Origin of the sequence: Occultella gossypii (assembly GCF_019947135.1) — a bacterium.
Taxonomy (GTDB): domain Bacteria; phylum Actinomycetota; class Actinomycetes; order Actinomycetales; family Beutenbergiaceae; genus Occultella; species Occultella gossypii.
On the sequence record NZ_JAGSHT010000002.1, the window covers coordinates 1 to 228170 of the forward strand.

Here is a 228170-nt window from a genome sequence, read left to right on the forward strand (position 1 = left end):
GGGGTGGTTGGTTTCATCTGGTGCCCCGGGGTGGGGGTGTGGGGTCCGGCGGGCGGCGCTCGGCCGCCGTCGGCACCCGGGGCTCAGGCCGTGGCTGCGGCGATCGACTCCTCGGCCGCGGCGACGGCCGCCTCCGCGGTGATGCCGAACTCGGCGAACAGGACCTTGTAGTCGGCGGAGGCGCCGTAGTGCTCGAGGGACACGGCGCGACCGGCGTCACCCAGGTACTTGTACCAGGACAGCGCGATGCCGGCCTCGACGCTGACCCGGGCCCGCACCGCACTGGGCAGCACGGACTCGCGGTAGTCGGCGTCCTGCTCCTCGAACCACTCCAGGCTCGGCGCGGACACCACCCGGGCGCCCACCCCCTTCGCTTCGAGCTGCTCGCGGGCGGCCACGGCGATCTGCACCTCGGAGCCGGTGGCGATCAGGATGACCTCCGGCGTCTGCGTGGAGGACTCCAGCAGCACGTACGCACCCTTCGCGACGCCGTCGGCCTCGGCGAAGCCGTCGGTGCCACGCGGGAACGTGGGCACGTTCTGTCGGGTCAGGACGATGCCGGCCGGGCCGTCGCGGCGCTCCAGGATGGCCTTCCAGGCCTGCGTGGTCTCGTTGGCGTCGGCGGGGCGGACCAGGGCCAGGCCCGGGATCGCGCGCACCGCGGCGAGGTGCTCCACCGGCTGGTGGGTGGGGCCGTCCTCACCGAGGCCGATCGAGTCGTGCGTCCACACGTAGATCGACGGCGCCTTCATCAGCGCGGCGAGGCGGACGGCGCCGCGCATGTAGTCGCTGAACGTGAAGAACGTGCCGCCATAGGCACGGGTCAGGCCATCCACGGCGATGCCGTTGACGATCGCGCCCATCGCGTGCTCACGGATGCCGAAGTGCAGCGTTCGGCCGTACGGCGTGCCGGAGAACTCCTCGGTGGAGCGTTCGACCGGCACGAAGGACGGCTCGCCCTTCATCGTGGTGTTGTTGGACCCGGCCAGGTCGGCGCTGCCGCCCCAGAGCTCGGGCAGCACGGGGGCGAGGGCGCTGAGCACACTCCCGGACGCGGCGCGGGTCGCGACGTCCTTGCCTGCCTCGAACGTGGGCAGGGCGTCCGCCCACCCCTCCGGCAGCTCGTGGGCCTGCAGGCGGGCCAGCAGGGCGGCCTCCTCGGGGTTGGCCTGCGCCCAGCTCGCCAGCGCCGCGTCCCACTCGGCGTGCGCCTTGGCGCCGCGCTCGGCGACCTTGCGGGTGTGCGTGAGCACCTCGGCGTCGACGTCGAAGGACTTCTCCGGGTCGAACCCGACGATCTCCTTCAGGGCCTTGACCTCGTCGCCGCCCAGCTTGGAGCCGTGCGCGGAGTGCGAGCCCTGCTTGCCGGGGGAGGGCCACGCGATGATGGTGCGCAGCGCGATGAACGTCGGCTTGTCCGTGACCGTACGTGCCTGCGCGAGCGCGGCGTTCAGGGCGTCGACGTCCTCGCGGTAGCTGCCGTCGGCCTGGGTCCAGTCGACTCGGATCGTGTTCCAGCCGTACGCGGCGTAGCGGGCCACGACGTCCTCGGTGAACGCGATGTCGGTGTCACCCTCGATCGAGATGTGGTTGTCGTCCCAGACGACCACGAGGTTGTCGAGGTTCTGGGTGCCGGCCAGCGAGGAGGCCTCGCCGCTGACGCCCTCCTGCAGGTCGCCGTCGGAGGCGATGACGTACACGCGGTGGTCGAACGGCGACTCACCGGGGGCGGCGTCGGGGTCCAGCAGGCCGCGCACGCGGCGCTGCGCCATGGCGATCCCGACGGCGGTCGCGACACCCTGGCCGAGCGGGCCGGTGGTGGTCTCGACGCCCTTGGTGTGACCCCACTCGGGGTGTCCTGGGGTCAGCGAGCCCCAGGTGCGCAGCGACTCGATGTCCTCGAGCTCGAGGCCGTAGCCGGACAGGTAGAGCTGGATGTACTGCGTGATCGAGGAGTGTCCGGCGGACAGCACGAAACGGTCCCGGCCCAGCCAGTCCGGGTCGCTCGGGTCGATGGTCATCTCGTTCTGGTACAGCAGGTACGCCAGCGGCGCGAGGCTGATCGCGGTACCGGGGTGACCGTTGCCGACCTTCTCGACGGCGTCAGCGGCGAGGACTCGGACGGTGTCGATGGCCTTGTGGTCGAGTTCGTTCCAGCCGACGGTGTCCGACTTCGGGGCTTGCGCGTTCACTGAGCCTTCTCTTCCTGCGTCCGCGTGCGTGCGGGCGCGAATGGGGGATCCGTTGCGGGTTCGGGAGGCGGTCCGCTCAGAGCGGTCCGACGCTGCTCCTGACCCTACTCATATTCGGCCGGAGGGCACGTGGTTGCCCGCATTTGCCTCGCTGCGCCCTACACTGGCGAAGGCGGGTCGTGCCCGCCCGATGGCGCCGTCGTCCGGCGCATGATGATCCGGAGATGTTGACCCAGTGGCTGACCACCGCCCCGTGACCCTGCCTGATCGGCCTGACCGGACCGTGCCGAACGACCGGTCCGACAGCGCCCCTTCATCGTTCCACGGGGGGAGCGCCCCGGCCGGGCCCGCGCGGATGGGCTGGCGCGCGAAGGTCGGCGCCTACATCGCGCTCACCAAGCCGCGGATCATCGAGCTGCTCCTGATCACGACCGTGCCGACCATGATCCTCGCCCAGGGCGGTTTCCCGTCCTGGTGGCTGATCATCGCGACCCTCATCGGGGGCACCGCCGCGGCCGGGTCCGCGAACACGCTGAACATGTACTACGACCGGGACATCGACGCGGTGATGAACCGGACGAAGAAGCGGCCGCTGGTCACGGGCGCGGTGAGCCCCACCGGCGCGCTGGTCTTCGGCATCGCCCTCGGGGTGTTCTCGGTCCTGTGGCTCGGCCTCGCCGTGAACTGGGTGGCCGCCGGTCTGGCGTTCGCCGCGAACATCATGTACTCGGTCGGCTACACGATCCTGCTGAAGCGGCACACCTCCCAGAACATCGTCTGGGGCGGGGCGGCGGGCTGCATGCCGGTCCTGATCGGCTGGGCCGCGGTCACCGGATCGCTGGACTGGGCGCCGTTCCTGCTGTTCGGAATCATCTTCTTCTGGACGCCGCCGCACTACTGGCCGCTGTCGATGAAGTTCAAGAAGGACTACGCCGCCGCCGGGGTGCCGATGCTGCCGGTGGTGAGCGCGGACACCCGCGTGGCCCGGCAGATGATCGGCTACACCGTCGCCATGATCGCGTGCTCCCTCGCGCTCATCCCGGTTGCCCAGATGGGCCTGCTCTACACGGTCGCCGCGGTCGCCGCCGGCGGCTGGTTCCTGATCCTGTGCATCAACCTCTACCGCCGGGCGGTGGCGGGCACCACCCGCAAGCTGGGCGCCATGAAGGTGTTCCACGGCTCCATCACGTACCTGACGCTGGTGTTCGTGGCGCTCTCGATCGACCCGTTCCTGCCGTTCTGACCCGATGCCGGCCGACGAGTCCGCTCCCTTCGGTGCGCAACTGCGCGAGTACCTCGCGCACCTCGGCATCGAACGCGGCCTCTCCGTGCACACCCTCGCCGCCTACCGTCGGGACCTGCTGAGGTACGCGGCATTCCTGGGCTCGCTCGGGCGGACCTCGTTCGCCGAGGTCACCGAGGCGGATGTCGGCGCGTACGTCGAGGCGCTGCGCGCCGGGTCCGACGGCGGCAGCTCGCTCTCGGCGTCATCGACGTCCCGGGCGGTGGTGGCGGTGCGCGGCTGGCACCGGTTCGAGGCCCTCGAGGGACGCACCGACCATGACCCGGCCGCGGCGGTCCGCCCGCCGAGCGGTGCGAAGCGCCTGCCCAAGGCGATCTCCACCGACGAGGTGGACCGGCTCCTGGCCGGGGCCTCGGCCGCCGAGGGCGTGCTCGGTCTGCGTGACCGCGCCCTGGTGGAGGTGCTCTACGGCACCGGTGCCCGGATCAGCGAGGCCGTCGGGCTGGCGATCGACGACCTCGAGCTGGACCACACGGCACCGTCGGTGCGGCTGTTCGGCAAGGGCCGCAAGGAGCGGATCGTCCCGATGGGACGGTTCGCCGTCGAGGCACTGGAGGCCTACCTGGTGCGAGCCCGGCCGGTGCTCGCCCAGACCGGGCGGGGCACGCCGACGGCGTTCCTGAACCAGCGGGGCAATCCGCTCAGCCGGCAGAGCGCGTGGGCGGTGCTGCAGACGGCGGCCGAGCGCGGGGGAGTCACCGCGCACATCTCCCCGCACACCCTGCGCCACTCCTACGCCACCCATCTACTCGCCGGCGGCGCCGACGTCCGGGTGGTGCAGGAACTGCTCGGGCACGCCTCGGTCACGACCACGCAGATCTACACCCTGGTCACCCCGGACACGCTGCGCGAGGTGTACGCCGCCGCGCACCCGCGCGCCCGGGGCTGAGGCGGGAAGTCAGCCGAGCGTCTCGACGAATGCCGTCATCTGGTCGGCGATCAGGTCCGGCTCGTACTGGAACACATAGTGACCGGCGTCCAGTTGCACGAGCTCCGCGCCCGTCTGCTGGGCGAACTCGGTGCTGGCAGGTACCCAGAAGCTGCCGATCTCCTCACCGTCGGACACGAACATGAGGATCGGGGCGTCGGGAATCGCGCCCGCCTGAACGGTCGCGGCGTTCTCGAGGAGCGCGAGGCCCTCGTCGTACTGGGCGTCGTCGAGGAAGTTGCGGTGGGCCAGGAGTTCTTGCTGGGCGAGTTCCTCGCTGGTCAGCCCTTCGGTCGGCTGGTCACCGCTCATGAGCCTCGAGAGCCCGAAGAATCGCAGCCTTCGCCCCAGGTCGATCGTGGACTTCTCGCTCTCGAAGTCGAGCGAGTCGTAGGAGTGCGGCACGGCCATGTCGAGGCCGACGATCCCCACCACCTCGTCCGGGTAGGTCTGTGCCCAGTAGAGCGCCTCCAGCCCTCCCATCGAGTGAGGTGCCAGGACGTACGGTGGGGTCTCGCCCGCCTGCCGCAGGGCTTCACGCGTCTCGGCCAGCACGGTGGCGACGTGCCGGTCGGTGCCGGCGTCATCGGAGTACCCATAGCCGAACCGCTCGACGACGACGCTGTGAAGTTCGCCGTCGAGGCGGTCCGTGAGCGGCTTGAAGGAGTAGATCGGCGAGGCCGTGCCGGCGCCTGCGATGAAGACGATCGTCGCCTCGTCGCTCGTCGGGCCGCTCGCGAGCACGGACATCTGATGACCGTCGACCGTCACCAGCTGCCCCGCGGGGGCGAGCCTGCCCGCCTCCACGTGGAGCATGATGTGGTGGTAGCCGGTGAACCCCGCCACAGCGAGGAAAGCGGCGGCGAGCAGGCCTGCCAGCGACTTGCCGATGATCTTCAGGGGTCTCATGTCATTCCCGTCACTGGATGCGAGGCCGCGCTGCTGGCGGCCCTCCTTTGCCGTTCCAGTCTTTCGGCGGCGGGGTCGCCGCGACACGGTGCCAGCCGCCCGGTCGGCCCCTGGGAATCCCCAGGTGGGCACGGGGGCTAGCCCTCCGGTGCGGGCCGCCCGGGCTGAGGTCACGGCCGGCCGGGCTCGTTTGTTCACCGGCCATCATCGGGCGAGCAGGTCCCGGATCGTCGCAGCCACCTCGCCGGGCGCTTCCTCCGCCATGAAATGGCCGGCGTCGGTGGTCCGGTGCACGAGGTCGGGTGCCCACGCGCCCCACACCTGGGCGGCGTCGTAACCGAGCGCGGCGCCCCAGTCCTGCTGGAGCACACTCACCGGCATCCGCAGCGTCCGACCGGCGTCCCGGTCCGCCCGGTCATGGTCGACGTCGATGCCCGCCGAGGCCCGGTAGTCGGCCACGATCGACGGCACGGCGGCCGCGCTCGCGCTCAGGTAGTGGGCCCGGGCCGGCGCGCCGATCGCCGTGGGGTCCTTCGTCCAGATGTCCAGGAAGTGGCCGAAGAACGCGTCCGGGCTCGCGGAGATGAGTGCCTCCGGCAGGCCGGGCGGCTGCGCCATCAGGTACAGGTGGAAACCGACGGCGGCACTGGCGCCGTGCATGACGTCCCACATGTCCAGGGTCGGCAGCACGTCGAGGCAGGCGAGATGGGTGATGACGTCGGGGTGGTCGAGGCCCGCTCGGAACGCGACGAGGGCGCCGCGGTCGTGCCCGACGAGCGCGAACCGGGGGTGTCCGAGCGCGGCGGCCAGTGCCACCACGTCGGCGGCCATGGTCCGCTTGGAATAGCTGCCCGGCTCGGTCTCGGCCGGCTTGTCGCTGTCGCCGTAGCCGCGCAGGTCCGGGCAGATCACGGTGTGGTCGGCAGCGAGTTCCAGGGCCACCCGGGACCACATCAGGCGGGTCTGCGGAAAGCCGTGCAGCAGGACGACGGGCGGCCCGGATCCGCCGATGGAGACCTGCAGCTGGACGCCGTCGGCGACGGTGATCCGTTCGTCGGTGAAGTCGGGGATGATGGTCGTCATGGGGCGTCCTTCGGCTCGGTGGTGCGGGAGTGACAAGAGTCCATGGCGTGAATGAGCAGCGGATGAGCAGCCGTGAGCCGGTGGTCGTCGAGTTCGGGATGCTCGGGCCCGTGACGGCGTGGGCCGACGGCGTCGAGGTCGGCCTGCTGGGGCCTCGGCATCGCGAGGTGCTGGCCCGGCTCCTCGTCGCCCACCCGCACGCGGTGCCCACGTCGATGCTGGTCGAGGACCTCTGGGAGGATCCTCCAGCCGGTGCGGTGGGTGCGGTCCGTACGTTCGTGGCGGCGCTGCGACGCGCCCTGGAGCCGGATCGCCCACCGCGCACCCCGCCACGCCTGTTGGTCACTGTCGGCAACGGCTACGCGCTGCACCGGGCCGTGATCGACGCGGACCGGTTCGCCGAGGAGGTCTCGGCAGCCGCCGGTCTGATGCCGGCGCAGGCGCTGGAGACCCTGGGGCGGGCGCTGACGCGCTGGCGCGGACCTGCGCTCGCCGACGTCGCCGACGCGCCGTGGGCACGGGCCGAGAGCGCGCGCCTGCGCGAACTGCGCCTGCATGCCATCGAGTTGCAGGCCGGTGCCCGCCTCGAGCTCGGCCGGGCCGCCGAGGCGATCCCCGACCTGGAGGCGCACGTGATCGAGCACCCCTGGCGCGAGGAGGGTTGGCGACTGCTTGCACTCGGCCTCTACCGGGCCGGCCGCCAGGGGGACGCGCTCGCCGTGCTGCGCCGGGCCCGCGCGATGCTCCTCGACGACCTCGGCGTGGACCCCGGTGCGGCGTTGCGTCGGCTGGAGGCCGAGGTACTGGCCCAGTCCACCTCACTGGAGGCCGGTCCGCGCCCGGAGCGTTCGGCGGACCGGGTCTGGGCCGAGGCGGCGGCGAGCTACGACCGTGCCGTGGCAGGCGGTGCCCGGGCCCGGTTGCGCTCCACGGTGGACCTGCTGCGCGGCCTCGCCATCACCGGCGGCGACGGGCTCGTGGCGGCCCGCGAGCAGCGGCTGGCCACCATCCTCGCCGCCGAGGAACTGGGGGAGGCGGGCCTCACGGCCGCGATCATCGGCGGTTACGACGTCCCGGCGATCTGGACCCGCTCGGACGACCCCACCCAGGCCGCGGGGATCGTGGCCGCCGCGGAGCGGACCCTCGCCGCCCTGCCGCCGGAGACGGCCCCGACCGCCCGAGCCCGGCTGCTCGCGACGATCGCGGTCGAGTCCCGCGGCGGGGATGGGGACAGCCCCGAGCGCGCCCGCGTGGCGGCGCACCTGGCCGAGCAGATCGCCCGCCGGACCGGCGATCCGGGGCTGCTCGCCTTCGCCCTGAACGGCGTGTTCATCCAGTCGTTCCACGCAACCGGCTCGGCCGAGCGTCGGGACGCCATCGGCGCCGAGCTCATCGCGGTCGCCACCCGGCACGACCTCGCCACCTACGCGGTGCTCGGGCACCTGATCCGGCTGCAGGCCAGGAGCGCCCTGGCGGACTGGGCCGGGGCGGACACCCACGCCGCAGCCGCCGACGCGCTGGCGCAGCGCCACGACTCGCCGCTGGTAGCCGTGTTCACGCAGGGGTACCGGGCGCTGCGCCTGGCCGGCACCGGTGCAGGCGAGGCCGAGGTGGCCACGGCCTACCGAGCCACCGCCGCGCGGCTCGAGGGCGCGGGTATGCCCGGCCTTCAGCGCGGCCTGCTACCGGTGATGCTGCTCGCGGCGCAGCTCCAGCACGGTTCCGCGCCCGCGGCAGGTCCCGGCGCCGCTGGTCAGGACGGCCACGACGTCGTCGGTGCCGAGGACGGTCCGTACGCCCGCTGGACACGCCCGGTGCGCCTGCTTGCTCTTGATAGCGCCGCTGCCGCAGCCGCGCTGGTGGAACTGCCGGACCCGCCGCCGGACCACCTCATCGAGGCGATGTGGTGCCTGACCGCCCACGCCGCGATCGCCCTCGGGGACCGGCCCACGATGCGACGCGCCCACGCGGCACTCAGCCCGGCCGCACACGAGCAGGCCGGAGCGGGAACGGGCCTGTTCACCGTCGGCCCGGTGTCGGCGTACCTGGACGAACTTGAGCGCGCGCTCGGGCGTTGACACCTGGCTGCGCAGGCCCTGTCAGCGAAGGACCGTGACCCGGAGCGGCGCGTCGGGGTGGAACGGATCGGCCGTGTGGATCTCGGTCCCCGGGTGCAGCAGGGTCTCGGTGCGGTACAGCTCCTCCAGCTCGACGGCGGCCGGCCCGCCGTGCACGCCGCTCGCCTCCTCGTCATCGGCCGCCACGAGCAGCCCTGCCACGCGGTCGATCCGGTCGAGGAAGGGCGCGAGGCCGTCGACGTCGCCGGGCGGCGGACCCTCGCTCAGGATCCCCCAGATGTCCCACAGGAGCAGCTCGTCCCGGTGCCGGTGGGCGGCCTCGAAGACGACGTACTCGGCAACGAACACCGGGCCACGCAGCGGGAGCGTCGGGTCCACGCCGTAGGTGTCGGCGTCGAGGGTGCCGGCGCGGTAGGCGAGCCACACCTGCGCGGCCGTCTCGAACGGGGTGCCCAGGCCCGTCGGAATGTCGGTGACGTCGAAGGCGGGCCGGAACCCGGGCGCGTAGCCCACCTCCAATTCGGGGTCGAAGCGGACCCAGCGGCCGCCGTCGAACACCTCGACGACCACGTGATCGTGGTGGAACCCGGCCCGGAAGTAGTCGGCGAACCCGATCCGGGTACGGGCCGGCCGGCCGTGCTCGCGCAGCACCCCGACGCTGAACAGGGAGTGGTCCCGGCAGCAGCCCTGGAGCCGATCGGGCAGCGCCCGGGGCGCGCTCAGCGGCAGGCCGTGCCGGGCCTGGTCGGTGGCGAGCTGGTCGGCGAGCCAGCGCAGGTCGATGTCGCCGCGGGTCGCCTCGGGCAGCTGCGCCTGCTCGCCCCGGTAGTGCGCGATCAGGTTCCGCGCGGCAGCGGAGACGTCGGCGATGGTCGGGTCCACGGCCCGCAGCAGGTCGGCGTGGAGGCCGGGGTCGCTGTACCGGGAGTGCCGGGCGTAGTGGGCGACGGCGTCCGGCGCCGGTGCGGGCACGCCTGCCTCGGTCTGGGGTGCGGTGGTCATCGGTGATCCTCTCGGTAGGGCAGGGCGATCTGGGCGGCGGGTGCGGACGGGCTGTCGGGCCAGGGCATCGGGTAGACCTCGCGCGGGGGCCCGGTCACGGTGCCGTGCGCGCGGGCCCAGCGCCCGACGGCGTCGTAGGCGTGCAGGATCTGGGGGTAGGAGCACTCCGCCCGGGTGATCGTGGTGGCCACCTCGGTCCGCGCGGGCTCGAGGCGGATCACGATCGGACCGGACGGGCCGGCGGTGCCCTCGTACGGCACGCACACCTCGATCGGGCCGTCGCTGTCCGGGGAGACCACGCCGTGGAAGATGGCCCACCATTCCTCGCCGAAGGTGGCCTCCTGGGTGCCCAGGTGGTCGCGGATCTGCCGCACGGAGTCGTTGAGGGTGGCCGTGAGCTCGGTCTGCAGCACGTGGGTGGTGATCGATGCCAGCAGCCGTTCGGGGACCGCCCGGGCGCCGACGTCGAACGTGGGGGAGGCGGCGCCGTCGCGCCACTGCTCGACGAGGTACTCCACGGTGCCGCGCCTGGTGGCGAGCGCTTGCTCCTGCTCGGCCCACCAGGCGATCAGGTCATCGGTGGCGGCCGCCGGGTTCTGGGCGGCCAGGATCGCCCGGACCCGGGCGAGCGGCATGTCGAGGCGGCGCAGCAGGGAGATCCGCCGGGCCGTCGGCTCCTGGTCGGGGGAGTAGTAGCGGTAACCGGTGTAGGGGTCCACGGAGGCGGGCACCAACAGGCCGGACTCGTCGTACCCCCGCAGCGCCTTCAGGGACAGGCCGGTCCGGCGCGCGAACTCGCCGATCGTGAAGTGGTCCGTCTCGGTCATGACCCCAGTGTTGGCCCTGCCCCTGGGGGAGGGTCAACACAGATCACCCTCGGCCCGCCCAGCGCGGACCACCTCACGCAACTCTCTTACGGTGAGTGAAATTGACTGCGAACAGACGGAACTCTATTTTGAGGAGGTCAGGGCGGGCCCTCGAGAGGATGAACGATGCGACGAGCAGTGATCACAGGAGGGGCGCGCGGGCTGGGTGCCGCCGCCGCCGAACGGCTGACCGCCGACGGTCTGGACGTCATCACCGTGGACGTGGCCGGTGCTGCCGACCACCTTCTCGACGTCACCGACGATGATGCCGTGGCTGCACTGGCCGATCGGGTCGGGCCGGTGGACGTGCTCGTGAACTCCGCCGGTGTGGTCGGACCCAACGTGCCCCTGGTCGAGACCACGTCGCAGCAGTGGCGGGACGTGCTCGACGTGAACGTCGTCGGCACCGTGGCGATGATGCGGGCGTTCATCCCGGGCATGGTGGCCGGCGGCTGGGGCCGCGTCGTCAATCTGGCCAGCATGGCGGGCAAGGACGGCAACCCGAACCTGTCGATCTACTCGGCGTCCAAGGCAGCGGTGATCGGGCTGACCAAGTCGGCGGGCAAGGAGCTCGCGACCACGGGCGTCCTGGTCAACGCGATCGCCCCCGCCGTCATCGCGACGCCGATGAACGCGACGACCGCTCCGGATGTGCTCGCGCACATCACCAGCCTCATCCCGATGAAGCGGGTCGGCACGGCACAGGAGGTGGCCGAACTGATCGCCTGGCTCTGCTCGGAGCGGGTCAGCTTCTCCACGGGCGCGGTCTATGACATCAGTGGCGGCCGCGCCACCTATTGAGCCGCCGGCTCAGAAATAGGTCCGGACCAGGCCCACGGCCACCGAGCCGGGCGTCAGGCGACCATCGACCTGGACGATGTCCGTCCACTTGTCGAAGGTCGTGCACGGGTGGGAGACCCCGAGCACGACGCGGTCGCCGACCGCCGGCTGCGTCCCGAACGTGCCGGCCGGGACGAACGCGTGCTGATCGTTCATCGCCGCCACCTCCGCCGGCTCGTCCACGACGTCGACCACCACGCCGTCGCGCCACAGCTCGAGCGGGACGGGCAACCCGTTGTCGTGCCCGGCGTCGCGCCGCCCGGCGTCGACCAGGGCGACGCCGCCGTCGTGCACGGCGAGCACGGTCGCCACGAGCCGTAGGGCGGGGCGGAATCGTGGGGCGCTCGGCGGTGCCTCGTCCTGCGCGTGCCGGTAGTGCCAGTCGTCGTGGGCGATGCTCACGCCGGAGCGGATGACGACCCGGCCGTCCGCCGCGGTCAGGTCCGCCAACCCGTCGGCGACCTCGGCGAGATGGTCGCTCCCGCCGATGCTCAGATACGCCTCCGGCCCGACGTGGGGCAGCACGACCTCCCGATGCAGCCCGAGGACGTGAGCGGTGAAGTCCGCGAGGTCGCTGCGGCTCGGGTCGCCGCCGATGGCGCCCTCGTACGCGGCCGAGCCGGCGAGCCGAACTCCCGGGGTGGCCTGCACCCGCGCGGCGACTGCTCGCGCGGCCTCGACGTCACGGACGCCGGTCCGGCCACCGGGTCGGCCGATGTCGAGCAGCACCGGTAGGTCGGGACCCGTCCGGGAGGCCAGGGCCTCGACGGCGGACTCGCTGTCCACCCAGGACAGGATCTCGCGCCGCGGGTCGTCGCGTAGGGCGGCCCGCGCCCGCGCCGCCCCGGCCGCGGTGGCGAGCGGGTTCGCCAGCAGGATGCGGCGCACGCCGAACGCCAGTGCCACCCGGAGCTGGGCCTGGGTCGCGACCGTGATCCCCCAGGCGCCGGCCCGAAGCTGTTCGGACCACAGTTGTGGCGCCATCGTCGTCTTGCCGTGCGGCGCCAGCAGATAGCCGCGGTCGTCGCACCAGCGCTGCAGCGCGGCGACGTTGTCGGCGACGGCGGTCGTGTCGATGGTCACGAACGGCGTCGTGAGCGCCGCGACCGGCGGTCTGGTCGACGCCAGCTCGCGGCGAGCGACGCCGTCGAAGCCGGGCCCGATCACCTTGCCGAGCGGGTCCGGCGCCAGCATGCCGAGCTCGGCCAGGTCCAAGGCCTCAGTCATCGGTGGGCGCGACCGCGACGCAGTCGATCTCGACCAGGATGTCCTGGAGCCCGCTGCCGATCGTGGTGCGTGCGGGCAGGGGATCGGGAAAGTGCTCCCGGTACACCGCGTCCATCCGGTCGAAGTCGGCCAGGTCGGCCATGAAGACACCGCAGCGGACCACGTCGGCCATCGTGAGCCCGGCCGCGGCCAGGACGGCACGGACGTTGTCGAGCGTGACGTGGGTCTGCGTCTCGATGTCGTCGCCGACGACGGCTCCGTCGCGGAGCGGTCCCTGGCCGGAGACGAACAGGAACCTGCCCTCCGCGAGGATGCCGGGGGAGTAGGCACCGGACGGTGCCGAGCCGGTGATGGCGGACTTCATGTCTCGTTCCTTCTTCTGGTGGTGGCCGGGTCAGCCGTCGGTCGGTCCGGAGGCACGGGGCTGCAGACCCCAGGCCCGTTCGAACTGCGTGGCTGCGCGGGTGAGCGACTGCGCGATCCGGGTGATGGCAGCGTCCGTCATGCGGTAGCTGGGGCCGCTCACGGAGAACGCGAACATCGGCTCGCCGTTGCGGTCGCGGGCGCCGACGCCGACGCAGCGCAGTCCGATCTCGCTCTCCTCGTCGTCCACCGAGTAGCCGCGCCGGCGGCTGAGTTCGAGGTCGCGCTGCAGGTCCGCGACGCTGGTGAGCGAGTTCTCGGTGAACCGGCGCAGACGCACTCGACGGATCAGCTCGTCGGCGCGCGAGGTCGGCATCGCCGCAAGCAGCGCCTTGCCGACCGAGGTCGCGTGCCACTCCTCCTCGTCGCCCACCCGCGCCGTCTTGCTGATGCCGTGCGTGCCCGGTCGCGCATCGAGGACGATGAGCCGGTCACCGGCCTCGAGTCCGGCGATCTCGACGGTCTCGCCGTGCTCGTCCACGAGCCGGTCCAGCAGCGGCCCCGCCGCCTTGATCGGGTCGTAGGCACTCTCGGCCGACTCGCCCCACTCGTACAGCCTCATGCCGAGCGTGTAGGTCCCGGTATCGGGGTCACGGCGCACGATCCGGTGGTCGCGCAGCGCGTTCAGATACCGCAGCGCGGTCGGCTCGGTCAGGACGGAGTCCCGCGCGATCCGGGCCAGCGTCGCGGGCTGCGCGGCACGGACTGCGTCGACGATCGCGACCATCCGGTCGATGCCCTGGAAACCGGTGCTCCGGGCGCCGGAGCCCGGCGCGTCTGGATGCGTGTTGGTCATCTGTGTCCTCGCTTCGCGTCGCACTCTCGTCGGACGCCGCGGCCCGCCGGGATCCCGGTGAGGCGGCCGTCGGCCAGGACGTGCTCACCGGCCACCACGACGTCATCGATCCCCTCCGCGGGCTGCCTGGGGCTACCGTAGTCGGCCCTGTCCTGCAGCCGCTCGACATCGATCACGGCGAGGTCGGCGACCCAGCCGGGTTCCACCCGGCCGCGGCGGCCGAGCCGGAACGCACGCGCCGCCGTCGTGGACAGGTGCCCGACCGCCGTCGGCAGGTCGTAGTCACCCCGCTCACGGGTGTGCAGCCGCAGGAACCGGGCGAACGTGCCCCAGCCGCGCGGGTGCGGATGCGCACCGACATAGATGCCGTCGGATCCGGCCACGTGGCGCGGGTCGGTGAAGATCGAAGCCAGCTCGTCGACCCCGCGCTGCACGGGGGTCGCGATGACGGCGCTGACCTGGAGGGCACTGCGGCCGAGCAACTCGTAGCCGAGGTCGAGCGGATCCCGCCCGAGCCGGGCGGCGGCCGCGGCCAGCGTCATACCCGCGGTCCACGCATGCTCGGCGTCGCCCACGTGCACCAGGGTCGTTCGCTCCGGCCAGGTCGCCGCCATGTCCGGTCGGGCGGCGATCACGGGTCCGTAGCTGCGCACCAGCGCCGCACGCCGCTCCGGGTCGCGCAGGTGGCCGGTGACCTCCTGGGTGCCGAGCTCGAGCAGCTCCGGCGGCAGGAGTGGCATCGCGAGGAGCGTGCAGCTGCGTCGGTAGGGGTAGGCGTCGAAGGTGACGTCCGAGGACGCGGCGAACTCAGCCACGAGGGAACGGATCAGGTCGGCCGGGCCGTGGAAATGCGAGACGTGGGTGCGGACCCCGCTGAGCTCGGCGATGGTGCGCAGCTCCGAGATCCCCGACGGGGCGGCGTGTTCGTAGCCGCCACGCATGTGGGAGACGTGTACCCCGTCGTGCCGTGCGACTGGTCCGCACAATGCGGCGAGCTCGTCGGCGTCGGCGAAGATCCCCGGGACGTAGTCCAGCCCGGTCGAGAGCCCGAGCGCCCCCTGGCGCATCCCGGCGTCGACCAGTTCGACCATGCGCCGCAGTTCGTCACCGCTGGGGCGTCGCCGGTCCAGGCCGAGGACCTCGTGGCGGACCGTCCCAGCCGGGACGAGATAGCCGACGTTCAGCGATCCGACGCCGTCGTAGCTTGCGAGCAGACCTGCGACGCCGTCACCCCGGTACCTCGGGTTGGCACCGTTGAGCGCGCCGAAGTAGGCGTCGGCGTAGGTCCCGTCTCCCGGGGCCTGACCGACGCCGTCCTGACCGGCGATCACGGTCGTCACCCCTTGACGCAGGTTCGCCAGCTGGACGTCCTCGGTGTGTGCGACGCCATCCGCGTGCGAGTGCGCGTCCACGAAGCCCGGCAGCACCACCCGGCCGGTGCAGTCGATTCGGTCCGCACCGGCGGCGTCGAGCGCCGGCGCGGTCTCCGCCACGATGCCGTCGCGGACCAGCACGTCGGCGCGGGTGGGGGCGGCGTCCGGACCGGCGACGACGGTCCCGCCGGCCAGCAATAGGGTGGTCATGTCTTCGATCCTGACAGGGCGATGCCTTCCACGAACCGGCGCTGGAAGATCACGTACGCCAGGAACGGTCCCAGGAAGGAGATCGTCGCGCCCGCGGTGACCAGACCGTAGTTGGTCGTCGACCGTCCGCTCAGCGTCGCGATCGCGTAGGTGATGGTTCCCATGTCCGGTCTCGTGATCGACACCAGCGGCCACAGGAAGTCGTTCCACGCCGCCAGGAAGGTGAAGATCAGCAACGCGATGATCGCGGGCCGCATGAGCGGCACGGCGATCCGCAGGAACACCGTCCGGTCGGGTGCACCGTCGATCCGGGCGGCGTCGATGAGTTCGTCCGGGATGCCGTCGGCGAACTGCTTCATGAGGAAGACGCCGAAGCCGCCGACGAGCGGGAGGGCCAGCCCCAGGTAGGTGTTGAGCAGGCCGAGCTCGCGCATGATCGAGTAGAGCGGGATCAGGGTCGCCTGGATCGGCACCATCATCGAGGCGATGATCGTCCAGAACACGGCCGTCGAACCCGGGAACGGCTTCTTCGCGAATCCGAATGCGGCCAGCGTCGCGGTTGCGATGTTGAGCACACAGGCGAGGACCACGACCACGATCGTGGTGACCAGCCGCTGGAAGAACTCGTGCGTCGTGAACAGCGTCACGTAGTTCTCGAGGTGGTACTGGGCGAAGTCGAACGAGAGCGTGAAGGTGCGGGTGGTGCGCAGCGATGTCAGCGCCATCAACAGGAATGGCAGCGCCGAGGCCACGGCCATCGACACCATCAGGAGCGTGAGCGCAGCGGTGGAGAGTCGTCTCGTGATCATGGCGGTCAGTCCTTCCTCGTCAGCAGCCGGTTCTGGACGATGCTGATCGCCAGCACGCCGATGAGCAGGACGACGGCCACCGCGCTTGCATAGCCCATCTGGAAGTTCTGGAATCCGAACCGGTAGATGGCGAACACCAGGGTGGACGTGGCGCCACCGGGACCGCCGCCGGTCATCACGTAGATGAGGTCGAAGGTCTGGAACGACCAGATCGTCCCGAGCACCACCACCACGACCGTCGAGGCACTGACGCCCGGCCAGGTGATGTGCCGGAACTGTCGGAAGCCGCCCGCGCCGTCGAGAGCGGACGCCTCGTACAGCGAGGCCGGGACCTCGAGGATGCCCGCGTAGTAGATGACGACGAAGTACCCGACGTTCGCCCACACCGCGATGAGCGAGACCGCGATCAACGCCGATGTCGGCCGGCCGAGGAGGTTCGACGCCTCGAGCCCGAGTCCGCGCAGGATCTCGTTGAGCAGTCCCTGGTCGCCGAGCAGCATTCGCCACACGGTGCCCGCCACGACCATGGAGGCGATCGACGGGATGAACAGGACCGAGCGCGTGAACTGGCCGAACCGGTTCCGGAACCGCTTCGCGAGCGTCTCGGCCAGGACGAGCGCGCCGATCGTCTGCAGCGGGACCGAGATCAGCGTGAAGATGATCGTGACCCGCAGTGCGCTGGTGAACACCGGATCGGAGAACATCCGGGTGTAGTTGTCGAACCCGACGAACTCGCCGTCCTCGAGGATCGAGTAGTCGGTGAAGCTGTAGCCGACCGTCATGAACACCGGCACGAGCGCCGTGACCAGCAGGACCAGCAGCGAGGGCAGCACGTACGCCAGACCACCCCACCGACGGCCCCCGGGGGCCGGCGCGGGCCGGCCCCCAGTGGGTCGCGCGGTCCGCACCGGTGCGGCCACGGCGGCTTCCGAGCTCACTGGGCGTTGCGCGACAGCGACTCGTTCGCGGCGAGCTCGGCGTCCGCGAGCGCCTGCTCGGGCGTCTTGCTGCCCAGCAGCATCTGCTGCAGGTTCTCGTACAGGCTCGTGTAGAGGTTCGCCGAGTTCGGCACCACCGGGTACTCGCGCAGCACATCGGACTCGCCGGAGTACAGGTCGGCGAACAGCGGGTCCGCCTGCGTGGTCTGCTCGGAGGAGATCGGTGCGTACGGGGCGACCGCAGCGAACTGGTCCATCGAGGGACCGGACAGCAGGAACCAGGCGAGGTCCTCCGCCAGGTCCTTGTGGGGGGAGGACTCGGCGAGCACGAGCACGTCGGTCGCGACGAAGGTCTGCCTCCCGGCCTGCTCCAGGACCACCGCCCCCAGGTCGATGCCGGCATCCTGGTAGGTGCTGGCCTCGGGGTCGGACCCGAACGCGAAGGCGGCGTTGCCCGCAGCGAACTGCGCGTTGAGGTCGGCGCCGTTCAGCGCGGTGGTGCTCTCGGGAAGGATTCCGTGCGTGAAGCGCAGGTCGTAGAGGAACTCTGCGGCCTCCAGCCCTTCGGGTGAGTTGAAGGCGGCCTCGGTTCCGTCCTCGTTGATCAGCTCACCACCCGCCTGCCACAGGAAGTTGACGTAGTTCTGGGCGAGCACACCCACACCGGGTTCACCCCATGCCATCAGCAGCGGGTCGTACCCGGCGGCCTGCACCGCCGTCGATGCGCTGACCAGGTCGTCCCACGTCTGCGGCGGCTCGACGCCGACGTCGTCCAGGATCGCCTTGTTGTAGAACAGGACCCGGGCACCGCCGACGACCATCGGGAGGCCGTACTGCCCGCCGTCGTAGACGCCGAGGTCGGTGAAGTTGAAGGTCTCGCGCTGCTCGTCGGAGACCGTGAACGTGGCGAGCTGGCCGCGCGAGATGTAGTCGCCGATCATCTCGGCGTACATGTAGCCGATGTCCGGGCCATCGCCGCTGGAGAACCCGGTGAGGAAGCGCTCCTCGAAGCTCTCCCAGGGCACGATGGTGACCTCGACGTCGACGTCGTGCTCCTCCTCGAACGGCGCGATGATCCCGTTCCACAGCTCGAGGTCGCCGACCTCGGCGTCCTCGGCGGCGAACGGAGGGAGCCAGACCGAGAGGGTGTCGTCGTCGCCGGACGAGGACGAGCAGCCGGCCAGGATGAGCGCTGCCACGGCGGCTGCGGCAGCAGCGCCGGCCAGCTTCGGACGGGGGGATGTCATGGGCACTCCTCGGAGGGTGAGGGCCGCGCGCCTTCGTTGCGCCGACCACCGGTTGCCAGAGTCTGTCGGCATATGGAAGGGTGTGTCAACCACTGAAACACATCCGTAACAGCCACTCGGTGGCGATCGGCGGCAGCGCCGCTCGTCTCCCGTCCTGAAGGGCCGCTGCATGCTCTGGTCGAACCTCATCCACCTCGGCTACAACCTCAACCTCGATCGCGAGGATGTCCACGAGGACGCGCTCGCGGCCCGGAACGCTCCGGCCGACTACTTCCGATGGAAGCCGCACACCCGGATCGACGACGGCGTCTGGAACGCCGTCGTCGACGCCACCGCGGCCGCGGGCCTGAACTCGCTGACGATCGCTCCGGCCGACGGCGTCGCCTACGAGTCGCACCCGGAGATCGCCACGCCCGGGGCGTGGCCCGTCAGCCGGTTGCGCGAGGAGCTGGCCCGGTTGCGCGAGCTCGGCATCGAGCCGCAGCCTAAGCTGAACTTCGGGGCCGGCCACGACATCTGGATGGGCGAGTACTCGCGGATGGTCTCCAGCCGCACGTACTACGAGGTGGTGGGCGACCTCATCGAAGAGGTCGCCGACATCTTCGGCAAGCCCGAGTTCTTCCACATCGGCATGGACGAGGAGACCTACGAGCACCAGGAGCTGCTCGACCTCGTCGTCATCCGCCAGGGCGAACTCTGGTGGCACGACCTCGAGCTGATCGCGGACAAGGTGCGTGCCACGGGCGCACGGCCGTGGATGTGGGCCGACGCCGCGTGGCGCAAGGCGGGCGAGTACTTCGACCGCATGGGCGCCGACGTCGTGCAGTCGAACTGGTACTACAACAACGTCTTCACGGGCGACGAGACCGGGCGGCCCAAGATCGTCGACCACGCCGACAACTCCGCCTATCTGACCTACCTCGACCTCGATGACCAGGGCTTCGACCAGATCCCGACCGCGAGTACCTTCTTCGAGAGCGAGAACCTGCTCGCCACGGTGCGGTTCGCCAAGGAGCGGCTCAACCACGACCGGGTGCTCGGCTTCCTGCACTCGACCTGGCTGCCATTGCTGCCCGCACACCTCGATGTCCACCTGACGGCGATCGCCGAGCTCGCCCAGGCACGTGAGATCTGGGAAGGCTCCGCGAAGTGACAGCCTCTGCGCATCGGCAACGCCTGCCACTGGGTGGAGTGCTGCCGGTCCTCAGCCTGCCATTCGACGAGCACTGGCAGATCGACAAGAACGCCCTGGCGCGACAGATCGACTGGCTGCTCGAGCTCGGTTGCGACGGCGTCGTCATCGGCATGGTCTCGGAGATCCTCCGGCTGGACCTCGCCGAGCGCGAGCGGTTCGCCGAACTCGTCGTGTCCCAGGTCGGGGACCGGGGCGCCACGGTGATCGCCGTGAGCGCCGAGTCGACCCGTGGGGCCACGCGGCTGGCCGCACATGCCAGCGCCATCGGTGCGAGCGCCGTGATGGCCAACGCGCCGGTCACGAGCCTCGCCGCAACCAGGTCTCTGGAGTCGCACTTCGTGGCGATCGCCGAGGCGAGCGAGGACCTGGCGGTGGTGGTCCAGGATGCCTCCGGGTACCTCGGAACGCCGCTGCCGCTGGACCTGATGCTCAGCCTGCTGGACCGCTACGGACCCGAGAAGACCCAGTTCAAGCCGGAGGCGACCCCGCTCGGGCCGCGCCTGACCGAGCTCATCGACGCGAGTGGTGGTCGCGCGCGGGTGTTCGAGGGCACTGGCGGCCTCGCTCTGGTCGAGAGCGCTCGCCGGGGGGCGGTCGGCACGATGCCGGGACCGGACATCGCGTGGGCGATCGTGGCGATCTGGCGAGCGCTGCAGGCGGGGGACCTCGGCCGCGCCGACGAGGTCGGGGCGGGTGTTGCGGCACTGCTGTCGCACGTATCGACCCTCGACAGCTACGTCGCCGTCGAGAAGCACCTGTTGGTCGAGCAGGGCGTTCTCGACTCGGCCCGCCGGCTCGGTCCCGGCCCGGAGGGGCTCGACCCGATCACGATCGAGGAGACGGTACGGCTGATGCACCGACTTCGACGGATCGTCGATGGTAGGCACGACCCGAACATGGAGTCCGAGCAGGAGAGGGTGTCCCGATGACCAGAGAGCGCTACACCGACCAGGTGGTACTCATCACCGGCGCCGGCTCGGGCATCGGCGCCCACCTCGCCGAACGGTTCGCCGCCGAGGGCGCACGGGTCGCGGTGCTCGACATCGACGAGGCTTCCGCGACGGCAACGGCGCAGCGGCTACCCGATGCGCTCGCGATCGGTGCGGACGTCAGCAGCCGCGGTGAGATCCGTGCTGCGCTGAGCCTCGTGCGCGAGCGGTGGGGCCGCCTGGACGTCGTGGTCAACAATGCCGCGACCTGTTCGGACACTCCGTTCGACACGATCCCAGACGACGAGTGGGAGCGGGACCTGGCGGTCGACCTGAGCGGGCCCTACCGCCTGGTCCAGGAGGCTCTGCCGGACCTGGTGCGCGCCCGCGGAAACGTGCTGAACGTCGTGAGTGTCAACGGCCTCACCCATTTCGGGAACGAGAGCTACTCGGCGGCGAAGGCCGGCCTGATGGCGCTCACCCGTTCGATCGCCGTCACCTATGGTCCGCAGGGTGTCCGCGCGAACGCCATCGCGCCCGGGACGATCGTGACGCCGATCTGGGACGACCGGCTCGAGCGCGACCCGCACGTGCTCGACGCGGCGACCAAGTGGTACCCGCTGGGTCGGCTCGGACAACCGGAGGACGTCGCCCACGCAGCACTGTTCCTGTGTTCGGCGGAGGCGTCCTGGATCACCGGCACCACCATGGTGGTCGATGGCGGACTGCTGGCCGGGAACGCCCTGCTGGCTCGAGACATCATGGCTGCGGAGTGAACATGCTGATCGCATCAAGGACACCGACCGGCGGGCTGTGGCGGTGGGACGGCGGCACCGGCCCGGCGGCGCAGGTCGTGGACGCACCGGACACGGCGTTCGTGCTCCCGCTCCCGGACGGTCGGCTCGTCACCCTCGGCGGCGAGGAGGACGGGCACCTACGCATCCTCGAGCGCAGTGGAGCCCGGTACACGATCGCGGCGGAGATCGCGACGCAGGGCGGCGAGCCGTGCCACGCGGCGCTCCTGCCTGATGGTGAGCACCTGGTGGTCGTCAACTACTACCTCGAGGGTTCGGTGCTGGTGGTCGCGTTGGCCGACGGCCCTCGCATCGTGCAGCGGATCGTGCTCGACGAGCCCGGCGCCGCGGTGGTGCCGGACCGGCAGGAGGCACCACACCCGCACTTCGCGCTCGTCACCGGCGAATGGGTGGTGGTCTCCGACCTCGGCTGCGACACGCTACGACTGTTCCGTTGGGACGCCGGCGTGCTCGTGCAGGTCGGCGCGTGTGCGACCCCGCCCGGGGCCGGGCCGCGACACCTCGCGATCCACGACGCGACCCTGGTGGTGAGCGCCGAGCTGTCGAACGAGGTGCTCGCGGCACCGCTCGACAACGTGCTGGCCGGTGCGGCGCAGTGGCGGGCACAGCCGGCCAGCCGGAGAGAATTCGCCTCGGCGCGCGACGGCGGTGGACCGCTGACGCATCCCGGCGAGATCGTCGTTGCCGGGACGGGCCGGGTGTTCGTCGCCAACCGTGGTGCTGGCACGCTCGGTCTCATCGACGTCGATCGTGGCGGCGGTCTGACCTTCGTGTCGGACCTCGAGACAGGCGGCGCCTGGCCGCAGCACGTCGCACTGCAGGGCGGCGAGCCGTACGTGGCCCTGCGCGATGACGATCTCGTCGTCGGACCGGACGGGCGCGTGTCCGTGCCGAAGCCGGTGTGGTTGGCGGTCCTGCCGGACTAGGGACATTCGCCGCAGGTGCCGGGCAGCCACCCTCAGAAGTGGTCGCGGATGTGCACCTGGCCGGGGCCGAACAGGTGGTCGATGACCTGATCGGCCTCGGTGGGCCCGCTCAGGTGCCCGACCAGGCGCAGGTTCGCGCAGGACTGCACCCCGGCCCACGCCAGGGCCAGCCCTTGCGGTGTGAAGGTCGCGACCTGACCGGGCGAGCCCGGACCGGCCGCCACCCGCGCGCAGTCGATCGCTCCGCCGTCGACCCGCACGTCGTAGACGCCGTTCATCGAGGCGAGCCGGTCCCCGGCGACCGCGAACCGCGCCTGTGCCGAGCCGTGCGAGCGGCGGGCCACGAACGCCCCGGCGACGTCGTCGACGCGGAGCATGTACCCCTCGGTGCGCACCTGCCGCCATGCGGCGGACGGCAGCACCAGGCGGGCGGGGTCAGCGCCGGAGGTCTCGAGCTTGATCGTCTCGATGATGGAGGAGAACGAGCCGAGGACCCGCCAGAGCTCGCGGTAGGCGTCCGGGGTCAGCGCGAACAGGTCCTCGACCTCGAGCGGGTCGCGCTCGTTCGGCCCGCGGGTCCAGCTGACGTAGCCGACGACGGCGCCGCTGGAGTCCTGCGCGATGCTCACCCCGGTGACGGCGTCGACGATCTCGGCGTCCGTGGCCGGAAAGGACACCCCGCGGCGGCTCAGCGGGCCACGCTGGAGCGCGGCCCAGGCGTCGTAGACGGCTCGCGCGGCCGGGATGTCCGCTGCGCCGGCGCGGCGCGTTGTGACGCCGGTGCCGGGCCGCACGGCAGCGGCCGCCGTGGTCGGCACCTCGACGGTGTCCGCGGCTCCGATCTGCTCGTAGCCGAACCGGCGGTAGATCCCGGGTGCGGTGGGAAAGAGCGTGGAGATGACCTCGCCGCGCTCGCGGGCCTCAGCCAGCACGCGTTCGAAGAGGTCCTCGAGCAGTCCCTGGCCGCGGTACTCGGCTGCCACTGTGACGCCGGCGATGCCGCAGGTGGGGATCGAGGCGCCGTCCCACCAGGACTCGTACTCGCGGCCGATGACGCGGGCGGCGAGCCGGTCGCCGGCGAACGTGCCCCAGAGGTGCATTCCGGTCGGGTAGGAGACCGGCTGGGGATCGGTCGGGCCGCCGGCGGGCATGCCGAAGGCCTCCGCGCCGAGGCGGCGGCTGGCCGCGACGTCGTCCGGGCCGAGCTCACGGGTGGTGAAGGTCATCGGGCCAGCGTAGGGGGCCCGGAACCGAACTGATGCGGCGCGCGCAGTTGGTGATGTCCGGTGAGGACAGTAGTTTGGCGGGGTGAGTACCGAAGCCTCCGACACCAGGACCGAACGCGACTTCCCGGTGCCCCAGCCGTTGAGCGGCCACGGTCCGGCTCGGATCATCGCGATGTGCAACCAGAAGGGCGGCGTGGGCAAGACCACCACCACGATCAATCTGGGTGCCACGCTGGCGGAGTACGGCCGCAAGGTGCTCATCGTGGACTTCGACCCGCAGGGCGCGGCGTCCGCCGGGCTCGGGGTGGCCGCCCACGAGCTCGACGACACCATCTACACCGAACTGATGGCGGCGAAGCCGGACGTACACCAGGTGATCCGGGAGACCGGAGTGCCGAACCTGGACCTGATCCCCGCGAACATCGACCTGTCCGCGGCCGAGGTTCAGCTGGTCAACGAGGTGGCCCGGGAGCAAGCCCTCGGCCGGGTGCTGCGCCCGATCGCCGACGACTACGACGTCATCCTGATCGACTGCCAGCCCTCGCTCGGACTGCTCACGGTGAACGCGCTGACGGCCGCGCACGGCGTGATCATCCCGCTGGAGACCGAGTTCTTCGCGCTGCGCGGGGTGGCGCTCCTGGTCGAGACGATCGACAAGGTGCGCGACCGGCTCAATCCGCGCCTGCACACCGACGGCATCCTGGCGACCATGTACGACGCCCGCACGCTGCACTCGCGTGAGGTGCTCGCCCGCGTTCGGGAGGCGTTCGGGGACACGGTGTTCGACACGGTGATCACCCGCACGGTGAAGTTCCCGGACGCGTCCGTGGCGACCGAGCCGATCACCACCTACGCCCCGAACCACGCCGGGGCGTACAACTACCGCAAGCTCGCCCGCGAACTCATCTCCCGTGGCGACGTCGCCTGACGCAACCCTCGGGGACGACGCACCCACCGACGAGGGGGTGCGGCGGGCCACCTTCGAGGTGAGCCTGGTCAACTTCTCGGGGCCGTTCGACGTGCTGCTCTCGCTGATCGCGAAGCACAAGATGGACGTGACCGAGGTGGCCCTCGCCGTCGTCACCGACGACTTCATCGCACATATCCGCGCGCAGGACGAGTGGGACCTGTCCCAGGCGAGCGAGTTCCTCGTGATCGCCGCGACCCTGCTGGACCTGAAGGCGGCCCGGCTGCTGCCCCGGGGCGTGGTGGACGACGCCGAGGACCTGGAACTGCTCGAGGCCCGGGACCTGCTGTTCGCCCGGCTGCTGCAGTACCGGGCGTTCAAGGAGGTCGCCGGGCACCTGGACGCCGAATGGGTCCGGATGGGCAGGTCCTACCCGCGCAACGTCGCCCTCGAGGCGCGGTTCGCGGCGCTGCTGCCCGAGCTCGTGATGCAGGTGGGCCCCGTCGAACTGGCGGCCCTGGCCGCGGCGGCGCTGGCCCCCAAGGCCCCGCCACCGGGGGTGGACCTCAGCCACCTGCACAACCCCGTGGTGAGCGTGCGGGAGCAGGCCGCGCACATCGTCGACCGGTTGCGCAGGTCGGGGTCGCTGTCCTTCCGGGCGCTGACCGATGACGCCGACGGCACGAACGTGGTGGTGGCCCGGTTCCTGGCACTGCTGGAGCTGTACCGGGAGAGCGCCGTCGCGTTCGACCAGGCCGACGCGCTGGGGGAGCTGACCGTGCGCTGGACCGGCGCCGACGAGGGGGACATCAGCGTCGAGGACGACTACGAGGACGGGCCCGTCGTGCCGCAGGACGAGGCAGACCCGACCGGATCGCCCGACCCGACCGGAGAGCAGGAGCAAGGATGACCGAGTCCACCAGGGAGCCGAGCGAGACCTCCGCCGCACCCACCGCAGCGCCCACCGGCGAGAGCGGACCTTCCGACCGGGACCGGACCCCGGACGGTCCGGCCTCGGGCCAGGTGGCCGGTCTCCAGTCGGCCGAGCCGGGCGAGGCGGGCGACGGCGAGCGCTCGGATCCGCAGCAGGAGTCGCCCGACGGCGAGGGCTCGGCCGGGGAGCCGGCTCCGCCGTCCGCGGCCAGTGTCCTGGACGGCCCGGGCGGGCTGCACGCGGCGCTCGAGGCGATCCTCATGGTCACCGAGACCCCGATCGCCGCCACCCAGCTGGCCACGGTTCTGAACGTCCCACAGGCCGAGGTCGCCGACGCGCTCGCGGACCTGGTCGCGGACTACACCGGTGGCTCCCGGCCACGCGGCTTCGAGCTGCGGGAGGTCGCGGGCGGGTGGCGGTTCTACTCCGCACCCGCGAACGCCGCGGCCGTCGACGCGTTCGTGCTGGACGGTCAGACGGCCCGGCTCACCCAGGCCTCGTTGGAGACCCTGGCCGTGATCGCGTACCGTCAGCCGGTGGCCCGCGGTCGGATCGCGGCCATCCGCGGTGTGAACGTGGACTCGGTGGTGCGGACCCTGCTCACCCGTGGTCTGATCGAGGAGGCAGGTACCGACTCCGAGAGCGGGGCGATCCTGTACCAGACCAGTTCCTACTTCCTCGAGCGGCTCGGGCTCCGCTCGCTGGAGGACCTCCCGCCACTCGCCCCCTACCTGCCCGATATCGACGCGTTCGACGACATTGACGGAGCCACCCGATGACCCCCCGATCCCAGCGGCCGAACAACCCGCCCAGAGACGTCCACGACCCCGACGGCGTCCGCCTCCAGAAGGTGCTCGCCGGCGCCGGCCTCGGCTCCCGCCGGGCCTGCGAGGACATCATCACCGCCGGCCGGGTCACCGTCGACGGCGTTCAGGTGCGCGAACTCGGTGTCCGGGTGGACCCGACCACCGCGGTCATCCACGTGGACGGGGACCGCGTGCAGCTCGACGACAGCGTCGTCACCATCGCCCTGAACAAGCCCTTCGGCGTCTACTCGAGCATGCGCGACGAGCAGGGCCGCCCCGACCTCGCCCAGTTCGTGGCGGACCGCACCGAGCGGATGTTCCACGTCGGCCGCCTCGACGCCGAGACCGAGGGCCTGATCCTGCTCACGAACGACGGTGAGCTCGCGCACCGGCTTACCCACCCCTCCTACGAGGTCCCCAAGACCTACCTGGCCGAGGTGGACGGCCGCGTCGCGCGGGGCCTGGGCCGCCAGCTCATGGAGGGCGTGGAACTCGAGGACGGCCCCGTGAAGGTCGACTCCTTCAAGGTGCTGGAGACCGCCCCCGGCGCCTCCATCGTCGAGGTCGTGCTGCACGAGGGCCGCAACCACATCGTGCGTCGCCTGTTCGAGGAGGTCGGCCACCCCGTGGTCAAGCTCTCCCGCACCCAGATCGGCCCGATCCGCCTCGGCCACCTGAAGGTCGGGCGTACCCGGGTCATCGAGGGACGCGAGCTCGGGTCCCTGATGTCCGCGGTCGGGATGTAGCCAGGAGTCGTGGAGACCCAGGCGCCGGACACCGCCGGCCTGTACCGCCGGTTCGCGCGGCTCGAGGCAGGCGGTTCCTCGCCGGTCTACGAGGCGCTCTGCCTCGCGATCGCCGAGTCGGCCCCGGCGCTCGCCCTGCTCGCCGCACTGCCGCGCCACAAGCGCCAGCCGAACCTCCTGCTCGGCGCGTTGCGCTGGTTCGGTGCTCCCGTCGAGGAGCCGACGGCGGCCCTCGCCCTCGTCGCGGACCGCGCCGAGGACCTGCGCTGCTTCATGCTCGACCACGCCACCCAGACGAACGAGGTGGCTCGGTGCGCGGTGATCCTGCCCGCCCTCGCGCTGGTGCCCGGCCCGGTGGCCCTGCTCGAGCTCGGGGCGAGCGCCGGGTTGTGCCTGCTACCGGACCGTTGGTCCTACGAGTGGTCCCGCCCCGACGGGAGCGTGGTGCGTCTGGACTCCGGCAGACCCGACTCGGTGCGGGTGGGCGCCCGGGTCAGTGGGCAGGTGCCGCTGCCGGCGGTGATGCCGGACGTGGTCACTCGCCTCGGCCTCGACGCGCACCCGATCGACGCCGCCGACCCCGAGCAGCAGCGCTGGCTGGAGTGCCTGATCTGGCCCGAGCACGCCGAGCGGGCCGAACGGCTGCACGCCGCCCTGGCGGAGGCCGCCGCCGACCCGCCCCCGATCCGGACCGGGCTCTTCCCGGCCGACCTACCGGCCGCCGTCGACCACCTGCGCGAGCAGGCGCCCACGGCGACGGTCGTGGTGCTGCACAGCGCTGCCGTCGCCTACCTGGACGCCGACGCACGGGCCGAGCTCGCAACGATGCTGGCCGGGCTGGACGTGCGCCGGCTCGGCCTGGAGGGTGCCCAGGTGACACGCGACCTCGGCCTGGCCGGGGTTCCGGACGCCGGCGGGCGCTTCGTACTCAGCCTCGACGACCGTGTCCTGGGTACGGCGAACCCGCACGGGCGGGATCTCGACTGGCTTGCCGCCGTGGACCGATGCGCTGACGCGTGATCCCTCGACGGTAGGGTGAGCCCTCGTGAACGCCGAGCCGAGCAACGTCGCTGCGACCCACGGTCCGGTCCGGATCGTCGGCGCTGGTCTGCTCGGCGCCAGCATCGGGCTCGGCCTGTCCGCACAGGGGGTACCGGTCACGCTCGCGGACGCCTCGCCGACGGCGCAGGCCCTGGCCCGGGACGTCGGCGCGGGGGCGATCGCACGGACCGAGGACGCGGTCCCGACGCTCGTCGTCGTGGCCGTGCCGCCGGACGTCGCCGCGCAGGTCGTGGCGGCCGAGCTGCGGGCGCACCCGGACGCCGTCGTGACGGACGTCGCGAGCGTGAAGTCGGTCATCCTCGCCGAGCTTGCCGCGATGGCCTCCCTCGACCTGAGCCGCTACGTCGGGTCGCACCCGATGGCCGGCCGGGAGCGCTCCGGGGCCGGGGCGGCCTCGGCGGACCTGTTCGTCGGCCGGCCCTGGGTGATCACCACCCGCGAGGGCATGGACCCCCAGGCGCTCCTGGCCGTGCGGTCCCTGGCCGTGGACCTCGGCGCCGGCCCGGTGCAGATGACGCCGGCCGAGCACGACGACGCGGTGGCCCTGGTCTCCCACCTGCCGCAGCTGATGGCCTCCCTCACCGCCGGGCGGCTGGTCGAGGCACCGGAGCCGGCGCTCGGTCTGGCCGGCCAGGGGCTGCGCGACGTCACCCGGATCGCGGCGAGCGACCCCCGGCTGTGGTCGGCGATCCTGACCGGGAACGCTGCCGCCGTTGGCACGCACCTGCGTGGTGTCCGTGACGACCTGGACGGGCTGCTCGAGGCCCTGGACCGGGCCGCCGTCGACGGGCCGCTCGCACTCGGCGCGATCGCCGGCATGGCCGGCGTGATCTCCGCAGGCAACGACGGCGCCGCGCGGATCCCCGGCAAGCACGGGGGCCTGCGCAAGCGGTACAGCGAGGTCACCGTGCTGGTACCCGACGAGCCGGGCGAGCTCGGCCGGTTGTTCACCGAGATCGGTGAGATCGGCGTCAACATCGAGGACTTCCAGATGGAACATGCCACCAGGCAGAGAGTGGGGATGGCGATCGTGTCGGTGATCCCGGCGTCGGCTACGACGCTCGAGACGGCGTTGGAAGAGCGGGGCTGGCGCGTGGTGGCGCCGTGACCGCGCTGGTGGTGGCGATCGACGGACCGTCCGGCACCGGCAAGTCCACGATCAGCCGACGGATCGCCGCCGAGTTCGGCCTCGCCTACCTCGACACCGGCGCCATGTACCGGGCCGCCGCCTGGTGGTGCGTGCGCGAGGGCATCGACCTGGCCGACACCGCCGCCGTCGCCGCGCAGGTGCGTGAGCTACCCCTGCAGATCGGGACGGACCCGCGCGAGCCGAGCTTCGCCGTCGGCGGCGAGGACGTGAGCGTCGTGATCCGCAGCACGGAGATCTCCACGATGGTCAGCGCCGTCGCCACGAACCTGGACGTGAGGGCCCAGCTGCAGGACCGCCAGCGCGCCGCGATCGCCGCCGAGCAGCGACCGGACGGGTTCTCCGGCGGCCGCGGCATCGTCGCCGAAGGGCGCGACATCACCACGGTGGTGGCCCCGGACGCGCAGGTCCGGATCCTGCTGCTCGCCGACGAGGCGGCCCGGCTCGCCCGCCGCGCCAAGGAACTGCACGGCACCGCGGACTCCGCCGCGCTGGAGGCCACCCGCGACCAGGTGGTGCGCCGCGACGCGGAGGACTCCACCGTCTCCAACTTCACCACGGCCGCGGACGGCGTCCTCACCGTGGACACCTCCACGATGACCCTGGAGGAGTCCGTGGACACCGTACGTGGCATCGTCACCCGGGCCCTGGCCACGATCGAGGAGGAGGCCCGATGAGCGAGCCGAAGGACTCCGGCGCCGCCAGGCCCGCGAAGCCGACCGGTTCGCCCGGGCAGATCGTCACCCCGGACGACATCCTGCGCTGGGGCCCGGTGTGGTCGCGCCGGGTGGGCTGGCTGCTCGCCCACGTGTTCTGGAACACGACGGTCATCGGGGCCGAGCACATCCCGCGGAAGGGGCGGCTGCTGATCGCGGCCAACCACACCGGCGTCATCGACGGGCCGCTGCTGCACGGCGTCATCCCGCGCAGCTCGCACATCATCATCAAGGAGGAGATGTTCTCCGGGATCATCGGCTTCCTGATGCGCGGAGCGGGTCAGATCCCGGTGGACCGCAGGAACGGCCGGGCCGCCCTGCAGACGGCGCTCGCGCTGCTCAAGGAGGACCGGCTCGTCGGGGTGTTCCCCGAGGGCACCCGCGGCCGCGGTGACGTCAAGGAGACCAAGGCCGGGATCGCCTGGCTCGCGGTGCACTCCGGCGCCCCCGTGGTGCCGGCAGCGATCCTCGGCACCCGGCCCACCGGTAGGAAGCCCGGGCACATCCCGTTCTTCCGGACCAGGCTGCATGTGGTGTTCGGAGAGCCGTTCGCGGCGGCCGACCCGGCCACCGGCAAGGGTCGCAAGGCCGTGGCCGAGGCGATGGAGACCATCCAGACCCGGATGAGCGAGCACGTCCACGCGGCCTCCGACCTGACCGGCGTCGAGTTGCCGGGGAGCACCGAGATCTAGGTGCGGCGCGAGCGCTGCCGTTGCAGCCTCAGGGCGTCGGCGTAGAGTCGCCGAACGGAGAAAGTACTCGACGAGGAGGCGACCGATGGCTACCGACGTTCCGTCCGATGCCCGACCGGGTACGACCCATGCCGCTCCAGGTTCCGGTCACCCCGAACTCGTGATGTCCCGCACCGATGGGGGAGGCACGGTGGCGGAGCGCCTGTCCTTCCCGCTGGACAAGGAGGAGGTCACCGTCGGCTCCGGAGCGGACCAGGACGTGCGCCTCGACGGGTTGGAGCCCCACCGCCTCACGATCTACCACGACGAGCGAGACGAGTACCGAGTCCGACCGTACGGACCCATCGAGGGAGGCTCGGTCGCCGAGGAGGCTGATCGCGTTCTCCGGACGGGCACGAGGGTCGGAGCCGGTCCGTGGGAGCTGACCTTCCAGCGGGCGGAGTACGCCGACCACGGTCGGCCGTTCGGGGGCAGGCAGGGCGGCGAGCTTTCGGACAACCTCACCCAGCCCCCGCGACCGGCGGACCGAGGAGGCACCGACCCGGGGGTCCAGTCCCAGCAGAATGACTGACTTCCGGAGACCGACCTCCCGGGCGGACAGGTGTTCGCCTTCGAGATGCGGGTGGTCGGCACCTGTCGCAGGCTGGTTCCCACCAGCACGACGTGGAGGAGATGTCCTTGATGTCCGAACGCCGCGACCCGCCGGACCAGCTCGCAATGGTCGACCCGGTGCACCGTTACCCGTCGATCACACCCCCTGAGCAGAACCAGGACGAACCGGGCCTGGAGTCGGAGATAGTGCCGGAGCCGGATATCGGCGAGTTCACCTATCGTGGCACCGGCAGGTTGATCGGCCGCCGAGCGCTCGTGACCGGCGGCGACTCGGGGATCGGGGCCGCGACAGCCGTGGCATTCGCTCGCGAGGGCGCGGACGTCGCGATCAGTTACCTGCCCTCGGAGGAGTCCGACGCCCAGAACGTGGCACGGATCATCAGCGAGAGCGGTCGGCGCGCGGTGATGATCCCCGGCGATCTCGTTGACCCGGCGTTCTGCGCGCAACTCGTCGAAGACGCGGTCAGCGCACTCGGCGGGCTCGACATCCTCGTCAACAACGCGGGCAAGCAGATCGCGCGGGACGGCCTGGCGGAGCTCCCGGACGATCAGTTGGTCGAGACGTTCGCTGCGAACGTCCTCGCGATGTTCCGGGTCACCAGGGCAGCGTTGGCGTCCCTGGAGGCGGGCTCCAGCATCATCAACACCACCTCGATCCAGGCCTACCAGCCCTCGCCCACGTTGCTCGACTACGCCTCGACGAAGGCCGCGATCAACAACTTCTCCAAGGGCCTCGCCGAGGAGCTGGCGCCGAAGGGCATCCGTGTGAACGCCGTGGCGCCCGGACCCATCTGGACCGTGCTGCAGCCGAGCGACGGCCAGCCCACGCAGGACCTGCCTGAGTTCGGCAAGGACACCGGGCTCGGCCGGGCGGGCCAGCCCACGGAACTCGCCCCGGCGTACGTCTTCCTGGCCTCGCCCGAGTCCAGCTATGTGGTCGGCGCGACCATCCACGTCAACGGCGGAAAGCCGAGTCCGTGATGATCGGTCGACCGACCGATCCGTAGCACACCACGAGAGGAGCAGGCATGCCTGGCAGGAAGAACCCTGGACCGAGCGTGAAGGACCCCGAGCTCTACGAGAGGCTCCGTGACGAGGGCAACTCGAAGGAGAAGTCCGCCCGGATCGCCAACGAGGCGGCGTCCTCGTCCCGGTCCACAGTGGGCAAGCGCGGCGGCAAGGCCGAGGACTACGAGGACCGGACCGTCTCCGAGCTGCGGGAGCGCGCCAAGGAGGTCGGAATCGCGGGCCGCTCCACCATGAAGAAGTCCGAACTCATCGACGCCCTGCGCAACCACTGAGGGCGCGCGCGGGCGGCGGACACGGCGGCGCGTTAGGTCATCGGGCGTCGAGCGGGAACAATGGGCGGGTGAACGAGCAGCAGAACGACCCGTCAGCCCCCGCCGAGTTCCCGCGTGCCGCCGTCGACGACCTCGACGCTGCGGCGGCCGAGGAGCGCGACGAGCGCTACGACGTTGCCGACACGACCGACGACGTACAGCGCGCCGATGCGCTCCGGGCCGGGCTGTCCGACTACGACCTCGACGAGGCCGACCTGTCCCTGCTCGAGCAGGGCGAGGGTGACGGCCTCGACTCCGGTTCGAAGGGCCCGTTGCCCGTGCTTGCCGTCATCGGGCGCCCGAACGTGGGCAAGTCGACCCTGGTGAACCGGATCCTCGGTCGCCGTGAGGCCGTGGTCCAGGACGTCCCGGGGGTCACCCGGGACCGCGTCAGTTACGCGGCCGACTGGGCCGGACGGAACTTCACCCTGGTGGACACCGGTGGCTGGGAACGCGACGTCAAGGGGCTGGCCTCCCGGGTGGCCGACCAGGCGGAGATCGCGATCGAGCTCGCCGACGCGGTGCTGTTCGTGGTGGACGCCACAGTCGGTCCCACGGACACCGACTCCTACGTCGTGAACCTGCTCCGCCGCGCGAACAAGCCGACCATCCTGGTCGCGAACAAGGTGGACGACCAGCGTGGCGAGGCCGACGCGGCCATGCTGTGGTCGCTCGGCCTCGGTGAACCGTTCGTGGTCTCGGCGCTGCACGGGCGCGGCGCGGGCGACCTGCTCGACGCCGCCATGGCGCTCCTGCCGGAGGTCTCCACGGTCGGCACCCGGATCCCCGAGGGAGGTCCACGTCGGGTGGCCCTGATCGGCCGGCCGAACGTGGGCAAGTCCTCCCTGCTGAACGCGATCACGCGCACGGACCGGGTGGTCGTGGACAGCGTCGCCGGCACCACCCGCGACCCGGTGGACGAACTCGTCACACTGGGGGACCGGGCCTGGTGGTTCGTGGACACCGCCGGCATCCGGCGCCGCGTGCACCAGACCTCCGGCGCCGACTTCTACGCCTCGCTGCGCACCCAGGGTGCGCTGGAGAAGGCGGAGGTCGCCGTCGTGCTCGTCGACGCGAGCACCCCGATGACCGAGCAGGACATCCGCGTGGTGCAGCAGGTCATCGACGCCGGCCGTGCCCTCGTGATCGCCTACAACAAGTGGGACCTCATGGACGAGGACCGGCGTCCGTTCCTCGAGCGTGAGATCGAGCAGCAGCTCGTCCAGGTGCAGTGGGCGCCGCGCGTGAACTTCTCCGCGAAGACCCGCTGGCACGTGGACCGGCTCACCCGGGCACTGGACACGGCGCTGGGCTCCTGGGACACCCGCATCCCGACCGGGCGACTCAACGCGTTCCTCGGCGAGCTGACCTCGGCGCACCCGCACCCCGTGCGCAGCGGCAAGCAGCCCCGGATCCTGTTCGCCACCCAGGCGAGCACCCGGCCACCGCGGTTCGTGGTGTTCGCGAGCGGCTTCCTCGACCCCGCCTACCGACGGTTCATCGAGCGTCGGCTGCGGGAGACCTTCGGGTTCGAGGGCACTCCGATCGAGATCAGCGTGCGAGTCCGGGAGAAGCGCAAGCGCTAGGCACGACGACGCAGGCCGGGTCGGCGAGCCGACGTCCGGCCGTTCCAGGTCGCGCTGCCCAGCCGTCCACTGGTGAGATCGCCGACCCATCACCCAGCCGCCACCAGGTGTGGTGCGTCCCTCCGACGGCAGCGTCGCCAGCTCCGCGGACCGGGCCCGGTGGCGCCGCAGATCGCTCCTGTGGCTATGATGTGGACCACAGCCGACGACGAGGTCCAGGCGCACTGTTCATCTGCACTTCAGGTTCCGGCCACGCCGATTTCAAATCTCATCGCCATGATCTCAAGGTGGGGGGAGCGCTCCCCCTGGGATGGACCGGACCTGCAGAGAACACCCGAAACCAGTCCGGGGGGAGCGCTCCCCCCATCGGTCCCGCCGGCGCCACAGCGACCGTGAGACCCCACGACCGAGTCTGAACGAAGTACGAAGAGAAGAGAGTCCGACTGTGCGAAAGCTGAACCAGCTCGCCGCGACGACGGCGGCCGCCGGCCTGCTCCTGGCCGCCTGCAGCCCGAGCGGTGCCGATTCCGACACCGGCAACGGCGACGGTGGCTCGGGGGAGACCCTCATCGTCTACACGAACTCCAACGCCGACGGGCGAGCCGAGTGGCTGACCGCCGAGGCCGCGACCGCGGGCTTCACCATCGAGGTGGTGGGTCAGGGTGGCGGCGACACCACCAACAAGATCCTCGCCGAGGCGAACAACCCCGTCGCCGACGTCGTGTTCGGCCTGAACCACGTGTACTTCTCGCAATTGGTCGCCGCCGACACGATCGAGCCCTACACGCCGTCCTGGTCCGAGGAGGTCGACCCCGCGCTGGGCGACCCCACGGGTGACGGCATGTACTGGCCGGTGGTGCAGCAGGGCATCGTCCTGGCCTACAACGCGGACGCCCTCGCTGCGGACGAGGCACCCACGGACTGGACGGACCTCTGGAACGACGAGAGGTTCCACGGTCGGTACGAGACCGTCGACGGCCTGGGTGGAGCCACCACGCAGCTGATCTTCGCCGGCATCCTCACCCGCTACCAGGACCCGGACGGCGACCTCGGCGTCTCCGACGAGGGGTGGGAGCAGATCCAGGGCTACTTCGAGCACGGCAGCCCGGCCGTCCCCGACACGGACCTGTACGCCCGGATGGCCGCCGGGGACGTCGACATGGGCCAGATGTTCACCTCCGGTATCCCCTCGCGTGAGGAGGAGTACGGCGTCACCACCGGTGTGGTGACCCCCGAGTTCGGGGTCCCCTTCGCCGTCGAACAGGTGGCCATCGTCCAGGGGACGGACCAGACCGAGGACGCGCAGGCGTTCATCGACTGGTTCGGCAGCGCCGACGTGCAGGCCGCCTGGTCCGCAGAGTTCGACTCGATGCCGGTCAATGCCGGCGCGATCGAGCAGGCCGACGCGAGCATCGTCGAGTTCCACGCGGGCCTGCAGCAGCAGGACGTGGACTTCGAGTTCGTCACCGAGAACCTCTCGTCCTGGATCGAGAAGGTGGAGCTCGAGTACGTCCAATAGCGCCGTGCTCGACCGGGGTGCGACACCTGCCGCGCCCCGGTCCCGCAGCACCGGCCCGCGAACCCCGCACGCACCGCCGATCGGACCGGCCGACACACGAAGGACCCGACGTGATCCGCTACGAGAACATCAACGTGACCTTCGGCGATTTCGTCGCCATCCCGCAGCTCGACCTCCAGGTGGACGAGGGTGAGTTCTTCACACTGCTCGGGCCCTCGGGCTGCGGCAAGACGACGGCGTTGCGCACCCTCGCCGGGTTCGTCCAACCGGCCGCCGGCGACGTCCACATCGACGGCAGACCGGTCACCCGGCTCCCCAGCGACAAGCGCCGGGTGGGCATGGTCTTCCAGAACTACGCCCTGTTCCCGTCCATGAACGTCTGGGAGAACATCGCGTTCGGCCTCAAGGTCCGTAAGGAGAGCAAGGCCGAGGTAGACAGACTGGTCCGTGACATCGCCCGTCGCGTGGACCTCTCCGACGAGCAGCTGGAGAAGGATCTCGCGGCGCTCTCCGGTGGCCAGCAGCAGCGGGTCGCGATCGCCCGCGCCCTCGTGCTGCAGCCGAAGATCCTCCTGCTGGACGAGCCGCTGTCCAATCTCGACGCGAAGCTGCGCGGCCAGTTGCGCATCCAGCTCAAGGAATTGCAGGCCCAGTTCGGCATCACCACCCTCTACGTCACCCATGACCAGGACGAGGCGCTCACGATGAGCGACCGGATCGCCGTCTTCAACCACGGCCGGGTGGAGCAGGTGGGTACCCCGCAGGAGATCTACGACCAGTCCGCCACCGAGTTCGTCTGCAACTTCATCGGCGACAGCTCGCGCCTGACCCCGGATTTCGTGGCCCAGGTGAACCTCGGCGCCGGCTCCGACCTCCCCCTCGAGCGCAGCTCCTACCTGCGCCAGGAGAAGGTGGGGCTGCAGCCGAACCCGGCCCTGCCCAGGTCTGCCGCGCTGGATGGCGTGGTGGTCAGCCGCCGATACCACGGTGTCCACTCCAGCTACACAGTCTCCTCGCACGGATCCACGGTCAAGGTCATGCAGCGGGAGGACGGGACGGTGCAGCCCCGGGTGGGCGACGCCGTCACCCTGCATGTCAACCCCGCGAACGTGCTCCAGTACACGCCCGACGGCGTGGCCGCCGCTACGCCGGACGTCGCCGCCGCGGAGGTGACCTTGCGATGAACCGTTCCGGTGTGCGGGGCATGCTGCGCTCGCCGTTCGTGATCGTGACCGGTGTGGTCCTCGCCTGGTTCGTGGTCACGTTCCTGGTGTGGCCGAACGCGAACCTGCTGATCGCGACGTTCTTCCCGGACGGGACGCTGACGCTGCGCGCGGTGGACAAGCTCATCTCGTCCGAGCGGGCGATGCGTTCGTTGACGAACAGCTTCCTGCTGGCCGTGGTGTTGTCGGTGACCGTCAACGCGGTCGGGATCTTCATCGTCCTGGTGACGAAGTACTTCGACATCAAGGGTGCGCGGTTGCTGTGGTTCGGCTACGCGTCGACGTTCATCTACGGCGGCATCGTGCTGGCCGCCGGGTACAAGTTCATCTACGGCGAGAACGGCATCGCCACCGACGTGCTGCTCCGCTTCTTCCCGGGTCTGGACCCGGCCTGGTTCACAGGGTTCTTCGCCGTGGTGTTCGTCATGACGTTCGCGACCACCACGAACCACATGCTGTTCGTCTCGGGTGCTCTCGGGAAGGTCGACCAGCAGACCCTGGAGGCTGCGAAGAGCATGGGCGCCTCGGACTGGACCATCCTGTGGCGGGTGGTCCTGCCGATGCTGCGACCCGTGCTGTTCGCCGTGACGATCCTGACCTTCCTCGGCGGCCTCGGCGCGCTCAGCGCCCCGCAGGTGCTCGGCGGGCGCGAGTTCCAGACCATCGCCCCGATGATCCTCACGTTCTCCACCAGCCTGACGTCGCGGGACATCGCCGCGCTGCTGGCACTGGTGCTCGGTGTCGCCACGATCGTGCTGCTCGTCGTGCTCACCCGGGTGGAGAAGGGCGGGACATACTTCTCGCTGTCCAAGGTCTCCTCCGAGCTCGTCAAGCAGAAGATCTCGAACCCGGTCGTGAACGTGGTGGTGCACGTGCTCGCCTACGCACTCTTCGCCGTCTACACGCTTCCCGTGGTGCTGATCGTGCTGTACTCGTTCGTGGACAGCCGGGCCATCGAGAGCGGCGAGCTCAGTTTCGGCGCCATGAGCCTGGACAACTACGCCCGGGTCCTCGGGCAGAGCTCGGGGCTGCGCCCGTTCATCGTGAGCGTCGTGTACTCGGGGCTCGCGGCCGTGATCTCCGTGGTGGGCCTGATCTTCGTCACCCGCATCCTGTCCAAGTACCGCAACTGGCTGACCACCGCGGTGGAGTACCTGCTGCACATCCCGTGGATCCTGCCGGCCACGATGATCGCCCTTGGCCTGATCATGAGCTACGACCACCCGAACCTGCTGGTCGGCAACATCGTGCTGACCGGCACCACCGTGATCCTGTTGATCTCGTTCGTGATCGGGAAGATCCCGTTCACGCTGCGGCTGCTCAAGGCCTCCTTCGCGTCGGTGAACGACACCCTGGAGGAGGCGGCGTCGCTGATGGGCGCGCGGATGATGTACATCTTCCGGCGCATCCTCATGCCGGCCGTGCTGCCGACCGCGCTGGCCGTCGGCGCGCTGAACTTCAACAGCCTGCTGGACGACTACGACACGGCCGTCTTCCTCGCCCACCCGCTCTTCCAACCGCTCGGCCTCGTGATCAAGGCGAACACCGACGGCGCCGTGAGCCTGGACGCGCGGGCGAACACGTTCGTCTACACGGTGCTGCTGATGGTCATCACCGGGGTCACGATGTACCTGGTGTACGGGCGCGCGATGCGGCCCGGCAAGGGTCGACGGCGCAGGGCCGGTCGGGGCGTGCTGCCCACCTCGGGTGGGGCGAGCGTTGCGCCCGTGCCCGATGCGTCCACCCGCCCCGGTGCCGGCGTGACCGCCCGCACCGCCACGCAGCCCTCGGCGGAGGTGGCGTAGATGTTCGGACAGACCCGCTTCGCCGCGATGAACGCCGCGTTCAACGCTCGGCTCGGCGAGTACGGCACACTGGTGGCCGTGCACCGAGGCACCGGGCTGGCCAGCATCGTGGAGAACACGCGGGACGCCGTCACCGCGGCCGTGGCCTCGGGTGGGGACCTGGTCGAGATCGACGTGGTGGCCTCGGCCGACGGTGAGTTCTTCGCGTTCCACGACGGCAACGAACGCCGGCTGCTCGGCGTGGACATGGCCATCCTGGACCTGCCCGCCGCCCAGATCGACACGCTGCGGTACGTCCACGCGGACCGGCCCGGGCGGGTCTCACGGGTGGAGCGGCTGCTCGACCTGCTCGCCCACTTCCGAGGGAGCACCCTGTTCAACGTGGACCGGTCCTGGCACTGGTGGCCCACCCTGTTGCCCGCCCTGGACGGACTCGACATGCCCGGCCAGCTGCTGCTGAAGAGCCGGGCCTGGGACGGCGAGCACGCCCGGCTCCTGCGGGAGCACCCGGTGAAGTACCCGTACATGCCGATCTGCGGCTCCGTCGAGGACGCCTTTGCCCACCTCGACGACCCCGAGCTCAACACGGTCGGCGTCGAGCTCCTCGCGACCGACGCCAGCAGCCCCTTCCTGGACGCCGCGTTCGTGGCCGACCTGCGTCGCCGGGGCGTGTTCGTCCTCGTCAACGCAGAGGTTCTCACCACCGGCGTGCCCCTGTTCGCGGGATACGACGACGAGGCCGCCGTGCTCGGCTCGCCGGAGCAGGGTTGGGGTCCGTTGTTCGAACTCGGCGTGGACGTCATCCAGACGGACTGGCCGTGGCTGCTGCGCGACTACCGGAACACGCGTGTGCCGGCCTCGCGCGAGGTGTCGGACGGGGTGGCCTCGTGACCGTCGGGCCGCGCCGCAGCGCCGAGACCAGGTTGGAGGACGTCGCGGCCGAAGCCGGCGTCTCCCGGACCTCGGCGTCCCGGGTGATGCTCGGTCAGGGCAAGGTCTCGGAAGACACCCGCCGGCGGGTCCGGGCGGCGGCGGACCGCCTCGGGTACGTCACCAACGTGATGGCCAGCGAGCTCGCCTCCGGCACCAGCAGCACGATCGGGCTGCTGTTGCGCGACGCCGCGAACCCGGCCTACGGCCTGCTGTTCACGCAGCTGCAGAAGGCCGCCCATGATGCCGACCTCACCCTGGTGTCGATGACGATCAGCGCGGACGACCACGGCCGAGCCCAGGTGGCGAGCCTGCACCGGCTGATGGGGATGCGGGTCGCGGGACTGATCGTTGCGACCGGTGGTGTCACCAGCGAACAGCTGGAGCCGTTCCGCACCCGGATCCCGATCGTGCGCGCCGGACGCCCGGAGACCACCGATGTGGTCCACGCCGTGTCCTATGACGAGGAGGATGCGGGCCGACGGCTCGCCGAGCACATCGCCTCGCTGGGACACACCGACGTGGCCGTCCAGGTCACCGGCGAGGAGGATTCCTACCCCGAGTACGTCCGCGGCACCACGATGCTCATGGTTCTGGGCGAGCATGGGGTGCGGGTGCGGCGGGTGGACGTCGGCACTCGGTCCGACGGCGTGGCGGACACGGTCGCGCTGGTGGCGGCCGGGGCGGTGACGGCTGTGATGTGCCCGTCCGACCTGCGTCAGCTGAACGTGCTGCGCGCTCTGGCCGGAGCCGGGTTCCGGGTGCCTCAGGACGTCTCGGTCTCCGGGTGCGACGGGATCCTGCCCGGCGCCGACCTGATGGGGCTGACCACCTTCCGGATCCCGGTGGAGGAGGTGGCCAGGCGCGCCGTCGCCCACATGGCCCACCTGCTCGGTCAGGCGCCGCCCTCGGGCATCGTCAACGAACGGGTGCGTGGTCTGCTCGTGCCAGGCCGGACCGCCGGACCACCACCGGCCGGAGCCGACGGACCGAACCCCGCATCCGCCGGTGGCACTCCGCCGTCGCCCCGCGCCGAACCCGACGAAGGACCGACCCGATGACCCTGCGCGCCGCCGAGTACCCACGCGCCCGGCACCTGCTCGTCCACCTCAGCGACACCCACTTCGTCCCGCCCGCCGAACGGCTGCTGGCCGGTGTGGCCGATGTGCGGGCTCACCTGAGCGAGCTGCTCGCCGGTCTCGAGTCCAGCGACGTGCGACCGGCGGCGCTGCTGTTCACCGGGGACCTCGCGGACCGAGGCGAGGTGGACGCCTACCGCAGCCTGCGGGAGGTGGTCGAGCCCGTGGCCCGCCGGCTCGGGGCCGAGGTCATCTGGGCGATGGGCAACCACGACGACCGGGCCGTGATGCGCGCCGAACTGTTGGACGGGCCGCCGTCCAGCGAGCCGCATGACCGGGTGGTGCAGCTCGGCGGCCTGCGCGTGGTGGTGCTGGACTCGACCGTGCCCGGGTGGCACCACGGCGAGCTGCGGCCGGCTCAGCTGGCGTGGCTCAGTTCGGTGCTCGCCGAGCCTGCGCCCGAGGGCACGATCCTGGCGATGCATCACCCACCGGTGCCGTGCGCGCAGGACCTCGCCGTCACCGTGGAGCTGCGCGACCAGGGCGCCCTCGCCGAGGCGCTGCGCGGCTCCGACGTGCGCGCGATCCTGGCCGGGCACCTGCACTACTCGACGTCGGCCACGTTCGCCGGCATCCCGGTGTCCGTGGCGTCGGCCACCTGCTACACCCAGGACCTTCGCACCCCGCGGCGCGGCACGCGGGGACGCGACGGCGCGCAGGCCTACAACCTGGTGCACGTGTACGCCGACACAGTGATGCACTCGGTGGTGCCGATCGGGGAGCACCCCACGGTGGGGCGGCACGTGGATGACGCGCAGACCGCGCACCTGCTCGCCGAGGCGGGCCTGTTCATCCCCGAGGACGTCAGCGACGCTGCGCTGCCCGGGCCGGCAGCCGGGTGAGCGCCACCCCCACCAGGCACAGCATCCCACCGACGAGCACCACGGCGGTGGGCACCTCGCCGAGGAACGCCCAGGACAGCAGCACCGAGAAGAGCGTGGCCACGTACCCCACCAGGGCGGCGCGTCCGGCGGGCAGGCGCCGCAGCGCGTAGGCCCAGGTGAGGAACGCGATGGCGGTCGGGAACAGGCCGAGGTAGACCGTCCCGGCCACGGCGCCGCCGGGAGTGGTGGGCAGCGCGGCCAGCAGCGCCGGCGCGAACGGGAGCAGCACGATCGTGCCCACCACCGCGCCCAGCCAGGTGGCCCGCAGCCCGTCCAGGTCACGCAGCAGCACCTTCTGGATCAGCACGGACACGGCGTACAGCAGTGCGGCCAGCAGTGCCAGGCCCAGCCCGGCCGGGTCCAGCCCGCCGGGGCCGCGCCCACCGAGGGACATCAGCGCCACCCCGGCGAACGCCACCACCGTCCCGATCAGCACCGGGCGCGGGAAGCCCTCGCCGAGGAACACGCCGGCTCCGACCGCGATCAGGATCGGCGCCGTGTTCACCAGCATCGCGGCGGTGCCGGCGTCGATGGAGCGTTCCGCCGTGTTCAGGACGAGGTTGTAGCCGCCGAACCAGAGTGCGCCGTAGAGGCCAACGAGCAGCAGCACCCGGCCCCGCGGCAGGCCACGCAGGCCCCCGGCGCGCAGGGCCAACGGCGTCAGCGCCAGCGCCGCCACGCCCACCCGGGCCAGTGCCATCGGGCCGGGCGCGAACTCGGCGCCCACGCCGCGGATCACCACGAACGCCGAACCCCACAGCAGGGCGGTGACTCCCGCGGCGAGCAGGGCGAGCCGAGGGATCGAGGCTCGGGGCGCCGTCGGGTGGACTGGTTCCGGACCGAGGCGAGTGGTGGGCGAGGCGACCATGGGCACCATCCTGCGACCGACCACTCGTAAGGACAAGCACGGATTCCTGTACCACTCGTAAGCAGCGCTGTAGTATCGCGAACATGCTGGACATCCATCGCCTGCGCATCCTGCGGTCCGTCGCGGCCACCGGCTCGGTCAGTGCCGCCGCCGCCCTGCTCGGCTACAGCCCGTCCGCGATCAGCCAGCACGTGACCGCGCTGCAACGCGAGACCGGCCTGCGCCTGACCGAACGTGCCGGCCGCGGCATCAACCTGACCGCGGCCGGGCGGGCACTGGCCGCCGAGGCCGAACACGTGATGGCCTCGCTGAGCGGGATGGAGTCCCTGGTCGCGGACCTGCGCGCCGGCCGGGTGGGTGCCCTGTCCCTCGGCTACTTCAGCAGCGCCGGCACGGCCTGGATCCCCACCGTGGTGGCCACCCTGGTGCAGGAGTTCCCCGAGCTGCGAGTGGACCTGGGCCTGAACGATGTGGGCGGCACGAACACCGCCGGCGCGGACGTGGAGATCGTGGTGGACGAGCAGTACGACGCGGTGCTCGGCGGCTACCGGGTGCACCCGCTGATGCGGGACGAGTACGTGGCGATCCTGCCGCAGGCGCACCCGGCGGTCGCGGCCGGGCAGGTACCGCTCGCCGATCTCGCCGGCGAACGCTGGGTGGACAGCGACCCCTACGCCGGGTACTGCCGGCAGGTGACGATGAGCGCGTGCGCCGAGGCCGGCTTCACCCCTCAGTTCCGGGTGCAGGCGCCCGAGTACGCCACCGCGATCGCGTTCGTGGCGGCTGGCGTGGGCGTGGCCGTGATGCCCTCGCTCGCCGTCGGGCTGCTGCCGCCGAACGTGCGGGCCGTGCCGGTGGTGGCGCCGGCGCCGGCGCGCCGGATCGGGGTGGCGGTCAAGGACTCGGTGGCCGGGCACCCGGCCGCGCTCCGGGTGGTGGAGCTGCTCAAGGAGCAGGTGTGCACCCTCGTGCCTGCCTGATGGCCGGCGGCACCCGACGCCCGACTTGCGGTCGTGGCCGCCCAGGATGAGCCTGGAGACCATGCGCCTACGCACTCTGCTCGGCACCTCCATGGCCACGGCCACCACCGCCGTCGCCGGTTCGGTGGCGACAGATCCGGACGGCGACTGGTTCCGTTCCCTGGACCTGCCCGACTTCTATCCACCGACGGCGACCTTCCCGATCGTCTGGACCGCCCTCTACGCGGACCTCGCCGGGGCCGGCGCGGTAGCGATCGATGCCTGCACCGACCCTGCCGAGCGAGCAGCGCTGCGGCGCTCGCTCGTTGTGAACCTCGTCCTGAACGGGACCTGGAGCTGGCTGTTCTGGCGGACCCGTCGGCCGTGGCTGGCGACCGTCGAGTGCCTCGTCCTCGCCGGCCACTCGGCACTGCTTGTCCGCCGGATCCGCCGGGTGCATCGAGGCGCGGCAGGCGCGCTCGTGCCGTATCCGCTGTGGTGCGCCTTCGCGACCGTCCTGAACGCGACCATCGCGGGCCGCAACCCGCGCGACTGAGCGGTCCGGCGCCGTCTGGCGTTACGTCGAGGCGCGCACCAGCAGGTGGTGGGCAACCTGGGCGCGGGCGCCCTGGAGCGGCACCTCGCCGGCGTACATGGCCAACGCCATCCCGACGGCGGCCTCGGCCACCGCGCCCATGTCCACCGCGAGCGTGGTCAGCTCGGGGGAGACGAACCGGCCGAGGTTGAGCCCGTCGCAGCCGGCCAGGCGCACCTGCCCGGGCACGTCCACGCCGGCCTCGTGCAGCGCCTTCAGCGCGCCGCACGCGACGATGTCGTTGAACGTCATGATGGCGTCGACGTCCGGGTGTGCCTCGAGCAGCGCGTTCGCGCCGGCCACCCCGGAGCTCAGTGACTTCGTCGCGGCGCTGACCGTCGGGACCTGCACGCCGCGGGCCGCCATCGCCGCCAGGAAGGACTTTCCGCGTGCGGACGGGAACCCCGGCAGGCCCACGTCCAGCAGCACCGGCCGCCGGGATCCCCGTTCGAGCAGGTGGTCGGCCATGTCGCCCATCGCGTCGCCCACGTCCATCTGGACGCCGCCGCCGTAGGTGTACTCACCCATGTCGATGCGCACGAACGGCACCCCGGCGAGAACCTCCTGCGCCTGGGTGTCCGTCAGCGCTGGGTACCCGACCACCACGTCCGCCTGCTTGGCGAGGTCCGCGATCAGGCTGTACTGGTCCGCGGCCTTCGCGGTCTGGGCGAGGACCACGTTCCAGCCGCGCTCGCGGGCACTGGAGACGACGGCGGACGCCAGCTCCGGGTAGTACGGGTTCATCAGGTCATCGACCACGAGGCCGACGGTGCGCTGCGTGTGGCCGACCAGACCGCGCCCGAACCGGGACGGACGGTAGGCGAGCTCCTTCGCGGCCGCCAGCACCCGCTCCTTGGTGGCCTCCTTGATCCCGGGCATGTCGTTCATCGCCCGGGTCACCGTCTGCCGGGACACCCCGGCCGCCTCGGCCACGTCGATGATCGTGGCCGGGCGGGACCCGGGCCGGCTGGACCGTGGGCTCACGGGGTGTCCGAGCGCAGGTCCAGGTAGTCCACCTGCCCCGGGGTGAGATCGATGGCCAGCGCCTCCAGCGACGAGCGGGTCTCGGCGATCGTGCGGGGTCCGATCAGCGGGAACGTCGGGAACGGCTGGTGCAGGACGAAGGCGAGCGCGATCGCAGTCGGGTGCACCCCGAACTCCTGCCCGAGCTCGCGGGCCCGCCGTAGCCGCTCGAAGTTCTCGTCGCTGTAGTAGCAGCGCACGAGTTCGGCGTCGGAGCGGTCGTCCGGTTCGGCCCGGGCGAAGAACCCGCGCGCCTGGGAGGACCACGGCAGCAGCGGCGTACCGGTGCGGGTCAGCCACGCCTTCGACTCAGGGTCGGTGGCGTGCCGGCATCCCGCCCACGGCACGTCGTAGGCCTCGGCGAGCCCGAAGTGGTTGCTCAGCACGCTGAAGCCCTGCCGGCCGTTCGCCGCAGCGTAGGCGTTCGCCTCCTCGAACCGCTCGATGGTCCAGTTGGACCCGCCGAACACCCCGATCCGGCCCGCCCGGGCATGCTCGTCGAGGACGTCCACGAACTCCCCGACCGGGATGTCCGGGTTGTCCCGGTGCATCATGTAGACGTCCGCACCGTCGATGCCGAGCCGGTCCAGTGACGTCAGCAGCTGGCTGCTGAGCGCCTCGGGGTTGCAGTTGGGGGTGTGCGCACCCTTGGCGATCACGACCACCTCCTCGCGCACGCCGCGGGTGGCGAGCCAGCGCCCGAGCAGGGTCTCCATCCGGCCGCCGCCGTAGCCGAACGCGGTGTCGAAGGCGTTCCCGCCGGCCTGGGCGAAGTGGTCGAACATCGCGGCGGCGTGGGGGAGGGTGCGCTGGTTGTCGCAGCCCATCACCACGCGGGAGATGTCCTTGTCCACGCCGGGGATGCGGCCGTAGCGCATCGCCTCGCGACCGAAGGCGAGCTGGCGATGCGAGACGGTGGGGATCTGCGCCTCGTCCCGTTCGAACGGGTACGTCAGGCCGATCTGAGCGCGCCATTCGTCCAGAACCTTGGCGTTGCCGAGGGAGTCCGCGAGGCTCATCCGGGCGACCTCACCCGAGGCGACCGCCTCCGCGACGGCGTCTGCCTCGAGGGCGTAGGGCTGGTGGCCGTCGAACGTCTCCGTGACCGGCTCCTGCCCGACGACGGCGAGCGTCAGTACGTTGTCGTCGGCCATCGTCCAAGGGTTGTTCAGGCGGATGTAGCCGCCCGACCCGTAGACGGTGAGCGCTACGTCGGCGAGCCGCACGCCGGTGCGCACCGACGCCGTCGTCCCGCTCGCGAACCGCAGGTCCGCGACGGCCCAGGTGTCCACGCCGTTCTCGACCGTGCCGGCCGCCTTGATCTCGACCGGATCCGCGAACGCACTCCCGGCGGCCGCGCCGGCGATGGCGCGCGCGTAGGAGACCGGGTAGCCGCCGACGTCGAGGATGCCCCCGCCGGCCAGGTCCGGCTCGAAGAGCCGGCCCTCGGTCGACCCGGTGGCGAACGCGAACGCCGCGTCGACGTGGCGGAGCTCGCCGATGGCACCGGCGGCGACGAGCTCGAGGACCTTGGTCGTCTGCGGGTGGAACCGGTACATGAACGCCTCGAGGAGCACCTTCCCGCTGGTGCGGGCGGCGTCGGCCATGGCCATGGCCTGGGCGTGGTTGGGGGCGAGCGGCTTCTCGCTGAGCACGTGCTTGCCGGCGGTCAGCGCCGCGATGGCCAGTTCCGCGTGCGTGGTGTGCACCGTGGCGATGTAGACGGCGTCCACCTCGGGATCGGCGAGGATCTGCTCGTAGTCACCCGTGCGCAGGTCCCCGTGTCGGGACGCGAACTCCTCGGCGAACGTCTGGGCCCGGCCGGGGTCGGAACTGCCGACGGCGACGAGGCTGCCGTGGGCGCTTGCGGACAGCTGGGTGGCGAAGCGACGGGCGATGCGGCCGGGGCCGAGCACGGCCCAGCGAACGGGGGAGGTCATGGGGAGATCACCTTTGGGACTCGGGGTATGACGGTTCGGAAGGAGTGCGGACCAGCATCGGGACACGGAGCTGGTGAACGTTCACGCTACGTGCTCGCGGGCGACCGGACAAGGGTTTCGGCGGCGAGTGTCCGGGAGTTTCAGTCGTCGGAGCCGAAGCCGAGCCCGATCACCTCGAAGGTGGTGCCGTAGCGGGTGCCCGTGGCCTCGCCGCCGGCGGTGCCGAGCCCGGTGAGGAACTCCTCGGGGTCGAAGTGCCAGGAGAGCCCGTCGATGTAGGCCTTGTGCTCGGAGAGCGAGGCAAGACCGGCGTCGAAGGTGTCGGTGGTGTCGACGCCGTGCGTGGCGTCGGGGGAGCCGGCCACCCAGACCTGACGGACTCCGCTCCACGGTTCGAGACCGTCGCTGAGCTGGTCGTGGAACACCCACCGGTTGCCCGCGTCCCGGACCGCGTCCAGGGTTGCGCGCCCGGTGGCGATGTGGTCGGCCTGGTTCAGGCCACCGCCGGGGAAGGACTCGGCGAAGTTGATGGTGATGACGATCTCCGGGCGGTGCTCGCGCACGACCTTCGCGATCGCCCGCCGCAGGTCGACGCCGTACTCGAGGACGCCGTCGGGCAGGTGCAGGAACTCCACGACCTCCACGCCGACGGCGCGCGCGGAGGCGACCTCCTCGGCCTCGCGCAGCGGGCCGGACTCGTCCGGGTGGATGCCATCGATGCCGGCCTCTCCCGAGGTGACCATGCAGTAGACGACCTCCTTGCCCTGGCCGGTCCATCGGGCGATGGCGGCGGCAGTGCCGAACTCGAGGTCGTCCGGGTGGGCCACGACGGCGAGCGCCTTGGTCCAGTCCTCGGGGATCGGGGGCAGCGTCATCGGGACTCCTGGGGTTGTGGGTCGGGCTGGTCGGCGGCTGGTGGCGCGGACTCGGGGTCCGGCGGGGGCACGGGGTGCTGCATCGGCTCGGCGGTGGTGAGCCAGCGGATCCCCGCGGTGCCGACCCGGCCACCCAGCAGGGCCGTGGTGCGATCGCGCCGCGGGTGGTCGGGTACCCGCAGCGGCTCGCGGGTCCAGCGGGGGAGCGTCGCGACGGCGGCGCGGCCGAGGAGCCAGTACGCGGGCTTGATCGGGCGCGGCAGCGGAGCATGCCGGAGCAGGAACTGCGCCACGTCGGCCGCGCCGGGAGTGCCCTCCAGTTCGGGGCGGAACGCCTCGATCGCGGCGGTCAGCTCGGCGCGCGTGGTGGGCACGTCGACGGCGCCGAGCCGGGTCGCGACCTCGCCGGCCTGAGCCACGTATTCGTCGTACTGCCTCGGTGTCAGTGACTGGCTTCCGAAGCGCTCGTGGGCGACGAGGAAGGAGTCGATCTCGGCGACGTGCACCCAGGTGAGCAGGTGCGGGTCGTCCGCGCGGTAGGGCCGACCGTCGACGGTCGTGCCGTGCACGCGCTTGTGTACGGCCTGCACGATCCGGATCGCCCGCTCGGCGTGCTCGATCGTGCCGTAGGTGGTCTCCGCGATGTAGGTGGCCGTGCGCGCCAGGCGCCCCCAGGTGTTCGCACGGTAGTCGGAGTGATCGTCGACGGCGGCCATCGCGAGCGGGTGCAGGGCCTGCAGCAGCAGCGCGCGCATCCCACCGATGTACATCGATGCGTCCCCGTGCACCACCCGGATCGGGGCGCCCTTGGCGAACCACCGTGGCCCCGGCGTCGCGTGGATGCGCCGCGTCTGCTCGGTGCCGTCCGGCCCGGCGACCTTCTCCAGCAGGGAGTGGCTGAGCCGGTTGCGAAGTCCTGTGATCTGTCCCACGGATCCAGTCTGCATCATGGATCGGACGGTCGTCGGGTTCGGTTGCACGCTGCGGCTGCGGTAGTCTCATCCAGGCCCGTTCGCGCGGGCCGGCGGGCTGTGGCGCAGCTTGGTAGCGCACCTGACTGGGGGTCAGGGGGTCGCAGGTTCAAATCCTGTCAGCCCGACAAAATGAAGGCCAGACGGTGTCAGCCGTGCTGGCCTTCTTTTGTGGGCGCTGACGGGATGCTGGGAGGCGGACCGCCCGGCGAGGCTCTTCTCGTGTCCGGCGCCAGCTTTGGTGTGAGTCGCGCCCCGTGGCCGCGGTTGCGAGGTCGCCCGAGACCGTTCCCTCGTCGTGTGACACCCTCATCGGGTCAGGCGTCGAAGACCTCCCGGCCCGGGTAGTGGGGTTTGATGGAACGGTTGACGAACGCGCCGATGGACTTCGCCGCCAGGAGGTCACGATGGACCGAGGGCGGCACCATCGCGTAGCGGTAGACGTCCCCGCCGATGTACTCGATGTCGAGTTCGTTCGTCGCGGGGTCGTATCCGACGGAGGCGACCGCCTCCGACCTCACCCGATCGCGTCTCACCGGTACAGCCTGCGCCGTGGGGCCGCTCCGGGCAAGGCCGGGTGCGGGGGTGGCGATGATCGTGATACCTGGCATACGTTGGTCGACGTAGACGCTCCTACCCTCCTCGACGGATGCCGACCGCCCCACCGACTCCTATCGTGACCGCACGACGATGACCGCGCTGATCGAAAGGAACCGGCACCTGAAATGCGAAATGTAGTGCTCTACGAACTGCTCTCCCTAGATGGCGTCGCCGAGGAACCGGGCGACTGGATGCACGACAGCGGCCGGCCGATCTTCGACAATCTCGCAGGCATCATCGAGCGCCAGGACGACATTCTGCTCGGGCGCGGCACCTACGACTACTGGGCGGGCTACTGGCCGACGTCGGACGTCGAGCCGTTCGCGAGCTTCATCAACCAGACGCCCAAGCACGTCTTCACCTCCTCGCCGCCGGACCAGGAGTGGGCGAACACCGTTGTCGTCGATCGCCCAGCCACCGAGTACGTCGCGGAACTCAAACGCAGCGACGGCGGTGATATCGGTATTCACGGCAGCATCACTCTGGCGCAGTCGCTCCTGTCCGCCGGTCTGGTCGATGAGTTGCGGTTGGTGGTCTCGGCGGCGATCGCCGGGAGCGGGCGGCGGCTGTTCGACGGAGTGGGCCGCCATCCCATGCTCGAACTGGTGGCTTCGGAGCACACTCCTCAAGGCACCCTGCTCCTGACCTACAGTCGACACGACTGATCGCCGGCCGAGAGGACCTGAGCATGCCCACGACCACGACACACACCCTGGACGTGCCCGGAGCGGTGCTCACCTACGACATTCGGGAGCCGGACCGGCCCGGCGACCACCGGCCCCTGTTCATCTTCGGCTCGCCGATGGGAGCATCCGGATTCGAGCAGCTGGCGCTGCACTTCGACGACCGCGTCGTCATCACCTACGACCCACGAATGACGGAACGCAGCCACCTCGAGGACGGTGGCGTGGTGACCACGGAGATCCACGGTGATGACCTCCACCGCGTCGCCGAGGCCGCCGGCCTCGGACCCGTCGACGCGTTCGGATCGAGCGGCGGGGCCGTGTCCGCGCTGCCGTGGGTGGTGGACCACCCGGACGAGATCCGCACGTTCGTCGCGCACGAGCCTCCGCTCGCGGTGCTGTTGGAGGACGCCGAGATCCTCCTGAAGGTCAACGCGGACATTGTCGACACCTACCGGCGCCGGGGATTCGGCCCTGCGATGGCGAAGTTCATCCAGCTGGTGAGCCATCCCGGCCCGTTGCCGTCGGACTACCTGGCGGGGCCCGACCCTGATCCGGCACAGTTCGGACTGCCCACCGAGGACGACGGCTCACGCGACGACGCCCTGCTCGCCTACAACATGGCCATGCCGCCGTACACACCGGACGCGGCGGCCCTGACCTCATCGGGAGTGCGGATCGTGCCCGCCGTCGGTGCCGAGGGCGAGGGCACCATGGCGCGCCGCGGCGGTGAGGCCTTGGCGAGGTTGCTGGGCGTCGCGCCTGTCATCTTCCCCGGTGACCATGGAGGCTTCACCGCCAATGAATGGACACCCGACAATGATCCGGCGGCGTTCGCCGTGACGTTGCGTGAGGCTCTGGACGGCGGTGGTCGGACGGCCCTGGCAGCCGGCTCGCTGGCGGCGGCCGAGACCGAGTTGCAGCGGGCCCAGCTGGCAGGCGACGTGATTGCACTGGGGTCCTTGCTGCATGCCGACGTCGTCTACGTCGGACCCGATGGTGCCGAGTACGGCAAGGCACAGGACCTGGAGTCGCATTCCTCGGGGCAGCTTCGACTGAGCACGCTGGAGCAGCTCGAGAGCGTGGCCCGTCAGTTCGACTCGACGGGCATCACTCGGACACGAGTGAGGATCGCGGGCCACGTGGACGGCCAGCCGTTCGAGGCGGAGATGGTCTACACCCGCACCTGGCTGGTCGAGGGCGGCGGGTGGCGGGTCATTCAGGCGCAGGGCGCCAGCGTCGCGCGCGAGCCGTGAGCACCCGGTGGCAGCGGCGGGGTCCAGGAGCGATATTGGCTGGCCCAGCAGACCGCCTGCGTGACAGTTTTGCTCCGGAGCGCGCGTAGAACTGCGGTTGACCCGACGGGTTGACGCACCGACGAACAATACGGAGCCTGGGATGCACATCGACTCTGAAGCCCTCGATGACGCGGTCGCCAAGGCGACCTTCTCGGGCGTGGTGACGGTGGACGTCGCCGACCGGCGCACCTTCGAGCGCACCGAGGGGTTTCTCCACCGAGCGCTCGGCGTACCGATGACCGCCCAGGCACGGATAGCGATCGCCAGCGGCAGCAAGTCCTTCACCGCCCTCGCGGTGATGCGGCTCGTCGAGGAGGGTGCGCTGCGGCTCGACCAGCTGGTCCGCGAACTTCTCGGTGACGACCTGCCGCTCATCGACGACGGCGTGACGGTCGAGCACCTGCTCACCCATACCTCCGGCATCGGCGACTACCTCGACGAGGAGGCCGACTGGGACGCACCCGACTACGTGCTCACCGTGCCGGCACACACGCTCACGACCGCCGTCGCCTTCCTGCCGATGCTGGACGGGCACGAGCAGAAGTTCCCGCCCGGTGAGCGGTTCTCGTACTGCAACGGCGGCTACATGGTCCTCGCAGTCCTCCTCGAGCGGCTGACCGGCGAGACCTATCACGATGTGGTGCGGCGCTTGGTCCTCACGCCCGCAGCTCTCGAGGCCACCGACTTCCTGCCGCTGAACGCGCTGCCGGCCGATGCCGCGCCCGGGTACGTCTTCGACGCGGGCGACCTCGTCAACACGCTGCACCTGCCCGTGCTCGGCAACGGGGACGGGGGAGCGTTCACGACGGCGGCCGACCTGCACCGGTTCTGGCTGGCGCTGCTCGACGGGCGGATCGTCTCCAGAGCCGGCGTCGAGGCGATGACCCGCCCGCGTCACGACGTGCCCGACGAGGGGATGCGCTACGGCATGGGGTTCTGGCTGCACCGGACCGCACCGGCGTTGGTCCTCGAGGGCTACGACGCCGGCGCCTCGTTCCGCTCGACGCACATCATCGGGACGCGGACCACGGTGAGCGTGCTCGGGAACAGCTCCGAGGGAGCATGGCCGGTCATCGGGTCGCTGGCGGAGGTCATCGACGCCGAGCTCGCCTGACTTCTGTTCACCTCTGGCAGCGTGTCCGACTGCCCGATCACAGCGTGAGTTGTCGGCGGTGGTGGTCGAAGTGCTGGGTGCCGTAGTGGTAGACGTCCAGAACGCTCATCGTGGGAGTGAAGTAGGGATCCCAGCGGGTCGGGACGTGCATCGTCAGAGCAAGCGTCCCCTGGCTAGCGGTTCGGAGCCGGCGCTGCAGGGCACTGATGGTGCGATCCATGAGGATGACGACGGCTCCGGTGGGCAGGATCTGGCCACCCAGGCAGGAGCCGAGGTAGTTGATCAGGTGGAACGGCCCGCGGCAGGCGTCCAGCGCGGCGGCAAAGCGACGGCTCCACCCGAGGCGGCCGAGCGTGCGCACCAGAGGGACCAGGGTGCGGACGATGAGGTAGCCGAAGACCATGTGGTACAGCAATTGCCGGTTGGTCCACCGCGTTCCGTCGGACCGACGGCGCAAACTCTCGGGGGAGGCCTGCGCCACCAGGTCGTGGAAAGTGCGCCGGGCACTCTCCAACTCCTGCTCGATCTGGCGGACGTCCATGGCAGCAACATTGTCCCGCGTGGGCGCCCCGGACGCGAGGTCCGGCTCCCCAGCACCGGAGGCAGGGCACGATCAGGCGCGGTAGGTGTGCCGGTCGTCCCCGGTCGCGACACCGGTCTTGTGCTCGGCGTGGGAGAGTGCTTCGGCGAGGAGGCGGTGCACGTGCCGGTCCGTCGCCGAGTAGTAGACGAACGTGCCCTCACGGCGGCTGTCGACCAGTCCCGCCAGCCGGAGCTTGGACAGGTGCTGGCTGACGGCGGTGGGGGAGGAGTCCACCAGTTCTGCGAGTGAGCTGACGCTGGTCTCGCCCTGCAGCAGGGCCCAGAGGATCTTGACCCGGGTCGGGTCGGCCAGCATGCGGAAGGAGTCGGCAGCGACGCGGGCGTGCTTGTCGTCCGGTACGGCCAGGATCGGGTTGTCATGCACGGCATGAATAATACCGGGACGTCAATACCTGCACATATACGCAGGTAGCATGGCGTTATGCAGAGGTCGTCACCACGTGAGAGCGCCCCCGAGCGGCGCGATCAGCAGAGCCATCACAATGGCCACGAGCACGAGCACGAGCACGAGCACGAGCACGAGCACGAGCACGAGCACGGCGTGTGGGCACGGGTGCGGCACGCGTTCACGCCGCACAGCCATGATCACACCGAGGCGATCCAGACCGCGGACGAGGCCAGCAGCGTGGGGATCCGGGCGGCCTGGTTCAGCTTGGCCGGGATGGGCGCGACCGCGGTGCTGCAGATCGTCATCGTCGCGTTGAGCGGTTCGATGGCGCTGCTCGCTGACACTGTGCACAACCTGGGACATCTGGCCACGACGATCCCGCTGATACTGGCGTTCCGTCTCGGGCGGAGGGCGCCCACTCGGCGCTACAGCTACGGGTTCCTGCGCGCCGAGGACCTGGTCGGGCTGTTCATCGGGGTGGTGATCGCCGCCTCGGCGGCACTGATCATCTGGGAGTCCGTCAGGGCGCTGACCGATCCTCGTCCGCTGACCCACCTGGGCTGGGTCCTCGTCGCCGCCATCGTCGGCGCGGCCGGCAACGAGGTCGTCGCGATCTATCGGATCCGCGCCGGCCGGCGCATCGGCTCGGCCGCGCTCGTAGCCGAAGGACAACATGCACGCACAGACGCGCTGACCTCCCTGGCCGTCGTCATCGGCGTCGCTGGTGCCTGGCTCGGTCTACCGCAGTTGGACGCGGCGGTGGGGCTGGTCATCGCTGCGGTCATCATCGCGGTGCTGATCGCCTCGATGCGCACCGTGGTGCGTCGGCTCATGGACGGCGTCGACGACGGCACCCTGGACCGCATCGAGACGGCCACCGCCGGGGTGGACGGCGTGGTCTCGGTCGACCGGGCCCGGGCCCGCTGGATGGGCCACCGACTCGAGGCCGACCTCGACATCAGCGTCGATCCGACCCTCACGGTCGAAGCCGGATACACGATCGCCGATGGCGTGAACCGCACCCTCGTCCAGACCGTGCCGCATCTGGATCGAGCGACCGTCCACGTCACCCCGGCGCCGCGCGCGTAGACGCTCACGCTGCTCCGTCCGCACATGTCACAGACGGTCGCACTGCTTCGTCTCAGGTACTGAAGGCAAGTTTCCTGAACACCGATGCAGAGCGAGGAGCTGGGCATGAGCGAGCAGACCACACACCGTACGATCGCGCTGATCACCGGGGCGAACAAGGGGATCGGACGTGCCGCCGCCGAGCAACTCGCGGCGCTGGGAATGACCGTCCTGGTCGGATCCAGGGACGTACGGCGCGGCGAGGAAGCAGCCGCGGATCTGCGCGCGGCCGGTGGCGACGCACACGCCGTCACCCTGGATGTCACGGACCCGGCCACCGCCCACGCGGCTGCGAGGGAGGTCGAGGAACGCTTCGGGCGCCTCGACGTGCTGATCAACAACGCCGGGATCACCGGCTCCGGGCAGGTCGCTCCACAGGATGCCCTGGATCAGGTCCCGAGCTCCGTCGATCTCGACATGGTCCGGTCGGTGTTCGAGACGAACGTCTTCGGGGTCATCGCGGTGATCAATGCCATGCTCCCGCTGCTCCGGAACTCGCGGGCGCCGCGCATCGTCAATGTCAGCAGCCATGCCGCGTCGCTAGTGATCAACAGTGACCCGGACGGCCCGCTGTCGGCGCTGCCGACCTCGGCCGCGTACACGCCGTCCAAGACCGCGCTCTCCGCGCTGACCGTGCAGTACGCCAACGAACTGCGGAAGGAGGGCGTCCTCGTCAACGCCGTCGCTCCCGGTTTTGTCGAAACCGACAGCAATAACCACAGCGGCAACCTCACGCCCGCGCAGGGTGCGGCAGTCCTGGTTCGGCTGGCCACGATCGGCACGGATGGACCGACCGGCGGGTTCTTCAGCGCGGACGGTCCCGTGCCCTGGTGACTGGTCGCCGGATCGGGCGAGACGGATTGATCACTGTCCGGCGTGAGCTCAGCGGACCATGCGAAGCGCCGGCAGGCCGTTGAACGTGGCGCCGTCGTCGGTGACGCCGTCCGGCCGGAAGCCATTGCGCTCGTAGAACCGGAGGGCGCGCGGGTTGTCACTCGCGACCCACAGTTGGGCCGGCGTGCCGGGCAGGACCGCATGGTCCAGTAGCCGTTGGCCGACCCCGCTGCCGTGGTGCGCGGCGAGCACGTAGAGCGAGTACAGCTCGACGTCGCGCACCGGCTCGTGGGCACCGGTCGGCCGGGAAGCCCGCGCGAAGGCGAACCCGACGATCTCCTCGGCCACGAGGGCTACCCAGCGGACGGCGCCGTCAGCGTGCCACGTTCGCCAGGCCTCCTCCGCCCGATCCAGGGTGAAGCGATCCCAGAACGCGGTTCCGAGGCGATCGCCGTACGTCTCCCGGAACGTCGCACGGTTGATGCGTGCCAGGGAGTTCGCGTCCGAGGCGTCGGCCTGGCGGATCGTCGCGCCCGAGGGGTCGCGTCGGTGGAGCAGCGCGCTCGTCCGGTCGAGCGCGTACTGCGACGAGGCGATGAGTTCGGCGTCCGCGCCCGCGGCTTGCCGAAGCTCGAGAGCGCGGCGGAACGCCCCGGCGGCGTCCCCGATCCGGCCGGCGGCAAAGAGCGCCTTGCCCAGGTGCTGGACCATCACCGCCTGCCGAGGTCCCACGCCGGCCTGTGCCACCAGTTCCTGGTATCTGGCGACTGCCTCGTCGTGGCGGCCGAGGTCCCGCAGCACATCAGCGACCAGTGCGCGATGACGAGGGGTGTCGTTCGTGGCGAGCAGCATCTCGGCGTGGGGGAGGGCTCGGTCCGGCCGGCCACTCCAGAGGTCCTCCAGCACCTGCAGGGCCTCGTCGTCGCGGTGAGCGGCACGGAACGCCGGGAGGTCGTCGATCCGGGGCAGGAGCGTCCGGGGGTCGAACGACCACCCCGGACCTCCTGACTCGCCCGCCGGGGTGGGGTCGGGGTCGGTCACGTTCGAGACGGTACCAACCCCGAGCCCGTCAGCCCTGTGCCGGCGCCTCGGCAACCTCCGGCCCCATCCCCGGTGCGGCCTCACCGGCGGCGGCCGGCTCGTCCTCCGGCTGCTCGTGACCACCGAGGAACTGGGTCATGTAGAGGTCGTGGTACGCCCCCTTGCCCGCGATCAGCTCGTCGTGCGTGCCGCGTTCGACGATCCGGCCGTCCTCCATCATCAGGATGGTGTCCGCGTCGCGGATCGTGGACAACCGGTGCGCGATCACGAAGCTGGTCCGGTCGGTGCGGAGCGCGTTCATCGCGTGCTGGACGAGGAGCTCGGTGCGCGTGTCCACGCTCGAGGTCGCCTCGTCGAGGATCAACAGCGACGGGTTCGCGATGAACGCGCGAGCGATGGTGATCAGCTGCCGCTCGCCGGCAGAGATCGAGCCACCCTCGGCGCTCACCTCGGTGTCGTAGCCCTCGGGGAGCTGACGCACGAACCTGTCCACCATCGTCGCCTCGGCAGCGGCGATGACCTCCTCGTCGGTCGCGTCCAGACGGCCGTACCGGATGTTCTCCATGATCGACCCGTCGAACAGCCACGTGTCCTGCAGCACCATGCCGACCTGGCTGCGCAGCGCCGCACGGCTGAGCTTGCGGGTGTCGACGCCATCGAGGAGGATGCGCCCGCCGTCGAGCTCGTAGAACCGCATCACCAGGTTGACCAGCGTGGTCTTGCCGGCCCCGGTCGGGCCGACGATCGCGACCGTCTGGCCGGGCTGCACCGAGAACGACAGGTCCTCGATGAGCGGCGTGTCCTTGCTGTAGGAGAACGACACCCCCTGGAACTCCACGTGCCCGTCGGTCCGCTCCGGCAGGTGCGCCTCGACCGTGTCCGGGTCCTGCTCGTCGGCGTCGAGCAGCTCGAACGTGCGCTCGGCCGAGGCGACCCCGGAGATCAGCATGTTCGCCATGCCGGCGATCTGACCGAGCGGCTGGGAGAACTCGCGCGAGTACTGGATGAACGCCGTCGCGTCACCGATCGTCAGCGTGCCGGAGGCCACCCTGAGTCCACCGGCGACCGCGATCAGCACGTACTGCAGGTAGTTCACGAACTGCATGGCCGGCATGATGATGCCGCTGACGAACTGGGCGCCGAACGAGCTGGTGAACAGGCCGTCGTTGCGCTTGTCGAACTCCTCGAGCATCTCCTTGTCGCGTCCGAACACGCGCACCAGCTCCAGTCCCGAGTAGGACTCCTCGATGTGCCCGTTCAGCTCACCGGTGCTCTTCCACTGCTTGGTGAACAGCTTCTGCGACCGGGACCCGACCACGCCGGCGATGATCGCCGAGAGCGGCAGCGCGATCAGCGCCAGGAGCGCCAACTGCCAGCTGACGATGAACATCATGATCGCGATGCCGATCACCTGCAGCGCGGACTGCACCAACTGGCTGAACGCCTGCTGCAGAGCCTGCTGCATGTTGTCGACGTCGTTCGTGACCCGCGACATCAGGTCGCCGCGCTGCCGGGTGTCGAAGTAGGACAGCGGCAACCGGTGGATCTTCTCCTCGATCTGCCGGCGCAGGTCGTAGATGACCTGCATGGTGAGCGCGTTGAGGATGAACCCCTGCGCCCACATGAGTATCGAAGCGACCACGTACATGGCCAGGACGGTGAGGATCAGCCGGGCCAGCAGGGCGAAGTCGATCCCCATGCCTGGCACGATGCCCGCCGCGCCGGCCAGCACGTCGGCGAACCGCGCCGCATCCGTGTCGCCGGTGGCGCGCAGCGTCTCGACGATCTCAGCGAGCGACATGCCTGGGAACTGGTCGTCCAACCCTCGGCCGATCGCGCCGTCGAAGATGACGTCCATCGCCTGACCGAGCACCTTCGGGGCGATCACGGTCAGCACCACCGACGCGGCCACCAGCGCCACGACCAGTGCGAACCGCACCTTGTGCGGTCCGAACAGCCCGAACAGCCGCTTCGCCGAGGGCCAGAAGGCCTTCGGCTTGCGCGCCGGAGCGCCCTCGCCGAACATTCCCATGTCGGCCTCGCCGGGGGTGAACTCCTCCAGTTCGTCCTCGGGCGCGTCTGCCACGGCGACGGCGGAGCCGGGCTTCGCGGTCCCCGCACCCGGGCCTTCGGTCGGGTCGTGCGGGCTGTTGTTCACGTTCGGGTTCTCCTCTGAACGCTTGCGGGGACTCATCGTGCTCCCTCGATGCTCATCTGGGACTCGACGATCTCCCGGTATGTCTCGTTGCTCTCGAGGAGTTCGTCGTGCGTGCCCTGGCCGACCACGGCGCCGCCGTCGAGGACGACGATGTTGTCGGCCTCGGCGATCGTCGAGATCCGCTGGGCCACGATGATCACCGTCGCGCCCCCCGTGGCGTCGCCGAGAGCCGCACGAAGGCGGGCGTCCGTGGCGACGTCGAGCGCGGAGAAGGAGTCGTCGAACACGAAGACCTTCGGCTGGGCGACGAGCGCCCGCGCGATGCAGAGCCGCTGACGCTGACCGCCGGAAACGTTCGTGCCGCCCTGAGCGACCTTGGAGTCGAGCCCGCCGGGCTTGTCGCGGACGAAATCGGCGCCCTGTGCCACCTCCAGTGCGTGCCAGAGGTCCTCGTCGTCGGCCTCGGTCCTACCGAACCGGAGGTTGGAGCCGATCGTCCCGGAGAACAGATAAGGCCGCTGCGGCACGAGTCCGACGAGACCCGCGATCTGGTGACGCGTCAGCGAACTGACGGAGACGCCGTCGATCGTCACCTGCCCCGACTGTGGGTCGAAGAGCCGGGGGATCAGTTTGACCAGTGTGGTCTTACCGGCGCCGGTCGACCCGACGATCGCCGTCGTGGTGCCGGGCTCGGCCACGAAACTGACGTCGTCGAGGACCGGAAGCTCGGCGCCCGGGTAGCCGAAGGTGACGTGGTCGAAGACCACGCGGCCGCTCGCCGGGAACTCCTCCGAGCCGCGCTCGGAGACGGGCATCGACGTCTCGGTCCCGAGCAGCTCGTCGATGCGCTCGGCGCAGACGACCGCACGGGGGACCATCATGACCATGAACGTCCCCATCATCACCGCGACGAGGATCTGCAGCACGTACTGCAGGAACGCGCTCAACTGGCCGACATCCATCTGGCCGGCGTCGACCCGGTGGCCGCCGAACCAGAGCACGGCCGCCGTCACGATGTGCAGGATCATCATGATGACCGGGAACATCAGCACGAAGACGTTGCCGACCTTGACCGAGGTCTCGGTGAGAGCAAGGTTCGCGTCGCGGTACCGGTCCTGCTCGAACGGCTCGCGCACGAACGCGCGGATCACCCGCAGGCCGACGATCTGCTCGCGGGTGACGTCGTTGATGCGGTCGAGCCGGGTCTGCATCGTGCGGAACAGCGGGAGCAGGATCCGCACCAGGTAGCCCACGATGAGGAACAGGGCCGGCACCGAGACCCAGACCAGCCAGGACAGGCCCGGGTCCTCGCGCAGCGCCATGATGATGCCGCCGATACACATGATCGGAGTCGACACCATGAAGTTCAGCGTCATCAGCACGAGCATCTGCACCTGCTGGACGTCGTTGGTGTTGCGGGTGATCAACGAGCCGGTACCGATCGAGGAGATGTCCAGCGCGCCGAGGCTGTCCACCTTGCGGTAGATGTCGCGACGGATGTCGCGGCCGACCGCCATCGCGGTCTTGGCGCCGAAGTACACGGCGGCGACTGCGGTGACGGCCTGTACGCCACACCAGATCAGCATCTGCCGGCCGAGTTCCCAGATCAGGTCGACGTTGCCGGTGCTGACACCTTCGTCGATGATCCGGCCGTTGAGGCTTGGCAGGTACAGCGCAGCGATCGTGGAGATCAGCTGGAGGACGACGACGGCGGCCACCCAGCGTTTGTAGGGGGATGCGTACTGAAGGGAGAGTCGAAGCAAGGTCATGAAGGGTGCTCCAGAGAGGTGAGGTTCGAGCCGTCGTCGAGGTTAGATCAGGGGTCCGACATCGCGCATCGTCATATCGGATGATCCGTCCCTCCGGTTCCCGTGGGCGGACGCCGGATCGACCGGTCCGCGCCCGAACCGTGCGCGCGGACCAGGACGCGCGCCGACCAGCAGGACCGGACTGGCGCTTTCGCATTGTCCACCTGGGGTATTGACACGTAGCGCCAGTTGGCGCCATGCTCAGTTGCGAAAGCACTTTCGCAATGCACTCAGACCCGAGCAATGCAGCTGAAGGGATCACTGTGAACTCGTCCGAGTCCCTGGACGCCTGGTCCGACCTTACGGTCGTCCGACCCGGACGGGTCCTGGTCACCGGCGCCGACGGCCTGATCGGACGAGCCGTGGTGGCTGCGCTGATGGAGGCCGGGGTGGGTGTCACGGCGCTCTCTCCGAAGTGGGACCGACCAAGCCCTGCGGACCGGATCGTGACCGGTGACGCCACCGACGTCGCGGACGTCGCGGAAGGGCTCGCCGACGCCGACGCCGTGGTGCACCTCGGCGCGATAGCGCACCGTGACCTCGCGCCGCCCTACGAGGTGTACCGGACGAACACGAGCGCCACCTTCAATGTGCTCTCCCAGGCCGGGCAGTGCGGCATCTCGAGGGCGGTCATCGCAAGCAGCATCAACGCGTTCGGGGTCCCGATGAACCACCACGACGTGCAGCCCGCGTACTACCCGATCGACGAGGACATCCCGGCGCAGATCGACGACTGGTACTCGCTGTCCAAGCGCAGCGACGAACTGACGGCCGCGATGGCCGCCAGCCACTGGGGCATCGACGTTCTCGCCGTCCGGCTCCCGCACGTCGCCTCCCGGGACAGCCTGCGCGACTACGCGGCGCGCGCCGCGCTGGCCCCGGAGCGACTGGCCCGGGAGGGCTGGTCCTACCTCGACCTGCGCGACGCCGTGCGCGTCCTGCTGCTCGGCCTGGTCGCCCCCTTCGACGGCGCCCACGTGATCGCGGTCGCGGCCCGGGACACGCTCATCGCGACCGACACCACCACCCTGCTGGACCGATACGCCCCAGGTGTGCCCCGCCGTCGGACCTTCCCGGGCCGGGACAGCCTCATCGATACCACCCGAGCGACCGACCTGCTCGGCTTCAGTCCGCGTCACTCGATCCACGCGTCCGAGGGCTCCGGCCCGGCGCCCGCATCGGTCGGGGCCCTGCCATGACCGCCCAGACCGTCGAAACCGCCGCCTTCACGCAGCCGTGGGAGGCACCCGCGGACGTGCGGATCACCGGGGTGCGCGCCATCGTGACCGCGCCCGAAGGGATCCCACTCGTGGTGGTCCGGGTGGACACCTCCGACGAGGGCCTGTCCGGCCTCGGCTGCGCCACCTTCACCCAGCGCTGGCGCGCGGTCGTCAGCTTCGTCGAGGACCACCTCGCGCGGCTCGTGATCGGCCGGTACCCGGGTGACATCGAGGACCTGACCCGCCTGGCCCGATTCTCCGCCTACTGGCGGGAAGGGCCGGTCGGCAACAACGCGATCTCCGGGCTCGACCAGGCGCTCTGGGACATCGCCGGCAAGCGGGCTGGGCTCCCGGTCCACGAACTGCTCGGCGGACGGGTGCGCGCCGCCGCGGACACCTACATCCATGCCGGCGGTGCGGACATCGAACAGACCCTGGATCAGGCCGAGGAGTTCGTCGCCGCCGGGTGGCGGCATGTGCGTCTACAGGTCGCCCAGCCGGGAGCCGGCAGCTACGGGGCGCCACGGCTCGACACTGTCACCGACGCGACGGCGCCCTACCCGCGCGGCTGGCGGGTCTCCGAGTACCTGCGCCGTACGCCGCGGCTCTTCGAGGCTGCACGCGAGCGGCTGGGCGAGGACGTCGAACTCCTGCATGACGTCCACTCCAGACTGCACCCGAAGCAGGCGGTCACGCTCGCGCGTGACCTCGAGCCCTACCGGCTGTTCTTCCTCGAGGACGTGCTGCCGCCGGAACACTGGGATGCGCTGCCCGAGGTCCGGGCCGCGTCCCCGGTGCCGATCGCGGTCGGTGAGCTGACCACGTCGATGACCGACGCCACCCGGCTGGTCCTGGATGGGGGAGTGGACCTGATCCGGTCGCATGTGTCGATGCTCGGCGGTCTCACGCCGGCGCGGAAGCTGGCGGCCGCCGCCGAACTGGTCGGGGTGCGCACCGCGTGGCACGCCCCCGGGGACACGTCCCCGATCGGGGCTGCGGCCAACGTCGCCCTGGACGTGACGTCCGCCGCCTTCGGGATCCAGGAGGGACACGTGTACTCCGGCGCGGTGCACGAGGTGTTCCCCGGCACCCTGCGGATCGAGAACGGCTGGCTGCGGCCGAACGAGGCACCCGGATGGGGCATCGAGATCGACGAGGCCGCCGCCGCCCGATTCCCGGCGGAACTGTCCAGGCACGACGAATGGGCCGCGCAGGTGCGTGGCCTCGACGGAGGGCTCATCGCCCCCTGACCTGTTTGAAGGAACCCAACCCCTGAAGGAGTTTCAACGATGAGACGCAGGACACGACGAGCGGCACCGGTCGCTCTCCTGGGCGTTGCCGCCATGATCCTCTCCGCGTGCAGCGGCGGCGGCAGCGGGGACGACCCCACGGAGGGCGCCTCGGTCGACACCGACGCACCGGTCACCATCTCCGTCGGCGGCCAGCCGACCACGGAGAACCCCGAACAGCTCGCCGACTTCGAACGCCAGGTCGAGGATTTCACGGCCGAACACCCCAACATCACCGTCGAGGCGGAGGAGACGCTGTGGGAGGCGGACACCTTCCAGGCGCTGCTGGCCGGCGGCACGATGCCGACCGTCATGCAGGTCCCGTTCACGGAGATCGGTGCCCTGATCGAGCGTGGACAGGTCGCCGACATCACGGACCAGATGGGTGAGTCGGAGGTGCTCCAGCAGCTCAACCCGACCGTGATGGACGTGGTCACCGATGGCGACGGCCGCATCTACGGTGTCCCGATCGCCGCGTACACCATGGGCCTGCTCTACAACCGGGCCCTGTTCGAGCAGGCCGGGCTCGACCCGGATGACCCGCCGCAGACCTGGGAGGACGTGAGGACCGCCGCGCAGGCGATCGAGGAGTCCACCGACGCCCAGGGCTTCGGCACCATGACACTCGACAACACCGGCGGCTGGATCCTGACCACCATGTCCTACGCGTTCGGCAGCACGATGCAGAGCGACGACGGAGCCACGGCCACGCTCGACAACCCGGCCACCACCGAGGTGCTGGAGTTCTACCGGTCGCTGCGGTGGGAGGACGATTCCATGGGCGCGAACTTCCTGCTCAACTACGACGACGCCGTGAACGCCTTCGCAGCGGGTCAGATGGGCATGTTCGTCCAGGGCGCCGACAACTACAGCAATATGGTCGTCAACCGTGGGATGGACCCGGAGGACTTCGGAGTGGCCCCGCTCCCACAGACCGATGACGGCATCGGCACCCTCGGCGGCGGGACCATCTCGATCATCAGCCCAACCGCGTCCCCTGAGGAGATCGCGGCGGGACTCGCGTGGATCGAGTTCAAGAGCTTCCTGCAGTACACGGACGAGGAGGTCGCGGTGGCCGCTGCCGAGGCGCGGATCGCGGACGGACTCGCGGTCGGTGCGCCTGGCCTGCCGGTGGTGAACGACGAGGTCTACCAGCAGTACCACGGGTGGGTCGAATCGCTGATCAACGTGCCGCGGGAGAACTTCGAGCTGTATCTGAGTACGGTCGAGGACCTCCCGTTGGTCCCCGAGCCGTCGGTGAAGGCACAGGAGCTGTATGCCACCCTCGACCCGGTGGTCCAGGCGGTCCTGACCCGTGAGGACGCGGACATCGAGCAACTGCTCGGTGACGCGCAGAACACGATCCAGACTGCTCTCGACGCCGGATGATCACGCGCGGTGGGGGGGGCCCCCCGGGCGGCCGCGCCCCCCCCCCGCACCACGACCGGAGGTCTGCATGGTTGCCCTCGATGACCCGCCCACCGCTGCTCGCGCCGAAGCCCGCCCGGTCCGGCGCCGTCGGCCCTCGCCGATGGCGTGGGTGCGTCGCGGCGGGCTCACCACCCTGGTGTTCTTCCTCCCGCTCCTGCTCACCTTCGCGTACTTCTCCTGGTGGCCGATCCTGCGCGGTCTCGTCCTGAGCCTGCAGCAGACGAACTTCATCGTGACCGAGTGGGTCGGCCTGGCGAACTTCGAGCGGGTCCTGGCCGACCCACTGCTGTTGACAGCGGTCTGGAACACCACCTACTTCACCCTGCTGGCCGTGGCCATCGGGTTCCCGGTGCCGATCCTGCTCGCCGTGCTGATCGCCGAGATGCGCCGGACCCGAGGGTTCGCCTCGGTGCTCGCCTACCTGCCGGTGATCATCCCGCCGGTGGTCTCGGTGCTGCTCTGGAAGACCTTCTACCGTCCCGACGAGGCAGGCCTGTTCAACACCATCCTCGGATGGGTCGGACTCGGCCCGCTGCCCTGGCTCAACGATCCGGACTTCGTCATCCCCGCCATCGTCGTGCAGGCCACCTGGGCGAGTTTCGGCACCGCCGTGATCATCTACCTCGCGACGCTGATGACGATCCGCACCGAGCTCTACGAGGCCGCGGAGATCGACGGCGCGAGCATCCTGCGCAGGTTCTGGCACGTCACGCTGCCGCAGATGCGAGGCATCCTGCTGATCATGCTGCTGCTGCAGCTGATCGGGACGTTCCAGGTGTTCACCGAGCCGTACATCATGACCGGCGGCGGGCCCGAGAACCGGAGCACCACCCTGCTCCTGCTCATCTACCGCTACGCCTTCGTCTCCGGGGACTACGGCCGGGCCACCGCGCTCAGCGTGCTGCTTGCGCTGGCGCTGTCCCTGCTCTCGGCGATCTACCTGTGGGCCACCCGACGCTGGAGTACCTCATGACGAACGTGACCACTCAGCCGGCGACCGTGGCGCCGGCCCGCGCCGCCCGCCGTCGCCGCGGCCCGGCGGAGGACGTGCGCGACGAGCGCAGCATCATCTCCACGATGGACCGCAAGTCGCCGCTCGTGCGGGGGGTGGTGGCCGTCGCGGCGGGCCTGGTGCTGGTCGCGCTCGTGATCACCTGCGCCGGGCCCCTGTTCTGGCTCTTCAAGGCGGCGACGTCCACCTCGACCGAGACCCTCGCGCAACCGTTCGGACTGTGGCCGAGCGGGCTGCACTGGGAGAACGTGACCGCGGCGTGGAGCACGGTCAGGTTCGGCACCTACCTGCGCAACACCCTCATCATCTGTGCGGGGGCATGGTTCTTCGGGCTCCTCGTCGCCACGACCGGTGGCTATGGCATCGCCGTCCTGCGACCCGCCTACGCGAAGGTGGTCGAGATCGCCGTGCTGGCAACCCTGTTCATCCCGGGGGTGGTCTCGCTCGTCGCGCTGTACCTGACCGTGGTGAACCTGCCGCTGCTGAACGTGAACCTCCTGAACACGTTCTGGGCGGTCTGGCTCCCTGGGGCGGCGAGTGCCTTCAACGTGCTGCTCGTCTCGCGCTACTTCCAGGCGATCCCGCGAGAACTGTTCGAGGCCGCCCGGATCGACGGCGCAGGTGCTTTCCGGGTGTTCTGGAGCCTCGTGCTGCCGCTCGCCAAGCCGATCCTCGGCGTAGTGTCCCTGTTGACCATCATCGGCGCGTACAAGGACTTCCTCTGGCCCCTCCTGGCGCTGCCCGACCACGACCTACAGCCGATCTCGGTGGCTCTGCCGCGGGTGGAGTCCAGCACCGACCTCGGTGTCTTCATGGCGGCGCTGTTCGTCTCGGTGGTGATCCCGGTCGCCCTCTTCCTGGTGTTCCAGCGCCAGTTCCTCCGGGCAGCCGGCAGCGCCGGGGCGATCAAGGGCTGAGGCGCCTCAGCCGGTCGTCTCTCCGACGATCAGGGTCGGCGGCTGATAGTGCAGTCCGGGGGCCTGTTCACCGCCCAGCAGGTGCGCGGCCGCGGCCTCACCCATCCCGATCAGCCCGACGTCGATCGTGGTCAGGTGCCGTGCGGACTGGTCGATGATCAGCCCCTCCCAGTTGTCGACGCCGACAAGTGCGACGTCTTGGGGCACCCGCACGCCCGCGGCCGCGAACACGTTCTCAACGCCTCGGGCGATGTGGTCGTTCCCGCCGAACACGGCGTCGATGTCCCAGCGCTCCGCGAGCATCCGCTGGGCCGCGGTTCGTCCCCATGCCTCGGTCCACGATCCATGGAGCACCTCGTGGACGAGGGTCACGCCGGCCCCCGAGAGTGCCTCGCGCAACCCTTCGAGACGCAACTGGGCTGCCAGGTCGTCCGCCTCGGCGGCGACGTGCGCGATGCGTCGGCGCCCGAGGGCGAGCAGGTGCTCACCGGCCATCCGCCCGATCGCATGATTGTCCGGGACGAACATGACATCGTCCGGTTCGTCGGAGAGGGTGAACGCGTAGGTGACCGGCACCGAGAACTCGGCGGAGACCGAACGGGTCCGGTGATGTAGGCCTTCGCCGACCACCAGCACGCCGTCGATGCGGCGGGCGTTCAGGGACCGGATGCTCTCGGCCATGTCGTCGCGGCGACGCAGTCGGGCGTCATAGAGCAATACCGCTTGCTCGTGCTGGCCGAGGTAGGTCGCCGCGCCGATGATCACGGGTCGGGCGAACGTGCTCTCGGCCCGGTCGGAGAGGACGGCCACCGTTCGGCTCCGGCCGAGGGCGAGGGACTGGGCCAGCCCGTTCGGCCGGAAGTCGAGGCGAAGCGCTGTCTCTTCGATCCGTTGCCGTGTGACGGCAGATATTCGGCCTCCGCCGTTGAGTGCCTTCGAGGCGGTCGAGAGTGACACGCCGGCGACCGCTGCGACGTCGCTGAGCGTCACCTTCTTCTTCGAGACCGCCATGGTCGCCAATCGTAGTGCGTCGGCCGCTGCCGCGCGTGGATGCCACGCGAAAGCGTTTTCTCACGCCGCCAACTCGAGGTCGACCGATGCGTGGACGCTCAGGGCGTCACCGCGGTTCCCGTGCGCGGAGCACCGCCGTCGCGGTGAGCGAGACGGGCCCGTCCGGGTCGTCGACCAGGGCCTCCAGGCTCGCCCGCGCCACGGCGCCGGGGACGTCCGCGAGTGCCGTCGTGAGGCGTTGTCTGGCCGCGGCGCTCGCCCCGGGCAGCGCGTCGGCGAGTGCGCGGGCGATCTCGTCGCCGCGGTCATGGCGTTCGGCCAGCGCGCCGAGCGCACCGGCGGCGTCCACGTCGCCGGAGGCGTCGACGACCATGGCGACGAGCCCCGGCACGGCATCGAGATCACCGCGCGAACCCCGCGCGAGGGCGGCGCGCGCCCGCACGATCGGATCCTCGTGCCGCAGGGCACCGGCCAGAATCGCGTCGGCGCCGGACGAGTCGAACTTCGTCAGCGCCGCCGCCGCGCGATGGCGCCGCTCGGCGTCGGGGGAGGCCAGGGCCTGGGCGAGCACGCCGAGGGCGGCGTCCCCGGTCCGGGCGAGGGCCCACTGGAGCGCGCCGGCCGCATTGGGCTCCGCCTCGGACAGCATCGCCTCGGCGAGGACGACGGCGTCACGCGACCGGCCGCCGTCGGGCATCGACAGCGCGACGCGGTGACGCGCCGAACTGCCCGCGTCGAGCGCACGCATGAGGCCGATCGTGCGCAGCACGTCGGACCAGTCCGCGGGTTCGCTGGCGCGCACCTGCCCGAGCCGGCCGAGCAACTCCTGCTCCCGCGCGAGGCGCTCGCGGGTGCGCTCCAGGAGGTGTTCCACCATGCTCTCCGGGCTGAACGAGAGGTCCTCGAGCGCGTCGCCGATCTCGGCCAGGGTGAGCCCGAGGGCCCGGAGCCCCTCCACGTGGAAGAGGCGCCGGACGTCGCCCTCGGAGTACTGCCGGTACCCACCCGCCGTGCGCCCGGTCGGGCGGACGAGCCCGATGGAGTCGTAGTGCCGCAACATGCGTGCGCTGATCCCGGACAGCTCGGAGACCTCGCCGATCAGCATCGGTTCACTCCCGCACCACGGGTGACCCGAGCAGCGCGAGGACCCGGTTCGCCTCGTCGACCGCGGCCTCGAAACCCTCGTCGGGGTCCTGGATGAGCCGCTCGGTCGCCATCGCGTGCCGGCGCACCCCGGTGTCGGGGTGGGTCGTCGCCCTCTCGACGACGGCGGAGGCTGCGTCCCCGAGGTCGACGAGGGCCCGGCTGAGGCTACGGCGGACCTCGTGGTCGCCCCGGTCGAACTGGGTCGCCAGGACCTCGGCAAGGTCGGCGACATCGTCCGGCGGGACGATGGCGACGGCGGCGCGCCACGCGGCGCGGGCGACCTCCGCATCGTCGTCCTGGAGCAGCTCGGTGGTGATCGCGGGCCAGGTCCGCGGGTCGCCGAACTTCGACAGCGTGTGCAGCGACTGGCTCCGGGCCTGCGGGATCTGCGACGTCAGTTCACGCAGCACCCGGTCGACGGTGGCCGGCGCACCGTGCCGGGTGAGCGCCCACGTGAGCATGTCGCGGACGTAGAAGTCGGGCTCGATCGCGCACCGCTCCACCAGCACGTCGACGTACTCGGGCCGGGGATACGTTCCGGCGGACAGTGTCGCCTGCAGGCGCGCCGATGGGTCGGGGGACTGCAGCCGCGTGCGTAGGGACTGTGCGCCGTGGGGACGCGTGTGGGTCATGGTGACCACCTCCACCCTCCATGAGAGACCTTGTCACAGTGAGAAGGTCAAGGGTGGGTGTCACCAGCCGTAGAAGCGCGAGCCACCCGGGATGATCGCGAGCACGAACGGAACCAGGAGCAGCGCGGCGACGAACCCCCACCCGCCGGTGAGCCGGCGGGGTCTGGGTGTGACCAGCCTGCGCTGCCACCACGGGACCGGCTCGAGGACCAGGTAGGCCAGCCAGATCGGGGCCGCCGCGCAGGTGAGCCAGAACCAAGCCCACTTCGTCGCGAGCCGGGGCGCAGGGCCCACGACGAGCAGGATCAGCGCGGCCATGGCGGCGAACGCTGCCAGGCTGATCTGGGTGGCCGGCTGATCCCAGCCCTGGCTGTAGGTGACCGACACGGGCTCCGGCGAGTCCTCGGCGTCCGCGAGGATGATGGCGCCCTCGTCGACGCGTGGCTCACCAGCCAGGTTCGAGAACTCGTACCACGCCACGCTCCGACCGGAATGTCCGGACCATTCCACCCGGAGGGTTCCCGAGCCCTCTGTGCCCGTGGGCAGCCGCTCGATCGTCAGCTCGGACACGCGCCCGGCGCGCAGGTCGTTGCGCAGCTCGTCGACCATTCGCTCCACGGGTTGCAACGCGATCTGGACGAGCCCTGCGACCATCAGGGCGGCGATCAGCGCGCGGACCACCAGACCCAGCGGTCCCGACGGCAGCACAAGCGACGACGCGCCCGGCGGCGCGCTCAGGTCGTTCTCGAGCAGTCGCTGCCCATCCCCGCCCGTTCCGGCCCCCATGGCCCCTCCTCGACGTGTGTCCCGACCCTACCCGTCGGGGCACGAGCGGGGGAGCCGGATACCGGCGAGAGTTGACCACAGTGCTGGCCGGCTGGGCCCTGGGACGTGGCGCTGCCGCCAGTCTGATGATCTCGGCCGGGTGCCGAGCACGACGGCGATGGGCTGTTCGGGTGCATCGGCTCGCGTGGTCATGGACGTCCTGGGGTTCGTTCGATGCTCCGGCGAGGGATCGCCGGGTGGGCTTGGACGGGGACCGGCCCACCCGGCGACCTGGTCAGCGGCGGATCACACCGCGCTCTGGTGCGCCCCTTGCTGCCTACGCCGTAGCAGCACCGCGCCGCCACCGAGGAGTGCGAGCCCGGCGACCGCGGCCACGGCCTGCCAGGAGGCGATCGGCGCCCCGACCTCGGGCGGGGTCGAGATCGGGTAGACATCGTTGGCGGTGTCGTTCCCGACCCACCCGCTCGGCAGAGCGAGCGTCTGGGCGAAGATCTGGGTCTCCGCCGGGGCGTCGCCCGGCACCACGTAGGTGATGGTCCGGGCACTGATGACATCACCCTGGCTGACGCGCCCGGAGGCGGTCACCGCGCAACTGACCTCGGTGGTGGTCACCTCACAGGAGCCGATGCCGCTCAGGTTGTTGATGAAGACGGTGTTGGTACCCGGCGAGAACCACCCGCCGTTGGTGGCCTGGTCCGTGATCGTCATGCCGGGGGTGTAGTCGCACCCGTCGGCGGACAGGCAGGTGAACGCCACGCTGTAGTTCCGGTTGGTTCCCGGAGCCATCACGTCGCCGGCGCTTGCTCCCCAGTCGCCGGAGAGAGCTGCGGACTCACCCACGGTGATCACCCCGGTGTCGGTGTTGTTCCCCGGATTCGGGTCCTCCTGATCACCGAACACAGTGTTCGTGATGATATCGCTCCCTGGAGCCGCCGCGGTCAGGACCAGGCGGATGGAGAAGCCCTGTCCTGCCGGCAGGACGTCGCCGGCACAGGTGACCGTACGGCCGCTGACGGTGCAGGTACCGCCGTCGTCGCTCGTATCGGCGACGACCGGATCGGGTGCCAACTGCTCCGGGAGCGTGGTGGTCATGACCCAGTTCGTGCTGTCGCCGACTCCGATGTTGTATGCGGTGACGATCAGCGCGATCTCCTGACCGACCTCCGAGAAGGTGGCACCGACGACCGTGCCTCGAAGATCGGCCTTGGCGGGATCAGGATCGACCACGTCTGCGTGGCTGGGCGCGGCCACCGCCGCGCCGAGCCCGGCGGCCATGGCCACCCCGGCCAGGACGGCGAGCGCACGCCCCCGAGTCCTCGTGCGTCTTTGTGCATTCACAGTGATTCCTTTCTCTTGGTGGACCATGACGTGGTGGCGATCCGCCACCACACCCCCTGTAGTGGAGACATGGCGTGAGTGGTGATTAGCGGCGCGGCCCTCAGAGCGGGCCGCAGGAGCAGGACGAACCTGTCTCCGCCGGGCCAAGCAGGGCCCGGATGGGAATGACCTGTGCAGCGGCCACTACGAGCGCCGTCAGCGCGACTGCGGCCACGGCCAGCTTCACTCCCAACTTGTGCGGGCGTGCCTTCACAACGCATTCCTTTCTCATGCGACTCGTGGGCGATGACGTTCGGTGGAGCCGGAAGCGATCTTCAGGAACACGACGGCCGCGACGACGAACCCGGCGATCGCGAAGATCGATCCCAACGTCTTGTGGCTGAGGTCGTAGCCGGCCATGCCCCAGCCCTGCAGCGAGACCGCGATCATGGCGAGCCGCAGCTGGTTGACGACGACTAGCAGTCCGAGCGCCACGCCGAGCCCGGCGAGCAGCCGGTGCCAGGGCATCCGGGTGAGCGCGAGCAACAGCGCACCGATGGCGCACAACGGGCCGGCGAGCAGCGCGACCGTGCACTCCCACGTGTCGCGCATGCCGATCATCGGACCGTCCGACCAGGCGAAGTAGATGACGTCCTTGTTCGTGTGCGTGCCCCCGGTGAGCAGCACGTCGAACCAGAGGCCGGCGAGGGCGATCTCGCCATAGCGGACCTGCTGCTGCTGCACGAGCAGCGCGGCCGCCACGGCAAGCAGCAGCAGCCCTGCGGCGATGCGGGCGATGCGGTGCCCACGGGTACGGGTCGGGGTCATGTGCTCATGCCTCCTTCGCCGTCAGGCCGACGGCGAGGTTCTCGGCGTTCCGCCGGGTCTTGGCCCAACCGTCGCGGCGCAGGGCGATACGGATGAACGCCCGGGAGACCGTGACGTACATGTAGTAGATGTAGAGCCAGAGGCCCACGCCCCAGAGCAGCGACCGTCGCCACGTGGCACCGGGCTCGCACGTGGCCCGGTAGATCGGACCCCACATGGCGAACGGCACGACGCTCATCACGAAGAACAGCGCCAGCAGCCACCACGAGTCGGCGAGCCAGGGTCCGAGGCCGCCCGGCACCTGGAGTGTCCCGTTGATGGTGAGCACCATCAGGGTCGGCCACAGGAACAGACCGACCATCTGGATGAACGGCAGGAGCAGGTAGTAGGCCGACTCCAACACGCCGCCGGAGGAGAAGTGAGAGGAGTTCACGATCTGCGGCAGGTACTTGATGCACTGGATGTTTCCCTGCGACCAGCGGGTCCGTTGCGTGAGGAGGCGCTTGGTGTCAGTGAGACCCTCCTGGGAGACGAACGTGTCAGCGACGAACCGGATCTCGTGACCGGTCAGGAGCACGTGCACGCCGAGCTCGTAGTCCTCCAGCAGTGCACCGTGCCAGGGTTCGCCGGCGCGGGCCGCGATCTCATCCAGGACGCGCAGTCGGGTGAACTGGCCGTTGCCGCCCAGACCGACGCTGCGGGTCCGGGTCCGGAGGGCCTGCATCGCGCTGATCGCGGTACGGAACTCGATGTCCTGCATGCGGACCAGGTACCGGGACCAGGCATTGGCGGTCCGGCCACGGTCCGGCCTGGGGGTGCGCTCGTCGCGGTTGCGCATCCGCACCGAGATCTGGGCCGCGCCGACCTTGGGATCCCCGAACACCGCGTCGCCTGCCACGTACGACAGCGCGGTGTCGGCCATCTGACCATCCGCGTCGATGACGCACACGATGACCTTGTCGCGTCGGCAGTCCTCGGGCAGGTGGGCGTTCAGGCGATGGTAGGCGGCATTGAGGGCGTCACCCTTACCGGTGCGTGCGTTCGGTCGACGCCGTTGCACGAGGTGTACCAGCGGGTCGACGGCAGCCCGGCCGGTGACAACATCCGCCGTGGCGTCGTCGCTGTCGTCGTCGATGACCCAGACGTGTGCCTGCGGAAAGTCGGTGCGGAGGCGTTCGATGGTGGCGCCGACGACGACCTCCTCATCGCGGCAGGGCACGAACATGTGCCACTCGAACGCGTCCGCGTCACCGGTCCGGTCCGGGGACCGTCGGAAGTAGGCCCGGGCGATGGTGGTCAGGTAGGTGAGGAACGTCACCACGATCACGAGTGAGATCCCGATCAGGAGCGGCCTCATCAGGCGGCCCTGCGCTTCATCCGGGCCGCCCGGAGGAGCAGGAGGCCACCGACGACGGCGATCAGGGCAACGAGCAGGTAGAGGCCGGTGGCCATCCCGGTGTAGGCGAGGCCGGCTGTCAGTCCGATGCCGGGGACTCGGCTCGAGTACATGGGTGCGGTGTCTCCTCGGTGCGTGGTTCGACGGCCGGCTCGTTGTGCGGGCCTCATCGATGCGTCCTACGCTCGCAAGGCACGTGCGAACGCGGGTCACCCTGCGGTCACCGGCCGGTGCCGTCCTGTCACCGCTGGGTCAACACATCGGTGGTCATGTTGACCTCCCCGCCCGATTGAGGGTTCCCGGCGTCCTGGCGGGCGGATTCACCCTGCCGCGAGGGTCCGTCGCGGCTACGCTGACCGTCGGCGCAGACCGCCGGCGCGCCGCTGCGTCGGACACTGCCGTGGAGGAAAGGAAGCAGGGGCGGGCTCGCCGAGCCGCCCGACAGACGCCTCGAACGGAGAATGATGCGTATTGACGTTCTGGGTCCGCTTCGGGCCACGTCCGATGAGGGTCCGATAGACATCGGTGGGCAGACCGCATCGGTGCTCGGATGGCTCGTGATGCACGCCAACCGACCGGTGCGGATCGACGAGTTGTCGCACGTCGTGAGCGATGACGTCGGGCCGGACGCGATCCAGCGGGTACGTGCCCTGGTGCGCAGACTGGCGTCGGCGCTCCCGACCGGCACCCTGGTACGGGACCTCGCGACCGCCCGGCTCACGGTGCCCGACGACTCGATCGACGCCGTGCGGTTCACCGCACTGGCCACGGCCGCTCGCCGGCACCTTCGGGAGGGTGAGCACGACCTCGTCGCGGCGGACGTCGACGTGGCGATCTCCCTGTGGCGCTCGGATCCGTATCCGGAACTGGCCGCACGCGTGTCGGCAACGCCGGAGATCGAACGATTGCGACGTGTCCGGGTCGGGGTGCTCGAGATGCAGCAGGAGGTCTCGATGCATGGCGGCGTGGACTTCACGACGGTCGCGGACCTGCGCGATCTGGTCGACACCCACCCGGACCGGCTGGGCCTGCGGCTCCTGCTGGCTCGCGCGCTGCATCTGATGGACCGCCAAGCCGATGCGCTGGGGGTGCTCCGACAGACGGCATCGGACTTCGGCGGGCACCCCGCCTCGAGGCGTCTGACGGATCTGATCGCGCATCGCGATCTGCGGGTCGCATCATTGTCGATCATCGACGTCGACGACGAGCCACTCCATTAGGCGTCCATGAGGCCACGCGGACGCCTCTTGTGCGTTCGTACGGATCGGTGAACTTCAGGCGACTTCCTAGTAGTCGGCGCGACTTCCCATCAGTAGAGTGGGACTCGCGCGGGGGGAGGTGGCGTAGACGATGGAGGCTGTCCGGCAGACATCCGGGGCCCGAAGTGCTGCCCACCAGGCGGCCAGGCCGATCGTCCGGATCTCGATCCTCGGCAGGCTCACGGTCACGATCGACGACGTCGACATGACGCCGCGAGGACGCACCCAGCAACGCCTGATCGCGACCCTCGCGATCGCCGCGCGCCGAGACGTACGGCTCCCGCTCTCGGAGCTGGTGGATGAGGTGTATCGAGATCACCTGCCACCCAAACCGCGTCGCTCGCTGGCCACCCTGGTGTGGCGCCTTCGCAAGAAGTGGGGTGGACACGCGATCGAGTCCGACCAGTACGGGTACTGGCTGGCCCGGGACGGGTGCACCGTGGACGTGGAGGAGTTCGAGGCGCTGCTGCAGCGCGGGAGCGCGCTGTCCCGGGGTGGCGACCAGCCGGGTGCCATCACCGCGCTGACGCAGGCGCTGACGATGTGGCGCAGCCCCGAAGAGCCGGAACGGTTCCTTCCGGCGGCGCAGGCCGATCGGCTCACGGAACTGCACCTGGGCGCGATGGAACGGCTCGGCGAGCTGCTGGCCGCGACGGGCCGGCAGCACGAGGCCGTCGAGATGCTCCAACGCGTCGCGGCGGAGCGGCCGGACTGGGAGCACACTCAGGCGCTCCTGATCCGATCCCACACCGAGCTCGGCAACCTCGCCGATGCCCACCGCGTCTGCGACCGGGCCCGGCGTGCCCTGATCGACCAGGGCATCGAGCCGGGGCCTGAACTATCGAGTGCCATCAGCGGACTCGACGGCGCACCGGTGCCGGCCGGACCATCGCGGCGGCGGGCAGCCGACCGCGTCGTCACACCCGACGATCTGATCGGACGGACCGAGCCGCTGGCAGCACTCGTCGAGTCCGCCGGAGCTGCGCTCCGTGATGGCAAGCCCACGGTGCTCGCCATCACGGGGGAGGCGGGGATCGGCAAGTCGACCTTGGCGGGCGCGGTCGTCGCGAGCCTCACCGCAGGTGAGCGCCCGGTCGCGACCGTGACCCTGCGCTGCGATCCCCGGCGCACGCTGCCGTACGCGGCGTTCGCGCCGTTGGTCCCTGCCGGTCACAGCGCGTCCGCGTTGGCCAGGCTCCTCCTCGGCGAGGCGGACGCCGACCCGGCCGCGAGTGTCGACCTCCTCCACACGGAACTGATCTCCCGCCTGCGGTCCCTCGCGGAACCCGACGGCCTCGCCCTCGTGGTGGAGGACCTGCACTGGGCCCCGGCCGCCACGACGGACGCGATCGCAGCGCTGCTGGAACTCGCCGACGACCTGCCCCTTGCGGTCATCGTGACCTCCCGGCGCCGTCGCCTGCCGGAGGTGCTGACGCCGTGGGTCGAGCGACGGACCCGCCTGCAGGGTCTGGGCGTCGCCGATGTCGCCGAACTCCTCGGGTGCAGCGCCGATGACGACCGAGCAGTCACCACGCGCCGGCTGACGGGCGGGAACCCGTTGTACGTCCGCCAGTTGCAACAGAGCGCGCACACCGGCTCCGACGAGCGGCCCGACGACCTGACGGCGGCCATCGATGCCCACCTGCGCATCGTGCCGGGCGAGGTCGTCCAGGCGCTGCGAATCGCCGCCGCCGTGGGCGACAGCTTCAGTCTCACGACGCTCGTGGCGCTGGCCGAGGAGTCCCGCCGCGATCTGCCGACCTGGCGGGACCACCTCACCGAGGCCGTGCACCATGGGCTGATCCGGGAGGGCCGTGCGACTGCCGGCTCCTACGACTTCGTGCACACCCTGATCCGGGAGCACCTGTACGGGCAACTGCCGGCCGAGCAGCAGACGCGCATCCACGCCGCCATCGGGCGGGCGCTGCGGCGCCACGGCCTGAACCGGCCGTGCCCACCCGATCTGCTCGCCCACCATGACACGCGAGGCTGGCCGATCGCTCCGACCAGCGAGGTCGTGGACACGCTCAGTGCCGCGGGTCAGGCGGCCGCGGCACAACTCGACTTCGCGCAGGCCGCGTCCCACTACCGCACGGGCCTGGACTACCTGGCCATGGATGGCCCGCCGGAGCCGGATGAACGGTCTGCGCGCCTGCTCGGGCTGGCCGCCGAAGCGAGCGCGGCAGCGGGCCAGATCAAGGCCGCGAACGAGCTGTACGAGTCGCTGCTGCACCTGGCGCGAACCTCCGGGTGGACCCGATGGAGAATGTTCGCGGCACTCGGGGCCCTGCGCACCCAATACACCCGCCGGGTCGGAGTCGAGGTGACCGGCAACCTGGCGGACGCGGTGGCGCAGGCGTGCGTCGACGGCACCATCGCGAAGGCGCCGGACCTGGCCGGCGAAGCGCTCGCGGCCATCCAGGTCTATCGGCCGGCGCGTGCGGTCGAGCTGCTCGACTCGGCCACCGACGCGGAACCCGACCTGTCCGGCCGGCTCCGGATGGCGATCTGGGAGCACCAGGACGTCACGGACCAACTCGCGACCGCTCGGCGACTCGTCACCGATGCCACGGCGGACCCGGTCGGTGCCTGGCTGCGGCTGTGGGTCAGCGAGGTTGCCTCCGGGCTACGGGCCATGGATGACCAACCGCCGTGCTCGGCACCGATCAACGACGCCAGTGACCGGACCCGATTCGATCTCAGTCAGTGGCGCATCGCCACCAGCATCGCGACCGGCAGGCTCGAGCGCGCACGCCGGCTGATCGAAGAGGCGCTCGCCGCCCCGCGCCACCCCGAGCCCTCCGAGAACGCCCACCGCGCTGCCAGTCTCTACGGGCAACTGACCTACCTGGCCCTGGTCTCGAACGACTTCCATGCCGCCCAGCGGTCGCCGCTGGTGGCCAATCCCACCTGGGCGAACAGGCATCCGATCATGCGGTACGTGCGGGCGTACATGCAGACATTGGCGGGGTCGCTCGACGCGGCCCGCGAGCAGTGCGACGACCTGCTCGACGAGGTCCGCGATGAGGCCATCCCGGACAGTGACATCGTTCCCAGACTGTTGCTCCTGGGCCGAGCCTGTGTGCGGTCCGGCCACCAGCGCGGCCTGGAGCCGTGCCTGGAGCATCTGCTGCGTCACCGGGGCGAGCACGGCATCTTCCGCTTCGGCCAGTACTGGGGTCCCGTTGACGCTGTCATCGGCCGCCTGCAGGTGACCCTGGGCGATCTCGACGCCGGCATCGAGTCACTGCGCGCCGCGACCGCTGGTGCCGAAGCGGTGCACGCGGAACTCGAACTGCCATGGATCCGACAGAGCCTCGCCGATGCCGTCGCCAGACGCGGCGGTCCGACGGTTCCCGCCGACGCCCAGCCTCGACATACGGCGTGACGGATGGCGTCGGCTGGGCGGCCCCGGCATCGCACGCTCGCCGTCGACGCGCTACCCCGTGTTCTCCGGACGGACGATGGCTGGCTATGCGGGCTTCATAGGGTGGAGCCGCCATCCTTCACCGGAGAACTTGGAGTTCCCATGAACATCACACCACGGCGCGCGATCACGGGTCTGGCCGCAATGACGCTCGCCGCAGCAGGGATCGTCGTCTCGGTTCCCGTGCCGGCGTCCGCCGAGCCGGGCGACGTCGTCCTCTCGGAGAACTTCGACTCGGGCGAGATTCCCGACGGCTGGACCCCCATCGAGGGGGACTGGCGCGTCGAGGACGGCCGCCTCGTCGTCACCGCCGGCGGCATCGACCAGCTCACCTTCGGCACCCACCTGGACAACTACCGGGTGGAGGCGACGGTCCGCTTCGAGTCGGTCGCCAACGCCACCCGGTGGGCGGCGGTCGCCCTCGACATCGCTCCGGACGGTTCGACGCCGTGGTGGCAGGCCGCCATGCGCACCACCAGCTCGGCCGGCAACGGCATCGAGCTCGCCAACCGCACGGCTGGCGGCGGCTGGAACGTCCCCTACACCGCGGCCGCACCCTACGACGCCGGTGTCGGCCAGGACGTGCGGGTCGCCGTCGAGGTCCAGGGCACGTCGGCGAAGTGGTACTTCGACGGCGAACTCGTCCTGCGTGGTCAGATCCAGCGTTCCGAGGCCGGCGTGCTCGGCCTCGTCGCGGACAACTCGACCGTCAGCTTCGACGACATCCTCGTGACCGAGATCGAGCCGGCCGACTTCATCATCGACGACGGGGAACTGCCGGTGGTCGTCGCCCACCGTGGGTACTCCCAGGTGCTGCCGGAGAACACGCTCATCTCGGAGGCGGCCGCCATGCAGTCGGGCGCCGAGTATTTCGAGATCGATGTGCACACCACGGCCGACGGGGTACCCATCGTGCTGCACGACCAGACGGTCGACCGGACCACCGACGGCACCGGCGACGTGGCACTGCTCGAGAGCAGCTACCTGCAGACCCTCGATGCCGGGTCGTGGCGTGATCCCGTCTTCGCGGGGGAGCCGCTGCCCACGTTCGCGCAGATCCTCGAGCTGATGCAGCGAAACCCGGCCACGTTGATGCTCGAGATCAAGGGCCCGGAGACCCGTGCAGAGGTCGAGCACATGATCGACCTGATCCGCGAGGCCGGCCTGGCCGGCCGGGTGGTCATCGAGTCCTTCGACCTCGCCGCGGTGGGGTACGCGCGCGACTACGCCCCCGAGATCCCGCGCGGCGTGCTCCGGGGTGCCGTCGACGCCGACCCGGTGGCCGTGTCCCAGTCGGTGGGCGCCACCATGTACAACCCATCGGCGACCGGCGGCCTGACCGCCGAGATCATCGAGGGGTTGCACGAGGCAGGGATCGCAGTGCTGCCCTACACCGTGAACGGCGCGAGCGCCTGGCAGGAACTGACCGACCTGGGTGTCGACGGCATCGTCACCGACCGTCCCGGCGCCTACATCGGCTGGCGCGAGGCCCAGTACGCAGCCGAGCCGGCCGAGCCTGCCGAGCCGACCGTGGACCTGGTCGCAGTCGCGGACGGCGCCGAGGTCGAGCGCGCGGGGCAGATCATCGTGGCCGCGGCCAGCACCGACGCGACGTCGGTCTCCTACACGCTCGACGGCGCACCCGTGGCCGTCGGCGACGTGGTCGACGCGAGCGGGCTGAGCCTCGGTGGCCATGTCCTGACCGCGACCGCGGAGGGAGCGGGCGGCACCGCGACCGACGAGGTCTCCTTCGCCGTGGTCGTGACCGTCGAGGGTCTGCGCGACCGGATCATCGCGGTCGACCTACCCACGGGCTTCCAGCGTCAGCTGCTCACCGCCCTCGACAACGAGGACTGGGACGAGTTGGCGTCCGCCGCTCAGCGGCGCATCCCCGACGAGGCCGCGAGGGCGACGGTCCTCGAGGAGATCGCCTACCTCGCCGACCGTTAGGAACGCCGACCGTCGGAAACCGGCGAACGCCCGGTCCGCATTGTGCGGGCCGGGCGTTCGCGTTGCGGCCGAACGCCGCTGCTGGCACTCAGGATCAGACCTCGCGGTTCTCCGAGGAGATCATCCAGGCCTGCTTCTCCAGGTCGGCGATGATCGCGTGCAGGAGGTCGGCCGTGGTCGGGTCCTCGGCATCGACGTCGTCGTGCACCCCACGGGCGACCGCGGTCACCTGGGCGATGCGCTCGACGATGGTGTCCACCGTGTCGCCGACCGAGACGAGGTCGGCAGGGTAGGGGGTCAGGTCGGTGGTGGCGGCGACGGTCTCGATGCGGCCGTCAGGCACGACCTGCAGGGCGCGCATACGCTCGGCGACGACGTCGCTCTGCTCACGCGCCACGTCGACCAGCTCGTCGAGCTGCAGGTGCAGGTCCCGGAAGCCACGGCCGGTCACGTTCCAGTGTGCCTGCTTGCCCATGACGTGCAGGTCGACCAGGGCGACGAGGACCCGCTGGAGGTTGGCGCGGAGTTTCTCTGAGGCGATGGTGGTGGTGGTGGACACGAGATCCTGCCTTTCTGGCCGCCGGTCGGGCGACGGTGCTGGTGCTGTATTCGTGAACGACTCCAGTTTAGAACCGTCGGCTCGTTCGCGCCAGCAAGGAGAGGCGTGCCTACGCGGGTGTGGGTCGAGCGCACTCGTCGCAGATGCCCCAGAAGATGACCTCCGCGGTCGCCACGGCGAAGCCGGGCGGAGTGGGTCCGTGCAGGCAGGGCGCCTCGCCGGTCGTGCAGGCGACGTCCGTCACCTTCCCGCACACCGAGCAGACGGCGTGGTGGTGATTGTCATGCACCAGGCGCTCGTACCGCGCGGACGACCGCGCCGGCTCGAACCGGCGGACCAGCCCGGCCTGGTGCAGGTCGGCCAGGATGTTGTGCACCGCCTGGAGGCTCGGTGCGTGTTCGCCGAGGCGCCGCCGCACCGTCTCGGCGTCGAGGTGGGGCGTCTCGTCGAGGGCAGCCAGGACCGCCAGGCGCCCCGAGGTCGCCCGCAGCCCGGAGGTGCGCAGCAACTCGAGATCCGACGGGTCGGCGATGGCGGCCATATCTGCACGGTAGATCGAAATCGTGAACGACTCAAGTAACGTTCCGGATGCGGACCGACGTCAGCCGGACCACGATGATTCATGACCTCACGCGCGAAGCCGACGAACGTCCCCGCCCAGAGTCAACCGTGGCCCGGGCGGACCACGGAGATGGACCCGCAACCCGATCACGGGGAGCACAGTCACACCGGGCGCGAGCGCCTGGTGGGCAAGAAGGCGTTGATCACGGGGGGCGACTCCGGCATCGGCCGAGCGACGGCGATCGCATTCGCGAAGGAGGGCGCCGACGTGGCGATCGCGTACCTACCGCAGGAGCAGGCGGACGCCGAGGCCACCCGCGCCGCAGTGGAGGACGCCGGTCGCAGCTGTGCACTGCTCCCGACCGACCAGCGCACCGAGTCGGCCAACGTCGATCTCGCCGCGGCAGCCGTCGACGCCCTGGGTGAGATCCACGTCCTGGTCAACAATGCGGGCTTCCAGATGGCGCAGACTGGAGGGATCACCGGCTTTCCCAGCGGTCAGCTGGAGCAGGTCTTCGAGACCAACGTGTTCGCGGGCTTCTGGCTGACGAAGGCGATCGTGCCGCACCTCGGCTCCGGGTCGAGCGTGATCTTCACGACGTCCATCCAGGCCTACGACCCGTCCGAGCCGCTCCTCGACTATGCCGCCACGAAGGCGGCCTTGAACAACCTGATGGTGAATCTGGCCGCCGACCTGGGGCCGCAGGGGATCCGGGTGAACGCCGTTGCCCCCGGGCCGATCTGGACGCCGCTGATCCCCAGCACGTTCGACGCCGAGAAGGTCAAGGACTTCGGGGCCGACACCCCACTCGGCCGCCCTGGGCAACCCGTCGAGGTCGCCGCCGCGTTCGTGTTCCTCGCCTCGGACGAGGCCAGTTACGTCAGCGGCACGGTGCTCGGTGTAACGGGCGGGAAGGCGATCTTCTGATGCGAGCGGTGACCTGGCAGGGCAACGAGGACGTCCAGGTACAGGACGTACCGGACCCGGTGATCCAGGAGCCCACGGACGCCGTGGTCAAGGTCACGTCGACGGCGATCTGTGGGTCGGATCTGCACCTGTACAGCGTGCTGGGGGCGTTCCTCGACCCCGGGGACGTCCTCGGCCACGAGGCGATGGGCATCGTGGAGGAGGTCGGTTCCGAGGTGAGCCGGATCCGGCCCGGCGACCGGGTGGTGATCCCGTTCCCGATCGCGTGCGGTTCCTGTTGGATGTGCGAGCGCGGCCTGCACACCCAGTGCGAGACGACGCAGGTGCGATCCCAGGACAAGGGCGCGGCCCTGTTCGGCTACACGAAGCTCTACGGGCAGGTCCCGGGCGGCCAGGCGCAGTACCTGCGCGTCCCGCAGGCGCAGTTCGGGCCGATCCCGGTGCCGGACGATGCCAGCCCGGACGAGCGCTACCTCTACCTCTCGGACGTGCTGCCGACGGCGTGGCAGGCGGTGGAGTACGCGGGCGTGCCCGAGAACGCGACGGTTCTGGTGCTCGGGCTCGGGCCGATCGGCCAGATGAGTGCGCGCATCGCGATTCACCGCGGCGCATCGCGGGTTCTCGCAGCGGACCTCGTGCCTGAACGTCTCGCCATGGCGGCCCGGCACGGGGCCGAGGTGCTGGACCTGCGCGAGATCGACGATCTGCCCGCCATGGTGCGCGGCCTCACGGCCGGCCGCGGACCCGATGCCGTGATCGACGCCGTCGGGATGGAGGCCCATGGCTCGCCGGTAGCGGCGGGCGTGCAGAAGGTCGCGGGGGTGTTGCCCGACGTACTGGCCGCACCACTGATGAAGAGGGCCGGGATCGACCGCCTGGCGGCATTGCGCACCGCCATCAGCGCCGTGCGGCGCGGGGGCACTCTCTCACTCTCGGGTGTCTACGGCGGCGCGGCCGACCCCCTGCCCATGATGGAGATGTTCGACAAGCAGCTCACCGTGCGGATGGGACAGGCGAACGTGCACAGATGGGCCGAGGCGTTGCTGCCACTGGTGGCGGACGACGCCGATCCCCTCGGCGTCCTCGACCTGCGCACCCACCGGCTGTCCCTGGAGGACGCGCCCGGGGCCTACCGGACGTTCCAGAAGAAGGAGGACGGCTGCATCAAGGTCGTCCTGGACCCGCAGGCCTGAGCCATGGAGAACTACTGGAGATCCATGACGACATCGGTGCCGGGCCCGGTGGCTGCGGTCGGCGGCGAGTATGACGTGGCTGTGATCGGTGCCGGCATCACCGGGCTGAGCACTGCGGTGATGCTGGCCGCTCGCGGCTGCCGTGTCGTGGTGCTCGAAGCACGGCGCGTGGGCGCCGGCACCACCGGCTCCTCGACGGCGAAGGTGTCCGTTCTGCAGGGGCGCCGGCAGTCCGAGATCGCCGCGAAGCAGTCCAGCGACCTGCTCGCGCACTACGTGGCCGGTGGGCGGTTCGGGCAGGACTGGCTGTTGCATTTCTGCGCGAGTGCTGGGGTCGGGGTACAGCGTCCGAGCGCCGTGACCTACGCCGTGAGCCCCGACGAGGTGGCGTTGGTCGAGGAGGAGCAGCGGGTCTGCGAGGACGTGGGGCTGCCCGTGACCTGGCGGGCGCAGGACGACGTGCCCTTCCCGTTCGCGGGTGGTTTGGTCCTCGCGGACCAGGCGCAACTGGATCCACTCGAACTCCTCGCCGCGCTCGCCGCCGACGCCACCGCCCGCGGCGTGCGCGTGTGCACGGGCGCGCGGGTCACCGACGTCGACGACGGCCCCGACCACCTGGTGACCACGGACCGCGGCTCCGTGCGCGCGGACCGGGTCGTGCTCGCTACGGGTATCCCGATCGCGGATCGGGGCGGGTTCTTCGCGAGGGTCGCGCCGCAGCGGTCCTATGCCCTCGCTCTGCGGCTGCCCGACCTTCGCCCCTCGGACATGTATCTGTCCGCCGGCAGTCCGACCCGGTCGATCCGCACCACCCCCCACGGGGAAGGGCAAACGCTCCTGGTCGGTGGGAACTCCCACCCGGTCGGGAGCAGCAGATCCGAACGGGAAGCGGTCGAGGACCTGGCCGCATGGGCGTTGCGGCACTACCAGGGAGCGGAGGTGACACACCGATGGTCCGCCCAGGACTACCACCCGATCGATGCGCTGCCCTACGTCGGTCCCTTGACGCCGTCGAACGACCGGGTGCTGGTCGCGACCGGTTTCGCGAAGTGGGGCCTGACCACCGGCGCGGCCGCTGCTGCCGTCCTCAGCGGACTGGTCGACGGCGGTGTGCCCGAATGGGCTGATGCGTTCGCGAGCTGGAGCCGTCACGAAGTTGCCGGGGTGGGCACCGGCGTGAAGCAGAATCTCAAGGTCGTCGCCGATCTGGTCGGCGACCGGGTAGCGGCGCTCGAGCCGGTCCCCGACGCTGCTCCACTCGAGGGCACCGGGTGCGTGGGCCGGGCCGGAGGGCGCCCGGTCGCGATCTCCACCACCGACGGGGTGACCCGGACCGTCTCGGCCACCTGCACCCACCTGGGTGGGGTGGTGCACTGGAACGATGCCGAACGGAGCTGGGACTGCCCGCTGCACGGGTCCCGCTTCACGACCGACGGCACCCTCATCGAGGGACCGGCCACCGAGGACCTGCCGGGACTGGAGGGGACCGGCGCCGGCTGACCTGCAGTTCAGCCGCTCGCCTCGCTGAACCGCCGATGTGCGGCATGCAGGACGAGACCCAGGACGATAAGGCCTCCGCCCAGCGCCCACACCTGCCAGGACTGCTGGACCAGCAGGATCAGGCAGCTGATCAGGGCGAGGACCGGGACAACGGTGGGCACCCGGAAGTGCGCGTGGCCGGGTTCGTCGCGTCGCAGCACCAGGACCGCCAGGTTCGTCGAGATGAAAACGAACAGCAGGAACAGCACGACGGTCTCGGCGAGCAGTTCAAGGGTGCCGACCGCGGCCAGGAGCGCGGACAGCGCCGTCGTCGCGAGGATCGCCACCCACGGGGTGCGGCGCCCGGGTAGCAGCCGGGCGAACACGCCGGGGAACAGCCCTTCGTCGGCCATGCCGTAGGTGAGGCGGGAACTCATGATCGAGGTCAGGAGGGCCCCGTTCGCGACGGCGATCAGGGCGATCGCGCTGAACAGCCAGCTGGGCACCGAGAACCCGGTGGCGTTGACGACCTCGAGCAGCGGGCCGCTCGAGCCGGCCAGGTCCTGGGCCGGGAGCATCGCCGCCGCGGCGAGCGCGATGAGGACGTAGACGACGCCAGCCACGATCAAGGCGCCGAACAGGGCGCGTGGGTACACCCGTGAGACGTCGCGGACCTCCTCGGCCACATTGGCCGAGGTCTCGAACCCGACGAAACTGTAGAACGCGAGGAGCGCTGCACCCAGTACCGCGAAGCCGGCCCCGGGACCCGGCGGTGGTTCCAGCACCCGTGCCACGTCGCCGCGACCCGCTCCGAGGGCCAGTCCGACGAGGACGATCACCAGAACCAGACCGCTGACCTCGATGATGGTCATCACCAGGTTCGACGTCACCGATTCCCTGATGCCACGCAGGTTCAGAAGGGCGAGCAGGAACAGGAAGATCGGGGCAGCCACGGGAACGGGGACCGCGAGGAACGTAGCCAGGTAGTCACCGCTGAACGCGATCGCGAGTCCCGCCACACTCACGATGCCCGCAGACAGCATGCAGTAGCCGACGAGGAAGGAGACGACCGGTCGGCCGAATGCGCGCTGGGCGAAGATGGCCGACCCACCGGCGCGCGGGTATTTCGTGACGAGCTCGGCGTAGGAGCCCGCGGTCAGCAATGCCATGCCCATCGCGATGACGATCGGTACCCACATCAGGCCGCCCGCGTCGGCGGCGAGCTCTCCGGTCAACGCGTAGACACCGGCTCCGAGCACGTCGCCGAGGATGAACGCGAACAGCAAGCCCGCGCCGATGCCTTGCCGTAGACGGGTCGGTGATGGTTCGGCTTCGGTCATCGGATCATAGTGGCGGACACCATCGGGACCGGCGAGCCGAACCAATCACCGAGTGCCGGGCTCCCGATCGGATGCGAGCCTTGGCAATGTGTCCCGGCTCATTCGTTGGTTCTCCCAGACTTGGCTCCTGCAGCCCCGGATCGCGCTGACGCTGCGGGCGGCGTCGGCGGCGGGGCTGGCGTGGATGATCGTGAGCCTCCTGCCGGACGCGGCGGCGCAGTACCCGTACTACGCGCCGTTCGGAGCGGTCATCGCCACGACCGCCACCGTGTCGAGCTCGGTCAGGGAGTCCGTGCAGGCGGTCGCCGCCATCGCGCTCGGTGGCCTGACCGCGGGCGTCGTAGATCTGGTGATCGGCACGACGTCGCCGCTCACCGTCGTCCTGGTGGTCGCCGTCGGCGTGGCCCTGGCCGGGCTGCGGTGGCTCGGTCCCATGGGCGGCTGGGTGCCGACGGCGGCGATCTTCACCCTGATCATCGGCCACGGCGATGCCGCCTTCGCGGGCTCCTATGCCGGGTTGACGCTGCTGGGCGCAGGCGTCGGCATCGCCGTCAACGCCCTCTTCCCGCCGCTGCCGATGGGCCCGGCGGCGCGCTCGATCCGGGCGACCCGGGAACGTCTGGCTGCTCAGCTCGGTGATCTCGCGCAGGTTCTGGAGACGACCGACTTTCCGGCCCCGACGGAATGGGAGGAACAACACCGCGACCTGGATCGTGCCCGGCTCACGATGCGGCAGGCGATCGGGCAAGCACTCGAGGCCCGCCGCGCGAATCGCCGGGCCAAGCGCTACTCCGCCGACATCGACGCGCTCGTGCGGGAGGCGGATGCGGTTGAGAGATTGACGTTCGTCGCTGCCGACCTGGCTGACCTCATCGTGCGCGACCACTTCGCACCCGGTCCCGATGGACGCCCGACGAGGCTCCCACCGGATCTGCGGGCACCGATCGTGCACTCCATCCGGCTGCTTGCGGGGACCCTCACGATGATGGACGGCGCGGCTCGGCGTGAGGATCTGGTCAGGGTGGACGACGAGCTCGCGGATCTGGTGCGAGCCGCATCCGACCGAGCGGGCGGCCCCGACGACCTCCTTCTCAACAGCGTGCTCCTGGCACTGCGCCGCGGCTTGGATACGTTCGCCGACGGCGGGAGGGACGCTTCGTAGGGCGCCATCGCTGTGCTCCGGTGTGCTGCGGCGGGAGATCACCGCGTATTCCTGATCTCCGCACGCCCCGAGTGTGGGAGGCGCCGTCCGCGCATACCGTTGGGTGTCATGACGGAACACGCGGGCGACACCCATGACCCGCGGCACACGTGGCTGCGCCCTGAGACGCACGGGCTGGCGACGCTGAACGGCACGGCTCTGCTCATCATCGATATGCAGAACGCATACTTCGAGGATCCCGCTCTCGCCGCCGCGCTGCCGGCCCTGCTCGAACACACCAACGAACTCATCCGTGCGGGGCGCGCCGCCGGCCTGCCGGTGATCCTGGTCCGGACCATCCACGCACGCGACCGATCCACGTGGACTCTGAACATGCTCGAGGACGACGAGGGCTTCGCGTTCCCGGGCACCGAGCAGGCGGCCTACGTCGACGGGCTGATGATCGGGGACGCCGTCGACATCGCCAAGACGCGTGACAACGCGTTCCACGGAACCCGTCTGGGCGAGGTCATCGCAGAACTCGGTGTGCGTCATCTGCTCATCGGCGGCGTGTCCACTCACAGTTGTGTCGCCCAGACGGCGATGGCCGCGTTCGCGGAGGACCTGCACGTCGCGATCGCGGGGGACGCGATCGCCTCGGAGAACCGGTACCTGTCCGAGGCGGCACTGACCTTCCTCAGCGAGGAGATGCGCCAGCCGGTACTGGACCTGGCCGCCTGCCTGGGACTGCTGCGGCGTTAGGGTCGCAGGCCCATGTGCACGACCGCCCGTGCGACCTCGACCAGCCTCAGGTTCCGGTCCCGCGTGTACTTTCGCATCACTTCGAAGGCCCGAGCGACCTCCAGGCCGCGCGCTTCCGCGAGGATCCCCTTGGCCTGCTCGATCACGATCCGGCTGTCCAGGGCGTGCTGCAGTTGTTCGGTGACCAGTGCCTGCTTGGCGTAGGAGGAGGCGTTGATCAGGAAGCCGGTCGCCAGATCGGTCAGGACCCGAGCAGCCGCCAGGTCCTCGGAATCCCAGATGCGGGGAGCCGCGCCGTACAGATTCAGAGCGCCCACCGTGTGAGCGCCGAGGTGCATCGGGATCCCAGCGGCGGCCCGCACGCCGATGCGCGCGGCCACCGCGCGATAGTCCGGCCATCTCGTGTCTGCTCGGAGGTCGGCGACCGCCACCACGGCGCCCGTGGCGGACGCGTCGATGCACGGGCCCTTCTGGGTGTCCTCCTGGTGTCGCCCCAGGTCCGCAAGCCACTCCGGGATCGTGGTGATGGCCCGCACGCGGCCATCCACCTCGACCGTGACACCGCCGCCTGCCAGCGCCAACAACTGCGACGTCCGTTCCGCGAGATCGCCGAGCACCTCATGGACCTCGTACGGCTCGATGAGTTTCTGGGCGAATTCGGAGGTCGTCCGGACGAACTCTGCGTGGTCATACACGAGGTTGATCTCCTTCGAACCGCGGACGCGATGTGGTGTCCTGCCGACGCGACGACCGCAAGTGAGGTGCCGGGTGAGTGGGTGCAAGTTTACGCGGTGCCCACCTGGGACACGCGTGGGCCGATCGGCCTCCGGGAACCGATGTTGGCCCGGTGTCAGTGTGTGGCGATCGGCCGCCGTGCCCTGCGGGTACGTCGGTGCACGGCCTACCGTGCGTCCTTGACGGTCGGCCGAGCATCGTCACCCGCCACATCGGTCTGCTGGTCGTCGCCGGACGGCTCGTCACCCAAGGGTCAGGTCTCGCTGCCGCCTTCGTCGCCGTCACGGCCACGCGACCTGCGCAGGGCACGACCGCGTGCGATCGCTTGCTTCTTCCTTACCGCCTTCTTGTCGCTGGCTCGGGTGTCCCGCAGCGGGAGCTGGACCGCCGCCTCGGCCGCGATGCCGGCCTGGAGCTGTCGTCCGCGCTCCATCTCGGCGTCGAACTCCGCTCCGAACAGCAGCGCCAGGTTCATCACCCACAACCACAGCAGGAAGATGATCACGCCGGCCAGCGCGCCGTAGGTGGCGTCGTAGCTGGCGAAGTTCGCCGCGTACAGGGCCACGCCGAGCGAGGCGAGTGCGCCGACCACGATCGCGATCACAGCGCCCATGCTGATCCAGCGGAACCTCGGCTGTTTGACGTTCGGGGTGACGTAGTAGAGCAGCGCGAGCGCGACGATGACGATGAGCAGCAGCACCGGCCACTTGGCGATGTCCCAGACGCTGACGGCCGTGGCCCCGACCCCGGCGACGTCTCCGATGGCCCGTGCGACCGGCCCGCTCACCACGAGGATCACGCCCGCGGCCGCGACAAGCAGCAACATCACCACGGTCAGGACGTACATGAGCGGACGCAGTTTCCAGATCGGTCGGCCTTCGGGCACCTCGTACATCCGGTTCATCGCCCGCGAAAGCGCATTGACGTAGTTCGAGGCGGTCCATAGCGCCGTGAGGAGGCCGACGATCAGGCCCAGACCAGGCGCGGGCGCGTCGGTGAGGGTCTCGATGATGGGGCGGAGGGTCTCCATCGCCTCCTCCGGGACCGCATCGGAGGCGGTGCCGAGGAGTTGCTCGGTGGTGGCCTGCTGCCCGACCAGGCTCAGGATGGAGACCAGGGCGATGATCGCCGGAAAGATCGAGAGCACCGAGTAGTACGTGAGCGCGGCGGCGAGATCGGTGCACTGGTCGTCGAGGAACTCGGTCACCGTGCGGCGCAGGATGTACAACCAGGACGGTTTCCGCAGATCGGTGGGGGAGTCGGGTTTCGCCCGGTGGTCGGCGGCGGGGCGGGTGTGCTGTGGCATCGCAAACCTCATGGCGGGGACGGCGCCCCGTGGGCCGGCGCACCAGCCCACGGGGCGGGGTGGATCAGGAACCCTGCAGGCGGTCGCGGGACTGCTCGGCCTCGCCGCGCACGTCCTGGGCGGCCTCCCGACCCGAGTCGCGGACCTCCTCGGCTCCGGAGACGGCGGTCTCCTTGATGTCCTGGGCACCCTCAATGGCAGTCTCCTTGACCGCCTGGGCGGCCTCCCGAGCGGGCTGTTTCAGATCTTCGCCCACTTCCTGCGCGATCGACTTGGCCTCGTCGGTGGCCCGATGCACGACGTTCGAGTCCTTGGCCCGGGTGACCAGCTCCTGTTCCTGACGGCTGGCCGGGATGAGCGATGCGGCGAGCAGGCCCGCGCCGAACGCGATCAGGCCGGCCGCCCACGGGTTGCCCGTCGCCTTCTCCTTGACCAGGTGTGGCGCGTCGCCGATCCGGTCGGCGGCAACGTGGGCCGCCCCGGACACTGAGTCCGCGGCGTTCCCGGCCGACTCCGAGGCGGACGAGCGGGCGTCTTCGGCGGCGCCGAAGACCTTCTCCTTGGCGTTACTCACGGCGTTCTTGACCTTGTCGGTCTGTCTCTCGGCGATCCGGCTCGGGCTCACCCGGTCGGTGAGCGCGTCGACGTCACTGCTCAGGTCGGCGCGAGTCTGCTCGATGTCGGAGCGGATGCGGTCCGGGTCGGTGCTCATGATTCGTGTCCTTTCAGGGCGTCGGGGATCTTCTTCACGGTGTCTGCGGTCTGCGGGATCCCCTCCACGGACTCGAGCGACTTCTTGCCCGCGAGCGCCAGGATGAGCGCGACGATCGCCCAGAAGGCGGCGACGATCAGCGCGGACCAGCCGAGAGCGGGTAGGTCGTCCCCCTCGCCGATCATCGCCCCGAGGGCCCACCACACGGCAAGGGACAGGAACAGCAGCAGGAAGTTCGCGGACCAGGCCGCTCCTCCCAACATGCCCGCGCCCTTGCCTGCGCGCCGCGCCGAGTCCTGGACCTCCGCTTTCGCGAGTTCCACCTCCTGACGGATGAGCGTGGACAGATCCCTGCTCACGTCGCCGAAGAGGTCGCCGATGGACCGTTCGTCGCGCGCCGAAGGCTCGTTCGGGGCGGTCATGCCGCCCCACCCGGGGGAGTGCTGAGCGGGGCGCCGGTCGCGCCACCGACCGGCCGCCAGTCCGGAATGCCCGCGGCTGCGCTACCCGCGGGTCCGGTACTCGCCGGCTCGGCACCAGTGGACGGCGGCGTGACGACGGTCCGCTCGACGCTCACCGACCGCCGCACGGGGCCGGCCGCGGCGCGGCCGGTCGGCTGCGCCGTGTCGGCGCGACCCGTGTCGGCGCGACCCGTGTCGGCCCGACCCGTGTCGGCCCGACCCGTGTCGGCCTGATCGTCGTCGCTGGCGTCCTTGGCGCTGCGGGCCACGCGTCCGACGAGGACGCCGAGCCCTGCGGCGATCGCGATGAACGTGCCCGGGTGCCGGCGCGCGTACCGGGAGACCTCGTCCAGTGTCTGCGCCGGGTCGCGCTGCTCCAGCCAGTCACCGGCCCGCTCCAGGTAGTCGGCCACCTGACGCGTCACGGTGCCGGCGAGTCCCTGCTCCTGGCTGCCGTCCGCCATCGAGGAGAGCTCGGAGGAGAAGGAGCGCAGCCCGCCGGCGAGGCGCTGCTGCTGGCCATCGGCCTGGTCGGTGACCTCCCGGCGGGCCTGCTCGAACAGGCTCCGGGCCTGGTATCGCGCCTCCGCGGCGGAGTCCTTGACCTGGTCCCTCGCGGTCCGGGCCACGTCGCGCGCCTGCTCGGTCGCGACATCCTTCACGTCCTGGGCGCGGTTGCCGGCCTCCGACGCCACTCGGGTCACTTCCTCCTTCGCGCTGCCCTGATCGTCGGCGGACGGCGCCGGCGCGTCCCGCAACGGTGTGGTGCCCGGGTCCGGCGGGTACGTCGGAGGTAGAGCGTCCGACGTACCGGCGCTCGGTTCATAGGGTCGGTTCTGATCTGTCACGGTCGTATCTCCCGGTCTGTCCCTGAGGTCTTCACCTTGAGGCGTGCGGGTCCGGGCGCGCCGTTGACGAACCCGCCGATGGCGGTCCGACGCCCCCGAGCGATCAGGGGCGTGCCAGAAGCATGACCCCGGATGGTCGTCGGCGCATCCGGAACGCATCGGTTCATCCAGGCGACCCTTCCCGCACGTCGGGAGGACGGGAGCTGATGAGCCCGGAGCCGCTGACCGCACGGATCTCCAGTCCTGGCGCCCGGCCGAGCCGTTGTGTGCACGAGCAGGCCCGTCGTATTATCAACTCAGCACCGCGCGTCCGACGCGACGGTCTCATGTCGCTCCTGTCCCCGGCGACGCCACGTTTGGCGACGGGCGGGAGACACGAGATGGCAGCGCTTGAAACTTCGAGGGGTGACCACACCGGAGGCGTGGGCTCGGTGAGCCTGCACGTCTCGGAGGTCGCGACACGTCTGGTGTTCCGCGGTGAGGTGGACATCGCGATGAACAATCGCCTGACCTGCGTCGTCGAGCAGGTCTTGGAACGAGGTGGGCAGCTCGAGGTCCACACCCGCGAGGTCACGTACATGGACTCGGCGGTGATGGCGGCCCTGGCTCTGTTGGCGACCCGCTTGCCCGGCCGGGTGCGGATGATCGATCCGCCCGCGCTCGTACGGTTCCTCCTCGAGGCGACGCAGTTGAACGAACTGGTCGACATCGTCGATACCCCGCCGCCGACCGGAACGGACACACACGGTCAGGACGACCGGCTTGGTCACGATGGAGGCGGTAGCCGGGCCGGACACACCATGGCCGAGGTGCTCCGGGCGCGGTCCACCGGATGCCGGTGCTCGGCATGTGCCGCCTGCCAGGCGGACGACCGGAACTAGGCTCGGTCGTCCCGCGTTGCCCAAGACGCAAAGCAAGGGCCCGCGGGGGGTCTGCACCCCGCGGGCCCGGCAGAGGCCGGAACTCCTACTTGAAGGCGTCCTTGACGTTCTCGCCGGCCTTCTTCAGATTGGCCTGGGCCTGGTCGGCCCTGCCCTCGGCCTGGAGACGCTCGTTGTCGGTGGCGTCGCCCGCGGCCTCCTTGGCCTTGCCCTTGGCCTCTTCGGCAGCGTTGCTGATCTTGTCGTCGATGCCCATGTCAGACCTCCATCTCGTGTCGTACCCGCTGTGGGTCCGTCTCGCCACGCTAAGTCAGCCCGGCCGGCCACGCACGCGGAGGATTCACGAGGTGGCCTCGCCGGAGTTGAGTACCTCGAGCACGGCGGCTTCGATCCGCGGCGGCGCCGGCGTGGCCGGCGATGCGTCCGGCACCGGCAGACTCGCGAGCACGGTGTCATCCTCGTATGCCTCGAGGACCCGGGGGTCGATGTACGCGGATCGGCTCACCGCCGGGGTGTTGCCGAGTCGCTCGGCCACCTCGGACACGGCCTCACGCACGCTCCGGTCGCGTTCGGTGGCGGACTCGGACCCACCATGCCGGGCGAGCGTGACCGCGGCCAGGACAGTGCCGTGCCAGGTGCGGAAATCCTTCGCGGTGGCGTCCTGCCCGAGGCGACGCTTGACGTAGCCGCCGATGTCCACGCTGGTCAGATCGCGCCAGGGACCTCGATGTGCCGATCCCTCGCGGTAGGCGAGGAGCTCGCCGCCGCCGCCGCGTCGGCGGCGCAGGACCCGGACGGCATCGACCACCTCGGAGTCGTCGATCTCGACGTGCCGGTGCTGACCGGACTTGGCGACGTAGTCGAACACGGCGATCCCCGCCCTCGTGATCCGGACGTGTTCCTTGAGAAGGGTCGCCAGGCCGAAGCTGCCGTTGTCGGCGGTGTAGGCCTCGCTGCCGATCCGGAACAGGCCCCGATCCAGGAGCAGGAACGCGACGGCGAGGGCCCGCTCGCGTGGCATGCCGGGTCGGCGCAGGTCGCGTCGCGCGTTCCGACGGGCCGCCGGCAGGCGGTCGGCGATCTCACGCACCCGTTCGTGCTTGGCTGCGTCCTGCTCGGCCCGCCACACCGGGTGGTACAGGTACTGTCGCCGGCCGGCCTCGTCCGTTCCGACGGCTTGGATGTGACCGAGCTCGTCAGGGCAGATCCACACGTCCCGCCACGCGGGCGGAATCGCCAGACCACGGCACCGGGCCACGAGGGCGCCGCTTGCGATGCGCTTCCCCTCGGCGTCGAGGTAGACCCAGCCGCGCCCGCACCGTCGGCGACCCCACCCGGGAGCCGTGACATCGACCTCGTGGAGCGCGCTCACTCATGCCCCGCCGTCCGGCGTGCCGCCGCGGCGACCACCTCGGCCAGGTCCCCGGTCCGCTCAAGGGTGCGGCGCTGCAGGCGCGCACCATTGCCCCGCTCGCGCAGTTCTGCCAGGGAGTCGTGGACGAGGTCCGCGTCGCCGCTGTCCTCGAGTGCCGGCCGTACGTGGGCCAGCAGCGTGTCGATCACGTCGGCGGCCGGCCGGGGCCGGTACGTGGCCGGATCGAGGAGGTTGCCCTCGAGTCCGTGACGCGCGGCCTGCCAGGTCGCGAGCCGCAGCATGCGGGTCGGCACGGCCGGGGCCGGGTGGCCGTTCGTCCAGTCCCGTGCCGCCGTCTCCACCAGGGCACGACTGAGTGCTGCCACCAGCACCGCGTCGGAGGCGTCCTGGCAGACGTCCGCCACGCGCACCTCGACCGTCGGGTACCGGCGGGAGGCGCGGGCGTCGAAGTAGAGCATGCCGTCGTCGAGGAGCACCTCGGTGGCCAGTGCGTCCGAGATCATCCGTTCGTAGGCCTCTGCCGACCCGTACGCATCCGTGGGTCCGGACAACGGCCACCGGGTGATCGCCTGGCTGCGGTAGCTCGCGTAGGAGGTGTCCCGGCCGTGCGCGAACGGGGAGTTCGCACTGATGGCCAGGAGCGCGGGCAACCACACGCGGATCCGGTCGAGGACCGCGATGGACTCCTCCGGCGAGTGGATCTGCACGTGCACGTGGCAGCCGCAGATGAGCAGGTCGGAGGCGGACATGCCGAACCGCTCCACCATCTCCTCGTACCTGCGCTTCGGCGCGGTCGAGGGTTGGACCGGGAGTGGGGAAGTGGCGAGCGCGGCGACGCGAGCACCCGCTGCCCGCGCCGCCAGATCCGCCGTACGGCGCCACGTCCGCAGGTCAGCGAGCAGATCTGTCATGCTCGCGCGCGGCGGTGTGTCCGTCTCGAGCTGCTCGCGCTGGAGCTCGCCGACGAGGGATCCGCCGCCGTCGTTGCCGGCCGCTCCGCCGAACGGCCGGAGCACCGCGGGCGACATCGACATGGCCACCCCCGTCTCGCCGTCGACGATCAGCAGTTCCTCCTCCACACCAACCGTTCGCATGTGCACATTCTGAGGGCGCGCCGGCGGTCTCGCTCGACGGCGGCCGGCTCAGTCGTGCATACCATGCTCGTGTCCGGAGTGGGTCGAGGGCTCGAGCTGGAACGTCGAGTGCTGCACCTCGACGTCGAAGTGTTCGGCGACGCAGGCCTGGAGATCGTCGAGGATGCGGGGCGCGTGGCCGTCCTGGAAGCACTCGTCGTCGAGGACGATGTGGGCGGTCAGGACGGGCAGCCCGGTGGCGATCTGCGAGGCGTGCAGGTCGTGCACGCCCTGCACATGCGGCTGGGCGAGGAGGTGGTCGCGCACATCGTCCAGGTCGAGCCCTTCGGGTGTGGTCTCCAGGAGTACGCGGCCGGCCGTGCGCAGGACCGCGAGCGCCCGGGGTGCGATCAGGACGGCGATTGCGATGCCGGCGAGCGCGTCGGCCCGGGTCCACCCGGTGAAGGCGATGATCAGCGCGCTGACGATCACGGCCACCGAGCCGAGCGCGTCGTTGACCACCTCGAGGAACGCCGCCCGCATGTTCAGGTTCGCGTCGCGGCCGGTACTGAGGACGGCGATGGCGGCGACGTTCCCGGCCAGGCCGATGATGCCGAAGATGAGCGTGCCGGTCGCACCGATCTCGGGTGGCTCGAGGAGCCGCCGGACACCCTCGATCAGGGCATAGATGCCGACCGCGAACAGGAGTGCCGCCTGCGCGCCGGCAGCGAGGATCTCGATGCGGCGCCAGCCCCAGGTGCGCCGGGAGGTCGCCGGCCGGGCCATCAGGGTCGCGGCCAGCAGGGCCATGAGCAGGCCGCCCGCGTCGGTGACCATATGGCCGGCATCGACGAGCAGCGCCAGGCTCCCGGTGATCAGGGCGCCGATCACCTGGGAGACCAGGATGGTGGCGGTGATCGCGAACGCGATCGCCAACCGCCCGCGGTGCGTGGTCGGCGGGTGTGCGTGATTGTGCTGGCCCATGGTCAGGGTGCCCTGTTCGGGTGGGCACGCAGGTCCGCCGGGGCCGGGTTCGAGGTGGTGCCGATGCCGTAGTTCGGGCACAGGGTCACGACGTATCCGGTGGCCGCGAGCAGGCGTTCTGCGCTCGCGAGCACATCGAGCAGCGCGGCGGAGGTGCTCAGCGAGAACATCGAGGCGCGACCCTGCGGCCGGGATGACACGAGCCCACAGTCGCGCAAGCAGGCGAGGTGCGCGCTGACCGTCGACTGGGCGAGACCGAGGTGCTCGGTGAGGTCACGGACCTTGTGCTCGCCCAGTGTCAGGTGCTGCAGGATCGCCAACCGGGTCGGGTCGGACAGGCCGTGGAACAGCGCCGCCGCCGGCGCCAGGTCCTGCGGCGGGGCGGCGTCCGCCTTGCGATCCAGCATCGTCATATGACGATGATAACGTCCCTCAGCGTCAGTTTGAAGCGCGCTGCGCGCTGCGCGTCAGGCCGAAGCGCACTGCCCACTGACGCGTGCGCTCAGGCGGCGCCACCATTGACGTAGAGCACCTGGCCGTTCACCCACCGGGCCGGGCCGGCGAGAAACGCGATCACCTCGGCGGTGTCCTCGGGGGTGCCGAGGCGCTCCATCGGGTTCGCGGCCGCGAGCCGGTCGATCAGCTCCTGGCTCTTTCCCTCGAAGAACAGTGGCGTCGCCGTCGGGCCGGGCGCCACGGCGTTGACCGTGATGTCCCGGCCCCGCAGTTCCCGGGCGAGGATGAGTGACAACGCCTCCACGGCCCCCTTCGAGGCGGCGTAGGCGCCGTACGTCGGGGCTTGGAGCCGGGTGATCGACGTGGACAGGTTGATGATCGCCCCGCCCGCACGCAGGCGGCGGGCCGCGAGCTGGTCGACCACGAACGTCCCGCGGACGTTGATGCGCTGAACCCGGTCGAAGGTGTCCAGGTCCATCTGTGCGATCGGCGCCAGCGGCATGATGCCTGCCGTATGGACGAGCACGTCGACGCCGCCGAACGCCCTTTCGGCGACATCGAAGACGTCCGCCATCTCCGTCTCGTCCGCCACATCGCCACCGGCGGCGACGGCCCGGCCGCCATCGGCCCGGATGGCGGCGACCACCTCGTCGGCGCGCCCGCGGCCACCTGCGTAGTGCACGACGACGGCGAGGCCGTCCGCGGCCAGGCGGGTGGCACTGACGCTGCCGATGGCACCCGAGCCTCCGGTCACGATCGCGACCCGATCCGCGCTGTTCGTCATGGTTCGAACCTCTCGCTAGTATGTGGACCACTTGTCCATTTCATGGTGACATGGAAATGTACACCCTGTCCAGATGGGAGCGTGACCGATGACGGGTCCAGAGGCGCCCCGGCGCGGCCGGGGACGGCGGCCGGCGGCCGAGGTGCGAGCGAGCGTGCTCGAGGCAGCGGCTCGCGTCCTCCTCGAGGAGGGTCTACCGGCGGTCACGTTCGACCGGGTCGCACGGGAGGCCGGGTCGAGCAAGATGACCCTCTACAAGTGGTGGCCCTCACCCGGCGCGCTCGCGGCCGAGGCGTACTTCGCCGGCAGCGAGGAGGCGCTCGACTTCCACGACACCGGCGACCTGGAAGCGGACCTGACGGCCCAGCTGACCGCGTTCGTGCGGCTGCTCACGGTCGCAGGGGCAGCTCGGCCGGTCTCCGAACTCATCGGCGCGGCGCAGTTGGACCCCGAGCTGGGCCGCGCGTGGTCGGAGAGCTACGCGCTCCCGCGCCGCGAGCTCGCCCGGGTCCGGCTCCGGATCGCCCGCGACCGAGGCGAGCTGCGCGAGGGCGTCGACCTGGATGTGATCGTCGATCAGTTGTGGGGCGCGGTCTACCATCGGATGCTCGTGCTCCGGGTGCCGTTCGACGAGACGCTCGCCCCCCGGCTCGTCGACCAGGCGCTCCATGGGGTGGCGCGCCGGGCGGGCGAGCCGGGCGCATGAGCGCGATCCGACGCCCTCCACACAGATCCTCCGCACCGATGCGCTGGTGATCGTCGCCCACGCGACGTACCGTCGAACCAGACGTAAATCTTCGAGGGAGTGAATGTTCATGGCACGCACCTGGTCCCGCTGGCTACCGGCCGCGGCGGTCCCGCTCGTGGTCGCCGGTTCGGTTGCGTTCGCCGCGCAGGCGGGCGCCGACGAACTGCCCGAACGCACCCCTGAGGACGTCCTGACGCTTCTGGCCGACCGGGACCACCAACCGTTCTCCGGCGAGTTCGAACAGACCTCCGACCTCGGCCTGCCGCAGCTGCCCGGTGGCATGGACCTCCCGGACGCCGACGGTGATGCCGCCGCCGTGACCGCCGCCCTCGAGGCGCTCACCAGTGATCACAGCGGCCGGGTGTTCGTCGGCGAGCAGGACCAGGCCCGGCTCCAGGTGTTCGAGAGCTTCGGTGAGCGCGACGTCATCGTCAACGGCGACGAGGTCTGGGTCTATGACTCCGACGAGAACGCCGTCACCCACGCGACCGTCCCTGCCGACGACCGCACTGCCACCCCCGACCAGCGGTTCACCCCGGACGAGGTCGCCGACCAGGTGATCGAGGCCGTCGGCCCCAGCACCGAACTGAGTGTCCGAGAGGACGTGGAGGTCGCCGGCCGCGCCGCCTACGACCTCGTCCTGACCCCACGCACCGACGCGACGCTCGTGGGAGAGGTGGCGATCGCCGTCGACGGTGAGACCGGTCAACCGCTGCGGGTGAGCGTCACCGCCCGCGGCGCGGACGCACCCGCCTTCCAGATCGGCTACACCTCGCTCGATCGAGGAGCCCCCGATGCCGACCTGTTCGAGTTCACCCCGCCGGCCGGCGCCGAGGTCGAGGAGATCGCTGCGCCGGCGGAGGATCAAGGTCGCGACGCCGCCGAACACCCGGAGCCGACCGTGGTCGGGAGCGGCTGGGAGTCGGTCGCGATCCTCGACGCCGACGGCGGCGGCATCACGAGCGAGCCGCTGCTCGCGCAGCTGACCACCGCCGTCGACGGGGGTCGCCTGCTCGGCACCGACCTCGTGAACGTGCTGATCGCCGACGATGGCAGGGTCCTTGTCGGGGCGGTGCCGCTCGAGCGGCTCCAGGCCGCGGCCGCTGAGTGAGCGAGACTGCGACCGCCGCGGATGAGGCGGACCCCCACGCCGCCGACCTCGCGATCGCGACGACCGGCCTGACCAAGCGGTTCGGCCACCAGATCGCCGTCAACGCCATCGACCTGGCCGTGCCCCGTGGCTCGGTGTTCGGATTCCTCGGCCCGAACGGTTCCGGCAAGACCACCACGATCCGCGTCCTGCTCGGCCTGGCCGCAGCCACCAGCGGGAACGCCCGCCTCCTCGGCAACGACGTGCCCACCGAGCTGGCCGAGGCCCTGCCGCGGGTCGGGGCGCTCATCGAGGGCCCCGCGTTCTACCCGTTCCTGTCCGGGGCGGACAACCTGCGCCGACTCGACTCGGCGGACGCCCGCGCCGATCCCGCCACCCGCGACGCCCGGGTCGCCCGCGCGCTGGACCGGGTCGGCCTCACGCACGCCGCCAGGAAGAGGGCGCGCGCCTACTCGCTCGGCATGAAGCAGCGCCTCGGTATCGCCGCCGCCCTGCTCACCCCGCGCGACCTGCTCGTGCTCGACGAGCCCACGAACGGACTCGACCCGCAGGGCACCCGCGAGGTGCGTTCGCTCATCCGTGCCGTGGCCGCCGAGGGCACCACCGTGTTCGTCTCGAGCCACCTGCTCGCCGAGGTCGAGCAGATCTGTACGCACGCGGCCGTGATGCACGTCGGCTCGCTCGTCGCCCAGGGCAGCCTGGACGACCTGCGGGGCACCGGTGCGCGGGTGGTCCGGGTCGAGACGCCCGACGGCGATCGGACGGTCGCCGAGTTCGCTCGCCTCGGGCTGGACGCGGCGCAGGCGGGCCCGGCCCTGCGGCCCCGGGCGGGGGAGGTCGTGGTCGAGGCGCCGCTGCCCGACGACGGGCCGGCCGCCGAGGATCTCGTCGCGGCGCTGGTGGCCGCCGGGGTGCGGGTGCGGGGCTTCGACGTGGCGCGGCCCAGTCTCGAGGACCGGTTCGTGGCCCTGACCGGGGAGGGGTTCGACGTTGCCCGCTGACTCCGACACCGCCCGCGCCCGGACCCATGGCGGAGCCCTGCTCGCCTCGGAGCTGCGAGTGCTGTTCCGACGGTGGCGCACCTGGGCGATGTTGGCCGCACTGGCGTCGATCCCGGTGCTCATGGCCGTCGTGGTGCGACTCTCCTCCGAACCGCCGGGGCCGGGGGAGGGCCCGCCGTTCCTGGACCAGGTGACCAACAACGGCATGTTCGTGGCCATCACCGCGCTCGTGCTGACGACGCCGCTGTTCCTGCCCCTGACCGTCGCCGTCGTCTCCGGGGACACCATCGCCGGGGAGGCGAGCCTCGGCACGCTGCGCTACCTCCTCGTCGCCCCGGCCGGCCGGGTGCGGCTGCTCCTGGTGAAGTACCTCTCCACCGTCGCGTTCTGCCTGGCCGCGAGCGGCACGGTGCTGCTCACCGGGTGGGTGATCGGCGCGGTGCTGTTCGGCACCGGGGAGGCGACCCTGCTCTCCGGCGACACGATCGGCGTCGGTGACGCCGTCGTCCGTTCCCTGCTCGTGGGCGCGCACGTGACGATCTGCATGCTGGGGCTGGCCGCCGTCGGGCTGTTCATCTCGACCCTCACCGACGCCGGGGTGGGCGCCATGGCCGCCGTTGCCGTGCTCACGATCGTCGCGCAGGTGCTCGGCCAGCTGGACCAGCTCGCCTGGCTGCACCCGTGGCTCTTCACGCACCACTGGCTCGCGTTCGCCGACCTGCTCCGGGAGCCGGTCGTGTGGACGTCGTTCACCGAAAACGCGCTGCTCCAGGCCGGGTACGTCGCGTTCTTCGGCGCGCTCGCCCACGGTCGGTTCGGCACGAAGGACGTGTTGTCCTGATCCGGAGATTGCGGAAGTAATTTTCATAGGTCCGCAAAGGTCCGGAAGTACTTGACGCATCCCGCGGTACTCAATAGTGTCCCGGACAGGCGGCTGGGCAACGAGGTCCGGCCGTGCGGAGAGCCGTCGGAGTGACGTCGTTGTCGCCCGAGGCATGAACGAGGAGACACATCGTGACTCTGACAGGTTCGCGAACGGCCCGAGTCGGCTTCACCGCGCTCGCGACCGGAGCCCTTGTCCTTTCCGCCCTCGCGCCCGCCGCCGCCACCCGGGCGCCCGATCCGGGCGGCGTCGCGTTGATGGACGTCGGGGGCACGCCCACCACGGCCGAGATCGAGGCGATCGTCGCGGACATGAGCCTGGACGAGCTGATCGGCCAGATGACCTGGACGCACGTCTACGGTTCGTCTGCCGACGATACGTCGATGGCCGCGAGCAACCAGGCGCGTTACGGAGTGGACACCCCGGCCGAGGTGGTCGCGAAGTACGATCTCGGCGGCGTCCTCTACTTCGCCTGGTCCGGAAACACCGGCAGCCCGGTGCAGACCGCCACCCTGTCCAACGGACTGCAGGAGGCCGCCCTGGGCGAGGACGGTCCGGGCATTCCGCTCGCGATCACGATCGACCAGGAGGGCGGCCTGGTCGCTCGCATCGGGCCGCCGGCGACCGTGCTGCCCGGGAACATGGCGCTGGGCGCCACGTTCGACCCGGACCTGGCCCGGCGTCAGGGCGAGCTGCTCGGTGCGGAGATGGACGCGCTCGGCGTGAATGTCGACTTCGCTCCCGTGCTCGACCTGAACTCCAACCCGGACAACCCCGTGATCGGGATCCGTTCCATGGGTGAGGACCCGGAGGTGGTCAGCGAACTCGGGGTCGCTCAGATCCAGGGGATGCAGGAGCATGTCGCGGCCACCGCGAAGCACTTCCCCGGCCACGGGGACACGGCGGAGGACTCGCACTACGGGCTCCCCGTGGTCACCTACGACCGGGCCACCCTCGACGAGCACCTGGCGCCGTTCCAGGCAGCCATCGACGGTGGCGTGGACATGATCATGAGCGCGCACATCATCGTCGAGGCGATCGACCCGACGATGCCCGGCACCCTGTCCCCGGCCGTGTTGACGGGCCTGCTCCGTGAGGAGATGGGGTTCCAGGGCATCATCACCACAGACGCGCTCGACATGGACGCGCTCGCATCGAACTGGAGCCAGCAGGACATCGCCCGCCTGACCATCCTGGCCGGCTCGGACATCCTGCTGAACTCCCCGGATGTGGACGCGTCGTTCGAAGGAGTGCGACAGGCCGTCGCCGACGGCGAGATCACGATGGAGCGGCTGCGGGAGTCCGTCCGCCGGATCCTCACCTGGAAGGCGGAGCGTGAGGTCTTCGCCGACCCGTTCGCGGACGTGGCCGCGGTCGACGACGTGGTCGGGTCTCCGGAGAACCTCGCCACCGCGGCGACCATCTCGGACCGGGCTGCCACCCTGTTGCGCAACGAGGCGCGGCTCCTGCCGCTGGATGTCGACGACACTGTCCTGATGGTCGGTGCCGGCTCCGGTTGGCCCGAGCGGGTCGGCCCGATGCTCGCCGCTCGTGGCTTCGAGGTGATCGAGGACTACGAGAACGGCTCCTCGCCGTCGGCCGCATACCGGGCGCGCGCCGTCGCGGCCGCGGCCGGCGCCGATGCCGTCGTGTTCACCTCCTACAACGCGACCGGCAATGCCGCACAGCAGCAGATGGTCGCCGAGCTCGCCGAGACGGGTGTCCCCGTGGTCGTGATCGCCACCCGCAACCCGTACGACATCAGCGTGCTGCCCGGCGCGGACGCGGTCATCAACAGTTATGGGACCGGCGTGGTCAACTTCCAGGGCGTGGTCCGCGCGTTGGCCGGGGACATCAACCCGGCCGGGCGACTGCCGGTCGACATCCCGGAGGCCGACGGCGACGGCATCCTGCTCCCGCTCGGTTTCGGCCTGTCCTACCCCTGCCCGCCGCAGCACGCCGGGCCTCCGGACCACGCAGGGCCGCCCGAGGGGTCCGGGGCCCCGGGCCACGCCGGTCCGCCCGCCAACGCCGGTCCCGGAGGGTGTCATCCGCACCCGAGCGGCCCGAACGACTAGCAGAACCTGAGCTGAGGAGGAACGAGGATGTTCATGCAGCGAGCAACGTGGATGGGGACGCTGGCCGTCGCGGCCGCGGCGGCAGTCGGCATCGCCGGCGCCATCGCGCCGTTGGGCTCCGGCGGGGGGCGGCCGGAGACGCCACCTGGGCTGGACCGCCCGCTCGAGCTCGGCGTGGAGGTGCTGGTCGAGCACGATCTCGACCTGCTGGCCGGCCAGCGGGTGGGCCTGATCACCAATCCGACCGGCACCACCAGTGACCTCACCCACACCATCGACGCACTGATCGACGGTGAGGCGGATGGCGGCTACGAGGTCACGGCGCTGTACGGACCGGAGCATGGGGTGCGTGGTGGGGTGCCGGCGGGCGCGTACGTCGAGAGCTATGTCGACGAGCGCACCGGTCTGCCCGTCTACTCGCTGTACGGGCCCACCCGCAAGCCCACCGCCGAGATGCTCGAGGAGGTCGATGTGCTGGTCTTCGACATCCAGGACATCGGCGCGCGGTTCTACACCTACATCTGGACGATGTACTACGCGATGGAAGCGGCGGCCGAGCAGGGCAAGCCGTTCGTGGTCCTGGATCGGCCGAACCCCCTGGGTGACCGGATGGACGGCCCGGTGCTCGAGTATCCCGAACTGAGCTCCTTCGTCGGGCTCCGGGAGATCCCGTTGCAGCACGGCCTGACCGTCGGTGAGTTGGCCCGGTTGTTCAATGCCGAGTTCCTCGAAACACCGGCGGACCTGCACGTGGTCACGATGCGCAACTACGACGCCGCCGGCATCGTGGCGGACTGGGACCTGCCCTGGGTGCTGCCGTCGCCGAACATCCCCACCCGCGAGACGGCGCTCGTGTATCCCGGCACCGGCCTGATCGAGTCGATCAACGTCTCCGAGGGCCGCGGCACCACCACGCCGTTCCTCTGGTTCGGAGCGCCCTACATCAATGAGACGGAGTCGTACGCTCTCGCCGCCGAACTGAACTCCCGAGGGCTGCCCGGGGTGACGTTCCGGCCGATGTCCGCCACTCCGACGTCGAGCAAGCATGCCGGCCTGTTCTCCGGAGGCGTCCAGATCCACATCACGGACGAAGCGGCGTACCACCCGCTGCGGACCGGGCTGCATGTCCTCGATGTCCTGTTCGACCAGATCGACGAGGTGGACTGGCGTGAGGGTGCCGCCTGCCGGACCCTCGATGACCGGTGCTGGATCGACCAGCTCACCGGCACCCGGGACGTACGCACCCAGCTCGAGGCGGGCGTCGCGCCGGACGAGATCATCGCCGGCTGGCAGGACGACCTCGCAGCCTTCGACGCGCTCGCCGAGCCGTATCGGCTGTACCCGGACAGCCCGGGACGCAGTCCCTCCTGACCCGCGAAGGATCGGGTGGATCGCCGCGCCGAGGGGACTGAGCCACTCGGTAACCCGGCGCGGCACCGTCGGTTCACCCGTACTCACCCGCTCAACCTCTGGTGCCCGTGCGGCGGTCCGTCGTAGCGTTCTCTGCGCGGGACGAGGACGTCCCAGCGTCCGAGGCCACGACGCCCGAGAGCGCGTCGGTCTCCGAGGTGATGTGGAGAGGTGCCAGATGAGGATTCGGAGTGGAGTCTCCCTCGTTGCGGGAGCAGTGCTGCTGATCGGTGCGCAGGCGGGCGCCGCCGTCGCCGACGAAGGCGAGGAGGTGACCGTGGTGGCCTCCGGGCTGAACAGTCCGCGCGGGCTCGCGTTCGGTCCCGACGGGGGACTGTACGTCGCGACCGTGGGCGACGGGTCCGACGACGGCGCGGTCGTGCGCCTCGACCTGCGCACCGGTGCGGCCACGGAGGTGGTCGCAGGACTGCCGACCTACGTCGCGCCCGCGGGGGACGTCGTCGGCGCGCACGACGTGACGTTCCAGGGCCGGGGCAACATGTTCGTGCCGGTCGGCCTTGGCGACGATCCGGCCGCCCGGCCCGCCGACACGGACCTCGGCGTCCTCCTCCGGGTCGCGCCGAACGGCAGGACGAGGACGGTTGCCGACCTGGCCGCGTACGAGGCGGAGGTGAACCCCGACGGCGGTCTTCCGGACTCCAATCCGCACTCCGCGGCGGCGGTTCCGGGTGGCGTGGTGATCGCCGACGCCGGCGCGAACGCGCTGCTGTTCCTGGCGTCCTCGGGCGAGCTGAGCACCCTGGCCACGTTCGACGACCGGGAGGTCCCGTTCGCCGGGGGCACGGTGCTGGCGCAGTCCGTACCCGACGCCGTGACCGTGGGGCCGGACGGCGCGTACTACGTCGGTGAGCTGCTCGGGTTCCCGTTCGCACCGGGCGAGTCGCGGGTGTACCGAGTCACGCCGGACGGCTCCGCGGAGGTGTACGCGGAGGGCTTCACGTCCATCATCGACCTCGCGTTCGACTCCGACGGCAACCTGTACGTCCTGGAGATCGCCGAAGCGGGCCTGCTGAACGCGTTCACGACCGGTGACTTCGAGGGTGCCTTGATCAAGGTGACGCCGGACGGCGTGCGCAGCGAGGTCGCGGACGGGCAACTGGTGGCGCCGGGTGGCATCACGGTGGGCCGCGACGGCGCTCTCTACGTCACGACCGCCACCCTGTTCGGGGGCGGACTCGGAACGGTCGTGCGGATCGACCAGTAGGGGACGAGATCGGCTCGGTGGGGTAGTCGTCAGGAGTAGACCTTCCGTTATGACCAGATAAGTTAATCTGGTCATAACGGAAGGTAGTCATGGAACGGAACCGATCGATCATCGACCTGCCCTGGGGGCCGGTCTCCTACCTGCACTGGTCGCCCGCGGCTGAGGCGACGTCCTCGCCGTCCGTCGTGGTGCTCCTGCACGGCGGCAACGCTGACAACGCGTCCCTGTCCTGGGGCGCGCTGGGCGGACATCTGGCGGACGCGGGCCACCGGGTGATCGCGCCCGACCACCCGGGCTTCGGCGAGAGTCCCCGCGCCCCCTGGACCGCGACCCAGGACCGACTGGTCGCCTACGTCGGCGAGTTCGTGGATGCCATGGGGCTGGAGGAGTACGCGATCGGGGGCCTCTCGCTCGGTGGCGGCCTGACCATCGGGCACGTCCTCGCGCGTCCCGAGCGGGTCACGGGCGCAATGTTGTTCGGCAGCTACGGGCTCCAGGACCGGCTCACCGACGGGTGGCTCAGCCTGCCGACCCAGATCCTGACCTGGCTGGCGCTGCGCACGGGCCTGCTGGGCCTGGCCCAGGAGGCGTACGCGCGCAGTCCGCGACTGCTGGCCGACGGTATGCGGCAGATCGTCCGCAGTCCCGACCGGCTGACCGAGGAACTCCTCGCGGAGATCACCGTGGCCGCGCGGCGCAAGGACGCCCGGGTGGCGTTCGAGCAGTTGCAGCGCGACCAGGTCCTGCCGAACCGGACGCGAACGAACTACCTGGACCGGCTCCAGGACTTCGCCCCGCCGACCCTCGTCGTGCACGGCTCACGGGACTCGGGAGTGCCGGTCGCCCGCGCCCGCGCGGCCGCCGCCCGCATCCCCGACGCGCGCCTGCTCGTGATCGAAGGAGCCGGGCACTGGGTCCAGCGGGACCGTCCGGACCTGGTGACCCCCGCCGTCGTGCGGTTCCTCGACACCCAGGGTGCGCGAAACGGAGGCGACGATGCCGCGCCCGCTCATTCCTGACCGGCGGATGAGGATCCTCGATGCCGCGCAGGCGCTCGTCCTCGCGCACGGATTCGACGCGATGAGCATCCAGACCGTGGCGACCGAGGTCGGCATAGCCAAGGGGGCGGTGTACCGGGAGTTCGCGAGCAAGCGCGAGATCCTCGACGTCCTGCTGACCCGCTCGATGGAGCGGATGAACGTCGCCGCCGGGCAGCGACTCGGCGAGGAGCCGCCCTCGCTGAGCCGGGCCTACGCCGTCGCCGTGGACGTGCTCCTCGACGAGGAGCTCATGACCGCCGCGTTCCTCGACGACCGGGCCGTGCTCGGCTCCTACGTCGACGGCGTCACCGACGGCAGGTACGCCGAGCGGCACCGTGCCGTGGTGGCGTGGATCGCCGACCTGCAGGAGCAGGGTTCGCTGAGTGCGAGGGTGGCGCCCGAACCGCTCGCACTCGCACTGTCCGCGACGACGATCGGGCTGCTGACCGCGGCCCGGCACCTCGGGCCGCTCACCCGGGCGGACCTGCAGGCGGCGCTCGAGGCGGTCGCGGTGCTGGTGTCCTCGCTCGAGACCGCGACGCCCCAGTGACCCGGGTCAGGAGCCGAGGTTGCCGCTGAGCCGGTCGTGCCGGGCGGCACTGTCCGGGTTCAGCCCGACGATCCGCACCTGCTTGCCCTTCGCCTGGTACTTCGTGGTGATCGCGTCCAGGGTCGCGACCGTGGAGGCGTCCCAGATGTGCGCGTTCGTCATGTCGATGACCACGCGGCCCGGGTCACCGGCGTAGTCGAACTGGTAGACGAGGTCGTTCGAGGACGCGAAGAACAACTCGCCCTCGACCGCATAGACGCGTTCGCCGTCGGCGTCCGAGGCGTCCAGCCGGGTGACCGAGGTGAAGTGGGCGACCCGGCGTGCGAACAGCACCATGGCGATGAGCACGCCGACGAGCACGCCGTAGGCGAGGTTGCTCGTGGCGACCGTCACCACGACCGTCGCGACCATCACCGCGACCTCGGACTTCGGCAGCCGGCGCAGCGTCGAGGGCCGGATGGAGTGCCAGTCGAACGTGCCCACCGAGACCATGATCATCACGGCCACGAGGGCGGCCATCGGCATGACGGCCACGACGTCCCCGAGTCCGACGACCAGGGTGAGCAGGAACAGGCCGGCCAGGAACGTGGAGATCCGGGTCCTGGCGCCGGAGACCTTCACGTTGATCATCGTCTGGCCGATCATCGCGCAGCCGCCCATGCCCCCGAAGAACCCGGTGACGATGTTCGCGACGCCCTGGCCCCACGCCTCGCGGGTCTTGTTGGAGTGGGTGTCGGTGACGTCGTCCACGAGCTTGGCCGTGAGCAGGGACTCGAGCAGCCCGACGAGCGCCATCGCGAGCGCGTACGGCGCGATGATCTGCAGGGTCTCCAGGGACAGCGGCACGTCCGGTAGCAGCAGGGACGGCAGGGACTCGGGCAGTTCGCCCTCGTCGCCGACGGTCGGCACGGCGACGCTCGCGAGCACGGTGAAGAGCGTGAGCACCACGATCGCGACGAGCGGAGCCGGGACCACCTTCGTGAGGCGGGGGAAGAGGACGATGATCGCGATGCCGACGGCGAGCAACGGGTAGACCACCCACGTCACCCCGAGCAGGTGGGGCACCTGGGAGAGGAAGATCAGGATCGCGAGCGCGTTCACGAAGCCGACCATGACCATGCGCGGGATGAACCGCATGAGCTTGGCGACGCCGAGCACGCCGAGCAGCACCTGGATGATCCCACCGAGGATCACGGTGGCGATGAGGTAGTCGACCCCGTGGTCGCGCACCACCGGTGCGATGACGAGGGCGATCGCGCCGGTGGCTGCGGAGATCATCGCGGGACGACCGCCGACGAACGCGATCGTGACCGCCATCGTGAAGGCTGCGAACAGGCCGATCCGCGGGTCCACGCCCGCGATGATCGAGAACGCGATCGCCTCCGGGATCAGGGCGAGGGCGACAACGAGGCCGGCGAGCACCTCGGTGCGCAGGCGGCGTGGGGAGCGCAGCGCGGCCCGGACGGAGAAGGACTCGTCGGCCTCGGGGGAGCCGGTGGCGGGCTGCGGGTCGGCGGCGGGATCGGGGACTCTCAGGGGAGCGTCGTTCGACACGCAGGATCCTTCGGGCAGGGCGGAGGGCGGAGGTGCCCGCGTTCACGGTAGTGCCTGCCTGCTCCCGCCTGGGCCAGGTGCGCCGGCGCGAGGTGGGGCTGCGCCCGGTCAGCCGACCGGCAGTCGCTCGGAGGAGAAGTCGTCGAGCTTGCTCGTGTCGCTGCCCTGGAGGGAGAACAGGGCCAGGGAGACCCGCCTCGGCAACCGGGTGAGGAGCCTGAGGGTGCGCGGGGTCAACCAGGCTGCCAGACGGTTGGCGGGAACGAGCTGCCGGAGCGAGCTCGGGCCGACCTTCCGGCTCTGCGCGACTGCCGGAGCCAGGACCCTCTCCGTGTTCGCGAAGGCGGCGGCGTGGTCGTCGCCGGCGAGTGCGAGCTCGCCTCCGAGCACGTACGCGCCGAGTACCGCCATCGCCGTGCCGCCGCCGACGGCCGGGCCGGGGGAGTGGGCGGCGTCACCGACGAGGGTGACTCTTCCCTTGGACCACGTGTCCATCCGGATCTGGCTGATCGAGTCGAAGTAGAAGTCCTCGGACTCGTGCAGTTCGGCGATGGGGAACGGTAGCTGTCCCTCGATGTCTGCGAACGCGTCCCGGACCGCGCGCGTCTGGCGTCCCGGGTCGCGCAGGTCGCCCGAAGGGGCGCCACGGAAGAGCAGGAGTGCACGGGCGAGCCGTCCGTCGTCGACGGGGTAGGTGAAGGCGGCGCGGCCGGAGTCGAAGTAGCCGACCACCTCGCTGCCGAGGCCGGCGGTGTTCGGGTAGCTGTAGACGGACAGGTAGGCGCCGAGGTCGTGTCGGTAGGTGTCCTCGGGACCGAACACGAGGCGCCGGACCCGGGAGTGCAGACCGTCCGCGCCGATGACGAGATCGAATGTGCGCCGGGCGGAGTTCTCGAACTCGACCGTGACGGCGCCCGAGCCATCGGTGATGGCGGTGATGGTGTCGCCGAAGATGTACTCGGCGTGCGGGGCGGCGGCGGCGTGCAGGATCTCGGTGAGGTCGTCGCGCTGGATCTCGACGTGCCGGTCCGCGATCGTCGCGGTCAGGCGCGGCATCTCGATCGGGCGTCCGTGGCGCTGGTTGAAGACCATTCGATCGTGCCGGACGTGGGCGCCGGAGACGGCGGGCAGGATGCCCATCCGTTCGATCACCTCGATCGAGACGCCGGCGAGGTCGACGGCGTGGCCGCCGGTCTGGCGCAGATGTGACCGTTTCTCGACGACGGTGGGGTTGAAGCCGCGTTGTGCGAGCCAGTACGCGAGGACGGATCCCGCGATGCCGGCACCGGAGATGAGTACGTTGTGTGCCATGGGAGTAGATTACTTGCCGACCGGCTAGGTATCAATGGATGGGTCGGTGGCGCCAGTCTCATAGGCTCTGGGGACCCGAGCACCAGGAAGGTGGTGACCACGCCCGTGGGCGAGTCAGCTCCCCGTCGCGACGGTCGGACGACCGACACGCGCCAACGCATCGAGTCCACGGCGTTACAGCTGTTCGTGACGAAGGGCTTCGCCGCCACCAGCCTGAAGGACATCGCCGACGAACTCGGCATCACGAAGGCGGCGCTCTACTACCACTTCCCGGCGAAGGCGGACCTCGCGCGCGGGGTCTTCCAGCCGTTCATCGACGACGTCGATGCCGTCCTGGACGAGCTCGACGGTCGGCGGCTAGCGCCCGAGGACGTGCTGGCGGCCTACGCCGGGGCCCTACTGCCGCACCGCACTGCCCTCGCGGCCACACTTCGCGACCCGGGCGCCGTCGCCGACCTCGATCTCGAGGGCGCCAGCGTCCGGTGGCTCGCCAGGCTGTCGGCCCTGGTCGGTCACGGGGAGGCGACGGCGGAGACCCGGGTGCGCACCGCCGTCGCCGTCGGTGGCCTCACCAGGGCGCTCGTGCTGCCGGAGATGGCGGACGAGCGGGCCCTCGCGATCGCGGTCGAGGCCGCGGGGGCTGCTCTTGGTCGAGGGACGACGGCGGAGCGGTAATCCCGGACGACGGCTCCCCCTCACGCAGGACCATCTTCGATCGACCAGGATGAGGTCAGGCGCCCTCCAGCGCATCGTCGATCGGCACGCACAGCCAGAGCGAGGCCGGACGCACGGTAGCCACGAGCTCCCGGCCCGGCTCGATGACGTCACCGTCGAGCTCGCGCTCCTGCTCCTGCGTGCTCCGCACCCGGATGCGCTTGCCGCGCAGGATCTCGAGGTTCGGCACCCGCTTCTGTCGCGTCAACACACCAGCCACGGTCGACACCCAGTGGCCGAGGTGCTTCGGCGCGAGGATCGCGACGTCGAGGTAGCCGTCGTCCGGTTCGGCGTCCGGGAACAGTGCCACGCCGGCCTGGATCTGCCCGACGTTGCCGACGATGACCGACCGGGCCTTGCGCACCAGCGGCTCAGCGTCGTCGACCGTGACCTGCACCCGCATCGGGTGGTCGAGCAGGTGCTTGCCCGCGGACAACACGTAGGCCGGGGTCCCGATCCGTGCCTTCAATTCCGTCGATGCGCTGTCGAGCATCTTGGCGTCGAAGCCCATACCCGCCATGACCGCGAACACCTGGCCGTCGACCTCGCCGACGTCGATGCGGCGACGCCCGCCCGCGACCGCCAGGCGCACGCCCTCGGCGGGGTCCGTGGGGATCTTGAAGTTCCCCGCGAGCAGGTTCCCGGTCCCGCCCGGGAGGATCGCCAGGGCGGCATCGCTCCCGGCCAGCCCTTCGACGCAGGCCCGCACGGTGCCGTCGCCGCCGCTGACGAACACCACCTCCGCGCCGCGGGCGACGGCATCGCGGGCCTGCCCGGTGCCCGGATCGTCCTCCGTGGTCTCCAGCCAGATCGGCGTGGGCCAGCCGGCGTCGGTGAGCACGGCGCTGATGGTCCGGCGGAGGCCGTCGACGTCGTCGAGCCGGTGCGGGTTGACGATCACGGCGGACGGGCGAGGCCCGTCGCCGGCGAGACGCCTGAGCTCGGTGGGGGAGGAGGACTGCGGTTCGGTGGTCACGTGGTCAGTATCGGTGCCACCACGTCGACGCGCTCGCGCAGGACGGGCACCGCGCCGACCGGGCCGGCCCAGAGGGCGAGATCGGAAGCCGCGGAGCCCGCGCCGTCGCCTATGGTCATACTTAACCGTCAGTTACGAGAGAAGGAGCACCATGACCCTGCCCCAGGTGACACTGAACGATGGCGTGACGATCCCGCAGCTCGGATTCGGGGTGTTCCAGGTGCCGCCGGAGGAGACCCAGATCGCGGTCACCCACGCGCTCGACGCCGGCTACCGTGCGATCGACACGGCCGCCCGGTACCGCAACGAGGCCGGTGTCGGCGCAGCGCTTGCCGCGTCCGGGCTCGGCGCCGACGAGGTCTTCGTGACGACGAAGCTCGCCAACGACGACCAGGGCTACGACAGCACCCTCGCGGCGTTCGACGCGAGCGCGGCCGCCCTCGGTCGGGACGTCGTCGACCTCTACCTGATCCACTGGCCCTGCCCGAAGCGCGGCGAGGCCGCGAACTCCTGGCGCGCGATGAGTGAGCTGAAGGACGCCGGCCGGATCCGGTCGATCGGCGTCTCCAACTTCCTGCCGCACCACATCCAGCAGCTCCTCGACGCGGGCCTGCCGCTGCCGGCCGTGAACCAGATCGAGGTGCACCCGTACCTGCAGCAGCGCGAGGTGCGCGAGTTCAACGCCGCGCAGGGGATCGCGACCGAGGCCTACAGCCCGCTCGGCCAGGGGCGGGTGCTGGCCGACCCGGTCATCACCGCGATCGCCGAGCGGCTCGAGCGTAGCCCCGCGCAGGTGGTGCTGCGCTGGCACCTGCAGCTCGGCAACATCGTGATCCCGAAGTCCGTGACGCCCGAACGCGTCAAGGAGAACATCGCCGTCTTCGACTTCGAGCTGACCGAATCCGACATCGACCAGATCAACGGCCTCGAGCGCGGCGACCGGACCGGCTTCCACCCGGACGAGTTCAACGGCTTCCCGGAGGACTTCGCAAAGAAGGCCTGACCTCAGGCCCCGCACGAGCAGACGGTCGTTCCGTCTGCGGGGATGCGGTGGGATCCGGAGCCCGGCCCCGGCCCGCGTTGCCCGGCCCGGATTCGGGCAGGCCGGCCCGGCTCAGGCCCGCCGGCGGCGTCTCGGCTGTCGGCGCGCCAGCATGGGCACCATCGCGACGACGATGAGCGCCGCGCCGACGGCGGCGATGGGGGAGATGCCCTCACCGAACGCGGCGGCGCCGATGCCGATCGCCACGACCACCTCCCAGTAGGACAGGCTGGAGAGTTCGGCGGCGCGCAGGTGCTTGCCCGCGACGACGAGCAGGCCGAGGGCGAGGAGCCCGCAGATGAGGAAGAACGCGCCGGCCCAGGCCCAGTTCTGCGCCGTCATCCCGGACAGGTCCGGCCGGGTCACCGCCACCATCGCGCCGGTGCCGAGAGCCCCGAAGACGAAGTTCCAGAAGCTCCGCACGTCAGCGGGCATGTCGGTCCGGTAGCGGTAGCAGAGCAGCGCGACCGCGTAGCAGACACCGGAGATCACTCCGAGGATCGTGCCGAGAGTCTCCTGCTCCGGCGTGTGCGTGGACGCGGCTCCCGAGGTGAGCAGGCCGGCGGCCAGAACCATCCCGATCGAGCCGATCCCCAGGGACAGGACGTCCACCCGGCCCGGCCGCTCCTTCAACAGCACCCGGGCGAGGACGGTCGCCAGCACCGGACCGATGTAGTGGAGCACGACGGCGCGGGAGAGGTCGGTCAGCACGGTCGCGGACAGATAGGTGGCCAGCGAGAGGCCGAGGAACACGCCGCCGAGGACCACCGAAGGTGACAGGCGCACGCGACGCAGTTGCCCGAGCCGACCGGCCAGCGCGAGGACCACGAGAGTCCCGAGTGCGCCGACCAGCATCCGGCCGAGCGTCAAGGACTCGCCGATGACCGCACCGGACGGCGTCGCCATCCGGCTGAACAGTCCGGCCGCACCCATCGTGGTGGCGGAGATGATGATCGCGAGGATGCCGAGCCGCCGGTTCGGGCCGAGGCGGGCAGGATGCGGCTCGCGAGTGGACCCGGGATCGGGCGCATGGGTCTGCTCGGCGGCGAGCGGGGGCGTACCGACGGTGAGTGCCACGGGACTCCTTGGGACAGGGCGCAGGGACGCCTGGGACGGGGTGGTGGTTCCCCGCTCTGTCATCGGACCTGAGAGTTTTCGCGAGCCGTGACCCGCTTACACCGTCGGTGAACCCCGAAGGGTTGCTTTCCAGAGGAGCCTCGCCGCTGGCGGTCCAAGGGGCCTGAGAGTTTCCCGGGGAGGTTGCTCCTTCGGCGCCCGCTGGTGCGGGACTCTCCCGCCGTGGTTCGGTGGCATTCAGTTGTCGTACAGGTCCATTATGCCGATGATCGGCATGGTTCCGGCAGCGCGCCGCGGTGAGATCCCTGCCACACCGCGGTCACGCCGGTGCCGGCTAGGCGCTCGTGCCCGCCCGGGTCGCGGCCACGCGCGCCGCGATCGCTGCGTCGATGACGGCCGGGTCGTAGACGAGGTCGACGACCTTGCGGGTCAGGCCGACGACCGCACCGTCGGCCCCGAGGTGAGCGGCGCCCACCACCAGGTGCCGCCGGGCACGTTCGGTCACGTCCTCGCGGATCAACGCGTCGATCCGCGCGACCACACGGGGCAGCCGGCCGAGCGAACCGCCCAGGACCAGGTTGTCCGGGTTGACCGCCGCCACCACGGTGGCGAGCACCCGGGACAGGCGCGCGGCGGCGTCGTCCACGGCTGCGCACACGACCGGGTCCCCGGCCGCGATGCGCTCGGTGATGTCCTTCAGGTCGCGCACGCCGGTGTCGGCGAGCCGACGGATCAGCGCGTGTCCGGACGCCCAGGCGGCCAGGCAGCCGCGCCGCCCGCAGGTGCACATCGGACCCTCGTCGCTGATCCGGACGTGGCCGATGTCCCCGGCGGCACCGTCGGAACCCTCGAGCACGTGCCCGGTGTCGACGATGCCGGCGCCGATGCCGGTCGCGTACTTGATCGCGAGGACCGAGCGGTCCGCACCGATCACGCTCGACTCGCCGAGTGCGAAGGCGCGGGCGTCGTTCTCGATCACCACCGGTACCCCCCAACGCTCGCGCAGGCTCTCGAAGACCGGATACCCGTCCCACTGCGGCATGGTGGTGGAGGTGCCGAGCACGCCGGTGCCGGGGTCGACCGGGCCCGGGATGCCGAGGGCGACGCCGATCAGGGTCTCGTCCTGTCCTGCACGCAGGAGTACGTCGCCGATCTGTGCGACCTGCTCCAGGTACCCCTGCGCGTCGGTGTCGATGTCGATGGCGACGTCCCGCATCCGCCGGATCCCGGCGTCCACCCCGGTCACGCAGATCCGTGCGTGGGTCTGGCCGAGGTCGAGGACCAGGACGACCCGACCGCGCGTGTCCCAGCGCAGCAGCTCGGAGCGTCGGCCCGGCCCTCGGGTCCCGCCGCCCGGGGGCGCCGACCCGTCCTGGTAGACGTAACCGTGCTGGAAGAGCGCGTCCAGACGGTCGAACAAGGTGGTCCGGGACAGGCCCGTCGCGGACAACAGCTGCTGCCGCGTCCAGCCCGGCCGGGACCGGATGAAGGACACGAGTGCGCCGTGGGAGGTCGCCGGGAGCGTCGCCGTGACGGTCGGCGGCGGGCCCGCGTGCGGGGCCGGCGGAGGGGGCGCGGGAGGCGACGCGGGTGGGTCCGTGGCCATCGACTGCCTTCCTCGATCCGGTCCGGGAGCGGCGAACGATCGCCGGTCCCCTTGCGCCGGCGGCTCGGCGTGAGCGCTGCGGCGTGTCGCAATGATGACACGTTGACGTCTCTCGAACAAGCAGTTATGTTCAGGGCGCGAACACAATTCGCAGGACCCACGCCAGACCCACGAAGGACGAAGATGCCCGACGTCGCCACCCCGCTGATGCACGCTGCCGCCGATGTGCTGCGTGCCAATGACCGGGGCGAACGCACGGTTGCCGCGCCGCGGCTGTACCCGCACCAATGGTCGTGGGATGCCGCGTTCGTGGCGATCGGCTGGGGAACCGTGTCGGTGCCGCGTGCACTCGACGAGCTCCGCCACCTGCTCCGTGGTCAGTGGGCGACCGGGATGATCCCGCAGATCGTCTTCAGCGCCGAGCCCGGCTACTTCCCCGGCCCGGACCGGTGGCGGACGCAAGGTCTGCCGGCCGTGCCGACCGACGTCCAGACTTCGGGAATCTGTCAACCGGCCGTACACAGCCTGGCGGTCTGGGTGATCGGGGAACAGGCCCGCCGCAACGGTGGCGCCGACGCAGAGGCGTTCGAGGCGTTCCTCGACGACACGTTCGAGGCGTGGTTCCGCTGGCATGCGTGGCTCGACGACGCTCGCGGGTCGCACCCGAGCGGGCTCATCGAGATCCACCATCCGTGGGAGTCCGGCATGGACAACTCGCCCCGCTGGGACGCCGCGTGCGCTCGGGTGCAGGTGGGGCAGATGGCACCGTACGTCCGGGAGGACACCAAACACGTCGCGGACGTGGAGCAACGGCCGGCGGACGCCGACTACGACCGCTACCTCTGGCTCGTCGAACAGCTCGTCTCGGTCGGGTACGAGGACGCGGCGGCGCGCGAGGTGATCGACTTCCGGGTCGGCGACGTGTTCTTCACGGCCACCCACGCCCTGTCCGCCGAAGTCCTGGCCACCCTGGGCGACCGGCTCGGCCGGACCGCGCAGGCGAGCACGCTGCGGCGCATGGCCGGCCGGGCGAGGGCCGCCGTCGCCGCCACCGCGGACCCCGAGACCGGGCACGCCCGGGACTTCGACATGCGGGCCGAGGAGTGGCTCAGCGCCGACACCATCGGCGGCTTCGCGGCGCTGATCTGCGGCGCCGAGCCGGACGTCTACGCCCGTCTGACGAGCGACCTGCTCGGTCCCGACTGGTGCGCTCACCCGCGGCTCGCCAACCCGCTGCCGCCCACCACGTCCCCGGACAGTCCGGTGTTCGTGAGCCGGAACTACTGGCGCGGTCCGCAGTGGCCGGTGATCACCTGGCTGTTCACCTGGGCCCTGCGTCACCACGGCCAGACCGAGGCGGCTGACACCATCGCGGCGGCCGGCCGCGGCCAGCTCGCCGACGGCAGCTTCTCCGAGTACTACGACGCGGTCACCGGCGCACCGCTCGGCAGCAGGAACCAGTCCTGGACCGCCGCGGCCGCACTGGCCTGGGCCGCGGACGAGGAATCATGACGCCGGGCGCGCACGCCGTCGGGACGTCACCCGCACCGTGGGTGGGCCGGTCCCGCCCCTCGCTCGAGGGCAACGACATCGTCACCGGCGCCATCACCTATGTGACCGACCGGCGCGAGGAGGGCATGCTGCACGGCTACGTGCTGCGCAGCACGGTGCCGCACGCACGCATTGACGGGATCGACGTCAGCGCGGCCCTCGCGCTGCCTGGCGTGGTCACCGTGGTCACGGCGGCCGACGTGCCCGTCAACGCCCTCGGCCCTCGCGACGTCGACGGCCCCGCACTCGCCGACACGGTGGTCCGCCAGGTCGGTGAGGCGATCGCCCTCATCGCCGCCACCGACGCCCGGACCGCGGAGGCGGCGGCCGGGCTGATCGGGCTCGACCTCACCGCGCTGCCGGTCGTCGACGGCCCGGCCGCCGCGGCCGCACCGGACGCGCCGCAGCTGCACGAGAGTGGCAACGTCTCGGGCGCCATCGCGTTCTCCTCCGGAGACGTCGAGGCCGCCCTCGCCGACGCCCACCTGGTGCTGCGCCGCTCCGTGCACACGCCGGCCCAGGAGCACGTCGCGATCGAGACACCCGGCGGGGTCGCCCGCTGGGATGCCGACGCGACATCGGTGACCATCTGGTGCGGGTCGCAGAACCCGGGCCTGCACCAGCGCAAGGTGGCCCGCGCCCTGGACATCCCGCAGGAGTCGGTGCGGATGATCGCCAACCCCGTCGGCGGTGCGTTCGGCTCCCGCAACGACGACCCGATGCCGGTCTTCCTCGCGCTCCTGGCCCGCCGAGCCGGCGCCCCGGTGCACGTGCACATGACCCGCGAGGACGTCATGGCGGCCGGGGCCAAGCGGCACCCGTTCTGGACGTCGATCGACATCGGGTTCGCCGCTGACGGCCGGATCCTCGGCTCGGCCGTGCGCGCCGTCGCGGACACCGGCCCCATCATCACCTCGGGCCCGAACGTGATGAAGACCTCGGCGGAGATGTCCACCGGCCCGTACGGGTTCGACGTCGCCTCCTTCGACGGCACCGTCTACTACACGAACAACGCCAACGCCGGCGCGTTCCGCGGCTACGGCGTACCCCAGGTCGCGTTCGCGATCGAGAACGCGATCACCGAGGCCGCCCACGAACTCGGCCTCGACCCCGCCGAGGTCCGCCTGCGGAACGTGCTCGACGGCGGCGACCGCCACAGCCTGTACCGGCACCGGACCACGACGAGCCTGAACGTACGCGCGACCCTGCGCACCGCCGTCGAGCATCCGCTCTGGGCGCAGCGGCGCCAGTGGCAGGCCGGCGCCGTCGGACCGTGGCGCCGCGGCACCGGCATCGCGGTCGCCATGAAGGGCGTCGGCATGGGCTCCGGGACCGGTGACACCGCGCGAGCCCGGCTGCACATCGACGACCGTGGGCACGTCATCATCTGGGCCGGGCCGAACCACACCGGCCAGTCCATCCAGACCACCTACGGGCAGGTCGCCGCGGACGCGCTCGGACTGCCCATCGAGACCATCGACGTTCGCGTCGGGGACACCGGCGAGGTGCCGGAGTCGGGCCCGACGGCGGCGTCCAGGTCCACCTATGCCGGTGGCGCCGCGGTGCGTGCGGCGTGCGACGAGCTCGTCGAGCGGTGCCGCGGACTAGGTCTGCCCCTGGCCACCGACGCCGCGGGCGTCGGGACGAAGCTCGTCGAGCTCGGCGAGGCCGAGGTGAACGCCGAGTTCCGGCTCCCGGACACCGACGACATCGGCATCGTGCCGCCGGAGCAGCTCGCGACGTTCGCACCGCACCGCGTGTACGGCACCTGCACCCAGGTGGTCCGCGTCGAGGTGAACACCCTCACCGGTGAGGTCCGGGTCCCGGAGCTGTTGTGCGTGCTCGACTGCGGCACCCCGATCAACCCGGCGGCCACGATCGGACAGGCGGAGGGCGGCATCCTGCAGGGCCTCGGCATGGCGATCATGGAGGACCACCGGGTCAGCGAGGGGATCCCCCGCACCACCAGCCTCGAGAACTACCTGGTTCCGACCATCGCGGACACCCCCCGCATGCACACGCTGTTCATCGAGGGCAGCGAGGACTCCGGACCGTTCGGCGCGAAGGGCATGTCCGAGGTCGTCGTGGTGCCGACCCCGCCGGCGATCGCCGCCGCGATCCGGGACGCCGTCGGGGTACTCCCGCAGGAACTGCCCGTCACGCCGGAACGAATGCTCGCCCTGATCGAGGAGGCACCATGCATGTGAACGGAGACCCGGTCGCCACGCCCGCCGAGGCCGACCACGGACTGCGCCTGCTCGACTACCTGCGCGACCATCTCGGCCTGACCGGCGCCAAGGAGGGCTGCGGCATGGGGGAGTGCGGGAGCTGCACCGTCATCATCGACGGCCGGGCGATCACCTCCTGCCTGGTGCTCGTCGGTCAGGTGCTGGACGCCGAGATCCGCACCGTCGAGGGACTCGCCGCGGCCGGGCACGGCCCGCTCCAGGACGCGTTCGTGGCACGGCAGGCCGTGCAGTGCGGCTACTGCATCCCCGGCGTCCTGAACTCCTGCGCCGCGCTGCTGGACCGGGACCCGGACCCGACCGACGCCCAGATCTGCGAGGCGCTCGACGGCAACCTGTGCCGCTGCACCGCCTACAACCGGTTCTACGACGCGGTTCACGACGCCGCCGCGGCCCGCCACCCGAACGGCGCCGGCGCATGACGCCCGCGACCCCCACGCTGCTGCGGCCCACGGACCCCGCGGACGTGTCCCGACTGCTGGCCGGGGCACGCGCCGTCGCGGGTGGCACCGACCTGCTCGTCCAGCGCCGCGCCGGGGCCGAGATGCCCACGCTCGTCGACCTCAGCGGGCTCGCCGGTACGCGCCCGGCGGTCGTCAGGGACGACGCGACCGGCGAGCTGACGCTCTCCGCAGTCCACCCGCTCACCGACATCGCCGACGGAGCCGCCCGCGCGTTCCCCGCGCTGACTGCCGCGATCGGCCAGTTCGCCTCGACCACGATCCGCAACCGCGCCACCATCGGCGGCAACCTGGTCACCGGCTCCCCGGCCGCGGACACCGCGCCGGCCCTGCTCGCGGCCGGTGCGGTGGTCGATATCGTCACCCCCGACGGCGCCCGGCGCACCGTGGACCTCGCCGACTTCCTGCTCGGTCCCCGGCGTGTGGACCTGGCCGTCGGCGAGTGGGTCACGAGCGTGCGTGTCCCACAGCCACCTGCCGAGGGCGGGTTCCGCAAGATCGGCGGCCGGCGTGCGCAGGCGATCTCGTTCCTCAACCTCGCGTGGCAGTGGCACCGGGAGCCCGACGGCCGGCTCACCGGCGTGCGGCTCGCGATGGGGTCCGTCGCACCCACGGTGGTGCGGCTACGTACCGCAGCGGCTGCCCTCGAGGCACAGATACCCACCCAGGACGTGGTGGACGCAGCCGTTGCCGTGATCGATGCCGACATCAGCCCGATCGACGACCTGCGCGCCAGCGCGCACTACCGCCGCCGATGCGCGAGGGGACTTCTGCGCGAGGCCCTCCTTCCGCCGTCGCCCGGCGAGCGACCCGACCAGTACGTGACCCCCACCACGAGAGAGAAGAACCAGTGAACGTAGGCGTCACCGTCCGCCTGGACCAGCCGATCACCGCCGCCGCCGAGGGCGCGCGGCGCGCCGAGGACCTCGGGTTCTCGACCGTGTGGCTCGCGGACCACTACTTCCACCGTGACGTCTCAGCGGCACTCGCCCTGATGATGGCGAGCACCGAGCGGGTGCGGCTCGGGACGGCCGTGATGTCCCCGTTCCTGCGCCACCCCACGCTGCTCGCGAGCCTCGCCGCCACCTTGCGCGAGATCGGGCCGGACCGGTTCGTGCTCGGACTGGGCACCGGCGGCTACGAGTTCGCCAGCGAGATGGGCATCTCGATGCGCCGTCCGCTGCAGATCACCCGCGAGACCGTGCAGATCGCCCGTGAGCTCGGCCGCGGTACGGCGCACGTGACCGGCGAGACGTTCTCCGCCGACGGGTCCGTGCTGCGCTGGGCACCGCAGGACGGCCCGCTCTACCTCGCCGCCCGCGGCCCGAAGATGCTCGAGCTCGCAGGTGCGATCTCCGACGGTGTGATCACGCACGGCATCTCCGCCGGGCACATCGACTTCGTCAAGGACAAGGTGGCCGCCGGCGGCGCCGAGCGCACCGACACCGCGGCGATCTGCCTCATGCTCGACGTCGAGATCAACGACGACCGGACCGAAGCCCTACGGGCGCTCAAGCCCCGCTGCGTCACCATGGCCGGCGGCTCCTATGCCGACGAGCTCATCGGGATCTACGGCCTCGACGCCGACGAGGTCCAAGCCCTACGTGCCACCGTGCGCAGCGGCGACCGCGCCGCCGCCGCGACCCAGGTCACCGATTCGATGGCCGAGGCATTCGGCCTCGCCGGGTCTGCCGAGCATGTCGCCGCCGGGCTGCGCACCCTGTTCGAGGCGGGCGTGGACGAGGTCATCGTCAGCGTCGGCGGCTCGACCCCCGACCAGACCGCACACCAGCTCACCGCACTCTCGAAGGCCATCTCCTCATGACCACGCTGCCCCAGTCCGTCACCGTCCTCGGCTCCGGAGCCGGCGCCCTGTCCAGCGCCATGGAGCTCTCGCTCGCCGGCGTGGATGTGACCGTCGCCGACTTCGAGCGGTTCCGCACGAACATCGACGCGATCAACACCCACGGCGCGATCCGTCTGAAGTCGCCGTGGCACCGGATCACCGAGAGCCCCGCGCGCGGCAGCCTCGACCCTGCCGCCGCCATCCGTGAGGCGGATGTGCTCGTGGTGTCGGTACCCGCGTTCGGGCACGACGCGTTCGCGGACCTCCTCGCCGCGAACCTGTCCGGTGGCGAGCAGGTCATCTTCGCGGGTGAGGGCGGCGGCAGCCTCGCGCTCGTGGCCGCGATGCGCCGCGCCGACCGCCGCGTCGGGGTCGACATCGCCGAGCTGAACAGCCTCCCGTATGGCGCCCGGGTCCGGGAACCGGGCCTGATCACCGCCTCTCGCAAGGTGGGCGGCACGATCGCGGCGGGGATGCCGGCCGGGAACCGCGCCGTGCGGACCGCGTGCACGATCTGGTCCTCGGTGAGTGCGGGGGAGAGCGTCCTGGAGACCGTGCTGCTGAACTTCAACGCGATCGACCACGTGCCGCCGATCCTGGCCAACCTGGGCGCCATCGAGGGCAGGCCGGGCAAGTTCCTGCTCTGGGGCGAGGGCGCCAGCCCGGCGGTGGCCCGGTTCATCGGGGCGATCGACGCCGAGCTGATCGACATCCGCCGGGCCCTGGGATTCGCCAACCTCAAGGGTTACGAGACCTACCTCGTGGAGCAGGGCTTCGCGCCGAAGTTCCTCGACGACCTGCACGCCACCCTGCAGTCCTCCGCGTTCTCCGACTCGACGTTCGGCACCGGCCCGAACGCGCTCGAGAGCCGGTACATCACCGAGGACGTGCCCTACGCGCTGTGCCTGATGGCCTCGATCGGCCGTGAGGTCGGCGTGCCGACCCCCACGGTCGACGCGATGATCCACCTGGCCGGCATCGCGACCGGGACGGACTACCGGGCGCAGGGGCGCACGCTGGCCACGTTCGGGCTCGACGGCGTGGGCCGGGACGGCCTGCTCGAGGCCACCCGGACCGGGTGGTGGTGACCGGCGTGGGTTCCCCGACCGTGCTGACCGGTCTCGCCGTCGCCGACGCGACGAGCGAGCCGTTGCCGGCGACCGCCACGGTCGCCGGTGGTGCGGTGCGCGTCGAGACGCTCACCGGCGGAACGGACCAGGGCGTCCACGCGGCCGGGGCCGCGCTGCTGCCTGGACTGGTCAACATGCACGACCACCTGCGGGCGTTCCTGCCCACCGGGCGCGCGTCCGAGGGGATGCCGCTGGCCACCGCGATCACGTCTTCGGCGGCTGCCCAAGCGGTCGCCGAGCCGGCGGACTACCGGGCCCTGACCGCGCTGGGCGCCGCCCGTCAGGTCCGCGCCGGCGTGACCACCGTCGTGGACCACGTGTACCCGCTGCACCGGGACGGCCTGCTCGAAGCGGTCGTCGAGGGACACCGGACCGTCGGCCTGCGCGGGTACGTCGCGCTCGGGATCATGACCCGCGGTGCGGCGGAACTGTGCACCTCGGTGGAGGACGTGATCGGCCTCGCCGAGCAGGCCGCCGACGTACTGCTGCCCCGCGAGCAGCTCTACCTGGCGCCGGTGTCCATGCGGTCCAACGCCCCGGACGACTACGCGGTCGCGGCGCGGGCGGCCGAGCGGCTCGGCGTGCGGCTGTACACCCACATCGCCGAGACCCAGGCCGAGGTGGACGCCTGCCACGCCGAGCACGGGGTCCGGCCCGTGGAACTGCTCCACCACGCCGGGTTCCTGCGCCCCGGTACGGTCCTGGTCCACGGCGTCCGGCTCAGCGACGCCGAGATCGCCCTGATCGCAGGCAGCGGTGCGGTACTGGCGTACTGCCCCACGAACCACCTTCGCTTCGCGAAGGGGTTCGCGCCGGTCACCGACCTGCTCGCCGCGGGCGCCGCCGTCACGCTCGGCGTCGACGGCATGGAGAGCCCGTTCCACGAGATGCGCCAGGCGGTCTACGCCCAGGGGCAGGCGGCCGGCGACCCCGGCGCCCTGACCTCGGCCCAGGCCTTCGACATGGCCACCGGCGCCGGCGCCCGCGCACTCGGGCTGCCCGAAGGGCTCGACGGCGGCGACCTGGTCCGCATCGACCTCACCGCACCGGCCCTGCAGCCCTTGGCGGACCCGGTGTGGTCCGTCGTCCACCGTGCCTCGCCGGCCCACGTCACCGACGTGGTCGTGGCCGGTCGGCACATCCTGCGCGACGGCGAGCTCACGGTTGCCGACGACGTCGCCATCGCCGAGGAGGCGGCCTCCGTGATCCGGAATCTCGCCGCCCGTACCGGTTCCAGCGTCCCGCAGTTCTGGGACATCCCCTCCCGCATAGCTCCCCCTCAGTGAAGAGACAAGGAACGAAGAACATGAGCACTTCCTCTCCCCGCCTCAGCCGCCGTCAACTGCTCGCCATCGGTGGCGGCGTCGCGTCCGGCCTCACCCTCGCCGCCTGCGGCACCGGCTCCGGTGGCGGCGGTGACGACCCGACCGGCGGCGGCTCCGGTTCCGGCGGTGGTGGCACCCTGGAGCTCTGGGCCAACGCGGCGATCGCCGGTGACTCGGACTCGGGCCTGCAGCGCGCCGTCCTGGCGTGGGGTGAGGCCAACGGCGTCACCGTGAACGTCCAGGGCATCCCCACGCAGGACCTCGTCCCCAAGCTGACCACCACGAGCAGCGGTGGGTCCGGCCCGGACGTGGCGATCGTGGACGTGTCCTCGGTCCCGCAGCTCGCGGCCGCGCAGGTGCTCGCCGACGTCACGGACCAGGCGAGCTCGGTGACCGGCGACTTCGGCGACGAGCTGCTCGCCAGCTCGAGCTATGAGGGCAGCCTCTTCGGGCTCCCGTACACGACGAACAACGTGGGCCTCTACTACAACCGTGAGCTCCTCGACGGCGCCGGCATCGCGGTGCCGACCACGTGGGACGAGCTGCGTGATGCCGCGATCGAGCTCACCGGCGGGGACCAGTACGGGTACATGATGGGCGCCCAGGGCCAGGGTGCGTTCCTGTTCTGGCCATGGCTGTGGCAGAACGGCGGGACCATCCTCAGCGACGACCTCACCACCGCGACGTTCGCCGATGAGCTGGGCCAGGAGGCCTTCGCGTTCTATGCCGGCCTCGCGGTCGGAGACAAGGTGGCGCCGCCGGAGTTCGTCGGGTCCAACGCCAGCTGGGACCAGTACGTGGCCCCGTTCGTCCAGGGTCGCTGCGCCATGATGGCGATCGGGCCCTGGGGCACGGCGCCCATCGTCGAGGGAAACCCGGACCTGGACTGGGCGGTGGCACCGCTGCCCGGCGGCGCCGAGCAGGCGTCCATCCTCGGCGGGGCGACGATCAGCGTCGGGCACAACTCCGGCCAGAGCGATCTGGCCTGGGAGCTGGTCAACTGGCTGACCGCCTCCGACCAGATGCCCTACATCCAGGACACCGGCAACATCCCGGGCCGCCGGGACGTCATCGACTCCGACTGGGCCTCCGAGGACCCCGACCGGCTCGTGTTCGTCGAGCAGATGGAGGTCTCCAGGGCCCGCCCGGCACTGCCCGTCTGGGGCGACATCGAGTGGGGTGTCATGGCCAACATGTGGGACGCGGTGATCCAGGGACAGCAGGCCCCCGCCGACGCCCTGGCCGCCGCCGCAGAAGAGACCAATCAGAAGCTCTCCAGCTAGTCCGCAACCGAGCCGGTCGCCCTACCCGAGCGGCGACCGGCTCCGGACCCGAGCCAGGAAGACCATGGCAACCATCACCACTGAGCGCCCGCGCACGTCGCCGGAGCAAGCAGCCCACGCGCGCAGGCAGCGCGTCCGTAGGCAACGCCTGGCGCCGATCCTCTACATCGGACCGGCCTTCGTGGCCATCGCACTGATCATCGGGTACCCGGTGTTCAACGCGATCGGCACCAGCTTCCTGAACGCGAGCCTGCTCGCGCCGGGTCAGGACACGTTCGCCGGGTTCGACAACTTCACCGGACTCTTCCGCGACCCTGCGTTCTGGGTCGTCATGGGTCGCACCCTGGTCTGGGCCGGCGCCGCGCTCATCGTGCAGGTCGGCCTCGGGCTCGTCATCGCGAACACGCTGAACAAGAAGTTGTTCGCACGGGGTGCGATCCGGACCACGCTGATCGTGCCCTGGGTGGTGCCGACCGTGCTGGTCGCGCTGATCTGGCGGTTCCTCCTGGACCCGGTCTCCGGCCCCATCAACGAGGTGCTGCGCGGCACCGGGCTCTGGGAGAACCCGCCGGTCTGGCTCGCCGATACCCGGTTCGTGCTCGGTGTCCTGGTCCTGATCAGCGCCTGGAAGTGGACACCGTTCACCGCGGTGATCCTGCTCGCGGGGATGCAGCAGATCCCGCCGGAGCAGCACGAGGCCGCGATGATGGACGGTGCGAACGCCTGGCAGCGGTTCCGGAACGTGACCGTGCCCGGCATCCGCACCTCGCTCGCGCTGGTCACGCTCACCACGATCTCCGGCGCCATCAACAACTTCAACGGCATCTGGCTGTTCACCCGCGGCGGGCCCGTGGGTGCCACGGAGATCCTGACCACGATGGCCTACCGGACCGCGTTCACCGAGTTCGATTTCGGCAAGGCCGCGGCCATCTCCGTGATCATCTTCGTGATGATGATGGCGGTCGCCGTCGTGTACTTCTACGTGGTCGAGGGACGTAAGGGAGACAAGCGGTGACTACCAGGACCACACGCCCGCGCCGCCGGGACCGGCGGTACGCCTCGCCCGGCGCCCACGCGTTCGCGATCCTGCTGCTGCTCGGCACCCTGCTGCCGTTCACGTGGATGGTGCTGTCCGCGTTCAAGACCCCGATGGAGCTCAACGGAGTCGACAAACGCCTGCTGCCCGGCGGGTTCTACCTCGGCAACTTCGAGAAGATCGCGGACACGAACTTCTTCACGTACTTCCTGAACTCCGTGATCGTCGCGGCCGCCACGACCACGATCGCGTTGCTGCTCGCGATCCTGGCCGGCTACGGCTTCGCCAGGTTCACGTTCATCGGTAACCGCGGCATGCTGCTCATCGTCGTTGCCGCGCAGATGTTCCCGGCGGTCATGCTCGCGATCCCGCTGTTCATCACCGTCAAGACCCTCGGCCTGCTCGACTCGCTGACCGGTCTGATCCTGGTCTACATCTCGTTCGCGCTGCCGTTCTGCATCTGGCTGATGCGCAACTACTTCATGGCGGTCCCGGTGGAGACCGAGGAGGCCGCCTTCATCGATGGCTGCTCCCGGTTCCGGGCGCTGTGGCAGGTGGTCCTGCCACCGGCGATGCCCGGCGTGATGGCGGCGGCGGTGTTCACGATCATCCAGGTGTGGGAGGAGTTCCTCTATGCCAACACGTTCATCGACACCGACGCCAAGCGCACCTTGTCCGTCGGCCTGAACTCCCTGATCGGGGAGTTCACCACCGACTGGGGCCGTCTCCTGGCAGCCGGGGTGCTCGTGATGATCCCGGTGCTCGCCATCTTCGGCTATCTGCAGCGGTACGTCACCCAGATCGCGGGCGGCGGGGTGAAGGGCTGAATGACCGCACATCTCCTGCTCGGGGCGCACCTGGCCTCCGGTGAACGCGTCGACGTGCGCATCGAGGGTGAGCAGGTCGCCACGGTGCTCCCGGCGGGCTCGCCGGACAGGGGCGACGACGGACCTGCCGGTTCGAGCACGGACCTGACCGGGTACCTGCTCGCCGGGGCGTTCGTCGAGCCGCACGCGCACCTGGACAAGGTGTTCACCGCGGATCGGGTACCCACCGGTGACGGCACCCTCGCCGGGGCGATGGCCGGTTATCAGACGATCCTCGCGGACGCGACCGATGCGGACGTGCAGTCCCGCGCGCGGCGCGCGCTGCGTGCCCTGGTCGCCAACGGGACGACGGCGGTGCGTAGCCACGTCGGGTGCGGCCGCCTCCTCGGGGTGCGTGCGGTGGCGTCGCTCGTGGCCGTGCGGGAGGACCTGCGGGACCTCGTGGACCTGGAGCTGGTCGCGCACGTGGGCGGCCCAGGGGTGGGGGAGACGTGGCGCGTCCACCGGCACCGCCTCACCGACGCCCTCGACGCCGGCGCCGACGCCGTGGGCGGCAACCCGTCGAACGAGGCGGACCCGGTCGCCGCGCTGGAGGAGTGCGTCGCGGTCGCGGCCGAGCGGGGCGTGCCCGTGGATCTGCACATCGACGAGACCTCCGACCCCTCCATGCTGCTGCTGCGCCGCCTCGCCGTCCTCGCCCCGCAGTCGGGCGTGCCGGTCACCGCGAGCCACTGCGTCTCACTCGGCTTCCAGGACCCTGACGTCGTCGCCGACGTGGCCGCCGAGGTCGCCGCAGCCGGGGTGTCCGTGGTGACCCTGCCGGCGACGAACCTCTACCTGCAGGGCCGGGACACCTGGCCCCGGCCCCGGGGCCTGACCGCCGTCGACGCCCTGCTGGCGGCGGGGGTGCGCGTCGCGGCAGGTGGCGACAACGTGCGCGACCCGTTCAACCCGGCCGGCCGGCTCGACCCGCTCGAGACCGCGTCCCTGGCCGTCACCGCGGCCCACCAGAGCCCGGAGCGGGCCTGGTCGATGATCGGCGCCGAGGCCCGCGCCGTCATCGGCCGGCCACCGGCCGGCCCGGTGCCCGGCGCGCGGGCCGACCTGGTCGCGATCCGAGCCGATTCAGTGGGCGACGCCGTCGCCCTCGCCCCGGCCGAGCGGCTCGTCTGGCGAGCCGGACGTCTCGTGGCACGCACCGCCGTCGACCGTTCCGGCCCCGTCCACGAGGTGACCGGATGAGCGTCGCCGCCACCCGCCCCGGGTCGCTGTGGGCGATCGAGGAGATCCGCGCGGTCTTCGTGCTGTGCTTCGCGGGCCTGACCAGTTTCTCCATCACGCTCGCCGCCCTGCCGGCCTGGGCGGCCCAGCAGGGCCACGCGGACACCGTCGTCGGCACCGTGACCGGCGTGATGCTCGGCGTCACCGTGCTCGTCCAACTCGGCTCGGCCACGCTCATGCGCCGGTACTCGACGCGCACGCTGCTGATCGTGGGATGTCTGCTGCTCGGCCTGCCGTCGCCGCTGTACCTGCTCGGCACCGATCTGTGGGCGCTGTATGCGATCTCCGCCGTGCGGGGCGTCGGGTTCGCCCTCGTCACGGTCGTCGGCGCGCTCGCGATCCCGCGCGCCGCCCCCGCGCACCGGCGCGGCGAGGCGATCGGTATCTTCGGCCTGGCCGCAGCGGTCCCGATGATGCTCGGCATCGCCGGCGGCGCCGCGCTGACCCTGGGCGGGTCCTTCCCCGTCGTCGCGACGCTCGGCTTCGTTCCGGTGGTGGCGCTCGTCGCGGCCCACCCCGTCTCCCGCACCCCGCTCGGTGGCCCGGTGAGCGGATCCGGCTCCTGGCGGCGGGTGCTGCTTCCACTGCTGATCCCGGCCGCGGTGCTGCTGACCGTCACGGCCGCCGGGGGAGGCCTGGTGACGATCCTGCCGCTCCAGTTGCCCGCGGGCGCCACGGCCGGGACCGCGCTGCTCGTGTACGGGGCCGTCGGGATGGTGGCCCGGTGGCGGATCGGCCATCTCACCGACCGGATCGGGCACCGCGGTCTGTACCCGCTGCTGCTGGTGGTGGGCGTCGCCGGCCTGATCCTGACCGCGCACGGCCTCGCGGAAGGAACCGTGGCCACGCTCATGGTGGGTGCCGCCCTGTTCGGACTCACCTACGGCGGCATGCAGACGGTCCTGCTGGACCTGAGCTACAAGGCCGTGCCCGAGGCGGACGCGCCCACCGCGAGCGCGGTCTGGAACGCGGCGTTCGACGGTGGCACCGCAGCCGGGGCGTCCGTGCTCGGTTTCGCGGCCGGTACCGCCTGGAGCGGTGACGGTGCACTGCTCGCCGGTGCGGCCGCCGTCGCCGTCGTGGGCATCATGGGGCTCGCACCGGTGCTCGCGCGCCGGGCCCCCGCACGCACCGACCGAGAGGACACCCCGTGATCATCACCGACGTCAGGTGCGTCGAGTACGTGGGGCACATCGACGCCCCGGAGCCGATCTTCGCCGACCGGCTGCGCCGCCCGAGCGACGTGTACCCGGAGTTCCGCGCAGCCGGTGCGCAGGAGTTCCCCGAGGTGGCCCCGGGGCGCTACGAGATCCGCTCGACGTTCCTGCACATCGAGACCGACACCGGCCTGGTCGGAAGCACCGCGCAGCTGTCCGGCGAGCAGGCGTTCATCATCACGCGCTCGCTCCGGCCGCTGCTGCTCGGCGCGGACCCGCTCGCGACCGAGCGGATCTGGGACGTGCTGTACCGCTCCTCGATCCACGGCCGCCGCGGAGCCGGGATGGTGGCGCTCTCGGCCGTCGACTGCGCCCTCTGGGATATTCGCGGCCAGCACCTCGCGGTGCCCGCACACGTGCTCCTCGGCGGGCCCACCCGAACCGACATCCCGGCGTACGTGTCCACGCTGGGTGAGAGCCTCGACCTGGAGCGGGTCGCGGCGCGCACCGCCGACCTGGTCGCACAGGGTTACCGCGGCCTGAAGTGGTTCCCGCGGTGGGGCCCCGAGGACGGGCGGGCCGGGGTGGATGCCGTCGTCGAGCTCGTCGGCACCGTGCGGGACGCGGCGGGTCCGGACGTCGACATCATGCTCGACGCGTGGAGCGGGTGGGACGTGCCGTTCACCCTCGACGTCGCGCAGGCCACCCGGGACCTGCGCGTGGCCTGGATCGAGGAGCCGCTGCTGGCGGACCAGGCGGCCGGCTACCGGACCCTGCGCGGCCGCCTGCCCGCCGGCGTCCGGATCGCCGGCGGGGAGCACGAGTATGGGCGCTGGGGCTACGCCGACCTGATCGCCACCGACACTCTCGACCTCTACCAGCCCGACCCGCACTGGGACGGCGGGATCTCGGAGACCACGAAGATCATGGCCCTGATCAGCGCGGCCGGCGGGCAGCTCATCCCGCACGGACAGTCGCTGCAGTGCAACGCCGCGGTCTCGTTCGCCGCCTCGCCGGCGCTGATCCCGCAGATGGAGTACCTGGACCGGCTCATGCCGATGTACCAGCACTTCCTCGCCGCGCCGGTTCGTCCGGTCCGGGGCAGGATCGCCGCGCCCACGGAGCCCGGTCTCGGCATGGCGATCGATCGGGCAAGCGTGGTCGCCGAGCGCGTCGTCGGGATCGGCGCATGAGCACCACGGGCTCAGTGGGCGCACCGAGCACCGTGCTGGTGTGCCTGTCCGGCTACCCGCGCGATCTGGTCGAGTCCTGGGTCGTGGGGGCCGGGGACGTCGAGGTGGTGCTCGCCGAAGGTGCCCCGCTCGCGCAGGTCCTGCCGGACCTCGAACGCGCGGACATCGTGGTCGGCGACGCGGCGCGGCGTTACCCCCTGGACGCCGCCGTCCTGGCGCGGATGTGGCGCTGCCGGCTGCTCGTGCACCCAGCCGTCGGACTCGACGGCGTCGTGGACCTGGCCGCCGCGGCGGCCGCGGGCATCCGGGTCGTCAACGCTCCCGGTTACAACGCCGAGGCGGTCGCGGACTGGACCCTGCTGGCCATGCTGACCACCCTCCGGGACGGCGTCGGCGCCGACCGGGACCTGCGCAGCGACGGCTGGCACGCCCGCCCGCTGGGCCGGGAACTGGGCGCCATGACCGTGGGGATCGTCGGCTTCGGCGCGATCGGCCGCGCCGTGCACCGACGGGTGCGCGGCTTCGGCGCCCGGGTGCTGTGCAGCGACCCGCGACCGCTGACCGCCTCGGACACCGAGGGGGCAACCCAGGTGGACCTGGACGAGCTGCTCGCCGCGAGCGATCTGGTCACCCTGCACGCACCGCTCACCGACGGCACCCGGCACCTGCTCGACGCCGCCCGCCTGGCGGGCATGCGGGAGGGCAGCGTCCTCGTGAACGCCGCGCGCGGCGAACTCGTCGACGAGGCCGCGCTGGTCGACGCGCTCCGGGCCGGCCGCCCGGCGGCCGCGGCGCTGGACGTGTTCGCGACCGAGCCGCTGCCACCGTTCAGCCCGTTGCTGGACCTGGACAACGTGTTCTTGACGCCGCACATCGCTGCCGGCACCCAGCAGGCCCGCCAGCGCGTGCGTGCGCTCGTGCGGGACGTGATCCGTGCCGAGCTCGGCACCGCCTGACCTACCCCGACCCACCCGACCCCCGAAGGGAAACCATGCTGCGCCTGGGCTACAAGGCCTCCGCCGAGCAGTTCGCCCCCCGCGACCTGCTCAAGTACACCGTGCTCGCCGAACAGGCCGGCTTCGACTCGGTCTTCGTCAGCGATCACCTCCAGCCGTGGCGCCACGACGGCGGCCACGCGCCGGCCGCGCTGCCATGGCTCGGTGCGGCCGCGGCCAGCACGGAGCGGGTGCTCCTCGGCACGAGTGTGCTGACCCCGACCCTGCGCTACCACCCCGGCGTCGTGGCGCAGGCGTTCGCGACGCTCGGCTGTCTGGCCCCCGGCCGGGTGATCCTCGGCGTCGGCTCCGGCGAGGCGATGAACGAGTCACCGCTCGGTCTCGAATGGCCGGACGGCAAGGAGCGGTTCGCCCGGTTCAAGGAGGCCATCACGCTGATCCAGGCGCTCTGGGCCGGTGAGCGGGTGACGATCGAGGGCAGCTACTACAGCACCCGCAACGCCACCATCTACGACCTGCCAGAGGCCCCGGTGCCGATCTACATCGCGGCCTCGGGCCCGTCGGCCACCCGCCTGGCCGGCCGCCTCGGCGACGGCTTCATCTGCACCAGCGGGAAGGGTCGCGAGCTCTACACCGAGACGCTGCTGCCGGCGCTGGCCGACGGCGCCGCGAAGTCCGGGCGGACCCTCGCGGACCTGGACCTGACGATCGAGGTGAAGGTGTCCTTCGACACCGACCGGGCCCGCGCCATGGACGCGACCCGGAACTGGGGCGCGCTCGCGCTGACGTCGGAGGAGAAGACCGGCGTGGAGGACCCGGTCGAGATGCAACGGCTCTCCGACGCCCTCCCGGTCGAGCGGACCGCGAGCCGATGGATCGTCTCGGACGACCCGGACGAGCACGCCGAAGCGATCTGGTCCTACGTCGAGATGGGCTTCACGCACCTCGTGTTCCACGACCCGGGCGCGGACCAGGCCGCCTTCATCGAGCGCTACGCCGAGCACATCCTGCCCCGGCTCCGGGCGCGGGCGGCGCGCGAGGCCTGATGGACGCCGTCCTCGACGCGATCGTGCGTGAGCGGGAACCGTTCACGCTCGCCACGGTCGTCTCCACCTGGAGCTCGGCGCCCCGCGAGAGTGGGGCGCGGATGCTCGTGCGCTCCGACGGGTCCGTGGTCGGGTCGGTCTCGGGCGGCTGCGTGGAGGGGGACGTCCACGCCCTCGCGGGCGAGGTCCTGGCCGACGGCGTTCCTCGCCTCGTGCGGTACGGCGTCAGCGATGAGGTGGCCGGCGCCGTCGGGCTCACCTGCGGAGGGACGATCGAGGTGCTCGTCCAGCGGGTGGAGCCGGGCGATGCGTCCGCACGAGCCGACGACGGTGGCGGCGCTGCGGTCGCGCTGACGGCATTCGCGGCTGCCGTGGCTGCCGGACGCGCCACCGCCCTGGCCACCGTGGTCGACGGTGCCGAGGGCGCGGTGACGCGTCAGGGCGCCCTGCTGAGTGTCGACGACATGGGCCGGGCGACCGGGGCGACCGGGTCGGCCCGGCTGGACGCGGCTCTGGTGGTCGACGCAGCGGCCGTGCTCGAGACCGGTCGGACGGCGGAGCTCACCTACGGGCTCGACGGATCCCGGCAGGGCGTGGGTATCCGCGTGCTCGTCGAGGTTGTCGCGCCGCCCCCGCGACTGATCGTCGCCGGGGTCACCGACTTCGCCGCCGCCGTGGTGTCCATCGGCGGTTTCCTGGGCTTCGAGGTGACGCTCTGCGACGCGCGGTCGGCCTTCGCCACCCGCGTGCGGTTCCCGGATGCCCACGAGGTCGTGATCGACTGGCCGCACCGCTACCTGGCCGGGGAACTGGCCGCGGGCCGGGTCGACGCCCGTACCGTTGTGCTCGTGCTGACCCACGACCCGAAGTTCGACGAGCCGCTGCTCGAGGTCGCGCTCGGCGCCGACCTCGGCTTCGTCGGGGCGATGGGCTCACGCCGCACCCACGCCGACCGCCTCGACCGCCTCCGCGAACGCGGCCTCGACGAGCACGCCCTCGCCCGGCTGCACTCACCGGTCGGGCTCGACCTGGCCGGCCGCAGCCCTCGTGAGACCGCGTTGTCGATCATGGCTCACGTGGTCGCGACGCGCGCGGGCGGGTCGGGTCTTCCTTTGGCGGGCATGAGTGGCCCGATCCACCGCGATGCGGGTGCGGGCGGCTACCCGGTTCCGCCGGCCTGACCCCTCGGGCCGTCAGACCGGCCGGAGCACCGTCCGGTCGACGGCCGGCGCCGCGCAGGAGCCGCGGTCGGTGAGGTTCGGCTGGAACAGGACGTGCTGGATCGAGGCGGTCGTATCGGTCATCAGGTCGTGTGCCATGCGCCCGGCGGTGCGGCCGACGGCGAGCTTGACCGGGGAGTTGGACGTCAACGGCGGATCGGTCAGCTGTGCGATCTGGTCCTCGTTGGTGACGATCGAGAGGTCCTCAGGGATGCGCCAGCCCCTCGCCCGTATCGTCTGGACGATGCCGAGGGTGGCCTGGTCGCAGTGGCTGATCACCCCGGTGGCGCCGGTGTCAGCGATCCAGTCGACGATCTCGTCGAGGACCTCCTGGGCCGGTGCCCCGGTCACTCGGGGATCGGCGAGCAAGAGGGCGTTCTCCGGGTCGTAGCCCGCGTCCCGGGCGGCCTGGTGCCACGTCGTGGTCAGGTTGACACCCACCTGGCGCAACCCGTGGGTGACCAGGGCAACACGTCCGTGCCCGTGCGTCCGCAGGTGCCGCAGACTCGTCTCCCAACCCTTCTCGTAGGCCGTCCGGACCGAGGACATGGCGCGGCCCGTCGCGGGATCGGCGATGTCCCGCTCCAATAGGACGACCGGGATAGGGAGGTCGAACAACCACTCCGCGACATCGGCCGCCGTGTCCTGGGTGAACGTCGGCGCGAACACGAGCGCCCGGGCGCCGGTCGCGACGAACTGTTCGCACAGGGCACGCTCGCGCGCCATGTCGAAGTCCGACACCATGACCGAGGCCGTCCCGCCCGCGTCGGAGATCGTCTCCTTGCAGCCGTTGATGATCGTGGCGAAGTAGTAGTTCGCCGTCGGCACCACGATCCCGACGTGGCCCAGCCCTCTCGGTGTGGACCCGGGGGAGGGCGCGCTCTCACGGGCGAGCACGGCGCCACCATGGACCTGGCGCAGCAGCCCTTCGGCATCCATGGCGACCAGGTCGCGACGGATCGTCATCTGAGAGGTCTTGAACTCCTCGGCGAGATCGCGCACGCGCACCACCGATTGCTCCCGCAGTCTGGCCAGGATCAGCAGCCGGCGTTCGTCGGCGAGCAGTGCCCCGTCGGTCATCGTCCCTCTTCCGTGAGTGCCGCAGTGGACTCTGTCGCTGATGTTAGCCGAACGCGTCATGTTGTGCGAATCTGTGCGAAAAAGCCGCCAACTATCCTTCGCCGTTGCGCGACTGGTGCTTGATTGACGCTCGACGTGTGTGATTTGACACAGAAACGTACATGGGCCTACTGTCCCGATTCATGCGCGAAGGAGCCCGCTCGTGAAGATCACGAGCATCGAGACCTTGTCCGTGGGATCACGGATGCCCGGCAACGGGAAGCTGACCGACCGGAACTTCATGTTCGTTCTGGTGCACACCGACGAGGGCCTCACCGGCCTTGGCGAGGCCACGCTCGAGGGCCACGACAACGCGGTTCGGGGCATGATCACCGACCTCGAGGGTCTGTTGCTCGGCGAGGATCCGAGACGCATCGAGTACCTGACCCAGGTGATGATGCGGCAGAAGTTCTGGCAGGGCGGGGTGATCAAGGGCAGCGCCGTGGCCGGGGTCGAGCTCGCGCTCTGGGACATCCTCGGCAAGGTCCTCGATGCACCCGTGTACAGCCTGGTCGGCGGCGCCAGCCGGGACCGGATTCGGTACTACGTCAACGGCTGGACCCAGGGGTCGCTCGACCCGGTCGAGATCGGAGAGCGTGCCGGCGCCGCCGTCGAGCAGGGGCACCGGGCACTGAAGCTCAGCCTCGCACTGCCGTCCTGGCCGGTGCGGGACCGGGAACTGATCGATCACATCGCGACGGTCGCGGGTGCGATCAGGGACACCGTCGGACCTGAGGTGTTGCTGATGCTGGACGGGCACGGCCGCTACGACGTCGACCAGGCGATCGCGATCGCCGGGGTCCTCGCCGACCACGACTTCTTCTTCCTGGAGGAGCCCGTGCAGCCGACCCGCGTGAGCGACACGGTTCGCGTGGCGCGCGCTGCGAACCTCCCGATCGCGGCCGGCGAGCGACTGGCCCGCAAGGAGGAGTTCGCCGAGTACCTGCGCGCCGACGCCATCTCGGTGGTGCAGCCCGACGTCGCCCACTGTCACGGATTCGGCGAGGCGCTCAAGATCGCCTCGCTCGCGGACACCTTCGGCGCGTGGATCGCACCGCACGGCCCGATGAGCCCGGTGATGACCACGATCTCGCTGCACCTCGACGCCGTCGCCCCCAACTTCCTGATCCAGGAGCGGGTCCTGGCCGGTCGGTGGAGCGAGTCGGTGATCACCACGCCCCTGGTGATGGAGGACGGCTACCTGCCCCTGCCGACCGGGCCGGGCTGGGGCATCGAGCTCGATGAGGACGTCTGTCGCTCCCACCCACCGTTCCCCGTGACCATTCCACGGCTGTTCCGCGGCGACGGCAGCGTTGCCGACTGGTAGGAGCCCCGGCGCGGCGTCGGCCCTGCTGACGCCGATCGCCGCCGCAAGCATGACTCGCCAGGTATAGCGCTCGATTCACAACACGAAGAGGTGGAGAAAATGAGCAAGACACACGATGTGAGCCGTAGGCAGTTGCTGGGAGGAGCTGTGGTGGCCGCGACGGCGGCCACGTTCGCCGGTTCCGCAGCCGGCGCCTGGGCGGACCCGGATGCTGCCGCGCCGACGGACCGGCCCGAGCCGGGTGGCCAGGCATCGCTGGAGTTCGACCGCCATCGCTATGTCCAACTCGAGGCTGACTTCCTCGGCACGGACGTGGCCACCTACCCGCGTATCCGCACGATGAGCGACGGCCGCTACCTGCTGACCTATCAGGACGCGAAGATCGGTTGGAACATCCTGTGGACCACCAGCACGGACCTGGCCGACTGGTCCGCGCCGCAACTCCTGTTCGCCTCCCACCCGATCCTCGACGGTACCGACGACCAGTGCTACTCCACGGTTGACACGGTGGTGCTCGCCAATGGTGACGTGCTGGCGGTCTGCTCGTTCCGCGCGAACCATCTCTTCTATCACGACATGACCGTCGATGGTCTGATGCTGCGGCGCAGCACCGACCACGGGATCACCTGGGGTTCAGAGGAGGTGATCTACGTCGGTGCGAACTGGGAGCCGTACATCGGTCAACTCTCCTCAGGAGAGGTGCAGATCTACTTCAGCCACACCGCTCCGAAGATCGCCGTGGAGGCCACCAGACACTGCAGTGGGGTCGCGATCATCCGGTCCTTCGACGACGGCGCCACCTGGACACCCGACGTCCGGTCCCACCCGTTCGCTGCCGATCGGGTGGCCCAGCAGTACACCCACACGAACGCCGACGGCGTGAAGATGATCACCGACCAGATGCCGAGCGCGCTTCAGACCGGACCGCACGGGCAGATCGCCCTCGCGATGGAATCCCGGCAGGAGAGCGGTGCCTACATGATCTCGTTCGCCTACACCCAGGACAACTGGCCGGACGCGCTGGACATGGACGAGACGGGCCCCACCGACCGAGCCGACAACGTCTGGCTCGGCGCCGCACCGTATCTGGCGCAGTTTCCAACCGGGGAGACCGTGGTGGCCTACAACGTGAACAGCCGCCAGATGCTCCGCTTGGGCGATCGCGAAGCGCGAACGTTCGGGGATGCCGTCTCCTTCTTGCCTGGCACCGGTTACTGGGGCATGGTCAACGTCACCGGGCCGCAGACGCTGCTGGCGTCGATGGCGTACGCCCGCCCCACCGGCAACGCCCTGATGATCGGGACGCTGCACCTGAACCGGACGCTGGCGGCCGAGCGCATCGCCAGCGCGGGCCACGGCGGTGGGCACCTCTGGCCGAGCAGCGAGAACGATCTGCTGATCGGCAGCGACGGTCCGTCGCAGGTCCGTATCCGGGCAGGGCGTGATGCAGGTCGGATGTTGCTCCGGGTCGAGCGAAACGGTGATGCCGGCGGTCGAAGTGAGGTCTTCATCGCGTCGCGACGCCGCCCGGACGTGCGGTATCGCCTCGCCCTGGGCACGGCCGGCCTTGACGGACTGGCACGGTTCATCGGTGGTGGCTACGTATCTGTCTCGAGCCGCTCCGTCGGCTGTACCGCTCTGGTCATCGACGGCACCGGCAGCGCGGCCTGGGAGCTCGACTTCTCGGCATCGCTGCTCTCCGGTGCCATGGACGAATACGCGATCGCAGGACTTCTGTACACCGACGGTGAGCCAGGTGGTGAGCCTGTGGTCGATTCCAACATCGGGGTCGAGATCGATGATCCGGCGTCCTGGTTCACCGTCACCACATCCCGCTGACCGGCACGGGCAGCCTTTCGGCTTCCTACGAACCCCTCCGGCATCGGACCGGACACACCACCTACTGAGGAGAGATCACCCATGACCCGATGGACCACCGAGCGCGCTTGGGACTGGTACCGAGGCCGCCCCTGGATCCGCGGCTTCAACTACGTTTCGAGCGACTGCGTGAATCGCATCGAGATGTGGCAGGAACTCGACCACGACGAGAAGGAGCGGACTTTCGAGCGGGAGCTCGCGCTCGCCGGTGAGAGTGGGTTCAACTCGCTGCGCATCATCCTGCCGTTCGAGGTCTGGTTCCAGGACCGGGCCGGAGTGATGGCACGTTTCGAGCGCTTCCTGACGATCGCCGACCAGCACGGCCTGGACACGATGGTTGCGTTCGGCAACGACTGCATGGTGCCCAAGAAGTTCTTCCGCGAGCCGGTGCTCGGCCCGCAGCCGGTCGACTGGGGCTACCACGGCGGCATCGCGCGGTCGCCGCATGCCGTGCTGGACGAGCCGGGCTACAGCCTGCTCGACGAACCGGAGATGGCAGCCCTGTTCGTCGAGATGGTCGACCAGGTCGTCGGCACCTACGCCAAGGACCGCCGCGTGGGGATCTGGGACCTGTTCAACGAGCCGGGCAACGGCCGCCGGGACTCGATGAGCCTGCCGCACATGGTGCGCTTCTTCGAGGTCGCCCGCTCGCACGACCCGATCCAGCCGCTCACCTCCGGCCCCTGGCGGGTCGGCGTGAACGGGGAGCCGTTGGCTGAGATCGAGCAGGTGGCGATGGACCTCTCGGACGTCATCTCATTCCACGACTACACGGGCTACAACAACTCGATCAAGGTCCTGGAGGTCCTCAAGCGCGAGAACCGGCCGCTGCTCAACACGGAGTGGTTGCACCGCATGCAGGGCAACGACGTCGCCACCCACCTGCCCCTGTACTACCTCGAGCGGGTCGGTTGTTACAACTGGGGTTTCGTCGCCGGCAAGAGCCAGACGTACGAGCCATGGGAAGCCATCTGGACCCGCCGGGCGAACGGACAGGGCGACCACTACGACTTCACGAAGTGGCAGCACGACCTGTTCCGGCCCACGTTGCGCCCGTACGACCCGAACGAGCTCGACCTGTTCCGCGAGTACTTCACGCGCGCCGACGAACAGTTCCGCGCCGGCACCTGGTGAGTTCACCCGAGCCCGCCCAACGCTTCACATCAGCACCGCTCACAACGAGACAAAGAGGTTCATCATGAGCATGGGAGACCGCACCTTCAGCCGCCGCAGCGTCCTCACGGGTTCGCTCGCCGCCGCCGGTACCGCATTGGTGGCCAGCTGCGGCAACAGTCCGTCCGGCGGCGACGCGCAGACCCAGGGCTCCGCGGAGTCCGGCGTCATCAACGTCTGGGGCGCCATCACACTCGACCGTGGCGTCCAGGAGCTCCTCGATGCCTTCGCTGCCAAGTACCCCGACATCCAGGTCAACTACGAGCAGTTCCCCAACAACACCGATGGGAACCTCAAGCTCGACACCTCGCTGCAGGGCGGGGCGCCGGTCGACGTGTTCTTCTCCTACGGTGCGGCCGCGGTCGCCCGCCGGACCGAGGCCGGCTACGCCCTGGACCTGACCGAACTGGCGCAGAGCATGCCCGAGGCGGAGCCGTTCACCTCGAGCGACCCGCAGCGCACCGCGTTGTTCGACGACAAGCTCTTCGCGATCCCGACCGTCTACAACCCGTACCTGGTCTACCTGAACCAGGACATGCTCGACGCGGCCGGGATCGATGTGCCGTTCGACTGGACCATCGAGGAGTTCCACGAGATCGCCACCGAGCTGACCGCAGGTGGTTTCGCGGAGTCGGCGACCTACAAGTCGCTTCCGCTCGCCGGCATGGAGCTCGGCGGGGACTCCCAGTTCGCTGCCGGTGGCGAGTCGTCGAGCTTCGACCTGCCGATCTGGAAGCAGCAGTTCGATCTCGAGCTGGCGATGGAGCAGGACGGCACGCTGTTCCCGATGGAGCAGGTGCTCGCCCAGCGGGTCGACCTGTACGCCCAGTCCTACTTCCTCGGCGGGCAGCACGCGTTCTATCTCGACAACCCGGCCACTCTCCGGTTCGTCAAGGACCTCGAGAACTACCCGCACGACTTCAGGACCACGTTCCGTCCGATGCCCTACCTCGAGCGCGGCGGGCAGCAGTGGAACACCGGCTCCTACGAGGACGCGGTCCAGATCAATGCGAACACGTCCTACCCCGAGGCGGCGAAGACCTTCGTCCAGTTCTGGCTCCAGGACGGCTCGGAGTTCATGCAGACCGCAGGCAAGGTCCCCTCCAGCCTCGGCCCCGGGCAGGGCGCCGCAGCCGAGGCGCTGTTCCCGAGGCTCCTCGGCGACGACTACGAGGACCTGTTCGACACCGACGCGCTCACCCAGGTCGCCTTCGCCGACGACATCCAGATGAGTGTCACCACGATCACGACCGCTCTGACCGAGATCGCAAACCTGCGGAGCTCGCTGACCCAGCAACTGCGCCTGGGCGAGATCTCGGTCGACGACATGCTCGGGCGGCTCAAGGCGGAGGCGGACGCCGCCATCACCACCGAGCTCGCGCAGGGCTGACCGGGCGGCACCCAGGAGGTATGACGTGACAACGACCATGGAGCGGCCGATCGTCGGTGGGGCACCACCGATCAAGCGTCGGCGCCTCGTCTACGGGATGAAGTGGTGGGTGCCGTGGCTCTTCGTCGCGCCGGCGCTGTTGGGGATGGTCACGTTCCTCCTGGTTCCGCTGCTCGGGGGCCTGCTCGTCTCGTTCACCCAGTGGGACGTGATCTCCGGGCTCGATGGGATCCGGTGGGTGGGCCTGGACAACTTCACGACCGCGCTGACGGACCCGAAGTTCTGGGCCGCGGCCGGCCGTACCGTGATCTACGCCGGGCTCAGTGTGCCGCTGACCGTCGCCCTCGGCCTCGTCATCGCATTGGCTCTGAACCGCCCGATCCCGGGCCGTGGTGCGCTCCGGGTGATCTTCTTCATGCCCGCGGTCGTCAACGTGATCGCGGTCGGATCGGTCTGGCTGCTGCTGCTCAACCCGTCTTCCGGGCTGGTCAACCAAGGCCTGCGTCTGCTCGGCTGGAGCGAACCGCCCCAGTGGATCGCCTCGCCCGACTCGGCGCTGGCAGCGCTGATCATCATGGCGATCTGGGGTGGGAGCGGCTACATCTCGGTCATCTACGTGGCGGCCCTGCAGGAGATGCCACAGGATCTCTACGAGGCGGCCCGCCTGGACGGTGCCGGTGCCATCCGGCAGTTCGTCACGATCACGTGGCCCGCGCTGCTCCCGATGACGATGTTCCTGACGATCACTCAGCTGATCGGCCGGTCCCAGACGTTCGGGCTCATCGCCTACATGACCAGTGGCGGACCGGGGGATTCCACCACGGTGCTCTCGTACTACATGTACCAGAACGGCTTCATGTACTACCGGTTCGGGTATGCCGCCGCGATGGGCGTGCTGAGCATGCTCGGGGTGCTCGTCATGACCTTGCTGCTCTGGCGCTATCAGAAGGGCCGCTCGCTGTACGGAGATGAGGATGGCAATGGCTGAGATGACCCTCTCGCGACCGGCCGCGACCGACGCGTCGGCGGGCTTCCGGCGACGGCGACGCAAGGAACGGGGGCGGTGGCTGCTGCGCGGCGTGGTCATGTGGGCGCTCGCCCTGCTGTTCCTGGCGCCATTCCTGTGGATGTTGTCGTCCTCGCTCAAGCGCGACATCGACGTCTTCGCGCTGCCGATCACCTGGATCCCCGAGGAGTTCCAGTGGACCAACTACGTCAAGATCTGGACCGGCCCGCACTCGATGGTCCACTACTTCCTGAACTCCGGGTTCGTCGTGATCCTCCGGATCATCGGCGAGGTGATCCTGTGCTCGCTCGCGGGCTACGCGTTCGGCCGGCTCCGGTTCCGTGGCCGTAACCCGCTGTTCCTGGTCTTCCTCGCGTCCTCCATCGTGCCCGGTCAGCTGCTGCTGGTGCCCCGGTTCATGTTCTTCCGTGAACTCGGCCTGTACGACTCACTGTGGGCGCTGATCCTGCCGGCGCTGTCGTCGGTGTTCGGGATCTTCCTGCTCCGGCAGCACTTCGCGTCGGCGCCCGCGGAACTGGGCGAGGCCGCAAGGATCGACGGTGCGAACGAGTTCGTCATCTTCCTCCGGATCTACGTCCCGATGGCGGTGCCGATCATCACGGCGTTCGCGATCCTCGTCTTCGACTCCGCGTGGAACGACTACGAGACACCGCTCGTGATGATCTCCAGCAACGCCAACTACACCGTGCCGCTCGGCCTGACCACGTTCATCTCCGACAGCGGGACGATCTCCGCGGCGTTGTCCATGGCCGGCTCGGTATCCTCGGTGATCCCGATCCTGGTGTTCTTCCTGATCTTCCAGCGACGCTTCCTGGCCTCGATGGCACGCGCGGGGTTGCGGTGAGCGCCGGATCGAACGGACGGAAGGAGCGGGCGTGAGCAGGAGGTTCGACGACCGGGTCGCCCTGGTCTCCGCCGGCGGTTCCGGCATCGGCCGCGGCGTGGCCCTGCGCCTCGGGGCCGAGGGTGCCACAGTCGTCGTCACGGACATCGACGCCGTCGCCGCGGCCACCGTCGCGGCGGAGATCGAACATGCCGGCGGTTCGGCGGTCGGGTGGCGCCTGGATGCCACCGCGACGGCGGACTGGGCGGCGGTGGTCGCCGAGATCGAGGAGCGGTGGTCCCGGCTCGACGTCGTGATCCTCAATGCCGGCCGGAACGAGCCGGCGCGGTTGGAGGAACTGTCCGACGACAGTTGGTCGGCCCAGCTCCATCTCAGCCTCGACTCGGTGTTCTACGGGGCGCGGGCGACGTTGCCGGTGCTGAAGCGGGGGAGCGGCTCGGCGATCGTGGTGACCTCCTCGATCCACGGCGTGCTCGGCTTCCGGGACTTCCCCGCCTACGCCGCGGCCAAGGGCGCCATCGGGGCCCTGGTCCGTCAGCTCGCCGTCGACAACGGCACCACGGTGCGGGTCAACGCGATCCTGCCGGGCGCGATCGAGACGCCGCTGTGGGCGCGCCGGGACGCGGGCTTTCGCGAGGAGGTCTGTGCCCTGACCCCGATGGCGCGACTGGGCGCCGTTGACGAGGTGGCCTCCGCGGTCGCGTTCCTGGCCTCGTCGGACGCCTCGTTCATCACCGGGCAGAACCTGGTCGTCGACGGCGGACGGACCATCGCCTCGCAGCAATAGCCCGGCGGCTCAGCCGGCGTGCCCGGGGTCACCTCGCAGGGCCGGAACCCGCCGCTAGTCTGTGCCGATGCGCCGCTTCCTGTCTGTCGTGGCCGCCACCGCGGCCCTCCTCCTGCTGACGTCCGCCTGCTCGGCGGCGAGCGGCGGCGGTGACGACCTCGCCGTCGGGACGTCGGTCGAGGTGAGCGCCGGGGAGTCGGCGACGCTCGCCGTGACGGTGACGGACGTCCGCGCGGGCACCGTCGAGGACCTGAGCACCATGGGTGTCGACGCGTCGTCACTGGCCGGCCGGACCCCGTGGTTCCTGACGGTCACCATGGGTCTCACGGAGGGCACGATCCAGGACGTCGACCGTGACCTGATGCCATCGCTCGCACCCGACCAGTGGTCCGGCGAGGTCTCCAACGGCGCCGATGCGCAACCGTTGCAGGTGATCGGCGACTACGACTGCACCGTGGACGGCTCCGCGAACGCCGGCTTCACCAACGACGAGCCCCTCGTCGACTGCGTGGCACTGCTGACCGCGGACTCCGCCGAGCTCGAGAGCGTCACGCTGGTGGACGTCGGCACCTGGGCCGTCACCGCGGGCTGAACCTAGCGGGCGCCGCTGCGCGCCGCGTCCGACTCGCGCACGTCCTCGTCCCGGCGCCCCGGGCCCCGCCGGAGTCGGCGCCAGGCATCGACGGCGACGGTCGCGGTGGCCGCCAGGAACACCAGTTGCAGGAAGGTGCGCGGGAGCAGCTCGTCCCACCAGGGCAGCGGGTCGCCCGAGAGGGCGAGGTGCACGTTCGCGGGGAACATAACGACGAGCAGCAGCGTCAGGCAGGTGGCCGCCGCAGCCACCGTGCGCGACCAGAGCAGTCCGATCGCCCCGGCGATCTCGGCGAGACCGGTCAGGGTCACGACCAGCTCGGGAGCGGGCACCCAGTCGGGCACCATCGCGATCATCTCGGGCCGCATGCCGATGAAGTGCGAACCGCCGGTGAGCAGGAACATGGCCGCCAGACCGCCTCGAAGAGCGATGGCCGGGGTCCGCAGCGGTCGGACCCCGACCCGCCCTAGGGCCAGGAGCAGACCCGTCACCCCTACCAACACAATCACCGGTTCCATCTGTCCACTCCCGGTCCTGAGGGTCGTCGCAGCGGTTCATCCGCGCGAACTTGTCACTGTCTAGATTAGGTGGCACGACGGTAACTTGTCAATGACTAGTTCCGGATCGGTGGGCCGTGATTGCGATCGCGGTCGGCCCGTCGCGGACCTCTCGACGTCGAACAGATGTGCGATTAGACTCGGGTCCGTGTTCGTCGGACCGACCATCCTGCATGCCGACCTGGACGCGTTCTACGCGTCGGTCGAGCAATTGCTGGACCCTGCGCTGCGGGGCCGGCCGATCGCCGTCGGCGGCAGTGCGCACGGGGGCGTCGTGCTCGCGGCCTCGTACGAGGCGAAGGCATTCGGCGTGCAGGGCGGGATGCCGGGCTGGCGGGCCGCCCGGCTGTGCCCGGAGCTGGTGTTCGTGCGCGGGAACTTCTCGAGGTACCAGCCGTTGGCGGACCAGGTGATGGACATCCTCGGGGACATGACCCCCGCGGTGCAGCGGATCTCCATCGACGAGGCATTCCTGGACGTGTCCGGTTCCGTGCACCTGTTCGGACCGCCCGGCGTGATCGGCGCCCGGCTGCGCGCCCGGGTGCGGGCCGAGGTCGGGCTCGCGATCTCGGTCGGGGCCGCCCGCACCAAGCATCTGGCGAAGGTTGCCTCCCAGGTGGCCAAGCCGGACGGGCTGGTGGTGGTGGAGCCGGAGCGGGAGCGGGAGTTCCTCGAACCGCTCCCGGTCGCCCTGATGTGGGGCGTGGGTCCGGTGACCCAGCAGCACCTCGCCGATCGTGGCATCCACACCATCGGCGAGCTCGGGCAGGCCACCCCCGCGATGCTGCGCTCGTTGCTCGGCCCCGCCGCCGGCGAGCGGCTGCACGCCCTCGCGCATAACACCGACCCCAGGCGCGTGTCCGCGGGGCAGCGGGCCCGGTCGGTCGGCGCACAGTCCGCGATCGGACGGACGGAGCCGACGGCGGAGCTCGTCCGATCCGTGCTCGGTCACCTGGCGGAGCGGGTCGGTGGGCGGATGCGCGCGAAGGACCGGGCCGGGCGCACCATCACCGTGCGGGTGCGGTTCGCAGGTATGCGGACGGTGACCCGCTCGAGCACCCTGGGCGCGCCCGTCTCCTCGACGCTCACGATCACCGAGGTCGCGGAGCGCCTCGTCTGGCAGGCACTCGGTGACCAGGGGGTGCCCGTGCCCGAGGTGAGCCTGCTCGCGATCTCGGTCTCCAACCTCGGACCTCAGCACGGCGTGCAGCTCGAACTGCCGCTCGGCACCGAGGACCCATGGCGGCCGGGCTCGGCGATCGGCTCGGCCCGGTGGGCACTCGACGCCTCGATGGACGCCGCCCGGGCGCGGTTCGGCAAGAACGCGGTCGGCTACCTGCCGGCCACACTGGGTCGGGGCGCGGGTGTGCCGGACGACTTCCGCGAGCTGGCCGAGAAGGATCTCGGGTGAGGGTGGGGCACCGGCGGCTCGGTCACGGTCAGTGTGCCGCCGGCCGGGGTCAGGACATCACGGCGCGCTCGGCGAGCACCTCGGCGCCTTCGCCGGTCAGGTCCGCGCAGTAGTCCGCGCGTCCGGTCATCGCCATGATCAGGGCGAGGGTCGATCCGACCACGGGTGCACCGGAGCCCGCCTCGAAGTCGGAGTCGTCGGCCCGCAGGTGCAGTCCGCCGATCCGGCCCTTCGCCACGACTACCTGGTCCGTGCCGGCGTAGTACCGGGCCAGCGTGACGAGCGTGTCGGTGGGGAACGTCCGAACCAGGCCGAGTGGTCGGCGGATGTCGCTGCCATGCACGATCGTCTCGCCGAGGATCGCCGGGCGCGGCAGCGGGGGAGTAGTGGTGCCGCCGCGGACGGCGTCGAAGCGCGCCAGCGTGTCCGCCCCGGACGACCCGAGCTGCTCGTCCAGTCGGATCCGTACCTGCTTGTCGAAGTCGAACCGGCATCTGACCACTCCGGCGAACCACCGGATGCCGTTCAGGCTGGCGCCCGCGGTCAGGTGGGCCAGGACCTCCCGCACGGTCAGGCCCACGCACAGGGAGGGGGTCCGCCAGTCCGCCTCGTCCAGGTCGGCGAGGTCGGCCGCGAGTGCGGCTCGTTCGGCGTGGATGATGGGCCAGAGGCCGGTCCGGTCGGTGCGCGCCACCCGGGTACCCTCTCGCGCCGGAGTCGCAGGTGTCCAGGGACCTTGGGCCCAGGGGTGTCACGACCACGGACGTAGCGTGGTCATAGGAGTGACAGGTACCTACCCTCCGACCCGAAGGACCCATCCATGCCCGCACCCGAACGCCGCCTCTCCACCACCGTCCTCGTCATCGGCACGGGTGGCTCCGGACTCCGGGCCGCCATCGAGCTCGCCGAGTCCGGTGTCGCCGTGCTCGCAGTCGGCAAGCGACCCCGGCTGGACGCCCACACCGCGCTCGCCGCCGGCGGCATCAACGCCGCCCTCGGCACCATGGACCCCCAGGACAACTGGCGCCAGCATGCGGCCGACACCATCAAGGAGAGCTACTACCTGGCGAATCCGCACACGGTGGAGATCGTCACCAAGGGCGCCGGCCAGGGGATCGCGGACCTGGAGCGTTACGGCATGGCGTTCGCCCGCGAGGAGGACGGCCGGATCTCGCAGCGGTACTTCGGCGCGCACACCTACCGCCGGACCGCGTTCGCCGGCGACTACACCGGGCTGGAGATCCAGCGCACCCTGGTCCGCCGGGCCGAGCAGCTCGACGTCCCGATCCTCGACGGGGTGTACATCACGCGGATCCTGGTCCGGGACAACGTGGTCTTCGGCGCCTACGGGTTCGACCTCGAGGACGGCACCCGCTACCTCATCCACGCCGACGCCGTCATCCTCGCAGCCGGCGGGCACACCCGGATCTGGCGCCGCACGTCCTCCCGTCGGGACGAGAACACCGGCGACTCGTTCCGGCTCGCCGTCGAGGCCGGCGGCCGGCTCCGGGATCCCGAGCTCGTGCAGTTCCACCCCTCCGGCATCCTCGAACCGCAGAATGCGGCCGGCACCCTCGTCTCCGAGGCGGCCCGTGGGGAGGGCGGGATCCTTCGCAACGGTCTCGGTGAGCGCTTCATGTCCCGCTACGACCCCGAGCGGATGGAGCTGTCCACCCGCGACCGGGTTGCGCTGGCTGCCTACACCGAGATCAGTGAGGGCCGTGGCACCGCGAACGGCGGGGTGTGGCTCGACGTGTCCCATCTTCCGCGCGAGACGATCATGACCCGGCTGCCACGGGTGTATCAGACCCTGTTGGAACTGCAGATGCTCGACATCACGACGAGCCCGATCGAGATCGCACCCACCGCGCACTACTCGATGGGCGGGGTATGGGTGCGTCCGGACGATCACGGCACCGACGTCGACGGGCTCTATGCGATCGGCGAGGCCTCCAGTGGGCTGCACGGCGCGAACCGGCTCGGCGGGAACTCCTTGATCGAACTGCTCGTGTTCGGGCGGATCGTCGGGCAGGCGGCCGCCGCGTACGCGGCCGGACTCGAGGTGCAGCACCGGTCCGCGGACGCCGTCGCCAAGGCCCGGTCCGAGATCGACGACCTGTTGGCCGCCGGGGGCTCGGAGAACGTGCGTGCCCTGCAGCGGGCGATCCGGAACACGATGACCGAGCACGCCGGCGTGGTCCGCAACGAGGAGGGCCTACGCGCCGGCCTGGCCGAGCTCGACGCGATCGAGGCGCGGATCGATGACGTCGGCATCCACCCCGACATCGCCGGTTACGCCGATCTCGCCCACGCGTTCGACCTCAAGGCCTCCGCGCTGGCGGCTCGGGCGACCCTGGCGGCGGCGTTGGAGCGCCGGGAGTCCCGCGGGTGCCACAACCGCAGCGACTACCCGGACCAGGACCCGGAACTGCAGGTCAACCTGATCTGGTCCCCGGGGGCCGGCGTGGTCGCCGAACCGGTCCCACCGGTGTCGGCGGAGGTCGCCGAACTCATCGGTGACGTGAGCCAGGAGGGCAAGCTGGTCGAGTAACCGCCAAGATGGACCCATGTTGACCCTTCCCATCCACGGCACCGACCTGCACTCCTCCAACGTGGTGCTCGGCCTGATGCGCATCGAGCGACTGCGTGACGACGAGATCCGCCACCTCGTGGCGGTGGCACGCGAGAGCGGCGTGAACACCTTCGACCACGCGGACATCTACGGGGGCCAGCGGCACGCCTGCGAGCAACGGTTCGGGGATGCGATCAGCCTCAGCCCGTCCGAGCGCGAATCCGTGATCATCCAGTCGAAGGTCGGGATCCGGCACGGCTTCTACGACTTCAGCAGGGCCCACATCGTGCGCTCGGTCGAGGAGTCGCTGCTCGCCCTGCGCACCGAGTACCTGGACCTGTTGCTGCTGCACCGACCGGACACGCTGATGGAACCGGACGAGGTCGCCGAGGCCTTCGACGAGCTCCAGTCCAGCGGGAAGGTCCGCAACTTCGGGGTCTCCAACCACACGCCCGGCCAGATCGAGGTGCTGCGCCGCTCGGTGCGCCAGCCGCTGGCGGTGAACCAGGTCCAGCTGAGTCTCGTGCACGCGCCGCTGATCGCGAGCGGACTGTCGGCGAACGTGGCACACCTGGACCAGTCGATCGACCGCGGCAGCGGGATCCTCGATCACGCTCGGCTGAGCAGGATGACCCTGCAGGCATGGTCGCCGTTCCAGAGCGGGTTCGACTCGGGGGTCTTCCTCGGCGACCGGGAGCACTACGGCCCCCTCAACGACGAGATCGACGACCTGGCGGACGCCTACCGGGTGCCCGCGGCAGCGATCGCCGTGGCCTGGATCACCCGCCACCCCGCGAACATGCAGGTCGTGCTCGGCACCACCAACCCCGAGCGGGTGGCGGACGCCGCGGCGGGCTCGGAGATCCCGCTGACCCGGGAGGAGTGGTACCGGCTGTTCACCGCCGCCGGCCACGCCCTGCCCTGAGGCTCACTTCTTCGTCCAGCGCACCGTGCCCGAGGGGTCCACGAGCCGTCCGATCTTGGTACCGCTGGCGACGACCGAGTAGCCGACCGGCAGCACGAAGAACTTGGCCAGGTTGCGGTTCCGCCGGTGCAGGTCACGCCCGCGCAGGACCTCGAGGTCGGTCGCTGCGGGCGAGCCGACGACCCAGCCGCCGAAGTCGCCGTCGGGCTGGATCCGGGTCATAGCGATCTCTGGGGCGGTCAGGTCGGTGCCGGCCGCGACGCGGACGGTCTTGTTGAAGTTGACCGGACTCCACGCCGCGTCCTTGAGGAACCGGTAGATCGCGCTCTGTTCGTGTCGTAGCCGCGCCGCCGGGGTCAGGTCCCACTGGTTGGCGGAGTCGCGCTCGGCGTTGATGTTGGTCTGGCTCACCCGGTAGCCGCCGTCGACCGCGTGCATCGAATGCCACCAGAAGCCGCCCCAGAACGTGCCGAGGTCCTTGATGGACCCGGCGTGCAGGTTGCCGATGAAGCCGACGATCTCCTCGGCCTCCTTGCGGAACTGCGGATCGGTCTCGCCGGCGAACGACTGCCCGAACAGGGTGACGGTGAACTTCTCGCGCATCGGAGTGGTCGGGGTGTCCGGGGGTGGCGGGTCGTCCTGGGCAGCGGTGGCTTGGGCAGCGGTGGCTTGGACCGCGGTGGCTTGGGCGGCGGCGGCGGCTTGGGCGGGGACGTCCTGGGCCACGGTGCCACCGCCGAACAGCGGACGCCCGACGAGGCGCAGTCCCTCGAGCATGCTCCTACCCTGCAGCGTCGGGTCGTTCCGCAGCCGTTCGCGGCCCTCCGGTGGGATGTGCCAGGCCCCGGCGACCAACCCGCCGCTGAACATCACGAAGTGGTCGACGGGGAGCATCAGGGGCGCGGCCAGGTACGGCGCGAACGAGACCAGTGCAGCGGCCGGCACATCCACCATTTCCGCCTGCTCAACGGTCGCCGGACCAGCGTTCGCGAGCATCCACCCGGTCAGCAGGGTTCCGTCCTCGCGCTTCGTCGCACGGGTGATCCGCTCGAGGTAGAGCGGCGGCGCGGCGCCGGCGATGATCGCGTCCAGGATGCCGCGCTGACAGCGCACCACGGACGCAGGCGTGACCGGGTCGGTCTCCGCGCCGGTCGCATCGCGGAACCGTTGCTGGATCCCGTGGATCCACAGCGGGATGGTCAGGTCGGGCGTGGTGTCGGCCAGCGGGTTCCGCCGGTAGTCCGCACCCAGGAGCGTGAACGCCCCGGCGCCGATCTCCTGGATGACGTATGGGCTGAAGCCGACATGGATCGGGAATCCCGCGAGATCGCGCAGGGTGGCGCCGTACGCCCCGAAATGCGCCAGGAACGAGTTGGCCTGGTAGGCGAGCTCAGGAGCGGCTCGCACCGAGATACGGATCCCGTCCGCCCAGTGGTCGAACTGCTGCGGCGCGCTCTGTGGTGGCGTGCCCGGGAATCCGCCGAGGTGTGCCGCTCCGGCCGTACTGTCGCTCACGTGTGGCCCCCGATGCCGACGATCGCCTAGGTGGTCTCAGGGCCCACCGCCACGGCGCCGAACCCGGCTCTGAGCCTACCGACCGCGCGCTAGGCTGCCGACGTGACGCGGGAACAGCGCCTGGTGCTTGCCGTCGCCGTGCTCGGATCATTCGTCTCGTTCCTGGACGGTACGCTCGCGACCGTCGCGCTGCCCGCGATCCGCGAGGAGCTGGGCGGCGGCCTGAGCTCACAGCAGTGGATCGTCGACGCGTACCTGATCACGCTCGGGGCGCTGATCCTGATCGCCGGCTCCCTCTCCGACGTGTACGGGCGCCTGGTGGTGCTGCGGGTCGGCCTGATCGGGTTCGGCGTCACGTCGGCCCTGATCGCCGCCGCACCCACGGTCGAGTTCATCGTGGTGCTGCGCGCGCTCCAGGGTGTCGCCGGAGCCCTCCTGGTGCCGAGCTCGCTGGCCCTCATCATGTCCAACTTCTCGGGCGCCGCGCAGGCGCGCGCGATCGGGTCGTGGACGGGCTGGACCTCGGTGGCCCAGCTCGCCGGTCCGCTGGTCGGCGGTGGGTTCATCGATCTGCTCTCCTGGCGCGCGGCGTTCCTGGTGAACGTGCTGCCGATCGCGGTCTGCCTGTACCTGCTCGGGCGGCTCGAGCAGCGTGACGTCCGCCGCCCCGGTGCCACGATCGACTATCCGGGTGCGGTGCTGGCCGTGCTGGGCCTGGGCGGCACCGTGTTCGCGCTCATCGAACACGGGAATCTGGGTTGGTCACACCCGGCGATCTGGGCGCCGCTGGCCGTCGGCGTCGTCTCCCTGGCCCTCTTCCTGCGCCGGCAGGCGACCACGGCCCAGCCGATCCTGCCGCTCGGGCTGTTCCGGGCGCGCAACTTCGCCTGGGGCAATCTCGCGACGACGTTCATCTACGCGGCGCTGAGCCTGTCCGGGTTCGTGATCGTCGTCTACCTGCAGCAGGAGGCCGGCTTCGGCGCCACCCTCGCCGGGCTCGCCACGATCCCGACGACGATCCTGATGATCGGCCTCTCCTCGACGTTCGGGCGGCTGGCCGGACGGTTCGGGCCGCGGCTGTTCATGACGGTCGGACCACTGCTTGCCGGCGCCGGGTTCCTGATGATGTTGAGCGTCACCGAGCCGCTGAACTACTGGACCCAGATGCTGCCCGGCGTGATCGTGTTCGGGCTGGGCCTGAGCGTCACCGTGGCCCCGCTGACGTCCGCGGTGCTCGGCGCCGTGGCAGCGGAGCGGGCCGGCATCGCCTCGGCCGTGAACAACGCGATCGCCCGCGTCGCCGGGCTGGTCGCGGTGGCGATGATCGGCGTGATCGTCGGCGGCGCGCTCGACCTCGCCGGGTTCTACCGCGGCCTCGTGGTCAGCGCCGTGCTGATGGGGATCGGGGCGGCGTTCTCCTGGATCGGTATCAGGAAGGCGACGGCGGAGCCCACCGAGCCCTGATGTGTCACCTGCTGCGGGCTCACCCCGCGGCGTCCGCCGCTCGCTGGTACCGCGCGCCGAGCGCGCGCACATGCTCGACGAGCGCCGCCGGCGTGATGACCTCGAAGTCCACGCCGAGCAGACCGAGGTAGCTCGCGAGCACCGCCAGGCTCGAGCCGCCGGTGCGGAACTCACAGTGCTCGTCGTCGATCGGTGTCAGCGATCCCATCGTCGGATTGATCCGCTCCGCCACCGTGGCCGCGGGGGCGTGCAGCAGGATGCGTGCCTGGACGCCCCAGACCGCGGTCCCGGTGCGCTCACTGACGTACGCCGCGAGATCCGTCGCAGGCGGTTCGCGGGGGGCGAAGCGAGGGCCGACCGGGATCTTCGGCTCGAGCCGGTCGGCGCGGAACGTGCGCCAGTCGTGCCGTTCGATGTCCCACGCGACCAGGTACCACCGGCTGGCGGTATGCACGAGCCGGAGCGGCTCGACGTCGCGCCGCGTGATCGCGCCCCGGTGGTCGGTGTAGTCGAACCGGAGGCGCTGGTGCTCGCGCGCGGCCGACGCGATCGCGGTCAGCACGTCGACGGCGACGGTGGGCTCCGCCGTCGGGATCGGCACCACGGCCTCGGCGAACGTGGCGACGCGGTGCCGCAGCCGGCCGGGCAGGACCTGCTCGAGCTTGGCGAGTGCCTGCAATGAGGTCTCCTCGATCCCGCCGACGGCACCGGTCGCCGCCGAGCGCAGCCCGACGGCGACGGCGACGGCCTCCTCGTCATCGAGCAGCAGCGGCGGCAGCTTCGTGCCGGCCACGAGCCGATACCCGCCGCCGGGGCCGGGCACCGCTCCGACCGGGTACCCGAGTTCGCGCAGTGCCTCGATGTCGGCGCGCACCGTGCGGGTGCTCACACCGAGCCGCTCCGACAGGTCCTTGGAGGACCAGGTGCGATGGGCGTGCAGCAGGGACAGTAGCCGGAGCAGCCGGGCCGACGTCGAGATCATTCCTCGATGGTCGCAGAAGATGCGGAACCTATTCTGCCGCATCTGTCCGTACCGTCGTCGGTATGGAGATGAACACACAGATCAGGCCCTTTTCCATCGACATCCCACAGGCCGAGTTGGACGACCTGCACGTGCGGCTCGCCCGGACCAGGTGGCCGGTCGCGCTGCCCGGCGTCGGCTGGGAGCGCGGCACCCCGGTCGGCTACCTGCGCGAGCTCGCCGAGTACTGGCGCACCGGTTTCGACTGGCGTGCGCAGGAAGCGCGGTTGAACGCGTTCGCGAACTACACCACCGAGATCGACGGTCAGGCGATCCACTTCCTGCATGTGCGCTCGCCCGAACCGGACGCACTGCCGCTGCTGGTCAGCCACGGTTGGCCGAGCACGGTCGCCGAGTTCGAGAAGGTCATCGGGCCGCTGACGGATCCGCGGGCCCATGGTGGTGACCCGGGCCAGGCGTTCCACCTGGTCGTCCCGAGCCTGCCGGGGTTCGGTCTCTCGCCCGAGGTGGCGACCACGGGCTGGGGGCTGCCGCGGACCGTCGATGCCTACGCCGAGCTCATGCGGCGGCTGGGTTACGAGCGGTACGGCACCCAGGGTGGGGACATCGGCGCCGGCGTGGCCGGGATGCTCGCCGGGGTGGCGCCGGAGGCGGTCGTCGGCATCCACATGAATGGACCGACGAATTTCGCGAAGCCCACGCCGGGTCAGGAGTTCACGGAGCGGGAGCAGGAGCGTCTGAAGGCGGAGGCGGACTTCGGCGAGCACCGGTCCGGGTACCTCTTGCTGCAGAGCAACCAGCCGTCCACGATCGCGGTCGCGCTCACCGACTCACCCGTCGCGCAGTTGTCCTGGATCGTGGAGAAGTTCCAGGCGTGGACCGACCCCGCGAAGCACCTGCCCGAGGAGGCCGTGGACCGCGACCAGCTCCTCGCGAACGTCGCCCTCACCTGGTTCTTCCAGGGCGGGGCCGGCTCGGCGAACTTCGTCTACGAGTCGATGAACGGCGAGCTCGCGTGGAGCCCGCCGGGGCTCGAGGACGATCAGCGCCCCGAGGTGGAGGCTCACGGTGAGTCCTGGGCCAGCCCCAGCGTGCCGATGGCGGTGGCCGTGTTCGCCGGGGACACCTCGGTGCGCTCGCTCATCGACACCGGGAACGTGAGTCGGTGGACCGAGTTCGAGGTCGGAGGCCACTTCCCGGCGATGGAGGCCCCGGACGAGCTCGTGGGGGACATCCGGGCGTTCTTCGCCACCGTCCGCTGAGCCACAGGCGCAGCCGGCGGCCCGGGTCGAAGGACCCGGGCCACCGGCTCTGCCGGGACTCAGGACCGCTGGCCGGCGGTGCCGGTACGGCGGAGGACTCCCTTGATGAGGGCGGCCTGACCGGCGTGCTGGAGGTCGTCGCCGATCACGCTGACCAACCGCACCGCGAGGGTGACCGGCGGGTCCCAGCTCGTGTCGATGACGGCGGTGAGCTCGTCCTCGGTGAGTCCGGCCACGTATCCGAGGGTGCGGTCGTGGACGGCGTCGTGGTAGCCCCGCAGGTCCTGCACGGCGGGGCGGACCAGGCCCACCTGCTCGGCGGTGTGCCCGTAGCCGGTGTCCTCGGCCGGCAGGGGCAGGTCGAATCTGTCCGCCCAACCGGCCGAGGTCCACACCTGGTCCGAGCCGGCGGCGTCGGCGATGTGGTCGTCCTGCACCCGGGTCAGGTGCCAGACCAGCCAGGCGATCGTGTTCGCCGCCGGGTCCAGGCGAGCGGTCAGTACCGATTCATCGAGGCCCGCGAGGACGCCGTGGACCAGACCCTGTACGCGGGAGAAGCCGTCGGCCAGGATGTCCGTGCTGACGCTCATCGGCTCAGAGCAGTCCGTTGTCGGTCAACCACGCGGTCGCGATGGTCGCCGAGTCCTGCTCGTCGTTGACGCTGCTCGCGTTGAGGGCGATGAGCGCCTCGGTGGTCAGCAGGGCGTTCACCGCGTCGAGGGTCGGTGTCACCTCCTCGGCCAGATCGGTCGCGACCACCGGCGTCACGTTCTGCGCCAGGATCATGCTCTCCGGGTCCTCGAGGGTGACGAAGTCGCCGGTGGCGAGGTCCGGGTCGGCGGTGTAGATGTCGCCCATCGTGATGGTGCCGTCGCGGATCGCGTCCTTGGTGAGCGGGCCACCGCTGTCCCCGATGGCGAGGAACTCCACCTCGACGCCGTAGAACTCGCTCAGTCCCGGGGGACCGTACGGGCGCGACTCGAGCTCGGCGTTGCCGCCGACCGTGATGGTGCCGTCGTAGCCGGCGAGATCGGCGAGGGAGGTGATGCCGTTCTCCTCGGAGAACGCCGCGGTGACGTTGTAGGAGTCTGCGTCCTGGGCGTCGGCCGGGTCGAGCACGGCGAGCGATTCAGGCAGGGCGTCCGGCAGCGCGGAGGCGACGTCCTCGGTGCTGCGGGCCTCGGTCTCGGCGTCGTAGAACTGCAGCAGGTTGCCGGAGTACTCCGGGATCAACTGCACCGAACCGTCCTCCATGGCCGCCATGTAGACGTCGCGCTGGCCGATCTGGAACTGCCGCTCCACCTCGAACCCGTCCGCCTCGAGGGCCTGGGCGTAGATCTCGGCGATGATCTCGTTCGAGTAGTAGGCCTGCGAGCCGACCACGATCGGGCCGGAGGCGCTCCCGCCGCCGGTCTCCGAGCCGGAGTCCTCCGGAGCGAGTGGGTCGCCCGAGCCACATGCGGCCAGGGCGAGGACGGCGCCGACGGCGAATGCACCTGTGGCCAGGCGCCCCTTCCGGACGGTTCGGATGCTCATCGGATCTCCTCCAGTGTTGACTGCTGGTCGGTGGTGAGTGGTTCGGGTCGGTCGGGGCGAGGCCTGGAGCGGGTCGGGCCGGAGCCGATGGCCCGCCGCGCGACCCGTTCGCCGATGGCGAACAGGGCGTCCACGGCCAGCGCCAGCAGGACGATCAGGATCGCCCCGCCCAGCATCTCGTCGTAGGTCCGTAATGAGATTCCCCGTTGGATGTAGATACCCAGACCGCCAAGGCCCACGTAGGCCGCGAGGACCGCCGTGGCGATGATCTGCAGCGCGGCACTGCGCAGACCGCCGAGCAGCAGCGGCAGACCCAGTGGCGCCTCAACCCTGAACAGGATCTGGGTCTCGGTCATTCCCATCGCACGCGCCGCGTCCACGACGGTGCGGTCCACGGCCTCCACGCCCGCGTAGGCACCGGCGAGGATCGAGGGCACCCCGAGGATCACGAAGACGGCGATCGCGGCGACCTGGGCGTTCCCGACGCCGACGAGGAGCGTGAAGATCGTGAGCAGTCCGAGGGAGGGCAGTGCCCGCGCGGCCCCGGAGCCCAGGACGGCCAACTGCCGCCCGCGCCCGGTGTGCCCGATCAGGTAGCCCAACGGGATGGCGATGAGCGCGGAGACCACGAGGGCGAGCAGGGTGTACCAGAGGTGTTCGCCGATCCGGTCCACCAGGGGGTTCGGACCGGCGCTGCGCTCAGGGTCGGTGAGCCAGGCCAGTGCGTCCTGGAACAGGTTCATGCCGGACCCTCCGTGAGGGCGATGCGCCGGGCGGCCCGTCGGGTCCGGCCGCCGTCGGCGCCACGGGTCCACGGCATCACGAGGCGTCCGGCGAGGGCGAGGAGCAGATCGAAGACCACGGCGATCACGACGGTCATGACGATCCCGGTGGCGATCTCGGCGACGATGCCCCGCTGCAGGCCGTTCAGGAACAGGTAGCCGAGGTTGCGGCTACCGACCAGGACGCCGACCGTGACGAGGCTGACCGTGCTCACCGAGACCACCCGCAGGCCCGCGAGCAGCACCGGCCCGGCGAGCGGCAGGTCGACCGCCCAGAACCGGCCCCACCCGGAGTAGCCCATCGCGGCCGCGGCCCCGCGCACGTCCGGGTCCACGGACTCCAGGGCCTCCGTCGCGGACCGGGTCATCAGGGCGACCGCGTAGATGCTGAGCGCGATCGTCACGTTCAGCTCGCTCAGGAAGCTGATCCCGATGATCGGTGGGAGGAGCACGAACAGCGCCAGGGAAGGGATCGTGTAGAGCAGGCCGACCACGGTCAGGGTCAGACCCCGCGCCCAACGGAACCGCCATGCGAACGCGCCGAGCGGGACGGCGATGACGAACCCGATCAGGATCGGCAGGAGGCTGAGCCGGGCGTGCGTCAGCGTCAGTTCGACGATGAGGTCGAGGTTGGCAGCGACCCAGTTCACCGGGCCGCCGAATCGTCGGTGAGCACCCCGGCGGCCCGCCCGTCGCCGTCGACCACGATGCGTCGCCCGGCCTGTTCGACGATCCGTAGCGAGCGCCGGCCACGGTCGGCGCCGATGAAGTCGGCCACGAAGTCACTGGCCGGGTTGGCGAGGATCTCGGCAGGGGTGCCCTTCTGCGCTATCACCCCACCGGTGGCCAGGATCACGACCTGGTCGCCGAGCAGGAACGCCTCGTCGATGTCGTGGGTCACGAACACCACCGTCTTGCCGATGTCCCGCTGCAGCCGCATCAGCTCGGCCTGCAGGTCCGCGCGCACGATGGGGTCCACGGCTCCGAACGGCTCATCCATGAGCAGGATGTTCGGGTCCACGGCGAGCCCGCGAGCCACGCCGACGCGCTGCTGCTGGCCACCGGAGAGCTGGTGCGGGTAGCGCCGCGCCAGGGACCGGTCCAGCCCGACGGTGTCCATCAGGGACAGGCCGAGCTCATCGGCCGTGGCACGGCCCATGCCGTTCAGGCGCGGCACGGTGGTGATGTTGTCGAGCACCCGTCGGTGCGGCAGCAGACCGGCGCTCTGCATGACGTAGCCGATCCGCCGCCGCAGCTGGACCGGCTCCAGGGTGGCGACGTTCTCACCGTCGATCTCCACCTCGCCCTCGGTGGCGTCCACCATCCGGTTGATCATCCGCAGGATCGTCGTCTTGCCCGATCCGGATGACCCCACGAGCACCGTGACCTGGTGCGAGGGCATCACCAGGCTGAAGTCGATGACGGCGTCCGTCCCGTCCGCGAAGCGTTTCCCGACACCGCGGAACTCGATCATGGCATCGGCGAGGGTCGGCGAAGTGTCGCTGGCATGGGCCCGAGCGTAACGGGACGCGCCGACACCGGCGCATCGGGCGGCTGCGCGGACCGGGTCAACCTATCCGGCGGACCTGGTGCGGGCTAGGGTGCGAACCGGGTCGCCAGGTGTCCACCGCGGCCCCCGACGTCGATCCGCCGAGGGGATACACACATGTCCGAGCAGGGTGCCACGCAGGACCGGATCGAGCCGGAGTACGACCTGATCGTCATCGGCGGCGGTGCCGTCGGGGAGAACGTCGCAGACCGCGCCGTCCAGGGCGGACTGAGCGTGTTGCTCGTGGAGAACGAACTCGTCGGGGGCGACTGCTCCTACTGGGCCTGCATGCCGTCGAAGGCGCTGTTGCGCAGCGGGGCGGCCCGCCGGGCGGCCCAGCGGGTCGCCGGCGCCCGGGAGTCCGTCACCGGGCCACTGGAGGTCGGTGCGGTGCTCGCACGGCGCACCTCGTTCACCAGCGACTGGGATGACTCCGGGCAGGTCGACTGGGTGGCGTCGGCCGGCATCGATCTGCTCCGCGGTCGTGGGCGCCTCGCCGGTGAGCGGACCGTCGAGGTGACCACCTCGTCGGTGGAGGACGACGACGCGGGTGAGACGGTCGTGCGCAGGTTGCGGGCCCGGCACGCCGTCGCGGTCTGCACGGGCTCGCGGGCCGCGGTCCCCGATACGCCCGGCCTGCGGGCCGCGTGCCCGTGGACCTCGCGGGAGGCCACGTCCGCGACGGAGATCCCCGGCCGGCTGGCCATCATCGGCGGCGGCGTGGTGGCCGTCGAGATGGCCACCGCGTACGCGGACCTCGGCGCATCGGTCACGCTCCTGGTGCGTAGCGGCCTGCTCGCCAAGGAGGAACCGTTCGCCGGTGAGTTGGTCGGCGCCGGCCTGCGCGAGGCCGGGGTCGACGTGCGCCTCGGTGTGAGCGTCGATGAGGTCACCCGCCCCGAGGCGGGCGGCGAGGTGACGCTCGTGCTGACCGACGGCAGCACGCTCACCGCGGACGAGGTGCTCGTGGCGACCGGCCGCGAACCGCGCACGGACGACCTGGGGTTGGACGCCGTCGGGCTCGACGACGGCTCCTGGCTGCCCACCGACGAGACGTTGCGGGTCCTCGGCGGCGACGGCGCGCCGATCGACTGGCTGTACGCCGTCGGGGACGCGAACCACCGGGCCCTACTCACTCACCAGGGCAAGTACCAGGCCCGGGCCGCCGGCGATGTGATCGCGGCGCGCGCCCGCGGCCGGGCGGTCGACGACGCGGCCTGGGGCACCCACGTGGCCACGGCCGATCACCGCAGCGTCCCGCAGGTGACGTTCGCCGACCCGGAGGTGGCCTCCATCGGGCTCACCGCGGCCGCGGCGCAGCGGGCCGGCCTGCCGACCCGGGTCCTCGACTACGAGATCGGGCAGACCGCCGGGGGCTCACTCCAGGCCGACGGGTACACCGGCACGGCCCGGATCGTCGTCGACACCGAGCGCGAGGTGCTGGTCGGCGCCACGTTCGTCGGTCAGGACGTGGCGGAACTGCTCCACTCGGCGACCGTTGCCGTGGTGGGGGAGGTGCCGCTGCACCGGCTCTGGCACGCGGTCCCGTCCTACCCGACCATGAGCGAGGTCTGGCTGCGGCTTCTGGAGGCCTACGGCAGGCCGGGACAGCTCGACTCCTAGCGGGTCATCGCCGATGCCCCCGAAGGTCGTGGCGATGACACCCGCCGATGCCGGATGGGCCGCCGCGCTGATGGAGGCCCGCCGCCGGGCGTACGCGAGGTACTCGCCGGTGTTCTGGCGTCCGGCGGCCGATCCCGTGCCCGGGCATGCCGCGTTCCTGGCCGGTCAGATCGGAGGGGATGCGGTCGCCCTGCGCACCGATGCCGGATTTCTGGTCGGGCAGGTCCGGGGAGCAGAGGGTGGGGTCGACGATTTCGCCGTGGCCGCGCCCGCGCTGTGGCCGACGCACGGCCGGGCTCTCCTGGAAGCGGCCCTCGCCCAGCTGCACGCTCGCGGGGCCGCGGAGGTCCTCGTCGTGACCGCGCAGCGGGACCTCCCCAAGAGCGGGTTGCTGCGCGAGGTCGGCCTGCGACTGGTCGAGCAGTGGTGGGTGAAGGAACTCCGGCCCGGCACGGACGATCCTCGGACCGGTCCGCGTGACGGGAACGGGTTCAGCGGGATCCTCGGCCCGGCACCACCCGTCTACGACCCGGGTGGTCCGGTGTTCCTGGCCCACCGGGTGGACGAGGGCACCGCTGCGAGCACCGTGGCGAGCGCCGCGGCCGAGTGGGGTGCCGTCCTTGCCGTGGTTCCCGCGGCGCCAAGGACCGGGCTGTCCGAAGAGTTGACCGGGGCAGGGTTCGAGGTGGCCTCGGACTGGTATTCGAGCCGTCGGCCCGCTGTCGCTGGCTAGTGTTGATCACGGTGCGCGAGGGCGCACCTAGTGGAGCAGGAGGCGACGATGGTGTTGCAGGACAGTCCGCTGGTGGCGTCGGTGCGGGACCTCGGCGTCCAGTTCCTGAAGAACGATGTCGACATCACCGGGCAGGACGCCGTGAGCTCGGTGGAACTCTCCGACGGCACGACCTTCTGGATCTTCGGGGACACCATCGAGGGGCCGTTCGACTCCATCCGGGGTTTCGAGCTCACCGAGGTGCTGTCCAACACCGGGGCGATCGTGCCGCTGCAGGACATCTCGAGCGGGGTCCAGGAGTTCCGGTACCTGACCGAGCCGGACGGCACCAGGGCACGCCAGCTGATCCGGTTCATCCCGCCGGAGCACAAGGCGCGGCAGCGGCTGTGGGCGATCCACGGCGCCCAGGTCGGCGAACAGCTCTACCTCTACTACCACCGGATCACCATGGACCCGGAGGTCGACGTCTTCGAGACCTTCGTCCTCGATGGCATGGGCGTGGCCAAAGCGGGCCCGGACCACTACTTCGAGCGGATGCCCGCACCTGACGGCAGCTACGAGTGGTGGAAGGGCGGTGAGCCCGGTTTCGGAGTGTGGGTGCAGCAGCACGGCGACCACCTCTACCTCTGGGGCTCGATCCAGCCCGAGGAGAAGTCCGCCGGGGACATGTACCTGGCCAGGGTCCGGCCGCAGGACATCGAGGACATCTCCGCGTACTCCTACCTGGTCGAGGCGCCTACCCGGGCACGGCCGGACGTGCAGCCCCGGTGGGCGCCGACCTTCACGCCGACCGCATGCCTGTTCTCGGACGTGCCGAACGAGATGTCCTCGTCCTGGAACGAGTACCTGGGTGCGTTCATCTCGCTGACCACGTACCGGCGGGAGAACCAGCTCGTCATCCGCACGGCCCCGGAGATCACCGGCCCGTGGAGCGAGCCGCAGGTGGTGTTCCGCCCGGAGCCGACCCGGCCGGACTCACTGTTCAACGCAGGCAAGGAGCACCCCGAGTTCGCCCGCGACGGCGGGCGGGTCACGTACATGACGTTCATCGACTCGTCGGTGTACGTTCCGCACCTGATCGAGATCAACTTCGCCTGAGCCCGTCCATCCGCCAACCCTCAGGAGTTGAGCCCCACCCATTCGTCCCGGAACCAGGTCAGCTGCTCCGAGTTCGCCGCCCCGCCCTCCAGCGCGGCGGCATCGCCGGAATCGATCTCGAGCTCGTCGCCGCTCCAGTCGATGGTGACCTGGCGGTCCCGCCACGCTCCGCTGTCGAACAGCGCCCCGGCGGCCGCCCGCACCACCGCTTCCGGGGTGGAATCGATCGGGTCATCCGGGAGAGACATCCCCAGCGTGGCGGGAGCGTAGTTGAAGTAGTGGAAGACGGGCGCGGCGGCATCCAGCGACTGTGCCTCGTCCTGGAAGGCCTGCAGCTGATCCGCGGGCGCCGTGACGGAGAAGTCCTCGCCGCTCAGCGTCACAATTCCCACAGCCACGGATGCCGGGGACCCGAGCACGAGGTCCGCCAGCAGCGAGGTCGGATCGTCGTAGGCCGACAACGTCAGGTCGCGGTTCTCATCGAGAGTGAACGAGGCATCTTCTCCGAACTCCGTCGACGCGTCGATGGCGAGCAGGATCCCGAGCCCGTCGGCCGAGCCGGGCGTCACCGTCGCCGTGCGCTCCCGTGTGTCGTACTCCACCAGCCTCACCATCGACATCGACACCGGCAGGTCGGTGATTCCAGCCTCATCGAGACGGGCACGCAGGGCGATCGCGGCCTCGCCGATCGGGCTGAGGTAGTTCAGTTGCCAGTACCGGCACAGGTCGAGGATGCCGCCCGCCCCGCCCTCGACCAGGTCGAGCGCGATCGGCAGCACACCGGTCGCCGGGGTGCAGTCGCGCTCGGCGAGCACCGTCCCCACCACCCTCTCGTCGATCCTCCCGGCGTACGCACCCGGAATGACGTCGGTCTCGAACGCCGCGTCATCGGTGAGTGCCTGCGCCCGGTAGCCGACGTCGAGCGACTGCAGTCCCTCGACGACGGTGCGGATGTCGGCGCGCAGGCCCCGGGTCGTGACGGAATCCCCCGACACGAGAGCGCCGCGCACGCCGGGCAGCTCCTCGACCTGCTGCCAGATCGGGATGGCTTGCCGGGTCGACTCCACATCCTCGACGGCGAAGTTGATCTCGCCGTGCCCCAGGTACACGTCGATCACCGAACGCGACTGCGTGTCGAGGAACTGGACGGCCTCGATGGCGAATGCTTCGATCTCTGCGGGAGTCGCCGCCGGGTCCAGCTCGCCCCGCACCTCGCCCTGCGTCTCGAAGTCGTGTTCGTACTCGGTGATCCTCACGACCGAGATCAGGATCGACTGGTCCTCGAGCCACTCGACCGTGTCGTGGTAGGAGTCGCTGATTCCGAGGAAGGCGTCACATCCGGTGAGGCCGCCCGCCGCGACGGCGGCGAGCACGACCGACGCGACTGCGCGACGGGTGGCGGGTCGCGGGGCCACAGCCATGAGGGCGGTCAGACCGTCGCGTCCGGGTAGCGCGCGCCGGTGACGTTCACCATGAGCGAGTAGAGGGTGTTCGTCGCCGTCACGAACAGCGTGTTCCCGCGTGGGCCGCCGAACGTCAGGTTCGAGCAGATCTCCGGCAGCAGGAGTTTGCCGAGCAGGGTGCCGTCCGGGGCCAGGCAGTGCAGGCCGTCGGCCGCGGCGCCCCAGATCCGGCCCGCGGCGTCGAGGCGGATCCCGTCGTAGCCGCCCGCGTCGCACTCGGCGATCACGTCGCCGCCGCTGAGAGCAGGGTCGTCGCCCGCCGTGCCCACCGAGAACCGGCGCAGATGCCGCCGCCCGGTGTCGGTGACGTACAGGGTCTGCTCGTCGGCGCTGAACGCGAGGCCGTTCGGCCGGTCGAAGTCGTCGGCCACCCGGGTCACGGTGCCGTCGGTCCCGATCCGGTAGACGTGACAGCCGCCGGTCTCGGTCTCGCCCGCGTGCCCCTCGTACACGGTGTCGATGCCGTAGCTGGGGTCGGTGAACCAGATGGTCCCGTCCGCCCGGGTGACCACGTCGTTGGGGCTGTTCAACCGGTGGCCGTCCCACGCGTCGGCCAGCACGGTGCGGGTGCCGTCCGGTTCGATCCGGGTGACCGAGCGGGTCCCGTGCTCACAGGAGATCACTCGGCCGGTCCGGTCAAGGGTGCGGCCGTTCGCGTAGCCGGCGCCGTCGCGCCAGACCCCGACGGCGCCGGTCGTCTCGTCGAGGCGCAGCACCCGGTCGTTCGGGATGTCGGAGAACAGCACGGAGCGCCAGGCCGGCGAGTACACCGGTCCCTCGAGCCAGCGGCCGCCTTCGAAGAGGACCTGGACGAACCGGTCCCCGCCGATGCCGCGGAACCGCTCGTCCTTGATCTCCCACTCGGTCCTGATCGTGGCCACGTCAGGGCGGCCCATGGTGCGTCGATGCATGGCCGCCATCATGCACGATCGGCGGCCCGCACGGGCGGGGCGTGTGCCGTCCGGCCCGTGGACGACGTTGCGCCCAACGCCGGGTGCGCGCAAGGCTGGGTGACATGGATTACACCCACCTCGGCCGCACCGGCCTGTCCGTCAGTCGCATCTGCCTGGGCACGATGAACTTCGGCCCGCACACGTCCGAGTCCGACGCGCACGCGATCATGGACTCCGCGCACTCCAGCGGCATCAACTTCTTCGACACGGCGAACGGCTACGGCGGCAAGAAGGGTGAGGGGATCACCGAGAAGATCCTCGGCAACTGGTTCGCCCAGGGAGGGGGCCGGCGTGAGCGAACGGTGCTGGCGACCAAGGTGTACGGGGACATGGGTGACTGGCCGAACGAGGGCAAGCTCTCCGCGCTGAACATCCGCCGGGCCCTCGACGCCAGCCTGCAGCGGCTCCAGACCGACTACGTCGACCTGTACCAGTTCCACCACGTGGACCGGAACACTCCCTGGGAGGAGATCTGGCAGGCGGTCGACGTCGCGATCTCCCAGGGCAAGATCCTGTATGCCGGGTCGTCCAACTTCGCCGGCTGGCACATCGGGCAGGCCCAGGCGGCCGCGTCCGCCCGGCACACCATGGGCCTGGTCTCCGAGCAGTCGCTCTACAACCTCGCCACCCGCAGCATCGAGCTCGAGGTGATCCCGGCCGCCCAGCACTACGGGCTCGGCATCCTGCCGTGGTCGCCGCTGCAGGGCGGGCTGCTCGGCGGCGTGCTGCGCAAGGAGCGCGACGGCGTGCGCCGCACCACCGGCCGGGCCGCCCAGGTGCTCGAGGAGCGTCGTGACCAGGTGCAGGCGTACGAGGACTTCGCGGACGAGCTCGGCAAGCCGGCCGGGGACGTGGCGCTGGCCTGGCTGCTGCACCAGGAGGCCGTCACGGCACCCATCGTCGGACCGCGCGTGCAGGACCAGCTCGACTCCGCCGTCCGGGCCCTCGACGTCACCCTCGACGCCGACGCGCTCGCGCGGCTCGACGAGATCTTCCCAGGCCACCGCACGGCGCCCGAGGACTACGCCTGGTAGGAGTCGACTGCGGAAACAGCACCCGCGGGCGTGACAGGGACCGGCATCGGCGCAAGACTGACCCGATGAGCGCCGAGCCGGGCCCCAGCACGCCCGGCACCACCGTGCACCGGGTGCTGCACGTCGACCTCGACCAGTTCATCGCCGCCGTCGAGGTGCTCCGCCGCCCCGAGCTGGCCGGCAAGCCGGTGATCGTCGGCGGCCGGGGCGACCCGACCGAGCGCGCCGTCGTCTCCACCGCCTCCTACGAGGCCCGGGAGTTCGGTGCCCGGTCCGGGATGCCGCTGCGGGTCGCCGCCCGCAAGGTGCCGGACGCGGTCATCCTGCCGGTGGACCACAACGCCTACAACGAGGCGTCCGAGCAGGTGATGGCCTCGCTCCGCGGCCTCGGCGTGGTCGTCGAGGTGCTCGGCTGGGACGAGGCCTTCCTCGGCGCCCCCGCCGGAGACCCGGGCATGTTCGCCGACGCCGAGGCGTTCGCGGCCCGGGTCCGTGCCGCCGTGCTGGCGGCGACCGACCTGCACTGCTCGGTGGGCGTCGGGGACAACAAGGTGCGCGCGAAGATCGCCACCGACTTCGGCAAACCCCGCGGCACGTTCGTGCTCACGGCCGAGAACTGGTTCGAGGTGATGGGGGACCGGGACACCATCGCGCTCTGGGGCGTGGGCTCGAAGGTGTCCAAGCGCCTGCTCGGCCACGGGATCCGCACGGTGCGCGAGCTGGCGGACGCCGATGAGGACCTCCTGGTCGGCGAGTTCGGACCGCGGATGGGCCGGTGGTACCACGACCTGGGCCGAGGCGAGGGCCCCGCGGAGGTCGACGACAGTCCGTGGATCGCGCGCGGTCACAGCCGGGAGACCACCTACCAGCGCAACCTGACCACGCCCGCGGAGGTCGCCGAGGCCGTCGCGGTGCTGGCCGAGCAGGCGTTCGAGGACACCGACGCCGAAGGGCGCGCGGTCATGAGGGTGACCCTGAAGGTCCGGTACGCGCCGTTCTTCACGTTCACCCGGGCCCGCAAGCTGCCCGCACCGACCCGGGACCGGGCCGAGGTGGTTGCGGCGGCACTCGGGCTCGCCGCCGACCTGGATCCCGAGCGGGAGGTGCGGTTGCTCGGGGTGCGGGCCGAGATGGTGATGCCCGACGGCGGTGACCCGGCCGAGCGGACCCCGGTGCGCGGGCGGCTCTGAGCCACCGTGACGCCGCGGCGGCGAGGCGCCGCGAGGCGGCTCAGCGGCGGGCGCGCACCAGGGCCGGGGCGCCGAGGACGGATCGGTACAGGTCCGCGGCGGACTGCGCGACCACCTCCGCGCCATAGGTGTGCGCCAGCTGCTCCGCGTTCGCGGCCGCGGTGGCACGAGCCTGCGGATCCAGGCGAAGCGACTCCACCGCTTCGGCGAAACCGGCGGCGTCGGACGGGAACAGCGCTCCGTCGGCGCCGAACAGCTCCCGGAACACGGTGATGTCCCGGAGCACGATCGGCAGACTCGCCGCCGCGGCCTCGAGAGCCACCAGCCCGAACGTCTCCTGGCGGGCCGTCGAGGTGAACACGTCCGCGGCCAGATACCACTGGGCCACCCGGGCCCGGTCGAGCTGCCCCACGAACCGGACGTTCGGGGGCGCCGAGCGCATCTGTGCCTCGAGCTGCCCGCGGGAGGACGCCAGGGCACCGAACAGGACCGACCCCACCCACACGAACGTCACGTGCGGCAGCGCGCGGGCCACCTCGAGGAACGTCTCCACACCCTTGCGGGGCTGCACCTGGCCCACCGTCAGCACGACGAACTCGTCCGCGCCCACGTCCAGGTCCGCTCGCGCGAGGTCCCGGCTGTCCGCGGAGCGTGCGAAGGCCCGCCGGTCGATGCCGTTCGGGATCACGCTGATCGGGGTGCGGACACCGCCCTCGAGCAGTTCGGCCTTGGCCGCCTCGGACACGGCGACGACGTGGTCGGCGGAGCCGTAGAAGTACCGGAGGTAGCCCTCGATCGGCTTGCGGAACAGGGTCGAGCCGCGCAGGCTCCCACGCAGGCTGTCCGCCGTGACGTGCGCGGAGACGACCTTCGGTCCCCGATGGGTCCGCAGCCGGTACAGCGGCCAGGGTCCAAGGGTGTGCACGTGCAGGATGCCGTCCCGCCAGCGCTCGTTCGTACCCACCTGGTATCCCAGGTCACGCAACCCCTGGGTGGTCTCCAGGAAGGCCGTGTGGACCCCATGGCCCTTGGGGCCGAAGGCGGACTCGGACATCTGGTTGATCCGGGGCAGGTCCGTGCGGACCGTCTCCGGTTCGATGCCGGTGCGGGTCGGCGGGATGAAGGCGAGCGTCATAGAGCAACTTCCAGTCGCAGATGTCGGTGTGACTTACTGAAGACCTGGCGGGTGACCGCGGCGTGAACCCCTCGAAGATAGCGGGTCGTGCACCGGTGAACGGGGATGGTCATGGGAGTGCCCGAAGTCGCTGGCCATCGTCGGGCACCGCGATCCCGGCCCGGAGCCACTCCTGCACGGGCGGCGCCAGTGCGCCGAAGTCGGCCTCGGTGTCGAGGTCGATCGCGGTGCCGTCCCGACGGACCAGGGCGGCGGGGGAGCCCAACGATTCGGCTTCGTGGCGGTGCCGGGCGAGGCTGCCCTCGCCGAACGCGAACGTGAAGGCGTCGGTGCCGGGCCGCAGGAGTACCGCGTTCGTGCCGAGGCCGGCCCGGTCGGGGCCGAGCGTGACCGGTGCGGCCGGGGCCAGCAGGGCTGCCACGTCGGCGGTGGACAGGGCGGGCAGGTCGGCGTGGATGACGAGCAGCCGGTCGCCGGGCCAGCGCCGGCGGACCTGCTCGCGGCCGAACTCGACGGCCCCGTTCAAGCCCGGGTGCGCGGACGGCTGGGTGAGGATCTCGAGTCGGGGGTCGGCCTCGAGGGCGTCGGTGACGAAGACCGGATCAGCGGTCACCACCAGGACCCGGCGGACGCCGTCCGCGGCGAGCAGGGTGGCAACGACGTGCCTGGCCAGGGTCGCCACGAGCCGGCCGCGCTCGCGCGCGGGTAGGTGCTCGGCCAGGCGGGTCTTGCCGGTGCGGCCGTCCCGCAGAGGGACGACGGCGGTCGCCAGGTTCGGCTGCCCGGTCACGCTGGTCAGTGGTGCGGTCATCGGGCTCGCTCCGCGAGCAGTTCGCGGGCGAGTCGCTCGCGGTCGGCGCCGTCGCCCATCACCGTGTTCGTTACGACGACGTCCAGGCCGAGGTCGGCGATCGCGGGCGCGAGGCCGGCGTCCTGCTCGTCGATACACATGGCGTCGATCACGTCGGCGTAGAGCCGGGCGACGCCGAGCGCGGACACCTCGTGCCCGAGGTCGGCGAGCATCTGGGCTGCGGGGCCCTTCAGTGCCGCGCCGCCGATCACCGGGCTGACGGCGACCCGCCAGGCCGAGGACGAGGCCAGCGCGGCACGGACGCCCGGGACGGACAGGATCGGCCCGACGCTCACGAACGGGTTGGACGGTGCGATGGCGACCACGGCGGCCTCCCGCAATGCCTCGAGGACGCCCGGCGCCGGACTCGCCTCAGCGACGCCGTCGAACGTCAGAGCGGTGACGGTGTCCGCGTGCCGGCGGGCGACGAAGTACTCCTGGAAGGAGAACCGGCCCGCCGGGGTGTCCACGACCGTGGCGACCGGGTCGTCGGTCATCGGGACCAGGGCCGCCCGCACACCGAGGGCTCCGGCGAGCTGCGCCGTCACCGTCGAGAGCGGCATCCCACGGCGCAGCCGGTCCGTGCGCAGCACGTGGGTGGCGAGGTCGGCGTCGCCGAGGGTGAACCAGGTGTCCTGTCCGAGTCGGCGCATCTGGTCCAGGACGGCGAGGGTGTCACCGTCGATGCCCCAGCCGGTCCGCGGGTTCGCGATCCCGGCGAGGGTGTACATGACGGTGTCGAGGTCCGGGCTGATGGCCAGCCCGTAGATGCGCGCGTCGTCGGCGGTGTTCACGATGACGGTCAGGTCATCACCGAGGCGGGCGAAGCCCTCGGCGAGCTTCGCGCCACCCACGCCACCGGCGAGGACGGTCACGGAGTTGTCGCTGTGCACCTGACGAGCCTAACCGCGCGCGCGGCCACCGATCGTCACGCCGTGGACGGAACCGAGCACCGGAAACCGTCCTACCAACGGATGACGACGGCCGCCACGAGTCAGGGTTCCACCTGAGGGTGGTCTCCGGTGCCGTCGGGGTCGGGGGGCTCGCCCGTATCGTCCTCGGCCGCCTGCTGTACGGCGCCGCGCCGCCGCCGGTGGTCACGGCCGTGGACCACGTAGTAGAGCGCGATGCCGCCCAGCACCACGACGGTGAGCGTCAGGTACATCGTGCGGTAGTCGGTGGCGCCGAGCAGCAACCCCAGCAGGAGCGGGCCGACGCCCACGCCGAGGTCGGTCGCGAGGTAGAACGTGGACGTCGCCAGCCCGACCCGGTGGACCGGTGCGGAGGTGACCGCGATCGCCTGGGAACTCGACATCAGGGTTCCGAAGCCGAGGCCGACCAGGCCACCTGACGTCCACATCATTGCGGGGGACTGCGCGAGGGCGAGGATGGCCAGGCCGGCGGCGAAGGCCAGCATCGCCGGGATCACCACCACGTTGTCGCCGCGGCTGTCCTGGAGGCGACCGGCGAACGGGCGGCAGATCAGCGTCACCGCCGCGAACACGACGAAGAACGTGCTGGCCGCGTCGACCAGGTCCGTCTCGAGGGCGTAGGAGTTGATGAACGTGAGGATCCCGGAGTACGCGAGTCCGACGAGCAGCATCATCGAGGCGATCGGCAGGACACTGACCTCGACGAATTCCTTCGGGTGCAGGCGCCGGACGGCGGCGCGCTGGTCCGCCGAGAGGGTCACGGCCGGGAACCGGATCAGCACCCCGACGCCCATCGCGAGAGCGGACACGACGGCGCACAGCGCGAACAGCGTGGGGTAGCCCGGGCCGGCCACGAGCTGGAGCGCCAGGAACGGTCCGATCGCCGTGGCGAGGGTGTTGCTGGTGCCGAAGAACGCGGTGCCCTCGCCGCGGCGCAGCGGTGGGATCAGGCCCATCACCGACGCGGCCAGCGCGGTGGTGCCGGCGCCGAAGGCGATCCCGTGCAGGACCCGGACCGTGATCAGCAGGCCGAGGCTCTGGGCCGGGATGTACAGCAGGGACATGACCACGAAGAGGGCGAGGCTGACCAGGAGGATCCGGCGCCGCCCCAACGCGTCGAGCAGCTTCCCGGCGAAGACGCGGCCGGCCACCGCGCCGAGGATGAAGCCGCTGGACGCCAGCCCGGCCGCGGTCTGGTTCGCCTGGAACCGGTCGATGGCGTACACGGCCATCGTCGTCATGAGGAGGTAGAAGATCATCGCGATGAAGAAGTTCGTGACGATCGAGAACACGAAGTCCCTCGTCCACAGCCGGTTCTCCGGTGCGTTGCCTACTGCCACCATGCTCACTCCCCGCGGCGCAGGGGCCGCAACTCGCTTCGCACGCTACCCGGCCGGCGAGGGCGCCGCCCCGCACGTCCAGCCGGTGGCGCACCACGGGCGCCGCGCGCAGGTGCGGGTCACACTGGAGTCATGACGGCGCAGGAGACAAGCGGCGACGGCCGCGACGAGACGGCGTCCGAGCGCGCCGACCGCAACTGGGACGAACTCATGCAGGAACTGCGGGTGACCCAGACGGGGGCCCAGATCCTCACGGGCTTCCTCCTCACCCTGCCGTTCCAGCAACGCTTCGCGGACCTGCGCACCGATCAGGTGGCCATCTACCTGGTGCTGGTCGCGCTGGCGCTCGGCGCGACGGCGCTCGTCGTGGCACCCGTGAGCCTGCACCGGGTGCTGTTCCGGCGTCGCCGCAAGCCCGAGCTGGTCTCGGCCGCCAACCGGCTCGCGCAGGTCGGCCTGCTCACCCTGGCGCTCGTGATCACCGGGACGGCGCTGTTCGTGTTCGACGTCGTGGTCGGCCGCACGGCCGCGCTCATCGCCGCCGGGCTGGCGGTCGTGGTCCTGCTCGGGCTGTGGGTGCTGCTGCCCCGGCGGCTCGGGCGGGCCTGAGCGCTATCCCATCCCGGTCAGGCGCAGCAGCGCGGCGGCGCCCGCCCCGACGAGCACCACCACGAGGAACGGTGCCCGCAGCAGCAGGGCGATCGCCGCGGCGACGAGGGCGCCGATACGGGCGTCCAGGACCACGTCCTGCCCGCTGGAGACGGTGTTCATGGCGACCAGGGACGCCAGCAGCCCGATCGTCAGCGCCCCGGCGACCCGCGTCATCCGCTCGTCCTCGAGCAGCCGCGCCGGAACGAGGTGGCCGGCGAGCTTCGTCAGGAACGCCACGGCGCAGGCCAGCAGGATCCAGAACCACAGGCCGGTGCTCATCGGACCTCCCCGCCGGTCGGATCGGTCGCGCCGTGCCCGCCGGACGGGTACGGATCGACGTCCGGTTCCAGGCCCTCGTCCGCGCGGCCGTGGCTGATCCAGCCCCAGACGGCGGCGACCAGGCCGGCCACCAGGATCGGTATGCCCGGCGGCAGGTGCGGCACCGCGAGCACCGTGACGAGCGCGCACACCACGGCGATGGCCACGGGCTCGCGCCCTTTCAGCCGGGGCCAGAGCAGGCCGAGGAACGCGGCCACCGCGGCACCGTCGAGCCCCCAGCGGGCCGGGTCGCCCAGTGCGCCGCCCAGGATCGCGCCGAGCAGGCTGAAGGTGTTCCAGAGCACGAACACGCCGACCCCGGCGACCCAGAACCCGCGGCGCTGCTCGGCCGGATCCTCCTGCCCGACGGCGGTCGCGGTGGACTCGTCGATGGTGACGTGTGCGGCGGCCAGCTTGAGCGGCCACGGGGTCTTCAGCATTCGGTTGATCTGCGTGCCGTAGACGGCGTTCCGGAGTCCGAGCAGGGTGGCGGCCCCGAACGCGGCCGCGCCCGTCCCGCCGCCGGAGATCACACCGATGAAGGCGAACTGGGAGCCGCCCGTGAACATGAGCAGACTGAGTGCCAACGTCTGGGGAACGCTCAGCCCGGACGCCACGGCGAGGGCGCCGAACGAGATGCCGTAGAGACCGGTCGCGACGGAGATGGAGGCACCGATCCTGACTGCCGGTGACGCCCAGAACCTCCGCACCCGGCCAGTCTAGGTCGAGCCCGCACGGGACCGGGGGTGTGACCGCGACACAGCGGTCGCGGCCACACCCCCGGTCGGGCAGCGATAGCCATCGGGCTCAGGCGGCCCGGAGGCGCCTACTTCCGGCGAACCTCATCCAGGACGGCCAGCCGGCTGCGGTACTCCTGTTCGTCGATCTCGCCGCCGGCGAACCGCTCGGCGAGCCTGGACCGCCCGGCTCCCACGCCGCTGCGGGCCTCGGCCCAGCGGCGGCGGCCGAACCGGCCGACGAGCAGGATCACGGTCACGATGACGAGGAACCAGACGATGGGAAAGACGATCCACCAGCCAGGTCCGCCGCCACCGGCCCACATCGGCCCGTGCTGGGCCGCGATGTCGGTGAGGGTGTTCATGGTGTGCTCCTTCGGTGCGGATTCGATCCCGTGTCTCGGGACGTGATCGATCCTCGCGATCGCAGGCCACCACGTCGTCGGGCGGGGGAGGACACTTCGGCTGCGTCGCCGGGACCACCCGGTGACCACGCAACTACCCCGCCGGGAGTACGCGACCCGGGTGCCGGTGCAGTGCCGGTGGTGGTCCGGGCACCCGACGGGCCTCAGCTGCCTCGGCGTGCTACCAGGGATCGACCGGATCCATCTCGTCGTTCGGTGTGTCGTCGGTGCTGAGCGGGACCGGGTCCTCGGTCCAGACCGTCTCGAACTGTCCCCAGAGTTGTCGCGTTGCGCCGAGTCACGCGTACCCCCAGGTCGGCTCGTGATCGTCCCCCTTTTGGGGCTCCACGGAAGCATGGTTCCTGCCGTCCTCGGTCAGGGGGCCCAACCGGGCCGGACCAGGCCGGTCTCGTAGGCGAGGACGACGAGCTGGGCGCGGTCGCGGGCGCCGACCTTGATCATGGCGCGGGAGACGTGCGTCTTCGCGGTGGCGGGGCTGAGCACCAGCCGCGTCGCGATCTCGTCGTTGCTCAGGCCTTCGCCGACGAGCGCCACCACCTCGCGCTCGCGGTCGGTGAGCCGGTCCAGTCGACCCGACGGTGCGGCCGCGCGACTGCGCTGCGCGAACTCCCCGATGAGCCGCCGGGTGACCGAGGGTGACAGCAACGCGTCACCGTCCGCGACGGCGCGGATGGCGGCGAGCAGGTCCACCGGTTCGGTGTCCTTGACCAGGAAGCCGCTCGCGCCCTGCCGGATCGCCTCGAACACGTACTCGTCGAGCTCGAACGTGGTCAGGATGATGATCCGCGTGTCGCCCAGGTCCGCGTCCGCGGTGATCCGGGCCGTCGCCTCGAGCCCGTCCAGGCGGGGCATCCGGATGTCCATCAGCACCACGTCCGGCCGGGTGCGGCGCACGACCTCGACGGCGTCGCGGCCGTCACCGGCCTCGCCCACCACCTCCAGGCCGTCCTCGGCGTCGATGAGGGCGCGGAACCCCGCACGCAGCAACGCTTGATCGTCCACGAGCACAACCCGGATCATGAGTCCGTCCCCCACGGTAGATGTGCGACCAGAGCAGCCCCGCCGTCGGGCCCTTCGTCCAGGCGGACCGTGCCGCCGACGGCGGTGGCCCGCTCGGTCATGCCGCGCAGGCCGTTGCCGGGCACCGGGTCGGCACCCGGCCCGCGGCCGTTGTCGGTGACGCTCAGGTCCAGGGTGCCGGTACCGACCGTGACCCGGACCCGGGCGCGGGTGGCGCCACTGTGCCGGACCACGTTCGTGATCGCCTCCTGGATGATCCGGAAGCCGGCGGCACCGACGGCCGCGGGCACCTCGTCGAGGTCGCCCGCCACCTCCAGGGTCGTGCTGACCCCCGCCTGGGAGGCCCGGTTGATGAGCGGCGCGAGCCCGGCGAGGTCGGCCGCCGGCGCGCGCGGCGCGTCCTCACCCTCGGCGCGTAGCACCCCGATCAGCGCCCGGAGCTCGGTGAGCGCCTCCTTGGACGCGTCCTTGATCGTGGTCAGCGCGAGCTCGACCTGCTCGGGCCGCCGATCCACCAGGTGCAGCGCGACGCCCGCCTGCACGTTGATGAGGGACATGTGGTGCGCCACCACGTCGTGCAGTTCGCGGGCCACCCGGAGCTGGTCCTCGCTCGCGCGGCGGCGCTGCGCCTCGGCGCGGGCGCGGCGCCACTCCGCCTGACGGGCCCGATTGAGCCGGATGAGTTCGCCGACGCCGAGGACGATCAGGCCCCAGGCCATCGTCGCGGTGAGACCGAACCAGGAGAAGCCCTCATCGCGCAGACCCACCCGGATGAGCTGGGCCCCGAGCAGCGCGACACCGGCGAGGAGCCAGGCGAACGCACGGTGGCCGCTCACCACGGTGACGATCACCGCGGCCCCGAGGGCGAGCAGCACGGGGCCGTACGGGAAGTCGAGGGCCAGGTAGGTGAGCGTGATCGCGAGGACCGCCACCAGGACGGTCCGCGGCCGCCGGCGTGCCGCCAGCAGCGCGGCGGGGCCGGCCAGCACCAGGAGCACCCCGAGTGGGCCCGGGGGCCGGGCGTCCGGCTGGTTGTGCCAGGCGCCGAATGTCCCGAACACCGCGACCACGGCGATCGCCACCGGCCCGAACACGGCCGCGCGGCGACCCCGTCGCAGTCGCGTCTGCTCATCCCAGGCCCAGGTCACCAGACCACGCTAGGCCGTGCGGGCCTCGGCGTCGTCCGCTGCCGGGTGCAGGCGGGCCTACTCCCCGGGGCGTACGTCCAGTTCATCCATCAGCCGGCCGAGAAGGTCGCTGAACCGGTGGAGGTCCTCGACGCCCCACTCGGTGAGCCGCGCCTGCAGGACCGCGCGCTCGCGGTCGCTCGTCGCCTCGTAGCGCGCCCGACCCAGTTCGGAGGCCGTGACGAGGAACGCGCGGCCGTCGCGGGGGTCCGCCGCCCGCTCCACCAGGCCGAGGTCCTCGAGGTGCTTGATGGTGCGGCTGGCCACGGCCTTGTCCAGGTCGAGCCGTTCCGCGACGTGCCCCTGCTGCAGGGCGCCCTCGCGGACGACGGTGCCGAGGATCCGGTAGCCGAGGATGGACAGGTCCGGGTGGATCCCCAGCGCCCGGCGCCGGAACAGTTGCTTCGCGTGCACGAACAGGTTGGAGAACTGGATCTCCACCTCGCGGATGGCGGCCCGCAGCTCCGGGTCGTCCGGACCCGTCGCGGCAGCCGCCACATCGGATCCGGACCGGGTCATGGTGGGCATCCTACTGAGCGGGCACGACCACGCGGGGCTGCTCACCCGTCGCGGGTCCGTCGCCGTCGGCGGAATCGGTTCGTGGGGCGTCGGAACCGTCACTGACGATGCCGACACCGGCGCCGGCCGCGGCCACTCCGACGAGCTCTGCCTCGGCCGTGACGGTCTCGTCGAGCTCGCGCTCGTGGCGGGTCTGGTCGCTCAGCGGCAGGTTCGGCAGCAGGGCCACGGCCACGATGCTCAGCAGCGCCAGCGGCGCGGCGACCAGGAACACGTGGGCGACGGCCTCACCGTAGACCGACTCGATGATCACCTTCACGGACTCGGGCAGGGAGTGCACGGCCGGAATGGTGCCTGCGGCCAGGCCGTCGGCGATCGCCGTGCCGTCGTCCCCGAGGGCTGCGATCGCACCGAAGAGCTCGGTCTGGCGTGCGGCCAGCAGCTCGGTCACCTTGTCCGCCAGGACGGTGCCAAGGACCGCGATCCCGATCGTGCCGCCGAGGCTGCGGAAGAACGCGACGCCGGAACTGGCCACCCCGATCTCCTCCGGTGGCACGGCGTTCTGCACCACCAGGACGAGGTTCTGCATCACCATGCCGACGCCTGCGCCGAGCATGAACATGTAGAGCGAGACGAGCGCGAAGTTGGTGTCATAGGCGATCGTGCTGAGCAGGAGCAGGCCCGCGGTGAACAGGATCGAGCCGAGCACCATATAGCGCTTCCAGATGCCGGTCCGGGTGATCACGGCGCCGACGACGGCGGAGAGGATCAGCATGCCGGCGGCCATTGGGATCGTCATCAGGCCGGACTGGGTGGCGCTGGCCCCGCGAGCGAGCTGCATGTACTGGGCGAGGAACACGGACGTGCCGAACATCGCCACGCCGACCGCTATGGAGCCGAGCACCGAGAACGTGTAGGTGCGGTTGGAGAACATGGACATCGGGATGATCGGCTCGTCGGCACGGAGTTCGACGAGCACCAGGGCGACCAGGGCGACGACGGCGCCACCGACCATCCAGGCCGTGGTGGCCGAGGCCCACTCGAACTGGGTGCCGGCCAGGCTGACCCAGATGAGCAGGAGCGAGACGCCGGCGGCGAGCAGGACCACACCGAGGAAGTCGATCTTGACCTTGCGCTTCTTGATCGCGGGCAGGTGCAGCGTCTTCTGCAGCATGACGATCGCGACGATCGCGACCGGGACGCCCACGAAGAAGTTCCAACGCCAGTCGATGGTGTCCGTGAGGAACCCGCCGAGCAGCGGTCCGCCGACGATGCCGAGGGCCATCACCCCGCTGAACAGCCCCATGTACCGACCGCGCTCACGCGGGCTGACGATGTCCGCCATGACGATCTGGGTCAGGGCCGCGAGGCCACCGGCGCCGAGGCCCTGGATCACGCGCATCCCGATCAGCATCGACGTGTCCTGGGAGAACCCGGCGGCCGCGGAGGCCACCACGAAGATGACGAGAGCGAGCTGCAGCAGGACCTTGCGATTGAACAGGTCGGCGAGCTTGCCCCAGATCGGGGTCGAGACGGTGGTCGCGAGCAGGGTCGCCGTGATCACCCAGGTATAGGAGGTCTGGGAGCCGCCGAGGTCCGAGACGATGACCGGTAGCGACGTGCCCACCACGGTGCTGGCGAGCATCGAGACGAACATCGCCAGGAGCAGGCCGGTGAGGGCCTGGAGGACCTCGGCATGCGTCATCCGGGCGGGGGAGCCGTTCGAGGGTGGTGCGGACGTGACGGTGTCGGCTGACCGGCCGGCACTGCCTGCGGTGTTGGTGCTCACGCGAGCGTGCTCCTAAGCGACGAAGAATTAGTTGATCGACAGCAACTATACGGCGATGGTTGAGTGACATCAACTAAATTCAGGGAGACGCATGTCACGTCCGGTAGGGGCACGGTTCACGCGCTGTCCGTGCGGACTTCATCCCACCCGGATACCGTCACCGAAACGCGGGGCCGTGGGGGCCGCTGTCGCTGGAGGGGACGTCCGATGGGTTTGACGATCACGAATGAGGATGCCGCCGGATGGGCACAGTCCACCTGGCCGCTCGGGGCCGAGTGGGACGAGGCCACAGGCACCGCCTCGTTCGCCGTCCATGCACCGCTCGCCAGCCGGGTGCTCCTGGAGTTCTATCCCGAGGCGGTCGGAGCGGATGCGACCGCCGACGCGGTGATGGCCCGCTGCCCCGACGGCGTCTGGCGCGCCCGGATCGGCGGCATCGAGCCTGGGGTGCTCTACGCGTTCCGGGTCTGGGGGCCCGGCTGGGACGTGGCGCAGGACTGGACCCGCGGGGACAGCGGCGCCGGCTTCACCGCGGACTTCGACGAGGCCGGGAACCGGTTCAATCCCAACAAGGTGGTCTTCGACCCCTACGCACGGGAGATCAGCCACAACCTGTCGCACCGCGCGCTCGTCGGCAGCCAGGGCGCCGCAGAGGTCCTCGGAACCGGCGGCGAGATCGTGCGGGGCAGGCCACGGCGCGAGCTCGACTCGGGCCGGTGGGCGCCGAAGTCCGTTCTCATCCACGACCAGACACCCACCGGCGTGCGACCCCGGCGGCGCGCCGAGGACGCGGTGATCTGCGAAGCGCACGTGCGCACCTCCACGGCTCACCCCTCGGCAGGCGCGCTGCGGGCGACCCTGGCGGGCGTGCCCGGCTTCGAGGACGTGGTGGACATCCCCGAAGAGGTCCGCGGCACCTACGCGGGGCTGGGTCTGCTCGCGCCGTACCTGCGCGCTGCCGGGTTCACCACCGTGGAGCTGCTGCCCGTGCACGCGTCGGACACCACGGCCATGCCGGGTGACGCGGGCACCTCGAACTACTGGGGGTACCAGACCCTCGCGTTCTTCGCGCCGAACCGGGACTATGCCCACGATCAGCGGCCGGGCGGCCCGACCCACGAGTTCAAGGCGATGGTCCGGGCGTTCCACGACCACGGACTCGAGGTGTACCTCGACGTGGTCTACAACCACACCGGTGAGGGCGGGCACTGGGCCGGCGATCTGCACACCACGGGGTTCACCTCCCTCGGCCACTTCGCGACCGCCGAGTACTACTCGATGACGGACGAGCACCGCCTGATCGACGGCGCGACCGGCACCTCGAACCAGTTGAACCACTCCTCGCCGGCCAGTCAGGGCCTCGTCCTGGACTCGTTGCGGTACTGGGTCGACGAGATGGACGTGGACGGCTTCCGGTTCGACCTCGCCACCGTGCTCGGCCGGACCCCGAGCGCCTTCGAACGCGAGGACTGGCAGGCCCAGCGGCAGTTCTTCACCGAGCACCCGCTGCTGGTCCAGATCGCGGAGTTCGCCCGGCGCCGGCACGTCGAGGTGATCGCGGAGGCCTGGGACCTGTGGGGCTACGAGGTGGGCAACTTCCCACCGGGCTGGGGTGAGTGGAACGGGCGCTACCGGGACACGATGCGCGAGTATCTCAAGGGCGATGGCAACGTCGGCGAGTTCATGCGCAAGTTCAACGGCGACCACCGCCACTTCGCCGACCAGGGCGGCGCCCAGCGCTCGATCAACTTCATCACGGCGCACGACGGGTTCACGCTCATGGACCTGGTCAGCTACCCGGCCAAGGTCAACGACTCCCCGCCACCGTTCGGACCGTCCGACGGCGGTAGCGACGACAACAAGTCCTGGGACTCCGGCGGTGACCAGGCGCTGCGCCGTGCCCGGCTGCGTAACTTCTGGGCGATCCTGTTCCTCTCCCGCGGGGTGCCGATGACGGTCTCCGGCGACGAGTTCGGACGCACCCAGAACGGGAACAACAACCCGTGGAGCCTGAACTCCATCGGGATCTGGAACAACTACGGGATGCTGGCCACGAACGCCCCGCACCGGATCGGCGTCGACCCGGCCCGACCCGAGATCGGCTACCACGACAACTTCGGAACGGCCGCGACGCCGTCGGACATCAACCCGTACTTCCGGTTCGCGGTCGCGCTCGCGCGGCTGCGGGCCGCCGAGCCCGCACTGCGGCAGGCGCGCTACGGGGATCTGGACCATGATGACGACGACGTCACCTACTTCTTCGCCCGGCCGGACGGTTCCGGCGGTCCCGGCCAGGACGACCGGGCCGTGCGGGTGCACATCGACGGCTCCGGCGTGGGTGGGCACGACTACCTGGTCCTGGTGAACATGACCGCGGCCGCGGTCGGTTTCGCGGTCCCGGAGGCTCCGCGCGGCGGGACCTGGCGGCGGATCATCGACACCGCGCCGTGGGCGGAGCCGGAGTTCAACGTGTGGCTGGACGAGGCGGGCGCGCCCACGACCGCCGCGGTCGACGTGGTGGGCGGCTACTCGGCGGCGCCCTGGAGCGTCGCCGTACTGCGGCAGGACTGACAGGCGGATACGCAGGTCGGCCAGGGGAGTTCTGCCCGTGGACGCGCTCGCCGGTGACCCCGGCGCGGATCATATGATCGTGCGGATCTCGCCCCGACCGGTGCCGATCCGCGCCCCGGACCCGACGACCCTGTGAGGCCCTTGTGACGACACCAGCCGGCTGGTTCCCCGATCCGAGCGGCGCCGACCAGCTGCGGTACTGGGACGGTGTCAACTGGTCGGAGCAGGTCGCCGCGAGCGGGTCGCAGCCCGGCGGGTTCGGGCAGGCGAGTGCGCCTACCGGGTACGGGCAGGCCAGCGTGCCCGGCGGGTACGGGCCAGCCAGTGCGGCACCGGGGCACGGGCAGGCGGATCCATATGGGCTGGCCACCGGCGGCACGGCCTACGGGCAGACCGGTGCGACCGATGTGTACGGGCAGACCGGTGCGACCACTGCGTACGGGCAGAACGGTGCGACCGCTGCGTACGGGCAGAACGCCGGCCGGCCGGGCGGCGCGGGCGGCGGACTGTCCGGCTACGCGGCGGCACCGACGGCGTACAGCGGCGACACGACGAGCGCCTACGGCGGCTCCGGCGGGTACGGCGCCCCTGGCGGCCAGGCCGGTGCACCCGGCAGCGCCGGCTACTACGGCCCGGCCAGCGCGCCGCCGTCCCGTAACCAGACGCCGATCATCGTGGCGGTAGCAGTGGCCGCGGTACTGGCGATCGCGGTCGCGGTCTTCCTCGCCTACGGTGCGCTGACGGGTGGCGGTGATCCCGGCCCGACGGCGGGCCCGAGCACCACCAGCGGGCCGACCGCCGGCCCGACGCCGACACCCACGCCGACCCCGACACCCACGCCCACCGCCGCGCCCACGCAGAGCGCCCCGGCGCCGGTGACCCTTGGCAGCACGACCGCGGGGTCGCTGCCCGAGGACGGCACCTGGGACGGCGTCGTCACGATCCCTGCGGCGGGGGTGTACGCGTTCATCGGTCACGCGCAGGAGGGCATCGACCTGACGCTCACCCTGCTGGACGGGAGCGGTCAGCAGATCGCGTTCAACGATGACCCGCCCGGCAACGCGGACGTCCTGGTGTCCAACCGTCGTGATCCGCTGCTGGGGCTGTACCTGGAGCCGGGGGAGTACACGGTCCGACTCGCGGAGTACGGGGGCTACGAGACCGACTTCGACCTCACGGCCGCGCTCCTGGACGTCGTCACCGAGATCCCGGCCGGTGGCGCGCACTCGATCGCCATCCCCGAGGACAACGTCTGGCTCGGCTACGTTCCGGTGTCGGCCGCGGGAATGGTCACCGTCGACGTTCGCACCACCACCGACGCCGACCCGGTCCTGACCGTGGTCTCCCCGGATGGCTCCTATCAGGACCAGGACGACCGGGGCAGCGAGTCGGCCGCCCAGTACGGCGGGAGTCAGTGGGACCCGTACCTCACCTTCCCGGTCGAGCCCGGGGTGTACCTCGTGATGGTCTCCGACTGGACCGGAGCCGAGTCCGAGGCGAGTATCGCCGTCACGGTGGACTGACCCGCACGCCATCGGAGCCGGCCTGATCGGACTGCGGGGAAACTGCCCTCTCGATCACCGGACACCGGGATCCCGCCAACCATAAACTCGGTATGCCTCGGCTGCGGCCCGGCCTCCCGTCGTTGCCCTATGTCACCGGTGCCCTTGGGCCCACTGCGTTGGAGGTTACTGTGAGTGCACCTGCCGGCTGGTTCCCCGATCCGGAGGGGCAGGACCGCCTCCGATACTGGGACGGCACCGCCTGGACCGAGAACTACGCGCCCCGGCCCGCTGGGGCGGCCCCGACCGCTGATGCGTCGGCAGCGCCGACCACCCCGGCCACCCCTGCGCCGACCACGCCCGCCCCGGCGGTCGCAGCCGCTGCCTCGGCCGTCGCCGCACCGGCCCCGGCCGTCGCCGCACCGGCCCCGGCCGGTTACCCGCAGGCGGGGCCGTACGGCGGTGCCGGCGGCGCTCCCGCTGTGCCGCCCGTTCCCGGCGTCCCGTCCGGTGGCTACGGCCAGGCGAGCGCGCCGGCCGGTTACGGCCAGGCGAGCGCGCCCGGCGGTTATGGCCAGGCGGGCGCGCCCGGCGGTTACGGCCAGGCCGGCGGCTACGGGCAGCCCGGCGCCCCGGGTGCCTACGGCGGTGGCTACGGCCAGAGCGGCGGGCCGCAGAAGAAGAACACCGGCCTGATCGTCGCGATCGTCGCCGTCCTGGTCGTGGTGCTCGGGGTGGGCGGCTACTTCGGGTTCCGCGCCCTCAACCCTGACGATCCCGAGCCGACCGCAGGACCCGGGCCGACCAGCGCGCCCACCGACGCACCCACGGATACCCCTACCGAACCCGTGGACGGCCCTACCGACGCGCCCACCGGGGACATGCCGGAGATGGTCGCGACGCTCACGCTCGGTACTGCCCTGCCCGGTTCCTTCGCGGCGGACGGTAGCTGGGGCGCCCTGCTCCCGATCACCACGCCGGGTGTCTACCTCCTCCATGGGGTCGCCGACGGCGCCGAGGACCTGGAGCTGACGGTGTACGACGAGGGACTCAATGCGATCTCCTTCATCGATGACATCCCGCAGGGCGCCGACGTCCTCCAGCCCAACTCGCTGAACCCGTTGCTGCCGATCTATCTCGAGGCTGGGCAGTACGCGGTCGTCATCACCGAGATCGCCGGTGCCCCGGCCTCCTTCCAGGTCCTCGCCGAGGATCTCACCGCGATCCCGGAACTGCCCCAGGACACCGACGTCACGATCTCGATGACGGCCGGGAACGTGTGGGTCAACTACGTGGTGGTCGACGCGGCCGGCACCATCACGATCGACGCCCGGACCACGAACGACGCGGATCTCCTGATGACCGTGATCAGCCCGCTGGGTGGCTGGATCGCGAACGACGACCGTGGGTCGGACATCGCCGGGCAGGTCGGTGGCGACACCTACGACCCCTTCGTCGAGGAGGTCGTGGATCCGGGCGTCTACATCCTGATGATGTCGGAGTACTCCGACGGCGCCGGTGAGGCGGTCGTCACGGTCGGCGTGAGCTGACCGACGCGCGGACCGGCAGGGCCGACCAGCCCTGCCGGCCCGGCCTGCCGATCAGACCTGCCGGTCCGGCCTGCCGATCAGCCCTGCCGGTCCGGCCTCAGGTCCAGTCGCCGCAGCACCTGGGCGTTCAATGCCACCACCACGGTGGAGGCGGACATGAGTAGCGCACCGACCGCCATCGGCATGACGAACCCGATCGGGGCGAGCAGCCCGGCCGCGAGCGGCACCGAGATCAGGTTGTAGCCGGCGGCCCACCACAGGTTCTGCTTCATCTTGCGGTAGGCAGCCCGGGACAGCTCGATGATCGAGAGCACGGCCCGCGGGTCGTCGGAGGCGAGGATCACGCCCGCGGACGCGATCGCGACGTCCGTGCCCGCGCCGATCGCGATGCCCACATCGGCCTGGGCCAGCGCCGGTGCGTCGTTCACGCCGTCGCCGACCATCGCCACGACCGCGCCCCGCTCCTGCAGCTGGCGCACCTTCGCACTCTTGTGCTCGGGGTGCACGCCCGCGAACACCTCGGTGATGCCGAGCTCGGCGGCGACCGCACGGGCCACCGGCTCCGCGTCGCCGGTGATCATGACGACCTCGACGCCGCGATCGCGCAGGGCCGCGACCGCCTCGCGGGACTCGGGCCGAACCTCGTCGGCGAGCGCGAGCGCGGCGACCACCCGGCCGTCGACGAGCACGTGCAGGACCGTGCGGCCGGCGTTCGCCTGCTCGGCGAGCCAGGCGGTGTCGGCGAGCGGCTCCCGGTCCGTCGCGGCGAGCAGCCCGGGGCCACCCACCGCAACCTCGCGGGCCGGCCCTGCGCCGTCGGGCACCATGGCCCGGACGCCCTGACCGGGCACCGCCCGGAAGTCCGTGGCGGCTTCGACCGTCAGGCCCCGCTCGGCCGCGGCCGCCACGATCGCGCGGGCCAACGGGTGCTCGCTCGCCGCCTCGGCGGCAGCGGCGTAGCGCAGCGCTTCGTCGACGTCCTGCCCGACGGCGGAGGTCACCGCGAGCAGGGCGGGGGCGCCCTTGGTCAGGGTGCCGGTCTTGTCGAACAGCACCGTGTCCACAGTGCGCATCCGCTCGAGGGCCATCCGGTCCTTGACCAGGATCCCGGCCCGCGCTGCGCGTTCGGTGGAGATCGAGACCACCAGCGGGATGGCGAGGCCGAGCGCGTGCGGGCAGGCGATCACCAGCACCGTGATGACCCGGATCAGGGCTTCCTCCGGGGTACCCCAGAACAGCCAGGCGAGCAGGGTCACCCCTGCCGCACCGAGTGCGAACCAGAACAGCGCGGCCGCGGCCCGGTCGGCGAGCCGCTGGGCCCGGGAGGAGCTCGAGCGGGCCTGCTCGACGAGCCGGCCGATCCCGGCGAGGGCCGTGTCCTCACCGACGGCCGCCACCCGCACCCGGATCGCGGAGTCCGTGGCCACGGTGCCGGCGACCACCCGGTCGTCGGTGCCGCGGCTGACCGGCGCGGACTCGCCGGTGATCATCGACTCGTCCACGTGCGCGGAACCGTCGGTGACGATCCCGTCGGCCGGGACCCGCCCGCCGGGGCGCACCAGCACCACGTCGCCGACCACGAGGTCGGCCGGCGCCACGAGGGTGATCTGGTCGCCGTCGAGCCGTTCGGCCTCGTCCGGGAGGAGTGCGGCGAGCGAGTCCAGGGCCGACGTCGTCTGCGCGAGCGAGCGCATCTCGATCCAGTGCCCGAGGAGCATGATCACCACGAGCAGGGCGAGTTCCCACCAGAAGTCCAGGCCGTGCGGGAACAGCCCGAGGCTCGAGCCGAGGGAGGCGACGAAGGCGACCGTGATCGCCATCCCGATGAGCAGCATCATGCCGGGCTGCCGGGACCGGATCTCGGCGACGGCACCGGTCAGGAACGGGCGCCCGCCCCAGGCGAAGATGACGGTGCCGAGCAGGGGCGAGACCCAGCCGGTGCCGGCCGGGAGGGTATAGCCGAGGATGTCCGCGAACATGCCGCTGAAGGCAGCGGTCGGCACCGCGAGGATGAGCATGATCCAGAACAGGCGGCGGAACTGGGCGACGTGGCCCTCGTGGCCGCCATGGCCGGCGTGGGCGTCGTGGCCGCCGTGACCGCCATGGCCGGCGTGGCCCTGCTCGGCGTGGCCCTCGTGCTCATGCCCGTGCTCGGCGTGGTGCTCGTGCTCCCCATGAGCATCGTGCGCGTGCTGCTCGGGTGTGGTGTGCGTGGGATGCGGCTCCATAGTCGTGCAACCATATACCCCCCGAGGGTATTCCTCGGGGGGATGGCTGGATCGGGCCTCAGGCCTGGAGCTTGAGGGCCTGGCGCCAGGACAGCGCCGTGCCGCCCTGCATCACGGCTCGCTGGTAGATCCGCTCGCCCAGGCGCAGCAGTCCGTACGCGGCTGCGCCCGTGAGCGCCAGGGAGACCAGGCCCTGCCAGATCGGGACGTCCCCGGCGAGCATCCGGATAGGCATCGCGACCGAGGAGACCACCGGGACGAAGCTCGCGATCTCGAGCCAGATGCCCTCGGCGAACAGTCCGACGAACAGGGCCACCATGATCACGGTGATGATCGGCCCGGTGTTGGACTGCAGGTCTTCGCTACGGCTGGCCAGGGAGCCGAGCACAGCCCAGACGGCGGCGAGCGCCGTGAACCCGACCACGAAGAACGCGATGAACCACCCGGACGCGCTGAGGATCCAGCCGATGTCGCCCGCCAGGCCGGTGAGGTTCACCGCGGTCAGGCCGACGACGCAGTAGAGCAGGATCTGTGCGAACGCCAGCAGGGAGTTGCCCAGGACCTTGCCGTAGAGCAGCTGGCGGATCGGGATGGCGGTTGCGAGGATCTCGACGACGCGGTTCTGCTTCTCCTCGAGCACCGAGTTGGCGATGGTCATCCCGAAGATGATCGCGGCCATGTAGAACAGGAACGCGAAGATGAAGCCGACGATGAAGGCGAGGGCGCCACGGTCGGCGTCCGGGTCGAGGAGCTCCGTGGTGACCTCCGATCCGGCCATGAGCTCGTCGAGCGTGGTCCCGGCCGCCTCTGCGTTGGCGGCGAGGACCGACTGACTCACGGCGTCCGTGAGCGCGGCTGAGAGGTCGGAGTCCACCTCCGAACCACCCAGTAGCGCCCAGCCATCGGCGCCGGCGACGAGGCCGGCGTCCACGTCGCCGTCGAGCACCGCGGCCCGCAGTGCGTCCTCGGAGTCGAACTCGGTGACCTCGAGGGTGTCGCCGGCGGCGGTGATGGCCTCGCTGCTGGCCTCGGCCACCACGGCCGCGTCGGCCTGGCTCGTGCCGACCGTGTAGTCGGACGTGCGGTTGCCGACCACGGCACCGATGACGACGCTGGCGGCGATCATCGCGAGGGTGACGATCGTGGAGATCACGAAGCTCTTGTCCGCCAGCTTCACCATGATCTCGCGGATGGTGACGATCAGCCAGGGGTTGCGCACCGGAGCCGGCGGGCTCTGCTCGCCCAGGGACGGCGTCGGCGTCTGCGGGGAGGAGTCGGTGGTGGTCATCGGGTCACCTCACGGTAGATCTCGGACAGGGACCGGGTGATGGGGGCGAACTCGGCGAGCCCGCGTTCGGCGGCGCGCTTCAGCAGCGGCTCCCGGGCGCCGTCGGCCAGTTCGAGGACGGCGCGCGGGCCGTCGACGTCCAGCACGCTCACGCCGGGTACGTCGCGCAGCCACCCGGCGTCCGGCGTGGTGACGATGCGGTAGCGCGTCGGGCCGGCGTTGCGGAGCTCGTCCGCCGCACCGGCGGCCATGACCTTGCCGTCGGAGAGGACCACGAGCGAGTCGCAGAGCCGGTCGACGAGGTCGAGCTGGTGGCTGGAGAACAGCACCGGCACGCCCTGGCGGAGGCGGTCGCGGAGGAGCTCCACCATGGAGTCCACGGCCACCGGGTCGAGGCCGGAGAACGGTTCGTCCAGGATCAGCGCGCTCGGTCCGTGCAGCAGCGATGCGGTGATCTGCACGCGCTGCTGGTTCCCGAGGGACAGCGACTCGAGCTTGTCCTTGACCCGGTCCGCGAGCCCGAACCGCTCCAGCAGGCGGGTGGCCTCCTTGGCGGCATCTCCTCGGCTCATGCCGCGCAACTGGCCCAGGTAGCAGAGCTGGTCGAGGATGCCCTGCTTCGGGTACAGGCCACGCTCCTCGGGCATGTACCCGAACCGGGAGCGGTCGGCGGCCGTGATCGGCCGGCCGTCCCAGAGCACGTCGCCACCGTGGATCACCAGGACGCCCATGACCATCCGCATGGTCGAGGTCTTCCCGGCGCCGTTGGCGCCGACGAACCCGGTCATCTGGCCCGGCTCCACCGTGAACGACACGTCGTCCACGGCCACCTTCTCGCCGAAGCGACGGGTCAGTCCCCGCACCTCGAGCCTGGCGTCCGCTTGCCTCATCTGGTCCTCCCGATCCGCATCTCGCCGCGGCGCTGGTCGCTGCCGTTCGGCCTGGTCCGAGCCTAGGAAGGACGCGTGCCCCGGCGCGTCGGCCGCGCGGGGGAGCCGTGAAGATCCGCCGCTGGGGGGAGACGGGCACCCGGGAGGAGGAGGTGGCCGGCTCCGGGCTCGGTGCTCAGTCGCCGGCGCCGACGATGCCGGCCCGGTGTGCGAACACCACGGCCTGCACGCGGTCCCGGGCGCCGACCTTGGCCAGCACGTGCGAGACGTGGGTCTTCACGGTGGACTCGCCCACGAACAGCTCGGTCGCGATCTCGGCGTTCGAGTAGCCCTCGGCGAGGAGGGTGAGCACGTCCCGCTCCCGGGCGGTCAGGCTCTGGACGGCGCGGGCCGCATCCGAGTCCGGTGCGGCCGCACGGTGGGTGGCGGCGCCGTTGGTCGCGCGGCTGGGCGGGCCGGGGGCACCCGGCACCGGGTCGGTGCCGGATGCCAGGCGCGCGATCACCTTGACCGTGACCTCCGGGGACAGCAGGGCATGACCGTCGGCGACCGCCCGGATGGCGGCGACCAGGTCATCGGGGTCGGCGTTCTTGAGCAGGAAGCCGCTCGCGCCCGCGCGCAGCGCCGCGAACAGGTAGTCCTCGCGGTCGAACGTGGTCAGGATGATGACCTTCGCGCTGCCGGCGGCGACGATCCGCTCGGTGGCCGCGATGCCGTCGAGCACGGGCATCTGCACGTCCATCAGCACCACGTCCGCGGGCGTGGAAGTGAGCAGTTCGACGGCCTGGGCTCCGTCCGCCGCCTGGCCGACCACCTCGATGTCGTCCTCGATGGAGAGCACCATGGCGAACCCGGACCGGACCAGGGCCTGGTCGTCGACGATGGCGACGCGGATGGTCATCGGGTCTCGCTCTCGGTGTTGGTGGTGGTGTCGCGGAGGTGGAATCGGGCTCGGACCCGCCAGCCGGTTCCGGTCAGCCGAGGGCCGATCTCCGCCTGACCGCCGTGCAGCGAGACGCGCTCGGACACCCCGCGAAGACCGTACCCGGTACCGGACGTGCCACCGCGCGGCTGTCCGTCGTCGAGGACCTCGACCTCCACGAAGGCGCCGGCCGGGGAGTCCGTGGGGCCGCCGTCGGCAGTGCCACCGCTGCTTCCGGTGCGTAGGGTGACCGACGCGGAACCGGCCGTCGAGTGCCGGACCACGTTCGTGAGCGACTCCTGCACGCAGCGGTACACGGACAGGCCGAGCGCGGGGGGCACCCGGTCCAGGTCGCCCGGGGCGGCCTCCACCCTCGTCAGGGTGACCCGGAGCCCTTGCCGGCGGTGCTGTTCGGCCAGGTCGTCGAGATCGGCGAGGCCGGGCTCCGGCGCCCGGGAGTCGCCGCTGCGGCCGGCGTCGGTCTCGCTGCGCAGCACCCCGAGCAGGGCGCGCATCTCGCCGACGGCGTCCCGGCTCGCGCCCTCGATCGTGCGCAGAGCACCCTCCGCGACCTCCGGTGAGCGGGTCAGCACTCGTCGTGCCGCGCCCGCCTGCACCCCGATCACGGAGACGTGGTGGGCCACGACATCATGCAGTTCGCGCGCGATCCGGAGCCGCTCGTCCACCACGGCCCGGCGTGCGAGCTCGTCGGCCTGGGCGTGGATCCGCTCCGCCTGGTCGGCCAGCCGAGCCCGCTGCAGCGCGCCACGCCAGGAGGCGCGGCCGACGAGGATGGCCCCTCCGAAGTAGGCGAGGTTGATCACCGCCGTGTAGAGCACGTAGGCGAGGACCGGGTCGAGGGGGCCGGTGGGGCCATCGGTGCCGTAGAACATCGCGACGGCGTTGGAGATCGTGAACGAGATGACGATCCAGGCGGCCATCTCGAGCAGCACCAGGGCGACCGCGATCCAGAGCCACCGGCGGTCCCGTGCCCAGGCGACGGCCGCGTAGATGGCGGCGAAGTAGGCGGTCTGGAACGGGAGCTGGACGCTCGCCTCGGGGCTGACGTAGGCGAGGCCGAGGAACAGGGCCGAGGAGATCAGCAGCGTGATCATCGGGTAGCGCCGCCGGACGGCCAGCGGCGCGATCATGCCGGCGACCGCGACGTAGCCGCGCCAGGACTGCTCGCCCTCGATGACCAGGCCGAAGGACTTGGTGGCAACGGTCATGCCGAGGGCCACCATGATGAACACGACGGTGCCGAGGATGTCCCGGCGTTGCTGGGCCCGGGTGGGCCCGGGCCGCTCCCAGAGCGGCTCCTCTGCGTCGTTCAGCCAGGTGAACAGACGGCTTGTCCACGACCCGCGCGGTGGCATTGAGGACGGGTCCGCGGGCTCGGCGCCCGCCGCCGCGGACTGCGTGCTGGACAGGGTGGGCATGACTGACGAGGCTATCCGCCGGCGGCCGGACCCGCGTCCGTCCCACGAGGGAGAACGGGGTCGGGCTCCTCCGGCCGGCGGAGATCAGGGCGCGCGGTGGGGCGACCCGGCCAGGATCGAGGCTGCCCGGGCGTCGCCGGCCACGGCCAGCGCGATCTCCGCATGCCGCGGGTCGGTCGCCGGCAGCACCGCACTCGCGGCGGTCGCCACGGCTATCGGGCCACCGGCCGCGGTGGTCAGGTCCGCCGCGGCCGTTCCGGCACCGGTGGCCAGCGCGGCGAGGGTCGCAGTCATGCCGCCGTCGGCGGCCAGGGCGGCGAGCGCAGCGGCAGCCTGACCCAGGACGGAGGCGGACGCGAGCGACTGGATCACGTCCCGGTCGCGCAGGGCGGCCGCGGCTGCCCCCGTCGCGGGCGTGCGAACCATCCGGACCGGTTCGGCCTCGAGCGTGATCGGACCCGCGGGGTAGGAGGCGGTGAGGATATACGCGCCCGCGCCCGGGAACAGCGGCTGGGACGCGGCGGTGCAGAGCAGCAGGACGCCCGCCTCAAGGACCTCGCCCGGGCCGAGCTCCACCTCTCGGGGCAGGCTGTCCGCCGGCCACGGCCAGCCGGCCCGGAGCGTGCCGGTCGGCCCGTCCACGTCGATGACCAGGTCACCGTCGGGCAGGTTCAGGCGGGCGTTCACGGTGACCGGGCCGGTCCCGGTGTTCGCCAGCGCGACAACGCCGAGCAGGGCCTGGTCCGACCCTGACCGGGCGGGCACGGTCAGGGTCAGCGTCAGGGTTCCACTCATGCCGGCGATGCTGCCACGAAGTCGGCCACGATGGCCTCGGCAGCGGCCATGTCCGCTTTGCCCTTGCGGGCCCGCTTCGCCCGGCCGAGCGCGTCCGCGACCACGGGAGCGTCGGACTCCACCGGGCTCGCCACCGTGGCCGCGAGTCGGACGATCTCCTCGGCGGACCGGCCCTGCATGGCCAGGTCGAGGTAGCGCTTCACCTCGTCCGGCGCTGCCGCCCGGGTGGCGGCGCGCCCGCCGTCGTCCGCGGCACGGGCGTCCGAGCGGTGGTCGGCGTGGGTCCGGGCGAAGGAGTTCGCCAGGACCAGGGCAGCCGCGGCGCCGGTGTCGGCGTCGTTGTGTGCCTGCGCCACCGTGGCCAGGCGGTCGCGGGCCGTCGTGTCGGTGCCGAAGTCGCCCAGCGCGAACGCCCGCCCGACGGCGGTGTCCAGGGTCTGGGCGGCGATGTCCACCTCGGTCTCGGTGGCGGCCGTGCGCACGTACACGGTGGCCCGTTGGCTGCGGGCCGAGGTGAAGGTGTCCACGTCGAACTCGGCACGGACCACGTGGGTGCCGGGCTGTTCGAAGGTGACACCCTCGCTCGTGAAGAAGACCTGCATGCGGGCCGTGAGGGACTCGCCCGGGGCGAGTACCGCCGTCGGGCGGGTGCCACAGGCGACCACGACGTCGCGGACCTGCTCCACACTGCCGTCCGGCAGCACGTGGTGCAGCCGCAGGTACCCCTCGGCGAGGTTCAGCCGTGCGGTGACCACACGCGGCTCGTCGCCGGTGTTCGTGAGCGTGACCTCGGCGGTCACGTACTCACCGACGTACACCTCCGCCGGCAGCACCAGGTCGAGGGTGAGGGCGTCGGTGTCGTCTCCGGTCGTGTAGCCGGTGGCGTCCACCGGAACGGGTAGGCCGGAGGAGAGAGAGCCGTGACCCCAGCCGAAGTTCTTCCATCCGGGGCGCACCTGTGGGTCGGGGGAGTGGATGAGGGAGTCGAGGTCGTGCTGGGCGAACGCGAAGGCGGCGTTGCCCGGGTACTGGTTCGTGGTGCTCGCGAAACCCATCACGTCCCCGGTCTGGTTCATGATCTCGGTGCCGATCGGTGGCACGTGCACGTCGTGCTTGGGGTGGAACAGGTTCAACGCGTGCCCGGCCTCGTGGATCATCGTGCGCAGGAACGCTGCGGGAACGTTGTTCAGCGGCTGGTTCCGGGCGGCAGGTTCGATGAAGTCCTGCCCACCGAGGGTGGCGTCGGCGAATCCGACCGAACCCTCGCGGGGGACCGAGTCGTCGTCGAACATGACGCCGAGCAGGCCGCCCTGCGCGGATCCGACGAGCAGCCACAGACGCCACGGGTCCGCGGCGCCGGGGTCGCGATGCGTCGTCAGCAGCGTCTGCAGCTCCGCCATCGTCAGGGAGGCGTCGCTGGGGACGTTCAGGTCGTCGACCCGCACCCTGGTGTCCCACCCGGCGGACGCGTAGACGTTCTGGAACGTGCGCACGGCGCCGTGGTTGAACGCCGACGCCGGCCAGTTCCGACCGGTCATCACGTCGACCTCGATGGCGCAGCCGCGGTAGAGGTTGGCTGTCTTCGTGGCCGTGACGTCGTACGTCGTGCCGCCGATGGTCGCGGTGCCGGTCATGGTGGCGACCCGGTTGCGGCCGATGAGGATCGAGCGGCGGCAGGTCAGTCTCATCGAGCCCGTCTCGGTGGACACGAACTCCTGGCTGGTGCGGTTCCAGAGATGGCGGCGCAGGTTGAAGGAGAGGGTGCCGCTCGAGTAGGTGACGCCGGTGGAGCGGAAGTACCAGGAGTACTCGTTCTTCGGCAGTTGCGGGTAGTGCGGGAACGGTGGCGCCCCGTTGATGCCCGAGAGCAGGCTCACACTTGCGCCCGGGAGTTCGGTGACGGCCGTGCCGAGCAGGTTCGGGTCGATGTCAGCCTCGGTGGCGTCGGACGCCCCCGTGGCCGCAGCCATGGCGTCAGCCTCGGTGTCTCCGCCGATGAACACGGGCAGGTTCTCGATCGGGCCGAAGATGGGCGACCGCTTCACGTAGACGTCGCCGCTGATCCGCAGCGAGGTGTTCCGGACCTCGATGCGCATCGGCCCCCGGATCTGCTGGCGCAGGAAGACCGGCACCGGCCGCCGGGACGTGAACTCGATGAGCCAGGACCCGTTCACGACCGGTAGCGAACAGGGCCGGTCGAGGATGTACGGGGGGATCTGAGGCTCGAAGGGGATGCGCGGCTCGAAGGGGATGCGCGGGTCGATCGGTACCGGCCTCGGCACCACCGGGGTCGGCGGTCCGAGGACCGGCCCTGGCACTCGGACGTCCATCAGGTCGCCTTGCTCGTCGTAGTACAGGGTGCCGTCGTCTCCGCAGCAGCCCGAACTCTCGTCGTACTCGGTCATGGTTCACTCCAGGTGCCGGTCCGGCGTCGTTGCCGGACGTTTCATGGTCGATCGCGAGGAGGCGGGTGACCAGAGGCCTGATCGGGTGGTCCGCGGGTGATTGACGAGCCGGCAGCGGGTGATTCGCTGCTCGTCTAAAGTCGTGTCCATGCGTTCCGAGTACGTGATCCCCGGGCTGCCGTGCCGAGATCTGGACGACGTCCTCCCGTTCTACGAGGCGCTCGGGTTCGACGTCACCTATCGCCAGGTCCGGCCGAACCCGTACGCGGCCGTGCGCCGCGGTGGGATCGAGCTTCACTTCTTCGGCGTGCCCGAGTTCAACCCGGAGGACTCGATGGGCAGCGTCGTGGTCATCGTGCCGGACACGGGCGCGCTCTATGCGGCATTCGCGGCCGGGCTGCGCGCCGAGTACGGCAAGGTCCCGATCAGTGGCATCCCGCGGATCACCCGACCCCGCAAGAAGCAGGGCACCAGCGCAGGCTTCTCGGTCGTGGATCCCGGCGGCAACTGGCTGCGGGTCACCGCCACCCCGGACGAGGACGCGCAGGACCCGACCGACGGTGGGCGCCTGGGCCGCGTGGTGGCCGCCGCCGCGCGGCAGGCGGACTCCCATGGCGACGTCGACGCGGGGGTACGGGTGCTACGCACCGGGCTGGCCCGGCACGCGGACGCACCCATGGTCGAGCAGGTCCCGGCGCTGGTGTACCTCGCGGAGCTACTGGTCCGCACCGGTGACGCCACCGGCGCCCGGGAGAGCCTCGCGCTGGTGCGGGCCGTCGACCTGACCGAGGCCGAGCGCGACCTGCTCGCAACGGACCTGTCCACGGCCGCCGACCTCCTGGCGTCGGAACTGCCTGACTAGGATCGGACAGAACCAGTTCAGGGCAGGTGCGCCTCGAACCGCATCCCGGTCAGCGGCACCGCGTTCCAGGCTGCGGTGGCGACGCCGTCCGCGCCGCGCAACCGGAACCGGTGCGGCAGCTCGGCGAGCAGCACGTCGGCCTCGAAAGTGCCGTCGGCCTTCCAGCCGCCGCGGGCGAGGACCGTGGTCGACTCCCGGGAGCGGCCACGGCGCGAACTGCGCACGAGCCCGACGGCGGTGGTCACCTCGGTCTCGACCCACGCCGTGGGTGCGCCGTCGATCCGTACCGTGCCGCCGGAGAACGTGAACGTCGCGTGCCAGCCGTCGGCGGCCGGGGCGACCTGCACCCGGGTGCCGGCCGGGAGCGGACCCGGCTCTGCGCCGTCGTCGGCCACGAAGGCGACCGGCGCCTCGGGCGTGGCGCGCGGGTCCGCCTCGACCACCGGGAGGGCGAGCCCTGCGAGCCGTTCGGACAGGAGCGCCGCGGCGGCCGGGTCGGCATCCGGAGCGCCGACGGCCGGCAGCAGGTGGGTCCACGCGGCGGTCAGGATGCCCTGCATGTTGTCGGTCGCGGAGGTCGCCGCGAGGACCAGGTCCGAGTCGGGGACCACGACGCAGAACTGACCGTAGGCGCCGTCGCCGCGGAAACCGTGCCGGGCCATCCAGAACTGGTACCCGTAGCCCTGGGCCCAGTCGATGCTGGTCGCCGGATCGGAGTCGGTGCGCACGTGCGCGCGGGTCGCGAGCTCGGCCCAGCCCTCGGGAAGGACCTGCGTGCCCTCCCATCGGCCGCCGGCGAGCAGCAGCTGCCCGAACGCGGCGATCGACTCCGTGGTCAGGTGCAGCCCCGAGAAGCCGAGCGCGTTGCCCTGGCCGTCGGTGTCCCAGTGCCCCGGGGTGATGCCGAGCGGTTCGAACAGGCGCGGGCGCAGGTAGTCGATCAGGTGGCTGCCGCTGAGCTCGGCCACCAGGGTCGCGACCACGTACGTGCAGCCGTTGTTGTAGACGTGCCGAGAGCCCACCGGGTCCTGCGGCGGCTGGCGCAGGAAGCCGCGGACCACGTCGTCAGGTTCGAGCTCGCGCGCCCTCGCGAGGGTATCGGCCGTGTGGCCCGTCGACATCGACAGGACGTGGTGCACGGTCAGCGACGCGACGGCGGGGTCGACGTCGTCCGGGACGTGTGCGGGGAGCAGGTCCACGATCTTGTCGTCGAGGGAGAACAGACCCTCCGCGATCGCGAAACCTGCCGCCGTGGACGTGAACGACTTGCTCAGGGAGTAGAGCAGGTGCGGCCGGTCCGGCGCGTACGGCGCCCACCAGCCCTCCGCGGCCACCCGGCCGGCATGGACCACCATCAGGCTGTGCAGCTCGATGCCGCGGGCCTCGACCGCGTCGAGGAAGTCGGCGATCCCGGCGGCCGAGATCCCGGCATCGGCGGGCGTGGCGCGCGGGAGGAGGTCTCGGGCGGTCTCGGTCTGCGTGGGTGACGTCGGCATGTCCGTGAGCCTAGTGAGTCCGGCCTGGGTGTCGATGGGCTGCGAGACTGGGGTCATGACGTCCTGGCAGGAGCACGAGATCTGGTGGCAGGTCTACCCGCTCGGGTTCGTCGGCGCGCCGAAGGCGCTGGCGGACGCGCCGCCCGAGCCCGCCCGAACCCTGCGTGCGCTGACCGACTGGCTCGACTACGCCGTCGGGCTCGGTGTTTCCGGGCTCGCACTCGGCCCGATCTTCACGGCGAGCACGCACGGCTACGACACCCTCGACCACTTCGGCATCGACCCCCGGCTCGGGGACCGGGCCGATTTCGACGCGCTCGTTGCGGCCGCGCACGAACGCGGCCTCAAGATCATGCTCGACGGAGTCTTCAACCACGTCGGGCGCGAGCACCCGGCGTTCCTCGCGGCACTCGATGGCGGCGCGGGCAGTGCCGAGGCCCGCCTGTTCGACCTCACCTGGAGCGAACCGGGGGCCGAGCCGAGCCACCGCAACTTCGAGGGGCACGACGCCCTGGTCGCGCTGAACCACGATGACGACGGTGTGGCCGAGCTCGTCAGCGAGGTGATGCGGTACTGGCTCCGCGCGGGGGCGGACGCGTGGCGGCTGGACGCGGCGTACGCGGTGCCGACGCAGTTCTGGCAGCGCGTGCTGCCGGCGGTGCGCGCCGAGTTCGGCGAGGCGTACGTGGTGGGCGAGGTCATCCACGGCGACTACGCGCAGATCGTGACCGAGTCCGGGATGGACGCCGTCACCCAGTACGAGCTGTGGAAGGCGATCTGGAACTCGATCCGGGAGCGGAACTTCTACGAGCTCGACCACGCGCTCGGCCGGCACAACGACATGCTCGAGGCGTTCGTGCCATTGACCTTCGTGGGCAACCACGACGTGACCCGGATCGCGACCCAGATCCCCGACCCGCGGATGCGTGCCCACGCGCTGGTGCTGCTGATGACGCTGGGTGGGACGCCGTCGATCTACTACGGCGACGAGCAGGGCTTCGAGGCGGTCAAGGAGGAGCGCTTCGGTGGTGACGACGCGATCCGGCCTGCGTTCCCGGACTCGCCCGCGGACCTGCCCGAAGCCGGGTCCGACGTCTACCACCTGCACCAGGAGCTGATCTCGGTGCGACGCCGGCATCCGTGGCTGCACCGCGCGCGCACGCGTGCGCTGAACCTGTCGAACGAGACGTACGCGTACGAGGTGGTCGGAGACGGCGGCCGGCTGGTCGTGGTGCTGAACGTTGCCGACGCCCCGGCCCGGGTGGACGGCGCCGGTGTCACCGGCGTGGTGGCCGGGCACGCAGAACTGGGCGACGGCGGAGCCTGGGTCCGCGTGGACGCCTGCGGCTGGGCGGTGCTCGAGTAGGAGCCCCCGGGCTCACTCGTGGCGGCGCCGCGCGCTGGCGACGCGGTGGGGCTAGCGTGCTGTGACCGGGTCGTACCCTCGCGCCCGGGAGGTTCGAGGAGGAACCATCATGGCCAACCACACGTATGGCGTCTCGGAGATCGTCGGCACGTCGACCGACGGCATCGACGCGGCGATCTCGAACGGCGTCGCCAAGGCCGCCCAGAGCGTCCGCAATCTCGACTGGTTCACGGTCAGCGAGGTCCGTGGGCACATCGAGGACAACGCGGTCGCGGACTGGCAGGTCACGATGAAGCTGGGGTTCCGGATCGAGGAGTGACTCAGTCCGCGACCCGGCCGAGGTGCCCTGCGATCCACTCGTTCCGAACCGTGAGCAGGCGGGCCAGGTAGGACGTCAGTACCAGCCGGTCGACCACCCGGCCCAGCGGTCCCAGTGGTGAGGCGTACTCGACCAGGTCGGTCATCAGCGTTCCGGCGTCGTGGGCCTCGAACCGGTGCTCGTGCCACCAGTGGGCGAACGGACCGGAGACCTGCTGATCGACGAACCGGTGCGGGGGCTCGTGCACCACGATCCGCGACGTCATCGTGAACGGGATGCCGAAGTGCCGGGCCCGCCAGGTCACGGACTCGCCCGGTCCGAGCACCCCGGAGGTGACTGGACCGATCGCGCGCTCGCGCGAGCGCGCCATCGACGCGGTGTGCGCGTCGACCGAGAGACTCAGGTCGAAGCATGCCGCCACGGGTGCGGGTACCAGGGTCTGGAGTCGGATGCGCGGCACGGAACGAGCCTAGGGTCCAGCTGCCAACGGTCGGGGACGTGATGACGGCGTTGAGGCGGCGGCCGCGTCCGACGCGCAGGTCACCGGGCTTCCTTCCGCCCACGCATCGTTTGGATGCCACGGGCGATGAGCCCCGTGATCAGACCCCAGGCCGCATTGGTTCCGATGACGGGCAGGATCGCTATGGCCATCGTGGACAGGCTCTCGAACCCGCCCGTCGTGATCGGTAGGACGGTAGCCCCGATGACGATCGTGTAGACGCCGTATGCCATGGCGGCGAGGACCGAGGTGAGGATCGGGGTCTTATTGGTACTGAAGCCCACCAGCACGATCCAGGCGACGGACACGACCGCGGCATGCACGATCGCGAAGGGGGCCTCGCCCATGGCGTTCGCAACTCCGATGAGGTGACCGAGTTGCCCCACCAGACCCAGAGCGCCCAGGCCCAGGATGAAGGGCCAATTCAAGGACTTGAGTTCTTCCATATCCAGCAACGTACGGACGCGCGTCACGGTGCGAATCCCGCGATTGTCACGAGGCCTATGCCTGCTCTGTCCACCCGGTATGTCGTCAGGAAGCGATCCTCACGGACGCCGTCAGGCGGATTTGCCCGGCAACGGAGGGCTCCTACGCTGGGTTCATGCAGAAACGGTCCGAGGCGCGATCAGGTGATAGCGATCAGCAGACCCTGACCGATGCGGTGCTGGCGGGAGGCGTCGCCCTGGCAGTCGGCGTCGTGATCGCCGCGGACCTCCAGCAGACCGGCCCGGCGGGCCCGGACGCTTATATCTTTCCCCTCGGATTCGGCGCCCTGATGCTCATCCGTCGGCGCTTCCCCCGGACGGTACTCATCCTGACAGTCCTCGGAATCTCCGCCTATTACGCCCTCCAGTACCCACCCGTGGGCATCGCCCTGCCGACCGCCGCCGCGCTCTACTCCGCGGCGGAACTCGGCCGTGCCGGTTCCGCGTGGGCGGCGGCGGCCTTCCTTGTTGTTGGCTCGTCCTATTTTCGGATCCGGGACGATCAGCCGGCCGCCTACGTGTTCAGCTACGAGTTGCTGACCAACGTTGCGCTGATGGCGGTGGCGATCGCTCTCGGCGCGAATGTGCGGATGCGCCGAGAGGCACGCCGCCAGCAGGAGCGGCTTGACGCGATGAGTTCCTTGGAGCGCACCCGCCTGGCTGAGCTGCAGGTTCGCGAGGAACGACTTCAGCTCGCCCGCGACCTCCATGATGCGGTGGGCCACACCATGTCCGTCATCTCGGTGCAGAGCAACGTCGCCGCCGATGCGATCGGACGCCGCGACGACGATGGAGCGGCGAAGGCGGTCGAACAGATCCGCAGCACTGCTTCCGCAACGATGAAGGAGCTCCGCTCTACCGTGGATCTCCTGCGATCCCCCCGCCAAGGGCCACTCCGGACGACCGGCGGCCTGACCGGAGTCGGCAAGCTGGTCGAGTCCGCTCGTGACGCCGGCGTGGAGGTGGATCTGCAGATGTCGGTGGATCCGGAGCGGCTGTCCAGCAGCGTCGACACGGCCGCGTATCGGATCGTCCAGGAGGCGCTGACCAATGTTGTACGCCACTCGGGGGGAACCAAAGCCACCATGCGCGTGGACCTGACCGACGGACTTCTCACGATCGAGATCGTCGACAACGGAAGGGGAGTCGATCCGACCGAGGATCCGACAGGTGCGAGCGGTCACGGCCTCGTAGGTATGCGTGAACGTGCTGCTGCCCTGGGAGGTCGCCTGCATGCGGCGGGTGTTCCGGGCGGTGGCTTCGCCGTCCGCGCGGAGTTGCCGATGGGGTCAGAGGGATGATCCGGATCGTCCTGGTAGATGACCAGGAGATGGTGCGGACGGGCCTTCGAATGATGGCGGTGAACGATGGCGACATCGAGGTTGTCGCCGAAGCCGCTGATGGCCGAGCCGGCCTGCGAGCCGTGCGAGCACATCGTCCGGACGTCGTGCTCATGGACATCAGGATGCCGATCATGGACGGCCTCGATGCGACCGAGAAGATCGTCGCCGACGATGCCCTGGCAGGGGTTCGCGTGGTCATCCTCACGACATTCGACGCGGACGAGGACGTGTTCGCGGCGATCCGTGCGGGCGCGGCGGGATACCTGCTCAAGGACACGACGTCCGCCGAGCTACGACGAGGCATACGCACGGTCGCCGCCGGTGACTCCCTCCTCTCGCCCGCGATCACGAGCAAAGTCATGCAATCCCTCGTTCGCGATAGAGCGATGCCCACTGATGACACCCCCCTGCGTCACCTCACCGCTCGAGAGCGGGAGGTGCTCGTCGAGATCGGACGAGGGCTCTCCAACGATGAGATCGCGCGGAGGCTGTTCATCAGCCCGGCTACCGCGAGAACCTATGTCAGCCGGCTCCTCACAAAACTGCACGCCCGCGATAGAGCCCAACTCGTCGTTCTCGCCTACGAAACCGGAATCGTCAGGCCCGGCAACGGATGACCTTGAGGCCGGTTGACGCAGCACCGGTACGGCGCAATCGCACGGGCGCGCGGCGCCATTGTCGTGGGACGTAAATATCGTCGGGTCCAGGTTGATCGGGTTGTCCACAGGTCGGTGGGTGGTCTTCCGTTTGTCTGCGGGCGGGCGTAGGATAGTACACATGTTCGATCACGACGGCGAGGGTGGCGGTCCGGCGGCAGCGGCGCCGTCGCTGGGGTGCTGTGCGCATTGTGCTGAGGCGGTTCGTGAGCCGGTGCGGGTGGTCGACTATGACGCGTTGGATGAGGCGGCGTTGGCGACGTTGTCGGCGCAGGAGTTGGCCGAGGTGGCCGCGTTCGAGCGGGAGTTGGAGTTTCAGGACTGGTTCTCGGAGTTCGTCGGTGCGCCCGAGGACCTGATCAGTGCCGGTGACCTCGGCGGTACGGACGACCCCGGCGACGACCCCAGCCGACGCCCGGGTGCCGGCGCTGGCGGTGGCCGCGATGACGGCCGCGGTGCAGGACCTGCCGCCGATGGTGCTGGGCCGGTTCAGACCCTCAACGCGGGTGCTCGGGCGGTGCGGGCGCAGGTGCCGGCGGATCTGGGTGGTGGCGCTCTGCCGCGGGTGGATGCGCAGGCGTTGTCGGGTCGGCCGGTGGATGGGTTTCTGGTCGATGAGCTTGACCGTGCGGACCTGTCCGGGATGGATGACTACGAACTCGTCGACGCCCTGGGCTGCTACCGGCGTTTGGAGGCGGTGGGGTCGGCGGGGGTGCGGGAGGTCGCCGCGGAGTTGGCGTCGCGGGCATCGATGGTGATGCCCCGCCCGCGTGCGGTCGGCAAACGGGTGGTGTTCCGGGAGTCGTTGGCCGCGGATGAGATCGCGGCGAAGGTGGGGTGTTCGAAGCAGGAAGCGAACCGGTTGGTCCGGGTCGGGCAGTTCCTGGGTGGGATCGCCGCCCCGACCGGTGACGCGTTGGCCCGGGGTGAGATCGATGCGGGTAAAGCTGACGTGATCGCGGTCGCGGTGTCGGTGTTGGAGGCCGAGGCCGCGTTCGAGGTCCAGGACGAGTTGTTGCCGAAGGCGGTGTTGTGGACCCGGCACCGGGTCGCCCAGGAGGTCGCGAAACTGGTCGCTGCCGCGGATCCGGCGCAGTTCAGCCAGCGGGCCGCGCAGGCCAGTACCCGACGGTATGTGAGCCGGGCCAGGATCGATGTGGACGGGATGGCCTCCCACACGTTGTACTGGCCGGCCGCGGACGCGCTCGGTCTGGATCTGCTCCTGGATAGTGCGGCGTCCTCGGCGAAGGCCGCCGGGGACCTGCGGACCCTGGAACAGTTGCGTGCCGATGTCCTGGCCGACATCGTCGCCCACGGGCTGAACACCGGCCAGGTCGGCGACCTGACCGGCTTCACCTTCCAACTCCAAACCGGCCCCTGCACCCACACCCACGGTGACGACCATGGCCACGGCCACGGCCACGGCCACGGCGAGGACGCTGGTCAGGCGCCAGCTGGCGCCGACTCAGAAACAGCAACTTCCACGGCCAGCCCGACAGATCAGTCCCAGACATCCACGGCGCCCGCCGCCGGCCCGACAGGCGGGTCCCAGGGGACAAGTGCGCCCAACACCGGCCCGACCGGCGAATCGGAGGGGACAGCTGCGCCCACCGCGGGCCCGACGAGCACGTCCGAGGGGACAAGTCCGCCCAACCCCGGTCCGACCAGCGGGTCCGAGGGGACCAGTACGCCCAGCCCCAGTCCGACCGGCGGGTCCGAGGGGACCAGTACGCCCAGCCCCAGTCCGACCAGCGGGTCCGAGGGGACCAGTACGCCCAGCACCGGCCCGACGGGCGGGTCCGAGGAGACAAGTCCGCCCACCACCGGCCCGACGGGCGGGTCCGCGGCCATGGGTGCGCCCACCGCGTCTTCGGGTGGGGCTGGGGCCGGCTCGGGTGGGTTCTGGGGGTCCTGGCACGGGGCTGATACCGGGGCCGATCCGCGGGTGTTCACGCCCTCGCGGGGTCAGGGGCTGCCACGGGTCTGGCCGGTCGGGGTCCTCGGTGGGCGCCGCGCCCAGATCCTCATCCGGGTTTCCCTGTCGACCCTGATGGGCGGCGACGACCCCGGCGACATCGAAGGCCTCGGCCCGATCCCCGCCGACGTCGCCCGCGCGTTCGCCGCCGGCGGCACCTGGCGACGCCTGGTCACCGACCCCACCACCAACCAAGTCACCGACTACGGCACCACCCGCTACGAACCCCCACAGAACATGACCGACCGGATCAAAGAGAACGAACCGTACTGCACCGCACCCGGCTGCTCAGCCACCGCCCGGATGACCGAACTCGACCACCGTGTCCCGTTTCCTCTCGGACCCACCAGCGACGACAACCTCGACCCCAAATGCCGACGCTGCCACGTCCTGAAAACCCACGGCGACTTCGAAGACGAAGTCGACCAACACGGCAACCGGTTCTGGCGCACCCCCACCGGCCACGTCTACATGCGCACCCCCGACGGCACCACCACCGAACTCCCCCGAACCCACCCCGAGCACACCGGACACGGCCCCACCTACCGCACCGCACCCAACCCCGACGAACCACCACCCTTCTGAGCCATGGCCCCACTGAGCGAAGGCCTGGACACCCCGTCCTCAGACGGCGCGACCGAGGCGGGCGAGGAGACGGGTCTGGCGATCGGCGCCGTCGGGCGGATCGACAGCGGGCCCACAGATGCCGTCCATGTACAGGGTCGGGCCGAAACTGTCCGCGCCGGTCTCGATCATGTCGAGTTCGTACCCGGTGAGCGACTCATCGGTCCCGGCGGCCCGCGCGATGTCCCAGCGGTGCACCACCATGTCCCAGACGTAGAACCGCTCGAACGTCGCACCGATGGTGGTCGGACCGAAGAAGCCGTCATACCCCCGTTCGGCGACCGCGGGATCGGCGAGCAGGGCCGCGACCCGCGCGGAGTGCACGCGCCAGGCAGCCACGGGATCTGCGTCGACGTCCGGCGCTGGGCCGAGATCCAGGTCCTGGCCGGTGAGGAACTCGCGTTGCGTGTCGATCAGGTGACGGACCACGTCCCGGGCCGACCAGCCCTCGCACGGCGAAGTGGCGGACCACCGGTCGTTCGGGACCGAGCCGAGGAGCGCGAACAACGGCTCGTCGACCCGACGGTGTGCCGCCGCGATACCGAGCGTGCTGGCGGCGCCGGTCGCGGCCGTCGCTTCGCTCGTCGTGGTGGTGTCGGTCGTATTCGTCGTGTTCATCGGGAGACTCCGAACTGGTTGGCGACGTGCACGGCGGCAGCGGCGCTGGCGAACTCTGATGCCGACGACGCTAGGTGGATGCGGCAGGCTGGGTCTTGATGAAATCCGACAACAGCAGCCCACGACGGATCGACGCGATCGAGCGTGCGCATCTGAAGGAACCGGGGGATGCCTCCCACACCATGTTCCGGTACGAGCCGGACCCGGATCTGGCCGGCCTCGTGGAGCGGTTCTGGATCCCGGTCTGGTCGGTGCCGCCCGGGCAGGAGGCACCTCAGCGCGTGCTCCAGTACCCGCACTGCCTGCTCGTCATCACGAACACCTACGCGCGGTTCTACGGCGTGGTGTCAGGGCTGTCCACCACCACCCTCACCGGGGCCGGGTGGGCCGTCGGCGTCATGTTCGCGCCGTCGGCCGGCCACCTCCTCACGGGTCGGTCGATCTCGGAGTACACCGACGCCCACGTCCCCATCGCCGACGTGCTCGGGGCAGCGGGGGAGCAGCTCGTCGAACGCGTCCGGGTCGCGATGGCGCCGGACCCGACCGCGCCCACCGCTCACGGCGAGGCGATGGCGGCCTACACCGACGTGCTGCGTGGCTACCTGCCGGTGGACGAGGACGGCCGGCTCATCAACGCCGTCGTCGCGTTCGTGGAGCAGAACCCGGACGTGCTCCGGGTGGCCCAGGTCTGCGCGGAGTTCGACCTGACCGAACGTTCCCTGCAGCGGCTGGTGCGGCGCCGGGTCGGGCTGAGCCCGAAGTGGCTGATCCAGCGGCGCCGACTACAGGAGGCGGCGCAGCGGTTGCGCGAGCAGCCGAAGAGCCTGGCCGACGTCGCAGCCGTGCTCGGTTACGCCGACCAGGCCCACTTCAGCCGCGACTTCACCAGGGTCACAGCCGTCACCCCGGGGGAGTTCGCGAAAGCGTGGGCCGGCGAGGCCGGTCCGGCCTCGTAGCAAGGCCCTGACGGCAGCCGCATCGGCCTCATATGGGAAGGCGCCGACGGCGGCCGGATCCGCGTCGTATGCGAAGGCCCCGACGGCGGCCGGTCCGGCCTCGTCGGCAAGGCCCCGACGGCGGCCGGATACCTCAGGCGTAGAAGGCCGGCTTCTCGATCAGCTCGACGGCGAACTCCTGCGACCCGTCCGCGCGCAGCGACCGCACGCCCGCGTCGCACACCACGGCCGCGGCGTACCCGTCCCAGCTCGACGGCCCGACGATCTCGCCGCCCTGCACGGAGTTGATCCACTCCTGCAGCTCGGTGTTGAACGCCGCCTCGAACCGCTCGTTGTAGTCGGCGGCGATCCGGTTGCTGCGCCCGGCCGCCCCCGTGCGCACGGTCGCGTTCTGGTCGCCGAGCGCGACCGCGCCGCGCTCGGCCACGACCTCGCACTGGATGTCGTAGCCGTAGGTGTTGTTGACGAAGATCTCGACGTCGATCAGCACGTCGGAGGTGGTCCGCAGCACCAGCACCAGCGGGTCGGACAGGTGCGGGAACCGATTCGTGGTCCGCTTCGGCTTGTCGACGCGGGCGGACACGATCTCCTCGCCGAGCAGGAACCGCATCACGTCGATCTCGTGGATCGCGGTGTCCGTGATGGACATTCCCTCGAGATAGTTCTCCGGCGAGCTCGGGTTCCGGTGCCGGTTGTGCACCATGAGCGCCTCGCCGACGCCGCCGCTGTCCAGGACGGCCTTGATCTCCCGGTACCCGGCGTCGTAGCGGCGCATGAACCCCACCTGCACCAGGCGCCGGCCGCCGCGCTGCTCGGCCTCCATGATGCGCAGGCACTCGGCCGCGGTGGGGGCCAGCGGCTTCTCGCAGAACACCGGCTTGCCGGCTTCGATCGCGCGGACCACGGAGCCCTCGTGCGCGGGACCGAAACTGGTGACGATGACGGCGTCCACGTCGTCGGCGTTGATCAGGGCCGCGTCGTCGGCGTAGACGCTCGCACCGATCGGCTCCGCCACCCGCTGCGCATGGGCGGGGTCGAGATCGGTGACCGCGACCACCCGGCCGCGGGCCAGCTTGTCCGTGATCCGGGCGATGTGGGAGCGGCCGATGCCGCCGGGGCCGATGATGCCGATACGAACTGTCATGGGAGGGTCCTCGTGGTCGCGCGCTGTGGTGCGTGGCGTTCGGGTGCTGTTCAGAGCAGGCCGAGCCCGCACTCGGCCAGGTACTCGCGGGTCTTGATGGCGTTCGGCAGCGGCATGGCCGGATCGGCGGGGTACAGGTCCTGCTCGAGGATGACGTACAGCTCCTTGTCCAGATCCGCCAGCGCCTCGATCAGCTGTGGCATGTCCGGTTCACCGGCCGGCGGCCGGACCGACGCACCCCGCGCCACGGCCTCGCCGAACGGCCAGTCCAGCTCGTGGGCCTGCCGCACCAGTTCCGGGTCGAACGCCTTGATGTGCACATAGGCGATGCGCTCCGGGTAGGTCCGGATCATCTCGATCGGGTCACCCTCGCCGTAGACGATGTGGCCGGTGTCCAGGCAGAAGTTCACGTACTCGGGGTCCGTCGCCGCGAACACCCGCTCGATGTCCCGCGGCGTCTCGATGTGGGAGTCGCCGTGCGGGTGCAGCACCATCTTCAGCCCGTAGTCCTCCTTGAGGAGCTTGCCGAGCCGGTTCGCGTTCCGCACGTACAGGTCCCACGCGGCCGGGGTGAGCTCACGATCGTCGACGAACTCCCAGGTCTTGTCGTCGCGGAACAGCGGCGGCAGGTGCACGATGTACTCCGCGCCGACCTCCGCGTGCGTGGCCGCGATCGCCCGGAACGTCTGCTCGGTCTGCGCCCAGGCCTCCTCCTTGTGCAGGATGCCCCACCCGGTGCCCGCGACCACCCGGAACCCGCGGGCATCCATCTCCTCCTGCAGCCGATTCGGGTCGGTGGGGAAGTAGCCGAACGGCCCGGTCTCCATCACCGAGAACTGCGCGGTGGCCATCTCGTCCAGGGCCGTCTGCCACGGGATCTGCTGCTCGTCCTCCGGGAACCACACGCCCCACTGGTCGGGGCAGACGCCGACGGTGAGCTTGTTGTACCGCGGGTCGGGGTTGTTGGCCTTGCTGGGCTGGGTCATGGTCGGGCCTTCTGTGATGGACGACGGCGGAGGTCGGGTCGGGTGGGGCGGCTGCGGTGCGCAGCCGGGCCGGTGCGTGACCGGCCGGTGCCGGGCGGTGGGTCAGTCGGTGGTGCTCGGGAAACTCATGCTCGCCTCGACCTGGCTGTCCCGGTGCGGCCAGCGGGTCGTGATGACCTTGTTGCGGGTGTAGAACCGGACGGCCTCGGGGCCGTGGGCGTGGTGGTCGCCGAACAGCGAGTCCTTCCAGCCGCCGAACGAGTAGTAGGCGACCGGGGTCGGGATCGGCACGTTCACGCCGACCATGCCGGCCTCCACACCGTGGCTGTAGCGACGGGCGGCCTCGCCGGAGCCCGTGAAGATCGCCGAGCCGTTGCCGAAGGGAGAGGAGTTCACCAGCTCGAGCGCCTCGTCGAGGTCGGCGACCCGGAGCACGGTCAGCAGCGGCCCGAAGATCTCCTCGCGGTAGGCCGACATCTCCGGGGTGACGTTGTCCAGCAGGGTCGGACCCACGAAGTAGCCGCCCTCGTGTCCGGGCACGGTGACGTCCCGGCCGTCCACCACCACGCCGGCGCCGGCCTCGATCGCTTCGGTGGCGCTGCGGATCACCCGCTCACGCGCCTGCGCCGTGATGACCGGACCCATGTCCGTGGCGGGGTCGGACCCGGGACCGACGGTGATCTTCTCGGCCTCGGCCTTCAGCGCCGCCACGAGCGGTTCCGCGGCACCACCGACGGCCACCGCCACCGGCACGGCCATGCACCGCTGGCCGGCGGAGCCGAAGGCACCGGAGGAGATCTGCGCCGCCGCGAACTCGAAGTCCGCGTCCGGCATCACCACGGCGTGGTTGTTCGCCCCGCCGAGGGCCTGGACCCGCTTGCCGTTCGCGATCCCGACCTGCTGCACGTACCGGGCGATCGGGGTGGAGCCCACGAACGAGACCGCCCCGATGCCGGGGTGGGCCAGCAGCGCGTCGACCGTGTCCTTGCCGCCGTGCACCACCTGGAACACGCCGTCGGGCAGGCCCGCCTCGGCGTACAGGCGCGCGACGAAGTTCGCGGCGGAGGGATCCCGCTCGGAGGGCTTGAGGATGAACGCGTTGCCGCATGCGATCGCGACGGGATGCATCCACATCGGGACCATCACCGGGAAGTTGAACGGGGTGATGCCGGCCACGACACCGACCGGCTGCCGCAGACTGTGCACGTCGATCCCGGTGGAGGCGTCGGCGCTGAACTCACCCTTGTTCGCCTGGTTGATCCCGCAGGCGAAGTCCAGCGTCTCGCGGCCGCGGCCGATCTCGCCGATGGCGTCGTCGACGGTCTTGCCGTGCTCGGCCGAGATGACCCGGGCGAGCTCGTCGGTGTTGGCGACCACCAGTTCGCGCATCCGGAACAGGATCTCGGTGCGCCGGGCCAGCGAGGTCGCGGCCCACGCCCGCTGGGCGGTGCGCGCCGCGGCGACGGCGGCGTCGACCACGCCCTGATCGGCGGTGGCCAGCTCGGCGATGACCGCACCGGTGGCCGGGTCGTGAACGGGCGTGAACGGGCCTGTTCCGTCGACCTCGGTGCCGTCGATCCAGTGCTTGATGGTCCTCATCTGCTCCACTTCCTCCTCGTACTTCTCGCTCACAGGTAGTGGCGCTGGTTCTTCTTCGCCTCGAGGTAGGCCTCGTGGGCGGTGCGGGTGCTGGCCAGCCGGGACTCGGCGGCCACGGGGACGTCCCACCAGGCCGACGACGGCGGGTTCGGGCCCTGCAGGTCGGTCTCGATGTGGATCACGGTGGCCCGCGGCGCGGCCGCGGCCGTGGCGTACGCGGCCCGGAACTCCTCGATCGTGGCGGCCACGATCACGTCCAGACCGAAGCTGCGCGCGTTCGCGACCAGGTCCAACGGCACGGGCGGGCCGTCCAGCAGGTCGGTGTCGTCCGTGCGCATCCGGTACCGGGTGCCGAACCGCTGTGAGCCCACCGACTCCGACAGTGCCCCGATCGAGGCGTATCCGTGGTTCTGCAGCAGCACCACGATCACCTTGAGGTTCTCGGAGACGATCGTCGCGAGTTCGGCAGGCATCATCTGGTAGGTCCCGTCGCCCACGATCGCGACGACCTCACGCTCGGGGGCGGCCAGTTTGGCGCCCATCGCGGCCGGGATCTCGTAGCCCATGCACGAGTAGCCGTACTCCAGGTGGTACTGGTGCGGGCTCCGGGCCCGCCAGAGCGCCTGCAGGTCACCGGGCATCGACCCGGCCGCGTTGATGAGGATGTCCTCGTCGCCCATGAGTTCGTTCAGGGCGCCGAACACCTCGGTCTGGGCGGGCAGCGGGCCGTGGCCGCGGTGGTAGCACTCGTCCGTGACGGCGGCCCACTCGGCGGCGAGCCGAGTGGCCCGCGCCTCGTAGGCCGGATCCACCCGGTGCCCGGCGAGGGCATCGGTGAGCGCGCGCAGGCCCTCCCGGGCATCGGCCACCACCATGTCCGCGGCGTGCTTGGCCGCGTCGAACGCGAGCACGTTGACGTTCACGAAGGCGACGTCGCGGTTCGCGAAAACGGTGTGACTCGCGGTGGTGAAGTCCGTGTACCGGGTGCCAACCCCGATCACCAGGTCGGCCTCGGCGGCGAGTGCGTTCGCAGCCGCGGTACCCGTGGACCCGACCCCGCCGACGGCGCTCGGGTGGTCGAACGCGATCGCGCCCTTGCCGGCCTGTGTGTCCGCGACCGGGATCCCGGTCGCGTCGGCGAAGGCGGCCAGCTCGGCGCTCGCCTCGGAGTAGATGACGCCGCCTCCGGCCACGAGCAGCGGGCGCTTCGCCGCGCGGATGGCCGCGGCGGCGCGGGCGAGCGCCGCGGGCTCGGGGACCGGCCGGGCCACGTGCCACACGCGCCGGCGGAAGAACTCGACCGGCCAGTCATAGCCTTCGGCCTGCACGTCCTGCGGCAGGCACAGGGTCACCGCACCGGTCTCCGCCGGGTCGGTGAGCACCCGCATCGCGGCCAGCGCGCTCGGGATCAGCTGCTCGGGCCGGTTGATCCGGTCCCAGAACCGTGACACCGGCTTGAACGCGTCGTTCACCGAGATGTCGAGGCTGCGCGGATCCTCCAGCTGCTGCAGCACCGGGTCCGGGAACCGCGTCGCGAAGATGTCCGAGGGGAGCAGCAGCACCGGGATCCGGTCGATCGTGGCCAGGGCCGCGCCGGTGACCATGTTCGTCGAGCCCGGCCCGATCGAGGCCGTGCACGCCATCGTCTGCAGGCGGTTCCTGGTCCGCGCGAAGGCGACGGCGGCGTGCACCATGGCCTGCTCGTTGCGGGCGTGGTAGTACTTCAGCCGGGCCTCGCCGGGTGCGGGGTCGACCTCGTTCTGGACGAGCGCCTGGCCGAGACCGGCCACGTTCCCGTGCCCGAAGATCCCGAACACGCCCGCGAACAGGGCCTGTTCGACGCCGTCGCGCTCGGTGTACTGGGCCGCGAGGAACCGGACCAGCGCCTGGCCGACGGTCAGGCGTTCGGTGATCGGTCCCGGCGCGGTGGCATCCCGCACCTCGGGTCGCTCGTCGGTCATGAAGGTTCCTCCTGCTCGGCGGGGAGCGCGGGTTCGGCCGTCGGTTCGGGCACCGGTGCCTTCGTCATAGGCAGCCGGGGATCGATCTGCTGGTCGGCCCAGGTGGCACGGATCCAGTGGTGGGCCGGGTCGTCGGTCATCAGCCACTCCTGGTCGGGCGCCGGTCCGGCCATCACGTTCAGGTAGTACAGGTCGTAGCCCGGGGCCGCCATCGACGGACCGTGGTAGCCGTGCGGGGTGAGCACGACGTCCCCGGTGCGCACCTCCTCGGTCAGCTCGAGCGGCCGGTCGGCGGTGCCGTAGGTGCGGTGGAACCCGAAACCCGGTCCGGCTGGTCCGGACGCGACCTCGAAGTAGTAGATCTCCTCGAGCTCGCGCTCGTCGTCGGTGTGCTCGTCGTGCTTGTGTGGGGGATAGGAGGACCAGTTGCCGCCCGGGGTGAGGACCTCGCAGACGAGCAGGTGGTCGGTGTCCAGGTCGTTCCCGAGCGCGTAGTTGTTGACCTGCCGCGAGCACGTGCCGGCCCCGCGCAGTTCGACGCGAACCTCGTCGGCGCCCCGGTGGCTGACCGGGAGCCGACGGCTCGCCCGCGCGCTCGGCAGGGCGAACCGGCCCCCGTCCGCGGACGTGATCGTCAGCGTGGTGCGCGTCGGGACGTAGAGGTGGTCGGTGACGGCGGAGAACACGTCCGGTCGGCCCTGGAGGGTGAACGTCTGCGTCTCCGCGGTGCCCGCTGCGGTGTCCGTGGTCACGGTGACCGTGCAGGATCCCGCCAGCGGCAGCACCAGCAGTTCGTCGGCGCCCGTCTCGAGCTCCTGGCTGCCGCCCGGCGGCAGGTCCAGGATCCGCAGCCCGCTGAACGCCCAGCCGGCGTCCTCCGGACCGAGGTCGACGCTGAAGAGCCCGGTCGCGCTGGTGCCGGCCCGCACGAGCAGGTCCGCAGGTGCGCCGGCTGCACTCGCTGCGTTCGTCACGTCGGGTCCGCTCACAGCACCGACACCGCCCGGTCCACGGCTGCCTCGACGTCGTCGTCCGGCGGGTACAGCAGCGACCTGCCGATGATCAGGCCCTTCACGCCGGGCACGCGCACGGCCCGGGCCCAGGCTTCGGCCGCGGCGTCCGCGTCCGGGTCGACCTCGCCCCCGAGGATCAGGGCAGGCAGGGACGTCGCCGCCATCACCCGTTCCATCTCGGGCACGGACGGCAGTTTGAGCCAGGTACGGGCGGACGTCCGCCCGAGGCCGGCGGCGATGGTCACCGACCGGATGACCGCTTCCACCGAGAGGTCGTTGCGCACCCTGCCGTCGACCCGTGTCGAGATGAACGGCTCCACCATCGCCATCACACCCGCGTCGGCGAGCGCGTCGACCGCCCGGGCCGCCGATTCCATGGTGACCACGGAGGCAGGGTCGCGGTAGTCGATGCGAAGGAGCATCTTGCCGCCGTCGAGCCCGGAGGCGGTGATGCCGGCGGCGTCGTAGCCGGTGAACCGGTCATCCAGCTCGAAATCCGCCCCGGCCAGACCACCCCGGTTCATCGACCCGTACACGAGCTTGCCGTCGAGGGCGCCCAGCAGAGCCAGTTCCTCGACGATCTCCGCGGTGCCGAGGAACCCGTGCACCCCGGGGCGGGCCAGCGCGGCCGCGCACCGCTGGAGCAGGTCGCGACGGTCGGCCATGGCCAGCGGCTCGGGGCCGGCGGCCAGGGAGCCGCGGGCGGGGTGGTCCGCGGCGATGATCATCAGCCTGGCGTTCGGGTCGGTCGGGAACGCACTGCGTGGCCGGGCCGCGAGGACCTCGGCGATGCGCTCGGGCTGATGGGTGCGCAACTCCCGGATCTCCTCCAGGGCGGCCGCCATCCCGCCGGCGAGGGCGATCCCGCCCGCGTGAGCGAGCCCATCCGCGCGGGCTGCGGCCCGCACCGTCGGAGCGCTCACGCGACCCGCTCGAGGTCGTTGGGGGAGCGGCCCTCGTCGATCACGGCGAGCACCTCGGCCTCGGTGGGCATCGCCGTCGAGCACTCCAGCCGGCCGGCCACGATGGCGCCCGCCGCGCTGGCAGCGGTGATGATCCGGTCCAGCGACCAGCCGGCCAGGAGCCCGTGGCAGAGGGCGCCGCCGAAGGCGTCGCCGGCACCGAGCCCGTTCACGACGTCCACCGGGACCGGCGGGACCTCCACCCGCTCCTCGCGGGTCTTGGCGAGGGTGCCCTCGGGCCCGCGCTTGACGATCGCCACTTCCACACCGGCCTCGAGGAGGGCGTCCGCGGCCCGGTCCGGGTCGGTCTCGCCGACCGCCACCTCGCACTCCTCGCGGTTGCCGACGGCGATCGTGACGCCGGTCAGGAACTCGCGGACCTGAGTGGTCGCCTCGGCGGGGTCCGCCCAGAACATGGGCCGGTAGTCCAGGTCGAGGATGGTGTGCTCGCGCCGCTCGCGTAGCGCCAGGGCGGCATGGTGGGCGGACCGGCTCGGCTCCTCGGACAGCCCGGTCACGGAGAACCACATGATCCTGGCGTCCCGCACCGCGTCGGCCGGGAGGTCGCCCGGGGTCAGCTGCAGGTCCGGCGCACTCGGCTGCCGGTAGAAGTAGATCGGGAAGTGGTCCGGCGGGAACATCTCGCAGAACGTCACCGGGGTGTTCAGGACCTCACTCGTGATCACGAACTCGTCGCTGACGCCCAGGCGGCGCATCTCACGGCGCACGTACACCCCGAACGGGTCGTTGCCGACGCCGGTGAGCACGGCCGCGCTGTGTCCGTGCCGGGCCGAGGCCACCGCCACGTTCATCGGGCTGCCGCCGAGGAACTTGCCGAAGGTGGTCACGTCCTCCAGACCCACACCGATCTGGAGCGGGTAGATGTCCACCCCGGACCGGCCCATCGTGAGGACCTCCGCGGGCGTCGTTGGCGCCGTCATCGTCTCTGTCAACCCCTCTGCCCACCATTGGGGCGGCTTCGCCCACGTCGCGGGCGACCTCGGTACTCCGCCACCGGGGCGGGTCTCAACCGTGCCCCATCGTGGCGCGACCCGTCAAGTCTTTGTCCGGACATATGGACTTTAGGCTTTGCGACAAGTTAACGTGACCGCAGTTCGCTGCGTGAGGGAGCGCAGGAGGGTGCGTGCCCCGCCGACGACGGAGGTCGACGAGGGCCGGCCGACGGTTGCAACGAGGGGGATCGACATGGAGATGGGCACCGCAAGCACGGGGGAGACCGTGCACCTGCCGCGGGTCGCACTGGACCGCGCGAGCCCGGTGCCGTTGTATCACCAGATCGCCGAGGCCATGAAGGCCATGATCACCTCCGGCGACCTGCCGGCCGGGACCCGGGTGGAGAACGAGCTCGCGATGGCGGCCCGGCTCGGGGTCTCCCGCCCGACCGCGCGGCGTGCCTTCCAGGACCTCGTCGAGCAGGGTCTGCTGATCCGCAGGCGTGGCATCGGGACGCAGGTCGCGTCCGAGCTGATCCGCCGCCCGGTCGAGCTGACCAGTCTGTACGACGACCTCGCGGCGGCCGGCCGGACCCCCCGCACCGAGGTGCTCAGCCTGGAGTCCCATCCGGCCGACCACGTCATCGCCGAGCGCCTCGGGGTCGAACCGGGCGCCGAGGTCGTCACGATCGAGCGGCTGCGGTTCGCCGATGACGAACCGCTGGCGCTGATGACCAACCACGTCCGCGCGGAGATCGCCCCGAGCGCGGCCGAGCTCGCCGAGGTCGGCCTGTACGCTGCCCTGCGCGCCACCGGCGTGCAGATGCGTCTGGCGCGCCAGACGATCGGTGCCCGGCTCGCGACCGCGGCCGAGGCGCGGGTCCTGAACGAACGCCCGCGGGCGGCCCTGCTCACGATGGAGCGGATCGCCTTCGACGACGTCAACGCCGTGGTGGAGTTCGGTTCGCACCTGTACCGCGGATCGCGGTACACCTTCGACACCACCGTCGTGGCTCGATAGCACGCGTCCAGCCACGTAAGAATGTGCATATGTCCGTACAAATGTTGACAGACGATGTGAGCGCTAACTAGATTGCCCTGGACGCGCCCTCGGGCGAGCCACGGACACAGGAGTCGTGCGGCAGCCCTGGGGTTGACCGCGGTAGAGAGGAATCACTGATGAATCCAGTTCTGGGACGCCGCCAGCTCATGCTCGGCGGGATCGCGGGCACCGCTGCCGTGGGACTTGGCCTCTCGGCCTGCTCCGATGGTGCGGGCAGCGGCGGCGAAGGCGGTGAGGTGACGCACATGCAGTTCTTCCTCTCCGGGGACGCGAACCAGGGCGGCGGCTACGCCCACATGGCCGCCAAGTACCAGGAGGAGACCGGAATCGAGGTCGAGATCGTCGACGTCGCGAACGAGGACCTCACCACGAAGCTCAAGAACGCGGCGCTGGCGAACGACCTGCCCGCGCTGGCCCGGGTCGGCAGCATCGACGCCACCTGGAAGGACGTCACGATGGACCTCCGGGACATCCTGGACACCAACGACGTCAAGTCCGAGCTCGCCGCCATCGACCCCGACGGCAAGGTCCTGTCCCTGCCCAGCGACATCACCGCCGTCGGCATGTTCCTCAACAAGACCCTCTTCGACGCGGCCGGCGCGACCTACCCGGCCGTGGGTGAGGAGCCGTGGACCTGGGACGAGTTCACCGAGACGATCCGGTCCGTGCAGGCCGCGACCGGCGCGTCCTACGGCATGGTCATGGACCGCTCGGCGCACCGCCTGAAGGCGTTCCTGTACGAGTTCGGGTCCAACACCTTCGAGCTGGTCGACGGCGCGTTCGAGACGAACGAGAACACCAAGCCCGCGCTGGAGTACTTCTACGGCCTGAACGACGACTCGTTCATGCCGCGTTCGGTGTGGCTGTCCGACGGCGACCCGAACGGGCTGTTCAAGAGCGGCGACGTGGTCGCGTACTGCTCGGGTTCCTGGCAGATCGCCGACTTCGCCGTGAACATCGCCGACTTCGAGTGGGTCAGCGTGTACATGCCGAAGCAGCCGGTCCGGGTCACGAACTACGGCAACGCCGCCTCCATCGTGGTCTTCGAGGGCACCGGCCAGGAGCAGGCCGCGCTGGACTTCGTGAACTGGCTCTACACGCCCGAGAACTACACCGAGCTGTCCGAGACCTCCGGCTTCCTGCCGGCCGTGAACGGCATCACCGTCACCTACGCCGACAACGCCGAGGCCTTCGAGCTGTACAACGAGGAGATCGAGGCCTCCGACGAGGTCGCGGCGCGGCTCAAGACGCAGGACCTCGAGGGCGAGATCGAGGGCCGGACCATCGAGGGCGACCCGCTGCGCGACGAGACGGTCAAGTACCTCAACGACGAGCAGGACGTGGACACCACGATCGCGAACATCATCGAGCTGCTCAACGCCTCGCTCTAAGCAGCCACAGCAGCGACCAGGGGCGGTGCGCCACCTACGAAAGGGGCGCACCGCCGTCGGGCATCACCCACACCCTTCCTCCAGGAGGCTCGCCTTGGCGGCCACGACACAAGACCCCGAGGTGGCTACGGCCACCCCGCGCAGACGCAGGCAGGCCTCGATCCGGCGCGGCCAGACGATCGCGCCGCTGATCTTCATCGCGGCCGCCGTGGTGCTGTTCGCGCTGTTCTTCCTCTGGCCGGGCGCGCTCGGACTGTGGTACTCGTTCACCGACTACCGGGGCGTCGGAGATCCCGAGTTCATCGGCGTCGAGAACTACGCGGCACTGTTCCAGGACGCGACGTTCTACTCGGTGCTCGGCCGGACGGCGTTCTACACCCTGCTCTCGGTGCCGCTGCACTTCGTGATCTCCCTCGGGATCGCGGTACTGGTCACCACCCGGAGCGCGATCGGGAAGGTGCCGGCCCGGGTCGTGTTCTTCATGCCCTGGCTGATCTCGCCGATCGTCAACGGGGTGATCTGGCGCTGGCTGTTCGGTGAGAACTTCGGCTTCGTCAACTACGTGCTCAGTGTCGTCGGCGTCGATGCGGTGCCGTGGCAGACCGATGCCAACCTCTCCCTGGCCGTGGTGCTGTTCGCGTCCTCGTGGGGCGGCACCGCCTTCAACATGCTGCTGTTCATGGCGGCGCTGAAGAACATCCCGCGCTCGTACCTGGAGGCTGCCGAGATCGACGGTGCGACCGGGTGGCAGCGGTTCCGGCACATCACGCTGCCGCTGCTGGCGCCGACGTCGTTCCTGGTCGTCCTGCTCACCACGATCGGGTCGATGAAGGAGTTCGCGATGATCCAGGCGCTGAACGGCGGTGGCCCGGGCACCGAGAACATGCTGATGGTCCAGTACATCTACCGGACCGGGTTCGAGCGCTCCGAGATCGGCTACGCGAGCGCCGCGTCCATGGTGCTGATGGTGATCCTGATCGTGGTCGCCGTCATCCAGATGCGGTTCGACAAGGGCAGTGACCAATCATGATGACCAAGCTCCGTTCCTATGGGCCGGCCACCCTGCTGCTGTGGGTGCTCGTGCTGATCTATCTGTTCCCGGTGGCCTGGTTCATCCTCAGCTCGTTCAAGCCGGGTAGCGAGCTGTTCAGCCTGCCGCTGTCGATCCTGCCCGAGAACTGGACCTTCTCCGGCTACATCACCGCATGGAACCGGTTCAACTTCGCCCAGTACTTCTTCAACACCGGGCTGGTCGCGGTCGTCACCACCGTGCTGACCGTGTTCGTCTCGGCGATGACCGGGTACGCCCTCGCGAAGTACAAGGCGAAGTGGCTGAGTGTCTTCTTCATCTGCATCCTGGCCACCACGATGCTGCCGACCGAGGTCATCATGCCCTCGACCTTCGTGGTGATCCGGGACCTCGGCCTGTACAACCAGCTGGCCGGCATCATCGTGCCGTCCGTCATCACCGCGACCGGGATCTTCATGTTCCGGCAGTACTTCAAGACCGTGCCGGACGAGCTGCTCGAGGCGGCCCGGATCGACGGCGTGGGCGAGATCCGGGCGTTCTTCTCGATCATGCTGCCGCTCGCGAAGCCGATCGCGGTGACCCTGGCGATCTTCTCCTTCCAGTGGCGCTGGAACGACTACATCTGGCCGTTGCTGGTGCTGAACGACCCGAACCGCTACACGCTGCAGCTCGCGCTCCGGTCGATCGTGGGGGCGGACAACATCGACTGGTCGGTGCTGCTGTCCGCGTCCGTCATCTCGCTGATCCCTATGGTTGTCTTGTTCTTCGTGTTCCAGAAGCAGATCATGAACGCCGATATGAACTCGGGCCTGAAGGACTGACTTGGACTTCCGCGCACTCATCACCGAACGTTCCGACGAGGTCCTCACCGCACTGCTCGACGGCGCACCCGCCCACCACGGCGGCCACCGCGGCGTGATGGCCAAGGTGCGTACCGCGGTCGTCTGCTACCTGAACCAGGACTCCCGCTGGCACGGTGATCCCGCGGCCCTGGCTGCCGCGGACGACTGGCTCTCAGAGCTGGAGGCACTGCAGGCCGACGGCGGACTGTTCAGTTCCGGGGACAACCTCGCCTCGCCGCCGGACTCGAGCTTCACGATCAACGACGTGGCGCAGGTCCGGGCCCTGCTCGAGGCGGCGACGGACGGGGCCGACGGGACCATCCATGCGGTGGCGAACCTGGCCGACCGGCTCGCGGTGATCTGTGACCGGATCACACCGGCCCTGGTCGCCGGCGGCGTGCACACCCCGAACCACCGGTGGGAGATCGGCGCCGCCCTGGCCCGGCTGCACGAGCTCACACCGAACGCGGGGGTAGTTGCCCGGTTGCGGGCCTGGCTGGCCGAGGGGGTCGACGTCGACGGCGACGGGCTGTACTCCGAGCGGTCCGCGAACTACGCGGCGCACGTGTCCAACCCGTGCCTGATCGCCATCGCGCGGGTCCTCCAGGCCCCCGAGCTACTGGACGTGGTGCACCGGAACCTGCACGCGTATGCGGCCCTGACCGACCCGGACGGGATCGTCGAGACGGTGTTCTCCCGGCGTCAGGACCAGAGGACGACCACCTTCGGAGCGGCCGGCTTCGCGATGCAGGCGAGGCGGTTCGCGCTGGCCCGGGACTGCGCGGGCTGTGCCGACCTGGCGCGGCTCGCGCAGGCCGGCACCGGGTTGGACGCGGTCGGGGCACTCGCCGAGGTGCTGGCCGAACCGGGCCTCGCGGGCGAGTTGCCGGGCGTGCCGCTCACTGACGACATCGGCTCCGGCACGGGGCCGGCCGCCGGCTGGGGTACCCCGCTCGTCTTCGGTGGCGCGGGCCTGGCCGTGTGGCGGTCCGCGGCGCGTACCCTGACCGTCTACGGCGGCTCGGACGTACCGCACATGGGCCGGATCGCGTCCGGGCTCGCCTGCAACCCGACCTTCGCGCGGCTGCGCTCGGGGGCTGCGGTGCTCGAATCGGTGCGCCTGTCCAGGGACTTCTTCGGCATGGGGCCGTTCCGCAGCCACGGGTTGCGGCTGGCCGGTGCCGGCGACGGCGACGTGGCGGAGCTGTCCGACGTCCTCACCACCGGCTACTACCAGCCGATCGACCCGCTGCTGGCCGACCCCGACGGGCACTACGACCTGGAGTTCGAGGGCCGGTTCGCCGCCGCGATGAGCTTCTCCGAGCGTGCGCGGGACCGGGTCCGGATGGGCACCCGGGTGCGGGTGCGCCCACATCCGGGCGGCTTCGAGCTCACGGTCGGCTTCGAGGGTCCGGCCACCGCCTTCGCGATCGAGCTCGCATTCCGCCCCGGCGGGACGGTTGCGGGCGCGCGGGAGATCGGTGCGGACGCCTACGAGCTGGTCGAGGGCACCGGCAGCTACACGGTCGGTTCCGACACCCTGACGTTCGGCCCCGGCAACGGTTCCGGCGCCGACCGACCCCCGGAGTACCACCCAGGGGAGGCGTACACCTTCCTCGGCGGTACGGATGCGATGGCCGGGCCGCGCGTCTACGTCACCGGCCGCACCTCCGAGCCGATCACCCTGACCATCGGGGGATGAGCTGCGCTCGGGCGCGCACAGCTCGTCCGTAGCCGGGGATCCCGGCCCAGGGACGGGACCGCCCTTGCCAGACGTCCCGTCGCCGTGTGGACTGTGGCGAGCTGGATGATCTGGACGATCCGGTCTCCGGGCCGAGGGAGTGGTCGAAGGTGGCACGAAGGGTACTGTCCGTTCGCCTTGTGGTTGTCGCAGGCGTCGCACTGGTCGCGGGGATGGTGCTGGGCGGGTTGACCCTGCTTCAGCCGTCGATGCCGGTCGGTGAGCACCGACCCGCGGAGAACGCCATCGGCGCGCACCTGGTGGTCGCGGGGGTGGTCGTGGTCGGCGCCGCGGCAGCGACGGCGTCGACGCGATCGCTGCGATGGTCGTGGGCGCCACTGAGCACGCGGGCGGGCCACCGGATGGCCCAGACATTCGCGCGGGCGCGCCACGGCGTCGTCGGCGTCCTGCGCTGCGTCGTCGTCAGCCTGCTCGTCGCGTTCATGTGGTACCTGATCCTGCGGATGGGCATGCAGGTGACCGCGGGGCTGGATCCCACGTTCACGCTCAACGCCTGGGGTGGCCCGAGCAGGCTCGGGGCGTTCGCCGCCCACGGCATCGACGCGGTCCTGTGCTTCGGTCTCGCGGCGTTGCTTGCCCACGCGATCCTCGTGGATCCGCCCCAGCCCGGTTCGCCGTAGCGTACGGGCATGGATGCCGGTGCGGTGTGGTCCGAGCTCGCCCCGGAATGGGCGGCGCACTGGGGCGGCGTGGTCGCGCCCGTGCATCAGCGGCTCATCGCGGCGACCCGGATCGGTCCGGGCACCCGCGTCCTCGACGTCGGATGCGGCAGCGGTGAGTTCCTCGCCGCGTTGGGCGCGGTCGGTGCGGTGGTGGCCGGGGCCGATCCGGCACCGGCGATGCTCGGGCTCGCCAGGGTCCGCGCGCCGGGCGCCGACCTGCGACCGGCGGGGTTCGAGGAACTGCCCTGGGACGCCGACAGCCAGGACGTGGTCACCGCCGTGAACGCGCTGCAGTTCGCGGACGACACCGTGGACGCCCTCACCGAGGCGGCCCGCGTCACCCGGCCCGGTGGGCTGGTCGCGATCGCGAACTGGGCGGAGGGTGCGCTCAGCGACCTGGACGCGATCGAGGCAGCGCTGGCTGCCGAGGCGGGCGAGGACCCGGTTCCGGACGGGGACCTGCGCGTGCCCGGAGGGCTCGAGGAGGTGCTCGTCGAGGCGGGCCTGGGCGTCTGCGAGGCCGGACTCGTCGACGTGCCGTGGGAGGTGCCGGACGCCGTCGCCCTCGTTAAGGGCGTGCTGCTCGGCGAGGACGAGGCCGCGCAGGCGGCGAGGACCGCCACGGTCCTGGACGCCGCGCGGGCCTTCCGCACGTCCGACGGCGGATACCGGCTGGTCAACCGGTTCCGGTTCGCGATCGGTGTGGTCCCGGCGTAGTCAGTCGCCGGCGACGGCGACGGCGGCGGGCCGCTGCGGCCTCGTGTGCCGCACGGACCAGGTCGAGGGCGAGCGCGCCGGTCGCGTCTGCCGGGTTCACGATCGCGATCCAGCCGAGCGAGGAGTACACGGGGTGCGGCAGGACCACATCCGGTGCGCTGAAGTCCCGGTCGCGGGTGAGGTCCCCGGGCGTCTCGCCGGTGAGTTCGGTGAAGCGGGACCGGCCCACGTGGACGTTGAGCCGCCAGCGCCCGGCCTGGTCCAGGTGGGAGGCGGAGTCGTCCGGGTAGTCCTTCGTCACGATGGTCGCGTACGGCTGGGTGTTGGTGGGCACCCGGCCGTCCGGTGCGTAGTAGAAGAATGAGTCGCCCCACGCCACCTCCGGGAACTCGGACCCCGGCCCGGGGGCGAGCACGAGGGATCCGGGCAGGGCGTGCACGGCGTCGATGATCTGTTCCATATTCATGGTTCAAGTCTGACCTTCAAGTGCTTATGTGGGGTTCCATGGACGCGCGCGGCGAGCTCATGCCGGATGACGGCTCGGAGGCCACGCTGCGCACGGTCGAGGTCGCCCGGCGTTCGGGGTACTCGGTGCAGCAGGTCCGGGATCTGGAGCGGCTCGGGGTGATCCCGACTGCGCCCCGGGCCGTGAACGGCTACCGGAGCTACGCGCAGGTGCACGTGAGTGCCCTGCGGGCGTACCGGGCGCTGGCCGTCGCGGCGGGACCGGTCGTGGCGCGGCGGCTCCTGCGCGACCTGAGGTCGTCCACGGTCTCCGACGCCGCGGCCACGATCTCCGGGTTGCATGCGCGACTCGACCGCGAGCGTGCTGACCTGCTCGCGGCCCGGGCGGCGCTGCGAGCCATCGCCACCGAGGCCGACGGTGGGCCCGACCGCGTGCCGGATCCCGCCGATGCGATGAGCATCACCGGGCTCGCGCAGGCGCTCGGCGTGCGCACCTCCACGCTGCGCCACTGGGAGCACGAGGGTCTCCTGCGTCCGGACCGGGTGACGTCGCTGCGGGTGCGCAGCTACGACCTGCAGGCGATCCGGACGGCCCGGATCATCGCGGCACTGCGCGGGGCCGGCTATGGCATCGGCGCGGTCCGCGACCTGGTGGCGCAGTTGGGGCACGACGTCCTTGTGACGTCCGACATCGTCGACGGCCGCCTCGAGGAGCTCGGCATCCGCACCGTCGCCCTGCTCCGGGCGGGCGCCGACCTCGCGGACCTGATCGGTGCCCCGAGGTCGACGTAGGGCCCTGGCCTGCTATTCGTCGGACAGCTCGACCGCCGCCTCGGGGGTCGCCACATGGAACGTGAACGACTCCTCCAGGTACAGGTGCACCGAGTTCGCGTCGTGGTGGTCGTAGCCGATCGCGAAGTCCTGGCCGGCCGTGAACAGGAAGTCGCCGCCGCGCATGCTCATCACGGTGCCACCGCGCAGGCCGGGAACCCACACGATGGGGCCGCCCTGCAGGATCTTGCGCAGGTGGTCGAAGAGCGGGTAGCCGCCGTTCTCGGCCGACTCGATCACCTCGGTGTAGTCGGACGGGCCGAGGGCCAGCCCGTACGGCCCGGCGATACCGGTGCGCAGCAGCGTCGCCACGGCGGCGGCCACCTGCTGCGGGTAGTGCGTGGCGTCGGGGTCGTGCGGGAGGGCGTCGTGCGTGCTCGCCTGGGTGATGCCGGTGATGGCGGCCTCGGACCAGCCGTGCATGATCGCGGCGTTCTCCACCTCGGCTATCCGCACCGCGGCCTCGTCCAGGGCGCTCAGGTCCGGATCCGGCGCACCGCGGTCGGCGGCGGCGAGCTCCTCGCGGGAGACACTGAAGTCCGCCCGCACCTCGACCATGGCCAGCACCGTCCGCTGCCGGGCGATCACGCCCGGCGCGGGCGAGTCGGCGACCGGACCCACGCGGCCCAGGTTCGTGGCCGAGGCCGACCAGCCCAGCGGGCCGGAGAAGTCCACCAGCTTGCGGGCGCCGAGCGCCACGGTGAGCCGCTCGGTGGCCTCTGCGTCGAGCTGGTCCCAGGCGGCCGACGAGATCGGAGCGTGCGACCGCAGGAGGTGGTTCATAGTCCCTGACCCTTCAGTGAGCCGATGCCCAGGGCACCCGAGGCGTCGGAGGTACCTGCGCCGTCGGGCATCTGACCGGAGCCGGCGCCCTCCTCGGCCGCGCCGCCGTTCGCGACGATGTCCCCGTCCTGGAACAGTACGCCACGGGCGATCTCCGCCCAGAGCGGCTTGGCGCGGAACAGGAACTCCAGTTCCATGGAGAAGTGCTTGTACTCCTCCTTGAGCGAGTCGAGCATGATCGCCCGGGAGACCTCGTTCGGCTCCACGGAGATGCGCTGCTCGTACCAGCCGATCGCCTCGGCCTCCTCGGCAAGGCTCGCGCACATCCGGGCGAACGTGCGGGTCTCGGCGGAGAGTTCCTCCGGTGGCTCGTGATACTGGTCGGTCGGCATCATGCCTCCAGTGGTGACGTCCGCGGTCACCGCGACCCTACGCCCGGCGCGGGCGGCGCTCAACGGGAGGAGCACGGGCCGCCGGCGGGGGAACGTCGCCAACGGCCCGTGCTCCGACCTGCTCAGGTGACACCTGTTCAGGACGTGGCGCGGACCGCGTCCAGGATCACCTGAGCGGTCTCCTCGGGCTGCGAGACCGAGAGTGCGTGGGACGCGGCAGGGATCTCCACGGCCTCGCGGGCCGTGGCACGCTCGGCCTGGAACCGCTGCAGTTCCGCCGGGATGTTGCGATCCTGCTCGCCCCAGATCGACCAGGTCGGCACGGACCGCCACGCAGGCGGGACAGCCAGCGCTTCCTTCAGGGCCGCTTCGGTGACGGGACGCTGCGTCGCCGCCATGGTCGCGGCCAGGTCGGCCGGGACGTCGTGGGCGAACTGCTGGTGGAACTTCTCGCCGTTGATGCGCAGCTCGACGTCGCCACCGGGCACCGGGTAGCCGAGCAGGGCCTCGCCGAGCGTGCTGCCCTCGAACTTGGCGGACAGCTCGAGCGCGGACTCGCCGGTCTCCGGGATGAACGCGCCGACGTAGACGAGGCCGACCACGTTCGGGTTGTCCGCGGCGGCCTGGGTGACCACCATGCCGCCGTAGGAGTGGCCGACGAGCAGCACCGGGCCGCCGATCGCGTCGGCGACCGCGCGTACGTAGGCACCGTCCCGGGCGACCGAGCGGAGCGGGTTCGCGACCGCGACGGTCCGGATGGACTCCTTCTGCAGGCGGGTGACGACACCGTTCCAGCTCGCGGACTCGGCGAACGCGCCGTGGACGAGCAGCACTGTGGGGGTGGACATGGTTCTTCTCCTTCTGGTGGGTACTACGGGGTTGGACGGGTCGGATCGGGTCGGGTCGGTCAGAGTGTGCCGAGGGCCTTGCTCAGCACGTGGATGGCCTGCTCGACGGCGGCCGTGCTGGCCCGGCTGGAACGCACCGGGTTGAGCATCATGAAGTCGTGGATGATCGCGTTGTAGCGGACGCTCGTGGTGGGCACGCCGGCCTGGATGAGGCGGCGGGCGTAGGCCTCTCCCTCGTCCCGGAGCACGTCGTTCTCGTCCACGATGACGAAGGCCGGGGGCAGGCCGGCCAGTTCCTCGAGGGTGGCGCGCAGAGGGGAGGCGGTGATCTCGCCGCGGCGACCGTCGGCGTCGGGGGAGTAGGCGTCCCAGAACCAGGCCATGCCCTTCGCGGTGAGGAACGGACCGTCGGCGAAGTCGCGGTAGCTCTGGGTGTCCTGCGCGGCGTCGGTGACCGGGTAGTACAGGGACTGGTGCACGAAGGTCACGTCACCGCGCTGCTTGGCCAGCAGGGCCAGCGCGGCGGTCATGTTGCCGCCCACGGAGTCGCCCGCGACGGCGAGCCGGGTCGCGTCCAGGCCGTGGCCGGCGCCGTCGGTCGTGATCCAGCGCGCGGTCGCGTAGGCCTGCTCGATGGCGACGGGGTACCTGGCCTCGGGGGAGCGGGTGTACTCAACGAAAACGATCGCGGCGGTCACACCCACGGCGAGCTCGCGGACCAGGCGGTCGTGCGTGCCGGCGTTGCCGAGCACCCAGCCGCCGCCGTGCACGTACAGCACGACCGGCAGCGGGCGGTCCGCACCGACGGGCTTGACGATCCGGACGTCCACGTCGCCCACCTCGGCCGGCACCCGCAGCCACTGCTCGTCGACGTCGGGCTTGTCGATCGGCGTGGCCTGGATGTCGTCGAGGGCCTTGCGGGCGCCGTCGGTTCCGAGCTCGTACAGGAACGGTGGATGTGACGATGCGTCGGCCACCGCCTGCGCCTCGGGTTCCAGGATGATCTCGCTCATTGGTCTGCTCCTTCTCAAATCGGGTGGCAGTCTTCTCGGTTCGGGTGGCAGCGGCGCTGCCTCATCGAGGTTCGCAAGACGGCGCCCGGCGGACCAGGAAGTTCTCCGGCAGGAAATGCGATTCCTCCCCTCACCCGCCGGGTGTCACAGGTGGGCTGTGCGCCCGGTCTGAGTTGGTGTCCGCATCCGCGACCCACCCTGGAGAGCCGCCATGGAGCCCGAACCCCTCGGGACCCTGCTGCGAAGGCTGCGCACCACCGCCGACCTGACCCTCGAGCAACTCGCCGAGCGGTCCGGGGTCAGCGACCGTGCGCTCGGAGACATCGAACGTGGGGCCGCGCTCGGCCCGCACCACCGCACCATGCTCGCGATCGCGAGCGGGCTGCGGTTGCCGGAGCGGGAGCGGGTGGCACTGCTCGCCGCCGCCCGGGCCGGTCGGCGTCGGGGCGGCCCGAGCGGCGCGCCACCACGTCACCCTGACGTTCCGCCCGACGGCGGCACTCACCTGCCGCTGCCGCGCGCGGTTCCCGACTTCGCCGGCCGGGCGGCCGAGCTCGCCACGGTGGCGGCCGCGCTGGGCGGCGATCGGGGTGGCGGACGCGCCGCCGGGACGCGCGGCACCGACGATGACACCCGCCCGGCCGACCGGGCTCCGGCGCCGGTCGTCGTGGTGACCGGCCCACCCGGGTACGGCAAGACCAGCCTCGCGGTCAGGGCGGCCGCGGTGATGCGCGGGAGGTTCCCCGAGCAGGTCTTCCTGGACCTGGGCGCGATGACCCCGGCGATGCTCGAGCCGGGCGAGGTGGTCGCGGAGCTGATGCGCGCCCTGGGCGCCGAGGGCCGGAGCGACCCGGCCCGGTTGAGGGATCTGCTCGCCGGGCGGCGGGTGCTGGTGATCCTCGATGACGCCGGCAGCGAGGCGCAGGTGCGGGCGGCGCTGCCCGGCTCCGGCCCCACCGCCGTGCTCGTGACGAGCCGCCGTGCACTCACCGGCCTCGACGGCGTCCAGCGGGTCCACCTCGATCGGCTCGCCGACGCGGATGCGCAGTCATTGCTGGCCGCGATCCTGCCGGGGTGGCAGGCCTCGGCAGCCGAGCTCGCCCGGCTGGCCCGCCTGTGCGACGGCGTTCCGCTCGCTCTGCGGATCGCCGGGAACCGGCTCGCCAGCCGCCGCGGCTGGACGGTCGCCAAATTCGCGGACCGGCTGGCCGTGCCTGACCGGCGCCTGGACGCGCTGACCGCCGGGGACCTGGCCATCCGGACCGCCGTCGGGCTGTCCTACCGGCAGTTGGGCGAGGCCGCACAGCGGCTGTTCCGGCGGCTGGCCCTCGTGGACGGGCGCACCTTCGGCCCCGGCCTGGCCGCCGCCGTCTCCGGGCTGGACGTCTGGAGTGCCGAGGACCTGCTCGACGAGCTCGTGGAGCTCGGCCTCGTGCAACCTGCTGCCGGCGACCGGTACCTCCTGCACGACCTGCTGCGCCTGTACGCCCACGCGGAGTTCGGCGCACACGAGGCACCGGCCTCCCGGGATCGGGCCCGCGCCGTCACCGACGCCTGGCTCCTGGATACCGTCGTGCGGGCCGGGCGCTGGTTCGAACCCGAGGCACTCGGCGCCGGGTCGACGGACCTGAGCGACCCGGTGCCGCTCGCGTCCGCCGCTGACGCCCGTGCCTGGTTGACGGCGGAAGCGGACAACTGGTTCCCGGCGTTCGTGCGGGCGGGGGAGTCCGGAGCGCATCAGCGCGTCGTCGACGTGGCCGAGTCACTGCACTGGTTCTCCGACCTGTGGCCGTTCTGGGGGCGTTGGCATGAGGTGTTCGAAGCCTCTGCGCGGGCCGCGCAGAGGTTGGGCGACGACCGGCTGCAGGCGGCGCACCTCGGCTACGTCGCCTGGGCACAGCGACGCTGCCGCGGCGACGACGAGGCGGCCATGGCGGCCGCGGCGGCCGGTCTCGAGGCCGCCGAGCGGTCCGGCGACCCCGATCTGACGGCGTGGGCGCACTACTACGTCGCCTGGACCGCACGCGATCATGACCCCGGACTGTCCCTGGCCGGATCGGAGGCGGCCATCGGCCTGTTCCGGGCCGTGCCGGACCGGGAAGGGCTCCCGCAGGCGATCATGTGCCGCGCGATCGCCCTCGCCCGCCTGGGCCGGGCCGCCGAGGCGGTCCGCACCTTGCGCGAGGTGGTGGACCTGGTCAGCGACCCGGCCACGCGGCCCCGCGGACAGATCGCCGAGTTCACCGCCGCGCAGGCGCTCGCCGCGATCGCGCGGGTCTGGTCCGAGCACGCGAACTGGCGGGCCGCCGTCGCAAGCGCGGACTCCGCGATCGACGCGCTGGAGCGGGTGGGGGATCGGCACGGCATCGCACGGATGCACCTGCTCCGGGCCCACGGCCACCGGGCGATGGGCGAACGGCATGCCGCGCTGGCCGCGGCCGAGAGCGCTTCGCGGGACTTCGGGGACACGGGGAACCAGCTGGAACTGCTCGAGGTACGCGAGCTCCTCACGGAGCTCGCGAGCTCCTGAGGCGTGGCGCAGCTCGGACTCACTCGGCGAGCCGGCGGCGGGGACCGCCCGCCCCGGAGCACCTCGGTAGGCTAATGACATGGGTCTCGTCTCCTGGCGAGAAGAGTCCGAGTTGGGTACGTGGACCCACCTCGAGCTCCGACCCGCTGCGCCCACCGTGCCCGCCGCACCGGTCGAGTCCGTGTGGCTGTTCGAGGGGAGCCTCCGGCGCCGCGAGCGCTACTACCCCACGGGCACCCTGGACCTGCTGGTCCAGCTGGACGAAACGTCCCCCACCTTCCGGATCGTCGATGGCCAGTCGGCCGCGACGTGTCCGCCGTCGTGCCTGGCTGGGCTTCTCGTGGCTCCGCTGGTCGTCGAGACCCCCACCGCGACGTCACGCATGATCGGGGTCCGGCTCAGACCTGCCGGCG

211 protein-coding genes, 1 tRNA gene and 1 riboswitch (1 of these 213 running past the window's edge) are annotated in these 228170 nt (G+C 70.8%); of the genes, 114 read left to right on the forward strand and 98 right to left on the reverse strand.

Annotation, left to right across the window (positions count from 1 at the left end):
• Nucleotides 1–83: 83 nt before the first annotated feature.
• Nucleotides 84–2192 (reverse strand): transketolase, encoded by a 2109-nt coding sequence (gene tkt / locus KCQ71_RS01085; RefSeq protein ID WP_223401925.1) that lies wholly within the window; start codon nt 2190–2192, stop codon nt 84–86.
• A gap of 355 nt (nt 2193–2547) precedes the next feature.
• Here tkt and KCQ71_RS01090 point away from each other — a divergent pair, with 355 nt between their 5' ends.
• The gene (locus KCQ71_RS01090) at nt 2548–3435 is read left to right on the forward strand and encodes a heme o synthase (protein ID WP_223402788.1); all 888 of its coding nucleotides are present in this window, start codon (nt 2548–2550) and stop codon (nt 3433–3435) included.
• 4 nt (nt 3436–3439) lie between these two features.
• Nucleotides 3440–4384, forward strand: a complete 945-nt coding sequence (locus KCQ71_RS01095) for a site-specific tyrosine recombinase XerD (RefSeq protein WP_223401929.1) — start codon at nt 3440–3442, stop codon at nt 4382–4384.
• A gap of 9 nt (nt 4385–4393) precedes the next feature.
• Here the strand turns inward: KCQ71_RS01095 and KCQ71_RS01100 are convergent, their stop codons facing one another.
• Together KCQ71_RS01100 and KCQ71_RS01105 are read right to left on the reverse strand one after the other, a co-directional pair.
• Nucleotides 4394–5332 (reverse strand): alpha/beta fold hydrolase, encoded by a 939-nt coding sequence (locus KCQ71_RS01100; RefSeq protein WP_223401934.1) that lies wholly within the window; start codon nt 5330–5332, stop codon nt 4394–4396.
• Between the two features lie 204 nt (nt 5333–5536).
• On the reverse strand, nt 5537–6415 hold the full coding sequence (locus KCQ71_RS01105) for an alpha/beta fold hydrolase (RefSeq protein WP_223401938.1): 879 nt from the start codon (nt 6413–6415) through the stop codon (nt 5537–5539).
• Nucleotides 6416–6477: 62 nt separating this feature from the next.
• Between KCQ71_RS01105 and KCQ71_RS01110 the strand changes: the two genes are divergently transcribed.
• Nucleotides 6478–8493 (forward strand): AfsR/SARP family transcriptional regulator, encoded by a 2016-nt coding sequence (locus KCQ71_RS01110; RefSeq protein ID WP_223401940.1) that lies wholly within the window; start codon nt 6478–6480, stop codon nt 8491–8493.
• Nucleotides 8494–8514: 21 nt separating this feature from the next.
• Here KCQ71_RS01110 and KCQ71_RS01115 read toward each other — a convergent pair whose 3' ends face one another.
• Complete coding sequence (locus tag KCQ71_RS01115; RefSeq protein ID WP_223401943.1) at nt 8515–9495, reverse strand: transglutaminase-like domain-containing protein; 981 nt, start codon at nt 9493–9495, stop codon at nt 8515–8517.
• Nucleotides 9492–10322: a MerR family transcriptional regulator gene (locus KCQ71_RS01120; protein WP_223401945.1), complete on the reverse strand. Its 831-nt coding sequence runs from the start codon at nt 10320–10322 to the stop codon at nt 9492–9494. Before KCQ71_RS01120 ends, KCQ71_RS01115 begins: the two co-directional genes overlap by 4 nt.
• A 165-nt stretch (nt 10323–10487) precedes the next feature.
• Here KCQ71_RS01120 and KCQ71_RS01125 point away from each other — a divergent pair, with 165 nt between their 5' ends.
• Nucleotides 10488–11162, forward strand: coding sequence for an SDR family NAD(P)-dependent oxidoreductase (locus KCQ71_RS01125; RefSeq protein ID WP_223401947.1), 675 nt, complete (start codon nt 10488–10490; stop codon nt 11160–11162).
• A 9-nt stretch (nt 11163–11171) separates the two neighbouring features.
• On the opposite strand, the gene KCQ71_RS01130 is transcribed toward KCQ71_RS01125, so the two are convergent.
• The 7 genes from KCQ71_RS01130 to KCQ71_RS01160 all read right to left on the reverse strand — a co-directional run bounded on the left by KCQ71_RS01130 (nt 11172) and on the right by KCQ71_RS01160 (nt 18224).
• Nucleotides 11172–12428, reverse strand: coding sequence for an alanine racemase (locus tag KCQ71_RS01130; protein ID WP_223401949.1), 1257 nt, complete (start codon nt 12426–12428; stop codon nt 11172–11174).
• A complete protein-coding gene (locus KCQ71_RS01135) occupies nt 12421–12792 on the reverse strand; it encodes a RidA family protein (RefSeq protein ID WP_223401951.1) in 372 nt (123 codons plus the stop codon). The genes KCQ71_RS01130 and KCQ71_RS01135 overlap by 8 nt, the downstream gene beginning before the upstream one ends.
• Nucleotides 12793–12822: 30 nt before the next feature.
• The gene (locus tag KCQ71_RS01140) at nt 12823–13647 is read right to left on the reverse strand and encodes an IclR family transcriptional regulator (RefSeq protein ID WP_223401953.1); all 825 of its coding nucleotides are present in this window, start codon (nt 13645–13647) and stop codon (nt 12823–12825) included.
• Nucleotides 13644–15230 (reverse strand): N-acyl-D-amino-acid deacylase family protein, encoded by a 1587-nt coding sequence (locus tag KCQ71_RS01145; protein ID WP_223401955.1) that lies wholly within the window; start codon nt 15228–15230, stop codon nt 13644–13646. Before KCQ71_RS01145 ends, KCQ71_RS01140 begins: the two co-directional genes overlap by 4 nt.
• Nucleotides 15227–16039, reverse strand: a complete 813-nt coding sequence (locus tag KCQ71_RS01150; protein ID WP_223401957.1) for a carbohydrate ABC transporter permease — start codon at nt 16037–16039, stop codon at nt 15227–15229. The genes KCQ71_RS01145 and KCQ71_RS01150 overlap by 4 nt, the downstream gene beginning before the upstream one ends.
• Nucleotides 16040–16044: 5 nt before the next feature.
• A complete protein-coding gene (locus tag KCQ71_RS01155) occupies nt 16045–16872 on the reverse strand; it encodes a carbohydrate ABC transporter permease (RefSeq protein WP_223401959.1) in 828 nt (275 codons plus the stop codon).
• Nucleotides 16873–16973: 101 nt separating this feature from the next.
• Nucleotides 16974–18224, reverse strand: a complete 1251-nt coding sequence (locus KCQ71_RS01160) for an ABC transporter substrate-binding protein (RefSeq protein ID WP_223401961.1) — start codon at nt 18222–18224, stop codon at nt 16974–16976.
• A gap of 169 nt (nt 18225–18393) precedes the next feature.
• On the opposite strand from KCQ71_RS01160, the gene KCQ71_RS01165 reads away from it, so the two are divergent.
• Genes KCQ71_RS01165 through KCQ71_RS01180 form a run of 4 tightly spaced genes read left to right on the forward strand, consistent with a single transcriptional unit; the run spans nt 18394 to nt 22089 of the window.
• Entirely contained in the window at nt 18394–19377 is a 984-nt protein-coding gene (locus KCQ71_RS01165; RefSeq protein WP_223401963.1) for a glycoside hydrolase family 20 protein, read from the forward strand.
• A complete protein-coding gene (locus tag KCQ71_RS01170) occupies nt 19374–20348 on the forward strand; it encodes a dihydrodipicolinate synthase family protein (protein ID WP_223401965.1) in 975 nt (324 codons plus the stop codon). The genes KCQ71_RS01165 and KCQ71_RS01170 overlap by 4 nt, the downstream gene beginning before the upstream one ends.
• The gene (locus KCQ71_RS01175) at nt 20345–21124 is read left to right on the forward strand and encodes an SDR family NAD(P)-dependent oxidoreductase (protein WP_223401967.1); all 780 of its coding nucleotides are present in this window, start codon (nt 20345–20347) and stop codon (nt 21122–21124) included. Before KCQ71_RS01170 ends, KCQ71_RS01175 begins: the two co-directional genes overlap by 4 nt.
• 2 nt (nt 21125–21126) lie before the next feature.
• Nucleotides 21127–22089, forward strand: coding sequence for a lactonase family protein (locus tag KCQ71_RS01180; RefSeq protein WP_223401969.1), 963 nt, complete (start codon nt 21127–21129; stop codon nt 22087–22089).
• A 32-nt stretch (nt 22090–22121) separates the two neighbouring features.
• On the opposite strand, the gene KCQ71_RS01185 is transcribed toward KCQ71_RS01180, so the two are convergent.
• Complete coding sequence (locus tag KCQ71_RS01185) at nt 22122–23315, reverse strand: GNAT family N-acetyltransferase (RefSeq protein ID WP_223401971.1); 1194 nt, start codon at nt 23313–23315, stop codon at nt 22122–22124.
• An 82-nt stretch (nt 23316–23397) separates the two neighbouring features.
• On the opposite strand from KCQ71_RS01185, the gene KCQ71_RS01190 reads away from it, so the two are divergent.
• The 18 genes from KCQ71_RS01190 to KCQ71_RS01275 all read left to right on the forward strand — a co-directional run bounded on the left by KCQ71_RS01190 (nt 23398) and on the right by KCQ71_RS01275 (nt 41321).
• On the forward strand, nt 23398–24243 hold the full coding sequence (locus tag KCQ71_RS01190; protein WP_223401973.1) for a ParA family protein: 846 nt from the start codon (nt 23398–23400) through the stop codon (nt 24241–24243).
• Complete coding sequence (locus KCQ71_RS01195; protein WP_372453902.1) at nt 24227–25132, forward strand: segregation and condensation protein A; 906 nt, start codon at nt 24227–24229, stop codon at nt 25130–25132. The genes KCQ71_RS01190 and KCQ71_RS01195 overlap by 17 nt, the downstream gene beginning before the upstream one ends.
• Nucleotides 25129–25935 (forward strand): SMC-Scp complex subunit ScpB, encoded by an 807-nt coding sequence (gene scpB, locus KCQ71_RS01200; RefSeq protein ID WP_308116590.1) that lies wholly within the window; start codon nt 25129–25131, stop codon nt 25933–25935. The genes KCQ71_RS01195 and scpB overlap by 4 nt, the downstream gene beginning before the upstream one ends.
• Nucleotides 25932–26708, forward strand: coding sequence for a pseudouridine synthase (locus tag KCQ71_RS01205; protein WP_223401976.1), 777 nt, complete (start codon nt 25932–25934; stop codon nt 26706–26708). The genes scpB and KCQ71_RS01205 overlap by 4 nt, the downstream gene beginning before the upstream one ends.
• 9 nt (nt 26709–26717) lie before the next feature.
• Nucleotides 26718–27728: a DUF2332 domain-containing protein gene (locus KCQ71_RS01210; RefSeq protein ID WP_223401978.1), complete on the forward strand. Its 1011-nt coding sequence runs from the start codon at nt 26718–26720 to the stop codon at nt 27726–27728.
• Between the two features lie 25 nt (nt 27729–27753).
• On the forward strand, nt 27754–28878 hold the full coding sequence (locus tag KCQ71_RS01215) for a prephenate dehydrogenase (protein WP_223401980.1): 1125 nt from the start codon (nt 27754–27756) through the stop codon (nt 28876–28878).
• Nucleotides 28875–29594 (forward strand): (d)CMP kinase, encoded by a 720-nt coding sequence (gene cmk, locus KCQ71_RS01220; RefSeq protein WP_223401981.1) that lies wholly within the window; start codon nt 28875–28877, stop codon nt 29592–29594. Before KCQ71_RS01215 ends, cmk begins: the two co-directional genes overlap by 4 nt.
• Nucleotides 29591–30325 carry a lysophospholipid acyltransferase family protein gene (locus KCQ71_RS01225; RefSeq protein WP_223401983.1) on the forward strand — a complete coding sequence of 245 codons (735 nt, stop codon included), beginning with the start codon at nt 29591–29593 and terminating at the stop codon, nt 30323–30325. Before cmk ends, KCQ71_RS01225 begins: the two co-directional genes overlap by 4 nt.
• A gap of 85 nt (nt 30326–30410) precedes the next feature.
• Nucleotides 30411–30896 carry an FHA domain-containing protein gene (locus KCQ71_RS01230; protein ID WP_223401985.1) on the forward strand — a complete coding sequence of 162 codons (486 nt, stop codon included), beginning with the start codon at nt 30411–30413 and terminating at the stop codon, nt 30894–30896.
• A 110-nt stretch (nt 30897–31006) separates the two neighbouring features.
• Nucleotides 31007–31918, forward strand: a complete 912-nt coding sequence (locus tag KCQ71_RS01235; protein ID WP_283248563.1) for an SDR family oxidoreductase — start codon at nt 31007–31009, stop codon at nt 31916–31918.
• Nucleotides 31919–31965: 47 nt separating this feature from the next.
• A complete protein-coding gene (locus tag KCQ71_RS01240; RefSeq protein WP_223401987.1) occupies nt 31966–32238 on the forward strand; it encodes a DUF7218 family protein in 273 nt (90 codons plus the stop codon).
• Between the two features lie 68 nt (nt 32239–32306).
• Nucleotides 32307–33863, forward strand: coding sequence for a ribosome biogenesis GTPase Der (der, locus tag KCQ71_RS01245; protein ID WP_223401989.1), 1557 nt, complete (start codon nt 32307–32309; stop codon nt 33861–33863).
• Between the two features lie 445 nt (nt 33864–34308).
• Nucleotides 34309–35382 (forward strand): extracellular solute-binding protein, encoded by a 1074-nt coding sequence (locus KCQ71_RS01250; RefSeq protein WP_223401991.1) that lies wholly within the window; start codon nt 34309–34311, stop codon nt 35380–35382.
• Nucleotides 35383–35492: 110 nt separating this feature from the next.
• Complete coding sequence (locus KCQ71_RS01255) at nt 35493–36566, forward strand: ABC transporter ATP-binding protein (protein ID WP_223401993.1); 1074 nt, start codon at nt 35493–35495, stop codon at nt 36564–36566.
• Nucleotides 36563–38410 (forward strand): ABC transporter permease, encoded by a 1848-nt coding sequence (locus tag KCQ71_RS01260; protein WP_223401995.1) that lies wholly within the window; start codon nt 36563–36565, stop codon nt 38408–38410. The genes KCQ71_RS01255 and KCQ71_RS01260 overlap by 4 nt, the downstream gene beginning before the upstream one ends.
• Nucleotides 38411–39301: a glycerophosphodiester phosphodiesterase family protein gene (locus KCQ71_RS01265; RefSeq protein WP_223401996.1), complete on the forward strand. Its 891-nt coding sequence runs from the start codon at nt 38411–38413 to the stop codon at nt 39299–39301.
• Nucleotides 39298–40401, forward strand: a complete 1104-nt coding sequence (locus KCQ71_RS01270; RefSeq protein ID WP_223401998.1) for a LacI family DNA-binding transcriptional regulator — start codon at nt 39298–39300, stop codon at nt 40399–40401. The genes KCQ71_RS01265 and KCQ71_RS01270 overlap by 4 nt, the downstream gene beginning before the upstream one ends.
• Nucleotides 40398–41321, forward strand: coding sequence for a phosphodiesterase (locus tag KCQ71_RS01275; protein WP_223402000.1), 924 nt, complete (start codon nt 40398–40400; stop codon nt 41319–41321). Before KCQ71_RS01270 ends, KCQ71_RS01275 begins: the two co-directional genes overlap by 4 nt.
• Here KCQ71_RS01275 and KCQ71_RS01280 read toward each other — a convergent pair.
• Nucleotides 41284–42231 carry a DMT family transporter gene (locus tag KCQ71_RS01280; protein ID WP_223402002.1) on the reverse strand — a complete coding sequence of 316 codons (948 nt, stop codon included), beginning with the start codon at nt 42229–42231 and terminating at the stop codon, nt 41284–41286. The two genes, KCQ71_RS01275 and KCQ71_RS01280, sit on opposite strands and share 38 nt — an antisense overlap.
• Nucleotides 42232–42314: 83 nt before the next feature.
• Here KCQ71_RS01280 and KCQ71_RS01285 point away from each other — a divergent pair, with 83 nt between their 5' ends.
• On the forward strand, nt 42315–43211 hold the full coding sequence (locus KCQ71_RS01285; protein WP_223402004.1) for a LysR family transcriptional regulator: 897 nt from the start codon (nt 42315–42317) through the stop codon (nt 43209–43211).
• 61 nt (nt 43212–43272) lie between these two features.
• Nucleotides 43273–43746: a TspO/MBR family protein gene (locus tag KCQ71_RS01290; RefSeq protein ID WP_223402006.1), complete on the forward strand. Its 474-nt coding sequence runs from the start codon at nt 43273–43275 to the stop codon at nt 43744–43746.
• Between the two features lie 21 nt (nt 43747–43767).
• Here KCQ71_RS01290 and KCQ71_RS01295 read toward each other — a convergent pair whose 3' ends face one another.
• From KCQ71_RS01295 to KCQ71_RS01310, 4 genes are all read right to left on the reverse strand, one after another.
• The gene (locus tag KCQ71_RS01295) at nt 43768–44769 is read right to left on the reverse strand and encodes a LacI family DNA-binding transcriptional regulator (protein ID WP_223402008.1); all 1002 of its coding nucleotides are present in this window, start codon (nt 44767–44769) and stop codon (nt 43768–43770) included.
• Nucleotides 44766–46748 (reverse strand): aldo/keto reductase, encoded by a 1983-nt coding sequence (locus tag KCQ71_RS01300; protein WP_223402010.1) that lies wholly within the window; start codon nt 46746–46748, stop codon nt 44766–44768. Before KCQ71_RS01300 ends, KCQ71_RS01295 begins: the two co-directional genes overlap by 4 nt.
• A gap of 140 nt (nt 46749–46888) precedes the next feature.
• Nucleotides 46889–47623, reverse strand: coding sequence for a PIG-L deacetylase family protein (locus KCQ71_RS01305; protein ID WP_223402012.1), 735 nt, complete (start codon nt 47621–47623; stop codon nt 46889–46891).
• On the reverse strand, nt 47620–48555 hold the full coding sequence (locus KCQ71_RS01310; protein WP_223402014.1) for an oxygenase MpaB family protein: 936 nt from the start codon (nt 48553–48555) through the stop codon (nt 47620–47622). Before KCQ71_RS01310 ends, KCQ71_RS01305 begins: the two co-directional genes overlap by 4 nt.
• 93 nt (nt 48556–48648) lie before the next feature.
• Between KCQ71_RS01310 and KCQ71_RS01315 the strand changes: the two genes are divergently transcribed.
• Nucleotides 48649–48722: transfer RNA gene (locus KCQ71_RS01315), tRNA-Pro, on the forward strand.
• A 189-nt stretch (nt 48723–48911) separates the two neighbouring features.
• Here KCQ71_RS01315 and KCQ71_RS01320 read toward each other — a convergent pair.
• A complete protein-coding gene (locus tag KCQ71_RS01320) occupies nt 48912–49130 on the reverse strand; it encodes a KTSC domain-containing protein (protein WP_223402016.1) in 219 nt (72 codons plus the stop codon).
• Between the two features lie 201 nt (nt 49131–49331).
• Here KCQ71_RS01320 and KCQ71_RS01325 point away from each other — a divergent pair, with 201 nt between their 5' ends.
• The 3 genes from KCQ71_RS01325 to KCQ71_RS01335 all read left to right on the forward strand — a co-directional run bounded on the left by KCQ71_RS01325 (nt 49332) and on the right by KCQ71_RS01335 (nt 52289).
• A complete protein-coding gene (locus tag KCQ71_RS01325; RefSeq protein WP_308116591.1) occupies nt 49332–49859 on the forward strand; it encodes a dihydrofolate reductase family protein in 528 nt (175 codons plus the stop codon).
• A gap of 23 nt (nt 49860–49882) precedes the next feature.
• Nucleotides 49883–51133 carry a DUF4440 domain-containing protein gene (locus KCQ71_RS01330; RefSeq protein WP_223402020.1) on the forward strand — a complete coding sequence of 417 codons (1251 nt, stop codon included), beginning with the start codon at nt 49883–49885 and terminating at the stop codon, nt 51131–51133.
• Nucleotides 51134–51275: 142 nt separating this feature from the next.
• Nucleotides 51276–52289, forward strand: coding sequence for a serine hydrolase domain-containing protein (locus KCQ71_RS01335; RefSeq protein WP_223402022.1), 1014 nt, complete (start codon nt 51276–51278; stop codon nt 52287–52289).
• 37 nt (nt 52290–52326) lie between these two features.
• Here the strand turns inward: KCQ71_RS01335 and KCQ71_RS01340 are convergent, their stop codons facing one another.
• Both KCQ71_RS01340 and KCQ71_RS01345 read right to left on the reverse strand, forming a co-directional pair.
• Nucleotides 52327–52830, reverse strand: coding sequence for a DinB family protein (locus KCQ71_RS01340; protein WP_223402024.1), 504 nt, complete (start codon nt 52828–52830; stop codon nt 52327–52329).
• A gap of 72 nt (nt 52831–52902) precedes the next feature.
• A complete protein-coding gene (locus KCQ71_RS01345; RefSeq protein WP_223402026.1) occupies nt 52903–53256 on the reverse strand; it encodes an ArsR/SmtB family transcription factor in 354 nt (117 codons plus the stop codon).
• 57 nt (nt 53257–53313) lie between these two features.
• Here KCQ71_RS01345 and KCQ71_RS01350 point away from each other — a divergent pair, with 57 nt between their 5' ends.
• The gene (locus KCQ71_RS01350) at nt 53314–54369 is read left to right on the forward strand and encodes a cation diffusion facilitator family transporter (protein WP_223402028.1); all 1056 of its coding nucleotides are present in this window, start codon (nt 53314–53316) and stop codon (nt 54367–54369) included.
• Nucleotides 54370–54474: 105 nt separating this feature from the next.
• Complete coding sequence (locus KCQ71_RS01355) at nt 54475–55242, forward strand: SDR family oxidoreductase (RefSeq protein WP_223402030.1); 768 nt, start codon at nt 54475–54477, stop codon at nt 55240–55242.
• Nucleotides 55243–55290: 48 nt separating this feature from the next.
• Here the strand turns inward: KCQ71_RS01355 and KCQ71_RS01360 are convergent, their stop codons facing one another.
• Genes KCQ71_RS01360 through KCQ71_RS01370 form a run of 3 tightly spaced genes read right to left on the reverse strand, consistent with a single transcriptional unit; the run spans nt 55291 to nt 60210 of the window.
• Nucleotides 55291–56283 (reverse strand): GNAT family N-acetyltransferase, encoded by a 993-nt coding sequence (locus tag KCQ71_RS01360; protein WP_223402032.1) that lies wholly within the window; start codon nt 56281–56283, stop codon nt 55291–55293.
• Between the two features lie 28 nt (nt 56284–56311).
• A complete protein-coding gene (locus KCQ71_RS01365) occupies nt 56312–58477 on the reverse strand; it encodes an ABC transporter ATP-binding protein (protein WP_372453905.1) in 2166 nt (721 codons plus the stop codon).
• Complete coding sequence (locus tag KCQ71_RS01370; protein WP_223402034.1) at nt 58474–60210, reverse strand: ABC transporter ATP-binding protein; 1737 nt, start codon at nt 60208–60210, stop codon at nt 58474–58476. Before KCQ71_RS01370 ends, KCQ71_RS01365 begins: the two co-directional genes overlap by 4 nt.
• A 302-nt stretch (nt 60211–60512) precedes the next feature.
• On the opposite strand from KCQ71_RS01370, the gene KCQ71_RS01375 reads away from it, so the two are divergent.
• The 5 genes from KCQ71_RS01375 (at nt 60513) to KCQ71_RS01395 (ending at nt 66118) form a co-directional block, all read left to right on the forward strand.
• Entirely contained in the window at nt 60513–61448 is a 936-nt protein-coding gene (locus KCQ71_RS01375) for an NAD-dependent epimerase/dehydratase family protein (RefSeq protein WP_223402036.1), read from the forward strand.
• Nucleotides 61445–62719, forward strand: a complete 1275-nt coding sequence (locus KCQ71_RS01380; protein ID WP_223402038.1) for an enolase C-terminal domain-like protein — start codon at nt 61445–61447, stop codon at nt 62717–62719. The genes KCQ71_RS01375 and KCQ71_RS01380 overlap by 4 nt, the downstream gene beginning before the upstream one ends.
• Before the next feature lie 39 nt (nt 62720–62758).
• Nucleotides 62759–64147 carry an ABC transporter substrate-binding protein gene (locus KCQ71_RS01385; RefSeq protein ID WP_223402040.1) on the forward strand — a complete coding sequence of 463 codons (1389 nt, stop codon included), beginning with the start codon at nt 62759–62761 and terminating at the stop codon, nt 64145–64147.
• A 67-nt stretch (nt 64148–64214) separates the two neighbouring features.
• Nucleotides 64215–65162, forward strand: coding sequence for a carbohydrate ABC transporter permease (locus KCQ71_RS01390; protein ID WP_223402042.1), 948 nt, complete (start codon nt 64215–64217; stop codon nt 65160–65162).
• The gene (locus KCQ71_RS01395; protein WP_223402044.1) at nt 65159–66118 is read left to right on the forward strand and encodes a carbohydrate ABC transporter permease; all 960 of its coding nucleotides are present in this window, start codon (nt 65159–65161) and stop codon (nt 66116–66118) included. The genes KCQ71_RS01390 and KCQ71_RS01395 overlap by 4 nt, the downstream gene beginning before the upstream one ends.
• 6 nt (nt 66119–66124) lie before the next feature.
• Here the strand turns inward: KCQ71_RS01395 and KCQ71_RS01400 are convergent, their stop codons facing one another.
• The 8 genes from KCQ71_RS01400 to KCQ71_RS01435 all read right to left on the reverse strand — a co-directional run bounded on the left by KCQ71_RS01400 (nt 66125) and on the right by KCQ71_RS01435 (nt 73347).
• A complete protein-coding gene (locus KCQ71_RS01400) occupies nt 66125–67129 on the reverse strand; it encodes a LacI family DNA-binding transcriptional regulator (RefSeq protein WP_223402046.1) in 1005 nt (334 codons plus the stop codon).
• 106 nt (nt 67130–67235) lie between these two features.
• Nucleotides 67236–68234: a MerR family DNA-binding transcriptional regulator gene (locus KCQ71_RS01405; RefSeq protein WP_223402048.1), complete on the reverse strand. Its 999-nt coding sequence runs from the start codon at nt 68232–68234 to the stop codon at nt 67236–67238.
• Nucleotides 68235–68238: 4 nt separating this feature from the next.
• Nucleotides 68239–68907 carry a HEAT repeat domain-containing protein gene (locus KCQ71_RS01410; protein WP_223402050.1) on the reverse strand — a complete coding sequence of 223 codons (669 nt, stop codon included), beginning with the start codon at nt 68905–68907 and terminating at the stop codon, nt 68239–68241.
• A gap of 60 nt (nt 68908–68967) precedes the next feature.
• Nucleotides 68968–69693 (reverse strand): hypothetical protein, encoded by a 726-nt coding sequence (locus tag KCQ71_RS01415; RefSeq protein ID WP_223402052.1) that lies wholly within the window; start codon nt 69691–69693, stop codon nt 68968–68970.
• Nucleotides 69694–69978: 285 nt separating this feature from the next.
• Nucleotides 69979–71031: a DUF11 domain-containing protein gene (locus KCQ71_RS01420; RefSeq protein WP_223402054.1), complete on the reverse strand. Its 1053-nt coding sequence runs from the start codon at nt 71029–71031 to the stop codon at nt 69979–69981.
• A gap of 267 nt (nt 71032–71298) precedes the next feature.
• Complete coding sequence (locus tag KCQ71_RS01425; RefSeq protein WP_223402055.1) at nt 71299–71838, reverse strand: exosortase/archaeosortase family protein; 540 nt, start codon at nt 71836–71838, stop codon at nt 71299–71301.
• A 4-nt stretch (nt 71839–71842) separates the two neighbouring features.
• Entirely contained in the window at nt 71843–73195 is a 1353-nt protein-coding gene (locus KCQ71_RS01430) for an XrtP-associated glycosyltransferase (protein WP_223402057.1), read from the reverse strand.
• A complete protein-coding gene (locus tag KCQ71_RS01435; RefSeq protein ID WP_223402060.1) occupies nt 73195–73347 on the reverse strand; it encodes a hypothetical protein in 153 nt (50 codons plus the stop codon). Before KCQ71_RS01435 ends, KCQ71_RS01430 begins: the two co-directional genes overlap by 1 nt.
• 447 nt (nt 73348–73794) lie before the next feature.
• Between KCQ71_RS01435 and KCQ71_RS01440 the strand changes: the two genes are divergently transcribed.
• From KCQ71_RS01440 to KCQ71_RS01450, 3 genes are all read left to right on the forward strand, one after another.
• Nucleotides 73795–74454 (forward strand): AfsR/SARP family transcriptional regulator, encoded by a 660-nt coding sequence (locus KCQ71_RS01440; protein WP_223402062.1) that lies wholly within the window; start codon nt 73795–73797, stop codon nt 74452–74454.
• Between the two features lie 130 nt (nt 74455–74584).
• Nucleotides 74585–77881 (forward strand): ATP-binding protein, encoded by a 3297-nt coding sequence (locus KCQ71_RS01445; protein WP_223402063.1) that lies wholly within the window; start codon nt 74585–74587, stop codon nt 77879–77881.
• Nucleotides 77882–78022: 141 nt separating this feature from the next.
• The gene (locus tag KCQ71_RS01450; RefSeq protein WP_223402065.1) at nt 78023–79870 is read left to right on the forward strand and encodes a glycerophosphodiester phosphodiesterase family protein; all 1848 of its coding nucleotides are present in this window, start codon (nt 78023–78025) and stop codon (nt 79868–79870) included.
• Nucleotides 79871–79964: 94 nt separating this feature from the next.
• On the opposite strand, the gene KCQ71_RS01455 is transcribed toward KCQ71_RS01450, so the two are convergent.
• Nucleotides 79965–80429: a Dps family protein gene (locus KCQ71_RS01455; protein WP_223402067.1), complete on the reverse strand. Its 465-nt coding sequence runs from the start codon at nt 80427–80429 to the stop codon at nt 79965–79967.
• 109 nt (nt 80430–80538) lie between these two features.
• On the reverse strand, nt 80539–80970 hold the full coding sequence (locus KCQ71_RS01460; protein WP_223402069.1) for a Fur family transcriptional regulator: 432 nt from the start codon (nt 80968–80970) through the stop codon (nt 80539–80541).
• Between the two features lie 81 nt (nt 80971–81051).
• Here KCQ71_RS01460 and KCQ71_RS01465 point away from each other — a divergent pair, with 81 nt between their 5' ends.
• From KCQ71_RS01465 to KCQ71_RS01475, 3 genes are read left to right on the forward strand one after another with little or no spacing between them, the layout of a single operon-like run.
• Complete coding sequence (locus KCQ71_RS01465; protein ID WP_223402071.1) at nt 81052–81918, forward strand: SDR family oxidoreductase; 867 nt, start codon at nt 81052–81054, stop codon at nt 81916–81918.
• Entirely contained in the window at nt 81918–83111 is a 1194-nt protein-coding gene (locus tag KCQ71_RS01470; protein ID WP_223402074.1) for a zinc-dependent alcohol dehydrogenase, read from the forward strand. The genes KCQ71_RS01465 and KCQ71_RS01470 overlap by 1 nt, the downstream gene beginning before the upstream one ends.
• A gap of 24 nt (nt 83112–83135) precedes the next feature.
• Nucleotides 83136–84611 (forward strand): FAD-dependent oxidoreductase, encoded by a 1476-nt coding sequence (locus KCQ71_RS01475; RefSeq protein ID WP_223402076.1) that lies wholly within the window; start codon nt 83136–83138, stop codon nt 84609–84611.
• An 8-nt stretch (nt 84612–84619) separates the two neighbouring features.
• Here the strand turns inward: KCQ71_RS01475 and KCQ71_RS01480 are convergent, their stop codons facing one another.
• Nucleotides 84620–85930: an APC family permease gene (locus KCQ71_RS01480; protein ID WP_223402078.1), complete on the reverse strand. Its 1311-nt coding sequence runs from the start codon at nt 85928–85930 to the stop codon at nt 84620–84622.
• An 88-nt stretch (nt 85931–86018) separates the two neighbouring features.
• Here KCQ71_RS01480 and KCQ71_RS01485 point away from each other — a divergent pair, with 88 nt between their 5' ends.
• Nucleotides 86019–87092 (forward strand): FUSC family protein, encoded by a 1074-nt coding sequence (locus tag KCQ71_RS01485; RefSeq protein WP_223402080.1) that lies wholly within the window; start codon nt 86019–86021, stop codon nt 87090–87092.
• 108 nt (nt 87093–87200) lie between these two features.
• On the forward strand, nt 87201–87833 hold the full coding sequence (locus tag KCQ71_RS01490; RefSeq protein WP_223402082.1) for a cysteine hydrolase family protein: 633 nt from the start codon (nt 87201–87203) through the stop codon (nt 87831–87833).
• On the opposite strand, the gene KCQ71_RS01495 is transcribed toward KCQ71_RS01490, so the two are convergent.
• The 5 genes from KCQ71_RS01495 to KCQ71_RS01515 form a co-directional block, all read right to left on the reverse strand.
• On the reverse strand, nt 87830–88528 hold the full coding sequence (locus tag KCQ71_RS01495; RefSeq protein ID WP_223402084.1) for a GAF and ANTAR domain-containing protein: 699 nt from the start codon (nt 88526–88528) through the stop codon (nt 87830–87832). The genes KCQ71_RS01490 and KCQ71_RS01495 overlap by 4 nt on opposite strands.
• Before the next feature lie 293 nt (nt 88529–88821).
• Complete coding sequence (locus KCQ71_RS01500) at nt 88822–89874, reverse strand: YihY/virulence factor BrkB family protein (RefSeq protein WP_223402086.1); 1053 nt, start codon at nt 89872–89874, stop codon at nt 88822–88824.
• A gap of 64 nt (nt 89875–89938) precedes the next feature.
• Nucleotides 89939–90586 carry a DUF3618 domain-containing protein gene (locus KCQ71_RS01505; RefSeq protein ID WP_223402088.1) on the reverse strand — a complete coding sequence of 216 codons (648 nt, stop codon included), beginning with the start codon at nt 90584–90586 and terminating at the stop codon, nt 89939–89941.
• Complete coding sequence (locus tag KCQ71_RS01510) at nt 90583–91008, reverse strand: phage holin family protein (protein WP_223402090.1); 426 nt, start codon at nt 91006–91008, stop codon at nt 90583–90585. The genes KCQ71_RS01505 and KCQ71_RS01510 overlap by 4 nt, the downstream gene beginning before the upstream one ends.
• The gene (locus KCQ71_RS01515) at nt 91005–91895 is read right to left on the reverse strand and encodes a hypothetical protein (RefSeq protein ID WP_223402092.1); all 891 of its coding nucleotides are present in this window, start codon (nt 91893–91895) and stop codon (nt 91005–91007) included. The genes KCQ71_RS01510 and KCQ71_RS01515 overlap by 4 nt, the downstream gene beginning before the upstream one ends.
• A 431-nt stretch (nt 91896–92326) precedes the next feature.
• On the opposite strand from KCQ71_RS01515, the gene KCQ71_RS01520 reads away from it, so the two are divergent.
• Complete coding sequence (locus KCQ71_RS01520) at nt 92327–92776, forward strand: STAS domain-containing protein (protein ID WP_223402094.1); 450 nt, start codon at nt 92327–92329, stop codon at nt 92774–92776.
• Nucleotides 92777–92861: 85 nt separating this feature from the next.
• On the opposite strand, the gene KCQ71_RS01525 is transcribed toward KCQ71_RS01520, so the two are convergent.
• From KCQ71_RS01525 to KCQ71_RS01550, 6 genes are all read right to left on the reverse strand, one after another.
• Nucleotides 92862–93032, reverse strand: coding sequence for a CsbD family protein (locus KCQ71_RS01525; RefSeq protein WP_223402095.1), 171 nt, complete (start codon nt 93030–93032; stop codon nt 92862–92864).
• Nucleotides 93033–93116: 84 nt separating this feature from the next.
• A complete protein-coding gene (locus KCQ71_RS01530) occupies nt 93117–94148 on the reverse strand; it encodes a DNA topoisomerase IB (protein WP_223402097.1) in 1032 nt (343 codons plus the stop codon).
• The gene (locus KCQ71_RS01535; RefSeq protein WP_223402099.1) at nt 94145–95245 is read right to left on the reverse strand and encodes a glutamate--cysteine ligase; all 1101 of its coding nucleotides are present in this window, start codon (nt 95243–95245) and stop codon (nt 94145–94147) included. The genes KCQ71_RS01530 and KCQ71_RS01535 overlap by 4 nt, the downstream gene beginning before the upstream one ends.
• A gap of 48 nt (nt 95246–95293) precedes the next feature.
• The gene (locus KCQ71_RS01540; protein WP_223402101.1) at nt 95294–96208 is read right to left on the reverse strand and encodes a cation diffusion facilitator family transporter; all 915 of its coding nucleotides are present in this window, start codon (nt 96206–96208) and stop codon (nt 95294–95296) included.
• 2 nt (nt 96209–96210) lie between these two features.
• On the reverse strand, nt 96211–96621 hold the full coding sequence (locus tag KCQ71_RS01545) for an ArsR/SmtB family transcription factor (protein WP_223402103.1): 411 nt from the start codon (nt 96619–96621) through the stop codon (nt 96211–96213).
• An 89-nt stretch (nt 96622–96710) separates the two neighbouring features.
• Nucleotides 96711–97448, reverse strand: a complete 738-nt coding sequence (locus KCQ71_RS01550; protein WP_223402105.1) for an SDR family oxidoreductase — start codon at nt 97446–97448, stop codon at nt 96711–96713.
• Between the two features lie 88 nt (nt 97449–97536).
• Here KCQ71_RS01550 and KCQ71_RS01555 point away from each other — a divergent pair, with 88 nt between their 5' ends.
• The 9 genes from KCQ71_RS01555 to KCQ71_RS01595 all read left to right on the forward strand — a co-directional run bounded on the left by KCQ71_RS01555 (nt 97537) and on the right by KCQ71_RS01595 (nt 107494).
• The gene (locus KCQ71_RS01555) at nt 97537–98154 is read left to right on the forward strand and encodes a TetR/AcrR family transcriptional regulator (RefSeq protein WP_223402107.1); all 618 of its coding nucleotides are present in this window, start codon (nt 97537–97539) and stop codon (nt 98152–98154) included.
• 109 nt (nt 98155–98263) lie between these two features.
• Nucleotides 98264–99307 carry a LolA family protein gene (locus KCQ71_RS01560; RefSeq protein WP_223402109.1) on the forward strand — a complete coding sequence of 348 codons (1044 nt, stop codon included), beginning with the start codon at nt 98264–98266 and terminating at the stop codon, nt 99305–99307.
• On the forward strand, nt 99304–100308 hold the full coding sequence (locus tag KCQ71_RS01565; RefSeq protein ID WP_223402111.1) for an ABC transporter ATP-binding protein: 1005 nt from the start codon (nt 99304–99306) through the stop codon (nt 100306–100308). The genes KCQ71_RS01560 and KCQ71_RS01565 overlap by 4 nt, the downstream gene beginning before the upstream one ends.
• Nucleotides 100298–101149: an ABC transporter permease gene (locus KCQ71_RS01570; protein WP_223402113.1), complete on the forward strand. Its 852-nt coding sequence runs from the start codon at nt 100298–100300 to the stop codon at nt 101147–101149. Before KCQ71_RS01565 ends, KCQ71_RS01570 begins: the two co-directional genes overlap by 11 nt.
• Nucleotides 101150–101322: 173 nt before the next feature.
• A complete protein-coding gene (locus KCQ71_RS01575) occupies nt 101323–103269 on the forward strand; it encodes a glycoside hydrolase family 3 protein (protein WP_223402115.1) in 1947 nt (648 codons plus the stop codon).
• A 33-nt stretch (nt 103270–103302) separates the two neighbouring features.
• Complete coding sequence (locus KCQ71_RS01580; RefSeq protein WP_223402117.1) at nt 103303–104640, forward strand: exo-beta-N-acetylmuramidase NamZ family protein; 1338 nt, start codon at nt 103303–103305, stop codon at nt 104638–104640.
• A 217-nt stretch (nt 104641–104857) separates the two neighbouring features.
• Entirely contained in the window at nt 104858–105904 is a 1047-nt protein-coding gene (locus tag KCQ71_RS01585) for a ScyD/ScyE family protein (RefSeq protein ID WP_223402119.1), read from the forward strand.
• A gap of 89 nt (nt 105905–105993) precedes the next feature.
• Nucleotides 105994–106923, forward strand: a complete 930-nt coding sequence (locus KCQ71_RS01590) for an alpha/beta fold hydrolase (protein WP_223402121.1) — start codon at nt 105994–105996, stop codon at nt 106921–106923.
• Nucleotides 106901–107494, forward strand: a complete 594-nt coding sequence (locus KCQ71_RS01595) for a TetR/AcrR family transcriptional regulator (protein WP_223402123.1) — start codon at nt 106901–106903, stop codon at nt 107492–107494. The genes KCQ71_RS01590 and KCQ71_RS01595 overlap by 23 nt, the downstream gene beginning before the upstream one ends.
• A 6-nt stretch (nt 107495–107500) precedes the next feature.
• Here the strand turns inward: KCQ71_RS01595 and KCQ71_RS01600 are convergent, their stop codons facing one another.
• Together KCQ71_RS01600 and KCQ71_RS01605 are read right to left on the reverse strand one after the other, a co-directional pair.
• Complete coding sequence (locus tag KCQ71_RS01600) at nt 107501–109048, reverse strand: SulP family inorganic anion transporter (protein WP_372453906.1); 1548 nt, start codon at nt 109046–109048, stop codon at nt 107501–107503.
• Between the two features lie 108 nt (nt 109049–109156).
• A complete protein-coding gene (locus tag KCQ71_RS01605; protein ID WP_223402125.1) occupies nt 109157–110359 on the reverse strand; it encodes an FAD-dependent monooxygenase in 1203 nt (400 codons plus the stop codon).
• A 93-nt stretch (nt 110360–110452) separates the two neighbouring features.
• Here KCQ71_RS01605 and KCQ71_RS01610 point away from each other — a divergent pair, with 93 nt between their 5' ends.
• Nucleotides 110453–111034, forward strand: a complete 582-nt coding sequence (locus KCQ71_RS01610) for a TetR/AcrR family transcriptional regulator (RefSeq protein ID WP_223402127.1) — start codon at nt 110453–110455, stop codon at nt 111032–111034.
• Between the two features lie 55 nt (nt 111035–111089).
• Here KCQ71_RS01610 and KCQ71_RS27495 read toward each other — a convergent pair whose 3' ends face one another.
• Together KCQ71_RS27495 and KCQ71_RS27175 are read right to left on the reverse strand one after the other, a co-directional pair.
• Entirely contained in the window at nt 111090–112049 is a 960-nt protein-coding gene (locus KCQ71_RS27495; protein WP_223402129.1) for a diacylglycerol/lipid kinase family protein, read from the reverse strand.
• Nucleotides 112046–112168: a hypothetical protein gene (locus KCQ71_RS27175; protein ID WP_283248565.1), complete on the reverse strand. Its 123-nt coding sequence runs from the start codon at nt 112166–112168 to the stop codon at nt 112046–112048. Before KCQ71_RS27175 ends, KCQ71_RS27495 begins: the two co-directional genes overlap by 4 nt.
• A 32-nt stretch (nt 112169–112200) precedes the next feature.
• Here KCQ71_RS27175 and KCQ71_RS01620 point away from each other — a divergent pair, with 32 nt between their 5' ends.
• The gene (locus KCQ71_RS01620) at nt 112201–113052 is read left to right on the forward strand and encodes an aldo/keto reductase (RefSeq protein ID WP_223402131.1); all 852 of its coding nucleotides are present in this window, start codon (nt 112201–112203) and stop codon (nt 113050–113052) included.
• Nucleotides 113053–113163: 111 nt separating this feature from the next.
• Here the strand turns inward: KCQ71_RS01620 and KCQ71_RS01625 are convergent, their stop codons facing one another.
• Together KCQ71_RS01625 and KCQ71_RS01630 are read right to left on the reverse strand one after the other, a co-directional pair.
• Nucleotides 113164–114168, reverse strand: a complete 1005-nt coding sequence (locus KCQ71_RS01625) for a DMT family transporter (protein ID WP_223402133.1) — start codon at nt 114166–114168, stop codon at nt 113164–113166.
• Nucleotides 114169–114308: 140 nt separating this feature from the next.
• Nucleotides 114309–114398, reverse strand: a riboswitch (glycine riboswitch).
• A 104-nt stretch (nt 114399–114502) separates the two neighbouring features.
• Complete coding sequence (locus tag KCQ71_RS01630; RefSeq protein ID WP_223402135.1) at nt 114503–115774, reverse strand: ROK family protein; 1272 nt, start codon at nt 115772–115774, stop codon at nt 114503–114505.
• Nucleotides 115775–115957: 183 nt separating this feature from the next.
• Here KCQ71_RS01630 and ggh point away from each other — a divergent pair, with 183 nt between their 5' ends.
• From ggh to KCQ71_RS01710, 16 genes are all read left to right on the forward strand, one after another.
• On the forward strand, nt 115958–117286 hold the full coding sequence (ggh, locus tag KCQ71_RS01635; RefSeq protein ID WP_223402137.1) for a glucosylglycerate hydrolase: 1329 nt from the start codon (nt 115958–115960) through the stop codon (nt 117284–117286).
• Nucleotides 117283–119532, forward strand: a complete 2250-nt coding sequence (locus KCQ71_RS01640) for a xanthine dehydrogenase family protein molybdopterin-binding subunit (RefSeq protein WP_223402139.1) — start codon at nt 117283–117285, stop codon at nt 119530–119532. The genes ggh and KCQ71_RS01640 overlap by 4 nt, the downstream gene beginning before the upstream one ends.
• A complete protein-coding gene (locus KCQ71_RS01645) occupies nt 119523–119993 on the forward strand; it encodes a (2Fe-2S)-binding protein (RefSeq protein ID WP_223402141.1) in 471 nt (156 codons plus the stop codon). The genes KCQ71_RS01640 and KCQ71_RS01645 overlap by 10 nt, the downstream gene beginning before the upstream one ends.
• A complete protein-coding gene (locus KCQ71_RS01650) occupies nt 119990–120886 on the forward strand; it encodes an FAD binding domain-containing protein (protein ID WP_223402143.1) in 897 nt (298 codons plus the stop codon). The genes KCQ71_RS01645 and KCQ71_RS01650 overlap by 4 nt, the downstream gene beginning before the upstream one ends.
• Nucleotides 120883–121857 (forward strand): LLM class flavin-dependent oxidoreductase, encoded by a 975-nt coding sequence (locus KCQ71_RS01655; RefSeq protein ID WP_223402145.1) that lies wholly within the window; start codon nt 120883–120885, stop codon nt 121855–121857. Before KCQ71_RS01650 ends, KCQ71_RS01655 begins: the two co-directional genes overlap by 4 nt.
• The gene (locus KCQ71_RS01660) at nt 121854–122966 is read left to right on the forward strand and encodes an NAD/NADP octopine/nopaline dehydrogenase family protein (protein ID WP_283248567.1); all 1113 of its coding nucleotides are present in this window, start codon (nt 121854–121856) and stop codon (nt 122964–122966) included. The genes KCQ71_RS01655 and KCQ71_RS01660 overlap by 4 nt, the downstream gene beginning before the upstream one ends.
• Before the next feature lie 5 nt (nt 122967–122971).
• Nucleotides 122972–124294 (forward strand): amidohydrolase family protein, encoded by a 1323-nt coding sequence (locus KCQ71_RS01665; RefSeq protein ID WP_223402147.1) that lies wholly within the window; start codon nt 122972–122974, stop codon nt 124292–124294.
• Nucleotides 124295–124314: 20 nt separating this feature from the next.
• Nucleotides 124315–125616 (forward strand): ABC transporter substrate-binding protein, encoded by a 1302-nt coding sequence (locus KCQ71_RS01670; RefSeq protein ID WP_223402149.1) that lies wholly within the window; start codon nt 124315–124317, stop codon nt 125614–125616.
• A gap of 64 nt (nt 125617–125680) precedes the next feature.
• On the forward strand, nt 125681–126631 hold the full coding sequence (locus tag KCQ71_RS01675) for a carbohydrate ABC transporter permease (RefSeq protein ID WP_223402150.1): 951 nt from the start codon (nt 125681–125683) through the stop codon (nt 126629–126631).
• Nucleotides 126628–127479, forward strand: coding sequence for a carbohydrate ABC transporter permease (locus KCQ71_RS01680; RefSeq protein WP_223402152.1), 852 nt, complete (start codon nt 126628–126630; stop codon nt 127477–127479). The genes KCQ71_RS01675 and KCQ71_RS01680 overlap by 4 nt, the downstream gene beginning before the upstream one ends.
• Complete coding sequence (locus tag KCQ71_RS01685; protein ID WP_223402154.1) at nt 127480–128721, forward strand: amidohydrolase family protein; 1242 nt, start codon at nt 127480–127482, stop codon at nt 128719–128721.
• Nucleotides 128718–129914, forward strand: coding sequence for an MFS transporter (locus tag KCQ71_RS01690; RefSeq protein ID WP_223402156.1), 1197 nt, complete (start codon nt 128718–128720; stop codon nt 129912–129914). Before KCQ71_RS01685 ends, KCQ71_RS01690 begins: the two co-directional genes overlap by 4 nt.
• Nucleotides 129911–131110, forward strand: coding sequence for an enolase C-terminal domain-like protein (locus KCQ71_RS01695; RefSeq protein ID WP_223402158.1), 1200 nt, complete (start codon nt 129911–129913; stop codon nt 131108–131110). The genes KCQ71_RS01690 and KCQ71_RS01695 overlap by 4 nt, the downstream gene beginning before the upstream one ends.
• Nucleotides 131107–132066: a 2-hydroxyacid dehydrogenase gene (locus KCQ71_RS01700; RefSeq protein ID WP_223402160.1), complete on the forward strand. Its 960-nt coding sequence runs from the start codon at nt 131107–131109 to the stop codon at nt 132064–132066. The genes KCQ71_RS01695 and KCQ71_RS01700 overlap by 4 nt, the downstream gene beginning before the upstream one ends.
• A gap of 35 nt (nt 132067–132101) precedes the next feature.
• Nucleotides 132102–133112, forward strand: coding sequence for a glucose-6-phosphate dehydrogenase (coenzyme-F420) (gene fgd, locus KCQ71_RS01705; protein ID WP_223402162.1), 1011 nt, complete (start codon nt 132102–132104; stop codon nt 133110–133112).
• Nucleotides 133112–134293 (forward strand): XdhC family protein, encoded by a 1182-nt coding sequence (locus KCQ71_RS01710; protein ID WP_223402164.1) that lies wholly within the window; start codon nt 133112–133114, stop codon nt 134291–134293. The genes fgd and KCQ71_RS01710 overlap by 1 nt, the downstream gene beginning before the upstream one ends.
• 12 nt (nt 134294–134305) lie before the next feature.
• On the opposite strand, the gene KCQ71_RS01715 is transcribed toward KCQ71_RS01710, so the two are convergent.
• On the reverse strand, nt 134306–135412 hold the full coding sequence (locus KCQ71_RS01715; protein WP_223402166.1) for a substrate-binding domain-containing protein: 1107 nt from the start codon (nt 135410–135412) through the stop codon (nt 134306–134308).
• A gap of 202 nt (nt 135413–135614) precedes the next feature.
• On the opposite strand from KCQ71_RS01715, the gene KCQ71_RS01720 reads away from it, so the two are divergent.
• The 8 genes from KCQ71_RS01720 (at nt 135615) to KCQ71_RS01755 (ending at nt 144469) form a co-directional block, all read left to right on the forward strand.
• Nucleotides 135615–136778, forward strand: a complete 1164-nt coding sequence (locus KCQ71_RS01720; RefSeq protein ID WP_223402168.1) for a mandelate racemase/muconate lactonizing enzyme family protein — start codon at nt 135615–135617, stop codon at nt 136776–136778.
• A 99-nt stretch (nt 136779–136877) separates the two neighbouring features.
• Nucleotides 136878–138617, forward strand: coding sequence for a sialidase/neuraminidase family protein (locus KCQ71_RS01725; protein WP_223402170.1), 1740 nt, complete (start codon nt 136878–136880; stop codon nt 138615–138617).
• An 81-nt stretch (nt 138618–138698) separates the two neighbouring features.
• Nucleotides 138699–139790, forward strand: coding sequence for a glycoside hydrolase 5 family protein (locus KCQ71_RS01730; RefSeq protein ID WP_223402171.1), 1092 nt, complete (start codon nt 138699–138701; stop codon nt 139788–139790).
• A 64-nt stretch (nt 139791–139854) separates the two neighbouring features.
• Complete coding sequence (locus tag KCQ71_RS01735) at nt 139855–141219, forward strand: ABC transporter substrate-binding protein (RefSeq protein ID WP_223402173.1); 1365 nt, start codon at nt 139855–139857, stop codon at nt 141217–141219.
• A gap of 25 nt (nt 141220–141244) precedes the next feature.
• Nucleotides 141245–142207, forward strand: coding sequence for a carbohydrate ABC transporter permease (locus KCQ71_RS01740; protein WP_223402175.1), 963 nt, complete (start codon nt 141245–141247; stop codon nt 142205–142207).
• Nucleotides 142200–143090 (forward strand): carbohydrate ABC transporter permease, encoded by an 891-nt coding sequence (locus KCQ71_RS01745; protein ID WP_223402177.1) that lies wholly within the window; start codon nt 142200–142202, stop codon nt 143088–143090. Before KCQ71_RS01740 ends, KCQ71_RS01745 begins: the two co-directional genes overlap by 8 nt.
• Nucleotides 143091–143121: 31 nt before the next feature.
• The gene (locus KCQ71_RS01750) at nt 143122–143877 is read left to right on the forward strand and encodes an SDR family NAD(P)-dependent oxidoreductase (protein ID WP_223402179.1); all 756 of its coding nucleotides are present in this window, start codon (nt 143122–143124) and stop codon (nt 143875–143877) included.
• Between the two features lie 67 nt (nt 143878–143944).
• Nucleotides 143945–144469, forward strand: coding sequence for a hypothetical protein (locus KCQ71_RS01755; protein WP_223402181.1), 525 nt, complete (start codon nt 143945–143947; stop codon nt 144467–144469).
• A gap of 2 nt (nt 144470–144471) precedes the next feature.
• Here KCQ71_RS01755 and KCQ71_RS01760 read toward each other — a convergent pair whose 3' ends face one another.
• Nucleotides 144472–144987, reverse strand: coding sequence for a DoxX family protein (locus KCQ71_RS01760; protein WP_223402183.1), 516 nt, complete (start codon nt 144985–144987; stop codon nt 144472–144474).
• Between the two features lie 187 nt (nt 144988–145174).
• On the opposite strand from KCQ71_RS01760, the gene dinB reads away from it, so the two are divergent.
• Nucleotides 145175–146437 carry a DNA polymerase IV gene (dinB, locus tag KCQ71_RS01765; protein ID WP_223402190.1) on the forward strand — a complete coding sequence of 421 codons (1263 nt, stop codon included), beginning with the start codon at nt 145175–145177 and terminating at the stop codon, nt 146435–146437.
• A 49-nt stretch (nt 146438–146486) separates the two neighbouring features.
• Here the strand turns inward: dinB and KCQ71_RS01770 are convergent, their stop codons facing one another.
• Complete coding sequence (locus KCQ71_RS01770) at nt 146487–147131, reverse strand: maleylpyruvate isomerase family mycothiol-dependent enzyme (protein ID WP_223402192.1); 645 nt, start codon at nt 147129–147131, stop codon at nt 146487–146489.
• A 126-nt stretch (nt 147132–147257) separates the two neighbouring features.
• Between KCQ71_RS01770 and KCQ71_RS01775 the strand changes: the two genes are divergently transcribed.
• Both KCQ71_RS01775 and KCQ71_RS01780 read left to right on the forward strand, forming a co-directional pair.
• Complete coding sequence (locus KCQ71_RS01775; protein WP_223402194.1) at nt 147258–148988, forward strand: L-aspartate oxidase; 1731 nt, start codon at nt 147258–147260, stop codon at nt 148986–148988.
• A 16-nt stretch (nt 148989–149004) separates the two neighbouring features.
• Nucleotides 149005–149934, forward strand: coding sequence for an aldo/keto reductase (locus KCQ71_RS01780; protein ID WP_223402196.1), 930 nt, complete (start codon nt 149005–149007; stop codon nt 149932–149934).
• A 3-nt stretch (nt 149935–149937) separates the two neighbouring features.
• Here the strand turns inward: KCQ71_RS01780 and KCQ71_RS01785 are convergent, their stop codons facing one another.
• Complete coding sequence (locus tag KCQ71_RS01785) at nt 149938–151449, reverse strand: immunity protein Imm33 domain-containing protein (protein WP_223402198.1); 1512 nt, start codon at nt 151447–151449, stop codon at nt 149938–149940.
• A gap of 102 nt (nt 151450–151551) precedes the next feature.
• Here KCQ71_RS01785 and KCQ71_RS01790 point away from each other — a divergent pair, with 102 nt between their 5' ends.
• Nucleotides 151552–152913 carry an MFS transporter gene (locus KCQ71_RS01790; RefSeq protein ID WP_223402200.1) on the forward strand — a complete coding sequence of 454 codons (1362 nt, stop codon included), beginning with the start codon at nt 151552–151554 and terminating at the stop codon, nt 152911–152913.
• Between the two features lie 19 nt (nt 152914–152932).
• Here the strand turns inward: KCQ71_RS01790 and KCQ71_RS01795 are convergent, their stop codons facing one another.
• Nucleotides 152933–153895 (reverse strand): helix-turn-helix transcriptional regulator, encoded by a 963-nt coding sequence (locus tag KCQ71_RS01795; RefSeq protein WP_223402202.1) that lies wholly within the window; start codon nt 153893–153895, stop codon nt 152933–152935.
• A gap of 62 nt (nt 153896–153957) precedes the next feature.
• On the opposite strand from KCQ71_RS01795, the gene KCQ71_RS01800 reads away from it, so the two are divergent.
• Complete coding sequence (locus tag KCQ71_RS01800; protein ID WP_223402204.1) at nt 153958–155157, forward strand: epoxide hydrolase family protein; 1200 nt, start codon at nt 153958–153960, stop codon at nt 155155–155157.
• A 59-nt stretch (nt 155158–155216) separates the two neighbouring features.
• Here KCQ71_RS01800 and KCQ71_RS01805 read toward each other — a convergent pair whose 3' ends face one another.
• The 5 genes from KCQ71_RS01805 to KCQ71_RS01825 are packed head-to-tail and all read right to left on the reverse strand — an operon-like array spanning nt 155217 to nt 158949.
• Nucleotides 155217–155747, reverse strand: a complete 531-nt coding sequence (locus tag KCQ71_RS01805) for a mycothiol transferase (RefSeq protein WP_223402206.1) — start codon at nt 155745–155747, stop codon at nt 155217–155219.
• A 4-nt stretch (nt 155748–155751) separates the two neighbouring features.
• Nucleotides 155752–156693: an ABC transporter substrate-binding protein gene (locus tag KCQ71_RS01810; RefSeq protein WP_223402208.1), complete on the reverse strand. Its 942-nt coding sequence runs from the start codon at nt 156691–156693 to the stop codon at nt 155752–155754.
• Nucleotides 156690–157436: an ABC transporter permease gene (locus tag KCQ71_RS01815; RefSeq protein ID WP_223402210.1), complete on the reverse strand. Its 747-nt coding sequence runs from the start codon at nt 157434–157436 to the stop codon at nt 156690–156692. Before KCQ71_RS01815 ends, KCQ71_RS01810 begins: the two co-directional genes overlap by 4 nt.
• Nucleotides 157433–158125, reverse strand: a complete 693-nt coding sequence (locus KCQ71_RS01820; RefSeq protein WP_223402212.1) for an ABC transporter permease — start codon at nt 158123–158125, stop codon at nt 157433–157435. The genes KCQ71_RS01815 and KCQ71_RS01820 overlap by 4 nt, the downstream gene beginning before the upstream one ends.
• Entirely contained in the window at nt 158122–158949 is an 828-nt protein-coding gene (locus KCQ71_RS01825) for an ABC transporter ATP-binding protein (RefSeq protein WP_223402214.1), read from the reverse strand. The genes KCQ71_RS01820 and KCQ71_RS01825 overlap by 4 nt, the downstream gene beginning before the upstream one ends.
• A gap of 192 nt (nt 158950–159141) precedes the next feature.
• On the opposite strand from KCQ71_RS01825, the gene KCQ71_RS01830 reads away from it, so the two are divergent.
• Genes KCQ71_RS01830 through KCQ71_RS01840 form a run of 3 tightly spaced genes read left to right on the forward strand, consistent with a single transcriptional unit; the run spans nt 159142 to nt 162478 of the window.
• Nucleotides 159142–160647 (forward strand): dihydrolipoyl dehydrogenase family protein, encoded by a 1506-nt coding sequence (locus tag KCQ71_RS01830; protein WP_223402216.1) that lies wholly within the window; start codon nt 159142–159144, stop codon nt 160645–160647.
• A 34-nt stretch (nt 160648–160681) separates the two neighbouring features.
• Nucleotides 160682–161380, forward strand: coding sequence for a hypothetical protein (locus tag KCQ71_RS01835; protein ID WP_223402218.1), 699 nt, complete (start codon nt 160682–160684; stop codon nt 161378–161380).
• Nucleotides 161381–161428: 48 nt separating this feature from the next.
• Entirely contained in the window at nt 161429–162478 is a 1050-nt protein-coding gene (locus KCQ71_RS01840; protein ID WP_223402221.1) for a DUF5005 domain-containing protein, read from the forward strand.
• A gap of 20 nt (nt 162479–162498) precedes the next feature.
• On the opposite strand, the gene KCQ71_RS01845 is transcribed toward KCQ71_RS01840, so the two are convergent.
• Nucleotides 162499–163893 (reverse strand): hypothetical protein, encoded by a 1395-nt coding sequence (locus KCQ71_RS01845; protein WP_223402222.1) that lies wholly within the window; start codon nt 163891–163893, stop codon nt 162499–162501.
• A 14-nt stretch (nt 163894–163907) separates the two neighbouring features.
• Nucleotides 163908–164852 carry an SMP-30/gluconolactonase/LRE family protein gene (locus KCQ71_RS01850; protein WP_223402224.1) on the reverse strand — a complete coding sequence of 315 codons (945 nt, stop codon included), beginning with the start codon at nt 164850–164852 and terminating at the stop codon, nt 163908–163910.
• A gap of 104 nt (nt 164853–164956) precedes the next feature.
• On the opposite strand from KCQ71_RS01850, the gene KCQ71_RS01855 reads away from it, so the two are divergent.
• On the forward strand, nt 164957–165928 hold the full coding sequence (locus tag KCQ71_RS01855; protein WP_223402226.1) for an aldo/keto reductase: 972 nt from the start codon (nt 164957–164959) through the stop codon (nt 165926–165928).
• Nucleotides 165929–165993: 65 nt separating this feature from the next.
• Nucleotides 165994–167118 carry a DNA polymerase IV gene (locus KCQ71_RS01860; protein ID WP_223402228.1) on the forward strand — a complete coding sequence of 375 codons (1125 nt, stop codon included), beginning with the start codon at nt 165994–165996 and terminating at the stop codon, nt 167116–167118.
• 40 nt (nt 167119–167158) lie between these two features.
• Here the strand turns inward: KCQ71_RS01860 and KCQ71_RS01865 are convergent, their stop codons facing one another.
• The 4 genes from KCQ71_RS01865 to KCQ71_RS01880 form a co-directional block, all read right to left on the reverse strand.
• Nucleotides 167159–168253 carry a glycosyltransferase family 4 protein gene (locus KCQ71_RS01865; RefSeq protein WP_223402230.1) on the reverse strand — a complete coding sequence of 365 codons (1095 nt, stop codon included), beginning with the start codon at nt 168251–168253 and terminating at the stop codon, nt 167159–167161.
• Nucleotides 168254–168362: 109 nt separating this feature from the next.
• On the reverse strand, nt 168363–169064 hold the full coding sequence (gene cofC / locus KCQ71_RS01870; RefSeq protein WP_223402232.1) for a 2-phospho-L-lactate guanylyltransferase: 702 nt from the start codon (nt 169062–169064) through the stop codon (nt 168363–168365).
• Complete coding sequence (cofD, locus tag KCQ71_RS01875; protein WP_223402234.1) at nt 169061–169996, reverse strand: 2-phospho-L-lactate transferase; 936 nt, start codon at nt 169994–169996, stop codon at nt 169061–169063. Before cofD ends, cofC begins: the two co-directional genes overlap by 4 nt.
• A gap of 101 nt (nt 169997–170097) precedes the next feature.
• Nucleotides 170098–171378: an MFS transporter gene (locus tag KCQ71_RS01880; RefSeq protein ID WP_223402236.1), complete on the reverse strand. Its 1281-nt coding sequence runs from the start codon at nt 171376–171378 to the stop codon at nt 170098–170100.
• Nucleotides 171379–171507: 129 nt separating this feature from the next.
• Between KCQ71_RS01880 and KCQ71_RS01885 the strand changes: the two genes are divergently transcribed.
• Nucleotides 171508–171984 (forward strand): DUF6328 family protein, encoded by a 477-nt coding sequence (locus KCQ71_RS01885; RefSeq protein WP_223402238.1) that lies wholly within the window; start codon nt 171508–171510, stop codon nt 171982–171984.
• Nucleotides 171985–171987: 3 nt separating this feature from the next.
• Here KCQ71_RS01885 and KCQ71_RS01890 read toward each other — a convergent pair whose 3' ends face one another.
• The 7 genes from KCQ71_RS01890 to KCQ71_RS01920 form a co-directional block, all read right to left on the reverse strand.
• Nucleotides 171988–172305, reverse strand: a complete 318-nt coding sequence (locus KCQ71_RS01890) for an AzlD domain-containing protein (protein ID WP_223402240.1) — start codon at nt 172303–172305, stop codon at nt 171988–171990.
• Complete coding sequence (locus KCQ71_RS01895; RefSeq protein WP_223402242.1) at nt 172302–173054, reverse strand: AzlC family ABC transporter permease; 753 nt, start codon at nt 173052–173054, stop codon at nt 172302–172304. Before KCQ71_RS01895 ends, KCQ71_RS01890 begins: the two co-directional genes overlap by 4 nt.
• Before the next feature lie 116 nt (nt 173055–173170).
• Nucleotides 173171–173446, reverse strand: a complete 276-nt coding sequence (locus KCQ71_RS01900) for an SHOCT domain-containing protein (protein ID WP_223402244.1) — start codon at nt 173444–173446, stop codon at nt 173171–173173.
• Nucleotides 173447–173860: 414 nt separating this feature from the next.
• On the reverse strand, nt 173861–174526 hold the full coding sequence (locus tag KCQ71_RS01905; RefSeq protein ID WP_223402246.1) for a response regulator: 666 nt from the start codon (nt 174524–174526) through the stop codon (nt 173861–173863).
• On the reverse strand, nt 174523–175674 hold the full coding sequence (locus KCQ71_RS27500) for a sensor histidine kinase (RefSeq protein ID WP_223402248.1): 1152 nt from the start codon (nt 175672–175674) through the stop codon (nt 174523–174525). Before KCQ71_RS27500 ends, KCQ71_RS01905 begins: the two co-directional genes overlap by 4 nt.
• Before the next feature lie 57 nt (nt 175675–175731).
• Nucleotides 175732–176232: a MarR family winged helix-turn-helix transcriptional regulator gene (locus KCQ71_RS01915; protein WP_223402250.1), complete on the reverse strand. Its 501-nt coding sequence runs from the start codon at nt 176230–176232 to the stop codon at nt 175732–175734.
• A gap of 10 nt (nt 176233–176242) precedes the next feature.
• Complete coding sequence (locus tag KCQ71_RS01920) at nt 176243–177937, reverse strand: MDR family MFS transporter (protein ID WP_223402802.1); 1695 nt, start codon at nt 177935–177937, stop codon at nt 176243–176245.
• A 291-nt stretch (nt 177938–178228) separates the two neighbouring features.
• Between KCQ71_RS01920 and KCQ71_RS01925 the strand changes: the two genes are divergently transcribed.
• The 3 genes from KCQ71_RS01925 to KCQ71_RS01935 all read left to right on the forward strand — a co-directional run bounded on the left by KCQ71_RS01925 (nt 178229) and on the right by KCQ71_RS01935 (nt 183644).
• On the forward strand, nt 178229–180592 hold the full coding sequence (locus tag KCQ71_RS01925; protein ID WP_223402252.1) for an alpha-amylase family glycosyl hydrolase: 2364 nt from the start codon (nt 178229–178231) through the stop codon (nt 180590–180592).
• A 143-nt stretch (nt 180593–180735) separates the two neighbouring features.
• The gene (locus tag KCQ71_RS01930; protein ID WP_223402254.1) at nt 180736–182115 is read left to right on the forward strand and encodes a DUF2510 domain-containing protein; all 1380 of its coding nucleotides are present in this window, start codon (nt 180736–180738) and stop codon (nt 182113–182115) included.
• Nucleotides 182116–182285: 170 nt separating this feature from the next.
• The gene (locus KCQ71_RS01935; RefSeq protein ID WP_223402256.1) at nt 182286–183644 is read left to right on the forward strand and encodes a DUF2510 domain-containing protein; all 1359 of its coding nucleotides are present in this window, start codon (nt 182286–182288) and stop codon (nt 183642–183644) included.
• A gap of 77 nt (nt 183645–183721) precedes the next feature.
• Here the strand turns inward: KCQ71_RS01935 and KCQ71_RS01940 are convergent, their stop codons facing one another.
• From KCQ71_RS01940 to KCQ71_RS01970, 7 genes are all read right to left on the reverse strand, one after another.
• Complete coding sequence (locus KCQ71_RS01940) at nt 183722–185872, reverse strand: heavy metal translocating P-type ATPase (RefSeq protein ID WP_223402258.1); 2151 nt, start codon at nt 185870–185872, stop codon at nt 183722–183724.
• Nucleotides 185873–185930: 58 nt separating this feature from the next.
• The gene (locus tag KCQ71_RS01945; protein ID WP_223402260.1) at nt 185931–187160 is read right to left on the reverse strand and encodes an ABC transporter permease; all 1230 of its coding nucleotides are present in this window, start codon (nt 187158–187160) and stop codon (nt 185931–185933) included.
• Nucleotides 187157–188050: an ABC transporter ATP-binding protein gene (locus KCQ71_RS01950; RefSeq protein WP_223402262.1), complete on the reverse strand. Its 894-nt coding sequence runs from the start codon at nt 188048–188050 to the stop codon at nt 187157–187159. The genes KCQ71_RS01945 and KCQ71_RS01950 overlap by 4 nt, the downstream gene beginning before the upstream one ends.
• 175 nt (nt 188051–188225) lie before the next feature.
• Nucleotides 188226–188951: a response regulator gene (locus tag KCQ71_RS01955; RefSeq protein ID WP_223402264.1), complete on the reverse strand. Its 726-nt coding sequence runs from the start codon at nt 188949–188951 to the stop codon at nt 188226–188228.
• A complete protein-coding gene (locus KCQ71_RS01960; RefSeq protein WP_223402266.1) occupies nt 188948–190411 on the reverse strand; it encodes a sensor histidine kinase in 1464 nt (487 codons plus the stop codon). Before KCQ71_RS01960 ends, KCQ71_RS01955 begins: the two co-directional genes overlap by 4 nt.
• Before the next feature lie 84 nt (nt 190412–190495).
• Entirely contained in the window at nt 190496–191206 is a 711-nt protein-coding gene (locus KCQ71_RS01965) for a hypothetical protein (RefSeq protein WP_223402267.1), read from the reverse strand.
• The gene (locus KCQ71_RS01970) at nt 191203–193611 is read right to left on the reverse strand and encodes a hypothetical protein (RefSeq protein ID WP_223402269.1); all 2409 of its coding nucleotides are present in this window, start codon (nt 193609–193611) and stop codon (nt 191203–191205) included. Before KCQ71_RS01970 ends, KCQ71_RS01965 begins: the two co-directional genes overlap by 4 nt.
• Before the next feature lie 148 nt (nt 193612–193759).
• On the opposite strand from KCQ71_RS01970, the gene KCQ71_RS01975 reads away from it, so the two are divergent.
• Entirely contained in the window at nt 193760–194473 is a 714-nt protein-coding gene (locus KCQ71_RS01975; protein ID WP_223402271.1) for a bleomycin resistance protein, read from the forward strand.
• A gap of 17 nt (nt 194474–194490) precedes the next feature.
• Here KCQ71_RS01975 and KCQ71_RS01980 read toward each other — a convergent pair whose 3' ends face one another.
• Nucleotides 194491–195969: a serine hydrolase domain-containing protein gene (locus KCQ71_RS01980; protein ID WP_223402273.1), complete on the reverse strand. Its 1479-nt coding sequence runs from the start codon at nt 195967–195969 to the stop codon at nt 194491–194493.
• 55 nt (nt 195970–196024) lie between these two features.
• Here KCQ71_RS01980 and KCQ71_RS01985 point away from each other — a divergent pair, with 55 nt between their 5' ends.
• Both KCQ71_RS01985 and KCQ71_RS01990 read left to right on the forward strand, forming a co-directional pair.
• On the forward strand, nt 196025–197335 hold the full coding sequence (locus KCQ71_RS01985; RefSeq protein WP_223402274.1) for an alpha-amylase family protein: 1311 nt from the start codon (nt 196025–196027) through the stop codon (nt 197333–197335).
• A 109-nt stretch (nt 197336–197444) separates the two neighbouring features.
• The gene (locus tag KCQ71_RS01990) at nt 197445–197654 is read left to right on the forward strand and encodes a dodecin (protein ID WP_223402276.1); all 210 of its coding nucleotides are present in this window, start codon (nt 197445–197447) and stop codon (nt 197652–197654) included.
• A 1-nt stretch (nt 197655) separates the two neighbouring features.
• Here the strand turns inward: KCQ71_RS01990 and KCQ71_RS01995 are convergent, their stop codons facing one another.
• Nucleotides 197656–198114: an SRPBCC family protein gene (locus KCQ71_RS01995; protein WP_223402278.1), complete on the reverse strand. Its 459-nt coding sequence runs from the start codon at nt 198112–198114 to the stop codon at nt 197656–197658.
• A gap of 80 nt (nt 198115–198194) precedes the next feature.
• Nucleotides 198195–198626, reverse strand: coding sequence for a hypothetical protein (locus KCQ71_RS02000; RefSeq protein ID WP_223402280.1), 432 nt, complete (start codon nt 198624–198626; stop codon nt 198195–198197).
• Nucleotides 198627–198754: 128 nt separating this feature from the next.
• Between KCQ71_RS02000 and KCQ71_RS02005 the strand changes: the two genes are divergently transcribed.
• The 3 genes from KCQ71_RS02005 (at nt 198755) to KCQ71_RS27180 (ending at nt 203197) form a co-directional block, all read left to right on the forward strand.
• Nucleotides 198755–199939 carry a sensor histidine kinase gene (locus tag KCQ71_RS02005; RefSeq protein ID WP_223402282.1) on the forward strand — a complete coding sequence of 395 codons (1185 nt, stop codon included), beginning with the start codon at nt 198755–198757 and terminating at the stop codon, nt 199937–199939.
• Entirely contained in the window at nt 199936–200598 is a 663-nt protein-coding gene (locus KCQ71_RS02010; RefSeq protein ID WP_223402284.1) for a response regulator, read from the forward strand. The genes KCQ71_RS02005 and KCQ71_RS02010 overlap by 4 nt, the downstream gene beginning before the upstream one ends.
• A 160-nt stretch (nt 200599–200758) precedes the next feature.
• Nucleotides 200759–203197: an HNH endonuclease signature motif containing protein gene (locus KCQ71_RS27180; RefSeq protein WP_283248568.1), complete on the forward strand. Its 2439-nt coding sequence runs from the start codon at nt 200759–200761 to the stop codon at nt 203195–203197.
• 39 nt (nt 203198–203236) lie between these two features.
• Here the strand turns inward: KCQ71_RS27180 and KCQ71_RS02020 are convergent, their stop codons facing one another.
• A complete protein-coding gene (locus tag KCQ71_RS02020; RefSeq protein WP_223402286.1) occupies nt 203237–203854 on the reverse strand; it encodes a TIGR03086 family metal-binding protein in 618 nt (205 codons plus the stop codon).
• A 98-nt stretch (nt 203855–203952) separates the two neighbouring features.
• Between KCQ71_RS02020 and KCQ71_RS02025 the strand changes: the two genes are divergently transcribed.
• Entirely contained in the window at nt 203953–204810 is an 858-nt protein-coding gene (locus KCQ71_RS02025) for a helix-turn-helix domain-containing protein (RefSeq protein ID WP_223402288.1), read from the forward strand.
• A gap of 133 nt (nt 204811–204943) precedes the next feature.
• Here the strand turns inward: KCQ71_RS02025 and KCQ71_RS02030 are convergent, their stop codons facing one another.
• The 7 genes from KCQ71_RS02030 to iolC all read right to left on the reverse strand — a co-directional run bounded on the left by KCQ71_RS02030 (nt 204944) and on the right by iolC (nt 213416).
• Nucleotides 204944–205954, reverse strand: coding sequence for a Gfo/Idh/MocA family oxidoreductase (locus KCQ71_RS02030; RefSeq protein WP_223402290.1), 1011 nt, complete (start codon nt 205952–205954; stop codon nt 204944–204946).
• Between the two features lie 50 nt (nt 205955–206004).
• Complete coding sequence (locus KCQ71_RS02035; RefSeq protein WP_223402293.1) at nt 206005–206940, reverse strand: TIM barrel protein; 936 nt, start codon at nt 206938–206940, stop codon at nt 206005–206007.
• Nucleotides 206941–207042: 102 nt separating this feature from the next.
• Complete coding sequence (locus KCQ71_RS02040; RefSeq protein ID WP_223402300.1) at nt 207043–208539, reverse strand: CoA-acylating methylmalonate-semialdehyde dehydrogenase; 1497 nt, start codon at nt 208537–208539, stop codon at nt 207043–207045.
• A 29-nt stretch (nt 208540–208568) separates the two neighbouring features.
• Nucleotides 208569–210500 (reverse strand): 3D-(3,5/4)-trihydroxycyclohexane-1,2-dione acylhydrolase (decyclizing), encoded by a 1932-nt coding sequence (iolD, locus tag KCQ71_RS02045; protein ID WP_223402302.1) that lies wholly within the window; start codon nt 210498–210500, stop codon nt 208569–208571.
• Nucleotides 210497–211474, reverse strand: a complete 978-nt coding sequence (iolB, locus tag KCQ71_RS02050) for a 5-deoxy-glucuronate isomerase (RefSeq protein WP_223402304.1) — start codon at nt 211472–211474, stop codon at nt 210497–210499. Before iolB ends, iolD begins: the two co-directional genes overlap by 4 nt.
• Before the next feature lie 11 nt (nt 211475–211485).
• Nucleotides 211486–212358 carry a Cgl0159 family (beta/alpha)8-fold protein gene (locus tag KCQ71_RS02055; RefSeq protein WP_249422483.1) on the reverse strand — a complete coding sequence of 291 codons (873 nt, stop codon included), beginning with the start codon at nt 212356–212358 and terminating at the stop codon, nt 211486–211488.
• 74 nt (nt 212359–212432) lie between these two features.
• Nucleotides 212433–213416 (reverse strand): 5-dehydro-2-deoxygluconokinase, encoded by a 984-nt coding sequence (gene iolC, locus KCQ71_RS02060; RefSeq protein WP_223402308.1) that lies wholly within the window; start codon nt 213414–213416, stop codon nt 212433–212435.
• Between the two features lie 271 nt (nt 213417–213687).
• Here iolC and KCQ71_RS02065 point away from each other — a divergent pair, with 271 nt between their 5' ends.
• The 7 genes from KCQ71_RS02065 (at nt 213688) to KCQ71_RS02095 (ending at nt 220895) form a co-directional block, all read left to right on the forward strand.
• Nucleotides 213688–214449, forward strand: coding sequence for a GntR family transcriptional regulator (locus KCQ71_RS02065; RefSeq protein WP_223402310.1), 762 nt, complete (start codon nt 213688–213690; stop codon nt 214447–214449).
• 158 nt (nt 214450–214607) lie between these two features.
• The gene (locus tag KCQ71_RS02070) at nt 214608–215882 is read left to right on the forward strand and encodes an ABC transporter substrate-binding protein (RefSeq protein WP_223402312.1); all 1275 of its coding nucleotides are present in this window, start codon (nt 214608–214610) and stop codon (nt 215880–215882) included.
• A gap of 94 nt (nt 215883–215976) precedes the next feature.
• Nucleotides 215977–216912, forward strand: a complete 936-nt coding sequence (locus tag KCQ71_RS02075) for a carbohydrate ABC transporter permease (protein WP_223402314.1) — start codon at nt 215977–215979, stop codon at nt 216910–216912.
• Complete coding sequence (locus tag KCQ71_RS02080; protein ID WP_223402316.1) at nt 216909–217733, forward strand: carbohydrate ABC transporter permease; 825 nt, start codon at nt 216909–216911, stop codon at nt 217731–217733. The genes KCQ71_RS02075 and KCQ71_RS02080 overlap by 4 nt, the downstream gene beginning before the upstream one ends.
• Before the next feature lies 1 nt (nt 217734).
• On the forward strand, nt 217735–219456 hold the full coding sequence (locus KCQ71_RS02085; RefSeq protein ID WP_223402318.1) for a hypothetical protein: 1722 nt from the start codon (nt 217735–217737) through the stop codon (nt 219454–219456).
• 179 nt (nt 219457–219635) lie between these two features.
• Nucleotides 219636–220136 (forward strand): hypothetical protein, encoded by a 501-nt coding sequence (locus tag KCQ71_RS02090; RefSeq protein WP_223402320.1) that lies wholly within the window; start codon nt 219636–219638, stop codon nt 220134–220136.
• Between the two features lie 9 nt (nt 220137–220145).
• On the forward strand, nt 220146–220895 hold the full coding sequence (locus tag KCQ71_RS02095) for a class I SAM-dependent methyltransferase (RefSeq protein ID WP_223402322.1): 750 nt from the start codon (nt 220146–220148) through the stop codon (nt 220893–220895).
• Here the strand turns inward: KCQ71_RS02095 and KCQ71_RS02100 are convergent.
• Entirely contained in the window at nt 220855–221361 is a 507-nt protein-coding gene (locus KCQ71_RS02100; protein WP_223402325.1) for a DUF6194 family protein, read from the reverse strand. The genes KCQ71_RS02095 and KCQ71_RS02100 overlap by 41 nt on opposite strands.
• A 38-nt stretch (nt 221362–221399) precedes the next feature.
• On the opposite strand from KCQ71_RS02100, the gene KCQ71_RS02105 reads away from it, so the two are divergent.
• Entirely contained in the window at nt 221400–222152 is a 753-nt protein-coding gene (locus KCQ71_RS02105; protein WP_223402328.1) for a MerR family transcriptional regulator, read from the forward strand.
• 12 nt (nt 222153–222164) lie between these two features.
• Here KCQ71_RS02105 and KCQ71_RS02110 read toward each other — a convergent pair whose 3' ends face one another.
• The 4 genes from KCQ71_RS02110 to KCQ71_RS02125 all read right to left on the reverse strand — a co-directional run bounded on the left by KCQ71_RS02110 (nt 222165) and on the right by KCQ71_RS02125 (nt 225227).
• Nucleotides 222165–222974, reverse strand: coding sequence for a family 1 encapsulin nanocompartment shell protein (locus KCQ71_RS02110; RefSeq protein ID WP_223402331.1), 810 nt, complete (start codon nt 222972–222974; stop codon nt 222165–222167).
• Complete coding sequence (locus KCQ71_RS02115) at nt 222971–223366, reverse strand: ferritin family protein (protein WP_223402334.1); 396 nt, start codon at nt 223364–223366, stop codon at nt 222971–222973. The genes KCQ71_RS02110 and KCQ71_RS02115 overlap by 4 nt, the downstream gene beginning before the upstream one ends.
• A 137-nt stretch (nt 223367–223503) precedes the next feature.
• Complete coding sequence (locus tag KCQ71_RS02120; protein WP_223402337.1) at nt 223504–224214, reverse strand: alpha/beta fold hydrolase; 711 nt, start codon at nt 224212–224214, stop codon at nt 223504–223506.
• A gap of 59 nt (nt 224215–224273) precedes the next feature.
• Nucleotides 224274–225227 carry an alpha/beta hydrolase gene (locus KCQ71_RS02125; protein ID WP_223402339.1) on the reverse strand — a complete coding sequence of 318 codons (954 nt, stop codon included), beginning with the start codon at nt 225225–225227 and terminating at the stop codon, nt 224274–224276.
• 211 nt (nt 225228–225438) lie between these two features.
• Between KCQ71_RS02125 and KCQ71_RS02130 the strand changes: the two genes are divergently transcribed.
• Both KCQ71_RS02130 and KCQ71_RS02135 read left to right on the forward strand, forming a co-directional pair.
• On the forward strand, nt 225439–227757 hold the full coding sequence (locus KCQ71_RS02130) for an ATP-binding protein (protein ID WP_223402342.1): 2319 nt from the start codon (nt 225439–225441) through the stop codon (nt 227755–227757).
• A gap of 79 nt (nt 227758–227836) precedes the next feature.
• On the forward strand, nt 227837–228170 hold the beginning of the coding sequence (locus tag KCQ71_RS02135) for a helix-turn-helix domain-containing protein (protein ID WP_223402344.1). 524 nt of this gene lie beyond the right edge of the window; the window shows 334 of its 858 coding nt (coding positions 1–334); the start codon lies at nt 227837–227839; the stop codon falls past the right edge of the window.

Bases quoted from the DNA above. Each gene is read 5' to 3' on its own strand.
- KCQ71_RS01100 (WP_223401934.1), bottom strand. From the start codon at position 5,332: ATGAGACCCCTGAAGATCATCGGCAAGTCGCTGGCAGGCCTGCTCGCC.
- KCQ71_RS01285 (WP_223402004.1), top strand. From the start codon at position 42,315: ATGCTGGACATCCATCGCCTGCGCATCCTGCGGTCCGTCGCGGCCACC.
- KCQ71_RS01795 (WP_223402202.1), bottom strand. From the start codon at position 153,895: ATGATCTCGACGTCGGCCCGGCTGCTCCGGCTACTGTCCCTGCTGCAC.
- KCQ71_RS01090 (WP_223402788.1), top strand. From the start codon at position 2,548: ATGGGCTGGCGCGCGAAGGTCGGCGCCTACATCGCGCTCACCAAGCCG.
- KCQ71_RS01140 (WP_223401953.1), bottom strand. From the start codon at position 13,647: ATGACCAACACGCATCCAGACGCGCCGGGCTCCGGCGCCCGGAGCACC.
- KCQ71_RS01730 (WP_223402171.1), top strand. From the start codon at position 138,699: ATGACCCGATGGACCACCGAGCGCGCTTGGGACTGGTACCGAGGCCGC.
- KCQ71_RS01630 (WP_223402135.1), bottom strand. From the start codon at position 115,774: ATGGCCACGGACCCACCCGCGTCGCCTCCCGCGCCCCCTCCGCCGGCC.
- ggh (WP_223402137.1), top strand. From the start codon at position 115,958: ATGCCCGACGTCGCCACCCCGCTGATGCACGCTGCCGCCGATGTGCTG.
- KCQ71_RS01425 (WP_223402055.1), bottom strand. From the start codon at position 71,838: ATGACCCCGACCCGTACCCGTGGGCACCGCATCGCCCGCATCGCCGCA.
- KCQ71_RS01185 (WP_223401971.1), bottom strand. From the start codon at position 23,315: ATGACCTTCACCACCCGTGAGCTCGGCCCGGACGACGTCGCGGCCAGC.
- KCQ71_RS02010 (WP_223402284.1), top strand. From the start codon at position 199,936: ATGATCCGGATCGTCCTGGTAGATGACCAGGAGATGGTGCGGACGGGC.
- KCQ71_RS01385 (WP_223402040.1), top strand. From the start codon at position 62,759: ATGAGACGCAGGACACGACGAGCGGCACCGGTCGCTCTCCTGGGCGTT.
- KCQ71_RS01440 (WP_223402062.1), top strand. From the start codon at position 73,795: ATGCACGCCAACCGACCGGTGCGGATCGACGAGTTGTCGCACGTCGTG.
- KCQ71_RS01130 (WP_223401949.1), bottom strand. From the start codon at position 12,428: ATGACTGAGGCCTTGGACCTGGCCGAGCTCGGCATGCTGGCGCCGGAC.
- KCQ71_RS01725 (WP_223402170.1), top strand. From the start codon at position 136,878: ATGAGCAAGACACACGATGTGAGCCGTAGGCAGTTGCTGGGAGGAGCT.
- KCQ71_RS01430 (WP_223402057.1), bottom strand. From the start codon at position 73,195: ATGAGGCCGCTCCTGATCGGGATCTCACTCGTGATCGTGGTGACGTTC.
- KCQ71_RS01445 (WP_223402063.1), top strand. From the start codon at position 74,585: ATGGAGGCTGTCCGGCAGACATCCGGGGCCCGAAGTGCTGCCCACCAG.
- KCQ71_RS01810 (WP_223402208.1), bottom strand. From the start codon at position 156,693: ATGAGCATCCGAACCGTCCGGAAGGGGCGCCTGGCCACAGGTGCATTC.
- KCQ71_RS01745 (WP_223402177.1), top strand. From the start codon at position 142,200: ATGGCTGAGATGACCCTCTCGCGACCGGCCGCGACCGACGCGTCGGCG.
- KCQ71_RS01965 (WP_223402267.1), bottom strand. From the start codon at position 191,206: ATGAGTGGAACCCTGACGCTGACCCTGACCGTGCCCGCCCGGTCAGGG.
- KCQ71_RS02130 (WP_223402342.1), top strand. From the start codon at position 225,439: ATGGAGCCCGAACCCCTCGGGACCCTGCTGCGAAGGCTGCGCACCACC.
- KCQ71_RS01645 (WP_223402141.1), top strand. From the start codon at position 119,523: ATGCATGTGAACGGAGACCCGGTCGCCACGCCCGCCGAGGCCGACCAC.
- KCQ71_RS01950 (WP_223402262.1), bottom strand. From the start codon at position 188,050: ATGAGGCAAGCGGACGCCAGGCTCGAGGTGCGGGGACTGACCCGTCGC.
- KCQ71_RS02125 (WP_223402339.1), bottom strand. From the start codon at position 225,227: ATGAGCGAGATCATCCTGGAACCCGAGGCGCAGGCGGTGGCCGACGCA.
- KCQ71_RS01840 (WP_223402221.1), top strand. From the start codon at position 161,429: ATGGTGTTGCAGGACAGTCCGCTGGTGGCGTCGGTGCGGGACCTCGGC.
- KCQ71_RS01780 (WP_223402196.1), top strand. From the start codon at position 149,005: ATGTTGACCCTTCCCATCCACGGCACCGACCTGCACTCCTCCAACGTG.
- KCQ71_RS01805 (WP_223402206.1), bottom strand. From the start codon at position 155,747: ATGAGCGTCAGCACGGACATCCTGGCCGACGGCTTCTCCCGCGTACAG.
- KCQ71_RS01850 (WP_223402224.1), bottom strand. From the start codon at position 164,852: ATGCATCGACGCACCATGGGCCGCCCTGACGTGGCCACGATCAGGACC.
- KCQ71_RS01450 (WP_223402065.1), top strand. From the start codon at position 78,023: ATGAACATCACACCACGGCGCGCGATCACGGGTCTGGCCGCAATGACG.
- KCQ71_RS01475 (WP_223402076.1), top strand. From the start codon at position 83,136: ATGACGACATCGGTGCCGGGCCCGGTGGCTGCGGTCGGCGGCGAGTAT.
- KCQ71_RS02055 (WP_249422483.1), bottom strand. From the start codon at position 212,358: ATGGCGGCCGCCCTGGAGGAGATCCGGGAGTTGCGCACCCATCAGCCC.
- KCQ71_RS01470 (WP_223402074.1), top strand. From the start codon at position 81,918: ATGCGAGCGGTGACCTGGCAGGGCAACGAGGACGTCCAGGTACAGGAC.
- KCQ71_RS01980 (WP_223402273.1), bottom strand. From the start codon at position 195,969: ATGCCGACGTCACCCACGCAGACCGAGACCGCCCGAGACCTCCTCCCG.
- KCQ71_RS01115 (WP_223401943.1), bottom strand. From the start codon at position 9,495: ATGACCACCGCACCCCAGACCGAGGCAGGCGTGCCCGCACCGGCGCCG.
- KCQ71_RS01825 (WP_223402214.1), bottom strand. From the start codon at position 158,949: ATGATCGAGTTCCGCGGTGTCGGGAAACGCTTCGCGGACGGGACGGAC.
- iolD (WP_223402302.1), bottom strand. From the start codon at position 210,500: ATGACCGACGAGCGACCCGAGGTGCGGGATGCCACCGCGCCGGGACCG.
- KCQ71_RS01395 (WP_223402044.1), top strand. From the start codon at position 65,159: ATGACGAACGTGACCACTCAGCCGGCGACCGTGGCGCCGGCCCGCGCC.
- KCQ71_RS01560 (WP_223402109.1), top strand. From the start codon at position 98,264: ATGGCACGCACCTGGTCCCGCTGGCTACCGGCCGCGGCGGTCCCGCTC.
- KCQ71_RS01110 (WP_223401940.1), top strand. From the start codon at position 6,478: ATGAGCAGCCGTGAGCCGGTGGTCGTCGAGTTCGGGATGCTCGGGCCC.
- KCQ71_RS01880 (WP_223402236.1), bottom strand. From the start codon at position 171,378: ATGGTGGCAGTAGGCAACGCACCGGAGAACCGGCTGTGGACGAGGGAC.
- KCQ71_RS01620 (WP_223402131.1), top strand. From the start codon at position 112,201: ATGACCCTGCCCCAGGTGACACTGAACGATGGCGTGACGATCCCGCAG.
- KCQ71_RS01350 (WP_223402028.1), top strand. From the start codon at position 53,314: ATGCAGAGGTCGTCACCACGTGAGAGCGCCCCCGAGCGGCGCGATCAG.
- KCQ71_RS01920 (WP_223402802.1), bottom strand. From the start codon at position 177,937: ATGACGCATGCCGAGGTCCTCCAGGCCCTCACCGGCCTGCTCCTGGCG.
- KCQ71_RS01915 (WP_223402250.1), bottom strand. From the start codon at position 176,232: ATGACCCGGTCCGGATCCGATGTGGCGGCTGCCGCGACGGGTCCGGAC.
- KCQ71_RS01330 (WP_223402020.1), top strand. From the start codon at position 49,883: ATGCCCACGACCACGACACACACCCTGGACGTGCCCGGAGCGGTGCTC.
- KCQ71_RS01380 (WP_223402038.1), top strand. From the start codon at position 61,445: ATGACCGCCCAGACCGTCGAAACCGCCGCCTTCACGCAGCCGTGGGAG.
- KCQ71_RS01960 (WP_223402266.1), bottom strand. From the start codon at position 190,411: ATGCCCACCCTGTCCAGCACGCAGTCCGCGGCGGCGGGCGCCGAGCCC.
- fgd (WP_223402162.1), top strand. From the start codon at position 132,102: ATGCTGCGCCTGGGCTACAAGGCCTCCGCCGAGCAGTTCGCCCCCCGC.
- KCQ71_RS01945 (WP_223402260.1), bottom strand. From the start codon at position 187,160: ATGACCACCACCGACTCCTCCCCGCAGACGCCGACGCCGTCCCTGGGC.
- KCQ71_RS01160 (WP_223401961.1), bottom strand. From the start codon at position 18,224: ATGACATCCCCCCGTCCGAAGCTGGCCGGCGCTGCTGCCGCAGCCGCC.
- KCQ71_RS01145 (WP_223401955.1), bottom strand. From the start codon at position 15,230: ATGACCACCCTATTGCTGGCCGGCGGGACCGTCGTCGCCGGTCCGGAC.
- KCQ71_RS01355 (WP_223402030.1), top strand. From the start codon at position 54,475: ATGAGCGAGCAGACCACACACCGTACGATCGCGCTGATCACCGGGGCG.
- KCQ71_RS01260 (WP_223401995.1), top strand. From the start codon at position 36,563: ATGAACCGTTCCGGTGTGCGGGGCATGCTGCGCTCGCCGTTCGTGATC.
- KCQ71_RS01545 (WP_223402103.1), bottom strand. From the start codon at position 96,621: ATGACGATGCTGGATCGCAAGGCGGACGCCGCCCCGCCGCAGGACCTG.
- KCQ71_RS01465 (WP_223402071.1), top strand. From the start codon at position 81,052: ATGACCTCACGCGCGAAGCCGACGAACGTCCCCGCCCAGAGTCAACCG.
- KCQ71_RS01955 (WP_223402264.1), bottom strand. From the start codon at position 188,951: ATGACCATCCGCGTCGCCATCGTCGACGACCAGGCCCTGGTCCGGTCC.
- KCQ71_RS01505 (WP_223402088.1), bottom strand. From the start codon at position 90,586: ATGAGCACCGACCCGGACCGCATCCGCTCCGACATCGAGCAGACTCGC.
- KCQ71_RS02005 (WP_223402282.1), top strand. From the start codon at position 198,755: ATGCAGAAACGGTCCGAGGCGCGATCAGGTGATAGCGATCAGCAGACC.
- KCQ71_RS01755 (WP_223402181.1), top strand. From the start codon at position 143,945: ATGCGCCGCTTCCTGTCTGTCGTGGCCGCCACCGCGGCCCTCCTCCTG.
- KCQ71_RS27180 (WP_283248568.1), top strand. From the start codon at position 200,759: ATGTTCGATCACGACGGCGAGGGTGGCGGTCCGGCGGCAGCGGCGCCG.
- KCQ71_RS01970 (WP_223402269.1), bottom strand. From the start codon at position 193,611: ATGACCGAGTACGACGAGAGTTCGGGCTGCTGCGGAGACGACGGCACC.
- KCQ71_RS01760 (WP_223402183.1), bottom strand. From the start codon at position 144,987: ATGGAACCGGTGATTGTGTTGGTAGGGGTGACGGGTCTGCTCCTGGCC.
- KCQ71_RS01460 (WP_223402069.1), bottom strand. From the start codon at position 80,970: ATGGCCGCCATCGCCGACCCGTCGGATCTCGAGTTGCTGCGCACCTCC.
- KCQ71_RS01590 (WP_223402121.1), top strand. From the start codon at position 105,994: ATGGAACGGAACCGATCGATCATCGACCTGCCCTGGGGGCCGGTCTCC.
- KCQ71_RS27175 (WP_283248565.1), bottom strand. From the start codon at position 112,168: ATGACCATAGGCGACGGCGCGGGCTCCGCGGCTTCCGATCTCGCCCTC.
- KCQ71_RS01800 (WP_223402204.1), top strand. From the start codon at position 153,958: ATGGAGATGAACACACAGATCAGGCCCTTTTCCATCGACATCCCACAG.
- KCQ71_RS01095 (WP_223401929.1), top strand. From the start codon at position 3,440: ATGCCGGCCGACGAGTCCGCTCCCTTCGGTGCGCAACTGCGCGAGTAC.
- KCQ71_RS01535 (WP_223402099.1), bottom strand. From the start codon at position 95,245: ATGCGAACGGTTGGTGTGGAGGAGGAACTGCTGATCGTCGACGGCGAG.
- KCQ71_RS01175 (WP_223401967.1), top strand. From the start codon at position 20,345: ATGACCAGAGAGCGCTACACCGACCAGGTGGTACTCATCACCGGCGCC.
- KCQ71_RS01650 (WP_223402143.1), top strand. From the start codon at position 119,990: ATGACGCCCGCGACCCCCACGCTGCTGCGGCCCACGGACCCCGCGGAC.
- KCQ71_RS01975 (WP_223402271.1), top strand. From the start codon at position 193,760: ATGCGTTCCGAGTACGTGATCCCCGGGCTGCCGTGCCGAGATCTGGAC.
- KCQ71_RS01340 (WP_223402024.1), bottom strand. From the start codon at position 52,830: ATGGACGTCCGCCAGATCGAGCAGGAGTTGGAGAGTGCCCGGCGCACT.
- KCQ71_RS01365 (WP_372453905.1), bottom strand. From the start codon at position 58,477: ATGAGTCCCCGCAAGCGTTCAGAGGAGAACCCGAACGTGAACAACAGC.
- KCQ71_RS01905 (WP_223402246.1), bottom strand. From the start codon at position 174,526: ATGATCCGGGTTGTGCTCGTGGACGATCAAGCGTTGCTGCGTGCGGGG.
- KCQ71_RS02115 (WP_223402334.1), bottom strand. From the start codon at position 223,366: ATGCCGACCGACCAGTATCACGAGCCACCGGAGGAACTCTCCGCCGAG.
- KCQ71_RS01510 (WP_223402090.1), bottom strand. From the start codon at position 91,008: ATGACCGCCCCGAACGAGCCTTCGGCGCGCGACGAACGGTCCATCGGC.
- KCQ71_RS01595 (WP_223402123.1), top strand. From the start codon at position 106,901: ATGCCGCGCCCGCTCATTCCTGACCGGCGGATGAGGATCCTCGATGCC.
- KCQ71_RS02105 (WP_223402328.1), top strand. From the start codon at position 221,400: ATGGACGCGCGCGGCGAGCTCATGCCGGATGACGGCTCGGAGGCCACG.
- KCQ71_RS01715 (WP_223402166.1), bottom strand. From the start codon at position 135,412: ATGACCGACGGGGCACTGCTCGCCGACGAACGCCGGCTGCTGATCCTG.
- KCQ71_RS01860 (WP_223402228.1), top strand. From the start codon at position 165,994: ATGAGCGCCGAGCCGGGCCCCAGCACGCCCGGCACCACCGTGCACCGG.
- KCQ71_RS01685 (WP_223402154.1), top strand. From the start codon at position 127,480: ATGACCGCACATCTCCTGCTCGGGGCGCACCTGGCCTCCGGTGAACGC.
- KCQ71_RS01580 (WP_223402117.1), top strand. From the start codon at position 103,303: ATGCAGCGAGCAACGTGGATGGGGACGCTGGCCGTCGCGGCCGCGGCG.
- KCQ71_RS01555 (WP_223402107.1), top strand. From the start codon at position 97,537: ATGACGGGTCCAGAGGCGCCCCGGCGCGGCCGGGGACGGCGGCCGGCG.
- KCQ71_RS01940 (WP_223402258.1), bottom strand. From the start codon at position 185,872: ATGGAGCCGCATCCCACGCACACCACACCCGAGCAGCACGCGCACGAT.
- KCQ71_RS01435 (WP_223402060.1), bottom strand. From the start codon at position 73,347: ATGTACTCGAGCCGAGTCCCCGGCATCGGACTGACAGCCGGCCTCGCC.
- KCQ71_RS01290 (WP_223402006.1), top strand. From the start codon at position 43,273: ATGCGCCTACGCACTCTGCTCGGCACCTCCATGGCCACGGCCACCACC.
- KCQ71_RS01605 (WP_223402125.1), bottom strand. From the start codon at position 110,359: ATGGCACACAACGTACTCATCTCCGGTGCCGGCATCGCGGGATCCGTC.
- KCQ71_RS01280 (WP_223402002.1), bottom strand. From the start codon at position 42,231: ATGGTCGCCTCGCCCACCACTCGCCTCGGTCCGGAACCAGTCCACCCG.
- KCQ71_RS01830 (WP_223402216.1), top strand. From the start codon at position 159,142: ATGTCCGAGCAGGGTGCCACGCAGGACCGGATCGAGCCGGAGTACGAC.
- KCQ71_RS01225 (WP_223401983.1), top strand. From the start codon at position 29,591: ATGAGCGAGCCGAAGGACTCCGGCGCCGCCAGGCCCGCGAAGCCGACC.
- KCQ71_RS01735 (WP_223402173.1), top strand. From the start codon at position 139,855: ATGAGCATGGGAGACCGCACCTTCAGCCGCCGCAGCGTCCTCACGGGT.
- KCQ71_RS01500 (WP_223402086.1), bottom strand. From the start codon at position 89,874: ATGCCACAGCACACCCGCCCCGCCGCCGACCACCGGGCGAAACCCGAC.
- KCQ71_RS01240 (WP_223401987.1), top strand. From the start codon at position 31,966: ATGCCTGGCAGGAAGAACCCTGGACCGAGCGTGAAGGACCCCGAGCTC.
- KCQ71_RS02035 (WP_223402293.1), bottom strand. From the start codon at position 206,940: ATGACCCAGCCCAGCAAGGCCAACAACCCCGACCCGCGGTACAACAAG.
- KCQ71_RS01400 (WP_223402046.1), bottom strand. From the start codon at position 67,129: ATGGCGGTCTCGAAGAAGAAGGTGACGCTCAGCGACGTCGCAGCGGTC.
- KCQ71_RS01390 (WP_223402042.1), top strand. From the start codon at position 64,215: ATGGTTGCCCTCGATGACCCGCCCACCGCTGCTCGCGCCGAAGCCCGC.
- KCQ71_RS01690 (WP_223402156.1), top strand. From the start codon at position 128,718: ATGAGCGTCGCCGCCACCCGCCCCGGGTCGCTGTGGGCGATCGAGGAG.
- KCQ71_RS01105 (WP_223401938.1), bottom strand. From the start codon at position 6,415: ATGACGACCATCATCCCCGACTTCACCGACGAACGGATCACCGTCGCC.
- KCQ71_RS01710 (WP_223402164.1), top strand. From the start codon at position 133,112: ATGGACGCCGTCCTCGACGCGATCGTGCGTGAGCGGGAACCGTTCACG.
- KCQ71_RS01815 (WP_223402210.1), bottom strand. From the start codon at position 157,436: ATGAACCTGTTCCAGGACGCACTGGCCTGGCTCACCGACCCTGAGCGC.
- KCQ71_RS01205 (WP_223401976.1), top strand. From the start codon at position 25,932: ATGACCCCCCGATCCCAGCGGCCGAACAACCCGCCCAGAGACGTCCAC.
- KCQ71_RS01480 (WP_223402078.1), bottom strand. From the start codon at position 85,930: ATGACCGAAGCCGAACCATCACCGACCCGTCTACGGCAAGGCATCGGC.
- KCQ71_RS01700 (WP_223402160.1), top strand. From the start codon at position 131,107: ATGAGCACCACGGGCTCAGTGGGCGCACCGAGCACCGTGCTGGTGTGC.
- KCQ71_RS01135 (WP_223401951.1), bottom strand. From the start codon at position 12,792: ATGAAGTCCGCCATCACCGGCTCGGCACCGTCCGGTGCCTACTCCCCC.
- KCQ71_RS02120 (WP_223402337.1), bottom strand. From the start codon at position 224,214: ATGTCCACCCCCACAGTGCTGCTCGTCCACGGCGCGTTCGCCGAGTCC.
- cofC (WP_223402232.1), bottom strand. From the start codon at position 169,064: ATGACCGCACCACTGACCAGCGTGACCGGGCAGCCGAACCTGGCGACC.
- KCQ71_RS02095 (WP_223402322.1), top strand. From the start codon at position 220,146: ATGGATGCCGGTGCGGTGTGGTCCGAGCTCGCCCCGGAATGGGCGGCG.
- KCQ71_RS01275 (WP_223402000.1), top strand. From the start codon at position 40,398: ATGACCCTGCGCGCCGCCGAGTACCCACGCGCCCGGCACCTGCTCGTC.
- KCQ71_RS01540 (WP_223402101.1), bottom strand. From the start codon at position 96,208: ATGGGCCAGCACAATCACGCACACCCGCCGACCACGCACCGCGGGCGG.
- KCQ71_RS01640 (WP_223402139.1), top strand. From the start codon at position 117,283: ATGACGCCGGGCGCGCACGCCGTCGGGACGTCACCCGCACCGTGGGTG.
- KCQ71_RS02030 (WP_223402290.1), bottom strand. From the start codon at position 205,954: ATGACAGTTCGTATCGGCATCATCGGCCCCGGCGGCATCGGCCGCTCC.
- KCQ71_RS01180 (WP_223401969.1), top strand. From the start codon at position 21,127: ATGCTGATCGCATCAAGGACACCGACCGGCGGGCTGTGGCGGTGGGAC.
- KCQ71_RS01300 (WP_223402010.1), bottom strand. From the start codon at position 46,748: ATGACCTCCCCCGTTCGCTGGGCCGTGCTCGGCCCCGGCCGCATCGCC.
- scpB (WP_308116590.1), top strand. From the start codon at position 25,129: ATGACCGAGTCCACCAGGGAGCCGAGCGAGACCTCCGCCGCACCCACC.
- KCQ71_RS01230 (WP_223401985.1), top strand. From the start codon at position 30,411: ATGGCTACCGACGTTCCGTCCGATGCCCGACCGGGTACGACCCATGCC.
- KCQ71_RS01925 (WP_223402252.1), top strand. From the start codon at position 178,229: ATGGGTTTGACGATCACGAATGAGGATGCCGCCGGATGGGCACAGTCC.
- KCQ71_RS01675 (WP_223402150.1), top strand. From the start codon at position 125,681: ATGGCAACCATCACCACTGAGCGCCCGCGCACGTCGCCGGAGCAAGCA.
- KCQ71_RS02070 (WP_223402312.1), top strand. From the start codon at position 214,608: ATGAATCCAGTTCTGGGACGCCGCCAGCTCATGCTCGGCGGGATCGCG.
- KCQ71_RS02110 (WP_223402331.1), bottom strand. From the start codon at position 222,974: ATGAACCACCTCCTGCGGTCGCACGCTCCGATCTCGTCGGCCGCCTGG.
- KCQ71_RS01125 (WP_223401947.1), top strand. From the start codon at position 10,488: ATGCGACGAGCAGTGATCACAGGAGGGGCGCGCGGGCTGGGTGCCGCC.
- KCQ71_RS02025 (WP_223402288.1), top strand. From the start codon at position 203,953: ATGAAATCCGACAACAGCAGCCCACGACGGATCGACGCGATCGAGCGT.
- KCQ71_RS02065 (WP_223402310.1), top strand. From the start codon at position 213,688: ATGGGCACCGCAAGCACGGGGGAGACCGTGCACCTGCCGCGGGTCGCA.
- KCQ71_RS01775 (WP_223402194.1), top strand. From the start codon at position 147,258: ATGCCCGCACCCGAACGCCGCCTCTCCACCACCGTCCTCGTCATCGGC.
- iolC (WP_223402308.1), bottom strand. From the start codon at position 213,416: ATGACGGCGCCAACGACGCCCGCGGAGGTCCTCACGATGGGCCGGTCC.
- KCQ71_RS01985 (WP_223402274.1), top strand. From the start codon at position 196,025: ATGACGTCCTGGCAGGAGCACGAGATCTGGTGGCAGGTCTACCCGCTC.
- KCQ71_RS01120 (WP_223401945.1), bottom strand. From the start codon at position 10,322: ATGACCGAGACGGACCACTTCACGATCGGCGAGTTCGCGCGCCGGACC.
- KCQ71_RS01165 (WP_223401963.1), top strand. From the start codon at position 18,394: ATGCTCTGGTCGAACCTCATCCACCTCGGCTACAACCTCAACCTCGAT.
- KCQ71_RS02020 (WP_223402286.1), bottom strand. From the start codon at position 203,854: ATGAACACGACGAATACGACCGACACCACCACGACGAGCGAAGCGACG.
- KCQ71_RS01410 (WP_223402050.1), bottom strand. From the start codon at position 68,907: ATGACCCACACGCGTCCCCACGGCGCACAGTCCCTACGCACGCGGCTG.
- KCQ71_RS01550 (WP_223402105.1), bottom strand. From the start codon at position 97,448: ATGACGAACAGCGCGGATCGGGTCGCGATCGTGACCGGAGGCTCGGGT.
- KCQ71_RS01525 (WP_223402095.1), bottom strand. From the start codon at position 93,032: ATGGGCATCGACGACAAGATCAGCAACGCTGCCGAAGAGGCCAAGGGC.
- KCQ71_RS01865 (WP_223402230.1), bottom strand. From the start codon at position 168,253: ATGACGCTCGCCTTCATCCCGCCGACCCGCACCGGCATCGAACCGGAG.
- KCQ71_RS02080 (WP_223402316.1), top strand. From the start codon at position 216,909: ATGATGACCAAGCTCCGTTCCTATGGGCCGGCCACCCTGCTGCTGTGG.
- KCQ71_RS01335 (WP_223402022.1), top strand. From the start codon at position 51,276: ATGCACATCGACTCTGAAGCCCTCGATGACGCGGTCGCCAAGGCGACC.
- KCQ71_RS01835 (WP_223402218.1), top strand. From the start codon at position 160,682: ATGACACCCGCCGATGCCGGATGGGCCGCCGCGCTGATGGAGGCCCGC.
- KCQ71_RS01370 (WP_223402034.1), bottom strand. From the start codon at position 60,210: ATGACCTTGCTTCGACTCTCCCTTCAGTACGCATCCCCCTACAAACGC.
- KCQ71_RS02100 (WP_223402325.1), bottom strand. From the start codon at position 221,361: ATGAATATGGAACAGATCATCGACGCCGTGCACGCCCTGCCCGGATCC.
- KCQ71_RS01490 (WP_223402082.1), top strand. From the start codon at position 87,201: ATGACGGAACACGCGGGCGACACCCATGACCCGCGGCACACGTGGCTG.
- KCQ71_RS01885 (WP_223402238.1), top strand. From the start codon at position 171,508: ATGACGGCGCAGGAGACAAGCGGCGACGGCCGCGACGAGACGGCGTCC.
- KCQ71_RS01900 (WP_223402244.1), bottom strand. From the start codon at position 173,446: ATGAACACCCTCACCGACATCGCGGCCCAGCACGGGCCGATGTGGGCC.
- KCQ71_RS01305 (WP_223402012.1), bottom strand. From the start codon at position 47,623: ATGACGCTGCCCCCGATCCCCGAGGACTGGACCAAGGCGCTCGCCGTC.
- KCQ71_RS01990 (WP_223402276.1), top strand. From the start codon at position 197,445: ATGGCCAACCACACGTATGGCGTCTCGGAGATCGTCGGCACGTCGACC.
- KCQ71_RS01405 (WP_223402048.1), bottom strand. From the start codon at position 68,234: ATGCTGATCGGCGAGGTCTCCGAGCTGTCCGGGATCAGCGCACGCATG.
- KCQ71_RS02040 (WP_223402300.1), bottom strand. From the start codon at position 208,539: ATGAGGACCATCAAGCACTGGATCGACGGCACCGAGGTCGACGGAACA.
- KCQ71_RS01660 (WP_283248567.1), top strand. From the start codon at position 121,854: ATGACCACGCTGCCCCAGTCCGTCACCGTCCTCGGCTCCGGAGCCGGC.
- KCQ71_RS01855 (WP_223402226.1), top strand. From the start codon at position 164,957: ATGGATTACACCCACCTCGGCCGCACCGGCCTGTCCGTCAGTCGCATC.
- KCQ71_RS01235 (WP_283248563.1), top strand. From the start codon at position 31,007: ATGTCCGAACGCCGCGACCCGCCGGACCAGCTCGCAATGGTCGACCCG.
- KCQ71_RS01150 (WP_223401957.1), bottom strand. From the start codon at position 16,039: ATGATCACGAGACGACTCTCCACCGCTGCGCTCACGCTCCTGATGGTG.
- KCQ71_RS01585 (WP_223402119.1), top strand. From the start codon at position 104,858: ATGAGGATTCGGAGTGGAGTCTCCCTCGTTGCGGGAGCAGTGCTGCTG.
- KCQ71_RS01265 (WP_223401996.1), top strand. From the start codon at position 38,411: ATGTTCGGACAGACCCGCTTCGCCGCGATGAACGCCGCGTTCAACGCT.
- KCQ71_RS01415 (WP_223402052.1), bottom strand. From the start codon at position 69,693: ATGGGGGCCGGAACGGGCGGGGATGGGCAGCGACTGCTCGAGAACGAC.
- KCQ71_RS01670 (WP_223402149.1), top strand. From the start codon at position 124,315: ATGAGCACTTCCTCTCCCCGCCTCAGCCGCCGTCAACTGCTCGCCATC.
- KCQ71_RS01890 (WP_223402240.1), bottom strand. From the start codon at position 172,305: ATGAGCACCGGCCTGTGGTTCTGGATCCTGCTGGCCTGCGCCGTGGCG.